The organism is Ruegeria sp. (assembly GCF_965221235.1).
Taxonomy (GTDB): domain Bacteria; phylum Pseudomonadota; class Alphaproteobacteria; order Rhodobacterales; family Rhodobacteraceae; genus Ruegeria.
The window spans coordinates 1,100,001-1,323,397 of record NZ_CBDCRS010000004.1; the positions used below are offsets into that span (position 1 = coordinate 1,100,001).

At 59.3% G+C, this 223,397-nt stretch carries 238 protein-coding genes and 2 tRNA genes (2 of these 240 cut by a window edge); 106 read left to right on the forward strand and 134 right to left on the reverse strand.

What is annotated here, in order from left to right:
- The 3 genes in view from ACOQOY_RS08530 to ACOQOY_RS08540 are tightly spaced (at most 12 nt apart) and all read left to right on the forward strand, a layout consistent with a single transcriptional unit that may run on beyond the window.
- Positions 1-161, forward strand: partial view of a 5-oxoprolinase subunit B family protein gene (locus ACOQOY_RS08530; protein ID WP_420585019.1) — the 3' end only. 589 nt of this gene lie to the left of the window's left edge; only the last 161 of its 750 coding nucleotides appear in the window; its start codon lies beyond the left edge, outside the window; the stop codon is at positions 159-161.
- Positions 158-1,156, forward strand: a complete 999-nt coding sequence (locus ACOQOY_RS08535) for a biotin-dependent carboxyltransferase family protein (protein WP_420585020.1) — start codon at positions 158-160, stop codon at positions 1,154-1,156. The genes ACOQOY_RS08530 and ACOQOY_RS08535 overlap by 4 nt, the downstream gene beginning before the upstream one ends.
- A gap of 12 nt (positions 1,157-1,168) precedes the next feature.
- Positions 1,169-1,930 (forward strand): LamB/YcsF family protein, encoded by a 762-nt coding sequence (locus ACOQOY_RS08540; protein WP_420585021.1) that lies wholly within the window; start codon positions 1,169-1,171, stop codon positions 1,928-1,930.
- Positions 1,931-2,190: 260 nt separating this feature from the next.
- On the opposite strand, the gene ACOQOY_RS08545 is transcribed toward ACOQOY_RS08540, so the two are convergent.
- Positions 2,191-3,378: an IS701 family transposase gene (locus ACOQOY_RS08545; protein ID WP_420583698.1), complete on the reverse strand. Its 1,188-nt coding sequence runs from the start codon at positions 3,376-3,378 to the stop codon at positions 2,191-2,193.
- Positions 3,379-3,532: 154 nt separating this feature from the next.
- Between ACOQOY_RS08545 and ACOQOY_RS08550 the strand changes: the two genes are divergently transcribed.
- Together ACOQOY_RS08550 and ACOQOY_RS08555 are read left to right on the forward strand one after the other, a co-directional pair.
- Positions 3,533-4,491 (forward strand): IS630 family transposase gene (locus ACOQOY_RS08550; protein WP_420583699.1). Its coding sequence is split into 2 segments (ribosomal slippage): positions 3,533-3,874 and positions 3,877-4,491, totalling 957 coding nucleotides; the frame shifts between segments, so codons are not numbered across the junction.
- Positions 4,492-4,583: 92 nt separating this feature from the next.
- On the forward strand, positions 4,584-5,831 hold the full coding sequence (locus tag ACOQOY_RS08555) for a hypothetical protein (protein ID WP_420585022.1): 1,248 nt from the start codon (positions 4,584-4,586) through the stop codon (positions 5,829-5,831).
- A gap of 102 nt (positions 5,832-5,933) precedes the next feature.
- Here ACOQOY_RS08555 and ACOQOY_RS08560 read toward each other — a convergent pair whose 3' ends face one another.
- Together ACOQOY_RS08560 and ACOQOY_RS08565 are read right to left on the reverse strand one after the other, a co-directional pair.
- On the reverse strand, positions 5,934-7,316 hold the full coding sequence (locus ACOQOY_RS08560; protein ID WP_420585023.1) for a D-alanyl-D-alanine carboxypeptidase family protein: 1,383 nt from the start codon (positions 7,314-7,316) through the stop codon (positions 5,934-5,936).
- Positions 7,317-7,597: 281 nt separating this feature from the next.
- Positions 7,598-8,299 carry an HAD family hydrolase gene (locus ACOQOY_RS08565; RefSeq protein ID WP_420585024.1) on the reverse strand — a complete coding sequence of 234 codons (702 nt, stop codon included), beginning with the start codon at positions 8,297-8,299 and terminating at the stop codon, positions 7,598-7,600.
- A 93-nt stretch (positions 8,300-8,392) separates the two neighbouring features.
- On the opposite strand from ACOQOY_RS08565, the gene clpS reads away from it, so the two are divergent.
- The 4 genes from clpS to hemF are packed head-to-tail and all read left to right on the forward strand — an operon-like array spanning position 8,393 to position 11,455.
- Complete coding sequence (gene clpS, locus ACOQOY_RS08570) at positions 8,393-8,734, forward strand: ATP-dependent Clp protease adapter ClpS (RefSeq protein ID WP_420585025.1); 342 nt, start codon at positions 8,393-8,395, stop codon at positions 8,732-8,734.
- A 27-nt stretch (positions 8,735-8,761) separates the two neighbouring features.
- Positions 8,762-9,727, forward strand: coding sequence for a class I SAM-dependent methyltransferase (locus ACOQOY_RS08575; RefSeq protein ID WP_420585026.1), 966 nt, complete (start codon positions 8,762-8,764; stop codon positions 9,725-9,727).
- Between the two features lie 37 nt (positions 9,728-9,764).
- Complete coding sequence (locus tag ACOQOY_RS08580; protein ID WP_420585027.1) at positions 9,765-10,565, forward strand: SDR family NAD(P)-dependent oxidoreductase; 801 nt, start codon at positions 9,765-9,767, stop codon at positions 10,563-10,565.
- A 5-nt stretch (positions 10,566-10,570) separates the two neighbouring features.
- Positions 10,571-11,455, forward strand: coding sequence for an oxygen-dependent coproporphyrinogen oxidase (hemF, locus tag ACOQOY_RS08585; RefSeq protein WP_420585028.1), 885 nt, complete (start codon positions 10,571-10,573; stop codon positions 11,453-11,455).
- A gap of 3 nt (positions 11,456-11,458) precedes the next feature.
- Here hemF and ACOQOY_RS08590 read toward each other — a convergent pair whose 3' ends face one another.
- The 5 genes from ACOQOY_RS08590 to modA all read right to left on the reverse strand — a co-directional run bounded on the left by ACOQOY_RS08590 (position 11,459) and on the right by modA (position 15,557).
- Entirely contained in the window at positions 11,459-11,809 is a 351-nt protein-coding gene (locus ACOQOY_RS08590) for a hypothetical protein (RefSeq protein ID WP_420585029.1), read from the reverse strand.
- 54 nt (positions 11,810-11,863) lie between these two features.
- Entirely contained in the window at positions 11,864-12,820 is a 957-nt protein-coding gene (locus ACOQOY_RS08595) for an IS1595 family transposase (protein ID WP_420584042.1), read from the reverse strand.
- A 170-nt stretch (positions 12,821-12,990) separates the two neighbouring features.
- The gene (gene modC, locus ACOQOY_RS08600; protein ID WP_420585030.1) at positions 12,991-14,085 is read right to left on the reverse strand and encodes a molybdenum ABC transporter ATP-binding protein; all 1,095 of its coding nucleotides are present in this window, start codon (positions 14,083-14,085) and stop codon (positions 12,991-12,993) included.
- Entirely contained in the window at positions 14,082-14,774 is a 693-nt protein-coding gene (modB, locus tag ACOQOY_RS08605; RefSeq protein ID WP_420585031.1) for a molybdate ABC transporter permease subunit, read from the reverse strand. Before modB ends, modC begins: the two co-directional genes overlap by 4 nt.
- A 3-nt stretch (positions 14,775-14,777) precedes the next feature.
- Complete coding sequence (gene modA, locus ACOQOY_RS08610) at positions 14,778-15,557, reverse strand: molybdate ABC transporter substrate-binding protein (RefSeq protein ID WP_420585032.1); 780 nt, start codon at positions 15,555-15,557, stop codon at positions 14,778-14,780.
- Between the two features lie 219 nt (positions 15,558-15,776).
- Here modA and ACOQOY_RS08615 point away from each other — a divergent pair.
- Positions 15,777-15,852, forward strand: a tRNA-Val gene (locus tag ACOQOY_RS08615).
- Between the two features lie 166 nt (positions 15,853-16,018).
- On the opposite strand, the gene ACOQOY_RS08620 is transcribed toward ACOQOY_RS08615, so the two are convergent.
- From ACOQOY_RS08620 to ACOQOY_RS08645, 6 genes are all read right to left on the reverse strand, one after another.
- A complete protein-coding gene (locus tag ACOQOY_RS08620; RefSeq protein ID WP_420585033.1) occupies positions 16,019-16,588 on the reverse strand; it encodes a membrane dipeptidase in 570 nt (189 codons plus the stop codon).
- The gene (locus ACOQOY_RS08625; protein WP_420583494.1) at positions 16,578-17,408 is read right to left on the reverse strand and encodes an IS5 family transposase; all 831 of its coding nucleotides are present in this window, start codon (positions 17,406-17,408) and stop codon (positions 16,578-16,580) included. Before ACOQOY_RS08625 ends, ACOQOY_RS08620 begins: the two co-directional genes overlap by 11 nt.
- Before the next feature lie 75 nt (positions 17,409-17,483).
- Positions 17,484-18,188, reverse strand: coding sequence for a membrane dipeptidase (locus ACOQOY_RS08630; RefSeq protein WP_420585034.1), 705 nt, complete (start codon positions 18,186-18,188; stop codon positions 17,484-17,486).
- 50 nt (positions 18,189-18,238) lie between these two features.
- Positions 18,239-19,417: a carbohydrate porin gene (locus tag ACOQOY_RS08635; protein ID WP_420585035.1), complete on the reverse strand. Its 1,179-nt coding sequence runs from the start codon at positions 19,415-19,417 to the stop codon at positions 18,239-18,241.
- Positions 19,414-20,178, reverse strand: a complete 765-nt coding sequence (locus ACOQOY_RS08640) for a DUF3299 domain-containing protein (RefSeq protein ID WP_420585036.1) — start codon at positions 20,176-20,178, stop codon at positions 19,414-19,416. Before ACOQOY_RS08640 ends, ACOQOY_RS08635 begins: the two co-directional genes overlap by 4 nt.
- 27 nt (positions 20,179-20,205) lie before the next feature.
- Complete coding sequence (locus tag ACOQOY_RS08645; protein WP_420585037.1) at positions 20,206-21,612, reverse strand: amidohydrolase family protein; 1,407 nt, start codon at positions 21,610-21,612, stop codon at positions 20,206-20,208.
- A gap of 142 nt (positions 21,613-21,754) precedes the next feature.
- Here ACOQOY_RS08645 and ACOQOY_RS08650 point away from each other — a divergent pair, with 142 nt between their 5' ends.
- Together ACOQOY_RS08650 and ACOQOY_RS08655 are read left to right on the forward strand one after the other, a co-directional pair.
- Positions 21,755-22,759 carry a helix-turn-helix domain-containing protein gene (locus tag ACOQOY_RS08650; protein ID WP_420585038.1) on the forward strand — a complete coding sequence of 335 codons (1,005 nt, stop codon included), beginning with the start codon at positions 21,755-21,757 and terminating at the stop codon, positions 22,757-22,759.
- A gap of 363 nt (positions 22,760-23,122) precedes the next feature.
- Positions 23,123-24,121: a LacI family DNA-binding transcriptional regulator gene (locus ACOQOY_RS08655; RefSeq protein ID WP_420585039.1), complete on the forward strand. Its 999-nt coding sequence runs from the start codon at positions 23,123-23,125 to the stop codon at positions 24,119-24,121.
- On the opposite strand, the gene ACOQOY_RS08660 is transcribed toward ACOQOY_RS08655, so the two are convergent.
- Positions 24,122-25,255: a Gfo/Idh/MocA family protein gene (locus tag ACOQOY_RS08660; protein ID WP_420585040.1), complete on the reverse strand. Its 1,134-nt coding sequence runs from the start codon at positions 25,253-25,255 to the stop codon at positions 24,122-24,124.
- A gap of 36 nt (positions 25,256-25,291) precedes the next feature.
- Positions 25,292-26,395, reverse strand: a complete 1,104-nt coding sequence (locus ACOQOY_RS08665) for a Gfo/Idh/MocA family protein (protein ID WP_420585041.1) — start codon at positions 26,393-26,395, stop codon at positions 25,292-25,294.
- A 124-nt stretch (positions 26,396-26,519) separates the two neighbouring features.
- On the opposite strand from ACOQOY_RS08665, the gene ACOQOY_RS08670 reads away from it, so the two are divergent.
- From ACOQOY_RS08670 to ACOQOY_RS08680, 3 genes are read left to right on the forward strand one after another with little or no spacing between them, the layout of a single operon-like run.
- Positions 26,520-27,488 (forward strand): PfkB family carbohydrate kinase, encoded by a 969-nt coding sequence (locus tag ACOQOY_RS08670; protein ID WP_420587226.1) that lies wholly within the window; start codon positions 26,520-26,522, stop codon positions 27,486-27,488.
- Between the two features lie 9 nt (positions 27,489-27,497).
- Positions 27,498-28,334, forward strand: a complete 837-nt coding sequence (locus ACOQOY_RS08675) for a 5-deoxy-glucuronate isomerase (protein WP_420585042.1) — start codon at positions 27,498-27,500, stop codon at positions 28,332-28,334.
- Positions 28,331-29,170: a class II fructose-bisphosphate aldolase gene (locus tag ACOQOY_RS08680; RefSeq protein WP_420585043.1), complete on the forward strand. Its 840-nt coding sequence runs from the start codon at positions 28,331-28,333 to the stop codon at positions 29,168-29,170. The genes ACOQOY_RS08675 and ACOQOY_RS08680 overlap by 4 nt, the downstream gene beginning before the upstream one ends.
- 120 nt (positions 29,171-29,290) lie before the next feature.
- Here the strand turns inward: ACOQOY_RS08680 and iolB are convergent, their stop codons facing one another.
- The 23 genes from iolB to ACOQOY_RS08795 form a co-directional block, all read right to left on the reverse strand.
- The gene (iolB, locus tag ACOQOY_RS08685) at positions 29,291-30,097 is read right to left on the reverse strand and encodes a 5-deoxy-glucuronate isomerase (RefSeq protein ID WP_420585044.1); all 807 of its coding nucleotides are present in this window, start codon (positions 30,095-30,097) and stop codon (positions 29,291-29,293) included.
- 47 nt (positions 30,098-30,144) lie between these two features.
- Positions 30,145-31,326: a phytanoyl-CoA dioxygenase family protein gene (locus tag ACOQOY_RS08690; RefSeq protein ID WP_420585045.1), complete on the reverse strand. Its 1,182-nt coding sequence runs from the start codon at positions 31,324-31,326 to the stop codon at positions 30,145-30,147.
- Between the two features lie 26 nt (positions 31,327-31,352).
- On the reverse strand, positions 31,353-32,249 hold the full coding sequence (iolE, locus tag ACOQOY_RS08695; protein ID WP_420585046.1) for a myo-inosose-2 dehydratase: 897 nt from the start codon (positions 32,247-32,249) through the stop codon (positions 31,353-31,355).
- Entirely contained in the window at positions 32,246-34,078 is a 1,833-nt protein-coding gene (gene iolD / locus ACOQOY_RS08700) for a 3D-(3,5/4)-trihydroxycyclohexane-1,2-dione acylhydrolase (decyclizing) (RefSeq protein ID WP_420585047.1), read from the reverse strand. Before iolD ends, iolE begins: the two co-directional genes overlap by 4 nt.
- An 89-nt stretch (positions 34,079-34,167) precedes the next feature.
- Positions 34,168-34,986, reverse strand: coding sequence for an ATP-binding cassette domain-containing protein (locus ACOQOY_RS08705; RefSeq protein ID WP_420585048.1), 819 nt, complete (start codon positions 34,984-34,986; stop codon positions 34,168-34,170).
- Position 34,987: 1 nt separating this feature from the next.
- Positions 34,988-36,112, reverse strand: coding sequence for an ABC transporter permease (locus ACOQOY_RS08710; RefSeq protein ID WP_420585049.1), 1,125 nt, complete (start codon positions 36,110-36,112; stop codon positions 34,988-34,990).
- An 81-nt stretch (positions 36,113-36,193) separates the two neighbouring features.
- Positions 36,194-37,096, reverse strand: coding sequence for a sugar ABC transporter substrate-binding protein (locus tag ACOQOY_RS08715; RefSeq protein WP_234899385.1), 903 nt, complete (start codon positions 37,094-37,096; stop codon positions 36,194-36,196).
- Between the two features lie 163 nt (positions 37,097-37,259).
- On the reverse strand, positions 37,260-38,273 hold the full coding sequence (iolG, locus tag ACOQOY_RS08720) for an inositol 2-dehydrogenase (RefSeq protein ID WP_420585050.1): 1,014 nt from the start codon (positions 38,271-38,273) through the stop codon (positions 37,260-37,262).
- Positions 38,274-38,402: 129 nt separating this feature from the next.
- Positions 38,403-39,098: an RraA family protein gene (locus tag ACOQOY_RS08725; RefSeq protein ID WP_420585051.1), complete on the reverse strand. Its 696-nt coding sequence runs from the start codon at positions 39,096-39,098 to the stop codon at positions 38,403-38,405.
- Positions 39,095-39,790, reverse strand: a complete 696-nt coding sequence (locus ACOQOY_RS08730; RefSeq protein WP_420585052.1) for an alpha/beta fold hydrolase — start codon at positions 39,788-39,790, stop codon at positions 39,095-39,097. Before ACOQOY_RS08730 ends, ACOQOY_RS08725 begins: the two co-directional genes overlap by 4 nt.
- A complete protein-coding gene (locus ACOQOY_RS08735; RefSeq protein ID WP_420585053.1) occupies positions 39,787-40,911 on the reverse strand; it encodes a cobalamin-independent methionine synthase II family protein in 1,125 nt (374 codons plus the stop codon). Before ACOQOY_RS08735 ends, ACOQOY_RS08730 begins: the two co-directional genes overlap by 4 nt.
- 10 nt (positions 40,912-40,921) lie before the next feature.
- On the reverse strand, positions 40,922-41,524 hold the full coding sequence (locus ACOQOY_RS08740) for a class I SAM-dependent methyltransferase (protein ID WP_420585054.1): 603 nt from the start codon (positions 41,522-41,524) through the stop codon (positions 40,922-40,924).
- Positions 41,521-42,480, reverse strand: a complete 960-nt coding sequence (locus ACOQOY_RS08745) for a cupin (RefSeq protein ID WP_420585055.1) — start codon at positions 42,478-42,480, stop codon at positions 41,521-41,523. The genes ACOQOY_RS08740 and ACOQOY_RS08745 overlap by 4 nt, the downstream gene beginning before the upstream one ends.
- 151 nt (positions 42,481-42,631) lie before the next feature.
- Positions 42,632-43,621, reverse strand: coding sequence for a nuclear transport factor 2 family protein (locus ACOQOY_RS08750; RefSeq protein WP_420585056.1), 990 nt, complete (start codon positions 43,619-43,621; stop codon positions 42,632-42,634).
- A complete protein-coding gene (locus ACOQOY_RS08755; protein WP_420585057.1) occupies positions 43,618-44,661 on the reverse strand; it encodes a LacI family DNA-binding transcriptional regulator in 1,044 nt (347 codons plus the stop codon). Before ACOQOY_RS08755 ends, ACOQOY_RS08750 begins: the two co-directional genes overlap by 4 nt.
- On the reverse strand, positions 44,661-45,425 hold the full coding sequence (locus ACOQOY_RS08760) for an SDR family NAD(P)-dependent oxidoreductase (protein ID WP_420585058.1): 765 nt from the start codon (positions 45,423-45,425) through the stop codon (positions 44,661-44,663). Before ACOQOY_RS08760 ends, ACOQOY_RS08755 begins: the two co-directional genes overlap by 1 nt.
- Complete coding sequence (locus ACOQOY_RS08765; protein ID WP_420585059.1) at positions 45,425-46,477, reverse strand: ester cyclase; 1,053 nt, start codon at positions 46,475-46,477, stop codon at positions 45,425-45,427. Before ACOQOY_RS08765 ends, ACOQOY_RS08760 begins: the two co-directional genes overlap by 1 nt.
- Positions 46,474-47,805: a histidinol dehydrogenase gene (hisD, locus tag ACOQOY_RS08770; RefSeq protein WP_420585060.1), complete on the reverse strand. Its 1,332-nt coding sequence runs from the start codon at positions 47,803-47,805 to the stop codon at positions 46,474-46,476. The genes ACOQOY_RS08765 and hisD overlap by 4 nt, the downstream gene beginning before the upstream one ends.
- Positions 47,806-47,815: 10 nt before the next feature.
- Complete coding sequence (locus ACOQOY_RS08775) at positions 47,816-48,346, reverse strand: ester cyclase (protein WP_420585061.1); 531 nt, start codon at positions 48,344-48,346, stop codon at positions 47,816-47,818.
- A 127-nt stretch (positions 48,347-48,473) separates the two neighbouring features.
- A complete protein-coding gene (locus ACOQOY_RS08780) occupies positions 48,474-49,628 on the reverse strand; it encodes a carbohydrate ABC transporter permease (RefSeq protein ID WP_420585062.1) in 1,155 nt (384 codons plus the stop codon).
- Position 49,629: 1 nt separating this feature from the next.
- Complete coding sequence (locus ACOQOY_RS08785; RefSeq protein WP_420585063.1) at positions 49,630-50,652, reverse strand: carbohydrate ABC transporter permease; 1,023 nt, start codon at positions 50,650-50,652, stop codon at positions 49,630-49,632.
- Positions 50,653-50,716: 64 nt separating this feature from the next.
- On the reverse strand, positions 50,717-51,928 hold the full coding sequence (locus ACOQOY_RS08790) for an ABC transporter substrate-binding protein (protein ID WP_420585064.1): 1,212 nt from the start codon (positions 51,926-51,928) through the stop codon (positions 50,717-50,719).
- Positions 51,929-52,003: 75 nt separating this feature from the next.
- Positions 52,004-53,050 carry an ABC transporter ATP-binding protein gene (locus ACOQOY_RS08795; protein ID WP_420585065.1) on the reverse strand — a complete coding sequence of 349 codons (1,047 nt, stop codon included), beginning with the start codon at positions 53,048-53,050 and terminating at the stop codon, positions 52,004-52,006.
- Between the two features lie 164 nt (positions 53,051-53,214).
- On the opposite strand from ACOQOY_RS08795, the gene ACOQOY_RS08800 reads away from it, so the two are divergent.
- Entirely contained in the window at positions 53,215-54,216 is a 1,002-nt protein-coding gene (locus ACOQOY_RS08800) for an ester cyclase (RefSeq protein WP_420585066.1), read from the forward strand.
- The gene (locus ACOQOY_RS08805; RefSeq protein WP_420585067.1) at positions 54,213-55,085 is read left to right on the forward strand and encodes an amidohydrolase family protein; all 873 of its coding nucleotides are present in this window, start codon (positions 54,213-54,215) and stop codon (positions 55,083-55,085) included. Before ACOQOY_RS08800 ends, ACOQOY_RS08805 begins: the two co-directional genes overlap by 4 nt.
- Positions 55,086-55,147: 62 nt before the next feature.
- Here the strand turns inward: ACOQOY_RS08805 and ACOQOY_RS08810 are convergent.
- From ACOQOY_RS08810 to ACOQOY_RS08820, 3 genes are all read right to left on the reverse strand, one after another.
- Positions 55,148-55,225 (reverse strand) — tRNA-Arg (locus tag ACOQOY_RS08810).
- A gap of 179 nt (positions 55,226-55,404) precedes the next feature.
- Complete coding sequence (locus ACOQOY_RS08815) at positions 55,405-55,881, reverse strand: GNAT family N-acetyltransferase (protein WP_420585068.1); 477 nt, start codon at positions 55,879-55,881, stop codon at positions 55,405-55,407.
- Between the two features lies 1 nt (position 55,882).
- On the reverse strand, positions 55,883-56,194 hold the full coding sequence (locus tag ACOQOY_RS08820; RefSeq protein ID WP_420585069.1) for an ETC complex I subunit: 312 nt from the start codon (positions 56,192-56,194) through the stop codon (positions 55,883-55,885).
- Positions 56,195-56,346: 152 nt separating this feature from the next.
- Between ACOQOY_RS08820 and uvrB the strand changes: the two genes are divergently transcribed.
- Positions 56,347-58,533 carry an excinuclease ABC subunit UvrB gene (gene uvrB, locus ACOQOY_RS08825; RefSeq protein ID WP_420585070.1) on the forward strand — a complete coding sequence of 729 codons (2,187 nt, stop codon included), beginning with the start codon at positions 56,347-56,349 and terminating at the stop codon, positions 58,531-58,533.
- A gap of 80 nt (positions 58,534-58,613) precedes the next feature.
- Positions 58,614-59,132, forward strand: coding sequence for a hypothetical protein (locus tag ACOQOY_RS08830; RefSeq protein WP_420585071.1), 519 nt, complete (start codon positions 58,614-58,616; stop codon positions 59,130-59,132).
- Positions 59,133-59,202: 70 nt separating this feature from the next.
- Here ACOQOY_RS08830 and ACOQOY_RS08835 read toward each other — a convergent pair whose 3' ends face one another.
- The gene (locus ACOQOY_RS08835; RefSeq protein WP_420585072.1) at positions 59,203-59,751 is read right to left on the reverse strand and encodes an NYN domain-containing protein; all 549 of its coding nucleotides are present in this window, start codon (positions 59,749-59,751) and stop codon (positions 59,203-59,205) included.
- Between the two features lie 139 nt (positions 59,752-59,890).
- On the opposite strand from ACOQOY_RS08835, the gene ACOQOY_RS08840 reads away from it, so the two are divergent.
- A complete protein-coding gene (locus ACOQOY_RS08840) occupies positions 59,891-60,598 on the forward strand; it encodes an ORF6N domain-containing protein (RefSeq protein ID WP_420585073.1) in 708 nt (235 codons plus the stop codon).
- Here ACOQOY_RS08840 and ACOQOY_RS08845 read toward each other — a convergent pair.
- From ACOQOY_RS08845 to ACOQOY_RS08855, 3 genes are all read right to left on the reverse strand, one after another.
- Complete coding sequence (locus ACOQOY_RS08845) at positions 60,595-60,948, reverse strand: MmcQ/YjbR family DNA-binding protein (RefSeq protein WP_420585074.1); 354 nt, start codon at positions 60,946-60,948, stop codon at positions 60,595-60,597. The two genes, ACOQOY_RS08840 and ACOQOY_RS08845, sit on opposite strands and share 4 nt — an antisense overlap.
- A gap of 48 nt (positions 60,949-60,996) precedes the next feature.
- Positions 60,997-61,287: a hypothetical protein gene (locus ACOQOY_RS08850; RefSeq protein ID WP_420585075.1), complete on the reverse strand. Its 291-nt coding sequence runs from the start codon at positions 61,285-61,287 to the stop codon at positions 60,997-60,999.
- A gap of 98 nt (positions 61,288-61,385) precedes the next feature.
- Positions 61,386-61,673 (reverse strand): excalibur calcium-binding domain-containing protein, encoded by a 288-nt coding sequence (locus ACOQOY_RS08855; protein ID WP_420585076.1) that lies wholly within the window; start codon positions 61,671-61,673, stop codon positions 61,386-61,388.
- On the opposite strand from ACOQOY_RS08855, the gene ACOQOY_RS08860 reads away from it, so the two are divergent.
- Both ACOQOY_RS08860 and ACOQOY_RS08865 read left to right on the forward strand, forming a co-directional pair.
- Positions 61,672-61,812 (forward strand): hypothetical protein, encoded by a 141-nt coding sequence (locus ACOQOY_RS08860; RefSeq protein WP_420585077.1) that lies wholly within the window; start codon positions 61,672-61,674, stop codon positions 61,810-61,812. The two genes, ACOQOY_RS08855 and ACOQOY_RS08860, sit on opposite strands and share 2 nt — an antisense overlap.
- A 107-nt stretch (positions 61,813-61,919) precedes the next feature.
- On the forward strand, positions 61,920-62,408 hold the full coding sequence (locus ACOQOY_RS08865; protein WP_420585078.1) for a HugZ family protein: 489 nt from the start codon (positions 61,920-61,922) through the stop codon (positions 62,406-62,408).
- Here ACOQOY_RS08865 and ACOQOY_RS08870 read toward each other — a convergent pair whose 3' ends face one another.
- Together ACOQOY_RS08870 and ACOQOY_RS08875 are read right to left on the reverse strand one after the other, a co-directional pair.
- The gene (locus ACOQOY_RS08870) at positions 62,409-62,816 is read right to left on the reverse strand and encodes a universal stress protein (protein WP_420585079.1); all 408 of its coding nucleotides are present in this window, start codon (positions 62,814-62,816) and stop codon (positions 62,409-62,411) included.
- Positions 62,817-62,879: 63 nt separating this feature from the next.
- Positions 62,880-63,206 carry an antibiotic biosynthesis monooxygenase family protein gene (locus ACOQOY_RS08875; RefSeq protein ID WP_420585080.1) on the reverse strand — a complete coding sequence of 109 codons (327 nt, stop codon included), beginning with the start codon at positions 63,204-63,206 and terminating at the stop codon, positions 62,880-62,882.
- A 146-nt stretch (positions 63,207-63,352) separates the two neighbouring features.
- On the opposite strand from ACOQOY_RS08875, the gene ACOQOY_RS08880 reads away from it, so the two are divergent.
- Positions 63,353-64,015: a hypothetical protein gene (locus ACOQOY_RS08880; RefSeq protein WP_420585081.1), complete on the forward strand. Its 663-nt coding sequence runs from the start codon at positions 63,353-63,355 to the stop codon at positions 64,013-64,015.
- 26 nt (positions 64,016-64,041) lie between these two features.
- On the opposite strand, the gene ACOQOY_RS08885 is transcribed toward ACOQOY_RS08880, so the two are convergent.
- From ACOQOY_RS08885 to phhA, 5 genes are all read right to left on the reverse strand, one after another.
- Positions 64,042-66,330, reverse strand: coding sequence for a glycosyl hydrolase family 28-related protein (locus tag ACOQOY_RS08885; protein WP_420585082.1), 2,289 nt, complete (start codon positions 66,328-66,330; stop codon positions 64,042-64,044).
- Positions 66,331-66,463: 133 nt separating this feature from the next.
- Positions 66,464-66,865 (reverse strand): DUF4864 domain-containing protein, encoded by a 402-nt coding sequence (locus ACOQOY_RS08890; RefSeq protein ID WP_420585083.1) that lies wholly within the window; start codon positions 66,863-66,865, stop codon positions 66,464-66,466.
- Positions 66,866-66,913: 48 nt separating this feature from the next.
- Positions 66,914-68,488: a lysine--tRNA ligase gene (locus ACOQOY_RS08895; RefSeq protein WP_420585084.1), complete on the reverse strand. Its 1,575-nt coding sequence runs from the start codon at positions 68,486-68,488 to the stop codon at positions 66,914-66,916.
- Between the two features lie 121 nt (positions 68,489-68,609).
- Positions 68,610-68,963 (reverse strand): 4a-hydroxytetrahydrobiopterin dehydratase, encoded by a 354-nt coding sequence (locus tag ACOQOY_RS08900; protein ID WP_420585085.1) that lies wholly within the window; start codon positions 68,961-68,963, stop codon positions 68,610-68,612.
- Between the two features lie 7 nt (positions 68,964-68,970).
- Positions 68,971-69,771, reverse strand: a complete 801-nt coding sequence (gene phhA, locus ACOQOY_RS08905; protein WP_420585086.1) for a phenylalanine 4-monooxygenase — start codon at positions 69,769-69,771, stop codon at positions 68,971-68,973.
- A 108-nt stretch (positions 69,772-69,879) separates the two neighbouring features.
- On the opposite strand from phhA, the gene ACOQOY_RS08910 reads away from it, so the two are divergent.
- Together ACOQOY_RS08910 and ACOQOY_RS08915 are read left to right on the forward strand one after the other, a co-directional pair.
- A complete protein-coding gene (locus ACOQOY_RS08910; protein WP_420585087.1) occupies positions 69,880-70,347 on the forward strand; it encodes an Lrp/AsnC family transcriptional regulator in 468 nt (155 codons plus the stop codon).
- Positions 70,348-70,430: 83 nt separating this feature from the next.
- On the forward strand, positions 70,431-70,853 hold the full coding sequence (locus ACOQOY_RS08915) for a tellurite resistance TerB family protein (RefSeq protein WP_420585088.1): 423 nt from the start codon (positions 70,431-70,433) through the stop codon (positions 70,851-70,853).
- A gap of 2 nt (positions 70,854-70,855) precedes the next feature.
- On the opposite strand, the gene dacB is transcribed toward ACOQOY_RS08915, so the two are convergent.
- From dacB to ACOQOY_RS08930, 3 genes are all read right to left on the reverse strand, one after another.
- Positions 70,856-72,334, reverse strand: a complete 1,479-nt coding sequence (dacB, locus tag ACOQOY_RS08920; protein ID WP_420585089.1) for a D-alanyl-D-alanine carboxypeptidase/D-alanyl-D-alanine endopeptidase — start codon at positions 72,332-72,334, stop codon at positions 70,856-70,858.
- Between the two features lie 66 nt (positions 72,335-72,400).
- Positions 72,401-73,021, reverse strand: a complete 621-nt coding sequence (locus tag ACOQOY_RS08925; protein ID WP_420585090.1) for a nicotinate-nucleotide adenylyltransferase — start codon at positions 73,019-73,021, stop codon at positions 72,401-72,403.
- Between the two features lie 32 nt (positions 73,022-73,053).
- Positions 73,054-73,524: an MOSC domain-containing protein gene (locus ACOQOY_RS08930; protein ID WP_420585091.1), complete on the reverse strand. Its 471-nt coding sequence runs from the start codon at positions 73,522-73,524 to the stop codon at positions 73,054-73,056.
- A gap of 138 nt (positions 73,525-73,662) precedes the next feature.
- Between ACOQOY_RS08930 and ettA the strand changes: the two genes are divergently transcribed.
- The 5 genes from ettA to ACOQOY_RS08955 all read left to right on the forward strand — a co-directional run bounded on the left by ettA (position 73,663) and on the right by ACOQOY_RS08955 (position 77,448).
- Positions 73,663-75,330: an energy-dependent translational throttle protein EttA gene (gene ettA / locus ACOQOY_RS08935; RefSeq protein ID WP_010442471.1), complete on the forward strand. Its 1,668-nt coding sequence runs from the start codon at positions 73,663-73,665 to the stop codon at positions 75,328-75,330.
- A 94-nt stretch (positions 75,331-75,424) separates the two neighbouring features.
- On the forward strand, positions 75,425-75,907 hold the full coding sequence (locus tag ACOQOY_RS08940) for a hypothetical protein (RefSeq protein WP_420585092.1): 483 nt from the start codon (positions 75,425-75,427) through the stop codon (positions 75,905-75,907).
- Positions 75,904-76,296: a hypothetical protein gene (locus ACOQOY_RS08945; RefSeq protein WP_420585093.1), complete on the forward strand. Its 393-nt coding sequence runs from the start codon at positions 75,904-75,906 to the stop codon at positions 76,294-76,296. The genes ACOQOY_RS08940 and ACOQOY_RS08945 overlap by 4 nt, the downstream gene beginning before the upstream one ends.
- A gap of 193 nt (positions 76,297-76,489) precedes the next feature.
- A complete protein-coding gene (locus ACOQOY_RS08950; protein WP_170350547.1) occupies positions 76,490-76,696 on the forward strand; it encodes a cold-shock protein in 207 nt (68 codons plus the stop codon).
- 191 nt (positions 76,697-76,887) lie between these two features.
- Complete coding sequence (locus ACOQOY_RS08955; protein ID WP_420585094.1) at positions 76,888-77,448, forward strand: L,D-transpeptidase; 561 nt, start codon at positions 76,888-76,890, stop codon at positions 77,446-77,448.
- Between the two features lie 8 nt (positions 77,449-77,456).
- Here the strand turns inward: ACOQOY_RS08955 and ACOQOY_RS08960 are convergent, their stop codons facing one another.
- Positions 77,457-78,071 (reverse strand): SOS response-associated peptidase, encoded by a 615-nt coding sequence (locus ACOQOY_RS08960; protein WP_420585095.1) that lies wholly within the window; start codon positions 78,069-78,071, stop codon positions 77,457-77,459.
- Positions 78,072-78,074: 3 nt separating this feature from the next.
- Positions 78,075-78,719 (reverse strand): arylesterase, encoded by a 645-nt coding sequence (locus ACOQOY_RS08965; protein WP_420585096.1) that lies wholly within the window; start codon positions 78,717-78,719, stop codon positions 78,075-78,077.
- A 47-nt stretch (positions 78,720-78,766) separates the two neighbouring features.
- On the opposite strand from ACOQOY_RS08965, the gene ACOQOY_RS08970 reads away from it, so the two are divergent.
- The gene (locus tag ACOQOY_RS08970) at positions 78,767-79,462 is read left to right on the forward strand and encodes an ABC transporter ATP-binding protein (RefSeq protein WP_420585097.1); all 696 of its coding nucleotides are present in this window, start codon (positions 78,767-78,769) and stop codon (positions 79,460-79,462) included.
- Complete coding sequence (locus ACOQOY_RS08975) at positions 79,459-81,987, forward strand: ABC transporter permease (protein WP_420585098.1); 2,529 nt, start codon at positions 79,459-79,461, stop codon at positions 81,985-81,987. Before ACOQOY_RS08970 ends, ACOQOY_RS08975 begins: the two co-directional genes overlap by 4 nt.
- On the opposite strand, the gene ACOQOY_RS08980 is transcribed toward ACOQOY_RS08975, so the two are convergent.
- The gene (locus tag ACOQOY_RS08980) at positions 81,984-82,430 is read right to left on the reverse strand and encodes an RrF2 family transcriptional regulator (protein ID WP_420585099.1); all 447 of its coding nucleotides are present in this window, start codon (positions 82,428-82,430) and stop codon (positions 81,984-81,986) included. The two genes, ACOQOY_RS08975 and ACOQOY_RS08980, sit on opposite strands and share 4 nt — an antisense overlap.
- 94 nt (positions 82,431-82,524) lie before the next feature.
- Here ACOQOY_RS08980 and ACOQOY_RS08985 point away from each other — a divergent pair, with 94 nt between their 5' ends.
- Positions 82,525-83,094 (forward strand): gamma-glutamylcyclotransferase family protein, encoded by a 570-nt coding sequence (locus ACOQOY_RS08985; RefSeq protein ID WP_420585100.1) that lies wholly within the window; start codon positions 82,525-82,527, stop codon positions 83,092-83,094.
- Positions 83,095-83,164: 70 nt separating this feature from the next.
- On the opposite strand, the gene gltX is transcribed toward ACOQOY_RS08985, so the two are convergent.
- Both gltX and ACOQOY_RS08995 read right to left on the reverse strand, forming a co-directional pair.
- Positions 83,165-84,490, reverse strand: coding sequence for a glutamate--tRNA ligase (gene gltX, locus ACOQOY_RS08990; RefSeq protein ID WP_420585101.1), 1,326 nt, complete (start codon positions 84,488-84,490; stop codon positions 83,165-83,167).
- 117 nt (positions 84,491-84,607) lie between these two features.
- A complete protein-coding gene (locus ACOQOY_RS08995; RefSeq protein ID WP_420585102.1) occupies positions 84,608-85,042 on the reverse strand; it encodes a DUF1801 domain-containing protein in 435 nt (144 codons plus the stop codon).
- Positions 85,043-85,159: 117 nt separating this feature from the next.
- On the opposite strand from ACOQOY_RS08995, the gene ACOQOY_RS09000 reads away from it, so the two are divergent.
- Entirely contained in the window at positions 85,160-86,092 is a 933-nt protein-coding gene (locus ACOQOY_RS09000) for an MBL fold metallo-hydrolase (protein ID WP_420585103.1), read from the forward strand.
- Positions 86,093-86,095: 3 nt separating this feature from the next.
- Here ACOQOY_RS09000 and ACOQOY_RS09005 read toward each other — a convergent pair whose 3' ends face one another.
- The 3 genes from ACOQOY_RS09005 to ACOQOY_RS09015 form a co-directional block, all read right to left on the reverse strand.
- Positions 86,096-87,424 carry an NAD(P)/FAD-dependent oxidoreductase gene (locus tag ACOQOY_RS09005; protein ID WP_420585104.1) on the reverse strand — a complete coding sequence of 443 codons (1,329 nt, stop codon included), beginning with the start codon at positions 87,422-87,424 and terminating at the stop codon, positions 86,096-86,098.
- Positions 87,425-87,584: 160 nt separating this feature from the next.
- Positions 87,585-87,818 (reverse strand): hypothetical protein, encoded by a 234-nt coding sequence (locus tag ACOQOY_RS09010; RefSeq protein ID WP_420585105.1) that lies wholly within the window; start codon positions 87,816-87,818, stop codon positions 87,585-87,587.
- A 341-nt stretch (positions 87,819-88,159) separates the two neighbouring features.
- On the reverse strand, positions 88,160-89,818 hold the full coding sequence (locus ACOQOY_RS09015; protein WP_420585106.1) for an NAD+ synthase: 1,659 nt from the start codon (positions 89,816-89,818) through the stop codon (positions 88,160-88,162).
- Between the two features lie 146 nt (positions 89,819-89,964).
- Here ACOQOY_RS09015 and ACOQOY_RS09020 point away from each other — a divergent pair, with 146 nt between their 5' ends.
- The gene (locus ACOQOY_RS09020; protein WP_420585107.1) at positions 89,965-91,428 is read left to right on the forward strand and encodes a 2-isopropylmalate synthase; all 1,464 of its coding nucleotides are present in this window, start codon (positions 89,965-89,967) and stop codon (positions 91,426-91,428) included.
- 4 nt (positions 91,429-91,432) lie between these two features.
- On the opposite strand, the gene ACOQOY_RS09025 is transcribed toward ACOQOY_RS09020, so the two are convergent.
- On the reverse strand, positions 91,433-92,098 hold the full coding sequence (locus ACOQOY_RS09025) for an SDR family NAD(P)-dependent oxidoreductase (RefSeq protein ID WP_420585108.1): 666 nt from the start codon (positions 92,096-92,098) through the stop codon (positions 91,433-91,435).
- A 278-nt stretch (positions 92,099-92,376) separates the two neighbouring features.
- Between ACOQOY_RS09025 and ACOQOY_RS09030 the strand changes: the two genes are divergently transcribed.
- Positions 92,377-93,951: a 2-isopropylmalate synthase gene (locus ACOQOY_RS09030; RefSeq protein WP_420585109.1), complete on the forward strand. Its 1,575-nt coding sequence runs from the start codon at positions 92,377-92,379 to the stop codon at positions 93,949-93,951.
- 44 nt (positions 93,952-93,995) lie between these two features.
- Here ACOQOY_RS09030 and ACOQOY_RS09035 read toward each other — a convergent pair whose 3' ends face one another.
- Together ACOQOY_RS09035 and ACOQOY_RS09040 are read right to left on the reverse strand one after the other, a co-directional pair.
- On the reverse strand, positions 93,996-95,729 hold the full coding sequence (locus ACOQOY_RS09035) for an adenylate/guanylate cyclase domain-containing protein (protein WP_420585110.1): 1,734 nt from the start codon (positions 95,727-95,729) through the stop codon (positions 93,996-93,998).
- Between the two features lie 122 nt (positions 95,730-95,851).
- The gene (locus ACOQOY_RS09040) at positions 95,852-96,637 is read right to left on the reverse strand and encodes a 23S rRNA (adenine(2030)-N(6))-methyltransferase RlmJ (protein ID WP_420585111.1); all 786 of its coding nucleotides are present in this window, start codon (positions 96,635-96,637) and stop codon (positions 95,852-95,854) included.
- A 155-nt stretch (positions 96,638-96,792) separates the two neighbouring features.
- Between ACOQOY_RS09040 and ACOQOY_RS09045 the strand changes: the two genes are divergently transcribed.
- From ACOQOY_RS09045 to ACOQOY_RS09070, 6 genes are read left to right on the forward strand one after another with little or no spacing between them, the layout of a single operon-like run.
- Positions 96,793-97,839, forward strand: a complete 1,047-nt coding sequence (locus ACOQOY_RS09045; RefSeq protein ID WP_008756832.1) for a rod shape-determining protein — start codon at positions 96,793-96,795, stop codon at positions 97,837-97,839.
- A gap of 57 nt (positions 97,840-97,896) precedes the next feature.
- Positions 97,897-98,799 carry a rod shape-determining protein MreC gene (gene mreC / locus ACOQOY_RS09050; protein WP_420585112.1) on the forward strand — a complete coding sequence of 301 codons (903 nt, stop codon included), beginning with the start codon at positions 97,897-97,899 and terminating at the stop codon, positions 98,797-98,799.
- Positions 98,792-99,328 (forward strand): rod shape-determining protein MreD, encoded by a 537-nt coding sequence (locus tag ACOQOY_RS09055; RefSeq protein WP_420585113.1) that lies wholly within the window; start codon positions 98,792-98,794, stop codon positions 99,326-99,328. The genes mreC and ACOQOY_RS09055 overlap by 8 nt, the downstream gene beginning before the upstream one ends.
- Entirely contained in the window at positions 99,325-101,274 is a 1,950-nt protein-coding gene (mrdA, locus tag ACOQOY_RS09060) for a penicillin-binding protein 2 (protein WP_420585114.1), read from the forward strand. Before ACOQOY_RS09055 ends, mrdA begins: the two co-directional genes overlap by 4 nt.
- The gene (gene rodA / locus ACOQOY_RS09065; protein ID WP_420585115.1) at positions 101,271-102,410 is read left to right on the forward strand and encodes a rod shape-determining protein RodA; all 1,140 of its coding nucleotides are present in this window, start codon (positions 101,271-101,273) and stop codon (positions 102,408-102,410) included. The genes mrdA and rodA overlap by 4 nt, the downstream gene beginning before the upstream one ends.
- A 15-nt stretch (positions 102,411-102,425) precedes the next feature.
- On the forward strand, positions 102,426-103,358 hold the full coding sequence (locus tag ACOQOY_RS09070; RefSeq protein ID WP_420585116.1) for a 2-hydroxyacid dehydrogenase: 933 nt from the start codon (positions 102,426-102,428) through the stop codon (positions 103,356-103,358).
- On the opposite strand, the gene ACOQOY_RS09075 is transcribed toward ACOQOY_RS09070, so the two are convergent.
- The 6 genes from ACOQOY_RS09075 to ACOQOY_RS09100 all read right to left on the reverse strand — a co-directional run bounded on the left by ACOQOY_RS09075 (position 103,355) and on the right by ACOQOY_RS09100 (position 109,889).
- Positions 103,355-105,370, reverse strand: coding sequence for a M3 family metallopeptidase (locus ACOQOY_RS09075; RefSeq protein WP_420585117.1), 2,016 nt, complete (start codon positions 105,368-105,370; stop codon positions 103,355-103,357). The two genes, ACOQOY_RS09070 and ACOQOY_RS09075, sit on opposite strands and share 4 nt — an antisense overlap.
- A 57-nt stretch (positions 105,371-105,427) precedes the next feature.
- A complete protein-coding gene (locus ACOQOY_RS09080) occupies positions 105,428-106,468 on the reverse strand; it encodes a HesA/MoeB/ThiF family protein (protein WP_420585118.1) in 1,041 nt (346 codons plus the stop codon).
- Complete coding sequence (gene dut, locus ACOQOY_RS09085) at positions 106,468-106,923, reverse strand: dUTP diphosphatase (RefSeq protein ID WP_420585119.1); 456 nt, start codon at positions 106,921-106,923, stop codon at positions 106,468-106,470. The genes ACOQOY_RS09080 and dut overlap by 1 nt, the downstream gene beginning before the upstream one ends.
- Positions 106,924-106,938: 15 nt before the next feature.
- Complete coding sequence (gene coaBC / locus ACOQOY_RS09090; RefSeq protein ID WP_420585120.1) at positions 106,939-108,135, reverse strand: bifunctional phosphopantothenoylcysteine decarboxylase/phosphopantothenate--cysteine ligase CoaBC; 1,197 nt, start codon at positions 108,133-108,135, stop codon at positions 106,939-106,941.
- Positions 108,136-108,198: 63 nt separating this feature from the next.
- The gene (locus tag ACOQOY_RS09095; protein ID WP_420585121.1) at positions 108,199-109,014 is read right to left on the reverse strand and encodes a ChaN family lipoprotein; all 816 of its coding nucleotides are present in this window, start codon (positions 109,012-109,014) and stop codon (positions 108,199-108,201) included.
- Positions 109,011-109,889: an RNA polymerase factor sigma-32 gene (locus tag ACOQOY_RS09100; RefSeq protein ID WP_420585122.1), complete on the reverse strand. Its 879-nt coding sequence runs from the start codon at positions 109,887-109,889 to the stop codon at positions 109,011-109,013. Before ACOQOY_RS09100 ends, ACOQOY_RS09095 begins: the two co-directional genes overlap by 4 nt.
- 100 nt (positions 109,890-109,989) lie before the next feature.
- Here ACOQOY_RS09100 and cobU point away from each other — a divergent pair, with 100 nt between their 5' ends.
- Genes cobU through ACOQOY_RS09120 form a run of 4 tightly spaced genes read left to right on the forward strand, consistent with a single transcriptional unit; the run spans position 109,990 to position 113,589 of the window.
- Entirely contained in the window at positions 109,990-110,511 is a 522-nt protein-coding gene (cobU, locus tag ACOQOY_RS09105) for a bifunctional adenosylcobinamide kinase/adenosylcobinamide-phosphate guanylyltransferase (protein WP_420585123.1), read from the forward strand.
- Positions 110,508-111,086, forward strand: a complete 579-nt coding sequence (locus tag ACOQOY_RS09110; protein ID WP_420585124.1) for a histidine phosphatase family protein — start codon at positions 110,508-110,510, stop codon at positions 111,084-111,086. The genes cobU and ACOQOY_RS09110 overlap by 4 nt, the downstream gene beginning before the upstream one ends.
- 58 nt (positions 111,087-111,144) lie before the next feature.
- Positions 111,145-112,029 (forward strand): glutathione S-transferase N-terminal domain-containing protein, encoded by an 885-nt coding sequence (locus ACOQOY_RS09115; protein ID WP_420585125.1) that lies wholly within the window; start codon positions 111,145-111,147, stop codon positions 112,027-112,029.
- A 45-nt stretch (positions 112,030-112,074) separates the two neighbouring features.
- A complete protein-coding gene (locus ACOQOY_RS09120) occupies positions 112,075-113,589 on the forward strand; it encodes a YifB family Mg chelatase-like AAA ATPase (RefSeq protein ID WP_420585126.1) in 1,515 nt (504 codons plus the stop codon).
- Here ACOQOY_RS09120 and gshB read toward each other — a convergent pair.
- From gshB to rsmI, 3 genes are all read right to left on the reverse strand, one after another.
- A complete protein-coding gene (gene gshB / locus ACOQOY_RS09125; protein WP_420585127.1) occupies positions 113,586-114,518 on the reverse strand; it encodes a glutathione synthase in 933 nt (310 codons plus the stop codon). The genes ACOQOY_RS09120 and gshB overlap by 4 nt on opposite strands.
- 61 nt (positions 114,519-114,579) lie before the next feature.
- Entirely contained in the window at positions 114,580-114,951 is a 372-nt protein-coding gene (locus tag ACOQOY_RS09130; RefSeq protein WP_420585128.1) for a YraN family protein, read from the reverse strand.
- A gap of 1 nt (position 114,952) precedes the next feature.
- Positions 114,953-115,810 carry a 16S rRNA (cytidine(1402)-2'-O)-methyltransferase gene (gene rsmI, locus ACOQOY_RS09135; protein WP_420585129.1) on the reverse strand — a complete coding sequence of 286 codons (858 nt, stop codon included), beginning with the start codon at positions 115,808-115,810 and terminating at the stop codon, positions 114,953-114,955.
- An 88-nt stretch (positions 115,811-115,898) separates the two neighbouring features.
- Here rsmI and ACOQOY_RS09140 point away from each other — a divergent pair, with 88 nt between their 5' ends.
- From ACOQOY_RS09140 to murJ, 3 genes are read left to right on the forward strand one after another with little or no spacing between them, the layout of a single operon-like run.
- Positions 115,899-117,071, forward strand: a complete 1,173-nt coding sequence (locus ACOQOY_RS09140; protein ID WP_420585130.1) for a penicillin-binding protein activator — start codon at positions 115,899-115,901, stop codon at positions 117,069-117,071.
- A complete protein-coding gene (locus tag ACOQOY_RS09145; protein ID WP_420585131.1) occupies positions 117,031-119,850 on the forward strand; it encodes a [protein-PII] uridylyltransferase in 2,820 nt (939 codons plus the stop codon). The genes ACOQOY_RS09140 and ACOQOY_RS09145 overlap by 41 nt, the downstream gene beginning before the upstream one ends.
- The gene (gene murJ / locus ACOQOY_RS09150; protein WP_420585132.1) at positions 119,847-121,388 is read left to right on the forward strand and encodes a murein biosynthesis integral membrane protein MurJ; all 1,542 of its coding nucleotides are present in this window, start codon (positions 119,847-119,849) and stop codon (positions 121,386-121,388) included. The genes ACOQOY_RS09145 and murJ overlap by 4 nt, the downstream gene beginning before the upstream one ends.
- On the opposite strand, the gene ACOQOY_RS09155 is transcribed toward murJ, so the two are convergent.
- Positions 121,389-122,075 carry a rhomboid family intramembrane serine protease gene (locus tag ACOQOY_RS09155; protein WP_420585133.1) on the reverse strand — a complete coding sequence of 229 codons (687 nt, stop codon included), beginning with the start codon at positions 122,073-122,075 and terminating at the stop codon, positions 121,389-121,391.
- An 86-nt stretch (positions 122,076-122,161) separates the two neighbouring features.
- Here ACOQOY_RS09155 and trpS point away from each other — a divergent pair, with 86 nt between their 5' ends.
- From trpS to ACOQOY_RS09220, 13 genes are all read left to right on the forward strand, one after another.
- Entirely contained in the window at positions 122,162-123,190 is a 1,029-nt protein-coding gene (gene trpS, locus ACOQOY_RS09160) for a tryptophan--tRNA ligase (protein ID WP_420585134.1), read from the forward strand.
- Between the two features lie 59 nt (positions 123,191-123,249).
- A complete protein-coding gene (locus tag ACOQOY_RS09165) occupies positions 123,250-124,113 on the forward strand; it encodes a branched-chain amino acid aminotransferase (protein ID WP_420585135.1) in 864 nt (287 codons plus the stop codon).
- Positions 124,114-124,174: 61 nt separating this feature from the next.
- On the forward strand, positions 124,175-124,630 hold the full coding sequence (locus ACOQOY_RS09170) for a universal stress protein (protein WP_420585136.1): 456 nt from the start codon (positions 124,175-124,177) through the stop codon (positions 124,628-124,630).
- A 9-nt stretch (positions 124,631-124,639) separates the two neighbouring features.
- Positions 124,640-125,233 (forward strand): 2-hydroxychromene-2-carboxylate isomerase, encoded by a 594-nt coding sequence (locus ACOQOY_RS09175; protein WP_420585137.1) that lies wholly within the window; start codon positions 124,640-124,642, stop codon positions 125,231-125,233.
- Between the two features lie 69 nt (positions 125,234-125,302).
- Positions 125,303-125,866 carry a NifU family protein gene (locus tag ACOQOY_RS09180; protein WP_420585138.1) on the forward strand — a complete coding sequence of 188 codons (564 nt, stop codon included), beginning with the start codon at positions 125,303-125,305 and terminating at the stop codon, positions 125,864-125,866.
- Positions 125,856-126,440, forward strand: a complete 585-nt coding sequence (gene tsaB, locus ACOQOY_RS09185) for a tRNA (adenosine(37)-N6)-threonylcarbamoyltransferase complex dimerization subunit type 1 TsaB (RefSeq protein ID WP_420585139.1) — start codon at positions 125,856-125,858, stop codon at positions 126,438-126,440. Before ACOQOY_RS09180 ends, tsaB begins: the two co-directional genes overlap by 11 nt.
- On the forward strand, positions 126,437-126,850 hold the full coding sequence (locus ACOQOY_RS09190) for a GNAT family N-acetyltransferase (protein ID WP_420585140.1): 414 nt from the start codon (positions 126,437-126,439) through the stop codon (positions 126,848-126,850). Before tsaB ends, ACOQOY_RS09190 begins: the two co-directional genes overlap by 4 nt.
- 160 nt (positions 126,851-127,010) lie before the next feature.
- A complete protein-coding gene (locus ACOQOY_RS09195) occupies positions 127,011-128,009 on the forward strand; it encodes a BMP family lipoprotein (RefSeq protein ID WP_420585141.1) in 999 nt (332 codons plus the stop codon).
- 87 nt (positions 128,010-128,096) lie between these two features.
- Positions 128,097-129,626, forward strand: coding sequence for an ABC transporter ATP-binding protein (locus tag ACOQOY_RS09200; RefSeq protein WP_420585142.1), 1,530 nt, complete (start codon positions 128,097-128,099; stop codon positions 129,624-129,626).
- Position 129,627: 1 nt separating this feature from the next.
- Positions 129,628-130,725, forward strand: a complete 1,098-nt coding sequence (locus ACOQOY_RS09205; protein WP_420585143.1) for an ABC transporter permease — start codon at positions 129,628-129,630, stop codon at positions 130,723-130,725.
- Entirely contained in the window at positions 130,725-131,693 is a 969-nt protein-coding gene (locus ACOQOY_RS09210) for an ABC transporter permease (RefSeq protein WP_420585144.1), read from the forward strand. The genes ACOQOY_RS09205 and ACOQOY_RS09210 overlap by 1 nt, the downstream gene beginning before the upstream one ends.
- 239 nt (positions 131,694-131,932) lie before the next feature.
- Positions 131,933-132,853 (forward strand): sulfite exporter TauE/SafE family protein, encoded by a 921-nt coding sequence (locus ACOQOY_RS09215; RefSeq protein ID WP_420585145.1) that lies wholly within the window; start codon positions 131,933-131,935, stop codon positions 132,851-132,853.
- A gap of 2 nt (positions 132,854-132,855) precedes the next feature.
- Positions 132,856-133,623 carry a TIGR02186 family protein gene (locus ACOQOY_RS09220; RefSeq protein ID WP_420585146.1) on the forward strand — a complete coding sequence of 256 codons (768 nt, stop codon included), beginning with the start codon at positions 132,856-132,858 and terminating at the stop codon, positions 133,621-133,623.
- Between the two features lie 3 nt (positions 133,624-133,626).
- On the opposite strand, the gene ACOQOY_RS09225 is transcribed toward ACOQOY_RS09220, so the two are convergent.
- The 7 genes from ACOQOY_RS09225 to ACOQOY_RS09255 form a co-directional block, all read right to left on the reverse strand.
- A complete protein-coding gene (locus tag ACOQOY_RS09225) occupies positions 133,627-134,355 on the reverse strand; it encodes an SDR family oxidoreductase (RefSeq protein ID WP_420585147.1) in 729 nt (242 codons plus the stop codon).
- The gene (locus ACOQOY_RS09230) at positions 134,352-135,884 is read right to left on the reverse strand and encodes an ATP-dependent DNA helicase (protein ID WP_420585148.1); all 1,533 of its coding nucleotides are present in this window, start codon (positions 135,882-135,884) and stop codon (positions 134,352-134,354) included. The genes ACOQOY_RS09225 and ACOQOY_RS09230 overlap by 4 nt, the downstream gene beginning before the upstream one ends.
- A gap of 60 nt (positions 135,885-135,944) precedes the next feature.
- Complete coding sequence (locus ACOQOY_RS09235) at positions 135,945-136,583, reverse strand: acyl-homoserine-lactone synthase (protein WP_420585149.1); 639 nt, start codon at positions 136,581-136,583, stop codon at positions 135,945-135,947.
- A gap of 84 nt (positions 136,584-136,667) precedes the next feature.
- Entirely contained in the window at positions 136,668-137,387 is a 720-nt protein-coding gene (locus tag ACOQOY_RS09240) for a helix-turn-helix transcriptional regulator (RefSeq protein WP_420585150.1), read from the reverse strand.
- Positions 137,326-137,544 carry a hypothetical protein gene (locus ACOQOY_RS09245; RefSeq protein ID WP_420585151.1) on the reverse strand — a complete coding sequence of 73 codons (219 nt, stop codon included), beginning with the start codon at positions 137,542-137,544 and terminating at the stop codon, positions 137,326-137,328. The genes ACOQOY_RS09240 and ACOQOY_RS09245 overlap by 62 nt, the downstream gene beginning before the upstream one ends.
- Before the next feature lie 206 nt (positions 137,545-137,750).
- Positions 137,751-139,037, reverse strand: a complete 1,287-nt coding sequence (gene ccrA, locus ACOQOY_RS09250) for a crotonyl-CoA carboxylase/reductase (protein WP_420585152.1) — start codon at positions 139,035-139,037, stop codon at positions 137,751-137,753.
- 112 nt (positions 139,038-139,149) lie between these two features.
- Positions 139,150-140,538, reverse strand: a complete 1,389-nt coding sequence (locus ACOQOY_RS09255; protein ID WP_420585153.1) for a 1-acyl-sn-glycerol-3-phosphate acyltransferase — start codon at positions 140,536-140,538, stop codon at positions 139,150-139,152.
- 143 nt (positions 140,539-140,681) lie between these two features.
- Between ACOQOY_RS09255 and ACOQOY_RS09260 the strand changes: the two genes are divergently transcribed.
- From ACOQOY_RS09260 to deoD, 3 genes are all read left to right on the forward strand, one after another.
- Positions 140,682-142,649, forward strand: coding sequence for a methylmalonyl-CoA mutase family protein (locus tag ACOQOY_RS09260; RefSeq protein ID WP_420585154.1), 1,968 nt, complete (start codon positions 140,682-140,684; stop codon positions 142,647-142,649).
- A gap of 123 nt (positions 142,650-142,772) precedes the next feature.
- The gene (locus tag ACOQOY_RS09265) at positions 142,773-143,090 is read left to right on the forward strand and encodes an H-NS family nucleoid-associated regulatory protein (protein WP_420585155.1); all 318 of its coding nucleotides are present in this window, start codon (positions 142,773-142,775) and stop codon (positions 143,088-143,090) included.
- Between the two features lie 16 nt (positions 143,091-143,106).
- Positions 143,107-143,820, forward strand: coding sequence for a purine-nucleoside phosphorylase (gene deoD / locus ACOQOY_RS09270; protein WP_420585156.1), 714 nt, complete (start codon positions 143,107-143,109; stop codon positions 143,818-143,820).
- Positions 143,821-144,080: 260 nt separating this feature from the next.
- Here deoD and ACOQOY_RS09275 read toward each other — a convergent pair whose 3' ends face one another.
- The 11 genes from ACOQOY_RS09275 to ACOQOY_RS09325 all read right to left on the reverse strand — a co-directional run bounded on the left by ACOQOY_RS09275 (position 144,081) and on the right by ACOQOY_RS09325 (position 151,696).
- Entirely contained in the window at positions 144,081-144,221 is a 141-nt protein-coding gene (locus ACOQOY_RS09275) for a hypothetical protein (protein ID WP_420585157.1), read from the reverse strand.
- 151 nt (positions 144,222-144,372) lie between these two features.
- Positions 144,373-144,621, reverse strand: coding sequence for a hypothetical protein (locus tag ACOQOY_RS09280; protein ID WP_420585158.1), 249 nt, complete (start codon positions 144,619-144,621; stop codon positions 144,373-144,375).
- 88 nt (positions 144,622-144,709) lie between these two features.
- Complete coding sequence (locus ACOQOY_RS09285; protein ID WP_420585159.1) at positions 144,710-145,489, reverse strand: succinate dehydrogenase iron-sulfur subunit; 780 nt, start codon at positions 145,487-145,489, stop codon at positions 144,710-144,712.
- Positions 145,490-145,501: 12 nt separating this feature from the next.
- Positions 145,502-147,310 carry a succinate dehydrogenase flavoprotein subunit gene (gene sdhA, locus ACOQOY_RS09290; RefSeq protein WP_420585160.1) on the reverse strand — a complete coding sequence of 603 codons (1,809 nt, stop codon included), beginning with the start codon at positions 147,308-147,310 and terminating at the stop codon, positions 145,502-145,504.
- Positions 147,311-147,335: 25 nt separating this feature from the next.
- Positions 147,336-147,707 (reverse strand): succinate dehydrogenase, hydrophobic membrane anchor protein, encoded by a 372-nt coding sequence (locus ACOQOY_RS09295; protein WP_420585161.1) that lies wholly within the window; start codon positions 147,705-147,707, stop codon positions 147,336-147,338.
- 11 nt (positions 147,708-147,718) lie between these two features.
- Positions 147,719-148,102, reverse strand: coding sequence for a succinate dehydrogenase, cytochrome b556 subunit (gene sdhC, locus ACOQOY_RS09300; protein ID WP_420585162.1), 384 nt, complete (start codon positions 148,100-148,102; stop codon positions 147,719-147,721).
- A gap of 210 nt (positions 148,103-148,312) precedes the next feature.
- Positions 148,313-148,978, reverse strand: coding sequence for a DUF1194 domain-containing protein (locus ACOQOY_RS09305; RefSeq protein WP_420585163.1), 666 nt, complete (start codon positions 148,976-148,978; stop codon positions 148,313-148,315).
- Positions 148,979-149,030: 52 nt separating this feature from the next.
- Entirely contained in the window at positions 149,031-150,059 is a 1,029-nt protein-coding gene (locus ACOQOY_RS09310; RefSeq protein WP_420585164.1) for a MaoC family dehydratase, read from the reverse strand.
- Positions 150,059-150,265, reverse strand: a complete 207-nt coding sequence (locus tag ACOQOY_RS09315) for a DUF1737 domain-containing protein (RefSeq protein ID WP_420585165.1) — start codon at positions 150,263-150,265, stop codon at positions 150,059-150,061. The genes ACOQOY_RS09310 and ACOQOY_RS09315 overlap by 1 nt, the downstream gene beginning before the upstream one ends.
- Before the next feature lie 12 nt (positions 150,266-150,277).
- Complete coding sequence (locus tag ACOQOY_RS09320; RefSeq protein ID WP_420585166.1) at positions 150,278-150,832, reverse strand: NnrU family protein; 555 nt, start codon at positions 150,830-150,832, stop codon at positions 150,278-150,280.
- Between the two features lie 6 nt (positions 150,833-150,838).
- The gene (locus ACOQOY_RS09325) at positions 150,839-151,696 is read right to left on the reverse strand and encodes an HpcH/HpaI aldolase/citrate lyase family protein (RefSeq protein ID WP_420585167.1); all 858 of its coding nucleotides are present in this window, start codon (positions 151,694-151,696) and stop codon (positions 150,839-150,841) included.
- Between the two features lie 169 nt (positions 151,697-151,865).
- On the opposite strand from ACOQOY_RS09325, the gene ACOQOY_RS09330 reads away from it, so the two are divergent.
- Positions 151,866-152,165 (forward strand): hypothetical protein, encoded by a 300-nt coding sequence (locus tag ACOQOY_RS09330; RefSeq protein ID WP_420585168.1) that lies wholly within the window; start codon positions 151,866-151,868, stop codon positions 152,163-152,165.
- On the opposite strand, the gene ACOQOY_RS09335 is transcribed toward ACOQOY_RS09330, so the two are convergent.
- Positions 152,162-152,917: a sulfite exporter TauE/SafE family protein gene (locus tag ACOQOY_RS09335; RefSeq protein WP_420585169.1), complete on the reverse strand. Its 756-nt coding sequence runs from the start codon at positions 152,915-152,917 to the stop codon at positions 152,162-152,164. The two genes, ACOQOY_RS09330 and ACOQOY_RS09335, sit on opposite strands and share 4 nt — an antisense overlap.
- A 160-nt stretch (positions 152,918-153,077) precedes the next feature.
- Between ACOQOY_RS09335 and mdh the strand changes: the two genes are divergently transcribed.
- Positions 153,078-154,040 carry a malate dehydrogenase gene (gene mdh / locus ACOQOY_RS09340; protein WP_170414978.1) on the forward strand — a complete coding sequence of 321 codons (963 nt, stop codon included), beginning with the start codon at positions 153,078-153,080 and terminating at the stop codon, positions 154,038-154,040.
- A 71-nt stretch (positions 154,041-154,111) separates the two neighbouring features.
- Entirely contained in the window at positions 154,112-154,858 is a 747-nt protein-coding gene (locus ACOQOY_RS09345; protein ID WP_420585170.1) for a hypothetical protein, read from the forward strand.
- A 1-nt stretch (position 154,859) separates the two neighbouring features.
- On the opposite strand, the gene ACOQOY_RS09350 is transcribed toward ACOQOY_RS09345, so the two are convergent.
- Positions 154,860-155,957 carry a glycosyltransferase 61 family protein gene (locus tag ACOQOY_RS09350; protein WP_420585171.1) on the reverse strand — a complete coding sequence of 366 codons (1,098 nt, stop codon included), beginning with the start codon at positions 155,955-155,957 and terminating at the stop codon, positions 154,860-154,862.
- A 252-nt stretch (positions 155,958-156,209) separates the two neighbouring features.
- On the opposite strand from ACOQOY_RS09350, the gene sucC reads away from it, so the two are divergent.
- The 9 genes from sucC to lpdA all read left to right on the forward strand — a co-directional run bounded on the left by sucC (position 156,210) and on the right by lpdA (position 167,134).
- Positions 156,210-157,403: an ADP-forming succinate--CoA ligase subunit beta gene (gene sucC / locus ACOQOY_RS09355; protein WP_420585172.1), complete on the forward strand. Its 1,194-nt coding sequence runs from the start codon at positions 156,210-156,212 to the stop codon at positions 157,401-157,403.
- Between the two features lie 301 nt (positions 157,404-157,704).
- Positions 157,705-158,586, forward strand: a complete 882-nt coding sequence (gene sucD, locus ACOQOY_RS09360; RefSeq protein WP_420585173.1) for a succinate--CoA ligase subunit alpha — start codon at positions 157,705-157,707, stop codon at positions 158,584-158,586.
- Between the two features lie 238 nt (positions 158,587-158,824).
- Positions 158,825-159,397, forward strand: a complete 573-nt coding sequence (locus ACOQOY_RS09365; protein ID WP_420585174.1) for a hypothetical protein — start codon at positions 158,825-158,827, stop codon at positions 159,395-159,397.
- Between the two features lie 9 nt (positions 159,398-159,406).
- Positions 159,407-159,949: a DUF805 domain-containing protein gene (locus ACOQOY_RS09370; RefSeq protein ID WP_420585175.1), complete on the forward strand. Its 543-nt coding sequence runs from the start codon at positions 159,407-159,409 to the stop codon at positions 159,947-159,949.
- On the forward strand, positions 159,946-162,903 hold the full coding sequence (locus tag ACOQOY_RS09375; protein ID WP_420585176.1) for a 2-oxoglutarate dehydrogenase E1 component: 2,958 nt from the start codon (positions 159,946-159,948) through the stop codon (positions 162,901-162,903). The genes ACOQOY_RS09370 and ACOQOY_RS09375 overlap by 4 nt, the downstream gene beginning before the upstream one ends.
- 3 nt (positions 162,904-162,906) lie before the next feature.
- The gene (odhB, locus tag ACOQOY_RS09380) at positions 162,907-164,427 is read left to right on the forward strand and encodes a 2-oxoglutarate dehydrogenase complex dihydrolipoyllysine-residue succinyltransferase (RefSeq protein WP_420585177.1); all 1,521 of its coding nucleotides are present in this window, start codon (positions 162,907-162,909) and stop codon (positions 164,425-164,427) included.
- A gap of 2 nt (positions 164,428-164,429) precedes the next feature.
- Entirely contained in the window at positions 164,430-164,699 is a 270-nt protein-coding gene (locus ACOQOY_RS09385) for a hypothetical protein (RefSeq protein WP_420585178.1), read from the forward strand.
- Positions 164,700-165,265: 566 nt separating this feature from the next.
- Positions 165,266-165,676 carry an MAPEG family protein gene (locus ACOQOY_RS09390; protein WP_420585179.1) on the forward strand — a complete coding sequence of 137 codons (411 nt, stop codon included), beginning with the start codon at positions 165,266-165,268 and terminating at the stop codon, positions 165,674-165,676.
- A 69-nt stretch (positions 165,677-165,745) separates the two neighbouring features.
- Positions 165,746-167,134 (forward strand): dihydrolipoyl dehydrogenase, encoded by a 1,389-nt coding sequence (gene lpdA / locus ACOQOY_RS09395; protein ID WP_420585180.1) that lies wholly within the window; start codon positions 165,746-165,748, stop codon positions 167,132-167,134.
- Positions 167,135-167,181: 47 nt separating this feature from the next.
- On the opposite strand, the gene ACOQOY_RS09400 is transcribed toward lpdA, so the two are convergent.
- The 5 genes from ACOQOY_RS09400 to ACOQOY_RS09420 all read right to left on the reverse strand — a co-directional run bounded on the left by ACOQOY_RS09400 (position 167,182) and on the right by ACOQOY_RS09420 (position 171,222).
- Positions 167,182-168,231: a sterol desaturase family protein gene (locus ACOQOY_RS09400; protein WP_420585181.1), complete on the reverse strand. Its 1,050-nt coding sequence runs from the start codon at positions 168,229-168,231 to the stop codon at positions 167,182-167,184.
- Between the two features lie 85 nt (positions 168,232-168,316).
- Positions 168,317-168,922: a pyridoxamine 5'-phosphate oxidase family protein gene (locus ACOQOY_RS09405; RefSeq protein ID WP_420585182.1), complete on the reverse strand. Its 606-nt coding sequence runs from the start codon at positions 168,920-168,922 to the stop codon at positions 168,317-168,319.
- Entirely contained in the window at positions 168,909-169,649 is a 741-nt protein-coding gene (locus tag ACOQOY_RS09410; RefSeq protein WP_420585183.1) for a lysophospholipid acyltransferase family protein, read from the reverse strand. Before ACOQOY_RS09410 ends, ACOQOY_RS09405 begins: the two co-directional genes overlap by 14 nt.
- Positions 169,649-170,548 (reverse strand): cell division protein FtsX, encoded by a 900-nt coding sequence (locus tag ACOQOY_RS09415; protein ID WP_420585184.1) that lies wholly within the window; start codon positions 170,546-170,548, stop codon positions 169,649-169,651. The genes ACOQOY_RS09410 and ACOQOY_RS09415 overlap by 1 nt, the downstream gene beginning before the upstream one ends.
- The gene (locus ACOQOY_RS09420; RefSeq protein WP_420585185.1) at positions 170,545-171,222 is read right to left on the reverse strand and encodes a cell division ATP-binding protein FtsE; all 678 of its coding nucleotides are present in this window, start codon (positions 171,220-171,222) and stop codon (positions 170,545-170,547) included. The genes ACOQOY_RS09415 and ACOQOY_RS09420 overlap by 4 nt, the downstream gene beginning before the upstream one ends.
- 182 nt (positions 171,223-171,404) lie before the next feature.
- Here ACOQOY_RS09420 and ACOQOY_RS09425 point away from each other — a divergent pair, with 182 nt between their 5' ends.
- Positions 171,405-172,181, forward strand: a complete 777-nt coding sequence (locus tag ACOQOY_RS09425; protein WP_420585186.1) for a zinc-ribbon domain-containing protein — start codon at positions 171,405-171,407, stop codon at positions 172,179-172,181.
- A gap of 17 nt (positions 172,182-172,198) precedes the next feature.
- Here the strand turns inward: ACOQOY_RS09425 and ACOQOY_RS09430 are convergent, their stop codons facing one another.
- The 5 genes from ACOQOY_RS09430 to argH all read right to left on the reverse strand — a co-directional run bounded on the left by ACOQOY_RS09430 (position 172,199) and on the right by argH (position 177,916).
- Positions 172,199-174,742, reverse strand: a complete 2,544-nt coding sequence (locus ACOQOY_RS09430; protein ID WP_420585187.1) for a TIGR02302 family protein — start codon at positions 174,740-174,742, stop codon at positions 172,199-172,201.
- A 36-nt stretch (positions 174,743-174,778) separates the two neighbouring features.
- Positions 174,779-176,044 carry a diaminopimelate decarboxylase gene (lysA, locus tag ACOQOY_RS09435; RefSeq protein ID WP_420585188.1) on the reverse strand — a complete coding sequence of 422 codons (1,266 nt, stop codon included), beginning with the start codon at positions 176,042-176,044 and terminating at the stop codon, positions 174,779-174,781.
- A 65-nt stretch (positions 176,045-176,109) separates the two neighbouring features.
- Positions 176,110-176,259, reverse strand: coding sequence for a hypothetical protein (locus ACOQOY_RS09440; protein ID WP_420585189.1), 150 nt, complete (start codon positions 176,257-176,259; stop codon positions 176,110-176,112).
- 86 nt (positions 176,260-176,345) lie between these two features.
- The gene (locus ACOQOY_RS09445) at positions 176,346-176,528 is read right to left on the reverse strand and encodes an argininosuccinate lyase (RefSeq protein WP_420585190.1); all 183 of its coding nucleotides are present in this window, start codon (positions 176,526-176,528) and stop codon (positions 176,346-176,348) included.
- The gene (gene argH, locus ACOQOY_RS09450; RefSeq protein WP_420585191.1) at positions 176,528-177,916 is read right to left on the reverse strand and encodes an argininosuccinate lyase; all 1,389 of its coding nucleotides are present in this window, start codon (positions 177,914-177,916) and stop codon (positions 176,528-176,530) included. The genes ACOQOY_RS09445 and argH overlap by 1 nt, the downstream gene beginning before the upstream one ends.
- Before the next feature lie 21 nt (positions 177,917-177,937).
- Between argH and ACOQOY_RS09455 the strand changes: the two genes are divergently transcribed.
- Positions 177,938-178,504 carry a TlpA disulfide reductase family protein gene (locus tag ACOQOY_RS09455; protein ID WP_420585192.1) on the forward strand — a complete coding sequence of 189 codons (567 nt, stop codon included), beginning with the start codon at positions 177,938-177,940 and terminating at the stop codon, positions 178,502-178,504.
- On the opposite strand, the gene ACOQOY_RS09460 is transcribed toward ACOQOY_RS09455, so the two are convergent.
- Entirely contained in the window at positions 178,501-178,833 is a 333-nt protein-coding gene (locus tag ACOQOY_RS09460; protein WP_420585193.1) for a phosphotyrosine protein phosphatase, read from the reverse strand. The genes ACOQOY_RS09455 and ACOQOY_RS09460 overlap by 4 nt on opposite strands.
- Positions 178,834-178,950: 117 nt before the next feature.
- Here ACOQOY_RS09460 and ACOQOY_RS09465 point away from each other — a divergent pair, with 117 nt between their 5' ends.
- From ACOQOY_RS09465 to ACOQOY_RS09505, 9 genes are all read left to right on the forward strand, one after another.
- Positions 178,951-179,280: a hypothetical protein gene (locus tag ACOQOY_RS09465; RefSeq protein WP_420585194.1), complete on the forward strand. Its 330-nt coding sequence runs from the start codon at positions 178,951-178,953 to the stop codon at positions 179,278-179,280.
- 60 nt (positions 179,281-179,340) lie between these two features.
- Positions 179,341-179,727, forward strand: coding sequence for a hypothetical protein (locus ACOQOY_RS09470; RefSeq protein WP_420585195.1), 387 nt, complete (start codon positions 179,341-179,343; stop codon positions 179,725-179,727).
- Positions 179,724-180,695, forward strand: a complete 972-nt coding sequence (locus ACOQOY_RS09475; protein WP_420585196.1) for a sterol desaturase family protein — start codon at positions 179,724-179,726, stop codon at positions 180,693-180,695. The genes ACOQOY_RS09470 and ACOQOY_RS09475 overlap by 4 nt, the downstream gene beginning before the upstream one ends.
- 93 nt (positions 180,696-180,788) lie before the next feature.
- Entirely contained in the window at positions 180,789-180,977 is a 189-nt protein-coding gene (locus ACOQOY_RS09480; RefSeq protein ID WP_420585197.1) for a hypothetical protein, read from the forward strand.
- 90 nt (positions 180,978-181,067) lie between these two features.
- Positions 181,068-181,901, forward strand: a complete 834-nt coding sequence (locus ACOQOY_RS09485; protein WP_420585198.1) for an EAL domain-containing protein — start codon at positions 181,068-181,070, stop codon at positions 181,899-181,901.
- A 183-nt stretch (positions 181,902-182,084) separates the two neighbouring features.
- On the forward strand, positions 182,085-183,260 hold the full coding sequence (locus ACOQOY_RS09490) for an acetyl-CoA C-acetyltransferase (RefSeq protein WP_420585199.1): 1,176 nt from the start codon (positions 182,085-182,087) through the stop codon (positions 183,258-183,260).
- Between the two features lie 187 nt (positions 183,261-183,447).
- Positions 183,448-184,170 carry an acetoacetyl-CoA reductase gene (gene phbB, locus ACOQOY_RS09495; RefSeq protein WP_420585200.1) on the forward strand — a complete coding sequence of 241 codons (723 nt, stop codon included), beginning with the start codon at positions 183,448-183,450 and terminating at the stop codon, positions 184,168-184,170.
- 298 nt (positions 184,171-184,468) lie between these two features.
- The gene (locus tag ACOQOY_RS09500) at positions 184,469-185,416 is read left to right on the forward strand and encodes a transcriptional regulator GcvA (protein ID WP_420585201.1); all 948 of its coding nucleotides are present in this window, start codon (positions 184,469-184,471) and stop codon (positions 185,414-185,416) included.
- Positions 185,413-186,279, forward strand: a complete 867-nt coding sequence (locus ACOQOY_RS09505) for a DMT family transporter (RefSeq protein WP_420585202.1) — start codon at positions 185,413-185,415, stop codon at positions 186,277-186,279. The genes ACOQOY_RS09500 and ACOQOY_RS09505 overlap by 4 nt, the downstream gene beginning before the upstream one ends.
- Here ACOQOY_RS09505 and ACOQOY_RS09510 read toward each other — a convergent pair.
- The 3 genes from ACOQOY_RS09510 to ACOQOY_RS09520 all read right to left on the reverse strand — a co-directional run bounded on the left by ACOQOY_RS09510 (position 186,276) and on the right by ACOQOY_RS09520 (position 187,547).
- Positions 186,276-186,440: a YdcH family protein gene (locus ACOQOY_RS09510; protein WP_420585203.1), complete on the reverse strand. Its 165-nt coding sequence runs from the start codon at positions 186,438-186,440 to the stop codon at positions 186,276-186,278. The two genes, ACOQOY_RS09505 and ACOQOY_RS09510, sit on opposite strands and share 4 nt — an antisense overlap.
- Positions 186,441-186,561: 121 nt before the next feature.
- Positions 186,562-187,335, reverse strand: a complete 774-nt coding sequence (locus tag ACOQOY_RS09515) for a tRNA1(Val) (adenine(37)-N6)-methyltransferase (RefSeq protein WP_420585204.1) — start codon at positions 187,333-187,335, stop codon at positions 186,562-186,564.
- A complete protein-coding gene (locus ACOQOY_RS09520; protein ID WP_058273563.1) occupies positions 187,332-187,547 on the reverse strand; it encodes a DUF2007 domain-containing protein in 216 nt (71 codons plus the stop codon). The genes ACOQOY_RS09515 and ACOQOY_RS09520 overlap by 4 nt, the downstream gene beginning before the upstream one ends.
- A 56-nt stretch (positions 187,548-187,603) precedes the next feature.
- Here ACOQOY_RS09520 and ACOQOY_RS09525 point away from each other — a divergent pair, with 56 nt between their 5' ends.
- Positions 187,604-188,602: a polyprenyl synthetase family protein gene (locus ACOQOY_RS09525; protein ID WP_420585205.1), complete on the forward strand. Its 999-nt coding sequence runs from the start codon at positions 187,604-187,606 to the stop codon at positions 188,600-188,602.
- On the opposite strand, the gene ACOQOY_RS09530 is transcribed toward ACOQOY_RS09525, so the two are convergent.
- The 4 genes from ACOQOY_RS09530 to soxR all read right to left on the reverse strand — a co-directional run bounded on the left by ACOQOY_RS09530 (position 188,595) and on the right by soxR (position 193,461).
- Positions 188,595-189,416: a 4-(cytidine 5'-diphospho)-2-C-methyl-D-erythritol kinase gene (locus tag ACOQOY_RS09530; protein WP_420585206.1), complete on the reverse strand. Its 822-nt coding sequence runs from the start codon at positions 189,414-189,416 to the stop codon at positions 188,595-188,597. The genes ACOQOY_RS09525 and ACOQOY_RS09530 overlap by 8 nt on opposite strands.
- Complete coding sequence (locus ACOQOY_RS09535; protein WP_420585207.1) at positions 189,406-191,121, reverse strand: tetratricopeptide repeat protein; 1,716 nt, start codon at positions 191,119-191,121, stop codon at positions 189,406-189,408. Before ACOQOY_RS09535 ends, ACOQOY_RS09530 begins: the two co-directional genes overlap by 11 nt.
- A 101-nt stretch (positions 191,122-191,222) precedes the next feature.
- On the reverse strand, positions 191,223-192,869 hold the full coding sequence (locus ACOQOY_RS09540) for an electron transfer flavoprotein-ubiquinone oxidoreductase (protein WP_420585208.1): 1,647 nt from the start codon (positions 192,867-192,869) through the stop codon (positions 191,223-191,225).
- 136 nt (positions 192,870-193,005) lie between these two features.
- Positions 193,006-193,461, reverse strand: a complete 456-nt coding sequence (gene soxR / locus ACOQOY_RS09545) for a redox-sensitive transcriptional activator SoxR (protein ID WP_420585209.1) — start codon at positions 193,459-193,461, stop codon at positions 193,006-193,008.
- A gap of 88 nt (positions 193,462-193,549) precedes the next feature.
- On the opposite strand from soxR, the gene ACOQOY_RS09550 reads away from it, so the two are divergent.
- The 3 genes from ACOQOY_RS09550 to ACOQOY_RS09560 all read left to right on the forward strand — a co-directional run bounded on the left by ACOQOY_RS09550 (position 193,550) and on the right by ACOQOY_RS09560 (position 195,549).
- Positions 193,550-193,930: a VOC family protein gene (locus ACOQOY_RS09550; RefSeq protein WP_420585210.1), complete on the forward strand. Its 381-nt coding sequence runs from the start codon at positions 193,550-193,552 to the stop codon at positions 193,928-193,930.
- 140 nt (positions 193,931-194,070) lie between these two features.
- Positions 194,071-194,541, forward strand: a complete 471-nt coding sequence (gene greA / locus ACOQOY_RS09555) for a transcription elongation factor GreA (RefSeq protein ID WP_420585211.1) — start codon at positions 194,071-194,073, stop codon at positions 194,539-194,541.
- Between the two features lie 15 nt (positions 194,542-194,556).
- Complete coding sequence (locus ACOQOY_RS09560) at positions 194,557-195,549, forward strand: hypothetical protein (protein WP_420585212.1); 993 nt, start codon at positions 194,557-194,559, stop codon at positions 195,547-195,549.
- On the opposite strand, the gene glp is transcribed toward ACOQOY_RS09560, so the two are convergent.
- From glp to ACOQOY_RS09585, 5 genes are read right to left on the reverse strand one after another with little or no spacing between them, the layout of a single operon-like run.
- Entirely contained in the window at positions 195,546-196,811 is a 1,266-nt protein-coding gene (gene glp / locus ACOQOY_RS09565; protein WP_420585213.1) for a gephyrin-like molybdotransferase Glp, read from the reverse strand. The two genes, ACOQOY_RS09560 and glp, sit on opposite strands and share 4 nt — an antisense overlap.
- Positions 196,808-197,299, reverse strand: coding sequence for a molybdopterin-guanine dinucleotide biosynthesis protein B (gene mobB, locus ACOQOY_RS09570; RefSeq protein WP_420585214.1), 492 nt, complete (start codon positions 197,297-197,299; stop codon positions 196,808-196,810). Before mobB ends, glp begins: the two co-directional genes overlap by 4 nt.
- Positions 197,296-197,940 (reverse strand): molybdenum cofactor guanylyltransferase MobA, encoded by a 645-nt coding sequence (gene mobA, locus ACOQOY_RS09575; protein WP_420585215.1) that lies wholly within the window; start codon positions 197,938-197,940, stop codon positions 197,296-197,298. Before mobA ends, mobB begins: the two co-directional genes overlap by 4 nt.
- Positions 197,937-198,467 (reverse strand): hypothetical protein, encoded by a 531-nt coding sequence (locus ACOQOY_RS09580; RefSeq protein WP_420585216.1) that lies wholly within the window; start codon positions 198,465-198,467, stop codon positions 197,937-197,939. The genes mobA and ACOQOY_RS09580 overlap by 4 nt, the downstream gene beginning before the upstream one ends.
- Entirely contained in the window at positions 198,464-199,402 is a 939-nt protein-coding gene (locus tag ACOQOY_RS09585; protein ID WP_420585217.1) for a formate dehydrogenase accessory sulfurtransferase FdhD, read from the reverse strand. The genes ACOQOY_RS09580 and ACOQOY_RS09585 overlap by 4 nt, the downstream gene beginning before the upstream one ends.
- Here ACOQOY_RS09585 and ACOQOY_RS09590 point away from each other — a divergent pair.
- A complete protein-coding gene (locus ACOQOY_RS09590) occupies positions 199,401-200,123 on the forward strand; it encodes an AzlC family ABC transporter permease (RefSeq protein WP_420585218.1) in 723 nt (240 codons plus the stop codon). The two genes, ACOQOY_RS09585 and ACOQOY_RS09590, sit on opposite strands and share 2 nt — an antisense overlap.
- Complete coding sequence (locus ACOQOY_RS09595) at positions 200,120-200,452, forward strand: AzlD domain-containing protein (protein WP_420585219.1); 333 nt, start codon at positions 200,120-200,122, stop codon at positions 200,450-200,452. The genes ACOQOY_RS09590 and ACOQOY_RS09595 overlap by 4 nt, the downstream gene beginning before the upstream one ends.
- On the opposite strand, the gene ACOQOY_RS09600 is transcribed toward ACOQOY_RS09595, so the two are convergent.
- From ACOQOY_RS09600 to ACOQOY_RS09630, 7 genes are all read right to left on the reverse strand, one after another.
- On the reverse strand, positions 200,441-201,073 hold the full coding sequence (locus ACOQOY_RS09600) for a hypothetical protein (protein ID WP_420585220.1): 633 nt from the start codon (positions 201,071-201,073) through the stop codon (positions 200,441-200,443). The two genes, ACOQOY_RS09595 and ACOQOY_RS09600, sit on opposite strands and share 12 nt — an antisense overlap.
- A 19-nt stretch (positions 201,074-201,092) precedes the next feature.
- On the reverse strand, positions 201,093-201,227 hold the full coding sequence (locus ACOQOY_RS09605) for an aa3-type cytochrome c oxidase subunit IV (RefSeq protein ID WP_420585221.1): 135 nt from the start codon (positions 201,225-201,227) through the stop codon (positions 201,093-201,095).
- Between the two features lie 68 nt (positions 201,228-201,295).
- Positions 201,296-201,856, reverse strand: a complete 561-nt coding sequence (locus tag ACOQOY_RS09610; RefSeq protein WP_420585222.1) for a hypothetical protein — start codon at positions 201,854-201,856, stop codon at positions 201,296-201,298.
- Positions 201,843-203,681 carry a glycerophosphodiester phosphodiesterase family protein gene (locus ACOQOY_RS09615; protein ID WP_420585223.1) on the reverse strand — a complete coding sequence of 613 codons (1,839 nt, stop codon included), beginning with the start codon at positions 203,679-203,681 and terminating at the stop codon, positions 201,843-201,845. Before ACOQOY_RS09615 ends, ACOQOY_RS09610 begins: the two co-directional genes overlap by 14 nt.
- A gap of 64 nt (positions 203,682-203,745) precedes the next feature.
- Positions 203,746-204,198, reverse strand: coding sequence for a DUF6173 family protein (locus ACOQOY_RS09620; RefSeq protein ID WP_420585224.1), 453 nt, complete (start codon positions 204,196-204,198; stop codon positions 203,746-203,748).
- A 4-nt stretch (positions 204,199-204,202) separates the two neighbouring features.
- Positions 204,203-205,249, reverse strand: a complete 1,047-nt coding sequence (locus tag ACOQOY_RS09625) for an MBL fold metallo-hydrolase (RefSeq protein ID WP_420585225.1) — start codon at positions 205,247-205,249, stop codon at positions 204,203-204,205.
- Positions 205,249-206,952 (reverse strand): acyl-CoA dehydrogenase, encoded by a 1,704-nt coding sequence (locus ACOQOY_RS09630; RefSeq protein WP_420585226.1) that lies wholly within the window; start codon positions 206,950-206,952, stop codon positions 205,249-205,251. The genes ACOQOY_RS09625 and ACOQOY_RS09630 overlap by 1 nt, the downstream gene beginning before the upstream one ends.
- Before the next feature lie 136 nt (positions 206,953-207,088).
- Here ACOQOY_RS09630 and ACOQOY_RS09635 point away from each other — a divergent pair, with 136 nt between their 5' ends.
- On the forward strand, positions 207,089-208,039 hold the full coding sequence (locus tag ACOQOY_RS09635; protein ID WP_420585227.1) for an L-threonylcarbamoyladenylate synthase: 951 nt from the start codon (positions 207,089-207,091) through the stop codon (positions 208,037-208,039).
- Here ACOQOY_RS09635 and ACOQOY_RS09640 read toward each other — a convergent pair whose 3' ends face one another.
- The gene (locus tag ACOQOY_RS09640; RefSeq protein ID WP_420585228.1) at positions 208,040-208,594 is read right to left on the reverse strand and encodes a YqgE/AlgH family protein; all 555 of its coding nucleotides are present in this window, start codon (positions 208,592-208,594) and stop codon (positions 208,040-208,042) included.
- A gap of 145 nt (positions 208,595-208,739) precedes the next feature.
- On the opposite strand from ACOQOY_RS09640, the gene ACOQOY_RS09645 reads away from it, so the two are divergent.
- Together ACOQOY_RS09645 and ACOQOY_RS09650 are read left to right on the forward strand one after the other, a co-directional pair.
- Positions 208,740-209,552, forward strand: coding sequence for a protein-disulfide reductase DsbD domain-containing protein (locus ACOQOY_RS09645; protein WP_420585229.1), 813 nt, complete (start codon positions 208,740-208,742; stop codon positions 209,550-209,552).
- Between the two features lie 4 nt (positions 209,553-209,556).
- On the forward strand, positions 209,557-209,976 hold the full coding sequence (locus tag ACOQOY_RS09650; RefSeq protein WP_420585230.1) for an NUDIX hydrolase: 420 nt from the start codon (positions 209,557-209,559) through the stop codon (positions 209,974-209,976).
- On the opposite strand, the gene ACOQOY_RS09655 is transcribed toward ACOQOY_RS09650, so the two are convergent.
- From ACOQOY_RS09655 to ACOQOY_RS09680, 6 genes are all read right to left on the reverse strand, one after another.
- Entirely contained in the window at positions 209,973-213,371 is a 3,399-nt protein-coding gene (locus ACOQOY_RS09655; RefSeq protein ID WP_420585231.1) for an efflux RND transporter permease subunit, read from the reverse strand. The genes ACOQOY_RS09650 and ACOQOY_RS09655 overlap by 4 nt on opposite strands.
- A 5-nt stretch (positions 213,372-213,376) precedes the next feature.
- Positions 213,377-214,831: an efflux RND transporter periplasmic adaptor subunit gene (locus ACOQOY_RS09660; protein ID WP_420585232.1), complete on the reverse strand. Its 1,455-nt coding sequence runs from the start codon at positions 214,829-214,831 to the stop codon at positions 213,377-213,379.
- A gap of 106 nt (positions 214,832-214,937) precedes the next feature.
- On the reverse strand, positions 214,938-215,480 hold the full coding sequence (moaB, locus tag ACOQOY_RS09665) for a molybdenum cofactor biosynthesis protein B (RefSeq protein WP_420585233.1): 543 nt from the start codon (positions 215,478-215,480) through the stop codon (positions 214,938-214,940).
- 6 nt (positions 215,481-215,486) lie between these two features.
- Complete coding sequence (locus ACOQOY_RS09670) at positions 215,487-216,107, reverse strand: LysE family translocator (protein WP_420585234.1); 621 nt, start codon at positions 216,105-216,107, stop codon at positions 215,487-215,489.
- Positions 216,107-216,703, reverse strand: a complete 597-nt coding sequence (locus tag ACOQOY_RS09675; protein WP_420587227.1) for a metallophosphoesterase family protein — start codon at positions 216,701-216,703, stop codon at positions 216,107-216,109. The genes ACOQOY_RS09670 and ACOQOY_RS09675 overlap by 1 nt, the downstream gene beginning before the upstream one ends.
- Positions 216,703-217,467: a uracil-DNA glycosylase gene (locus tag ACOQOY_RS09680; RefSeq protein WP_420587228.1), complete on the reverse strand. Its 765-nt coding sequence runs from the start codon at positions 217,465-217,467 to the stop codon at positions 216,703-216,705. Before ACOQOY_RS09680 ends, ACOQOY_RS09675 begins: the two co-directional genes overlap by 1 nt.
- A gap of 85 nt (positions 217,468-217,552) precedes the next feature.
- On the opposite strand from ACOQOY_RS09680, the gene ACOQOY_RS09685 reads away from it, so the two are divergent.
- The 9 genes from ACOQOY_RS09685 to ACOQOY_RS09725 form a co-directional block, all read left to right on the forward strand.
- The gene (locus ACOQOY_RS09685) at positions 217,553-218,182 is read left to right on the forward strand and encodes a scavenger receptor class F, member 2 (RefSeq protein ID WP_420585235.1); all 630 of its coding nucleotides are present in this window, start codon (positions 217,553-217,555) and stop codon (positions 218,180-218,182) included.
- A gap of 59 nt (positions 218,183-218,241) precedes the next feature.
- Entirely contained in the window at positions 218,242-219,177 is a 936-nt protein-coding gene (locus tag ACOQOY_RS09690; RefSeq protein WP_420585236.1) for an aspartate carbamoyltransferase catalytic subunit, read from the forward strand.
- Positions 219,174-219,692 carry a hypothetical protein gene (locus tag ACOQOY_RS09695; protein WP_420585237.1) on the forward strand — a complete coding sequence of 173 codons (519 nt, stop codon included), beginning with the start codon at positions 219,174-219,176 and terminating at the stop codon, positions 219,690-219,692. Before ACOQOY_RS09690 ends, ACOQOY_RS09695 begins: the two co-directional genes overlap by 4 nt.
- Positions 219,677-220,063, forward strand: coding sequence for a hypothetical protein (locus ACOQOY_RS09700; RefSeq protein ID WP_420585238.1), 387 nt, complete (start codon positions 219,677-219,679; stop codon positions 220,061-220,063). The genes ACOQOY_RS09695 and ACOQOY_RS09700 overlap by 16 nt, the downstream gene beginning before the upstream one ends.
- The gene (pyrC, locus tag ACOQOY_RS09705; protein WP_420585239.1) at positions 220,060-221,340 is read left to right on the forward strand and encodes a dihydroorotase; all 1,281 of its coding nucleotides are present in this window, start codon (positions 220,060-220,062) and stop codon (positions 221,338-221,340) included. Before ACOQOY_RS09700 ends, pyrC begins: the two co-directional genes overlap by 4 nt.
- Entirely contained in the window at positions 221,340-221,945 is a 606-nt protein-coding gene (gene plsY, locus ACOQOY_RS09710) for a glycerol-3-phosphate 1-O-acyltransferase PlsY (RefSeq protein WP_420585240.1), read from the forward strand. The genes pyrC and plsY overlap by 1 nt, the downstream gene beginning before the upstream one ends.
- Complete coding sequence (locus ACOQOY_RS09715; RefSeq protein ID WP_420585241.1) at positions 221,942-222,232, forward strand: hypothetical protein; 291 nt, start codon at positions 221,942-221,944, stop codon at positions 222,230-222,232. Before plsY ends, ACOQOY_RS09715 begins: the two co-directional genes overlap by 4 nt.
- A gap of 174 nt (positions 222,233-222,406) precedes the next feature.
- A complete protein-coding gene (locus ACOQOY_RS09720) occupies positions 222,407-222,880 on the forward strand; it encodes a YHS domain-containing (seleno)protein (RefSeq protein WP_239339124.1) in 474 nt (157 codons plus the stop codon).
- A gap of 266 nt (positions 222,881-223,146) precedes the next feature.
- Positions 223,147-223,397, forward strand: the beginning of a protein-coding gene (locus tag ACOQOY_RS09725; RefSeq protein ID WP_420585242.1) for an outer membrane protein. The gene runs 283 nt beyond the window's last position; 251 of the gene's 534 nt are visible here — the first part of the coding sequence; the start codon lies at positions 223,147-223,149; its stop codon lies off the right edge, out of view.

A 223,397-nucleotide genomic window follows, 5' to 3' on the forward strand; every position in this document is an offset into this window, starting at 1 on the left:
CTGCCTTTAAGTGCTTCCGTCCGCATATGACAGAGACGTTTCCGCTGAAGCCCGGAGACGAGGTGATGTTCGAGTCTGTATCCCGCGAGCGACTGGAGCGCATTCAGGCAGACAACAGGGACGGCACGGGCGGGGCGACCTGCGAGGAGATCATCCAATGACTCTGATCGTTCGCAGCATCGGCCCGGCGTGCAGTATTCAGGATCAGGGGCGCACGGGGTATTTGGATCAGGGCCTGTCCCGATCCGGCGCGGCCGATATTCTGGCCCTTTACGAAGGGGCCGCTTTACTGGGGCAGAGCCCGGACCTTGCCGCGCTTGAGATGGCCGGGATGGGAGGTGAGTTCGAGGCCAGGCAGAATATGCGGATCGCTTTGACCGGGGCGCGAATGCAGGTCAGCATTGACGGCAGCTCTGTGGCCTGGAACGCCTCACACATATTGGAAGCCGGGCAGAGGCTGACCATCGGAGCGGCATTGCAAGGCAACTATGGCTATCTCCATTTGGGCGGCGGAATTGCGTCCGAAGTCCTGTTGGGATCTCGCTCAGCCCATCTGACGGCTCGGATCGGTCGGGCGGTACAGCAGGGCGACAGGTTGACTTGCGGTCCCGACAAAGGTGACGCCGGATTGAAGCTGAGCCCAGCCGAACGCTTTTCGGGCGGAGTGCTGCGTATTGTGGCCAGTTTTCAGACCCAATTGTTCGATGACGCAACACTGGAGCGGTTTGCCGCGACCAAGTTCCGGCGCGGCGCACGCGCCAACCGGATGGGCATGCAGGTGGACAGCGAAGGCGACGGGTTTGCAGCCTCTGGCCAGTTGAACATTTTGTCCGAGGTCATCACCCCCGGCGACATTCAGATGACCGGAACCGGGAACCCTTATATTCTGCTGCCGGAATGCCAGACCACGGGCGGATATCCCCGAATCGCGACCGTTATCCCATGCGATATGCCCCGCGCCGCGCAGACCCCTGCTGGCGGGCAGATCCGATTTGAATTTGTCAGCATGGATCATGCCACAGAATTACACGGAGCATTCCTGTCCGATCTCGCGCGCCTGCCATCGAAAGTCGAGGCTCTGGTCCGTGATCCGCATGACATCTCAGATTTGTTGTCCTACCAATTGATCAGCGGAATGATCTCAGCCACCGAGTAAGGAGTTTTGCCGATGCCCAGCGTCGATCTGAATGCCGATATGGGAGAAAGCTTTGGCCCCTGGAAGATGGGTGACGATGAAAGCCTGCTGAAGATCATCACGTCGGCCAATATTGCCTGCGGTTTCCACGCGGGCGACCCGGATGTGATGGCAAAGACGATGACCCTGGCCGCCGAGAACGGCGTGGGCATCGGCGCGCATCCGGGTTTTCCAGACCTTCAGGGCTTTGGCCGCCGCAATATGAAGGTGCCGCATGACAGCCTGCGCAATCTGGTGCGGTATCAGTTGGGTGCGGCAATGGGCATGGCGGCAGCCGTTGGCACTAAGGTGCGGCACCTAAAACTGCATGGGGCGCTGGCCAATATGTGCTCGGTCGATATCGACATGGCACGGGCCTGCTATCGGGGTGCGCTTGACGTAGACCCCGACATTATCATCATGGTGCTGGCCGTCACAAAACAAGAAGAGGCCGTGCGCGAGCTGGGATGTAAGTGGGTCGGCGAGATTTTTGCAGACCGCGCCTACAACGACGACGGCACACTGGTCGACCGCAGCCGGCCCGGAGCTGTGATTCACGACCCCGATCTAGCTGGTCCGCGCATCCTGAACATGGTCCGCGAGGGCGCAATCATTACCGAGTCCGGCAAACGACTGGAGACCTCTATCGACACGATCTGCTTGCATGGCGATGGCCCAACCGCCGTACAGATTGCCCGATCCGTGCGCGAGAGCCTGATCGCGGGCGGCGTCGACGTGACCAAATTCATCCGATAGACATGTGGGCGTAAGATCAGCGCCCCACCTTCTAATTGTTGCCCGACACGATTTCAGGCCCTAATACTACAGTTGCGCATTGAGGCGGGACTTTCGATGGGCTCTGGCAGCAGCGGCCTGATGTGTTCTTCGCCAGAGGGACCATCCGAGAATGAAGGCGTCAGAAGGGGGCGTTGGGAGAATGAGGCGCGCGATCAATCTGAGGATTTCAACGGTCGAAAGAAAGCTTGGCGTAGTATATATCTCGGTTCGCAGAAAGCCTATGCGCTGCGGCCCGTTGCCGGACTCGTTTTGTTCACTTTCCCGAATGCATTGCGGCGCTGGTCCGCGCTGAGCTTTGCCAGAAATGCGGCGGTGGCCATCACAAGGCTCATATGCCGGTGCCAGCCATGCCAGGACCGGGCCTCGCAATGGTCCAGGCCCAGATCATCCTTTGCCCTGAGAAAACACTCTTCAATAGTCCAGCGCAGCCCGGCCGCAGCGGCCAGTTCCGCCAAGGTGGTATTGGCGGGCGCATAAGCGAAGTAATAGGCTATGGAAGCGCGATCATGACGGCTCCTGCGCGCCAGAACCCATTTGATAAACCCGTCTTTGGTCTGTTTACCGATGGGCAGACGCGCCCACTCGTAAAGGCGCGGTCCTTTCGCGCCCTCTCCGGCGGCAAGAGGTCGCCAGGCTTCGGGGCCCAGTTCTCCGGTCAGGGTGGCGGGATCGGTCTGGATGAGGTGATCGTCTTCGACAAGACGCAGTGTATGCGTGGACTTCACCGCCAATACATAGGACTGCCCGCGCTGCTCCAGCATGCGCCGGAACCCGCTGTCGGACCCGTAAACAGCATCGGCCAGCACAAAGGCGCAGGGGACACCTTCATCAAGGAGACGGGAAACCATCGCGCGAGCCATCTGCGGCTTGGTGGCAAATCCCACCTCCTGCGGGACATGAGCTTTGGCACGGCGATCCGGATCCTCCGCCCACGCCTTCGGCAGATAGAGTTGCCGATCGATCAGCGCATGACCCCAGCGGCTCGCATAAGCGGCAAATACCCCGATCTGACAGTTCTCTACCCGCCCCGCTGTACCCGAATACTGTCGGGCAACCCCAACCGAATGCTCGCCCTTCTTCAAAAAACCGGTCTCGTCCACAACAAGAACACCTTCAGGATCGCCAAGAATGTCAACGGCATATTTGCGAACAAGGTCACACAGCGCATCGGCGGACCAGGAAGAGCGCCCCAGCAGCGACTGTATCCGATACGGCTTGTCAAAACCGGCTTCTTCCGAAAGCATCCAGCCCGTCTTGCGTTCAGCCCCCGACAGCAAGCCGTCTATGAAGGCACCCGCTGTCCGGCGCTGTTCAATACGCCGGAAGGCCGGGGCAACAAAAGACTTCAATTCTTCCAGAGACTTGCGCCAGTCAACAAGCGTTTCCCTCCAGACCGAAACCGCCATCTCCAAAACCTCCCAATTACCAGATCACCAGTAATGAATCAGAGATCAAGTCAATGCGCAACTGTAGTACTAAAGCTTTTCGAGCAAAGTTTGAATCGGCAGGGTTCCCCTGAGGTTTGATTTGTGATTCACCCTTTTTGGGAGGATCAGGAATATGCCAGCACCGTTGCCAAAGGAACTACGAGATCGTTTTGCGCGCTTGATCGAAGAAGGGCTGTCAGGGAGGGAGGCGTCGCGCCGTCTTCAGGTGTCCGCCGCGACCGGTGCGCGTTGGAGACGCCAGATACACGCGTCTGGCGCGGCCCAAATTGCCCCGATGGGGCGTCCACCGGGCAGCGGAAAGTTGGCACCCCATGTCGGGTTCTTCCGCGAGTTGTTAGCTCAAGACCCCGACATTACCCTTTTCGAGTTGCGCGATGCGCTTGCCGATGCTGTGGGGATCACTGTTCATCATTCGGCCATTGCCGGATTGTTGAAGCGCCTTGGCTTCACTCACAAAAAAAGTCGCTGGTGGCCACCGAACGCCGTCGCGCCAAGGTAAGACGACAGCGCGACGATTGGTCTGCTTATCGTTCGCCAGCCATCGCCCGAATGCCGGACCGCGTGGTGTTCATCGACGAAACGGCGGTAAAGACGAACCTCACCCGGCTCCGTGGCTGGGCACCTCAAGGAGAACGGCTGACCATGGACGCGCCGTTTGGCAGTTGGGGTACACAGACGCTGATCGCGGGGCTGACTCAGGACGCGTTGATCGCGCCGTGGGTCATCAAGGGCGCAATGGATGGCCCGGCATTCGCCGCCTACATCCGAGAAGTCCTCGTCAAGGAAATAGCGCCCGGCACTGTCGTCATCCTCGACAACCTAGCCACGCACCGGAACAAAGAGGCAGCACAGGCCCTGCGTGACCATGGATGTTGGTTTCTCTACCTGCCACCATACTCGCCCGACCTGAACCCCATCGAACTAGCTTTCTCAAAACTGAAAGCCCATTTGAGACGGATCGGGGCGAGAACCTTCACCGAAGTCTTCGAGGCTATCGGATCAATCTGCGATCTCTACGATCCAACAGAGTGCTGGAACTACTTCAAGGCCGCAGGATATGTTGCAAACTAATCTCGAAAGGCTTTAGCATGCCTGCAAGTGTATGTTCTGATTATTGGAAATCCAGGCACGGCAACCACCCGCGTTGCGCAAGGAGGAAATTTATGTCTTTCGATTTGATGTCTTACGAACCCCGGGGCGACAAAAAGAACTCGGAGTTTTTTCACGAGTATCTGCCTAAGATCTACGAGCGCCGCAACAGTTCAGGCATTGCCGATCAGGTTGGCGCAATGCGGGCGATTGTGCTGCAAGTCGAAACCGCCGCGCTGTTCGACACATTGATCGAGCTTTACGTGATGACCCCATATCGCCACACGGCGACCTATCTGGGGCAGACGCATAAGTTCTCGATCCTGCATTCGCATCCCGATTATCCCGCGCTGATCGTGATGGCCCCTCTCAGCCCCGGTTTCGAAGACTTCATCCCCCGCATCAACCGCATGTACCCGCTGGCGCGCAGCACCCCGCAGACCCGCTATGTTGGTGAGATTTACGGCGCAACCGATCTGAACACGCTCAGCAAGACGCTGGAGGATCAGAACATCCGGTTTGAATACAAAGGCGACACCGAGAACCCGTTCTACACGCTGGACGGCTTTCGCTTTACCACACCGTCCGATTTCACCTGTAATCGGGTCGGCTATTCCACGCTGGATTTCAACGAACCCGACAGTCTGGGTCTCGGCGATCGGGTGCTGCTGAGCGATATCGAAAAGACGCAACTGGATCAGGCTGCAGCGTTTGGGGCCGACAGCAAAATCTCACCCCTGATGCTGGGCATCGACCATCTGGCAACGCGCATTCTGGCTGGTGAGCGAGAGGATGCGATCCTCGAGTTCCTGACCATGGTGCCCTATTACTTCTGGGGCGCGTACAACATCTTTGACATGAACTCGTCGACCAATGTGAACCGGAACGCGAATGTGGATGATGACAAGAAATCCCCCGCCAAGGTTTTCACCGCGAACAACACGCCATCCTTCGTGAACTCTTTCGCGCAATTGCCGATGCCAACCGAGGATTTCGTCCGCAATTTCGGTCGCCGCCTGCATCATATGGCGGTCGAGGTTCAGGATGGCGATCATGGCGCAGGCGAAAAGAACGTGGACTTTGTGGTGAACACGCTCAAAGACAAAGGTGTTCCTTTCCTCGCTCATGTGGTGGGTGAGTGCAAAGACGATCCAAACCTCAAGCAGATCTTCTCAAAACACTCGAAGAACACGCTGTTGATCACCGAGTATATCGAGCGCTGCCACCACTATGACGGGTTCTTCACCAAGGACAACGTCGCCGCCCTGACCGCGGCGGCTGGGCAGGATGAGCAGTATCACCACGGCGCTGTGTTCGACTGAAGCGTGTTGTACATCTATTGGCTCGCCCCACTACACTAGGGTAAAAAAATGGCTGCAAGTTTCCTTGCAGCCCATGTCCAACAGGAGAGTATTTGTCGGGCCTTATGATGGCCCGATCATGAAACACGTGACATTGCGGGCCTGAAGCCTGCGGCAGGCCAGATCGGCCTGTTCGCGGGTCATGCCCTGAAACGTCGCGTCGAAACCGCGCGAGCTTTGGTTCACCTTGCGCAGCGTGCCTTCCAGAGTGGTCATTTCCGACAGGGCGGTTTTCAACAGGACCTTCTCCGCCTCATATCGGGTGGTATAGCGGCCTACGTTCACGCCCCACAGGTGTCCGCCGGACGTAGACAGGCGGGTTACGATTTCCTGTTCGGGCTCGGGCTCTGCAGCGGGATCGGTCGAGGCCAGGACCAGATCATCCGGACGCGCAGCGGGGCGCGTCGTCCCGTCGGTTGGTGTTTGAACATCCGCTGCCGCAATAGCCGCGGCGATGCCATTCTGAATGCGCGAACGGTTTTTGGCGGCGGTTGCGGCAACCGTTCCGGCCACCTGAACCGCTGCGCCCGGTCCTGGCCGCAGCACGGGCCGCAGACTGGTTTTCGGCGCGCCGGTCACTGCCGCGATGGTCACACCCAAACCAGTATTGCCGGCATAGGCCGGGCGGGCCGGTTTGCGGATCGGCGCACGCGACGGAGCGCGGCGGAAACCCATATCCAGCAGTTCGGCGACTTTGGCATTACGAGAGGCGCCGGATTTCCCACCAAACACAGTGGCAATGATCCGTTCGTCCTTACGCTTGGCCGAAGCCACAAGGTTAAAGCCCGCCGCGCGGGTGTACCCGGTCTTGATCCCGTCTGCCCCTTTGTAAGCGGCCAGCAAACGACGGTTGGTGTTCGGAACCGTCTTGATCCCGGCATGAGTCGATTGGCGTGAGAACAGGTTGTAATATTGCGGGTAATCATACAGCAGATGACGGCCCAGCGTGGTCATGTCCCGTGCGGTCGACAAGTGGCCCGACTCGGTCAGGCCATGCGCGTTCTTGAAGGTCGTCCGGTTCATGCCCATGGCTTTGGCGGTCCGCGTCATACGGCGGGCAAAAGCAGCCTCGGACCCGCTGATCGCGATGCCAATGGCGGTGGCCGCATCGTTTGCGGACTTCACCGCAGCTGCGCGGATCAGGTAGCGGAACGCAATCGTCTGGCCCGTACGAAGGCCCAGCTTCGACGGCGGCTCAGCTGCTGCTGCGCGTGTGATGCGAACCGGCGTATCCAGCTCGATCTCACCGTTCCGCACTGCCTCAAACGCGATGTAGAGGGTCATCATCTTGGTCAGTGACGCCGGGTGCAACCGCGTATCCGCATTGCGCGAATGCAGCACCTCACCGGTGCGTGCGTCGATCACCATCGCCGCATAGGGCGCGGCCATCCCTTGCAAAGGCGCAAAAGAGAGCAGCCACAACAATACTATAAGAAATAAGCCCATTCGGGCCGGAACTGTCCGCCGAACCTGCACGATCTTTGCCTCTGTCTACCTCACGCCGCCGGGTTTTCCCGGTCAGCAAACCAATTATTTTATTGTTAATAAGGCTAGCACAGGGGTCCGGCGAAATAAACCGAAAGCTCATAAATTCGCTGTTTCGTTATCCTTGACGAACGCCACTATATCTTGCTGAATTTGCGCTCGCCCCCACCAAATCGGCGAAAATGTCCAGAATGCGCCGGTGCCTCAGGCGGAAAATCCCAAACTGAGACCATTCGGCAACATCAGCTGAGTGCCCGAACAAGCCCGGTCAGCTGGCTTAAATCCTGCAATTCGCGGAATCGCGGATGATCTGCCGGAGTGTCGGCTTTCTCCACTTCCCAAACCAGGCCATGCGGTACGTACACACCCCAACACCCGGCCTCAATCGGGGCCACCACGTCGGACCGCATCGAATTGCCTACCATCATGGCCGCAGCCGGGCCATTGTCATATTGGCCAAAAATATCCCGGTACGTCTGCGGCGTTTTCTCAGACACGATCTCGACCGCGTCGAACAGCTCACCCAGCCCGGATTGGGCCAGCTTCCGTTCCTGATCAATCAGATCGCCCTTGGTGATCAGAACAACCTGATGCGTCTCAGTGACGCTCTCAATCGCCTCGCGCGCATGGGGCAGCAGCTCGATCGGATGGGCCAGCATCTCTTGCCCTGCCTCAATCAATTGCCGGATCACCGAGGCCGGAACCCGGTCATCCGTAACCTCAATCGCGGTCTCGATCATCGACAGGACAAAGCCTTTGATTCCATACCCATAGTGCCGGATATTGCGTTTTTCAGCCTCAAGCAGACGGTCCAGCAGGTGGTCCCGCTCGGCGTGATCCGCCAGTAGATCGGTGAAATATGCCTGAGTCAGCTGAAAAAACCGCTCATTATGCCACAAAGTATCATCCGCATCGAAACCGATTGTGGTAAGGTTTTGACCCATATTGAATACGTCCTGCTGGCTCTTTTCTCTGGCCCGTTCGACGTTATATAAGCGCAAAGATAAACCGAAGCCTGAATCGGACAGTAGAACTCGATGCTTGAACACCAATGGATGATGTCTGACAAATCGGACGACGATGCGGATTCGTCCGTCCTGGTGCAGACCCGCCCCAAGACCAAGCGCCCGCCGCTGTATAAGGTTCTGCTGCTCAATGACGACTATACCCCGATGGAGTTCGTCGTGCATGTACTGGAGCGCTTTTTCGGCATGACCCACGCGCAAGCGTTCGAGATCATGTTGACCGTCCACAAAAAGGGCGTGGCCGTTGTCGGTGTATTCAGCCACGAGATTGCCGAGACCAAAGTAGGTCAGGTCATGGATTTCGCCCGCAGGCACCAGCATCCGCTGCAATGCACCATGGAACGGGAAGAGTAAGACCAGACAGGTCTTACGGAATCGCTTATGTCCCCTCGCCTTGACCTTGCCCTGCAAAGCGGTCTGACGCTGACGCAACCGCTTACGGTGCTTGGTCCGACGACGGCCAGCGATCTGTCGGCCCTGCCCCGCGAAACGCAAGTGGTGCAGCCTTTCAAACCGTTTCACGATCATTTCGCCACTCAGGGCTTCGATGTCACACCCGAGGCACAAGACGCCCGCCAAGATGCCATCGTGATCCTGCCGCGCGCCAAAGCGCTGGCCCGGTCCATGGTCCATCAGGCCTGTACCCGCGCCAGTGGAGTGATCGTCGTGGACGGAGCCAAGACCGATGGCGTCGACAGCCTGTTAAAGGACATTCGTAAACGCGTCGCGATTGAGGGACCGATCTCAAAGGCGCACGGCAAGATTTTCTGGTTCCAGTCAGATGCGCAGGCGTTTGAAGACTGGGCCGCCCCGGCGCATCAGACCGCAGACGGATATCAGACTGCCCCCGGCGTGTTTTCGGCGGACGGCGTTGATCCGGCGTCGGCCCTGCTGCTGACAGCGTTGCCCGATAAGCTGGGCGCACGCGTGGCCGATCTGGGGGCTGGATGGGGATATCTGTCTGCCGGGCTGCTAAAGGCCCCTGGCCTGAAAGCCCTGCATCTGGTTGAGGCTGACCACACAGCCCTGACTTGCGCCCGCGCTAATATAGACGACCCCCGTGCGCAGTTTCATTGGGCGGACGCCGTGACGTGGCGCGCGCCCGAACCCATTGACACTGTGGTGATGAACCCGCCCTTCCATACCGGGCGCAGTGCGGAACCCGCGCTGGGACAAGGCTTTATTTCGTCGGCCGCAAAGAACCTGTCCCGCAATGGGAACCTTTGGATGGTTGCCAACCGTCACCTACCCTATGAAACAACGCTGACCGACACCTTCGCACATGTCGAAGAAGTGACCGGCGACAATCGGTTCAAGGTGTTCCACGCCTCTCGCCCCCGGCGATGATCCCGGTTAACCTGCCCCGCAATTCAGGAGGAAACGCATGTCCTTTTCCATAGCTGGCAAAACAGCAATCGTGACCGGTGGGGCCAATGGCGTCGGACTGGCGATCGGTCGCCACTTTGCCGATGCAGGCGCAAATGTGATGTTTGCCGATATGGACGAAAAGCGGCTGGCCGACGAATTGGGCGAACAGGCCGATGACAGCAACATCCGCTTCTTCGCGGGCGACCTGCGGGAAAAGCTGACCATCGCCAACCTTCTTTCGGCCACTATCGACGCCTTTGACCAAGTGGACATCCTGATCAACGGCGCGCGGCAGGTGATCCCGTCCGATCCGCTGGATGCCGAGGATGACTCGGTTCGCACCCTGCTGAACCAGAACCTGATGCCCGCTTTGCGTCTCAGCCAGATTGTGGCCAAGCGCATGATCAAGCAGGCCGGAGATGACGAAGACGGCCCCGCCGGGTCGATCATCAACCTGTCGTCTATTGCCGCGCGGCGCACCCACCCTGACCTGATGGCTTATTCCGTATCGACCGCCGCACTGGATCAGATGACCCGGTCGCTGGCGGTGGCATTTGCACCGAACCGCATCCGGGTGAACTCGATTGCGCTGGGGTCTGTCATGAGTGCCTCGCTGCAATCGACCCTCAAAGAGAACCGCGAATTCCGGAACGATATCGAGAAACATACCCCGCTGGCCCGCATCGCCGCCCCGACCGAACTGACCGAGACGGCGCAGTTTCTGGCCTCGGACGCGGCCGGGTTCATCACCGGGCAAATCCTGACCATTGACGGCGGCCGCACACTGCTGGACCCCGTCGCAGCACCGGCGCACTGACATTCATGTTCGACACTGAAAAATCCACCGCCTCCGCCTGGTTCCGCGAGCTGCGCGACGACATCGTCGCGGCCTTTGAAGCGTTGGAGGATAGCCACGACACTGGCCCATTGTCAGACGCCAAGGCCGGACGGTTCGAGGTCAAGGAGACCACCCGCCAGTCCGAGGATGGCTCGGACGCAGGCGGCGGGTTGATGTCCGTGATGCGCGGCGGTCGGGTGTTCGAAAAGGTCGGCGTCAATATCTCGACTGTCTATGGCACTTTGGGCGCGCGCGCGCAGCAGGCGATGGCCGCCCGCAAGGGCATTCCGGGCATGACCGAGGACCCGCGGTTCTGGGCATCGGGTATCTCGCTGGTCGCGCATATGCAAAACCCGCATGTTCCGGCGGTCCATATGAACACCCGCATGTTCTGGACCCCGCACGCGTGGTGGTTCGGGGGTGGATCAGACCTCAACCCCTGTATCGAATATGACGAGGACACCACCCATTTTCACGCCACGCAAAAGGCGCATCTGGATCCGCATGGTCCGGGGCATTACCCGCGCCTGAAAGACTGGGCTGACGAGTATTTCTACATCCCCCACCGCAAACGCGCGCGCGGCGTCGGCGGTATTTTCATGGATGACTATTGCACCGGCGACTGGGCAGCGGATTTTGCCCTGACGCAGGATATCGGCCGCGCCTTCCTGCCCGCCTTTTTGCCGTTGGTGGAAAATCGCCGCGTGCAGGGTTTCAACGACGACGATAAGAACACGCAACTGGTGCATCGGGGGCTCTATGCCGAATACAACCTTGTCTATGACCGGGGCACCAAGTTCGGGCTGGAAACCGGCCATGACCCGGATGCCGTGCTGATGAGCCTGCCGCCCATGGCAAAATGGGTGTGACGCTCAGAAACTGAAATCCATGAAGGTGTCGTAGCAATAGCCCTGCGCCTTGCCTGCCGTCATATTCGCACCAACCCGCTTGACCGTGACGGAATACCCCGGTGAAGTATCCGCGCCCTCAGGTGGCGTTAGCGAAAAGTCGACCGTGCGCACCCCCTTTTGGTACGGGCTGGCAATATAGATGCGCTGGGTAGCCGAAGTTCTGAGCGTCCGAATGGCAAAGTCCCCTATCCCGCACCAATAGGCCACGGGCGCGGATGAGCCGCTGGTCGCAACCCGGTAGGTGCCGTTTTCCAACGGCGTGACCTTGGTGCGAAAGGCCGGGTTAATCGCGACCCCAAATCCAACCGCCAATGCAAGGCCCGGTAAAACACACAAGGCAACTGCGCCTGATAATTTCCAAATGGCTCAGTTCGCAAATTGTGTGCATGAGGTCCCAATCGCGGTCGCGAGACAGGATCTGGCCGATGATTTCAGCAGGTCACACCGTTCGAACCATCGCAGGTAGTTTTCGAGGTATTTGCTCGAAACGCCGCGATAGCGGCGCAGGAAGTCCTTCAACCCACTGTGCCGATTGTTGGCTGTTTGTATGTGAGCCACCCCACGCACCCGTTCACCGGCGGACTGGTTCAATGCTTCGTGTCTGACCCCAAGTGACTTGGCGCAGGGCGGGTAAACGTTGTTTCCATCAGTGACCAGAAGGATGTCATCATCAATCCGGGGTTCCAGAACGCTGTGTATGCTGTCAGCTGTGACAGATGGAAGGACGGAACACGCCGTTGTGCCGCCTCGGTCCACGGCAACCAATATCGGAACCTGTTCGTCTGACAGACCGCGCTTGCTGGCCTTGCCGCCCCTGCGGCGCGCCTTGCGATCAAGTTTGCGATCGCCCTTGCGGCTCTTGAGAACATAGGTCTCGTCGGCTTCGACAATGCCCTTGAGTTTTGGAGGGTCCTGGTCCTTCGTGCCTAAAAATCGGTGCCGCCAACGAAACGCCGTAGAGACGGCAAAATTACAGCGCTTTGCAGACGCGCGAACGGTCAGCCCATCCGCAAGGCAGCCCCCAAAGGCGAGCCATCTGTCCTTCTTGTGCAGGCCCTGTAAAGCCGTGCCCGTTGCCGCGTTGAAAGTCTTGTTGCAGGCCTTGCATTGATACCGCTGTAGCCCTCGGGCTTTGCCCCGCGAAACCGCGCCAGGCGTGCCACAATGCGGGCACTCACGGTCCTCGGCGACGCGCGCTTCGATCGCTGCCAGCGAAGCGGATGGCTCAGTTTCCCCCAGCAACACAGCCTGTGCTTGCTGCCTCTGCGCCAGACTGAGACCGTCTATGCGGGATAACCACTCCTGAAACTGCTTGTGATCCACTGTCAATACCTCCTCGATTTTCCCAAGATCATATCAGAAACGTGAAGCTTGCATACGATTTACGAACTGAGCCTTCCAAATTCTCATAGCAAATCACCCTGAAACACATTCGAACATTATCATAGATCATAGGCGGCACAGGTGATGAGTAAAGATCGAAGCGCCAGCCTTTATGCGCCCAGCCGCCCGCCAACATCCTGCGGAGCAAGGGCCACCGTCTTAATCACTGCGTAGCATGGCTTGCCCGGCCGCAACCCCAGCGCCTCGACCGAACGGCGGGTGACGCGGGCCAGAATAGACCCGGCTGGGGTTCTGACCGAAACGATAGCTCCGGGCCCCTCGCCCGCGCGGATCGTATCGACCACGCCTTTCAGCATGTTCAGGGCCGACAGCCCTTGGGGCCGCCCGGTGGACAGGATGACCTCTTGCGCGGGGATGCGGATGCGCAGTTCCTCGCCCGCCTTGTGCGGGATGCGCGGCAGGAACAGGGGGACGCCGCCCGCCTCAAGCTCGGTCAGGCCGTCGGCATGGTGCGTGTGGACCCGGACATTCAAAACCGCGCCCACTGCCCGTACCCCTGCCGGGGCCACAGATGGGTCGGCCATGACCTCAGAGGCCGGGCCATGCCGGACCACCTTACCGTCCTGTAGCGCAACGACCGAGGTTGCCAGCCGCGCGACCTCAGCCGCTGAATGGGTGACATAGAGAATCGGTACCGAAACCTCATCCCGCAGACGCTCAAAATAGGGCAGGATCTCAGCCTTTCGTGCGTCATCCAAAGCAGCCAGAGGCTCATCTGCCAAGATTAGGCGTGGGCTGGCCAACAGCGCGCGACCAATGGCGACGCGCTGCTTCTCGCCCCCGGACAGACCCGCAGGGCGGCGATCCAGCAGGTGGCCGATGCCCAGCATCTCGATCACCTTGTCCGGGTTTTCCCTTCGTACACCTTTGGGTGCGAACCAGCGGCCATAAGACAGGTTTTGCCGAACGGTCAGATGCGGGAACAACCGGCCTTCCTGAAAGATATAGCCCAGCCGACGGCGATGCGGCGGTAGCCAGAGGTTCTGATCGGTGTCGAACAACTCCCAACCGTTCACGGCGACACGCCCGCCTTTGGGGCGCAGCAACCCGGCCACCGCATTGACCACGGTGGTTTTCCCGGATCCTGACCGCCCAAACAGAACCGTCACGCCGGGCGGCGCGTCAAAGCTGAGGTCCAGCTTGATGTTGGGCAAATCGTGTTGCAGGCGAACAGACAGGCTCATGACCCGGACACCCTGGCTGCGGCACGACGACCAACGTATTCCGACAATAGCAACGCCCCCATGGCGATAATGATCGAGATCACCACCAGCCGCGTCGCCGCGCCCTCACCCCCCGGCACTTGCAGGAAGGCATAGACCGCGGAAGGCAGAGTCTGGGTTTGGCCGGGAATGTTCGAGACAAAGGTGATCGTGGCCCCGAACTCTCCCATCGCTTTGGCAAAGGCAAGGATGGACCCGGCGATCACGCCCGGCAGGATCATTGGCAGGGTGACGGTGGCAAACACAAACGGACGAGACGCGCCCAGCGTTGCACCAGCCTGTTCCAGTTTCGGGTCAACCGCCTCGATCGACAGACGGATGGCGCGGACCATCAGGGGAAAGGCCATAATCCCAGCCGCCAGCGCAGCACCAGTCCAGCGAAAGGCAACGACGATGCCGAACTCGGCCAGCACCTTTCCCAGCGGGCCCTGTATGCCGAAGGTCAGAAGCAAAAGATACCCGGTCACGACCGGTGGCAAGATCAACGGCAGATGCACCAGCCCGTTCAACAGCTGACGCCCGGGAAACCGCCAGCGGGCCAGCGCGTAGGCCACGAATATCCCGAACGGCAACGTCACCAGCGTTGCCCAGAAAGACACGCGCAGAGACAGCTTCAGTGCCTCAAGCTCAGCTGGTCCCAACCACCCCATGCGTCAGCGCCCGGGCAGGGTAAAACCCTGCTTTTCAAAGATGTTTTGCGCATTGTCCGATTGCAGATAATTCAGGAACTCCTTCGCCTCGGGCGCGGCCGACGGGCGAACAGCCGCCGGATAGATGATGGGCGGATGCAGATCAGATGCAAATGTGGCCACGACACGCACGCGGTCTTCAACGCCGGCATCCGACTGGTAAACGATCCCCAAAGGCGCGGCCCCGGTCGCCACCAGTGCAAGCGCTGCGCGCACGTTGTCGGTTTGCGCAACCCGGTCCTGAAGCTGGTCCCACAAACCAAGGCTCTGCAAAGCAGCCTTGCCGTAGATACCGGCCGGAACCGCATCTACGAGCGCCATCGCCAGATAGCCATTTCCCAACGCCTCGGACAGGTCGGTCTCTGGCCCCATCTGGCCAATTCTCGGATGATCCGGCGCGCCGATCAGAACCAGCCCGTTGCCCAGCAAGTCCACCCGTGACGCCGGATCGACCCGGTCCAGATCCTGCAAATAGTCCATCCAATCTGCATTGGCCGAAATGAACACATCTGCGGGCGCGCCCAGCTGTATCTGTCGCGCCAACACTGATGACGCGGCATAAGACAGTGTGACCTCATGCCCGGTCTGGTGTTCAAATGCAGGTGCAATCTGATCCATTGCTGTCTTCAGACTGGCGGCAGCAAAAACCAAAACTTCTGCCGCGCTGACCCGCACCGGAGCCAGAGTCATTGAGCCAAACACCAAGGCCGCGACCAGTATCCGGCGGGCAAGGGACAGGATCATATACTCTCCCGTCTGGAAAGTTGCAGTCCCTTCGGGAATATCTGACGCAACAGGGGACGCGCAAGCGCCTTTCCCATTCCCCAAGTCCGCAGTTCGCGGAAATTGAACGATTTTACCGATGGCGGCTATCAGGCCAGCTGCCTGTTCCGACATTAACACAAAGAAATTGTGCCAGACCCTCTTGCACCCGCGCGCAGGCTTGGCTACATGCAGCGTCACGGGTGATTAGCTCAGTTGGTAGAGCGCTTCGTTTACACCGAAGATGTCGGGAGTTCGAGTCTCTCATCACCCACCATCCCTCCACTGCGATGTCTCAAGGTCTTACGCGAATAGCACCTTTTGTCGTGCAGTGCGCGAAGCTGCGCCCACCGCGGTTAAACGGAAAAGATGCCGCGAACACTCGAGATAAGCCCAGATCTTGCGACGTGGCATCTGTCGTCTTTGGGCAAGTTCCGGAAAACTTAACGCGAATAGAAACCTTCACGAAGTTCTTGCCGTAGGCGCAGACGCTCGGGGTATTCTTTCAGGAATTGTTCGGGCGGCTTGCCTTCCCAAACCTGCGCATAAACCCGCATCTTGTTACCGCCGTAAATCTTTGCAAGATCCTCGTTTGAATAGCCCCGCGCCCAAAGGTCGTCGGTAATTGCCGCGAGGATTTTGGCAAGTTCGCCGTTTCCGGTTGCCCCTTTGTTGAATGCATCGATCATGTACCCACCGTCATCGTACATGCTGGCGTTTGCAGTTGCGAACTGCACGACAAGTTCGAGTGAGAACATATCATCTGTCGCGATCCCGACATGATCAACGCCCACAAGCTGGACGTAATAGTCGATCATATCAGCAGCCTGCTTGGGCGAGATATCCTCGGGCCAAACGCCGTCCATCATCCATTCGGTGAATGTAGGAGAGATATAGCCCCCTGACTTGGCTGCGCGCAGAGCCTCATCGTCGGGAATCGCTCGATAGCATCCGCGTGGCGTGGCATTCGGCTCGTTCGCATAAGAGCCTGAATCTAAAGTTTTACGTTGCATAGCAGTGCCTTGCCAGTCTGCGTGTCAGGAGGCGGATATTGGCAACGAGCGCCCAGGCTGTTGAGCTTTCGATTGTGCGTTCCCAGTCTTTGGCCAACCGTCGACACCTTCCCAGCCATGCAAAAGTGCGCTCAACGACCCATCGCTTGGGCAGAAGAACGAAGCCTTTTGCCTTGTTAGGTCGCTTGACTATTTCCAGTGTCCACTCATCACCCATGGCTTGTCGGAGCTTATCCCCCGCATACCCACCATCGGCGAAAATATGGCGCAAACAAGGGAATTTTTTGCCGACCGCTTTGAGCAGATCGGGAGCGCCGTCACGGTCCTGGATGTTGGCGGCATGAACGATGATAATCAGCAGAAGCCCAAGGACGTCCGTCACAATATGACGCTTGCGCCCCTTGGTCTTTTTGCCGGCGTCATATCCGCAAATGCCTCCACTTTCTGTAGTTTTCACACTTTGGCTATCAATCACACCCGCCGTAGGCTCGGCAGCGCGGCCCTCCAATTCACGAGCGGCAGCAACCAGCAAATCACTCATTGCCGCCAGCAAGCCCGCGTTCCGCCAATTATAGAAATATCCCTGTACAGTCGTCATGGGAGGAAAGTCTGTCGGCAAAGCGCGCCACTGGCAGCCTGTCGATCCGATGTAGAAAATCGCATTCATCACTTCCCGCATATCCGTCGTTCGAGGACGACCGCCAGACCGTGCCGGTGGAATCATTGGCTCGACCAGCGACCATTCATCGTCTGACATGTCACTTGGATAGCGGTCCGTTTTGCGTGTATGTTGAGCGCGAGCGATATCATTCCAGGGCATCTGATCCTCCGTTTGCCAGCAAAATTCAGAGAATCATAACCCGATGATATCCTTCAACTACTTTTCGGTCAGGCTCTAAAGCCCAGCTGGGACAGAGTGCGTATAAACATAGGGCACACCGGGATAGTTCTCGTCCATGTAGTCCATGGCATCGTTCGCCGTTTTGGAACCGGTATGGCTCAGGTCCAGCAGGATGCCGAACCGCACCATTTCATCAATGACAGACTTCCCCCAAGGCGTAAGGCCGATATCGCGCCCGTTATAGGCCGCCAACTGCCCCGAACCGGTTCGGAAAATGTCGTTGTAGGCCAGGATCATACTCTTGATCCCCATATCCTTGAGCAATGCCATCTTCTTAAGATCGCCGTCCAATACGGTGGCCGTTTGACTGTTCCAGATGACCGCTGTCTTGCCTTGGATATGGGCGGCCTCAATATCGCGGGTTTCATTCACGATCAGGTAGTTTTCCGGTTGCTCCGCCATCGCCGCGCGGAAGTGGTAGTGCTGTTCAAGCAGGGTCTCGAAAGACATGTCTGCAGCGGCCAAGGTCATCTCATGCCCTGTAATGCCGTTGTCCCGCGCGCGTTCAAAGTAAGTGTGGAGCTGCTCGTACTCGGTCCAGCCGGTGCCGTAGGGACTGGCCAACATGCCAATGACAATTGTGTCCTGCACAAATTGCTGAGCCCCGTCTGACGCATCCCAAGTCTTGCTTTCTTCACTGGCGTGCAGTGCGCCACCAAAGGCGATCAATACGGCGCTGGCGGTCAACAGGGTCTTCATGGCGGATCCTCCCTAATCACTTTGTTTTTGGCTACCGCGTGAGAGCCACTTCAGAAAACGATCCGGGTTCTTAGGCCGAACAGAGTGATGCTATCCTGAGAGGGGTTCAGCAGCGGGTTTGAAATGAACTGCACCGACGGTGTGATTTGCAGTCCAGGTGAGATTGAAAAGCGGTAGAAGGCTTCCAGAGTGAATTGATCACCGTCTATGCCCCTTGCTTCGGCCCAGTTCAGGCCAAGCCCTGCCAGATCGGTATTGCGACCGTAGTAGCCGAGACCGGCAGAAACAGACCGATCATAGAGTGCCGCTGTCCCCTTTGAAGCCCCTGCCCGAAAGAACGGCATCCACTTGTTGTCGACAAACCAAGCGGCGGAAAACGCAGCGCCATAGTCTTCTGCGCGACTACCATCGTCTGCCGCGTCCGCATGCCAGAGGGTCAGGTGGATATTGTCAAAATAGATGCGATCAAAGCCGGAGGTGTAGCCAAGCTCGAGCGATTTAAAGAGATTGCCATCGCTGAACACATCAAAATCAGGCTCAGACGAGTCCGCGTTTGCGTCCGAAATGCTCGCAACCGCGTAGAAGTTTTCGCTGAGCTTTACTCCTCCTGCAATGCCAAGGCCCGGATTGGGTGCGTTAAGTGTCGGGTTGGTATTGAAAGACAGATTTTGGAAGCCATTGTAGGGGCTGACCAACCCGTAAATATCCACAAAGTCCGTTACATCAATCTGCCCGACTTGCAGCGTCCACGAACCATTCTCAGCCCTTTGGGTCCAGAACAGGTTGGTCAGCAACAGGCCATTGTCGTTGAAGGCAGTCCCTGTGATCGACAACGCTCCACCATCCAGCCCAAGAAACTGCGGGGCGACATCGGTGTAACTGTGCCGGTCTTCGATCTTGAATGTCAGCGAACCCCGTTCAGTTGCCTGCCAACTGCCGTAGAAGCGCGCAATTCCGCTGGCCGCTTCGCCGGTTCTCAGATCAGCATTCGTCGTTTGGCCCAATGCCAGGTAATCAATGTTGAAACGAAATCCGCCATCGGCCAGCTGATCTTTCCACTCAAACCAAACCGGTGCGATGTTGCGCGGAAAGTCCGAGCGGTATTGCGGGTCGGTCAAACCATCTCCGGGTTCAAGATCAGCTTCAACTGAAGAGGGTCCCGACAGCCCCTGCGCTGAAGCCGCACCAGCAAATGCAATACTCAATGCGACAACCAGAAGTCGTATCATTCAGACGCCTTTGCCCCGCCTGTCTTGCGATTGCCTGCCGCTCGGATGCGATCAGCAGCACGCTGTTTCCATTCCAGCCCATCTGCCTCGGTTTCCAGCGTTTCGACGCTGTCCGTGTCCAACTGGAAGGTCGCACTCATAGGCATAACGCCATCCACGACCACCATGTCCTGAACCGATGGGGCAATCGTCAGAGTACCCGTAAGTCTTACAGGTTCATGAAAATAGCTGGGTGCCCAATCGCCATTTAACCGCACGCGGATCATCTGGTTTGGCGGCGGCGGGGGCATATGACTGCACATCCCTCTTTCTGGTACCAAATACGCCACAGGCCGACCGTCCGGATCGCTCGGGGCTGGAATGGCAAAACCCGCGAGTGTGATTGTTTGGCCGTCGAATTGCGGATTTCCGTTCGTTCCAGCCTTTCTTCGGCGTTCAATCACGACCTCTCGCTGATCGAGCAGCCAGTCGATATCTACCCCACCTGACGCCAAGGCATCCTCGGTCTCAGTCAAAAGCTCTCGCCATCTCTGCCTTTCTTCCTCGCTGCCAATGTCCTGTTGAAGCCGACCCCGCAAGCGCACGACGAACAGAACATCATCGAACTGTTCAGGGCTCAGGTCGCGGTAAGGGTCCTCAAAGACCTGTACAGCCGGATCGGGAAGGTCGGCCCAGTCCAACGCTGTTCCAGATGTCGCGATCGCGGGTTGGGCGCAGTAAACCAACCCAGCAAGTAAGACGAAGCGAAACCAATGACGCATGAAAGCTCTCCGGCCCTTCTGTGCGGATCAATCCAGTGTGTCTTTGTAGATGATACCGTCTTTCATAATAACATCGATCGTGTCGATTGGCGTCCACTCAGGGTCGGCATCAAACCAAGCCGTGTTGCCACCGATCACAGTGATATCTTCCAGTGGGTTGCCATCCACGAGGATGATATCCGCGTAAGCGCCTTCCTCGATTACGCCCAGTTTACCTTCTTTATAGGGGTTTCTGGGACCAGACAACGCAAGCATTTCACCTGCTATAGATGTCATCTGCTTCAGCACTTCGAAGTTGCTGTCAAACGTTTGAGTACGCCACCAAATTTCGTAACGGCGGGCACGTTCGGCATCCTCAAATTTACCTACATAGTCAGATGCAAAGACGACTTTCACACCGTTTTTGAGGAGATTTCTGCCAAAGTCTGCATACTCTTTACCCAGCGCACTCACTTCGGGAATCTTGTCTGGCGGCATCAACGGATTTTTGGCTAGGTCAGGAGAAATGCCCCACATCTGCGGAACGACAAAAGCGCCAGCTTCTGCGATCCGTTTCATTGTGGCTTCTGAAATAAAGAACCCGTGCTCAAACGTTTTGACACCGCAATCAAGAAGCCTGTTTACCGAGCGGTCATTGAACGTGTGTGCAGCAATATAAGTACCCCAGTCAGCGGTGGCCTCGACTGCTGCACAAATTTCATCTTCTGAGTATTGCGTCGTGTCGATCGGATCGAAACGCGACGACCCCCCGCCGCCACCCATGATCTTAATCTGGCTGGCGCCATTTCGAAGATTGAGGCGTACTGCCTTCAATACCTCAGGTATACCATCGGCGACAGTGCCAATACCCATGCGTTCAAAGTTGGATAAATCACCCGCGTCATTGGGACTGTACCCCGGGTCTGCGCGATCGCGAAAATCACCATGGCCGGAGGTTTGCGAGATGAATGCACCTGACGGATAAAGTCTTGGTCCAATAACTGTGCCGTTGTCGATAGCCCTAGCCAGACCGAAGGCCGGGCCTCCCATATCTCTTACTGACGTGAACCCGTCTTGTAAGAACCGATCCATAACGATTACCGAGTTATAAGCGATGTCGTAAGGCGTCATGTTGTGTTCAACGGGGCCAAAGTCGTTATTGATCATCACATGCGCGTGCCCATCAATGAGACCCGGCATTAGCGTGCGGCCGCCACCGTCAATGACCGTGGCATTCGGGGCATCGATCGCATCGGTTGATACGGCCTTAATCAAGTTGCCCTCAACCAGAACACTGGCATTCTCGATCCGCTGTTCATTCACACCGTCGAAGACATGCACGTTGGTAAAAAGCGTTTGCGGCTGTTCTTGATCCTGAGCCTGCGCGGACGTCGAAAAAGTAAAAAGTGCAGCGGCAATTACTTTCGAGAAAAGGGGCATTCGTAGACCGGACATAAGTACTCCCTTCATATTCATGTTTTGCCAACTGTAGTTCGGAAAACCTTGGATCGGTTGCCACTTTTAAATTAGGATGTTCGAATGTGATTGCAAAAGTGGCCACTGGGCAAATCTCCCAGTCTTACAACGGGTGACGTGCTTGCCTTTCAACTCCACCTCTCAAGAGCATAGCGAAGGCTTTATTCGCCTCGCATTAGCAGCTCCGTTTCTGCAATATCTCATCGACCGTGGGATTGATCCGCAACCAGCCTTGGATCAGGTCGGCCTGAAAGCGGAGCTTCTGTCCGACCCCTCGGTGTTTGTTCACTCAGAGCTGGTCTACGGTTTGGTGAACGCCTTCTCGGACCTGTCAGGGGATCGGTATCTTGGCCTGAATGTGGGAGAAACATTTGACCTGCAAGAATGGCCTCCGTTCGCTCAAGCCCTGCAATCTACTAAAACGCTGTTCGAGTTTTTTACCCGTTTCGTTGGGCTTGTACCGCAAGAGTCCAATTCCGTGCGGCATAGCCTTGTGATTTCAGCAGACAAAGCGACGTACAGCATCGAACGGCAACAGGAACCAACTGTCCCACCGATTCAGGTTACCGGATTTGGAGCCGCAATCTACGTACGACTTTTACAGACCGTAGTTGGAGAGTCGTGGGACTCTTCCCGTGTGCGATGGGCAAGCAGATACATCAATGGTCTGCCAATTGGCTACAAAGGGATCGAGGTTGGCCTTGGGACTGATCCCGGAATGCAAATCAGTTTTCCTGTGGAATGGTTGTTTTTGCACCATGACACACAGGGCTCTGCCACGCCCGTTGCCCCGACCCGGCAAGATGAAGAAGTGACCGTGGTGGCCGCTTTGCGATCTGTTTTACGCGAAAAACTGGATGAAGCAGAATTGGGGCCTGAGGTGGTGTCTGGCCTGCTGGGAATACAGCAGGAAAGGTTTCTGAAGGCGCTTCAGCGGCAAGGCACAACGCTGCCCCGCGAGATCAAACGACTGCGTGTCGATGTCGCCAAAGAGCACCTCAGAGAAGACAAGATGACAATTGCAGAGATTGGTCTGATGCTCGGCTACTCCGACAAGTCCCATTTCACTCGCTTTTTTCGCGGCCAGACTGGAATGACACCGACCAAGTTCCGTGTTGGTTCGTAAATTCGGTGACAATACTCGGATTGGACGTCCACTGCTGCCCCGGAATCGGTCGCAAATCAGACCGCGCGACCTTCAAGCCGCTGACAACACTTGGCATCTCTATGGGAGGTGCTGGTTGACGCAATTGCAAAGAACACATTTCTGCTCGCGCGGAGTGAGATAGTGAGCTCGGCTCACACCAAAGATATTGGGAGCCCGTGACTTCAATAACCACCATTCGTTCAGTCTTTAACATCTACCTCGCGACCGCCGCTTAACTCGAAAGTGACATTTTGCAACCGATTGCAAGTTTCATGCAATGATGCGTAATATTGCCCGCATGACTCTGCCCGAATGCTTTTCGCCAATCCGTTGGACCCTGCCATGAGTGTTACCCTGAAAGACGTTGCTGCGCTGGCCGGGGTTTCCCGTTCGGCGGTGTCCCGCACCTTTACCGAGGGCGCGTCGGTTTCGGCCAAAACCCGCAGCAAGGTTGAGAAGGCCGCGAAAGAACTGGGGTACAGCCCGAACGCTCTGGCCTCATCACTGACCACCGGGCGGACCAAACTGATCGGGCTGATCTCGAACAACTTCCACAACCCGATTTTCCTTGAGGTTTTTGACCAATTCACCCGCGCCTTGCAGGAACGCGGGCTACGTCCGCTCATCGTGAACCTGACCGATGAGACCGAGCCCGCCAATTCGGTAAGGATGCTGCGGCAGTATTCCGTGGACGCCGCGATTGTGGCATCGTCGACCCTGCCGCCCAGTTTTGCAAAGGCGTTCCATGATGCGGGCGTGCCGGTGGTGCATACGTTTGGCCGCTCGGCCACCTCGCCCGAGGTTCACGTCGTCGGAATCGACAACGTTGAATGCGGGCGCATGGCCGCCCGAGAGCTACTGGCACGCGGATACAGCCACGTTGGGTATATGGGCGGGCCGCAGAATGCGACCTCGGCCATGGACCGGTATAGGGGATTCATGGAAGAGGTCGAAAAGCAACCGGATGTGGTGACGTCGCATTCCTTTGCCAGCAACTATTCCTTTGAGGCCGGGCGCGCCGAGATGCTGCGCCTGCTGGCCGACAACCCAGCCGACGGGTATTTTTGTGGCGATGACATCCTGTCGATCGGTGCGCTGTCGGCCCTGCGCGACCACGGGCTGAAGCCCGGTGCGGATATCGGTATCATCGGCCTGAACGATATGGAGATGGCACGGTGGGAGAGCATTGATCTGACTACCATTCATCAGCCCATCAAGCAGATCATAACCTCATCCGTCGATCTGGTCGAAGAGATGCTGAAAGACCCCAAACGCTATCCTGAGGCGCGGATTTTCCCCTGCCGGGTGATTGAGCGGGGCACATTACGGCCCCGCCCCTGACTACCGGAACATCGGCGGGCGGGCGTCTTTCCAGGCACCGTCCTCTTTGCCGGACGCGACTGCTGCATGAACGGCGGCAATCGACCGGACACCATCCGCAGCACCGGGCAGGCCATCACGGGTTTTCCCCCTGATTGCATCCGCCAAATCGCAATAGATATTGGCTACGGCCAACGGGAAGCCTTCGGGATGCGCAATCGCCACACGAGACAGCCGCTGCACCTCATCGTGCAGACCGCCCTCGCCTTTCTCGATGATCTGAGTGCGCCCGCCGACGGGTGTATAGATCAACTGGTTCGGCTGTTCCGAGGCCCAGCGCAGACCACCGGTTTCCCCGAACACCTGAATGTCGAACCCATGCTGTCGCCCAATAGCCACGGATGAGGTCCACAGACGGCCCACTGTGCCGCGCTCCATTCGGAAATTCACCATCGCGTCGTCTTCCAACTCGCGGCTGGAGATGGTCGAGGCCATGTCGGCGGACAGGGACTTCACCTCATCATCGCAAATGAAACTGGCCATGTGCAGCGCGTGGATGCCGCAATCGGCGAACTGGCCCGAGACACCGGCCATCGCCGGATCATAGCGCCAGCGCACGCGCGGGTTGTCGGCATCGGTGGCGTCTCCGTGGTGTCCGTGGCTGAAATTGGTGACCACCAGACGGACCTTGCCGATATCGCCAGCACGCACCATCGCGCGCGCTTGGCGCACCATCGGATAGGCCGAATAGCAGTAGTTCACCGCGCAAATCTTGCCGGAGGCTTCGGCGACACGGACGATCTCTTCGCCCTCTTCTACCGTCATGGTCATGGGCTTTTCACACAGCACATTGAACCCGTCTTCCAGAAACGCCTTGGCAATCTCAAAATGAGTAGAATTCGGCGTGGCGATCGTCACCAGATCAATCCGGTCGGCACGGTCCTTTTCACCGGCCAGCATTTCCTGCCAGTCTCCATAGGCGCGATCAGCCGCCACGCCGAGCCGCTGCGCATATTCGCGACCTACATCCGGGCGATGATCCAGCGCGCCTGCGGCGAATTCAAACATCCCGTCTGCCAACGCCCCCAATCGGTGGGCGGGTCCGATCTGGCTGCCTTCGCCACCGCCGATCATGCCCCATTTCAGCTTTGCCATGGTCTTGGTCTCTCTTCAAAATGTGTCGTTGAGCGATCAGAAATCGCGCGTGTTTTGCCATGTCTGGCGCTCGGATGAGGCCAATGCCGCGGCCAGCACCCGGTTGACCTCATGCCCGTCGCGAAAGGTTGGCCAGATCGGTTGACCGGTATGGATGGATTCAAGGAAATCCTTGGCCTCAATGATGATCTGGTCCTGATACCCGGTGCCGTGGCCCGGACCCTGACAAAAGGGTTCGTAGTCCGGATGCGCCGGGCCAGTGAGGATTTTGGTAAACCCACGCTGCGCCTCTGGGCCTTCGCGGCGATAGAACCACAGGGCGTTCTGATCCTCCTGATCGAACCGCAACGCGCCTTTAGTGCCCGAAATCTCATAGGCGTAGCCCATTTTTCGCCCTGTCGAGATGCGGCTGACATAGATATTGCCCATCGCACCGCTTTCGAACCGGCACATGATCTGGGCATGGTCATCGTTGGTAACCTTGCCGCCGGGGCGGGTTTCGTGAACGGTTTCAACTTCGGCCATGACGGCCTTGATCGGGCCAATCAAGGCCAAAGCTCCGTTAACCATATGTGGGGCCAAATCGCCGATGGTGCCGTTTGCCATACCCGTGGTGCGCCATGTGGCCGGGGCGTCGGGGTCGGCATAAAAGTCCTCGGTATGCTCACCCCGGAACCAGGTGATCTCACCTAACTCACCATCCGCGATCAGCTTGCGCGCAAATTGTGTGGCGGGCGTGCGGACATAGTTGAACCCGACCATATTGGTGACACCTGCCGCCTCGGCTGCGGCGACCATGGCCGCGCCATCCTCCATCGACGCACCCAGAGGTTTTTCGCACAGCACTGGCTTGCCCAAAGCAAAGGCAGCCTCGGCAATTTGACGGTGGGTTTCCTGCGGCGACGCGATGACCACAGCTTCGACCGCCGGGTCATTGACCAGCGCCAGCCAATCCTCGGTCGCGCGCTTGAAGCCATACGCCTCCCGATAGCGCTCGGCGCTTTCAAGGGTCGAAGCGCAGATCACCTCAAGCCGTGGTCTTAGCGCCGTATTGAACACAGCCCCTACAGCGGACATGGCAACAGAATGTGCCTTGCCCATATAGCCGCCACCGACGATTCCAATTCCGATTTCAGGCATCTGTCACGGCTCCGAACATACTATTTGCAACCGGTTGCAAAATCAGTATCGTGTGAATCGATTCAAGGCAAGGTCCAAACTTTGCCCACCCAACTTTGCCGGAGGACATGACGTGAGCGCTTTGATGGACGGTATCAAAGGGAACCGCTTTGCCGTGCTGGGCCGCGCGGGTATGGACATGTACGCCGACCCTATCGGCGTCAAAAGCGAGGATGCCGACACGTTTCGCGCCGATCTGGGCGGTTCATCTGCGAATACCTGCGCAGGTCTGGTCAAGCTGGGCTCTCAGGCGTCGCTGATCACCTCGGTTTCGGACGACGCGGTAGGCCGGTTTTGCCTAAACCGGCTGCGCGACTACGGCGTGGATACGTCCTATATCCGCGTTCTGGGTGGCGAATACCGCATGTCTCTGGCGGTTTACGAAAGCTGTATCGAGAATTTTCAGAACGTCATCTATCGCAACGGCGCTGTCGATTTTCAGGTTACCGAAGAGGATATGGACAGGGTCGATTTCACAGGGTTTTCGGCGGTGATCTCAGCCGGTACTGTGTTCGCCGCCGAACCCTCGCGCAGCGCCACGTTCCGCGCTTTTGACAATGCCCGAGCCGCTGGTCTGCCAATTATCTTTGACATCGACTACCGCCCGTATAGCTGGCCTTCGCCAGACGTGGCCGCCGAGGTGCTGTCTCGCGCCGGGGAAGCCAGTGACCTGATCGTCGGCAACGATGAGGAGTTTGGGTTCATGGCCGGTGGTATCGACAAAGGCTTCGCCAAAGCCAAGGAGCTGGCTGAAAAACCGGGCCGGATCGTCATCTACAAGATGGGTGAGAAAGGTGCGGTCACTCTGGCGGATGGTGATGAAATCCACACCGGGATTTACCCTGTGACTGCCGTCAAACCAAACGGTGCGGGCGACAGTTTCATGGCGGGTCTGCTGGCCTCAGTCGCGGCGGGGCATTCGCTGCGCGATGCGGTCATGCGTGGCTCGGCCTGCGCTTCGATCGTGGTGTCCCAACCCGGATGCGCGGGTGCAATGCCGACCACCCCGGAACTGGACGCGTTTCTTGCCAATCACCCCGGCCCGACCACATAGGAGTTTCCCATGCACATCGCGCCCTTTGACAATCAGAACAAACCCATCGTCGATGCCGATGACCCGACCGTGCCGTTGAACTATTTCAACATCGTCAAACTGAAAAAGGGTGAGGCGTTTGAATACCAGGTACCGGGGTACGAAACCTGCATCGTCCCTGCCACCGGCAGCGTTGATGTGGACGTGGAAGGGGCCGCGTTCCCCAATTTGGGCAATCGGGGCGAAGATGTCTGGGATGGCGAGCCCGAAGGCGTCTACGTGCCGGTCGGCGCCAAGGCGCAACTGGTCTGCGTCTCGGATGAAACCGAGGTGTTCATCGCCGGGGCCAAATATGACAAGGTGCTGGACCCGTTCGATGTACGTGAACATGACCTTGTGCAATATGGCAGCGACGACACCAAAACCCATCGCAAGATCAAGCATATCCTCGGCCAGAAACAGCATGACAAAGTGGGCCGCCTGCTGGTCAGCGAGCTGTTCACCGTTGGACAAGGTGGCTGGTCGGGATTCCCCAGCCACAAGCACGATACCACCCGTCTGCCGGATGAATCGCGCCACGACGAGACCTATAACTTCCGTTTCAAACCCAATTGGGGCTCGGGCCTGCAAATGTTACAGCGAGAGGATAACGAACCGGGGGATGCCTATCACATCGTTAATGGCTCAACGATCTGCATCGACAAGGGCTATCATCCTTGCTGCGTGTTGCCGGGGTACGAGATGTACTATTTCACCATCCTCGGCGGTCTCAGCCAGCGGTCGCTGGTGCAGTATTTTCAGCCTACTCACGCCTACCAGATCGAGACGATCCCGGGCATCAAAGACATGATCGCGAAGTTCAAATGACTCTCGTCACACTGAAAGATGTCCTGCAACCGGCGTATGAGCAAGGCTATGCCGTGGGCGGGCTGGTGACCCTCGGTTGGGAAGACATGCGCGCCTACGTTGCCGCCGCCGAGGCGGAAAACGCACCTCTGATCCTGCAAGCCGGACCGAGCTGTCGCGAGCACACTCCCCTGCCCGTTCTGGGCAAAATGTTTCGCCATCTGGCCGAGAATGCCTCGGTCCCTGTGGTCGCCCATCTGGACCATGGCTATACGTTTGAAGACTGCAAGATCGCGTTGGACAGCGGCTTTACCTCGCTCATGTTCGACGGGTCGCGCAAGCCCTTGCAACAGAACATAGACGAGACCGCCGCAATCGCCGAGATGGCCCACGCGGCCGGTATCTCCTGCGAGGGAGAGATCGGGTTTGTCGGCTATTCAGGCGGAGAAGGCTCGAACGGAACCGACCCGGACGAGGCAGCGCAATTTGCCCGAGAAAGCGGCGTGGATGCGATGGCAATCTCGGTCGGTAATGTTCACTTGCAACAGAACAAAGAGGGTGGTCTGGACGAAGAGCGCATCGCCCTGATCGACGCCGAGACAGACGTGCCTCTGGTCATCCACGGCGGCTCAGGCGTGCCGGTCGAGCAGCGCGCGCGCCTCGCCCGCGAGACTTCCATCTGCAAGTTCAACATCGGAACCGAACTGCGCATGGCGTTCGGCGCTGCGCTGCGCGAGGCGGTGAACAGCGACCCTGACAGGTTTGATCGCGTTACGATCCTGAAAGAGACACACGACCCTGTCGAAGCCGCCGCGCGCATCGTCCTGCGGGCCTTTGGCGCGCCGCCGCAACGATAGCTGACGCGCCTGAATCGAGCCCCCTTCGACCATGAAGTTTCTGGTGCTGCACGTTGCGGCGTTGCCATCCAAAAGGCCTGCCTTGGCCCCTTGGGCCGCAAAAGCGTGCGCAGGCTCGGGTCATCCGTCCCGCTCCATGATCCATTCGACCTCGGGGGCCGGGACAAAGCGCCATTTCCGCAAAGGACCGGCCATGACGTTCAGGTAGTACATTTCAAACCCATAAGGCGCGCCGCAGGGGTGGTGGCCACGTGGGACGGTCACGACATCGCCATCGGACACAGCCATCGTCTCGTCCAACTGACCGTCATCGGTATAGACCCGTTGGATTCCAAAGCCGTTGGCAGGATTCAGACGGTGGTAATAGGTCTCTTCCAAATAGGTGATACGGGGGTAGTCATCCTCGTCATGTCGGTGGCTGGGGTAAGAGGACCAGTGACCGTTTGGCGTGAACACCTCGGTCACCAGCAGGCTGTCGGCATAGTCCTCGTTTTCCATCGCGATATTGTTGATATAGCGCGTGTTCACGCCCTTGCCACGCTCGGTCAGGGTGATGCCATCCGGGCCGATACGCCGGGCCTGATGCCCGCCTTTACCCGGTGCCGAGCAGACCGCGACAACGCAATCGGTTTCGGCCACCGCTTCCCAATCAGTACCATTGGGCAGGTAAAGGCAATGCGGCGGAGTTTTCTCAAACACATTCATCCGATCGCCAAGAACGCCCCAATCCTGCCCGGCACCGGTGATCTGCGCCTTGCCTTCGACCATGACCAGAATGACCTCACGGTCCCCTGTGGCCTCAGCCGCCATGTCACCGGCCCTCAGGTGATAGAGGCCAAACCCGACATATCGCCACCCGGCGCTTGCCGGCGTGATGTCGTGAACCTTGCCGCGCGTGCCGAAGGGTTTCTTGAGCAAGTCTGCCATTCTGGTCTCCTTTTTTGGGCGGCTGCATCAACCGTCCGGGTCTTGTTTCAGGCCTCTTGCCTGTGACGCAGGGCCGAGAGTTCCCCGGCCAGTTGCGCTTTGGTCCAGCCTGCACCGACCGCCCGGCGCAGGATATCCGCCTGACTTTCCGGCGCGTTCCCCCCAACTGGAGGGTCCGTGTCCAGATTGGTTGGGAAGGGATAGCCTTCGGCCGTGGCTGCAATGGCCGCGTCCAGCTCTGCTGCTGTCAGGTTGTCGCTGTTTTTTAGGGCAATGAGGGATGGGAAGACGGCCACAGACATTGCGTGCCGGTCGACCGTCTCCATCGCGCGCCCAAATGCCGAGGAGATCTGCAACAGGTTCGCCATGCGGTCGATATCAGCACTGCTGTTCTCACCCGCTGCATGGAATAGGGCCGGGTTAAAAAACAGCGCGTCGCCTTTGTTCAGCGGCAGCTGGATACAGGCTTCTTCAAAAAAGTCCCGGTGATCCACATCGTGAAACGCGAGATATCCCGGATCGTAAAGCTGCGAATAGGGCAACAGTTTCGTAGGCCCGCTTTCCACCGGCATATCGCAATGTGCCACGGCCCCTTGCAGGGTCAGCGCCGCTGTCAGGTGGTGCGCATGGGCGGGGTAGCGGGCGGCGCTTTCGGCGCTTTGAAATCCCAGATGATAATCCCGATGCGCCTGCTGTGCTTTGCCGCCGGGCCGCACCTGATTGACCTGCGCAGTCATCTGATAATTCGGGCCAAGCCATGCTTCGCAGACTGCTGCAACCGCGATATTACTGAAATACAGCGCAAACCCCTCGGGGTCGCGCAGGCACTGTTTTTGCAGCGCGTTCCAAATCCGGTCATTGGCACCCGAGGCGGCAAAATGGTCGCCCTCACCCGCGCTGCTTTGGCGTTCCTCGGTGATTATCTGCCGGAAGACCTCGGTCGCCCGATCAATCACGGTTGTGTCCGCATACGCCCCTTTCAGGACGATCACGCCGGCCAACCGCCCCAGCACCAGTGCCCACTCGGACAAAAGGTCCGGGCGCTTCTCCGGATCGGAAAGAACCGAAGTCAGCGCTGCAACGTCGTAGATTGGTACGTGTTTTTCCACGCGGGCGGCAAACGGCATTTGCCCGGTCGGAACCGAGGACGCCGTCAAGCTTTTCAGAGCCTCGAGGTCGATGGAGTTCGTGCTATGAAACCCAAAAGACTTTTGGCCTCTGCCGCTCATCTTCCTACCTTTCCCCGGCTTCTGCGTCAGTTGATGTCCAACCCAGCAACCTCACAGACATCGACAATGTGGTCATAGCCCATCTTGGAATACTCATAAGGCGGTGCCTTGACCGGGTCCTGTTCGGCCTCGACCACGATCCAACCGCTGTAGTCCATGGCTTTAAGCGCATTCGCAACAGCCTGAAAATCAATGCAGCCGTCTCCCGGAACCGTGAAGGCACCGGCAATCACTGCATCCAGAAAGCTGCGGTTGTTTTCCCGCACGTCCTGCACCACTGCCGGGCGGATATCCTTGAAATGCACATGATGCACACGGTCGCCCCAACGGTTCAAGGTTGCCATCACGTCGCCGCCGCCGAACAGCAGATGGCCTGTGTCGAAACACAGGCCGACCTCAGGGCCCGAACCCTCCATCAGCCAATTCACGTCATCTTCGCTTTCGATGATCGTGCCCATGTGGTGGTGATAGGCCATCGGCATGCCCTGATCGGCCATCCATTTTGCAAGTTCGGTGATCTTGGCCGCGTAGGCCAGCACCTCATCCCTGGACAGTTTCGGTCGGTGATTAACCGGCGTTCCGATCTGCCCCTGAACGGTGTTTGAGCATTCGGCGTAGACAATGCACGGGCTGTTCAGCGCCACGAATTGCTCAACCTGTTCACGCACCGCCTCACGTTCCGTCGCGAAGTCGTTGACCAGTGACGCGCCGGAACACCATCCACCACAGAGCGAGATGTCATTCCCGTCCAGATAGGCGCGCAAACCTTCGGTGTCGCCAGGCATCCGCTGGCCGCGTTCGACACCGGTGTAACCAATCTCGCGCGCCTCTTTCAGCGCTTGCTCCATGGTATAGGCCGCCGTCAGGTCGGGCAGATCGTCATTCTGCCAGGCAATCGGAGAGATGCCGATCTTCAAGCTCATTTCGTATTTCTTTCTTTGATCGCAACTTCATAGGCCGCGCGTTTTTCGGTAACTTCTGGGCGGATTGAGACCTCGGGCACCGCGACCTCCCACCATGTGCCGCCATATTCGGTGGACGGGTACGGATCGGTGTCGATGACCACCACGTAAGGCCCTTTAATGTCGGCACGTTTGGCCAAGGCATCTTCCAATTCCGCAATCGAACTGACCTTAACCGAGGTCGCCCCCATCGCCGCCGCGTGGGCGGCAAAATCAATGGCCGAGGGCGTTTCATGCACCGCGTGATCCAGCAGGTTGTTAAACTCGGCCCCGCCGGTGCCCATCTGCAAACGGTTGATACAGCCAAAACCGCGGTTATCGGTGATCACGACGGTGAAGGATACACCCATCATCGCAGCGGTCGCCATTTCCGAGTTCGCCATCATATAGGTGCCGTCGCCGGTAAAGCAGATCACGTCCCGCTCGGGCTGGGCCATCTTGATGCCCATGGCTCCGGCGATCTCATATCCCATGCAGCTAAAGCCGTACTCCATGTGATAGGCGCCCGGTCGGGGCGCTTTCCACAGCTTGTGCAGCTCACCCGGCATGGTGCCCGCCGCGCACATCACCACCGTATCGTCATGCGAGGCGCGCTGGACTGCGCCCACGACCTGCATGTCGGTTGGCAGCGCGTTACCGTCACCCGGCGCGTCGGTCAGCTTGTCGACCTTGCCAAACCATTCAGCCTTGAGCGTGTCGGCAACAGAATCCGCGCGGTGGCCTTGCAAGGCAACGCCCAGTTCCTCTAACCCGACGCGCGCATCGGATTGCAGGGGCATCGCGCCATGTTTCTCGGCGTCATAGGCAGCGGTGTTCAGGCACACCGTCTCGCGTTCGGGGTTCGAGAACAGACCCCACGAGCCGGTAGTGAAATCCTGCAACCGTGTGCCGACCGCCAAGACCAGATCAGCCTCGGCGCAGATGTCATTGGCGGGCTCACCGCCGGTCACCCCAATAGGGCCGAGGTTCAGCGGATGATCCCACGCCAGAGATGACTTGCCTGCCTGTGTCTCGGTGATTGGAATGTTGTGCGTTTCCACAAAGCTCTGCAACGCGTCGGTCGCGCCCGAGTAATGCACACCGCCCCCGGCGACGATCACCGGACGTTTGGCCGATTTGATCGCGGCAACCGCGCGGGCCAGTTCGCCCTCATCCGGGCGAATGCGGCGTTGATACCAGACGCGCGGCTCAAAGAAGCTTTCGGGATAGTCATAAGCCTCGGCCTGCACGTCCTGACAGAAGGCCAGCGTCACCGGCCCACAATCAGCAGGGTCCGTCATGGTGCGGAAGGCGCGCGGTAGTGCCGTCAATAGGTGCTCGGGGCGCGAGATACGGTCATAGTAGCGGCTGACCGGGCGGAAACAGTCATTGGCGCTGACAGTGCCGTCGCCAAAATCCTCAATCTGCTGCAACACCGGGTCCGGGCCGCGCGTTGCAAACACATCGCCGGGCAGCAGCAGAACCGGCAAACGGTTCACATGCGCCAGAGCCGCCGCCGTAACCATGTTGGTCGCGCCCGGCCCGATGGACGACGTCACCGCCATCGCCCGCGTCCGCCGCATCTGTTTGGCATAGGCAATCGCACAATGGGCCATGGTCTGCTCGTTATGACCGCGATAAGTGGGCAGGCTGTCCTTGACGGCATGCAACGCCTCACCCAACCCGGCCACGTTGCCATGGCCGAAAATGGCCCAGACACCGGCGATAAAAGGCTCTCCGGCCTCGTTCATCTGCGCGCCCACATAGCGCACCAAAGCTTGCGCTGCGGTCAGTCGGACTGTTTTGCCCATTGTGATCCCTTTCAACACAAGGCCAATTTGGCCATTCCAGAATTTTCGTTAAATGTTGGGTGCTTGAGCCCAGGATTGGGGGAACGGCGTTAAACCGTTCCGCCCAGTGAGCCTTCCAGCTGAGCCAGTTCCTGCCCACCTGCCATCAGGTCCTGCAACTCTTCCGGCGTGATCTCACCCCGTCTGGCAGTACCCAGAGTCTGACCCCGGTTAAGAACGGTAAAGCGGTCCCCCACGGCCAGCGCATGACGCACGTTGTGGCTGATGAACACAACGCCCACGCCCTGACTGCGCACCTTGTCGATGGTCGCCAGAACATTCGAGGTCTGACGCACACCAAGGGCCGAGGTCGGCTCGTCCAGGATCAGGATCTTTGCTCCGAAATGCACAGCCCGCGCAATGGCCACCGTCTGACGCTCACCCCCAGACAATGTGCCAACGGCCTGATCCGGACCACGCAGGTTGATGCCCATCTTGCGCATCTCTTCCATGGTGATCTCATCGGCCAGCTTTTTGTCGAAGAAGTTGATACCGGCCACTTTGCGGGTCGGTTCATTGCCCATGAAGAAATTGCGGCTGACGCTCATCAGCGGGATCATGGCCAGATGCTGGTGGACCGTTGCGATCCCGGCGGAAATTGCATCGCGCGGGTCTTCGAAATGCATCGGCTTTTCTTCGAAGAATATCTCGCCTGCGGTTGGCTTATGCACACCGGACATGGTCTTGATGAAGGTCGACTTGCCAGCACCATTGTCGCCCAGAAGGCAGTGACATTCGCCCGGTTTCAGATCAAAGCTGACCCCCGCAAGCGCAATCACCGAGCCAAAGTGTTTCTGGATGTCGACCATCCGAATGATCGGCTTTTGATCCTGCGCGTCGCCATGATGGAACTTGGTATCTTCGGTCATCTCAGCGTTCTCCTGTGATGATGCGACGGATATAGGTGTTCAGGATCACCGCACCCAGCAGGATCACGCCCAGGAACACCCGGAACAGAGAGCTTTCCACGCCGGCAAAGAACAGTCCCTGTTGAACCACACCAAAGATCAGCGCGCCAAGCGCCGCGCCAAGGACCGAGCCATAGCCGCCGGTCAGCAATGCGCCACCGATAACCACGGCAATGATCGCTTCGAACTCCTTCAGCAGACCACGATCCGCACCGGCTGATCCGAACTCCATCACCTGACAGGTGGCGAAAACCGTGGCGCAGAAGGCGGTGAACATGAACATCAGGATTTTGACTTTGTTGACCGGAACACCCGAGTTCCGGGCTGCCTCGGCATCGCCACCAGCGGCGAAAATCCAGTTGCCGAATTTGGTCTTGGTCAAAAGCACATGGCCAAAGATGATGATTACGATGGCCCAGATGATCAGCATTGGAATGCCGTCCACCACCGGCTGACCCTGACGCGATCCCCGCTCGAAAACCTCGATTATGCCGTTATCGCCCAGCCAAACGAACAGGCCCTGCCCGACCTTGCCGCCAAAGATAGATGCCAGCCAATCGCCTTCGGCTGCGTCCTTGATCCCGCCGATGATGGTTTTACGTTCGATCGTCTGCGGCAGGTAAATCGTGAATCCGCGCAGAATGAACAGAAACGCCAGCGTAACAATGAAACTGGGCAGGCCTGTGCGGACAACGATGTAGCCGTTTAGCGCTCCGATGGCGACGCATAGGACAAACGTGATTATGATCGCCATCCAGACCGGCCAGCTCATCGTGACCGAGAAAATAGCAATCATCATGCCCGCAAACCCGATCATCGACCCGACTGACAGGTCAAATTCACCGGCGATCATCAGCAGGCAGGCCCCAACAGCGATGATCATGAACTGAGCCGAAACGACCGACCAGTTCATGACCCCCTGAGCGGTGAACATGCCGCTGTCAAAGGCAAATAGCAGGAAAAAGGTGAATACGGCGACAGTGCCGACCATCCCACCCAATTCGGGGCGGATCAGAGCGCGGCGCAGTGGTGAGATCTCTTTGATCCGTTCGTCGCCGCCTGCCGTGGATTGAACTGACTCAGACATCGTGGTCCTCCCTCGCGCGGGGTTCTGAGTTTTAGGGGTACAGCGGGCACGCCGAATTGGTGCCCGCTGTGATTGAGAAGATCAGCGGTATTCGCCCGCGAACTCTTCGATCTTGGTCAGACCGTCTGCGGTTACGAAACCGGGGCCCGAGTTGATGTTGTTGCCCGGCAGAACGCCATAACGGTGGTAGTTGGTCATAACTACAACCGGCAGATAGGCTTGCAGGAAGGGCTGTTGGTCGATGCCCCACTGGATGGTGCCGTCCTTGATGCCTTTGACGATTTCACCGCCCAGATCGAATGTGCCGAAATAGATGTCACCGGCCATGCCGTTTTCCTGTAGCGCCAGAATGGTCGGATCAGCCGAGGTCGGGCCAAGTGTCAGAACAGCGTCGGTGTCCGGGTTAGCCGACAGATAGGCCAGAACCCGGTTCTTGATTTCGGCAGGGTCCTGCCCCGCGTCGATCATCTGCTCGCCCAGTTCGACGCCCAGACCATCGGCGAAGCCCTGACAACGCTCTTGGCTGGATGGCTGTACGATGTAGTGGTTCACGCAGAGGAACGACCCGATGCCGTCAGCCTTGGCGCGCTGACCGGCAGCGAGGCCCGCGTCATATTCAGGCTGGCCCACATACATCAAGGCGCCTACTTCGCGCGCTTTCTCAGGCGTGCCGGTGTTCATGATGATAACGTCGATACCGGAATCCACCGCGGCCCGGATTGGACCTTCCAGAATGTCTGGATCGGCCAGCGTGGTGATGATCCCATTCGGGCCGGAGGCGGCCGCCTGATCAATGATCCGCGCCATATCCGCAAGGTCACCGGTCGGAGGGTTACGGTATTCCACCTCGACCCCCATCTGCTCGCCCGCCAGAGCGATGCCGTTTTTGATCGTATTCCACCAGCTGTCGCTGTCAGGGGCGTGGCTGACCAGAATGTACTTCTCGCCCTCCGCAGCCGCGCCGGTCACGGTCGCCAGCGCCATCGCACTGGCCGCCAGAGCGCTTTTTACGAACTTATTCATTTGGTTTCCTCCCATAAGAACAGTTTGTCTTTTTTGCCGGGGTCTCAGCCCCAATCATTCGGACGGACCGAATCTCCTCCACTCCGGAAGCTGACGGAGCTGTTCCCAGTTTCCGTATATCGACTCATTTTGCAACCGGTTTCAAAACATCTGCCATGGCTACAGGCTGACCGGACTGCGCCGAACGGGTCGCGGCCTCGGCCATGGCGAGGGCGGCAACACCGTCTCCAAGCGTCACTGGCATCGCGGTTTCCCCCTGGACGGCTTTCACAAACGCGTCCCATTCCGCGCGATATGCAGGCATATAGCGTTCCAGGAAAAAATATGTGGGCTTTGCACCGGTGACACCATTGGCCGTCGACTTCACTACCGCGTTTTCCAGAATGTTGTGGGCCTGTAGCAACCCGTCCGATCCCAGCATCTCAATCCGCTGATCATAGCCGTAGACAGCCCGCCGTGAGTTCTTGATCACAGCGATCATACCATCTGCATAAGTCATTGTAACAACAGCTGTATCCACGTCACCCGCGCGCCCGATCTCAGGGTCGACGATTGCGGTGCCGACAGCGGAAATCTGCACCGGCAACTGCCCCATGAGATAGTTCGCCATGTCGAAATCGTGGATCATCATATCCCGGAACAACCCGCCCGAGACTTTAATGTAATTGACAGGCGGTGGGGCTGGGTCGAAAGAAGTGATCGACAGCAGCTCTGGCTTGCCAATCTCTCCCCCCTCAGCTGCGGATTTCAGAGCGGTAAAGCTGGGGTCAAATCGCCGGTTGAACCCAACCATCACTGGTTGGCCGGTTTCCGCTGCCGCCGCCTGACATGCCATCGCCCGTTCAAGGCTAAGATCAACCGGTTTTTCGCAAAGAACGGCCTTACCAGCTGCCGTCGCAGCCTCAATCAGGTCAGAATGGGTGTCCGTTGGCGTTGCGATCAGCACTGCATCAATAGATGGATCAGCGATGATCTCCATGGAATCGCGGGCCGTTGCCCCATGTTCAGCGGCAAGGCCTTCCGCCGCATCGGCAATTGCGTCAGAAACGGCACAGAGCTGGCTGTGAGGATGCGCGGCAATGGCCTGAGCATGCACCCGCCCGATACGCCCGGCCCCAAGCAATCCGATTCTGAGCATGCGGTTCTCCCGATTCTAAAATTGAGGATACCATGAGTCTCTTTGCAACCGGTTGCAAGAATTTTTTCAATAAGGGTTCCCAGCGCGGCAAACTCAATGCGCCGTTATTGTGATCAACTCGACCCGCAATCAGGTTCTGGCTTTTTCAAAGGCAGTCCAAGCGGTTTCGAACATTTCGAAATCAAAGCCCGGCTTACGGGCGGCGTCCAAGACAATGCGTTCTGTCGTCAGGAGCTTTTGTATCGCAGCCTCCAAATGATCAACGACATCCTCTGGCACAACCAACGCGCCATGACGGTCGGCGTGAATCAATTCGCCGGGGCTGACTGTCAGGCCAAAAACGGAAACCTGAGTATCAATCTCGCGTATGTGGACGAAGCCGTGGCTCGGCCCGATGGACCCGGCGACAACCGGGAAACCTTCGGGCAAGTCCCCGAGATCGCGCATGACCCCATTGGTAACGACACCGGACACACCGAACCCCTTATGGACCGTCGTGTTGATCTCACCCCAATAAGCGCCAATGCAATCTGGATAATCCAGATCTTCGATCACTGCGACTGACGGGCCCGACGCTTCGGCCATGTATTTGTAATAGGCCATACGCCGCGTTTTGATGACGTCAGGCGGCTCGGTCGGTGGATTGACGGCTGCAATCTTGGCCGTGCGGGCATAGCCGACGATTGCGGGTTCATCAGGGGCAGAACACAGCATGGTGCCGCGCGTAAACCTGTCGAACCCCCGTTTGCCTTGCGCCACTTCGATGGCATTGCACACCGTTGGCGTGTCGACCTTGCGGAGCAAAGATAAAAGGGACGGTGTCATGTGTCCTCCAGCCAGCGGGCCAAAGCCGCTGTTGTTTCCTTTGGTTGTTCCAATGTGGGCAAGTGACCTGCCCCTTCGATAATTTGCAGAGTGCTGTCGGGTAGCAGATCATGCATCAGTTGATGCCGTTCCACCGGGCAAAGCCCGTCTTCTCGTCCGCACAGAACCAGCGCCTTGCCTGAATAGGCGGCAAGGGTGGCGCGTTGGTCAGGGCGATCCATGAGCGCCCGGGACTGACGCAGAAAAACGTCCGGGCCCAAATCAACAGCCATCGCCATGCACAGATCTAGAATAGCCCCCTGCTGAGGGCCCTCGGCCAGATAATTGGGCTTCATCTCTTCCCGCATCACTTGCCACAGGCGACCGTCTTGAACGGCAGCCATCTGAGGCGCACGGCGGGCCTTTACTTCGGGCATCTCAGCCAGCGGGTTTGTATCAAGCAGCGCCAGACGCGACACACGCTCGGGGGCCTGACGCAGCACCTCCATGGCGACAATCCCGCCCATCGACAAGCCCGCCAGGGCAAAGACCGGTGGCGCGTTTTGCAGGATGTCAGCGGCCAAGGCCTCGACGGTTTCGTGTCGGCCCAGTGGAAAGCTCATGATGGGCATCAAGCTCGACAACGCCTCTATCTGAGGGCCAAACAGACGCGCATCGCACATCATGCCAGGTAATAGGATCAAAGGGATCATGGCGTAGCCAGCTTTGCCCCTTCGGACAGGGTTGCCAGCTTGGCGTAAGCAATCTGCGGATCGACCGCGCCAAAGCCTGCAAAGGTTCCAAAGCCGCAATCGCTGCCTGCGATCACCCGGTCCGCTCCAACGATCCCAGTAAAACGCTCAATCCGCTGGGCCACGAGTTCAGGGTGTTCGACGAAATTGGTGGTGGTGTCGACCACGCCGGGCACCAAAACCTTGTCATCAGGAATCTCAGACTTGCGGTCGCGGAACACCGTCCATTCATGGGCATGCCGCGGGTTCGACGTCTCAAACAGGACATAACGCGATTTGGTCGCCATTAGGGTGGTGAAAACCTTGTCCATCGCGATGTCACAGCAATGCGGACCCTCGTAGTTGCCCCAGCAGATATGCACACGCACGCGATCCTGTGGAACGTCTTGGAGTGCGTGGTTCAGCGCCTCGACATGTAAGTTGGCGATCTTGATGAATTCGTCGTCCGTGAGGTCGGTGAACAGCATATGGCGCGACAAGGCCAAGTCGGGGCAATCCAGTTGCAGATCCAAACCCGAGGCTACGATGGTTTCGTATTCCTCTTTCATTGCGTCCGCCAGAGCCGCCAAATAGGCTTCGCGCGTGGGATAGAAATCGTTTTGCAAAAACAGCGAGATCACGCCGGGAGACGCGGCGTTCATAAAACCCCGCTCGGCCCCGTGCTGCGCCATGGCGGCTTTGAGGTTGGCAATGTCCTTCTTCAGCTCGTCTTGCCCCTTTGATCGCACATCGCCTGTACACATCGGACGTGCGTATTGCGGCGTGCCGCCGTCATCGGCCAGCCGTTGCAGAAAGCTGGGAAACATCTTCAAGTCCGCCGGCGCATTTCGGGGACTGTCACCCGAAAACCCGGTGTAGCGATCCTTGACATAGGTTGCGTAAGAGATCTTCGACGTTTCGCCGTCGCTGACTATGTCGACACCGGCTTGAACCTGTTTGCGCACTGTTTCAGAGACCGCATCGCTCATGCAGGTGTCAAACGCAGGCACTTCATATGGTTCATCGTTTTCGCGCGCAAATATGAAATCCACGACATCCTGCGCTCGGGGCAGAGACCCAACATGTGTGGTTTTGACGGTCATAGGGGCCTCCTTAGAGTTTTCGTGCCATCAGGACTGTATGGCTCTGGGTTTCGGGGTCTTCGGCCAGAAACCCGGTCATCAACAGTCCGTTTTCCTCAAGACACCCAGCATATCCAGCCGGGGATAGCGAAGCATGAAAGACACGTTCCGCTCCGACCGAACCGCTTTCCTCGCCGGCACGCGGTCCCACGGTCAGCATCAGCATTCCCCCGGGCCGCAGATGTCGCGACATACGGGCGATACAAGCCTTTTGCTCATCGGCTGTCAGATGGTAAAAGCTGTTCCACGCGATGATACCATCGAACTGTTGATCCAGTTCAAAGTCCCGCATATCGGCGCACCGCCAATCCCCGTCTGGCCAACGGTCGCGGGCAATGGCCAGCATCGCCTCGGCAAAGTCGACACCCGTTACTGCAAACCCCTCGGCCATGAACCAGCGTGCAATCGGATCGCCTGTGCCGCAGCCCAGGTCCAGCACATGCTCACCCGGCTTTAGGCTGGCAGTGAAGCGCGCCAGCCAGCGCGCCTCGAACAAGGCCTTGGAGCGACGTTTGTCGTATTCCGTCGCCTGCCGTTCATAAACGGCATGGGTGTCCTTTGGGTCCGCGCTCATCCTGTCCAGGTGGCTCCTGCCGGGTCATCGGTTGCGGTGATCCGGTACAGGCCCGCCTGCCCGGTCATCGAGGGTTTTACACTATATGCTTCATTGGGCAGAACCAAAGCCGTGTCACCGGTGGACAATGTGGTTTCATGACCGTCAATCGAAACAAGCCAATGGCCACTTGCGGGCATCAGGACCACAGGTTTCTTTGCGACAATCGCTTCGGTCACACAGGACCCGCGCCCGAGGAAATCGACCTCGAACCCGGGTTTGTCCTTGATCATCCCATTCTCGCCGATCACTTGCGCGGGCTTGTTGGCCGACAACGCCATCAAATCCCAATACCTTGCGACGTATTTTCCGATAACGTCCTCAATCGGCACTTCAGGGTAATCCTTTAGCTGCTCGTCGGTGAGCAGAGGCATCGGGCGCACATTATGCGGCAGCTCCTGTCCCTTTTTCGAGTCGTATAAAACACCGTTGTCGCCCAGCATCAGCCCATGCGCCTGCGCATCCTCGATGACCTGCGGCGCCCATGTGACACCACCACCTGCATCGTCACCGCCGAGGATCGACATGATCATGCCGTAGTCCTGACCAACGTTCTCAAAGCCGCGGAATATGCCAGTGGGAATGTTGAAGATATCGCCCTCTTCGGCAATGAACTCTCCGGCGGTGCCATAGCGACCCCAGAAGAACCGCCAGCGACCTTTGGCGACAAAGAACACCTCGGCCGTCGTGTGGCTGTGCAATGAGTTGCGGCATTTCGGAGGCTGCCCCGCCGCGCCGATGTTAAAGCCGACTTTATCGGTGATGTGGACGTGTTGATCAGGCGACTCCGAAACGCCGCCGCCGATGATGGTGAAGTTCTCTTTCTGGTCGCTGCCGGGCGTATGCGCGTCGATAAAGGCGGTTTTGCAGGGTTGCAGCTCGCCATAGCGGACGATGCGTTGTTGGATGGTGCTCATGAACGTGTCTCCTTGAAAATGCGGGTTATGGGATCAATCCCGTCCCCCCGGGAGGTCGGTTGTTCAGACGCCGCGCGCGCAACGAGGCACGATGCGTGTGATAGCGCCGCGCCGTCTGACTGGCGTTCAGGGATGAGACCATCGCGGTCACTCAGCCCTCTCCACTCTGCAAAAGGATCTGTTTCCAGACCGAGGTTTCATCGAACAGTGTGTATTCCCGGCGCAATTGCGGCTGGCCACTGATCAACTCACCAAACTCGCCGTGGCTGATGCCCAGAACATAGACCTGCGCGCCAGTCGGCGCGCCAAAGGCGCCCCAACCGTCATGTTTGCCCCAAAGGCTCCAGCGGATCGCGGCACGGGGCGGCATGTTCGGGTCATCGCGGCCAATCTGGTGTTCGATCTTGAACTCGGCATTCGGGAAGCTGGCGCGCAAGCCCATCCAGAACCGATCCACCGCGTCCCAGCCATGGCCGGTCACGCCGCCTACATATTCTGACTGCACTGCGCGGTCATACTCACCCTCAATCACGCCCATATCGGCATTCATGATCCGGGTCAGGATATCCGCGTAACGCTGACCCCATTCATTGTCGTTACCGGTGCCCTTGTAGGGGCCTGGTTGATCGATCTCAGGCGTCAGCGGTTTGACACAGTTCGCGGGGCCGCCTTCCCGCGCGATCAGATCGGCGGCGTATTCTTTAGGGTCCCAGCCCATCTGGCGCACGATGGCACCCTGATCGCGGATCAGCCATTCATCATTGATCTGGTTGTCGATCGCATGGCAGTCGGCCAGAATCCGATAACGCAGCTTGGTACCGGTGGGTTTACCGTAAACGCCCTCGGCCAGATGCGTCGCGGTCGAAATGATGCGGTGAGAGCTCAGCATCCCGTCTTCCGGCGAGCCGGACCAGATCACATCCTCTCCCAGCAGTTGACGGTCAGGAAACTCGGCCAGCGTTGCCATAGTCGCGCCGATGACGTTCTGGTTGCCCAGCACCACTGAACCGGGCGAGCGCACGACGATATCCTTGCTGTAATAGTCATGCAGCGTGGCGATACCCCGGTCTTCCCAGATCTCTTTGGTGATACCGATGATATAATCCGGAAAATCCCGGAACTTCGGATCGAAGCCTTTCATGTCTCAGTCCTTTGTGGGGTCCACCCTTTGGGCAACCGGGCCGAGGTGCGCACGACCAGCGGCCCGTCAATGGCCACTTTACGCGGCTCGGCTGCGTCGGGGGTGTCGATATGTTCAAAAAGGGCGGCAACAGTTTCGGCCACCATCATGTTGGCCCGTTGCCGGATCGTTGTCAGATTATAGGCAGGCCACCCGGCAGGCGGCACGTCGTCATAGCCCACGACCGAGACATCCTCGGGCACAAGCAGGCCAAGTTCGAAACGGATCACATCCATCACTGCCAACGCCATATGGTCGTTGGCGACAAACACCGCGTCGGGGCGTTGAACCGGTGCAACGTCAAACATCCGGCGCGCAGCTGCACGGGCATTCTCGGTATGGAAATCGCCCACATCATGGGCATAGACCTCTTGACCGGCCTCTGCCAACGCGGCGCGAAACCCGGCCTCGCGATCCCGCTGGGTCGAAGCACCCTGCCAACCCGCGATATAGGCAATTCGTTTATGGCCACCGGCCACCAGAAACTCGGCCACTTTGCGGCCGCCAGCATAGTTGTCGGAAGTGACCGTGGTGATGCCTTCGATATCCTGGCTCCGGTTAAACAGCACCACCGGCACCCCAGCCTGCTGACACCGCATAGCGATATCCGACGACATCGGGACCGAGGCCAGAATGACCCCATCCACTTGGTAGTCGAGGATTTCATCCATTACGTCGTCGATATTCCCGGCCGAGCGTGAGGCCATGAAGATCAGTACATGATAGCCCTGCTCCTGCAACGCGTTCGAGAGTTTCTCAAGCGCCTCGGGATAGAAGTAGTTGTCCAGATACCCGACCACCAAGCCAATAATGCGGCTTTTGCCCGACACCATCGCGCGGGCCAGAACATTGGGGCGATAGCCCAGCTCGGCAGCAGCTTTGCGCACTTTCTCTTCGGTTTTTTTGCTCACCGATGCGCCGGGGGTGAACACGCGGCTGACCGCCGATTGGCTGACTCCGGCGAGTTGGGCGACCTGCAGGGAAGTGACTTTCTCAGCCATCAGTCTGCCGTCCATCCGCCGTCGATCAGCATCGACGTGCCAGTGACGAGCGCAGAAGCATCCGAGGCCAGATAGGTAACAGCGCCCATGATGTCCTCAACCTCACCCACGCGATCCAGCTTGATCTTCTCCATGATCCACGCGGCGCGTTCTGGGTTATCGAAGGTCGATTGCGTCAGGGGTGTACGGATGAAGGTCGGGCAGACCGTGTTGATGCGAATGCGCCGCTTGCCCCATTCGATCGCCATGGCTTTGACCATACCCTCAAGCCCATGTTTAGTCGCACAGTACAGCGCCCGGTCGACACCGCCGACATGGCCCATCTGGCTGGAGATGTGGATGATCGAGCCCGGCTTGCCCGCCGCCATCAACGCCTTGGCTGCATAGGCCGACAGGAAATAGGCCGAGCGCAAGTTCACATCCGTGACCGCATCAAAATCCTCGGGCGTGGTTTCAATCGCTGCACTGTGGCGCGCGGTTCCGGCCGAGTTCACCACGACGTCAAAAGCCCGCCCTTTAAAAAGCTGCTGCAAGGCGTCCAGATCGCCCTGATCCACAACCGCTGCCTCAGCCGACCAGCCCTGCCCCTGCAACGCCGCGACGGTCTCGGCCAAACGATCTGCCCCGCGCGCCGAGCAAACCACATGCGCCCCGGCCTCGGCCAGAGCGACAGCGCAGCCCTGCCCGATGCCCGAGGACGCTCCGGTCACAAGGGCAGTTTTGCCGTTCAGCGAAAACGAAGGGGTGCGGGGCAGGTCTGTCATCAGCTCATTCCATCAGGCGTTTCAATGCGGCCCAGATTGCGGGCCTTATTGAATTCCCGCAGACGGGCGAAGACGTCAACGCCAAGCTGCCGATACGCATCCAGAAGATCAACCAGAACCCAGTTTTCCCGAATGCGCCCGTTTTCGAGTCGCCAGAAATCGAGGCTTCGCATGGTGATCTTCTTGCCAGAAGGCGCGATCCCAAGCCAACCATCATGGGTCACGGTCTGGATCATGTTGGGCCAGCCGGTCACCGCAGCGTACTCGCCGTCTCCAAAGAAGTGATAGGTAATGTCATCCACATATTGCCCGCGATCCGGCATACCGTTCAGGAACGGAATTTGGTGCCAGTTGCGGAACCCTGCATAACCGCGCCCGGTGCCGATACCCGAAGGCCCGTACCAGTTCATGCGTGGATGCCAGAAGCGTTCCATCTCCATCACCTCGGGGCCGCCTTGCGAAGGGTGCTTCTTGAGGTGTTCCAACATGTCGATGATGTGCTGGCAGGTCGCCTTTCCCTTGGCCGCGTCATAGGGGCCAGGCACGAACCCGTCCTGCGTGGCTGGCCCAGGCACATGCCATTCGTGGCCAAGGCTGGGCGCCATCGGCCAGGCGTTCGCCTGCATCATCACCTCGGGGATATCCCAGAGCGCCTGAACCTCAACGACCTTGCCGTCCACAAAGCGGAAAAACTCGTGGAACCGCATGGTGGCCTGATGACCGGTCGGCGGGATGTCCAGCCAAGGACCAGTGAAGGTTCCGGTATAGTACCCCCCACAACCGACCCAATCGGCCCCATCCTCATCCGGTCCGGCCATGACGATATAGTCGCGTCGCTCCAGATCGGGCCATGCGGTCAGCAGGTCCTTATAGGCGCAGTCGTAGAAAGCATCGCTGCCGGTGCTGTCGCCAAACGGGTGGCACAGGTGGAATATCGCTTCCGGAGTCGTAACCTCGGCCAGCGCCTTACGGACACCGGCCTCGGAAAAGTCGTACATCGCGGCCCTGAGCGGAGCAATCAGGGCCTTGTGCTGCGTATGCCTGTCACTCATTCAGCAGCGTCCCGGTAAGGGGCAGGCTCGCCATATGGCACATTGATCCCGCCGTAGCGGCGCACGCGGATATTGCACTGTTCGGCGTGGCCAACAAAACCTTCCAACATGCACAGACGCGAGCCATATTCGCCGACCAGCGTCGCCGCCTCATCGGTCAGAACCTTCTGATAGCTGTGTGTTTTCAGATATTTACCCACCCAAAGACCACCGGTATAGCGCCCGGCCTTTTTCGTCGGCAGCGTGTGATTGGTACCGATCACCTTGTCGCCGTTCGAGACATTGGTCCGCGGCCCTAGAAACAGCGCGCCATAGCAGGTCATTTTCTCAAGGAACCAGTCATCGCGATCTGTCATCACCTGAACATGCTCGGACGCGATGTCATCGGCGACCTTCAGCATCTCATCATAGGTATCGCAGACGATCACTTCGCCATACTCGTCCCACGACACTTTTGCCGTACCCGCAGTCGGCAAAATGCCCAACAGGCGGTCTACCTCAGACAGAGTTTCCTCGGCCAGTTTGCGTGAGTTGGTCAGCAGGACGCAGGGGCTGTTATAGCCATGCTCGGCCTGACCCAGCAGATCGGTCGCGCAAAGTTCTGCGTCGGCTGCGGTCTCATCCGCGATGACCATCGTCTCGGTCGGACCAGCGAACAGGTCGATGCCAACGCGGCCAAAGAGTTGGCGCTTGGCCTCAGCCACAAAGGCGTTGCCGGGGCCGACCAGCATATGCACCGGGTCAATGGTCTCCGTCCCCAGCGCCATCGCGCCGATGGCCTGAATACCGCCCATAACATAAATCTCATGCGCGCCACCCAAATGCATCGCCGCAATCACCGCCGGGTTGGGCTTGCCATTGAACGGAGGCGTACAAGCGATGATGCGCGGCACGCCCGCGACCGAGGCCGTCGCAACCGACATATGCGCCGAGGCCACCATCGGGAACTTCCCGCCGGGGACATAGCACCCCACCGACTGCACGGGGATGTTTTTGTGGCCCAGAATGACGCCCGGCAGCGTTTCGACCTCGATATCCAGCATGGAGTCGCGCTGTGCCTGTGCGAAGTTGCGCACTTGCTCTTGCGCGAACTTGATATCCGCCAGTTCACGATCGGTCAGCTGACCTATCAGATCGTCAATCTGCTCCTGCGACAGCCGGAAGGACTCGGGCGAGTAGTTGTCGAACTTCTCGCTCAGCTCGCGCACGGCGGTGTCGCCGCGGGTTTCGATGTCTTTCAGTGTCGCTTCGACCACAGCGCGGGTTTTGGCGTCGTCTTCAGCCCGGTCAGCGTCAGACTTACCGCGTTTGAGATACTCGATTGCCATTTTTCAATCCTCAGTTTTCGGGCCGGGGCGGAGCCTTTTCCCCCCGGTCAAATGCTTCCCAGCCTTGGCCATTGAACAGGTCCACGCCCAGCTGAGCGGCAACATGGGCAAAATCGACATTCACCCAGTTGTCGACGATCTTGCCGTCGACAACTTTCCAGAAGTCCATGTAGCGGATCTCGACGCGCTTGCCGGTCGGGGCGATGCCCAGAAACTCACCCGAATGGGTGGCTTCCTGACGGCCAAAGGCAGCCGCCCATTCGCCCATATACAGACGCGCCTCGTCGATGCAGATCTTGTCCGAAAACGCGGCCTGAAACGGGCGCTGCCAGTTGTCCTGGAACTCTTTCAGGCCGGTCTTGGTGCCGCAGCCCTGATTGCCCATCCAGCGAAAGCCACTGGCGAAAAACTCGCCAATATCGTCGATGCGATGGTCATTCAGACCGTCGACCATGGTTTCAATCACACGGCGAGTGTCTTCGGTTTTATTAAGGTCCGTGTCGCGGGTCAGAACCGCCTGTTCGGGGCGAGAGCCTTTCATGTCTTTGTCCTTTCAGAGTGCCGGAGGGTGAGATCAGAGTTCAGCCCCCCAATGCTCAGAAAATCCCTCGGCATCCTGTTCAGCGCCGGGTGGCGCGACATGGCGTTATGTCGGGCATGATTGCTCATCAGCCTTTGACCGCCCCGGCTGTCAGACCACTGACGATCTGGCGCTGGAAGATCAGCACAAGAAAGATCAACGGAGCGGTAATGGACACAGCGGCGGCCACGGCGACGACCTGATCGGTCGTAGTGGTTTCGCGGTTGAACATACCGACAATGGCGGGAACCATGGTCTGGTTCTGCGCGTCCAGCAGCAATGCGGTGACAAGAAAATCGTTATAGGCCAGCAAAAAGCTGAACAGGCCCGTCGTGATAACCCCCGGCCACATCACCGGCATGATGACACGGCGGAACGCCTGGAAATGGCTGCATCCGTCAACGCGGGCGGCCTCGTCCAGCTCTGCCGGGATGTTCTGAAAGAAGGACCGCAGCATCCAGATGGTGAAGGGTTGGTTGATGGCCACCAGAACCGCAATCACCGCAAAGGGTTTGCCATAGAGCGTCGGCGCATTTTCCCCAAGGATCGGCGCAAGCCATTCGGCCGAGTTGATAAAGACCGGCAGATAGCCCGCGACAAGCACCGAGTGCGGCAATGCACGGAAGACCAGCGCGACAATCAGGATCCAGAACGCAAAGGTCGAACCCGAACGCGCAAGACCATAGCCCGCCAGTGTGCCAACAGTCAGCGACACAGTCACCACGCCCGTTGTCACGATCAGCGAGTTCTTGAAGTTGTTGGAAAACCCACGATCAATCCAGACGGTCTTGTAGTGTTCCGTCGTCAGGCCCAACACATCCCGCCCCAAGGGTCCGAACCATGGCTTCAGAACGCCCAGAACGGCTGGCAGGATGACAAAGAAGACCACAAGAAAGCCTATCAGGACGGCCAGAACACCGACGACCCATCCGAACCACTCCTGCCCAGGCTTCGAATATGATTTTACCATCGAAGGCAGAGTTTTGGTCGAGATCACAATCGTCGCCCAGATTACCCCGATACCCAGAATGATATCCAGCAGCGAAAGGCCTTTGCCGCCCCCCAGCGTTGCGGGGCCAAAGATCACGTTCAACGCATTGCTGTCGAAGGCATCGACCGGTGACTTGAAGCTCATCACCACGATCCAGAAGATCGGGAAGGCTGCGATCAGGCACCAGATTGCCAGAAAGACGTTCGAGGTCAGCCGCAGGCTGAAGGGCTGGCGAAGCGCGCGCGAGGACAAATCAGTGACCTCCTTTGTGATCGCGCCACGTGCGGCGCAGAGGCAGGATAAGAAGGATGACAACGCCGATCATGGTCAGCATCGAGTTGGCCGAGGCCCGGCTGATCGACCGGTTGCCGGCCTGATCCGGGGTCAGATAGTCGAATGTCAGCCATTGCAGCGAGATGACATAGCCCTGGCTTGAGAAACCAACGATCTCTTCGAAGACGCGGTAGCTGTCCATAAGGTGGATCATCGCCACAAAGATGATCAATGGCATCAGATGCGGGATCACAATGTACTTCAGTCGCTGCCAGCGGGTCGCGCCGTCAATCACCGCACTTTCCAAACTGTCCTGATTGACCGTTTGCAGACCGGCATAGAAGATGATCGCTGCAAACGGGGCCACGTGCCAGACTCGGTACAGCATCATAAGAACCTCGATGGTCCACGCCTGCGCGAACAGGGCGATATCGCGGTTCAGCCACCATTCCATCATCGCGGTCAGGATGCCGTCGCCGCGGAACAGCCAATTGATCGACAGCACACCAATCACCGGTGTGATAATGAACGGCAGCAACGAGATAAAGATCACAGGCCCCCGGATGGATCGCGCCGCGTTGTTGATCAGAATAGCAATTCCTAGACCACACCCAACGACCAGCGGCAGAGTAATCAACGTGAACGTTAGCGTGAACCGCAGGGCCTTCCAGAAGTTGATCGTCGAAAGCACCTGCCAGCTGCCGTCGCTTATGGCCCGCCATGCCCGTTCCGGTTCCAGAACATTGCGGTAGCTTTGCAGCCCGACATATTCGGTTTGCGTGATGATCTCGCCATGCTCATCCAGCTTTGGCTGCGAAACCTGCTCGGTTACACAGGTCTGTGTCAGGAAGCCGGGTGTGCAGGTCTCTTTTTCAACCGTCTCATAGATCGGCTGGGTGACGTAGAAGCTTTGTTTGAACACGCTGACCAGTGGGAAAGCGATAAAGAGAAGCATCATAAAGACAGACGGGCCGACAAAAGCGGCAAATGTCCGGAAATTCATGGCTCTGCCTTTCTCATGGTTCTCAGAGAGGGTGCAGGAGGGGCCGCCCCCTCCTGCAATTGGATCAGTTGCTGATCAGACCGGCTTCTTTCGCGGCCGTGATATAATCGGCTTCGATGTCCGCCAGAGTTGTCTGCGCGTCTTTGGCACCAGTCAGATAATCTGCCAGCCCATTCCCCAACGCGGTGTGCATGATGCCCATCGGTCCGGATGCCGGGTACGCCTTGGCTCCCGCTTGCGCAGATGCAGCCGCGCCTGCCGCCAGATCACCGGCGGAATAGGACGGGCTGAGCCAGACAGCGACGTCATTGTTGGCACTGACCATGTCACCGTCCATGCCCTCAAGCGCGACGCGGAAGGCGGCATCGGCCTCTTCATCCGACATGTTCGTCGCCAGCACGATGCCATCCCACCAGATGGTCGTCGCCGGTACTGCTGAACCCATCGGGGCAGCGGCCATTGTAACCTTGCCGACAACCTGGCTTTCGGCCTCGTCGTTCATCGCCGCCGCGCGGCTGGCCCAGAGGTTTGCCATCGCGATTTTGCCCTGCTGGAACTGCTGCTGAACATAGGTCGAGTCGGAAACCAGATATTCCGGATCCATGTACTCGGTCATGGCCTTCATGGTCTCAAGCGCGGCCACACCCTGATCATTGTTGATCGCAGGCATGTTGCCATCGCCAAAGAACGAACCGCCTTCGCCGAGGTACATGTTCACGAATTCCTGGCCCAGGTTCCAACCGGTCTTGAACGTGCCACCGATCGGATAGTCCATAAGGCCCGCGTCTTTGATCTTTGCCGCGGCAGCCAGAACGTCGTCGTATGATTTGGGCTCATCAATACCCAGCTCGGCCAGAACATCATCGCGATACATCAGGTGCTGGGCGTTCACCATCATTGCGATCGCCATGGTCTTGCCATCCACCTTGATCAGCTGGTTGGGCAGCAGGTCCTGGCCGTACTTCTCGACCAGATCGTCCAGCGGGCGAATGGTACCCGCGTTCAACAACGGCACCAGCGTGGCGTTGGACACACCGCCGATCTGATACAGCGCCGGATCAGCGGCAAAAGCCTCGGGCTGTTTCTCGCGGAATTCCTGATCCAGCGACGCGCTGAAATTGCCACATTCCGCCATTGCGTCAGTAACCGCCTTCCAGGCTTCAAAGCCCGCAGACAGCGATTTCAATGGAACATCATTTTCAAAGGCACAGTCTGCCCACGCGCCAGTGGCGCCGATGGACATGGCACCAGCCATAAGGAGTGTCTTGAGTTTCATGCGTTTCTCCCTGTCAGGATCGGTCCGTCGTCGACGTCCGGACCGCTGTTAAGCCCGTTTGGGCTGTTTGTGGGGTTATTCCCCGATCCGCGCACCGCTTTCAGCTTCAAAGAGGTGACAGATTTCTGTTGGCACCGAGAATGAGACGGACTCGCCGATCTCGGCACGGAAGGCTTTGTCGGCTTTGACCGAAACCAGCGCGCCGCCGACCCGGACCGAGATCATGGTCGCATCGCCAAGCAGTTCCAGCGTGTAGATCGGCGCGGTGATTTGGCCCTGTCCTTCGGCGAGGCTGGCATCCTCGGCCCGGAATCCCAGCGTCATCGGCCCGTCCGGCGCATCCACCGGGATAGCCACATGTTCAGCGCGGAACACTCCGCCCGAAACTTCGCCATCCATCAGGTTCATCGCAGGCGAGCCGATAAAGCTGGCCACGAAAGTATTCGCTGGCCGGTCATAGATTTCGGTCGGGCTGCCCACTTGTTGCACCACGCCCTGTTTCATCACCACAACACGGTCAGCCAGCGTCATCGCCTCGATCTGGTCGTGGGTCACATAGATCGTCGTCACTGCCAGTTCATGGCTGAGGTTCTTGATCTGCGCCCGAGTAGACACCCGCAGTTTGGCATCCAGGTTCGACAGCGGTTCATCCATCAGGAACACGTTGGGTTCGCGCACGATGGCGCGGGCCAGCGCCACACGCTGTCGCTGACCGCCGGACAGTTCGGCGGGCTTGCGGTGCAGGAAATCGTCCAGTTCCACCATAGCGCTGGCGCGCCGCACTTTCTCGTCATGGGTCGACGGGTCGATACCACGGACCTTCAGAGGGAAGCGGATGTTCTCGTAAACGTTCATATTGGGATAGAGCGCATAGCTCTGGAACACCATCGCAACGTCGCGGTCTTTGGGTTCGAGGTCATTGACCACGTTGCCGTCGACCAGGATTTCTCCCTCGGTCACATCCTCAAGTCCAGCGATCATCCGCATCGTGGTGGTCTTGCCGCAGCCCGATGGGCCAAGCAGGACCAGAAACTCGCGATCCGCGATTGTCAGGTCGAAGTTGTGAACCCCAACGAATGAGCCCCAGCGCTTGCCGACGTTCCGCAATTGAATTTCCGCCATGGTGCCCCCTGCAAGGAATCGTTTTGCATACGTTTGCAAAACTGTAATTCGCATATATCAAATCAGGCAAGACTTTTTTGCATACGTATGCAAAACTAAGGCGAACACCCGACTCACGCCGTCCGGAAATCGGGCGCACAACACTGATAAAAATGGCAAATTCCGTGAACTTCCAAACCGAGAAAAAACTCGTCTCCGGGTTCCACACCGCTCTGGATGCCGCGTCCGAGCAGGAAACCCCAAAGATCATGACCCAATTCTGCGACGCTGATTTGGTCTGGCGTGGCTTTCACCCCTTTAATCAAATCTGCGGTGCGGAACAGGTTGCCCAACAGTTCTGGCAGCCCCTGAAAAGCAGTCTAACCAGTCTGCAGAACCGCGTGGACATCCTGTTTGCGGGGCAGAATTCTCTGGATGCAGAAGGGGATGTCTGGGTCGCGGCCATGGGGCATTTGATGGGGCTGTTTGACCGACCCTGGCTGGGCATTCGCCCGACCGGCAAGCTGGCGTTTCTGCGCTATTGCGCCTTCTACAAGGTTGCGGGCGGCAAGATTGTGGATACAGCGATGTATTTCGACATTCCCCACCTGATGGTGCAGGCCGGACAGAACCCGTTCCCCCCTCAGACAGCGGCGCATGTGGTGCAGCCTGGACCAAGGCCCCATGATGGACTGCTGTTGAGCGAACAGCCCGCTGAAGAGGGTGCGAAGACACTGGCCCTCATCAATGCGATGATCGCCGATCTGGGCCAGTGGGATAGCGGATTGTCGCTTGAGGATGAGCTGGCCCGGACGTGGCATCAGGACATGCTGTGGTGGGGACCCGAGGGGATCGGCGCGACCTACACGATTGCACGTTATGCCAAGCAGCACTCTGGCCCCTTCCGTGCCGCATTCAAAGACCGATCAAAGACCAAGCATATCTGCCGCATGGCCGAGGGGCATTATGGCGGCTTCTTCGGCTGGCCCAACTTCACGGCGACGCCATCAGGCGGGTTCATGGGAATGCCCGCGACGGACAAATCCGGCGAATTCAGGGTTATCGACATCTATCGCCGCGCAGGTGACAAACTGGCCGAAAACTGGATTTTCATCGACCTGCTTCATTTCTGGAAAGGGCAAGGCGTTGATATTCTGGGGCGGGCCACAGGGATCGAAACCCCATGAAAATTGATGCTCACCACCACCTGTGGGACCTATCCGCCGTGAACTATCCCTGGCTGATGGAGAAAGGCGCCGTCCGGTTCTTCGGCGATCCCTCTTCGATCCAGCGGAACTATCTGCTGCCCGAGTTTCGTGCTGATGCCGAAGCACTGGGTTTTGGCGCTTCGGTGCACATTCAGGTCGGTGCCGCTGACCCCTGGGCCGAGGCGCAATGGGTGCAGTCTGTTGCCGCTCAGTTCCCTGACTGGCCGTTGGTACAGGTGGCTTTCTGTGATCTGACCGCTACCGACTTGGGTTCCCAGCTCGACCGCCTCCAAACCCTGCCATCGGTGCGCGGCGTTCGCCAGATTATTGGCCGTGCGCCGGGCGAGGACGCCTCAACTGGCACAAACTCACTGCTGAAGTCCCCGGAGTTTTTGGCTGGCCTGAAGCAACTTGGAACCCGCGGCCTTTCTTTTGACCTGCAACTTCTGCCCGAACTCATAAGCGATGCCGCTGATGTATTTGCGCAGGCTCCGGAAACCCAAATCGCGCTGTGCCATGCAGGCTCGCCATACGACCGGACGCCGCAAGGTTTGCAAAGGTGGGCAGATGAATTGACCGCTTTATCAAGCCTGCCGCATGTCTGTTGCAAACTCTCCGGCCTTGGAATGTTCGATCACAACTGGAGCGCAGAGAGCGTCGCGCCGATCGTTTCAACCTGCCTGTCACAGTTTGGCGCTGAACGATGTATGTTCGGATCAAACTTCCCGGTCGACAGTCTGACATCCACTTACGCGGATCTTGTTTCCCGGCATCAGGAACTCGCGCCGAACTCAGATCAAGAAGATGTATTCAGGAACACGGCAAAACGCTTCTATCGCATTGGCTAGTGAAAACTCTTACAAGCACGGGATATTGATCCCAGCTCTGGCGTCAAAAGCGTTTGGAGAATTGGCGAGCCGTGGAGGACTCGAACCCCCGACCTGAGAATTAGAAGTTCCCTGCTCTAATCCAGCTGAGCTAACGGCCCACTCAAGTCTAGGCTGTATCAGTGAAATCGTTTGGATTGTCAACTTGGCTTGGGGGCGGAAATCACACCCGCAACATCTTCAATTATTACAATGCTTTGCCCCAAACCGGCAGCACACAAGCATCTGGGCCTGTTCTATCCGATTGAGTTGAAAAACAACCCTTCTTTTCTTGCGGTTCTTAGGGGTGGGGTTCGAGGTTCAAGCGCATGAAGGCGCTGTTTGGGTCAGGCTCATATCCGAAGATCGGGCCGCAATAGGAATATCCCAACCTTTCGTACAATTTGCGCGCCGCGTCATATTCAGGCAGATGCGCGGCTCCGGTTTCCAGAACCAGCGCCAAGATGCCCTCGGACCGGGCCAATTGTGCCAGATGCTCCATCATCCTGCGCGCCAAACCACGCCCCCGAACCTGTTCCAGAATATGTACGGATTTCACCTCGGCCGTGCCATCCGGCAGCGCTTTTAGCGCGCCACACCCAATCGGCTGCCCCCCTTCGCACATGGCCCAGAACCGGATACCCGGCCCGGCCAATGCCTCGGCATCCATGGTGTGGTTGCTTTCCGCAGGCCCGGCGGTTTCGCTATGGGCAAAATGCGCCTCGACCACCGGACGCAACGCGTCCGAGGTTGGGTCGGCCTCGCGAATGTCGATCAATTTAGTGGGTCCAGGGGCTGCGCCGATCAGTGGCGAAGTTTTCGCCATAGCCGCGGGCGCGCAGGTTGGGTTTGCGCTTGTGCGGCTCGCTGACCTGTGCGTCGATGCCGTTGTCCTTGGCGTAGTCCAGCGCCTCTTCCTTGGTGTCGAACTTCAGGCGCACCTGAGTCTGCGTATCGTTGGACGAGGTCCAGCCCATCAGCGGATCCACCTCACGCGCCGACGCGGGGGCGAATTCCAGAACCCACTTGCGGGTCTTGGCCATCCCCGAGGTCATCGCGTTTCGCGAAGGCTGGTAAATCCGTGCGCGCATGTCGCCTCTCCGTACTCACTTGGCTGTGCTTGTTTATGCGTCAGGCGGGCGGCGTGGACAAGTCCGCATTTGTCGCAATTCAAGGGTTTGGAAATGCCCCCTTGAACAAGAACAAAAACAGATCAAAATCAGGCCCGAAAGGAATCCCCCTGATGCCATACGCTCATTCCGACAAGACCCAGCTGACTGCCGAGGACGTGCGCGCCCGCCTGAAACTGGAGGGTGGCAAGCAGTTCGTGATGCACACCGAGTTTTCGCCCGCAGGCGATCAGCCAACCGCGATCACGGAACTGGCCGGCGGCGTGCGGGACGGTGAGCGTGATCAGGTCCTGCTGGGCGCGACCGGGACGGGTAAGACCTTCACCATGGCCAAGGTGATTGAGGAAACTCAGCGCCCCGCCATCATCCTTGCGCCGAATAAGACGCTGGCCGCGCAATTGTACGGAGAGTTCAAAGGCTTCTTCCCCGATAACTCAGTCGAGTACTTCGTGTCCTACTATGACTACTACCAGCCCGAGGCCTATGTGCCGCGCTCGGACACCTACATTGAGAAGGAATCGCAGATCAACGAACAGATCGACCGGATGCGCCACTCGGCCACGCGGGCGCTGCTGGAACGGGACGATGTGATCATCGTGGCCTCGGTGTCCTGCATCTACGGCATCGGCTCGGTCGAGACCTACGGGGCGATGACGCAGGACCTGAAGGTCGGCAACGAATACGACCAGCGGCAGGTGATGGCCGATCTTGTGGCGCAGCAATACCGGCGCAATGATCAGGCATTTCAGCGTGGTTCGTTTCGTGTACGCGGGGATTCCTTGGAAATCTGGCCGGCTCACCTTGAAGACCGCGCCTGGAAGCTGTCCTTCTTCGGCGAAGAACTGGAACAGATCACCGAATTCGACCCGCTGACGGGCGAACGCGCCGCGACGATGGAACAGGTCCGGGTCTATGCGAACTCGCACTACGTGACGCCCAAGCCGACCATGCAACAGGCGATCATCGGCATTAAAAAGGAACTGCGCATCCGGCTGGACCAATTGGTCGGCGAGGGCAAATTGCTGGAAGCGCAACGGCTGGAACAACGCACCAACTTCGACCTTGAGATGCTCGAGGCCACCGGCGTCTGCAACGGGATCGAGAACTACTCGCGCTATCTGACCGGTCGCGCACCGGGTGAACCGCCCCCGACCCTGTTCGAATTCATCCCTGACAATGCCATCGTCTTCGCGGATGAATCCCACGTCTCAGTCCCGCAGATCGGCGGCATGTACCGGGGCGACTACCGTCGCAAATTCACGCTGGCCGAGCACGGGTTCCGCCTGCCGTCCTGCATGGACAACCGCCCCCTCAAATTCGAGGAATGGGACGCCATGCGCCCACAATCCGTCTTCGTCTCGGCCACCCCGGCCAAGTGGGAGATCGAACAGACCGGCGGCGTTTTCACCGAACAGGTCATCCGCCCCACCGGCCTTCTGGACCCCGAGGTCGAAATCCGCCCCGTCTCCATGCAGGTGGACGACTTGCTGGACGAGGTGCGCAAAGTCGCCGCCAACGGCTTCCGCACGCTGGTCACAACGCTGACCAAACGCATGGCCGAGGACCTGACCGAATACCTGCACGAACAGGGCATAAAAGTCCGCTACATGCACTCGGACATCGACACGCTGGAACGCATCGAAATCCTGCGCGACTTGCGGCTGGGGGCCTTTGACGTACTGGTCGGCATCAACCTGCTGCGCGAGGGGCTCGACATCCCCGAATGCGGGTTGGTCGCCATTCTGGACGCGGACAAAGAAGGCTTCCTGCGCTCGGAAACCTCACTGATCCAGACCATCGGCCGCGCCGCGCGAAACGCTGATGGCCGGGTGATCATGTATGCCGACAAGATCACCGGCTCGATGGAACGCGCCCTGAACGAGACCAACCGCCGCCGCGCCAAACAGCTCGCCTATAATCAGGAACACGGCATCACCCCCGAGACCGTGAAAAAGAATGTCGAGGACGTTCTGGCCGGTCTCTACGAAGGCGACGTCGACATGAACCGCGTCACCGCAACCATCGACAAACCGATGCACGGCGCAAACCTTGAGGCCCATCTGGACGGGTTGCGCGACCAAATGCGCAAAGCCGCCGAGAACCTGGAATTCGAAGAGGCCGCCAACATCCGCGATGAGATCAAACGTCTGGAAGCGGTCGATCTGGCCGTCGCCGACGACCCCATGGCGCGGCAATGGGCGGTCGAGAAAGCCTCGGAAGACGCAGTGAAATCGCGCGGACGGTCAACGGCAGGCAGGCCGGGGCAGAGAGGTGGGAATGTGAAGCGGCGGAAGCGATGACCAGCCGCGCAACTGATAGTTGCAATCTGGGACAAAGCGTTGAATGATCCTTTCAGGAAATACTGCCGGAGATCATTGATTTGCCAATTGTTATTCTCATCCTGTCCGCTGTTGGTGGTGCCATTTGGTGGTGGATCCGCAACAACCCCAGAGAAGCGCTCGACACCGCCCAAGACGTTGCGACGACCATTAAGAATGCCCCCAGAAAACTCGCCTTTCGCCGGGTGGCCAACGCACACCCCGTCGAAGGGATTGACGATGAGCGCATAGCGCTCTGTGCGATCGCTCAGGCCTTTATTGAACTGGATGACCTGCCAACCGCAGAACTACGCCAGCGATTGCATGTCCTCCTGCGTTCAAAGCTGCGATGTTCCGAGGAAGAGGCGCAAGAAATGGAGGTCCTTGGCCGCTGGCTGATGACCCAGTGCAATGGGCCCGCAAATGCGGTTATGCGCCTGGGGAGGCGGTTGAAAAAGATTGATACAGGGCAATCGTGGGATCGTTTGCAAGAGATGTTGATGCCCTTGGCTGGAGAACAATTGTCGCAGTCACAGATTACAGCAATCGAAGACCTCAAATCCGCCCTGCGCGTGAAATAGTTCAGGTGATTTACGGCTGGCATACTGTTGCAGCGGGCTGGGAATGCGAGCCCAGAAGTGCATCAGCAATCTACCTCAAGATCACCTGTTTGCCCTTGATGCGCCCCCGCACGAACACGTCTTGCTGATCCACTTGAGGAAAATGCTCTTGCCAGTCTCTGAATCTGTCGTTGGTGACTATTCGAGCCCTCAACTTTGTCGCGTCTTTGATGACCAACGGGTCAGCAGGGATACCTTTCGGTGCAATTGAAATGCGCCGCGCCGGATATCGAAGCGCTTTCGACAATTGGGTGGGGTTCATGTATTTACCCGTGACCAAGTAGCCGACATTCGCATCGAACCACAGTATGGGCTCGAATCCATCCGAACACAGCTTTTCAATCACCAGCCGAACAGAATGCAAAGCTGGCTTATTGTCCGACCAATAAAGCACGTTGGAACCGTCAACCACGACCCATTTAACCCGCCTCCGAAGCTTGAGGCGAAGCAGCAGTATAGTAGCCAATACAATTCCTGCTGCCCCGCAGAGCAACGGAAGCGTCAAGACCGGGCCGAATGTGGCGACCGACCAAAACGTGATACCAATAGAGAAAAGAAGAAAAAGAGACAGTCCAATCATCCTTGGATTGATAGCAAACTCACAGGGCGCTGCAATACAAAGGATTTTCCCTTGGTTGCTTCATTCTTGATTCAAGCTTGCAGCCCAGTGCCCTCTCCGCCACGTTTGAAATCACAAATTGTGATTCCAAACGGTTGCCATGACGAAACCCAATAACCTGCCCAGTACGCATGAAATCCATAGCGCCATTCACCGGGTGCGTGGCACCCGCGTGGTGATGGCTGAGGATTTGGCGCAGTTCTATGGAAAATCCGTCAGCGCCTTCAATCAGGCTGTCTCGCGCAACAAGGACCTGTTCGAGGGTTATCGCTTTCAACTCACCGATGCCGAGGTCGCCGATTTGCAATCACAGAATGTGATCTCAAAACCCAAGGGTCGCGGCGGGCGGCGGGTCAATCCGTGGGTCTATACCGATTACGGCGTGGCCATCGCCTCGGCCCTGTTCAAGGACCCGCGCGCGATCAAGATCACCCGGATGATCACCGAAGCCTTTGTCGACGGTGCGAATGCGCTGGCCGAGACCCCGCGCAGCGTGCCGGAAATCCTGCCGCCCGAGGATGCCCCTGCCCCGTTGCTGCCCAATGGCGCGCAGTTGCGTGATCTGGCCGAGAACATCCTCGATTCCGGACAGCAGAGCCTTGTCGATTACATCGCCAACCCCACAACCAAGCGTCAACAGGCCGTGGCCGCGATCATGAAGACCCTCGCCGAGACCGCCGGGGAAGAGGTCCGCACCCAGCATGAACGTCTGCGCCTGAGCATCGCGCAACGTCTGGCCACCGGCGATTATGCCGACGACGATGATCGCAAACGGCTGCTGGAACTACTGGCCGCGATGAAGGGCTAAACGCCTAACTCCGCCCGCAGCTTTTTGGTCAGCTTACACACGACCAGATCATAAGACGTCACGATATGGTCGCGCAGAGATGCATCGCTCATCCCGCGTTCCTCATAGACCTCCAACCATTTCATACCGCGCGAGGCCAGATAGGGCGCTGGGCGGATGCCGGGCTCATCACCCAGCACCTCAAACGCCAGATCGGTGGCCTTGAAGGTAAAGGCGTCACTGCCGTCGTTCCAGCCACAGATCGCAAAGACCTTGCCGCCGACCTTCCACACATCCGCATTACCCCATTGCACCACATGAGATGTGGCTTTGAGGCTGGCACAGAAAGTGTTGAATTCATCACGCGTCATCGCCCAAACATTGGCGATTGATCGAAATAAAGCAAGCAGCGCCGGGGCTTACCCCTTGTCCCAATGGACAACCACGTCGAACCCGGCGGGCGATGGCGGGCCTTCGAGGAACTCGGCGAAATGCCCCCAAAGCTCGGCCACTTTGGGCGCGTTGGCATTTGAGGTCTCTTCGTTCTGGACAACCGCAACGACAAAACCCGTGCCGTCTTCGTTCATGACGTTGGTAAAGCTGTGCATGCCATCCATGCCCATGATCTGGTCTTTGAGTTCGTTCATCTTTGCCTCGGCCGCATCCCGCATGCCGGGCTTCATTTTGAACTGAGTAATACGTGCAAACATGTCTTTTCTCCCTCTTTCCGGGTGAAATCCCCCAATGACGGCCTGAACGGCCTGCCGCGGAGTATAACATAGGACCGCAGATTCTCTGCCCCGGGCGATCAGGGTCGCAGAAACTTGGCGTTTCCGACCGCGCGTGGTGCTGATGTCTGTGGCTGTGCGGACTGCGGTTCGGACGGGGCTGGTGTGCCACAGGCCACCCCGTCTCGGTCAGGGTCATTGCGCGGGTGATAGCCCGGGCCTCCGGCGTAAAACGGCCCCGGCACAAGAGTTTCAATGGTCTGGCACCCGGCCAGAGCGATCAGGTGGACAAGCGCGGCTTCACGCTCAAACTCGGATACCCGGATATAGATACCCGCGGCGATAGCAGCAATCGTTATGGGTAGCATGAGAACCATCATCAGTATCCGTACCGGTGACAGCGCCCGTTTGCGCGTGGCTTCGGCGCGTTTCCTGCGCCGTTCGGTGCTCGGCCTGATCGGGCGGGTGCTGGTTGCTTGCTTTTGGGGCGGCATGCTTTGCGCTTAAACCGGATTTGTGGCGAAACCGAGACCGCCCTTCGACAATCACTCGCACCAGACATATCGTATCGCTATCGTTACATAGGCTTGAATACATCCGTTCCGGGAATGCAGATGGCAGATACCGACCCACACCGCACCGCCGACAAGACCGCCCGCACTCTGGCACATGATTTGATAGGGCAGGCAACCTATGGCGCGCTGGCAACCTTGCGTCCCGGTAGCGCGATGCCCTCAGTTTCCCGTATCGCGCTGGCCACGGATGGGGTCGGCAGGCTTATGTCCTTGATCTCAACCCTGTCGGATCACACACAGGCCCTGACCACCATTCCGACTTGCGCGCTACTGATCGGTGAGCCGCAGAAAACTGGCGATCCACTGACCCATCCACGACTGACCCTGCATGCCACAGCCGTTTTTGTTCAGCGCACAAGCACCGAGCATGAAGAGCTGCGCACGCGGTATCTGGCGGCGCGTCCCAAGGCCAAGCTATATGCGGATTTCGCCGATTTCCGCTTTGTCCGCTTTGAGCCGACAGACGCGTTGCTGAACGGTGGCTTCGGCAAAGCATGGCGCCTGAACCCGACTGACCTGAGTGTTTGATCAGCGCACGACGTGAACGGCGCAGGCGGCGTGGCGCACGACATGATTGGCTGTAGAACCCAGCAAGAGATCCTGCATACCGGGACGGTGTGATGCCAGAATAATCAGGTCCGGGCTATGGGCTTCCGCCCAGTCCAGAATAGTGCGCCCGGAATGGCCTTCGACGACCACGCCGACTGCGTTGGGTAGCTTTTCGGCCAGATCGTCCAGCTCGCGCTGAATGGCCTTGCGGGCTTCGGTCAGGTATTCGGGTGGCATGTAGGAAATCGCATAGTTCGGGATATGTTCGACCACATGCAGCAATGTCACCTTGGCGTCTGGTGTCGCCAATATTCCGGCCAGTTTCAGCGGGCCAGAAATATCCCTTTCAGCGTCGAATGAAATAGGAACAAGAATGTTGTGATACATGGCGCACCTCCTCTTTCCTGAGGTCATCCTGCGCCATGATTCAGCGTAAGGCTTTGATCCAGATCACGAACTGCCAAAGGTTTCGGCGACGTCGTACATAACCGGCTCAAAGCTTTTGCACAGTTCATTGATCTTGCGGTTCCGGTCGCGCATTTCCGGGGTGCGCAGCATGGCCAGAAAATCCTCGCGGCGCTGCCATTGAGAATAGTTGGCGATCCGCGTCTGTGCGTCGTTCACATGCAGCCCGGCGGACACAAAGCCCGGTTGTTTCGAAATAAATTCGGCATAAGCATCGGTCAGCGCCTCCAACAGGTCGTGGCAGGTGCCCGGCGTCATTTCAAACGTTGTAATGACGGTCTGGACGCTTGCGTTCTTGGATATCTTCGGCATCTGTATTCTCCCTTAACTTCTGCAAGCCTACCACAGGAACAGAAAAGGTCTTGTGTTTCCTTTGCGGATACAGCCACTTTCAATGGTTTCCCAAAAATGAAGATATCACTAACCAACCGTTAACCATGCTGGCAGATGCTGCGCGCATGTACCGGGCTGTTTTTCTGTTCTTGGCTTTGCTTGCCGCCTCCCCGGCTTGGTCCGGTGCTTGGCTGCGGGAAAAGGGATCTTCGTTTACGGCAGCGTCGGTGACGGCATTCCGGGATCAGTATGGTGGTTATGATTATAAATCATCGCTCTACGCGGAAGTCGGGTTCCGCCAAAACCTGACCATCGGGCTGGATTTCGAGTCCAACAGGGACCTTTACGGTCATGCCCTTGTGTTTGGTCGGATTCAGGTGGCTGATCTTGGTAAGTGGGGGCGATTTGCAGCCGAATTCGGGGCCGGAGTGCATCACAGGCAGCGCAGCGCCTGGGCCGTGTACAAAACTGGCCTGTCTTATGGCAAAGGGTTTCAGACGGGGTGGGGCAACGGCTGGCTGGCGGTCGACGCCGCGTTGGAATTCCGCACACATGAGGCAGTTTATCGGAAACTGGATTTCACGACCGGCCTGTCTGCGGATCGGTTGCTGAACCCATTGTTGCAAATCGAAACCAGCTACACCCCAGACACGTCATTTTACTGGAGGGTACGGCCCTCGGTCATGATCCGCACAAATAAAGGCAAAACCAAGTGGGTTCTTGGTCCCGAACGCACCAATGCCCGCAGTAAAACGGGCATCAGAATCGCAATCTGGAATGAGTTCTGAAATCGGCGCGTCAGGCGCCTGCGTGATCAGTATTCCATTCGAATGGTTGCCGACACCTCTCCCCTCACAGCTTCGGGCCAGCGCAGATTGATGTTGTCACCGTTGAACCCTTGGTTCAGCTGCACATAAGGCGCGGCATAAATGATGCTGCCAAAAACCGTCCGTATCGGCGCCTGCGCGGTTACGGCATCGCAACTTCGCGCCCGACCGCCAAAGGGCAAGCGCCCAGACGACGCGATGGACCAGGCCTGAGCGTTGGACTGCTGCACATGCCGCAGCCGCAACGGGTTGGCGACAGGCGTGGTGATCCCGTGAAACGTGTTATTCTCGAACATCACGTTGCGATGCGCAGTGTTGTTGAGGTTGGCAAAAGAAGTATCCACCCGTTCCGCCCGGTTGATATTGCCGTTGATCGACCGGAACTTGTTGCCAGTTATCGTCACGCCATTCAGGAAATGCCCACCCCCGTGCGGACGGATAACGATACAGCTGAACCATGAGGGGACTTCGCTGGAATAGAAAATATTGTCTGAAATCGTCATCGAACTGAACGAGAACCCGGCGGTATAAACAGGATTCGCATCCCGCTCGTTGGTCCATTGAACAAAGCAATTGTCGATGTAGTTCTCTGAAACGGTAGAGCTGTTATAGGTCCCGATCATGACCAGCCCTGCGGTACGCGGGCCTTGGGGGACGCTGTCGCCCTGAAAGAAGTGGTTGCCGAGGATCAGGTTATTGGTCCCACCCAGAACCGCGAAATGCAGGAACCGTACTGCCCGGTTATGGCGCAATTTGACGTCATTCGCCGTGGCGTTCACCCCCACGGATTTGCGATCCGAAACGTTGAAGGACTCCTCGCTCGACAGGAACTGACAATTGTCGATCAGCATGCCCTGGCACCCGGTTCCGATCGAGGTGATACCACGGTCTTTCGGGCGGCTGATAAAGCAGTTCGTGATGGCGAAAGTGCTGCCCGCCGGCGCCAGTCGAACCGCACTGCTGCGCCCGTTGCACTGGAATTCGATCTCTTCCATCCCGAATTTCCGAAGCGTGCTGAAGCCGCTGAAATCCAGAAGGTATTTGAACGAACTGAACGTGAAGTTTTGCGTCCCTGCGGCGTCAAAGATCGGTGCATTCAGGGTGATCTCGCCTGCGCCGACATTTTTGGAACGCACATAGATCTCGCGTCCGACGCCAGCGCCCTGCACGAAGGAACCAACGGGAATATTGGCCACATTGGCCACATTGCTCAGACGCGTCGGGTTAGAAGGATTGTAGGTCGCAACCGAAGTGAAAACCTCGGTATCCCAGTCCGGGCTGCTCTGAACGTCGAATTGACCATTGCGGATCACCCGGCGGGTCGAAAACCCGCTTTGCCGATTGGGAACGGCGGCGGCCATGTCGATGGGTGCGCTGACCGAAATCTTGCGTCCGCCCATATCCAGAGATTCATGGTCCGCGTTGTTCAACAGTGCCTGAAACGCCTTTTTGAACGCCAGCGTCTCATCGCCAAAAGCGTCGATGTAAGTCGGCAGGTCAAAGCTCTTGGTCAGCAACAGCATCTTGTCGTCGGGCATCGTGACAGTGCCCTCAAAATCCATTTCGGACGCCATCGAGGTGTTTTCGGCCAGAAGATAAGTCCCTTCAGGCACAAAAACCCGGCGTCCGTTTGCGGCCTGATCCGCCGCCTCAAACGCGGCCGAGTCGTCAGCCACACCATCCCCGACAGCTCCGAAATCGCGCACGTCGACAAGGCTGATCAAATCACGCAGGAACACCCCGGTGACATCGGTGATCTCGATATCGTCAACCCGGATCACGGCCCCGTTTGCGCCGTCGATATCCAGACCGAAATGCCCGTACAGCGCCTGTACACCCCAGGGCATATCCACACCGGGGCGCTGGCCGGTACCGACAATGGCCGAAATCTCATGCACACGGCCATAGCCCGACAGCTGTGTTGCCGGGCCTTGGTCGATCACGCCAGTGACCTGCACGTCTCCGGCACCGCCTGCCCAACCGGCGATGCGCACCTCGGGCAGCGGGCCGCTGATGGCTTTGACACGCGCCTTGATTTGCAGGTAGCAGCCCGGCAACAGAGGCGTCTGCCCCATGTGGCGCAACCGCTGGGTCGCGCTGACTTTCAGTATCTCAAGACAGCCGCCGAAATCCGCGTCCGCCGGAACAAATGCGCCCGTTCCGGACCCCGCATAGGTTGGCGAGCCCGGTGTCCCGTCGCCGCTGGACCACACATTCAGACCATTTGCGAAAGCAGGCGGCATGAACACGATGCCGTCGGTGATTGCCTTGTTCATAGAAATCCCTTTCCCAGTCGCGCGGCACAGGCGCGCGTAAAGCCAATGCTCAGGGCCACCGCCCCAAACGCAAAAGCCTAAGTATCGAAGAGGGATTAACCGCCGCTCATGTCACCGTGACGGTGGTGTTGCGTCAGGCCGCCGGGTCTGCGTCGCCCAGCAGCTGTACTCCGTTGATCTTCCAGTCATTCTCTTGCCGGATCATTTGGTAATCCAGAATGTGAACCCGACCCTCGCCATCCGTGATCATGACCTTCTGCCAGAGCGCTCCGGCCACTTCGCGCAGTTCCAGAAACCGAACCTCGGCCGGCCGCCAGACCATTGGATAGCCGCGTTTCACCATGACCCCAAAGTTGTCGGGCGTCTGGAACAAGCGTTGGATATTTGGACTGGCGAAGGTGAAGGCCGTGTCAAAGTCATCAGACTTGAACGCTTGTATCTGCGCCGCGATGTTCGCCTCGATCTCATCACTCTGGGCAAACGCGCCCGAGGCCAGACAGGCGCTCAGGGATACAGCGAGCAATATTCGACGCATGGGGCCACCTCCTGGTGAAAGGGTAGCCCCATGCAGTATCAGGTCAAATCAGGCCAGCTCTCCGGCCAGCGCCTTGTCGATCAAAGCAATCGTTTCCGGCACGCCATAGAGCGCGATGAAACCGCCAAAGCGTGGTCCTTGGGATGCACCCAACAGCACCTCATATAGTGCTGTGAACCAGCCGCGCATCGGGTCGAACCGCTCGCGCCCGATGGAATAGACCACCGATTGCAGCGCCTCGTCTTCGATGGGGCCGTCATAAGCCTCCAAGGCGGATTTCAGGGCCTCCAACGCTTCGCGCTCCTGATCGGTCGGGGCACGGTGCTGGCGGGTCGGTTTGACGAAATCGTTGAAGTAACGCACGGCAAACCCGGCGGCCTGATCCAAATCGGGATGCGTGTCCGCCGTCGCCTCGGGCGCATAGCGACGAATGAAGCCCCACAGCGCCTCTTTGTCCTCGGCACCGGAAACCGATGCGAGGTTCAACAACATCGCAAAGGGTACCATCAGCGTTGATTCCGGAACCTCTCCGCCGTGGATATGCCAGACGGGGTTGTTCAGCTGGGCTTTCAGTTCCTGCCCCGGATAAGCGCGCAATTGCTGGTGATACTCATCCACCGCTTTCGGGATCACGTCGAAATACAGGCGCTTGGCTGTCTTGGGCTTCTGGTACATGAAGTACGACAGGCTTTCCGGCGCGGCGTAGGTCAGCCATTCTTCCATCGACAGGCCATTGCCTTTCGATTTGGAAATCTTCTGCCCCTGCTCATCATTGAACAGTTCATAGCTCAGCGCTTCGGGCGGCTGTTTGCCCAGCGCCCGGCAGATTTTCGACGACTGCGTGACCGAGTCGATCAGGTCTTTGCCCGACATCTCGTAATCCACGCCCAGCGCTGCCCAGCGCATGGCCCAATCCGGCTTCCACTGCATCTTGACGTTTCCGCCAGTGACCGGGATTTCGACCTTCTCGCCATCCGGTTCCTGATAAACGATGGTGCCTTTGGCCACGTTGCGTTCCAGCGTCGGAACTTGCAGCACGTGGCCGGTTTTCGGACTGATCGGCAGGAAACACGAATAAGTCTCACGCCGTTCCGGCCCAAGCGTCGGCAGCATGATCTCCTGAATCTTGTCGAACCGTTCCAACGCGGTCAGCAGCGCCTCATCAAACTTGCCGCTGGTGTAATAGTCGGTGGCCGAAGCGAATTCGTACTCGAAACCGAAACTGTCCAGAAAATCACACAGCATCGCATTGTTGTGCTGTGCAAATCCCTCATGCGTGCCAAATGGATCGCGCACTTTGGTCAGTGGCAGATGCAGGTCTTTTTTCAACTCTTCCTGCATCGGCACATTGGTCGGCACCTTGCGGAACCCGTCCATATCGTCTGAGAAACAGATCAGCTTGGTCGGAATGTCGCTGATCTGCTCGAACGCATGGCGTACCATCGACGTCCGCGCGACCTCACCAAACGTGCCGATATGCGGCAGACCCGAGGGTCCATAGCCCGTCTGAAACAGCACGTATCCCTTTGCCGGAGCTGCTTTCTGATAGCGTTTGAGTACCCGGCGCGCCTCTTCGAAAGGCCAGGCCTTGGACGACATCGCGGTTTCACGCAGTTCAGACATCAGATTTGCTCCATCGGGAAAAACAGCGCCGGTCGCCCTATGCAACCGACCGGCCTCTCCTATTGTGCCGGTGCAGCATGAGTCAATAAACTGCGAGGTTTTTCCTGATTGGAAGGCCGATTTACGCGGTCAACTGGTCAAGTTTCGCGGCCCAAATGAAATCATTCTCACTAAGGCCACCGATTTCATGGGTGGTCAGTTTGACGTCAACATAGCCCCAGCCAAAGGAGACATCGGGGTGATGCCCCTGCTGATCCGCCAACCACGCGCACAGGTTGGCCAGATAAGTCGCCTTGGCGAAGCCTTTGAACTTGTAGTGCCGGCTTAGAACCTTCGCATCCGCATCCAGTTTCCAGTCAGCCGCAAGCTCGGCCATATGGGTATTGGCCTCATCGCGGGTCAAAGCAGGCACACCGCCAGAGCATGGCACGCAGGTTCGATCCGAAAGGCTGCACGTTTCTCCTGTAAGGGTCATGGTCTGGTCACTCCGCTGCGGTTGCTTTTTCCGGGAACTTGTTTGGCAGCAATCCAAGGGACTGCGCCTGACGCACATCGGCCAGCAAGTCGCGGTCGGCCGCTGCAAACAGCTCCTCTGGCGAGTTTAGCACGAAATACCCCATCTGGTGCATGTCGATCCGATAGGGCGTGCGCAGGATCGTCATGATATCAAACGGGTCGCGGTCAGGAACGTCGCTTTCAACCGCGTAAACCAATTCAGTCGGCGAGGACGCAAGCCCCGACCCCAGCGCTTTGATTTCACCGTTCTGACGGCGCAGGCCGAACTCAATCGAGAACCAGTATAGCCGGATCAGCCAGGAATAATCCTTGTCGCCAGCCTTGACCCCCGCCTTACCAATGGCATGGCTGAAAGCGGCAAAGCGCGGGTCGCTCAGCAGAGGCGTATGGCCAAAGATTTCATGAAAGATGTCCGGTTCTTCGATATAGTCGAAATCCTCGCGCGACCGAATGAAAGATGCAGCTGGGAACACCCGGTCAGCCAGCATTCCAAAGAAGGTCTTGAACCCGATCAGTGCCGGAACCGGTTGAACGCGCCAGCCGGTCATGTCCAACAGGCGTTCAGAAATGTCCGCGCAAGAGGGAACGCGCGTCTTCGGCAAGTCCAAACGTTCCAGGCCCGCCAGATAGTCGCGTGCCATATAGCGCTGCACGTTGCCTTGCTGCGCGGCATAGAGATCGGCCCAGACAGCGTCTTCTTCTGCCGTATAGACAATATGGCCGCGTTCATCGGCGATCTTGGCAACGTATTTGGTCGACTTTGGCATCACGTTTCCTCCTAAAGGCAAATATAACCAAGCAATCCGGTGAATTTGGTTTGATTTTGCAGAAAGTTCCGGTAATTTTGGATCAAACATGCCGCGAAAAGCAATCTGATGAAGCAAACACTTCAACCAGCCGACATCGCCATCTTACAAGAACTCCAGACCGAGGGCCGATTGTCGATGCAGGATCTGGCCGACCGCACCGGCCTGTCGGCCTCGCAATGCTGGCGTCGGGTCCGCGATCTTGAGGCCTCCGGCGTTATCTCCGGTTATATCGCGCAAGTAAGGGCCAAATCTGTCGGGCTTGATGCCATCGCCTATGTTCATGTCGCCTTAAGGGACCATCAGGAAGAGAGCATCACGTCCTTTCTCCGCCTTATTGAGACCGAGCCGCAAATCGTCGAATGCGCCTCGATCACCGGGGATCACGACTTCATCTTAAAGGTCTATGCCAAAACGCCCGAGGACCTTGAGCATTTCATTATGCAACGGTTGCTGAAATCTGGCCTGGTCCGCGATACGCGCAGCAATTTCGTGCTGCGTCAGACGAAAACGCGCGGGCCACTGCCCATTCTGTGACCAAACGCGCGGCAAAATCCGTTGAACCTGCCCGCCGCCACCCCTATCGTGCCAGCGCAGAAAAGCCCAATCAGGACGACACCATGACCGAACAAGTACCCCACCCAATGTCCCCACAGGATTGCCTTGTTGCGATCATGGTTGCGATCTCTGCCTCGGATGAAACCATCCGCACGGCTGAACTGGTCAAGATCGAAGGCGCGGTCAACATGCTGCCGGTCTTTGCCGAATACGATGCGGACCGCACCCGTCGCGTGTCGCAAATCGTATTTGACCTGTTCGAGCAAGAAGACGGTCTGGACGCCCTGTTCGGCCTGATCCGGGACAACCTGCCCGAACGTCTGAACGAGACCGCCTATGCTTTGGCCTGTGATGTGGCCGCAGCGGACGGGTCGCTTGCAGAAACCGAGCTACGCCTGCTGGAAGAAATCCGCTATGAGCTGAATATCGACCGCCTGCACGCAGCGGCCATCGAACGCGGCGCACGGGCACGCCACACAACCTGAGTCTAACTGCCTTGCAGTGTGCCCCAGCGCTCGATTAGGGCGCGTTGCAGCTTTCGGGACCGGCGGTTCCAACTGCGCGCGCCGTCCGGACGTTCGCGCAGCGCCCGTGGAATGGTGGCCCGGTGATCGACATCAGCTGTAAAGATGGCGAAGGCCAGTTCTGATCCGTCTGGCGCGGTGATGAACCCGCCCAGACCCGATACGAAATTCAGAGTTCCGGTCTTGGCATCCACTCTGATCGGATGGTCCTTGACCGGTCGACCCTGACTGTCCACCAGCGTAAATTTCTTAAGCAATGGCCGCAGTGCCCCATCCTTCCGCGCCGCCACCAACGCGGTCACAAGGTCTTCTGGTGCCACCCGCGACGCGTCCCCAAGCCCCGAGTGGTCCACCATCGCGATCCCGGTCACGCCATAGGTCTCGCTCGCCCAACGGTTCATCTCTGCAGCGGACTCAGCAAGGCTCTGAATATCGGCCCTGCGCGCCTTAGACGCCGCCATGCCGACCATCTCTGCCGTCACATTGGTCGAATACTTCAGCATACCGCGCAGAATGCTTTCCAACGGGTCGCTCTGATGCACCACCAAAACGGTACCTTGCGGCACTTCCCGCGTAATTTGTACACGGCCCAGCACGATACCGTTGGACCGGGCCAAAGTCCGAAACACATCGCCCGCGTAAAGCGCAGGCTTGCGCACCGGCAGCCACCTTGCGCCACCATCGCCCAGAGCGCCACGGGCCACCGTCCAGCGATCCTGTCGTGCGCTCGGCTGATAGGTGTAGATCGGTAAGTTGCGCTTTTCGACCCGCATGGATGCCATGTCGACCGACGGCCGATACTTGGCGGTACGCGCATCCATGGTCACATTGTAGCTGGACCCGGCGCGCTTCCACTCGAAATGCACACGGTTGAAATTGAGCGAAATACCACTGACAGCCGGGCTGTAGCCCAGGTGATCCGGCTGTCCGGGGTCGATGCTGAATACATAGGGCAACGCCCCGTCATAAACCTTAAAGGCTCCGCGCACTTCGGTGATCCCGGCCTCACGCAGGTTGGCCGCCATCGAAGCCAGATCATCGGTATCCAGCAGTGGGTCGCCGCCGCCGACAAGGATCAAATCGCCCTTCAGCACACCGTTTTCAATCGGGCCATCCGCGATCAAAGCGGTCTCGAACCGGTAGTCGGCTCCCAGAACATCCAAGGCATAAAGCGCTGTCAGAGCTTTGGCGACGCTTGCGGGGGGCAAACCCTGATCGCCGCCAAATTCCTCAAGCTGCGCGCCGGTTTCCACGTCAGCTACGGCAAAGACGACATCGCCCTGCAAACGAGCTGCCTGAATAAGGCGCTCGGCCCCGCTGGGCTGTGCGCCTCGAAGCTGCGGCCGCAGCGATTGCACAGGAGCACCTGCCCAGGCCGAGCCCGACGCAATTGAGGCCCCCAGACCTGCAAGAAACAAACGACGCGAAATACGATCAACCATGGGTCAATTAAAATCCCAGAGATCACAAGCAAACAACCACTGGCGGGGATTATGCGCGCAGGGGGGCTATTCCGGCAACACCCCATTCGACCAGATGCCGCGATTGCGAAGTTCAGTTGAACTGACATCGACCATCGGCACATTGACAAAACACCACGCCGGAGCCTGCGCCCGCCCAAGTAAATGCCGTGCCTGCCCGTCGATACGGTACCTGGCATAGAGCCGCGCGGCAGGCGACATCCGGGCCGAGATCCGATCCCCAGGTCGCGCCACCACGCCCACCGGCACACTGTCCATGATCAACCGCCAGTCCGTCCAGCGATGAAACTGCGCCAGATTGTCGGCCCCCATCAGCCAGACGAACCGAACCTGCGGGTACAATCGCCGCAACGCCGCCAGAGTATCCGCCGTCGCCCGTGTTCCGGTCAGTGCCTCTATGTCGGTGACCTCAACGCGTGGGTGCTGCATAACATCCTGCGCCGCCTCGAGCCGCCGCTGCAATGGCGCAGGGCCGCGCTCTTTCAACGGGTTGCCCGGAGAGACCAGCCACCACACCCGGTCCAGCCCAAACGCCTTCATCGCCTCAAGCGTGACATGCACATGTCCTTGGTGCGGCGGATCAAAAGACCCGCCGAACAGCCCGATGACCTGTCCGGGGCACGCGTATGGAATGTCGTATCGCTCCATTCCCCGCTGATGTTCAGAACTGGGGGGCGTTGTCAATCAACAGGTTGCACTAGATCGCCCAGCCTTACGCGCCCCGGCTTGATGACTTCGGCACACCAGCCCCCATGCCCGCGCACGGCAGAATAGCCACCTTTGCCCAGCGCCTCCTCCATCCGGCTGCATGGCGCGCAGATCACGGTAAAGCGCAGAATGGCTTCGCCCACCTGCACCTCACGCCCCTTGAGCGCCGCCAGGTTGATCCCCGAAACCACCAGATTGCGCCGCAGGATATCCGGCGCGATCGGCCCCTGTCCGAGATAGGAACCAATCGCCGCCAGATGCTCCTGCTGGATCAGAGTCACCGCCCGCTTACCAGCACGGCTGCGATCACCTTCGAGTCCGTCAAGCGTTACTTCGGCCGCTTCCGAAATGAGCATCTGCGCCCGCCGCTCTGGCCGAAGCCCAATCCATTCCACCCGACCGGGGCGCGCCCAGCCCGCTATCAACTCTGCCAGTTCTGCCAATCTGCCCCCCGCATTCAATTGCGCCAATCTTACCAAAAACGAACCCGCGTTAAATTCACAAAACCACCAGCTTGCCCCGCCCGCCCGGCTCGGATATCCAGCGTTTCAACCCAATTTCCCCGACCCAGAGGACGCGACATGGCCGCCTATCAATATGTCTACCACATGCAGGGTGTCTCCAAGACCTATCCCGGTGGCAAGAAATGCTTTGAAAACATTCACCTGAGCTTTCTGCCCGGTGTTAAAATCGGTGTTGTCGGCGTCAACGGCGCGGGTAAATCGACGCTGATGAAAATCATGGCCGGCCTCGATACCGACTTCACTGGTGAGGCATGGGCAGCTGAGGGCGCCAAGGTCGGCTATCTGCCTCAGGAGCCGCAGTTGGATGAATCGCTGACCGTCCGCGAAAACGTGATGCTGGGCGTGGCCGCGAAAAAGGCCAAGGTCGACCGCTTCAACGAAATCGCCATGGAGATCGCCGAGAATTATTCGGACGAGCTGATGGAGGAGATGACCACCCTGCAGGACGCGATCGACGCGGAAAACCTCTGGGATCTCGACAGCCAGATCGACGTCTCGATGGAGGCGCTGCGCTGCCCGCCGGATGATGCCAACATCGCCAACCTTTCGGGCGGTGAGAAACGCCGCGTGGCGCTCTGTAAGCTGCTGCTCGAAGCGCCCGACATGCTGCTGCTCGACGAACCGACCAACCACCTGGACGCCGAGACCATCGCCTGGCTGCAACAGCACCTGATCGACTACAAGGGCACCATCCTGATCGTCACCCACGACCGTTACTTTCTGGATGACATCACTGGCTGGATTCTGGAACTCGACCGTGGCCGCGGCATTCCGTACGAGGGCAACTATTCCGCATGGCTGGAACAAAAGGCCAAACGGCTGGAGCAGGAAGCCCGCGAGGACAAGTCCAAGCAGAAGACCCTGCAACGCGAACTGGAATGGATGCGTCAGGGTCAGAAGGCCCGTCAGGCCAAATCCAAGGCCCGGATCAACGCCTATAACGAACTGGCCGAACAGTCCGAACGCGAAAAACTGACCCGCGCGCAGATCGTCATCCCCAACGGCCAGCGCCTTGGTGGCAAAGTGATCGAGGTCGAGGGCCTGTCGAAACACATGGGCGATAAGCAACTGATCGAAGGGCTGGACTTTGCGCTGCCCCCCGGCGGCATCGTCGGCGTTATCGGCCCCAACGGTGCGGGTAAATCGACGCTGTTCAAAATGCTCACCGGTCAGGAACAGCCCGATAGCGGCACCATCACGCTGGGCGACACGGTCGAGCTGTCCTATGTCGACCAGTCCCGCGACGACCTGAAAGACAACGACACCGTGTGGGAGGCGATCACCGGGGGCGCCGAGATCATTCAGCTGGGCGATGCGCAGGTCAATTCCCGCGCCTATTGCTCGTCCTTCAACTTCAAGGGCGGCGACCAGCAGAAAAAGGTCTCGCTGCTATCCGGCGGTGAACGCAACCGCGTCCACATGGCCCGCCTGTTGAAAGAGGGCGGCAACGTGTTGCTGCTCGACGAACCGACCAACGATCTCGACGTCGAAACCCTGCGCGCGCTGGAAGACGCCCTGGTCGATTTTGCCGGCTGCGCCGTGGTCATCTCACACGACCGCTTCTTCCTTGACCGGATTTGCACGCATATTCTGGCGTTCGAGGGGGATGCTCATGTGGAGTGGTTCGAGGGCAACTTCGAGGATTACGAAGAGGACAAAAAGCGCCGCTTGGGTCCAGATGCACTGGAGCCAAAGCGGTTAAAGCATAAGAAGTTTGCGCGTTAAAAAAAGCTCTTGAGCTTTATGCTTACGATTGTACTCTCGGGGAAAGAGCATCGCGCTACTGGCGCGATGCGTTAATTTGTATTGTAGACATACCGTGTCGGAAATTTTCAAAAAAGACTTTCTGAGTTACACAAAAGCTATAGGCAGTATAGGCGGATTTCTTGCTGTCGTTTTTGTGGTTGTGCAAATCAGCAAAGGTCAAACATGGGTAGATAGCAACAGCAAGCTGTTGCTGACCCATGGTGCGTATTGGTTCTTACTACTTTTAGTTGGATGGCTCATAGTTAGCTGGCAACCTGAGGACTACCTCGCTTCGCCTAAAGTCCGTGTTGTAAGAGACGACGGAATACTTATCGTTGAGAAAAGTCCGTGGCTTGGTATTGGCGTCGGAACCGCGATCTATTTGATAGAAGATGACTTCGAAAAGCTAATATGCGGAGCCGAGGTCATAAACATACAATCTAATGAACTCGTTCAATTGAAAACAGCTGCGATTGACAGTGATCATCCTGATTATCTTGCAGCTCTAAAGGCTTCAAAGGACGATATCCTAGTAAAACCAGGGCTATACCGATGAACGACAACAAATACGAAGGTTTACCAAGAGTCGTGCAAGTCATAGATGAGTACACACTTGTGATTAACTCTGGCGAAGCCGCTGGAGTTTCCAGCGGTGATCGCTTCCTCGTTTTTCGCGTTGGAGAAAATGTTATCGACCCCAAAACAGGCGAAGACCTTGGAGTTCTGGAAACCGTAGTGGGGAAAGCTCGTGTTACGCATTTACAGGAGCGGATATCCACAATCTCAAGCGATCAACGTGAAAACTCGCCTGGGCGCAAAGTGATAACACGGAGAACTGGGGGCATCGCAGTACTCGGTGCCAGCGTGGAGGAGGTTGAAGAAAACCCAAGAGAGGACTGGATGCCTTTGAAAGCCGAGGTTGGTGATCTAGCTAAGCCAATATAGCAAAAACCGACTTGTTCGGGCATTTTAGGCGTTAGGTGCTTGCCACAACCCCACCCCAATGCCATATCCAAAGGGCTAACGTTTTTCTATTTCGACCTACTGTCTCCTTCTACGGCGCTCAGTCACTCGATCCAGACCGACGACGCCAGGCTGCCGCATCTACGTGGGCAGCACCAATTAGGAGACAACGGATATGCCCGCAGGCACCGTAAAATGGTTCAACACCACCAAAGGCTACGGCTTTATTGCACCCGAAGATGGCGGCAAAGACATCTTCGTTCACATCTCGGCTGTCGAGCGCTCGGGCCTGACCGGTCTGGCCGACAACCAGAAAGTCACATACGAGCTGCGCTCGGGTCGTGACGGCCGCGAAAGCGCGGACGACATTCAACTGGCATAAGCCGTTGAAAGGGCCGGGCATTCCCCGGCCCTTATCTTTCCCGGCACCACCACTGCGCGCATTTTGCCGACACGCAGGTGTGGCCGGACGATTACATCACAGTTGCGTTACTCTTCCCCAGTGATTGACCGTATCGGCTATCATTCCGACATTAGGGTCAAGATTATTCTGTTGTTTTGAAGAGAGCTGCCATGTTCACGCGCCGTACTTTCCTGACAGCGACCGCCGCCGCCAGCCTTGTGCCGGGTGTTGCGATCGCCAAGAAGAAAGCTGTCGAATACGATCCCACACCGCAATTCGTGCGAATCAAGAAAGAGTTCCAGCCGGGTCAGTTGCTGGTCGTCCCCCGGTCCTTTTACCTCTACTACGTGACCGAGCCGCGCAAGGCGATCCGCTATGGTTGCGGGGTCGGCAAGGCCGGGCTTGAGTTCACCGGCACCGCTACGATCGACGTCAAGAAAGAGTGGCCCACCTGGCGACCGACTGATGAGATGATCGAACGCGAACCCGTCACCTATGCCCGGTTCAAGGACAACGACTATGTCCAGCCCGGTGGAGGTGACAACCCGCTGGGCGCACGGGCGCTGTATCTGTTCCAGAACGGCGTCGATACCTATTTTCGCATCCACGGCACCACCCAGCCGCAAACCATCGGGCGGGCGGCGTCAAACGGCTGTATCCGGATGCTGAATGAGCATGTGATCGACCTGTACCAACGGGTGCCAATCGGAACGGTTGTGACAGTGGTTTGATCGGCGGATCAAGGCGCCGACCAATCCACGTCTTTCGCCTCTTGGATATGCAGCAATCCGTCGGGCCATGGCCGCGTTAGTTCTTGCGCTTGTTTCTCCGATCCGGTCAGCCAGGTGACTATGTCTGACGCTTTCAACAGAACGCCCATCCTGTGATGGATGGGTTTCACATCGCCATTTGGCTCGCATGTCACGGCGGCAAACTGATCCACCTGCAATCCGCCGGGTGCCTGCCATATGTCCGTGATCGCAGCAAAGTAGAGCGGCGCGCCGTCAGCAGATGAGATACGCCACGCGGTCTTGCGGCGCTTTTCTCCGGTCCATTCGTACCATCCATCCACTGGAACAACCGCGCGGCCGACGCCCTCAAACGCGGTTTTGTCAAAGACAGTCTCGGAGCGGGCGTTAAAGATGGTCTCCATCACCGGACGACCACGCGCGTTGACCCGACCGACCGGGATCATTCCCCAGCGCATTGGCACCAGCCTTGTCTGGTTCAGCACCAGCATCTCTTGCCCCGGCTGTATATTCCGACGGGCCGGTTGATCGGGTACGTCCCCTGAAACACCCAGCAACGCAGCGATTTCAGAGATTGGTCGCGTCAGAAAGAACCGCCCCGGCATGTGTTACTCCTGTTTTGTAACCTCATTGACCAGTTCCAACACCTTTGGCCCCAAAGCCTCGACAATCAAGGCGACGCCTTTGGCGTTGGGGTGAATTCCATCCGGTTGCATGAACGCCCCGACCGCATTCGGATCGCCATTTGCCGACAGGCCCTCAAAAAAGCTGGGCGCATACAGAGTCTCATACTGCCGCGCTAATTCAGGATAGATGGCATCGAAGGCCACTTTGTAATCGGCCCCATAGTTTCCCGGAGCCTGCATTCCGACCAGCAGGACATCGACCCCCGCGGTATCCGCCGCCCGGACAATCGTCTCAAGGTTGGTACGCGACACGGCCGGGTCGATGCCGCGTAGCAGGTCGTTGCCTCCAAGGGCCACAATCATTCCGTCCACATCCGGCGTCAGCGTCCAATCCACCCGCGCGGCACCGCCAGCTGTCGTGTCCCCCGACACACCGGCATTGATAAGGCGTACATCCGCGCCCTGTGCCTGCAACCACCGATCCAGCTGAGGGACAAACCCGTCCTGCTCCGGCAGCCCGTAGCCTTGCGTCAAAGAATCCCCGAGCGCTGCGATCACCACCTGTTCGGCTGTGGCGGTAAAGCCGCAGCAGACAAACAGCGCCGACATCAAAGCCTTGCGTAACATCAGATCCGCTCCATATCCCAAATGATCGCCCTCGCCTGGACAGACTTATGACGACACCCGTACTTTCGCTCCAAAATGCCGCTTTGTCGCTGGATGGCAATGCCGGGCGGGTCAATATCCTGCATGACATCTCTCTAACTGTGACCCAAGGCGAAACGCTGGGGCTGGTCGGGCCGTCCGGGTCCGGCAAGTCCTCGCTGCTGATGCTGATGGGCGGGTTAGAGCAGGCAACGGCAGGTCAGATCACCGCTTTGGGTCAGAATCTGACGGATATGGACGAGGACGCGCTGGCCCGGTTCCGGCGCGATGCGATGGGAGTGGTGTTCCAGAACTTTCACCTGATCCCAACCATGACCGCGTTGGAGAACGTCGCTACGCCGCTGGAATTGGCCGGGCACCGAGATGCGTTTGACAGGGCCGAGGCGGAACTGGATGCAGTGGGTCTGTCGCATCGCCGCGATCATTATCCAGCACAGTTGTCTGGCGGTGAACAGCAACGGGTGGCGCTGGCCCGCGCTTCTGCCCCGCGACCTCAAATCCTGTTGGCTGATGAGCCCACTGGCAATCTGGATGAGGCAAATGGCGCGGCCATCGTAGATCTGCTGTTCGGTCTGCGCGACCGCCACGGCGCGACGCTGGTACTGGTCACGCACAGCCACAGCCTTGCCCGAAAATGCGACCGGGTTGTGCGGCTGCGCGACGGCACAATCGCTGAAGACGCACAGCAAGAGGCGGCGGAATGAGTCTGCGACTGGCCGCTCGACTGGCGCGACGTGAACTACGCGGCGGCGTGCACGGCTTTCGTGTGTTTATAGCCTGCCTGGCTTTGGGCGTTGCCGCCATTGCCGCTGTCGGATCGGTAAGGTCGGCCATTCAGACTGGTTTGACAAATGAAGGTGCCGCGCTGCTGGGCGGTGATGCGCAGTTGGAGTTCACCTATCGCTTCGCAACCGAAGACGAGCGTGTCTGGATGCAGCAAACCGCCACGGATGTCTCTGAGGTGGTCGATTTCCGTTCGATGGCAGTGGTTCGGCAAGGCGAGGGAACCGAACGCGCGCTGACGCAGGTGAAATCGGTGGACGCGGCCTATCCGTTGCTGGGTACACCAGTGCTGGAGCCAGACCAACCTCTCGCCACTGCCCTGAACGGGGCGGATGGCCTGCCCGGGGCGGTCATGGACCCCGTTCTGATAGATCGGCTGGGCCTGTCTATCGGGGACCGCTTCGCCCTCGGCACGCAGGACTTTACACTGACTGCCGCCTTGATTGTCGAACCGGATGGGGCGGCTGATGGATTCGGGTTGGGGCCGCGTACACTGGTTCGTACGGAGGATTTACAGGCCTCGGGTCTATTGGCGCCAGGGACGTTGTTTTCCACAAAATACCGGCTGGACCTGCCGCCGGACACCGACATTGTGTCCGTGTCCGCAACTGCTCGGCAAAACTTTGACGGCACTGGAATGCGCTGGACCGATGCCCGCAATGGCGCGCCGGGGATCGCCGAATTCGTCGCCCGTCTCAGCGCCTTTCTGGTTCTGGTCGGGCTGTCCGGTCTTGCAGTTGGCGGCATTGGCGTGTCCGCTGCGGTGCGCGCTTACCTGGCGCAAAAAACGGAAACCATCGCCACCCTGCGCACGTTAGGCGCAGATCGGGCAACCGTCTTCCAAACCTATATGATCCAGATCGGAGTGCTATCTGGCATTGGGATCGTTCTAGGCATCATTCTGGGTGGCGTACTCCCGTTACTGCTGGCCCCGCTGATCGAAGCACGCCTGCCCGTCCCGACAGAATTCGCCCTATATCCCCGCCCCTTGGCCGAAGCAGCGCTGTACGGAGTTCTGACCGCGTTCCTCTTCACGCTCTGGCCCCTTGCCCGAACCGAGGAAGTCAGGGCTGCAACACTGTTTCGCGATGCGTTGTCTTCGGCAAAGGCCATTCCACGCCCAGTGTTTGTGGCGGCTACGGCCATCGGTCTGGCGTTGCTGATCGCGTCGGCCGCATGGTTCAGTGGCTCAACCCGCCTGACACTATGGACAAGTGGCGGGCTGGTTGGCGCGTTGTTTCTCCTGTCTCTCTCCGCCTTTGGAATCCGGAAACTGGCCCGTGTCAGCGCGAAGTCAGCGCGTGGTCGCCCGGCGCTGCGTTGGGCTTTGTCGGCCATCTCGGACCCGCGCGAAGGGGCGGCTTCGGTGGTGCTGTCTCTGGGATTGGGCCTGTCCGTTCTGGCCGCTGTCGGGCAAATCGACGGCACCCTGCGCAACGCGATCTCAGGCAATCTGCCGGACGTGGCCCCGTCGTATTTCTTCGTCGACATCCAAAAGGACCAAATGCCCGGCTTTACAGACCGGCTCGAAACCGACCCCGCCGTCAGCCGCATCGAAAGCGCCCCAATGCTGCGCGGGATCATAACGCAGATCAACGGCCAGCCTGCGCGCGATGTTGCGGGGGATCATTGGGTTCTGGAAGGCGACCGGGGCGTAACCTATTCCGTCAACCCGCCGGAAAACGCCCGTGTCACCGCAGGCGAATGGTGGGACGAGGATTATTCTGGCACCCCACAAGTCAGCTTCGCCGCAGAAGAGGCCGAGGAAATGGGTCTGTCCCTTGGCGATGAGCTGACAGTGAACATTTTGGGCCGCGATATCACGGCTCAGATCACATCCCTGCGCGAGGTCGATTTCTCAACCGCTGGCATGGGCTTCATTATGTCAATGAACCCGTCCGCCCTGGCCGGAGCGCCGCACAGTTTCATCGCCACCGTCTATGCCGAAGAACAAGCCGAAGCCGCCATCCTGCGCGATCTGGCCGGGCAATTCCCGAACATCACCGCGATCCGTGTGCGCGATGCGATCGACCGCGTGTCGGGCCTGCTGGCTGGCCTAGCGGCGGCCACCTCATATGGCGCGGGTATCTCACTGCTCACCGGTTTTCTGGTTCTGATCGGAGCGGCGGCAGCAGGCGAATCCGCACGGCGTTACGAGTCTGCCATCCTGAAGACGCTGGGCGCAGACCGGCGCCGTATCCTGATCAGCTTTGCTCTGCGCTCAGTCTTGCTGGGCGCGGCGGCAGGCTGCGTGGCCTTACTGGTTGGAATTCTGGGCGGCTGGGCCGTGGCCACCTATATCTTCGACACCGGATTCTCGGTCATTTGGGGCTCGGCCCTGGGCATCGTATTGGCAGGAATCCTTGTGACCCTGGGCGCGGGCCTCATCTTTGCCTTGCGCCCACTGGCCGTCCGCCCGGCCCGCATCCTGCGCGCCGCTGACTAGCGGACGCAAGCCACCGGTTGCAGGATTTGAAGCAAATGATCGTTGTCACAGACAAGCGCATCCAGCGTGATCTCGTCCAGCGAGGCATAAAACACCTCGGCCGCGTCTTGCAGCGCTACACGCAAGCGGCAAGCGTCGGTCAGCGGGCAGGTGTTGTCAGCATCAGCAAAACACTCGGCGATCGGCAAGTTGCCCTCGACATGGCGAAAAACCGACCCAATACGGATTTGATCGGCGGGATGCGCCAGCGACATGCCGCCGTTGCGGCCACGCTGAGTGCTCAGGTAATTCAGCTGACTTAGCTGATTGATCACCTGCGCCAGATGGTTCTCAGAGATGTTGCAGACCTCGGCGATCTCGGCCTTTGTCACAAGCCGATCCTGATGCGCGGCACAATACATCAACAGGCGTACGGCAATATTTGTCCGTTTGGTAATCCGCATGGTGGCCTCCCAGAAATCAAGATGCGACCTTATTGCATGTCCGGCAAAAAAGCGGTTTGACATACATCAATCGCTTAAAAAGGACATGCACCCCATGGCTGACCCCTATTTCTTTGGCTACGGCAGCCTTGTGAACCTTTCGACGCATGATTTCCCCGATCCACATCCTGCGAAACTGAAAGGGTGGCGGCGCGCATGGCGGCATACAGACCTGCGCCCCGTGGCCTTCCTGACCGCCGTGCCGGACCCGGATTGCGAGATCGAAGGAATGATTGCCCATGTCCCTAAAAATGACTGGGCAGCACTGGATGAACGGGAATGGGCTTATGACCGGGTTCCCGCGACCGATGCAATCACGCACCCTCTGACCCACGACGTTGAAATCGCAGTTTACTCGGTGCCACCCGGCCGACACGCCGAACCCAGTAATCGCCACCCGCTGCTGCTCAGCTATATCGACGTGGTTGTGCAGGGGTATCTGCGCGCATTCGGAGAAGACGGGGCGGACCGATTCTTTGCCACGACCGAAGGGTGGGACAGCCCGATCCTGAACGACCGCGCTGAACCCCGCTACCCGCGCCATCAACAGCTAAATCCGTCCGAAACTGCCTTCGTCGACGACCGCCTAGCCAGACTTAAAGCCCGCTTGGTCCAGCCAGCGTAACGAAAAGGGGCAGGCGCACAGGCCCACCCCTTCTTCTCGTCCCAAATACGGTCGCCGAAGGCGCGGTCCCTTACCCCCGCGCGCGGATCACCTGAAGCAGAGGCAAGAGCGCCGCCATCTCTGGCCCCCGCTCCATGCCGGTCAGTGCCTTTCGTAGCGGCATGAACAGGCCCTTACCTTTACGGCCCGTAGCCTCTTTTACTGCCTTGGTCCAAGTACCCCAGGTCTCGCCATCAAACGAACCTTCCGGCAGCAACGCAATGGCCTCGGCGATGAACTCACGATCTTCATCGGCGATCAGAGGTTCAGCGCCATCGCGGCACAGCTCCCACCAGCCTTTGAGGTCGGCCAGCGTGGTGATGTTCTCACGCGCCATCGCCCAGAACGGCTCAGCCAGTTCTGCCGGTACGCCAGCATCCGCGACTGCATCAGCCACATCGGTCAGAGGCAGCGATTGCAGGTGCTTTGCTGTTAGTGGGAACAGGTCCTGAACATCGAATTTGGTCGGCGCTGCACCAAAGCGGTTTACGTCGAAACCCTCAATCAGCTCGGCCATGTCCGAACGCAACTCGACCGGATCAGACGAGCCCAGACGCGCCATCAGGCTCAACAAGGCCATCGGCTGCACGCCCTGTTCGCGCAAATCGCGCAGGGCCAGTGTGCCCAGACGCTTTGACAGCGCCTCACCCTGTGGGCCGGTCAGCAGGGAATGGTGCGCAAAACGGGGGCAAGTGCCGCCCAGCGCCTCGATGATCTGAATCTGGGTTGCGGTGTTGGTCACATGATCCGAGCCACGCACCACGTCGGTCACGCCCATCTCGGTATCGTCGACCACCGACGCAATCGTATACAGCACCTGACCATCGCCGCGGATCAGCACCGGGTCAGAAACCGAGGCTGCATCAATCGAGATGTCACCGAGAATGCCATCAGTCCACTCGATCCGCTCATGATCCAGTTTAAAACGCCAGACGCCATTGCCACGTTCCGCGCGCAGAGCCTCTTTCTCGGCGTCCGACAGGTTCAACGCAGCGCGGTCATAGACCGGCGGCTTGCCCATGTTCAGTTGCTTCTTGCGCTTGAGGTCCAGCTCAGTCGGTGTCTCGAATGCCTCGTAAAACCGACCCATCTCACGCAGCTTGTCGGCAGCCTCGGCATAGCGATCCAGCCGCTCTGACTGACGTTCAACCCGATCCCAATGCAGGCCCAGCCAGTCCAGATCCTGCTTGATGGCGTCGACATATTCCTCTTTCGACCGCTCCGGGTCGGTGTCGTCGATGCGCAGGATAAACGTACCGCCAGCCTTGCGGGCGATCAGATAGTTCATCAAGGCGGTGCGTAGGTTGCCCACATGGATGTAACCGGTGGGCGACGGGGCAAAACGGGTGGTGGTCATGGAGTTCTCCTGTTGGCGCGGCTCATGTCACAGGAAGGACGTTTTGTCCAGCAGATGAAGGGAACGCGCCGGGCGACGTGTGCTGTCAGCGAGAGTATTTCTGCAAAACTGAAGGGGTCATCCAGGATGGACCGGCCAGTGCGTTTCCAGATCAGCCAGCCCCGCACGGATCAATTCAGACAGGACCTCGGGGTCAATATCGGCCAGCTTGTTCACGTAAAGGCAGGACTTGCCCGTTTTATGCTTACCAAGCCGGGACAGGATATCGCCAAAATCCGCATATCCCGGCATGATGTAGATCGACAACGCCGTTTTGCGCGGAGAAAACCCTGTAGCCAGAAAATCCCCCTCGCGCCCGGATTTATAGCGATAGTGATAGCGGCCATAGCCCACGATCGACGGCCCCCACATGGCCGGTTCAAACCCTGTGACTGTGCGGAAAAGAGCATCCAGCGCCCGCGCATCCGCAGCCTTCGCGGATGGTTGTACCGAAGACAGAAACGCCTCGACGCTTTCGCCTGTGGGGACGGTCTTGTTTCCTGATCGCGCCATGAACAAAAATTAACACGTAATGTTCATCCACGCAGCCCATATCAACAGGGTATAAACTGGCAAGAGACACACGCCGAGCTAACTGCACCCCATGGTGTTTTGACAGGGAGAACCAAAATGACCATCAAATTAACACGCCGCGCCGCACTGGGTTCCGCGGCTGCCTTGCCATTTGCAGCAGCCGCAACCCCACTTTTGGCCGCCGGAGCGGAGGCCAAGGCAAACTCGACCATCGCCAAATCTTTCACGCTGGGCGACTTCACCGTTACAACACTGCTGGATGGCAGTTTGCCCCGTGACGGCGCGCAGGAAATTTTCGGCGGCGGAGCCTCGGACGAAGAATTCGCCAAGGTATCAGCCGACAATTTCATCTCGCCCGACATCGCGCAGTTCTTCTTCACGCCAACGCTGGTCAATACCGGGGCCGAGCTGGTTCTGTTTGACACGGGCCTCGGCCAAGGCGGCATTCAGGCCGCGCTGGCGGATGCAGGTGTCACACCGGACCAGATTGACGTCGTTGTCATTACCCATATGCACCCCGACCATATCGGCGGCATGACCACGGGCGATGCGCCGACCTTTCCGAACGCACGCTATGTGACCGCGTCGCCCGAATATGATTTCTGGGCCGCTCAGGACGCAGGCAATCGAGTGGGCGATCTGGTTGCAGCGAAAGTCACTCCGTTGGCCGAGAAGATGTCTTTCCTCGGCGATGGCGGCGAAGTCACTTCAGGCATTACCGCAGTGGCGGCATATGGCCATACGCCCGGCCACACAGTTTATCATCTGGAAAGCAACGGCCAGCGGCTGGTGCTGACAGCTGACCTGGCCAACCACTATGTCTGGTCCTTTGCGCACCCGGAATGGGAAGTGCGGTTTGACATGGACAAGGCCGCCGCCACCGCTTCGCGGCGCAATGTGCTGGGCATGCTGGCGGCCGACAAGATCCCGATGATCGGGTATCACATGCCGTTCCCGGCGGCGGGCTTTGTGGAAACCCGAGGTGACGGGTTCCGCTTTGTCCCGGTCAGCTATCAGATGATGGGTTAAGCCCTAATACCCAGGGTCCGGCCGCACCTTTGAGCCATCCGTAAAGCGGGACAGGCGAAAGGCGGCCGGATCGACGCAGGGCGTGGTCTCTGCGACCAGATCAGCCATCAGACGGCCCGCGGCTGGCCCAATGCCGAAGCCATGGCCTGAAAACCCGGTCGCGATATACATGCCCGGCATATGATCGACACCCGAGATCACCGGCACCGCGTCCGGGGTCACATCAATCATCCCAGCCCAGCTTTGCACGATTTCGGCCTGTTCCAGCGCTGGAAACCCTTTGCGAGCAGCCGCCCAGGCTTGCCGCAGTGCTTTGGACGAGGGTTCGGGGTCCAGCACGCGACACTTTTCAAACGGCGTCACGTCGGTGGGCAGCCAGTTTCGCGCCTCTTGCGCCTCGACGCGCCACCGTTTGGAGACCCGAAAACGCAATGATCGCCATTCCTGAGCGAAAGCGGGCAGGAATTGACGCGCCAGCCGAAAACTGTCGGGCACGATATCAACCGTGTTTTCATGCCCCGAGGCGATTGTATAGCCGCCATCGGCCCGTTTCCGGATGGCAAAGGGATCTGCCCAAAGCGCCGTGTTTGGACCTTCGATCGGAGAGGTCCGCAATACCGTGTTCAGAACCTTGAGCTGCGGCAGATCAATCCCCGCATTTCCAGCAAACAGACGTGACCATGCACCTCCGGCCAGAACCACATAGCGGCAGGCGACCCGACCACGCTCGGTAAATACGCCAGTAATACCCTGATCGTCCGTCTCGACGCTGCGCACCGCACATTGAGTCATCAGAACAGCGCCCTTGTCGCGCGCTGCTTCGGCGATGGCGGGGGCGGCCCATTGCGGCTCGGCCCGGCCATCCTGCGGCATGTACAGGGCACAATCGTAAGTGGCCTGATTGCCCGGCAGCAGGGCGTCCATCTCGGCCCCTGCCACCAGTTTTGCACCAGTCTCTAACCCCTCCACATGGCGCAGCCACCGTTCCAACTGGCCGCTGCCCCGTTTGCCGGACGCGCCAAACACAATGCCGGAACGGGTGTAGCCAGTCTTGCGCCCGACGCGCTGATCCAAACCCTGCCAGATGCGGTGCGCCTCAGCCATCAGCGGGATTTCCCGAGGGTCGCGCATTCCCAGCCGCACCCATCCCCAATTGCGAGAGCTTTGCTCGCCCGCAATATGCCCCTTTTCGCACAGCAGAACCGACGCGCCGCGTTCAGACAGTTCCAGCGCAGTTGACGCGCCAATAATCCCGCCCCCAATCACGACGACATCCACGGATTTGGGCAAGTGCAAGTCAGGTTCAACGGGGGTTGGCTTTGGGCCGGGCATCAACCGCTCTTACTTCGTGGCTTGAACTGCCATGAAGGCGCGGAGCGAGCGCAGAGGCAACACGCCATGTGACCCACCAATTGCAATTTTAAGAAGCTGTGGCAAACGCGCCAACAGGCGCGGAAACATCGCGCCATCCCACTCATAATTCTCACGAAATTCAGGCCGCGCCGCGCAGTTCGGCCCATTTCTGACGCAGCGTAGCCGACAGCCCCGTGTCTTGTGCCGCGGTTTCTTCATCCATCTCGGCCTGATCGGGCAGGTCGGGAAAAGCATCGTGCGTTTTTACCGGTTCCGCCGCAGGCTCGGGTTCTTCAGGCTCATCATCGCGAAGGAGATCGGCAATCGCCGAATCCACCTTTGCTTCGTCCAGGACATGCCCCTCAGATTCCATTGACTTGTATCTCAGGGGCGGATGAAGAGGTTTATCGTATCCCTCATGCATAATAATCACACCAAATCGTTAACTCAGACATTCAAAACTAAATGCGCCACAGTGGCCGCCGGTGCCTGTCCGTCGAAAACGAACCGAATGAAATGTGTCGCACCGCCTTATGTGAGGCATCAATTAAGCTAAAATGTGGCAAGAAAATGTCACGATATCAAGGTGTAGTTCGCCCCGAGCGGCCGAATATTAACCTATCATTCACTTTGTCGAAACAATCCAATGATCAGGTAGTTCACCGGCCCGAAGTTGGAAACAAGAGGATCAAACACCCAGTCCGCGCGCGCGGGTCAACTGCGGTCACGCCAGCGATTCACAATCGGATACCGGCGGTCCAGCCAGAAGGCTCGGCTGGTCAGGCGCGTGCCGGGGGCGGACTGAAAGCGTTTATACTCGCTGATATAGATCAGGTGCTCGACCCGTCTCGCGACGGCTTCATCGAACCCGGCGGCTACGCAATCGGCGATTGATCCGTCCTGATCGACCAGAATATCCAGTATCGCGTCCAGAATCGGATAATCCGGCAAGCTGTCGCTGTCCTTCTGATCTTCACGCAACTCAGCACTCGGCGGTTTGTCGATGACAGAGGGGCGGATCACTTCACCCTCAGGCCCCATCATCCAGTCGCGGTGATTGACGTTGCGCCAGCGGCAGGTCTCAAACACGCGCGTTTTATACAGGTCTTTGATCGGGTTATAACCGCCGTTCATGTCGCCATAGATGGTGGCGTACCCCACCGCGACCTCGGACTTGTTGCCTGTGGTCAGCAACATCTCGCCAAATTTGTTTGAGATCGCCATCAACAGCAGGCCACGCAGACGGGACTGGATATTCTCTTCGGTCAGATCGGCCTCGCGCTCGGCGAACAGAGGGGCCAGAGTCTTTGTCACTGCTGCCCGGCTGTCCGAAATCGGAACGTAGTCATAGTGAACGCCCAGTGCCTTGGCGACTGCCTCGGCATCATCCAGCGAGGCCTGACTGGTGTATTCCGACGGCAGCATCACACAGCGGACATTCTCGGCCCCGATGGCATCCACGGCAATTGCCGCGACCAAGGCGGAGTCGACCCCGCCTGACAGGCCCAGCAGAGCCTTTTTGAACCCGGTCTTACCCATGTAATCACGCAGGGATTGCACCATCGCGCGATAGTCCTGTTCCCATTCATCCGGTTGCGGCACGATTTCGTCCGGCACGATGCGCCAGCCCTGGTCGCCGCGCTCCAGATCGACATGGGTCACAGCCTCGTCGAAAACGGGCATCCGAAAGGCCAGCTCCCCGCCCGGGTTCAGGCCGAATGTGGCGCCGTCGAACACCTGATCGTCCTGACCGCCCACCATGTTCAGGTAGATCAGCGGCAGGCCGGTCTCGACCACGCGGGCTACCATGTGATTCAGGCGAATGTCGTATTTGTTGCGGAAATAAGGGGACCCGTTGGGGATCAGCAGGAACTCTGCACCGGTTTCTTCAAGGGTTTCGGCCACGTCCGGGTGCCAACTGTCTTCGCAAATCGGGCTGCCAATGCGCGTGTTGCCGACCGCGTAAGGCCCACCCAGAGGCCCGGCGTCGTAAAGGCGCACTTCGTCGAACACTGTCTCATTGGGCAGGTGATGCTTCAGCGCTTTGCTGCCGATCCGCCCGCCCTTAAGGATCAGATAGGCGTTGAACAGATTGCCGTCCTCGGTCCACGGCCCCCCAATTGCCACCGCCGGACCGTCAGCGCATTGAATGGCCAGCTCTTCAACCGCATCCATCGCCGCGCGGTGAAACGCGGGTTTCATCACCAGATCCTGCGTATTGTAGCCGGTGATGAACATCTCGGGGAATGCCACCAGATCGGCCCCAGCCTCGCGCGCCTGCTGCCAGACGGCCAGCGCCTTGGCGGCATTGCCCCCGATATCCCCTACCGTAGGGTTGAGTTGCGCCAGAGTGATGCGGAAACGGTCGGCCATTGTGCCCTCTTGCCCTCGTCAGTCTTACTGCCATTTAGCAGATCATTGCGCGAGTGAAAGGCAAATGCGGCAAAACCCGTTGCTCTGCCCCCGGCAGTACCTTAGTTTTACGCGAAATGACGAAAACCGGGCAGGCAGGACCGATCATGAACGCTTTACGCACAACAATTGCCGCATCAGCCATGGCCCTGATCGCTGCGGGTGCCATGGCACAAAGCGGTGAAGTTATCCAAAAGGATGACGAGGTCGGAGGGGTCTACGAGGGCACCTTTGAAAACGGCCTGCGGCACGGAACCGGCACCTACCGCCTACCCAACGGCTTTGTCTACGAAGGCGAATGGTTCGAGGGTGAGATTCAGGGCAAAGGCATTGCCCGCTACGTCAACGGCTCGATCTATGAAGGGATGTTCCAGAAAGGCCAGCCCGAAGGGCGCGGCAAGATCGTCTTTGCCGATGGCGGCAGCTATGAAGGTGAGTGGTCCGATGGCACGATCACCGGGCAAGGCGTCGCGGTCTACGCCAATGGCGTGCGGTATGAGGGCGGCTTTCAGAACGCACAGCATCACGGCAAAGGTGTGATGACTGTCCCCGGTGGCTACAGCTATGACGGCGATTGGCTGGACGGCGCGAAACAGGGCAAGGGCAAGATCACCTATTCCAACGGCGACGTCTACGAGGGCGACGTTAAGGATGGGCAGCGCCACGGTCAGGGCAGCCTGACCCTGCCGGATGGCATGACCTATGTCGGCGACTGGGCCGAGGACAGCATCACCGGACAAGGCCGCATGTCCTATGTGAACGGCGATGTTTACGAAGGCGATCTGGACAAGGGCCGCCGTCATGGCAAAGGCAAAGTGGTCTATTCCAATGGCGACGTCTACGAAGGGGACTATGTCGATGGCTTCCGCCACGGGCAGGGCACCTTCACTGGTACCGATGGCTTTGTCTATACCGGCGAATGGACCAATGGCCTGATCGAAGGGCTGGGCGAAGTCACCTATCCCGACGGGTCCATCTATGTCGGCGACTTCAAGGCTGATCTGGCAGAAGGCAAAGGTCGCATCACCTATCCGAACGGCTCGACCTATGACGGCGACTGGATCGCCGGAGTGATCGAAGGTCAGGGCGTTTCGACTTACACCAATGGCACGGTTTACAAAGGCCAGTTCAAGAACGCACGCAATCACGGCAACGGCATCCTGACTTCGGCCGACGGGGCCAGCTATGACGGCGAATGGGTTGACGGGCTGCGGCAAGGCAAGGGCATTTCCACCTATCCTGACGGGACGGTTTATTCTGGCGAGTTTGTCGCCGGCAAGCGCCAGGGGCAGGGCGAAATCGTCATGGCAAACGGGTTCAGCTATTCCGGTCAATGGTCCGACGGCAAAATTACCGGCGATGGAGTCGCGACCTATCCTAGCGGAGATGTCTATGAAGGCAGTTTTGTAAACGCCAAGCGTCAGGGCAACGGTACGATGCGCTATGCCAATGGTCAGGAAGAAACCGGCGTCTGGGACAACGACAAAATCACGGACGCGGATGCACCTCAGACCGAGCCCGAACCTGATTCTGAGGCGACCTCATCCGAAACCACCAGTTCGGACGGCTGAGCCTTTACCATTGCACGGTCTTTCCGGCCCAGTCGAAAAACCCTCCGGTATCGGCAGGGGTGAGGGCCTGCATGACGTTCAGCAAGTTTGCGGCGGCGTCATCGGGGGCAACGGCCGGGTGTCGACCGAGGTATTTTCGCGTGAACTCTGTTTTTACGGTGCCCGGATGCAGCGCGACACAAATCGTTTGCGCGTGAGTTCGGGCCAGTTCGATTGCAGTTGTATGAACGATCTGGTTCACCGCAGCTTTCGCCGCGCGATAGCTGACCCAGCCGCCCAGCCGGTTATCTCCAATCGACCCGACCCGCGCGGACAAAACTGCACAGATCGCCCGCCGGTCTCGCGGCAACAGCCTTGCCGCGTGGCTTAGAATTAGCGCTGGCCCGACCGCATTCAGCGCAAACTGATCCATCATTGCCTGCGCCGAGACCGATCGGATTGTTTTTTCCGGCGCGGCCCCGTTGATCTCAAGCGCGCCCGAGGCCACGAGGATCAGATCGTAAGGTCCCGGCAATTCGCTCAACGCACGCTGCACGCCGTCCGGGTCGGCCAGGTCGAATCCGTTGACAGAGCGTGACTGGGATGTCACCGACACCCCCTGCCCGGTCAGATGTTGGCAGATCGCCCGCCCGATGCCGCCTGAAGCGCCGATGATCAATGCCGTTTCCATAAGCTACAGCTAGACGGCTTCTTTGACGGTTCAACTGCCGAAAAAAGTATCCGGGTCAGCGCCCTGCAAATGGGGCTTTTCATTCCCGGCAGGCACTGTATAAATTCCGCCCATGATCAACCGCGCAGATATCCTTGTTGCCGACACCGCCTTTTGCGGTGCCTCGCTGCGTGGCCTACTGATCCTAATCCGCCTCTGAGCGTGCCATCCGGCGCGCCCGCTCAGAGGAGGACGCCCGCGCGCCATAGGCTTTAGGACAGAAGAAGAAAGAGAACCCCATGACCAACGTGACCGACCAAGACCGCGTCTTGATCTTCGATACCACTTTGCGCGACGGCGAACAAAGCCCCGGCGCAACCATGACCCATGCCGAAAAGCTCGAGATAGCCGAGCTGCTGGATGACATGGGCGTCGACATCATCGAAGCAGGCTTCCCCATCGCCTCTGAGGGCGATTTCAAAGCGGTCTCCGAGATTGCCGAGCGGTCTAAGAACAGCCGCATCTGCGGCCTGGCGCGCGCCAATTTTGCGGATATCGACCGCTGCTGGGAGGCGATCAAACACGCCGGGCAAAACCGCATCCACACCTTCATCGGCACCTCGCCGCTGCACCGCGCCATTCCGAACCTCACGCAGGACGAGATGGCCGAGAAGATCCACGAAACCGTCAGCCACGCGCGCAACCTGTGTGAAAACGTGCAGTGGTCGCCGATGGACGCAACCCGGACCGAGTGGGATTATTTGTGCCGCGTAATCGAAATTGCGATCAAGGCCGGAGCGACAACGATCAACATCCCAGATACAGTTGGCTACACCGCTCCTGTAGAAAGCGCCGATCTGATCAAGCGCCTGATCGAAACCGTACCTGGCGCAGACGAAGTGGTGTTTGCCACCCACTGCCACAACGACCTTGGCATGGCGACGGCAAACTCTTTGGCTGCGGTGATCGGCGGTGCCCGACAGATCGAATGCACAATCAACGGTCTTGGCGAACGTGCTGGTAATACGGCGCTGGAAGAGGTTGTGATGGCCATGCGCACGCGCAATGACATCATGCCGTACCACACCGGGATCGACACCACCAAAATCATGCATATCTCGCGACGCGTCGCGACGGTGTCGGGCTTTAACGTGCAGTTCAACAAAGCCATCGTCGGCAAGAACGCTTTTGCCCATGAAAGCGGAATCCATCAGGACGGGATGCTGAAAAACCGAGACAATTTCGAGATCATGCGCCCCGAGGATGTGGGATTGTCCGGCACTTCGCTGCCCTTGGGCAAACACTCGGGCCGCGCGGCGCTGCGCGACAAGCTGAACACGCTGGGCTATGAGGTTGGAGACAACCAGCTCAAGGATATCTTCGTTCGGTTCAAGGATCTGGCCGACCGAAAGAAAGAGGTGTTCGACGACGACATCATCGCCCTGATGACGCTGGATGATGATGAAGCGAACGATCACCTCCAGCTGGTCTCGATGAAAGTTACCTGCGGCACTGGCGGTCAGGCGGAATCGACGGTCGAACTGGAAGTGGACGGCAAGGACATCATTGCCACCGAACACGGCGACGGTCCGGTCGACGCAACCTTCAAGGCAATCCGAGCGATCTTCCCGAACAAGGCGCATTTGCAGCTGTATCAGGTGCATGCCGTCACAGAAGGTACCGATGCGCAGGCCACGGTATCAGTACGCTTGGAAGAGGACGGCATGATCGCCACCGGTCAATCGGCCAACACGGATACTGTGGTAGCCTCGGCAAAGGCATATATTCATGCTCTGAATCGCCTGATCGTGCGTCGCGAAAAGACCGGTCCCGGCGCTGACGCACGCGAGATCAGTTACAAAGACCTGACCTGATCCAACAGCGGCTCGTCTCGGCGGGCCGCTTTTCGTAGCGTTGGTCAGGACAATCCGGCCTTTTGCATCCCGTCGACGAAATGCTGATAATCTTCGTCGTTAGCGTAGTGCAGCATGCCTTCAAGATCGGTGATCTTGAACTCTGGCTGAGCCTCATAGATTGCATCTACATAAGTGCGGGCCTCGGCCTCGTTTCCCAGCCACGCATGGCAGGCCGCAACATAGGCGTTCTGGACCGTGTCAAATGTGGGCAAGCGCGCGAAATCTTCCAACGCCTGTTCGTAATTTTTGGCCCCGAACCGCGCCTTTCCAAGATGGCTCCAGAACCGTGCCGGATGGTGAGGGTTCAGGCGCATCGCCTTTTGTATCCACTCGGCGCCTTCCTCGGCACGGCCCGACCAAGTCAGCAACTCGCCCATCTGAACCACGACCAGATCATAATTCGGGTTCAGCGACAGCGCGCGTTCCTGATGATACCGTGCCCGGCCAAGGTTGTTTCGCAAGATCTCAACCGCAGCCATCAGGCGATGAACATCCGCATCGTTGTCATCCAACGAAGCGGCCTTGAGGATCGCTTTTTCACACTCGCCCAACATGGCCTCACGGTCGTCGCACCATCCATACCCCCAGGCCTGACCGCGGATACACCCGCTCCAGGCATGAGCATGGGCGTAGTCCGGGTCCAGTTCGATCGCCCGGTCAATCAGCTTGGTCGCTTCGACATTGGCTTCGCGCGTGCTCCGATGGTGCAGCACCTTGGCGGCCAAAACGCACTCATAGGCCGCAAAGTTAGAGGGTTTCTTGCGCGTCAGACCTTCTTGCTGCGAGGCTTCGATGCGACCGGGCAGTGTCGCGACCACGGCCGAGATAACCTCGTCCTGAATGGTGAAAATGTCATCCAGATCGCGATCATATTTCTCGGCCCAGACATGGCCATCGTTGTGACTGTCGATCAGCTGTACGGTGACGCGTACCCTGTTGCCGGCCTTCCGAACACTCCCTTCGACAATATATTGCGCGCCCAGCTTTTCACCCACCTCACGCACATTAACAGCCTGTCCCTTGTAGACAAAACTGGAATTGCGCGAGATCACGAACAGCTCATGCCGGCGGCTCAACTCGGTCAGAAGGTCTTCAGTCAGACCGTCGGCAAAAAACTCTTGCTCGGTATCTCCGCTCATGTTGGCGAACGGCAATACCGCGATGGAGGGTTTGACCACCTTGGTATCGCCTTCATCCAACGGCCCGCCATCCTCAGCGGTTGCGTCCAACGCGACCCGATAAGCGTGAACAGGTTGCGACAGGTTCTTCAGCGACAAATCCCCAAGGTCGTGATATTGCAATTCCAATCGGCCCGAGACCTGCTCATGAACGGCACCCGAAATCAAAACGTCACCGGGATTTGCGGATTGTTCTAGCCGCGCGGCGATATTGACGCCGCTGCCAAAGATATCGCCATCCTCAAAAATGATCTCATCCAGATTTATCCCGATGCGGAAATGAATGCGCTGGTCCTTCGGAACATCTGCATTGCGACGCAACATCCGGTTCTGCACCTCGACCGCGCAGGTCACTGCTTCGCTGGCGCTGGGGAATTCAACCAGCATCCCGTCGCCCGTTGTTTTGATGATTTTTCCGCGGTTCTTGTCGATTGCCGGGTCGATCAGCTCGATACGGTGCGTACGCAGACGGGCAAGCGTGCCTTGCTCATCCGCTTCCATCAGCCGACTATAGCCCACCATGTCAGCGGCCAGAACCGTAGCTAGTCGGCGATCCATCGCGCACCTCCTCGACCAAAGTCTAGGACCGAACGCCCCTTTTCCACAACGAATTTTGCAAAAACATCCGAGGCGTGTATCGCGCTGATGCGATTGCCCTGATCGAGTGTATTCAGGTGGTCTTAGAGCTTGGCAAACAAGGCATCCAACCGGCGCTTCTCATCCATAAGCCCGAATGGTGCATTCACCACAAACATCCCCGACCCAATCATGCGGTGCCCTTCACGAGCGGCTGGAAAATGCACCTCGTGACAAAGTGTTTTCGGCAGGTCCTGAGATTTTAACGCAGATATCATCGCATCGTGACGTTTGTCCGTCAGGATCGGATACCATAGAGCGATCACCCCCACATTCCACTTGCGATGCAGTTTGGCGATGATACCGGGCAAGCGGTCGTATTCCGCCTTAACCTCATAGCTCGGGTCGATCAAAAGCATCCCGCGCCGAGGTGTCGGCGGTAACAGGGACTGCGCCAGCTCATACCCGTCCTGCTGATACACCTTTGCGCCATAAGGAGACATCGCCATTGCCAGTGCGGAATACTCCTGCGGATGCAGCTCAGCAAAATGCAAACTGTCCTGCTCGCGCAGCAGACTTGCCGCGATCATCGGAGAGCCTGGATAAGCCGCTGCTCCCTGCCTCTGCCGGACGACAGAAATTGCGCGCCCCAGCGGATGGTCGGCACCAAACCAGCCAACCTGCTGGACCCGCCGGATGCCTGCCTCAGCTTCACCTGTGCGCACCGCCTCATCTGCGTCTAGCTTATACAGGCCCCGGCCCGAATGGGTTTCGAGGTAAGTCAACGGCTTGTCTTTGCGGGTCAAATAGTCCAGCGCAGATGCCAATAAAGCGTGCTTTTGCACATCAGCCAGATTTCCTGCGTGGTAAATGTGTTGATAAGAGAGCATTTTGCCTTCTAAAGTCCCAATCAATAAGGCGGAAAGGTGCTGATTGTCGCGGAATCAACCCTTTTACCGGGCGTGATGGCACCCTATAAGGCATCCGTCCCGGAACCGTCGAGTCGCGGGCAGTGAAAATTCTGACAAACGGGATCAGGGGAAATATGGGCATCTTTGGCAATCTGGGCGGCCTGTTTACAGCAGACATGGCTATCGACCTTGGAACAGCAAACACGCTGGTTTATGTCAAAGGACGCGGTGTGATCCTGTCTGAACCGTCCGTGGTCGCTTATCACGTGAAGGACGGCGTCAAAAAGGTCCTGGCTGTTGGCGAGGACGCCAAGCTGATGCTGGGCCGGACACCGGGTTCGATCGAGGCCATCCGCCCGATGCGCGAAGGCGTGATCGCCGATTTCGACACCGCCGAAGAGATGATCAAGCATTTCATTCGCAAGGTTCACAAACGCTCAACCTTCTCGAAGCCCAAGATCATTGTCTGCGTCCCACATGGCGCAACCCCTGTTGAAAAACGCGCGATCCGCCAGTCTGTTCTTTCCGCAGGCGCGCGCCGCGCGGGCCTGATTGCCGAGCCGATCGCTGCGGCGATTGGTGCAGGCATGCCCATTACCGACCCGACCGGCAACATGGTCGTCGATATCGGCGGCGGCACCACCGAGGTTGCGGTTCTGTCGCTGGGCGACATCGTTTACGCACGTTCGGTCCGCGTCGGTGGTGACCGGATGGATGAGGCCATCATCTCATACCTGCGTCGCCAGCAGAACCTGCTAGTCGGTGAATCCACAGCCGAGCGGATCAAGACCACCATCGGCACTGCCCGTATGCCTGACGATGGGCGCGGACAGTCCATGCACATCCGCGGTCGCGACTTGCTGAACGGCGTACCGAAGGAAATTGAGATCAGTCAGGCTCAGGTGGCCGAAGCACTCTCGGAACCCGTTCAGGCGATCTGCGAGGCCGTCATGACCGCATTGGAGACCACCCCGCCCGATCTGGCTGCGGACATTGTTGACCGGGGTGTGATGCTGACCGGCGGCGGCGCGCTGCTGGGCGATCTGGACCTTGCACTGCGCGAACAGACCGGCTTGGCCGTGTCGATTGCCGATGAAAGCCTCAACTGTGTGGCTTTGGGTACCGGCAAAGCGCTGGAATATGAAAAACAACTGCGCCACGCGATTGACTACGAAAGCTAAGGCGCGCACCCTCTAAAGGGTGAAAACTCGGGCACGAGCAGCACGGGAAGGTAACCTGTGGCAAAGGACCGATCACAGCGCGACGAATACACAACCCCCTTGCGCCGCCTGCTTTTGGGGATAGTGGTGCTGTGCCTGATTGGCATCTTTCTGGTCTGGCGCATAGACAGCCCGCGCGTGGAACGGTTCCGCGCGCAGGTGGTGGACAGCGTCGTACCCTCGATGGAATGGGCCATGGTACCTGTCACCGCCGTGGTCAATCTGGCCCGTGATTTCCAAAGCTATCAGCGTCTGAGCGAGCAGAACCGTGAATTGCGCAGCGAGCTGCGCCTGATGCGCGCCTGGAAAGAGGCCGCGCTTCAGCTAGAACAGGAAAATGCCCGGCTGCTGGATCTGAACAATGTACGGCTTGATCCACGCCTGACCTATGTGACCGGCGTTGTTATGGCGGACAGCGGCTCTCCGTTCCGCCAGTCGGTTCTGCTGAACGTGGGTGAACGGGACGGCATCACCGACGGTTGGGCGACAATGGACGGGATTGGCGTGGTCGGGCGCATCTCGGGCGTAGGGCCGGACACGGCGCGGGTGATCCTGCTGACCGATGCGTCGAGCGCGATTCCGGCGACCATCCAACCCTCGGGCCAGACGGCACTGATCACCGGCGACAACACTTCGGCCCCTGTGGTCGAGTTTCTGGAGAACCGCGAACTGGTGCGCCCGGGCGACCGGGTCGTGACCTCGGGTGATGGCGGCGTGTTCCCCGGCGGGTTGCTGATCGGGCAGATCACCGCCGATCCCGGTGGCCGCCTGAGGGTGCGCCTTTCGGCAGATTTTGAGCGGTTGGAGTTCCTGCGGGTACTGCGATACCAGTCGGCCCCGCGTATCGAAGACCCGGGCGACATTGTCGGCCCCAGACAACCCGCAGCTGCGCTGACCCCTGCGGAGGTTGGTGATGGATAACCAACCCTCACAGCTGTGGTCCAAGCGGGGGCTGTATCTGTTTCTGGCCGCCCTGATCCTGTTCCTGCACCTGTTACCGCTGGATACAAAACCTGATCGCTGGCCGTTTCCGGACCTGCTGATCGCCCTGACCTTTGCTTGGGTGCTGCGGCGGCCCGAGTTTGTGCCGACGCTACTGGTTGCCGTTGTGATGTTGATGGCTGACCTGTTGCTGCAACGCCCCCCTGGCCTGCTGGCCGCGTTGGTGGTTATGGGCGCGGCATATCTGCGCTCGGCCGCGCCGGGCATGCGGGATATGGGCTTTGCCGGAGAATGGTCGACTGTTGCCGTCGTGATCACGGCAGTTTTCATGCTCGACCGCGTAATTCTTGCTATTCTGTCCGTGCAACAAGCGGCATTGGGGCCGGTGGTGGTACAAGTGGTTCTGACAATTGCGGTTTATCCGGTGATCGTTCTTCTCAGCCAGAACGCCTTCGGTGTGCGCCGAGTGTCCGCCGCAAATAGCGGCATTTTGGGAGCGCGTGGATGAAACAACGCAAACCCAAATCTCAAGGTCTGGCGTATAAACGCCTGCCCCGCAGGGCGCTGATACTTGGCGGGCTGCAAGCTGCCTTTATCGGCGGACTGGCCGCGCGAATGCGGTTTATGCAGGTGGATCAAGCCGATGAATACCGCCTTCTGGCCGAGGAGAACCGGATCAACATCCGCCTGATTCCGCCAACCCGGGGCCGGATTTATGACCGAAACGGTGAGATCATCGGCCAGAATTCGCCATCGTACCGCATCGTGATGGTGCGCGAGGATGCAGGTGACGTGGACGAGGTCATCGCCAAGCTGTCAGATCTGATCCCCCTGACCCAGGATGAGATTGACCGCGCCAAGACGGAAATGCGCCGCTCGGCCCCGTTCCTGCCTGTCACGCTCGCCGATCAGGTCACGTGGGAGGATATCTCGAAAGTCGCCGTCAACGCCCCTGCTCTGCCCGGTGTGATCCCCGAAGTTGGCCAAACCCGGCAATATCCACGATACGAAGATTTCGCCCATGTGGTGGGCTATGTCGGCCCTGTCAGCGACTATGACCTCAGTCAGATCGAAGACCCAGAGCCAGTTCTACGTATTCCCCGCTTCCAGATCGGAAAGGTCGGGCTTGAGGCGAAACAGGAAATCAGCCTGCGCGGCAAGGCAGGCGCGAAACGGGTCGAGGTCAACGCCACCGGTCGCGTCATGCGCGAGTTGGACCGGCAGGAAGGCGAGGCCGGAGCCGATTTGCAGCTGTCGGTCGATGCCGATCTACAACAATACGCGCAGGCCCGGCTGGCCGGTGAAAGCGCCGCTGCCGTGGTGATCGACTGCGAGACCGGTGATATCCGGGCGATCAGCTCAGCCCCTAGTTTTGACCCCAACCTTTTCGTGCGTGGCATCTCAGTCGCCGATTACCGGACCCTGACGCAGGACAATTACCGCCCGCTGGCCAACAAGACGGTGCAGGGCACCTATCCACCGGGTTCGACTTTCAAGATGATCACCGCCATGGCCGCGCTTGAGGCCGGAGTGATCGGACCGTCCAACACTGTCTATTGCCCGGGCCACCTGAAGGTCGGCAGCCGCCGGTTCCACTGCTGGAAACGCGGCGGGCATGGCACAGTTGATCTGGAGACCTCGCTGAAACGCAGCTGCGACGTGTATTATTACGACGTGGCCCTGCGGGTCGGGATCGACAGGATTTCCGAGATGGCCCGCATCTTCGGGTTGGGCGTTAAGCATGACATCCCGATGTCCGCTGTGGCTGCCGGGCTGGCCCCCAATCAAGAGTGGAAGCAACGTGTCCATGGCGAAGACTGGCTGGTAGGCGATACGGCCAATGCCTCGATCGGTCAGGGCTTCATGCTGGCGTCGCCGCTGCAACTGGCGGTCATGACCGCACGGATCGCCACGGGACGCGCGGTGTCGCCACGGCTGGTGCGGTCGATCAACGGGGTCGAACAGCCCTCGGGCGCGGGCGAGCCGCTGGCGGTGAACCGCAACAATCTTGAACAGGTGCGTCAGGCGATGTGGTCGGTATCGAACGACCGGCGCGGGACGGCCTATCGCAGCCGTATCATCGCCGATGACTTCCGCATGGCGGGCAAAACCGGCACCAGTCAGGTGCGAAACATCACCAAGGCCGAGCGTGCCGCCGGTGTGATCCGTAACGAGGACCTGCCCTGGGAACGCCGCGACCACGCGCTGTTCGTAAGTTTCGCGCCCTATGACAAACCGAAATACGCCATCGCGGTGGTGGTGGAACATGGCGGTGGCGGTTCGAAAGCGGCTGCACCGGTGGCCCGCGATATCATGCTGCAAGCGCTATATAACGGCACGCCTCCGCTTGAGGCCTATCCCACGGCAGATCGCGACCGCATCAAAGAACAGCAAAAACAGCTTGAGGGCGATCGTCGTCCCAAAGCGCGTCCGTCTGAGAAGGATCGCGCATGAGCTATCTTGAATACGCCGTCAAATCCACGCCGTCGGGGTTCCGCAAGTTCCTGTATATGAACTGGCCACTGACCCTGCTGCTGATCAGCGTGGCCAGCGCCGGTTTCCTGATGCTGTATTCCGTAGCAGGCGGATCGTGGAGCCCATGGGCTGAACCACAAATGGAGCGGTTCGGGCTGGGATTAACCGTGATGTTCATCATCGCGCTGGTGCCGATCTGGTTCTGGCGGAACATGTCGGTTCTGGCCTATCTCGGCTCGATTGTCCTTTTGATCTTTGTAGAACTGTTCGGAACCATTGGCATGGGCGCTCAGCGCTGGATTGACCTTGGGTTCATGCGCCTTCAACCGTCCGAAGTCATGAAGGTTGCGCTGGTTATGGTTCTGGCCGCCTACTACGACTGGTTGCCATCGCACAAAACCTCGCGTCCGCTTTGGGTGGTGATCCCGGTCATCCTGATCCTGATCCCTACATTCTTTGTTCTGAAGCAACCGGACCTTGGCACGTCGATCCTGCTGCTGGCGGCAGGTGGGGGCCTGATGTTTCTGGCCGGTGTCCACTGGGCCTATTTCGCCGCTGTCATCGCCGCGGTAGTTGGCCTGATTGCCACTGTGTTCAACAGTCGCGGGACCGAATGGCAGTTGCTCAAAGATTACCAGTTCCGGCGGATCGACACCTTTCTTGATCCCTCAACCGACCCGTTGGGCGCCGGATACCACATCACCCAATCCAAAATCGCGCTGGGGTCAGGCGGCTGGAATGGGCGTGGGTTTATGCAAGGCACACAGTCACGCCTGAACTTTCTGCCCGAGAAACATACCGACTTCATCTTCACCACGCTGGCCGAAGAGTTCGGCTTTGTCGGCGGCATAACCTTGCTGGTCCTCTACGGTCTGATCCTCGTCTTCTGTCTGGTCACGGCGCTGTCGACCAAAGACCGGTTCTCGTCACTGGTGACACTGGGCATCGCGCTGAACTTCTTCCTGTTCTTCGCCGTCAACATGTCGATGGTGATGGGGCTGGCCCCGGTCGTGGGTGTACCCCTGCCCATGGTCAGCTATGGCGGTTCCGCCATGCTGGTTCTGATGGCCGCCTTTGGTATCGTCCAAAGCGCCCATATCCACCGCCCCCGTTGATCTGAAAGGCCCTCCATGTCCGTGAACATCCTGTTCTCAGCGCGCCCTGCCCTGTGGCCGATATATGAGCCGCTTCTGACCAGTTACCTGTCCGAGGCAGGGTTGGACTTTCGTCTTGGTACTGAGTTCGCACCGGATCAGGTCGACTACATCGTTTATGCCCCAAACGGAGGGCTGCTGGATTTCACCCCCTTCACGCGGCTGAAAGCGGTGCTCAGCCTCTGGGCCGGGGTCGAGAAGATTGCGGGGAACGAGACATTGACCGTCCCACTGGCACGCATGGTGGATCACGGCCTCACGCAGGGCATGACGGAATGGGTGGTCGGCCATGTGCTGCGCTATCACCTTGGGATGGATCGGCACATCACCGTTCAGGATGGCATCTGGGCGCCCGACCCACCGCCCTTGGCCGCTGATCGTCATGTCTGTGTTCTGGGTCTCGGCGCGTTGGGCGAAGCTGCGGCACGCGCCCTGTCCGCGCTGAACTTTGACGTAACGGGCTGGAGCCGTTCACCCAAGGATATTCCCGGCGTTACTTGCCTGCACGGAGAGGACGGGCTGCGCGCCGCCCTGTCACAAGCCGAGATCGTGGTTCTGTTGCTGCCCGATACACCCGCCACGACAAACATGTTGAATGCCGAGACGTTGGCCATGCTTCCTCAGGGGGCGTGCATCCTTAATCCGGGTCGGGGACCTCTGATTGACGACGACGCCCTGTTGGCCGCGCTAAACTCCGGTCAGATCGGCCATGCCACACTGGATGTGTTCCGGGTCGAACCGCTGCCTGCGGACCACCCCTATTGGGCGTATCCGAATGTAACAGTGACGCCGCATATCGCTTCGGAAACCCGGCCGGTGACAGCGGCGCAGGTGGTCTGCGAAAACATCAGACGAGGTGAAGCGGGCGAGCCCTACCTGCACCTCGTCAATCGCGAATTGGGTTATTAAGCGGCGATCAAGCCGCGTCCTTTCAGCAGGGCGTCAACGCCCGGCAGACGGCCCCGGAAGGCGAGGTACAGCTCTTCGGCCTCTCGTGAGCCGCCGGTGGACAGGATGTTGTCCTCCAGCGCCTTGGCTCGTTCGGGATCGAAGGCGCCGCCCGCCTCTTCAAAAGCGGCAAAGGCGTCTGCATCCATGACCTCGGACCACATATAGGAATAATAGCCCGAGCTATAGCCGTCGCCCGCAAAGACATGCGCGAAATGCGGTGTGGCGTGGCGCATCCCAATCGCCTGTGGCATGCCGAGCTCAGCCAGAACCTCGGCCTGTTTCGCCATCGGATCGGCCGGGGCCGCGCCATCGTGAAACGCCAGATCGACCAGCGCCGAGGCGACATATTCCACCGTCTGGAACCCCTGATCGAAATTGGCGGCTTTCAGCACTTTCTCCAGCATCTCTTGCGGCATCGGCTCGCCGGTTTCCGCGTGGGTGGCGAATTCGGCCAGAACCTCGGGGACCTCCAGCCAGTGTTCGTAAAGCTGACTGGGCAGTTCCACGAAATCGCGCGCGACGCTGGTGCCTGAGATGCTTTCATAGGTCACATTGGACAGCATCTGGTGCAAAGCGTGGCCGAACTCGTGGAACAGGGTACGCGCGTCATCATAGGACAGCAGCGCCGGATCGCCCTTGGCAAAGTTGCAGACATTGATCACGACCGGGGCTTGCACCTTTGGGAATTTCGCCTGCGACCGCATCGCGCTGCACCATGCGCCGGATCGTTTCGAGCCACGGGCGAAGTAATCCCCGATGAACACCGCAATATGCTGCCCGTTGCGCGTAACCTCCCACGCCCGACAATCGGGGTGATAGAGCGGCACGTCCAGCGGTGCGAACTCCAGCCCGAACAGACGGTTTGCACAGGCAAACGACGCCTCGATCATACGGTCCAGTTGCAGGTACGGCTTGAGCGCGGCCTCATCCAGATCATGCTCAGCCTTGCGGCGTTTCTCGGCATAGTAGCGCCAGTCCCACGCGGCCAGAGGACCGTTGACGCCGTCCGCCTGCATCATCTGCGTCAAGACTTCTGCGTCTTCATCGGCGCGGGACTTGGCAGGCTCCCACACCTGCATCAGTAGGTCGCGCACCTTATCCGGCGTGCGCGCCATTTCGGTTTCCAGTTTGTAATCGGCAAAGCTGTCGTATCCCAGCAGCTTGGCCCGCTCTTCCCGCAGCGTCAGGATCTCGGACGCAATCTCGCGGTTGTCGGTGTCGCCGCCATTGGCCCCGCGCGCAGTCCACGCGCGATAGGCCTTTTCCCGCAGATCGCGGCGAGGCGAGAATTGCAGGAAGGGTACGATGAGTGACCGGGACAGAGTCACAACCGGCCCGTCTGCGCCCTTGTCCTGACCAGCAGCGCGTGCGGTATCCACGACGAAATCCGGCAGACCTTCCAGATCATCTTCAGACAGCTCCATGAACCAATCCCGCTCATCGGCCAGAAGGTTCTGAGTGAACGAGGTTCCCAGAGAGGCCAGCCGCGCCTTGATCTCTTGCATCCGTTCGTCATCAGCTCCCTGCAACGCAGCACCTGCGCGCACGAAGCCACGATGGGTCAGCATCAGCACGCGGGCCTGTTCGTCGGTCAGATCAAGGTCATCTTTGCGCGCCCACAGATCGGCGATCCTCTGAAACAAAACCTTGTTCGATGAAATCCCCGAGAAATGCGCCGACAGTTTGGGCGAAAAGTCCCGCTGCAATGCCTCACGCGCCGGGTTGCTGTCCGCGCCCGCCACGGTGAAGAACACGGACAAGACCTTGTCCATCTGTTCGCCAGCGGCCTCAAGCGCCTCGACCGTGTTGGCGAATGTCGGCGCGTCTGTGTTGGTTGCGATTGCTTCGATCTGGGCGTTGTGGGCCTGCATGGCCTGTTCCAGCGCAGGTGCGAAATCACCGTCGGAGATTGCGTTGAACGGGGCTATTTCAAACGGCGTGGTCCAATCGGACAGGATGGGATTGGTCATACGTATCTCCTTTGACCACACAGGTAGGAACGACGGGCCAGATGATCCAGAGCGGGCTTACGCCCCGGCCCCACAAATCGGGCAATCGGCGCGACGGGACAGGGTGATCTTGCGGCTTTCGCCATACAGCGCGTCATAGATCAGCATTTCCCCGCGCAGGGCCTGACCCGCGCCGGTGATGACCTTGATCGCCTCAACCGCCATCATCGACCCCACCACACCGGGCAAAGGGCCGATCACGCCAGCCTCGGCGCAGGACGGAGCCAGACCGGGGGCCGGAGCTTCGGGGAAGATGCATTGATAGCAGGGGGCGTCATTAGCCGGGTCAAAGACACTCAACTGGCCTTCCCACTGCGACAGCGCGCCAGAGATCAGCGGTTTGCCCAGCGCAACAGCCGTGCGGTTGGCCAGATAGCGGGTGTCAAAATTATCGGTGCCGTCGAGGATCAGGTGAAAGTCGGAAAACAGATCCGAGGCGATCTCTTCGGTCAGACGACGGTGATAGGGCAGAACCCTGACATTGGGGTTCTGCGCTTCCATCGCTTGTTGTGCCGAGAACACTTTGGGCATGCCGATATCCGCGTCGCGGTGGATCACCTGACGTTGCAGGTTGGCGTTTTCAACCTCATCATCGTCGATCACGCCGATGGTGCCGACGCCTGCGGCGGCCAGATATTGCAGGGCGGGCGCGCCCAGCCCTCCGGCGCCGATCACAAGCACCCGCGCCTGTTTCATCTTTTTCTGGCCCGGCCCGCCAAGCTCACGCAGCACGATGTGGCGGGCATAGCGTTCAAGCTCGGTCTCAGTGAACTGATCAGATGGCATCGCGGGCTCCTCGGTCGGCGCGGCGCGGTTGCGCAGCGCTTTCAGCATTTGCCCATAGAACAGAACCAGCAGCGTGGTGCCAGTCAGTATCAACCACACGGCGGCTGACCCGCCGGTTGCCTGTCGCAGCGGATGACCATCGGGCAGGACCAACTGCGCAGTAATTACCCCCAGCAGCAACACTCCTACCGAGGTTATGCGGGCAGTCCTAGATACCCCGGCCAAATAGCCGATACCCCACAGACCCGCAGCGAGGATCAGAACCAGCAGCATCAGCCGCGTCCGGTTGAGCCAAAGCCACCAGCGCCGCGCACCGTGTCGCTGAGGGTTTCAACCGCATCGAACGAAGCCTGCACAACCGGGGCCACGACCAGTTGCGCGATGCGTTCGCCATGGGTGATCTCGAACACCTCCTGCCCCGCGTTCAGGACGATCACACCCAAAGGACCGCGATAATCACTGTCGATCGTCCCCGGCGTGTTGGGCAAGGTGATGCCGTGTTTCAGCGCAAGCCCCGAGCGCGGCCGCACCTGAACTTCAAACCCCTGTGGAATTTCGATCCGCAAGCCTGTCGGCACCAGCGCCCGCTGACCCGGTTCCAGCGTGATCGAGGCCCCATCCGGCAAGTTCGCCCGCACATCCGCCCCGGCAGCCCCGGCAGTTTCATACGAGGGCAGAGGCACCGACGGATCAGCGCCCTCCTCCCGGATCACACGAATTGCAACCATAACTGTCTCTCTTCTCTAGCTGGTCAACACGTCGGCGATCTTGCGCGCCAGTCGCTCGGCGACCTGATCTTTGCCCATGCGCGGCCATTCCTCGGCCCCCGCGTCCGAGATCAGGATCACCGCATTCTCGGACCCGCCCATAATCCCCGTGGCCGGGCTGACATCGTTGGCAACGATCCAATCGCAGCCCTTGCGTCCGCGTTTGGCGGTGGCGTGGTCGATCACGTTATCCGTCTCGGCGGCAAATCCAACCACAAGCGCGGGCCTGCCGGAGTCCAGATGGGAAACACGTTTGAGGATGTCCGGATTCTCGGCAAATTCCAGCGTCGGCAGGCCGTCGCGGCTTTTCTTCAACTTTTTTTCCGAGGCACTGGCCACACGCCAATCCGCCACCGCCGCCGCAAATACGCCCGCATCGACCGGCAGCGCGGCATCCACCGCATCGGACATCTGTTGTGCGGTCTCAACCGGCACAACCTTAACACCTTCGGGCGGCGAAACATCTGCCGGACCGGTCACAAAGATCACCTCGGCCCCCAATGCTGCGAGCGCCCGGGCGACTGCCGTCCCTTGCGCCCCGGATGAGCGATTGGCGATATAACGCACCGGGTCAATCGGCTCATGTGTCGGGCCGGACGTCACCAGAACACGTTTTCCGCTGAGAGGGCCTTCCCCAAACTGGGCCTCAATCGCTGCAACGATCTCCAGCGGTTCGGACATCCGACCGGGGCCGTATTCACCGCACGCCATGTCGCCCTCGTTCGGGCCGACAAAACGGACGCCATCTGCCTGCAACTGCTTCAGGTTGCGCTGCGTCGCAGGGTGGTCCCACATCCGTACATTCATCGCAGGCGCACACAGTACAGGCGTGTCCGTCGCCATCAACAGGGTCGAAGCCAGATCATTGGCCAAGCCGGACGTCATCTTGCCCATCAGATCCGCTGTCGCCGGAGCGACCACGATCAGATCGGCAGAACGCGACAACTGGATATGCCCCATCTCGGCCTCATCTGTCAGATCAAACAGGTCGCGGTAAACCTTTTCTCCGGCCAAGGCTGACACCGACAAAGGCGTCACAAATTCCTCGGCCGCGCGGGTCAGAACAGGGGTCACAGACGCGCCACGCTCCCGCAATCGCCGGATCAGGTCCAGCGACTTGTAGGCCGCGATGCCGCCGCCGATGATCAGCAGAATGCGTTTCGATGCCAGCATGTTGAACCCTTCCCGTCTCGGTCGGCCCTGACATTAGGCAAGGGGGCCGGACAGTTCCAGCGGTTAATTCTGAGTCTCAAATGCCAGACACGGGTCTTCACGTTCGATCCCCGGACTGTCGATCACCATGTCGAATTCTCCGTCCACAACGCCGTCCTCGGACTGACCCAGCACAAACACCTTCAACCCCGGACGCAACCGGGACAGAAAGGTTGGAATGCCCCGGTCCTTGCGGGCATGCCCGTTGCCCGTGATGACTGCAACCGGCCCTCCGGTCTCATCATTGGCCCGCAGAATAGCGCGGGTTAAAACCGCGTCGCGTAAACGTTGAATGGCCACCATTTGGGGCAAAGCACTGTCGGGCAGTGCATCACAATGGGCAGCCAGCTGATCCGCCTCACGTGCAGCCTGTTCTGCGGCGGGCAGTGGAACCGTCAAACCATAGCGCGCCGCATCTGCGCCCAACGCGGTTGCTGCCCCGCGCTCCATCGCGGCACGGGCAGCGGCACGTGGCACCATGGCCCCGTAGACCGGAGCTTCGGTCGCCTGAAAAACCGGGTAATACATGCTGAGAGGCGGCCAGCCAGACTCCAACCACTCCAAAATCCGCGCAAGTTCTTCAGGGTCGGAAACAGCCTTATCCGCAAGCCGTTTTGCGCCCTCTTCTGTCACCATCTCCCATACGACGGCTGAAGGCGCGATGTTCTTTATTGCTTCGGCCTGAAGGACGTGGTGCCGAGGATTGTCGTGAATTTCACCCAAAATGACCACGTCCGCCGAGGTCATCGCGGTCATGACATCATCGGGGATCAAATCATCGGCACGGGCCGGTGCGGCCGTAACCGCAAGTGCACAAAGCAGAATCGCAAACTGTCTCATGCAATGAAGTGTTGCACCTCGCGCGATTGGGCTTCAAGGTTCTTGCGCATTTTCACGAAAGCCGCGGCCTCAAGCTGGCGCACACGCTCCTTTGACAGGCCAAGTTCCTGCCCCAGACTTTCCAGTGTCCGGGACGGCTCGCGCAGTTTACGTTCGCGCACGATGAACCTTTCGCGATCATTCAGGGCTTGCATCGCCGTCAAAAGCCATTCGCGCAACTGTTGCGTATCGTGACTGTTCTCGACCGTTTCGGCAGCCTGCTCGCTTTCATCCTCAAGCGCGTCGATCCATTCACGCCCGTCTTCATCCACCGATTGCACCGCGTTGAGAGAAAAATCAGAGCCGGACAACCGCCCCTCCATCATCTCAACATCGCGCAGGGGTACACCAATCTCGGCCGCGATCATCTGATGCAGCTGATGGCGATCCAAATTCATCCCTTCGGTCGCAGCTTCGCGTTCCAGGCGTGCCTGAACACGGCGCATGTTGAAAAACAGGGATTTCTGGGATGAGGTCGATCCGGTGCGCACCATCGACCAGTTGCGCATCACATAGTCCTGAATGCTCGCCTTGATCCACCAAACGGCATAGGTCGAAAAGCGCACGCCCCGGTCCGGGTCGAACTTGTCGGCTGCTTTCATAAGGCCCAGCCCGGCTTCTTGGATCAGGTCGTTCATCGGCGCGCCATAACGCTTGAACTTGGCGGCCATCGAAATAGCTAGCCGCATGTAGGCCGTGATCAGCCGGTGCAGCGCCTGTTCATCACGCTCATCGCGCCAGGCATAAGCCAGTTTTAATTCGGTCTCTGCGTCCAGCAGTTCAGCCTTCATCGCTTGCCGGGACATCGAGAAATCGTTCGCATTATCCAGTGCCATTGAAATCTCCCCTTTTCACAGGCGCGGGCCGGGCTTGCCTTGCCGACCTAGGGTCGATACGCAGAACAAAACCGGGTGGATCACCTGAAAGGTAAGAATAGTGTATCCGGATTTAACCTTTGTGCTGGGCGGGGCGGCCTCGGGGAAGTCGGCATTTGCCGAGCAACTTGTTGTTTCAACGGACAAAAAAAGGACTTATCTTGCCACTTCACAAGTGTTTGATGACGAGATGCAAGATAAAGTTCAGCGGCACATCGCCCAGCGCGGCGCAGGCTGGGCAACTGTAGAGGCACCGTTCGACCTTGGCCCTGCTCTGACGAACCTGACACAAGACGATATCTGCCTGATAGATTGCGCCACCATGTGGCTGACCAATCATATGCTGGCTGAACACGATCTTGAGCAAGCGCAGCCGGCGCTGTTGCACGCGGTGAAATCCTGCCGGGCACCGATTGTCATCGTTTCGAACGAGGTTGGTCACGGGATCGTCCCCGAAAACGCTCTGTCCCGACGGTTCCGCGAGGCGCAGGGGCGGCTGAACATCGCCTTGGCGGCGCAAGCTGATTTGGTAGTGCAGGTGACGGCCGGGCTGCCTCTGGTGCTGAAAGGGCAATTGCCGTGACCCGGCTGCACTTGGTTCGCCACGGGCCGACCCATGCAAAAACCATGGTTGGCTGGTCCGACATTCCCGCCGACCTCAGCGACCATGCCGCCATTGCGCGCCTGCACGACCACCTGCCACCTGAGGCGCTGGTGATTTCGTCAGACCTGACGCGCGCTGTCGACACTGCCTCGGCCATTCAAGGTGCGCGTCAGCGCCTGCCACACCATCCCGACCTGCGCGAGATTCATTTCGGCACATGGGAGTTGCGCGGTTTCAAAGAGATCGAGGCTGAAGACCCCGAACTTTCCTTTGCCTATTGGGACAACCCCGGCGACGTCCGCCCGCCAGAAGGCGAAAGCTGGAATGAAGTGCGCGCGCGTGTCGATGCGGTGATTGACCGCCTGATTGCAGATCATACGGGCCACGATCTGGTCATCGTCGCCCATTTCGGCGTGATCCTGACACAAGTCCAACGCGCGCTTAACGTTTCGGCCTATGAGGCGTTCAGCCACCGGATCGACAATCTGTCGGTCACCGATATCACACTTCACCGAGATCGTTGGTCGGTGGGGCGGATCAATCACCTCCCGTGATCACACGCCGCACAAATCACTGATTTACGGGATCGTCCCGCCGCGCCATCCTTGCGACATGACCTATGATTTGTTTATCGGAGACCGCCTGTTTTCCAGCTGGTCAATGCGCGGCTGGCTGATGCTGGAAAAGTTTGGCCTGCCCTATCGAAGCCACATGATCGGCCTCTATTCCGGCACCATGGCCGAGGATATGACACCGCTCGCCCCCGCCCGCCTTGTTCCTGCCCTGCGCCTGCCCGATGGCACCGTTGTTGGCGAAAGCCTCGCCATGGCCGAGACTTTGGCCGAACGCCACCCTGACGCCGAGCTGTGGCCCGCAGACCCTGCCGCACGCGCAACCGCGAGGTGGCTCTGCGCCGAAATGGTCGCTGGATTCGCCGCCTTGCGCGGGGAATGCCCGATGCAGTTGAAACATTGCTGGCAAGGGTTCGAACCATCACCCGAAACGCTGTCCGATCTGAACCGGATCGAAACGCTGTGGGCGCACGCGCGCGCCGTTTCCGGTGCCGTGTCCGGGCCATTGTTCGGCCGCTATTCTCTGGCGGACGTCTTCTACACGCCGGTCGCAGCCCGGATCATAGGGTATGGCCTGCCTGTCTCGGAGGACAACAAGGATTACTGCATGGAATTGCTGTCTGACCCGTCGGCCCGGCAATGGCGTGCCATGGGAATGACCGTGGCCTACGACCCATTTCCATACACCTTGGACCTGTCCGCAACGGATTGGCCAGTCGGCGGGCAGGCCGACGCGCACGCTGTACCGAGCGGCCCCTCGGTTAACGACGCCTGCCCCTATTCTGGCAAGCCTGTCACTGATTTTTTGGAATTGAACGGACAGCGATGGGGTTTTTGTAACCCATTCTGCCGCGACAAAACCGTCGCTGATCCGGACGCATGGCCAAAATTCTCTGTCATGGTAGCCGCTGTTAACGATTCTTAAACCGCAGCCATGGCAGCAACGACCTGTTAACCAAAAAGGTCGTTCATGGTCGCCCGTTCCCACACCGTTGCTTTCCAAGGGGTCGATGCCCGCCCGGTCGAGGTGCAATGCGCCGTCTCGCCGGGCCTACCGGCCTTTTCCATCGTCGGCTTGCCCGACAAAGCCGTGTCCGAGGCCCGCGACCGCGTCCGCAGCGCGCTGAGTTCTATGGCAATTGCGCTGCCGTCCAAGCGCATCACCATCAACCTTTCGCCCGCCGATCTGCCAAAAGAAGGCAGCCATTTCGACCTGCCTATTGCCGTTGCGCTGCTGTCCGCTTTGGAAATCATCCCCCCGGATGCCGCCGAGGGCTCTGTCTCACTGGGCGAGCTATCTCTTGACGGCTCGCTGGTTCCGGTCGTTGGCGCTCTGCCCGCTGCTATGACCGCCGCAGCCGAGGATCGCACCCTGCTCTGCCCCCGCGCCTCCAGCGCCGAGGCGGCTTGGGTTGACGCCACGCAGGTAATCGGGGCTGGGTCCCTGGGCGATGTGGTGCGACATTTTTCGGGCCAAGCGCCCTTGCCCGCAGCCCAGCCTGGTGAAGTGCAGCTTGCCCCCAGTACCCGCGATCTGCGCGACGTCAAAGGGCAGGAACGGGCCAAACGCGCGTTGGAGATTGCCGCAGCAGGGCGTCACCACCTGATCATGATCGGCACGCCGGGGTCGGGCAAGTCAATGCTCGCCGCGCGTCTGCCGGGCATCCTGCCGCCGCTGACCCCAACCGAAGCGCTGGAAACCTCGATGATCCAATCGCTGTGCGGATTGCTGGACGAAGGCGGGATCAGCCGTACCCGTCCTTTCCGCGAACCGCACCACACAGCCTCTATGGCCGCCATCGTAGGCGGCGGCAAGGGTGCAAAACCGGGCGAAATTTCGCTGGCCCATAATGGCGTCCTGTTCATGGATGAGTTCCCGGAATTCCCGAGAACCGTTCTGGAAACCCTGCGCCAGCCGATTGAGACCGGAGAGGTCATGGTCGCCCGTGCCAACGCCCATGTTAAGTACCCCTGCCGGTTCATGCTGGCCGCAGCTGCCAACCCCTGCAAATGCGGGTATCTGACAGATCCTGCCCGTGCCTGCTCGCGCGCGCCGGTTTGTGGTGAAGATTACTTGGGGCGCATATCCGGCCCGCTTATGGATCGGTTCGATCTGCGCATCGAGGTGCCGCCTGTGGGATTCACCGATCTCGATCTGCCCCCTTCGGGCGACAGCTCTGCCACCGTTGCCGCACGGGTCGAGGCGGCGCGCGCCATTCAGGCGGAACGTTTCGTCGACACGCCCGGAACGCGGCAGAACGCGGATGTCGAAGGCAAAATACTGGAAGAAATCGCAGCGCCGGACGCCGAGGGCAAAGAGTTGCTGCTTAAAGCCGCTGAGCGGTTCGGCCTCTCCGCCCGCGCCTTTCACCGCATCCTACGGGTGGCGCGCACGATTGCCGATTTGGACGGTGCGCCGGATGTCCGGCGCCCGCATGTGGCCGAGGCGCTGAGCTTTCGCATCAGCGCCAAGGTGGCGTCTTAAAGCTTGGCCTCAATCGCTTGCCAGATTTTCTCGGCGATGTTGACGCCATCAAACCGCTCCAACTCTTGAATGCCGGTGGGTGAGGTCACGTTGATCTCGGTCAGATAGTCGCCAATCACGTCGATCCCGACGAAGATCTGGCCCTTCTCCTTCAGCAGAGGCCCAATCGCCGCGCAAATCTCAAGATCGCGCTCGGTCAGGCCGATCTTTTCAGGACGGCCACCCACGTGCATGTTCGAGCGCGTTTCACCCTTGGCAGGAACACGGTTGATCGCGCCAACAGGTTCGCCATCCACAAGGATAACGCGTTTGTCGCCGTTGCTGACATCGGGCAGGAACTTCTGCACAATCAGCGGTTCGCGTGAGAACCCGGTGAACAGTTCATGTAATGAGGTCAGGTTGCGGTCGTTCGCGTCCAGCCTGAACACGCCTGCACCGCCATTGCCATAGAGCGGCTTCAGGATGACATCTTCATGCTTTTCCTTAAACGCCTTGATGGTTTGCAGGTCGCGCGCAATCGTCGTTGGCGGAGTCAACTCGGGGAAATCCAGAACCAGCAGTTTTTCGGGATAGTTGCGCACCCAGAACGGATCATTGACCACCAGCGCCTGCCCTTTCAGACGGTCCAGCAAGTGCGTCGAAGTGATGTAATGCATATCGAACGGAGGATCCTGACGCAGCCAGATCACATCGAAATCCGCCAGATCCACTTCACGCTCCGGTCCCAGCTCGGCGGGGTTTGCGGCCACGCGTTGCACTTTCATGTCCTGCCCGCGCGCGGTGATCCGACCCTCCTGATAGGCCAGTTGGTCGGGGCTGTAGAAAAACAGCGAATGCCCGCGCGCCTGCGCCTCTTCGGCCAGACGGAATGAGCTGTCTGCGTTGATATCCACGGCCCCGATCGGGTCCATCTGAAAGGCGATTTTCATGGCGTGTCCCTCAGTTTCACGCCAGATACATGGCCCAGCGGGCCGAAGGGTTCAATGGGGGTCAGACCTGCCCAAAGGCGTTTTCGATGATTTGAACCGCCCCCGAGGCGTCCACCAATGCGGCGTCAAACCGGGTGTTTGTCAGCTGCCCTGCCGGTTCGTGCTCCAGAAACTGAGCGGCAGAGGCGCAAATCCGGTCCATCTGGCGGCGATTGATCCGAGCGGCGGCCAAATCAAAACTGCTGCTTTTCTTGACCTCAATGAAAACAACGCCGTCCGCGTTACGGGCGATCAAGTCTATTTCACCACCCGCCCCGCGCCAGCGACGATGTTCGATTAAGAAGCCAAGCCGCTCATATTCCGACGCAACCTGCTGCTCTGCCGCCTGTCCGGCGTGATAGGAAACCGAACTTCGGACAGATCGCGCGGTCATGTCATCCCTTTCCCAGCTTCAAAGCCATCTGGTAAATCGGACGGCGCGGCAGCTTGTACATTTCCGACACCAAATCTGCCGCGTCTCGAACCGAATGCGTTTCCAAGGCCCGTTTCAAAGCTTCTTCTATGTCAGAATCGTTAACAGTTTCCGAATGCCCGCGATCCACCAGCAGGACAATCTCACCCTTGACGGTCTGAACCTGAATATCCGCGGCTAGCTCGGCCAATGTCCCGCGCCGGACCTCTTCGAATTTCTTGGTCAGCTCGCGGCACAGCGCGGCCGAGCGGTCGCCACCCAGCACCTCGGCCAAATCCGAAAGGCACGCCGCCACCCGTTTGGGCGATTCGTAGAATACCAACGTGCCGGGGATGTCGCGAAGCGCTTCGATCCGGGTTCGGCGCGCGCCGGATGCATTGGGCAGAAACCCGGCAAAAAAGAACGCATCCGTTGGCAACCCGGCCAGCGTCAATGCCATCAACGCTGCTGACGGGCCGGGGGCGCAGGTCACGATATGCCCCGCCTCGGCCGCCTGCCGCCCCAGATCATAGCCCGGATCGGCGATCAGGGGCATTCCGGCCTCGGACGCATAGGCGACCGACTTCCCTTCGGCCAGCGCGTCCAGAATTTTCCCGCGTGCTCCCGCGCCGCTGTGGTCGTGATAGGCCAGAATGCGGCGCCCTTCGAGCGGCACGCCGTGAATCTCCATCAACCTACGCAGGCTGCGCGTATCCTCGGCGGCGATCATGTCCGCTGATGCCAAAACATCCAGCGCCCTGAGCGTAATATCGCGCGCAGTACCGATCGGAGTGGCAACAAAATACAGGCCTGCGCCCAATCTGACCTTTTGGAAATTCAAAGCTGGACCCTCACAGCGTGACGTTTATTATTGCGGCCTAACAGATAGGCGGTGCCCCAAGCCGCCGGGACAGGGAGTTTTCTTTTAGATGTTTACCGTTTGCAAGCCCGTTCGCAAACTGGCGCGCACCGCCGCCGTTCTGGCCACCGCTGCATTTCTGGCCGCCTGTGATGTCACCTCGATCGGCGGAGGGCCCTCGATCGACGCGTCCAAACCCGTTCCCGTTGCCCTTCTGGTTCCAGCCGGATCAGCCAATTCCGGCGATGCGGCTCTGGCGCGCAGTCTCGAAAATGCGGCCCGGCTCGCGATGTCTGACCTGCAAAATGTGCAGATTGATCTGCGCGTTTATGACACCCAAGGCAATTCAAACACTGCCGCAGCCGTAGCGCAGCAGGCCGTTGCAGATGGGGCCAAAATCATTCTTGGCCCGGTCTATGCACAGGCCGCAAACTCGGCCGGGCTGGCTGTGCTGAGCAACAATGTCAACGTTCTGTCCTTTTCCAACAACACCAATATTGCGGGCGGGAACGTGTTCGTGCTTGGCCCGACTTTCGACAACACGGCCAACCGTCTGGTCAGCTACGCAGGATCACGTGGCAAAAACGGCATGGTTATCGTTCACAGCAACGACGCCGCCGGGCAACTGGGCCAATCCGCCATTGCAACCGCGCTGAGCAGCAGCCGGGTAAACAATGCCGGAACGATCGGCTATGACCGGTCGCAGCAGGGCGTGATCAATTCGGTTCCGACGATCAAGGCGACCGTTGATTCTTCGGGGGCCGATTCTATTTTCCTGACATCGACGACTGCAGGTGCGCTGCCGCTTTACTCGCAGCTTCTGCCCGAAGCAGGGCTATCCCCGGCAACCACGCAATATATCGGCCTGACGCGCTGGGATATTCCGGCGCAGACGCTGGAATTGCCGGGTGTGCAGGGGGGGTGGTTTGCCCTGCCCGACCCGTCCAAAGCGCAGGCGTACCGTCAGCGATACAACAACACCTACGGCGAGGCCCCGCACCCGATCAGCGGGCTGGCCTATGATGGCATCGCAGCCATCGCCGCGCTGGCCAGCCAAGGCAAATCCGACGCTCTGACCGCCTCGGCACTGACCCAAAACGCCGGTTTCCAAGGCGTCGGCGGTATCTTCCGCCTGCGCCCGAACGGCACAAATGAACGCGGTCTGGCTGTCGCCACGATCCAGAATAAACAGGTAGTAGTGATTGACCCCGCCCCACAAAGCTTCTCAGGCGCTGGTTTCTGAGCAACCGGAATTGACGCTCATCCCCAAGGGTGAGCTGATCTGCCCGGCCAATGATATCTTCGACAGCACCGCCATTCTGGCGCAGCTGTCGGAGGCTTTCGATACCATATCCGACAATGCAGCACGGCGGAATGAAACCGTGCGCATTCTGCGTGACGCCCAGAAAGCCGGACGTCAGGCCATTGCTGATGCGTTCGCCAAGCGCCCCTTTGATGCGAGGCCCCTGACGCGTTCGTACACCTACCTGACCGACGGGCTGGTCTGCACTGCCATGAAGGTAGCCAGCGAAGACCTGCATCCGCTGGCCACACCGACACAGGGCGAGAAAATCGCGGTGATGGCCGTGGGCGGTTACGGGCGCGGAGAGATGGCGCCCGCCTCCGACGTCGATCTGCTGTTCCTGACCCCTTATAAGATCACCGCCTGGGCCGAGAGTGTCATCGAGTCGATGCTCTACATCCTGTGGGATCTGCGCCTGAAGGTCGGCCATTCCTCGCGCACCATCAAGGATTGCCTGCGGCTGGGGGCTGAGGATTTCACCATCCGCACCGCCATGCTGGAACAGCGATGGCTGGCCGGAGATATCGCGCTGGCACAAGAGCTGGACGGCCGCCTGAAATCCGACCTGTTCAAAGGCTCGGAACGTCAGTTCATCGAGGCCAAACTGCACGAGCGCGACGAACGGCACAAAAAGCAGGGCCAGCGTTACATGGTCGAGCCCAATGTCAAAGAGGGCAAAGGCGGGTTGCGCGACCTGCAATCTCTGTACTGGATCGCCAAGTATATCTACGGGGTTCAGGATGTCGCCGAGCTGGTACCGCTGGGCCTGTTCACCGCTGAAGAATTCAAGACCTTTGTCGAAGCCGAAGATTTCCTGTGGGCCGTGCGGTCGCATCTGCATCTGGTCACCGGACGCGCGACCGAACAGCTGACCTTTGACCTGCAGGTCGAAGTGGCCGAGCGGATGGGCTATGAGGATCGCGCCGGACGTCGGGCGGTCGAATTCTTCATGCAGCGCTATTTCCGCGAGGCGACCTATGTGGGCGAGCTGACCCGCATCTTCCTGACCAAGCTGGAAGCCTCGCATATGAAGGGCGAAGCCATACTCGAACGCATCTTCCGCCGCCGCCCTCGGGTCAAGGCTGGCTATAAGGTGGTGCATGGCAGGTTGGACGTAGCCGACCCCGAGACCTTTCTGACCGACAAGCTGAACCTGCTGCGCCTTTTTGAAGAAGGGCTGCGGACCGGCATGCTGATCCACCCGGATGCTATGCGACTGGTGACGGCCAATCTGCACCTGATCGACGATGATATGCGCGAAAACCGCGAGGCACAGCGCATCTTTCTTGATCTGATGCTGAAACACGGCAACCCCGAGCGCGCCCTACGCCGGATGAACGAACTGGGCGTGCTGTCTGCCTTCCTGCCCGAGTTCGAGCACATCGTCGCGATGATGCAGTTCAATATGTACCACAGCTATACGGTGGACGAGCACACGATCCAGTGCATCGTGAACCTCGCCCAAATTGAACGGGGCGAGCTGATCGAATCTCTGCCGCTTGCGTCTTCGATCCTGAAGGGCGGCGTGAACCGCAAGGTTCTGTATGTGGCGCTGTTGCTGCATGACATCGCCAAGGGGCGGCCCGAGGATCACTCGATCCTGGGCGCTCAGATTGCTCGCAAGGTTGCGCCACGACTGGGGCTGAACAAGGCCGATTCAGAAACTGTGGAATGGCTCGTGCGCTATCACCTGCTGATGTCTGACATGGCGCAGAAACGCGATATTTCCGACCCGCGCACCGTGCGCGATTTCGCCAAAGCCGTGAAGACGGTCAAACGGTTGGATCTGCTGACGGTGCTGACGGTCTGCGACATTCGCGGCGTGGGGCCGAACACGTGGAACAACTGGAAAGCCACCCTGCTGCGCGCCCTGCATGCCGAAACCAAGCGTGCGCTTGAGACCGGGATGGAGGACCTCAATCGCGTCAACCGCGGTGCCGAGGCCAAAAAAGCGCTGCGAACGGCGTTGGCAGGTTGGTCCAAACCCGATCTCAAGACCGAAACCGGGCGGCATTATCCGCCGTATTGGCAAGGTCTGAACCTCTCGACCCATGTGGAATTCGCCGAGATGCTGCGGGCGCTGGAACACAGCGGCGACCCAGGCGAGATGGAAATCCGCCTACACCCGGACGAAGACCGCGACGCCACCCGCGCCTGTTTCGCGATGGGCGACCATCCCGGCATCTTTGCGCGGATCGCCGGTGCCTTGGCTCTGGTCGGGGCGAATGTGGTCGACGCGCGCAGCTATACGACCAAGGATGGCTATGTGACCGACGCGTTTTGGATTCAGGATGCTGAAGGTCATCCGTTCGAAGCCAGCCGCCTGCCCCGCCTGACCCAGATGATCCACAAGACGTTAAAGGGCGAAGTGGTAGCTCGCGATGCGCTGAAATCACGCGACAAGATCAAAAAACGCGAGCGCGCGTTCAACGTTCCGACGCATATCACTTTCGACAATGAAGGTTCTGAAATTTACACGATCATCGAGGTTGATACCCGTGATCGCCCGGGCCTGCTCTATGACCTGACGCGGACGCTGGCTGCGGCAAATGTCTATATCGCAAACGCGGTGATTGCGACCTATGGCGAGCAGGTCGTCGATACCTTTTATGTCAAGGACATGTTCGGGCTGAAGTACCACTCGGAAAGCAAGCAGCGCACGCTTGAGGGCAAACTGCGCAAAGCCATCACCGAAGGCGCCGAGCGCGCGGCCTCATGAAGCAGATCCGTCTGTTCTCTGGCCTGTTCACGGTCAGCTTCTGGACCCTGACCAGCCGGATACTGGGTTTTTTGCGGGAAATCCTGCTGACTGCCTATATCGGCCCGGGGCCGGTGATGGACGCCTTTGTCGCCGCCTTCCGCCTGCCCAACATGTTCCGCCGTTTCTTTGCCGAGGGCGCGTTCAACGCCGCCTTTGTGCCGATGTTTTCCAAGCGTTTGGAGGGTGAAGAAGACGCCGCAGGCTTTGCGCAGGATGCGTTCAATTTACTGGCCGTGGCGGTGCTGGCTTTGGTCGGGCTGGCGATGGTTTTCATGCCCGGTCTGGTGTGGCTGACTGCCGAGGGATTCTATGGCGACGAGCGTTTCGATCTGGCGGTGGACTATGGCTATGTCGTCTTTCCCTATATCCTGTTCATGTCACTGGCGGCTCTGTTTTCCGGTGTCCTGAACGCCACGGGCCGTTTTGCTGCTGCTGCCGCTGCGCCGGTATTGCTGAACATTTTCGCCTGCACCGCCCTGATCGCCGGGGCTACCATGGGCGGAGAGGTCATCCGCTGGCTTATCGCCGTGATCCCGCTGGCCGGTATCGCGCAACTGGCGCTGGTTTGGGTTGCGACCGAACGCGCTGGCATTCGTATTCGCCCCGGACTGCCGAAACTCAGCCCTGAAATGCGCCATATGGTACGCATCGCTGTACCCGCCGCTCTGGCCATGGGCGTCACGCAGGTCAATCTGGTGGTGGGGCAGCTGGTGGCCTCAAAAACCGAAAAGGCGGTCAGCTGGTTGTTCGCGGCGGACCGATTGTACCAGCTTCCTCTGGGCGTGGTGGGCATTGCCGTGGGTATCGTCCTTTTGCCCGATCTGTCGCGCCGCCTGCGTGCCGGAGATAAAGACGGTGCCCGCAACGCCTTTTCCCGCGCCGGAGAGTTCACGCTGTTGCTGACCATCCCCTCGACCGTAGCGTTTGTGATCCTGCCGAACCCGCTGGTTTCTGTCCTGTTCGAACGCGGCCAGTTCAGTGCAGAAGACACTGCAGCCACGGCACTGGCAGTGGCGATTTACGGCATCGGGCTGCCCGCTTTCATGCTGCAAAAACTGCTGCAACCGCTCTATTTCGCGCGCGAAGATACGCGCCGCCCGTTTCACTATGCCGTGGTGGCGATGGTTGTGAATGCCGGGCTGGCCTTTGGGCTTTTCCCAGTGGTCGGTTGGATCGCGCCTGCCATTGCAGCCTCGGCCGCCGGTTGGGCCATGGTCGGGCTGCTGATCCTCGGAGCACGCGGCATGGGAGACGAAGCCCGGTTTGACGACCGCTTCAAACGCCGCGCATGGCGCATCATCGCGGCCTCGCTTGGCATGGGCGTCGTGCTTTATGCCGCCATTCACCTGTTTGGCTGGACGTTCGAGTTGGCCGGATGGCGCTATCTGGCGCTGCTCATCCTGATCAAGGTTGCAGCAGCCACTTATTTCTTCCTCGGCCACTTGTTGGGTGCCTTCGAAGTATCTGAGTTCAAAAAGGCCCTGCGGCGCTCGTGATCAATCGCGGCGGATGTGGCGCACGATCCGCGCCCAGCCGCCCGGCGCCAGAAAGAAGGAAAGGCCGAACCCGGTGGCAAACCCGCCCAGATCAGCCACCCAGTCCGAGGTGCCACCAAACAGCAAGCCAAACACCAGTTGGATGCCCATCAGCGCTGCGATCAACCCAAAGGCGCGATGCTGGTTTTCCCCAACCAGGGAAAGCTTACGCCACAGCAGCCACGTGAACGCACCAATCAGGCCGTAGACCGGAGGGAACCCTCCGACCAGCGGATAGTTCGGGTTCAACAGCAGCGCATAAGCCAAAGCACCGCCCACACCGGACAGCACAAAAATCACCAACATCTGCAACCCGCCGAAGACCTCGGCCACCATCTTGCCCATTGCCAATACAAAGACACAAACGAATACCGCTTGCGTGAATGTGCCCGACACAAACGGATAGGTTACGAACCGGATCACGTGCTCGAACGGCCAGCGCCCGTTCTCGACCATCCAGTAGAAGATATCGGGCGAGAAGGAATAACTCTGCAACGCATCCAGGCGCCAGCCCACAGCAGACGGGCCTCCGATCAATCCGCGCGCGCCAAGCGTAAAGGCCAGTTCCACCCCCATGATGAACAGCACCAAAGCCACCACCACCGGCGGCAGAGGGTTCACGGCGGGTGTATAATGTTCACTGCTCATTGGGCTGGCCTTTCGCGGCTGTTGACGTCCCTTGGCCTCATGGGTAAGCGACGGGGGCTGATTTTTCCAGACGGGAGTTCCCTTCGATGACCGAGACCCAGTTCACACCGCGCGTGTTTTCCGGCATCCAGCCGTCCGGCGGGCTGACCCTGGGCAATTATCTGGGGGCGATGAAACGCTTTGTGGATATGCAGAGCGCAGAATTCGAGACCATCTATTGCATGGTCGACCTACATGCGATCACCGTCTGGCAGGACCCGGCTGCGCTGGCCCACAACACACGCGAACTGTGCGCCGGATATATCGCGGCTGGCATCGACCCGGAAAAGTCTATCCTGTTCAACCAAAGCCAGGTGCCCGAGCACGCTCAGTTGGCGTGGATATTCAACTGTGTCGCCCGCATGGGCTGGATGCAGCGGATGACCCAGTGGAAGGACAAGGCGGGCAAGAACCAGCAGAATGCTTCGCTGGGCCTGTTTGCCTATCCCTCTCTGATGGCCGCCGACATCCTGATCTATCACGCGACCCATGTGCCGGTTGGCGACGACCAAAAGCAGCATCTGGAACTGACCCGCGACATCGCGATCAAGTTCAACCATGACTATGGCGTCGACTTCTTCCCGATCACCGAACCTGTGATCGAAGGGGCCGCGACCCGCGTCATGAGCTTGCGCGACGGGTCCAAGAAGATGTCCAAGTCCGATCCTTCGGACATGAGCCGCATCAACATGACCGATGACGCCGACACGATTGCCAAGAAGATTCGCAAGGCCAAGACAGACCCCGAGGCGCTGCCCTCGGAACTCGACGGTTTGGATAACCGCCCCGAAGCGAGAAACCTCGTGAATATCTACGCCGCCCTCAGTGACCAGAGCGCCGAGCAGGTTCTGGCCGAAGTTGGTGGCAAGCAATTTGGTGAGTTCAAGCCGATGCTGGCCGAATTGGCGGTCGAGAAACTGTCGCCGATCTCGTCCGAGATGGCCCGCCTGATGGGTGAAGAGGCCGAGATTGACCGGATTCTGGCCAAAGGTGCGGAAAAGGCGCGCGCCATTGCAGCCCCGATCCTGCAACAGACCTACGAAATCGTGGGCATGGTTGGCGCAAAACAGGGCTGATTGCTCTGGACGTTGCCCTGCCGCCTTCCTAGGTTTGCCGCAAAGCTTGGGAGGGCATCATGGCAGTCGGCAAGAATATCCGGACATATTTCGAAGGGCAGTGGCACGACGGGGATGCGCCGATCATGCGCGCCGCCGACCACGGATCATGGTTGGGATCGTCGGTCTTTGACGGCGCGCGGTATTTCGATGGCCTGGCCCCCGACCTTGCAGCCCATTGCGCCCGCGTGAACCGATCCGCCGAAGCGCTGATGCTGACGCCCTTCGTGACCACCGAGCAGATGGTCGAGATCATCCACGAGGGGCTGGCTGCCTACGGCCCGGACTCAGCCGTTTATATCCGCCCGATGTATTGGGGCATCGACGGCGATACGACTGCCATCATCCCGCAGGAAAACAGCACTGGCTTTGCGATTTGTCTGGAGGAAATTCCGATGGCGCCCGAGACCGCCTCGGCCACCTTGGGATATACGCGCTTCCGCCGTCCGGTTCTGGAATCATCGGTGGTGAATGCCAAGGCCGGATGCCTCTATCCGAACAACGCGCGAATGCTGCATGAGGTGCGCTCCAAGGGCTTCACAAACGCGCTGGTTGCCGACGCCCTTGGTCATGTGGCCGAGACGGCGACTGCCAATATCTTCATGGTGCGCGATGGCGAGGTTTTTACACCTACCCCCAACGGCACGTTCCTCGCCGGGATCACCCGCGCGCGCCACATCGAAAACCTGCGCGCCGACGGTGTGACGGTGCACGAAGCCATTCTCAGCTTTGAAGATTTTCACAAAGCCGACGAGGTCTTCATGACCGGCAACATGAGCAAGATCACTCCGATCACTGCGTTGGAAGATACGCAATATCAGGTCGGACCCATCGCCCGCCGCGCCCGTGAACTGTATTGGGATTGGGCGGCCAGCACCCGTTAAGCTCTGGTTGCCAGCGCGCATTTGGTCGGGCATGATCGCCTGAAATAACTGAGGACACTTCATGCGCAAATTCCTGGTCGTTCTGGATGACAGTCGCGAATGCCTGAACGCAATGCGCTTTGCCGCCATGCGTGCTGCACACACAGGAGGCGGCGTAACGATCCTGTCGGTGATTCCACCGGATGAGTTCAACCACTGGATCGGCGTCGCCGAAGTGATGCGCGAGGAAACGCGCGAACGGATTCACGCGCATTACGAAGTTTTCGCCAAATGGATGCGCGACAAACAGGGTGTGGACCCGGAACTGGCGATCCGCGAAGGGGATCCGGTTCCACAGATCATCGAACACGTCCAGTCCGACCCCGAAATCGGGGTGCTTGTTCTGGGTGCAGGTGTCGAAAAGAAAGGCCCCGGGCCACTGGTGACGCAACTGACCAAGAACTCGGGCAGCCTGCCGATTCCGATCACCATCGTTCCCGGCGACCTGAGCAAAGAAAAGCTGGAAGCGATCACCTGAGGTCTGGCCATGACGCGCAGCATCCAGTTCTGGTTCGAGTTCGCGTCGACCTATTCCTATCTCAGCGCCATGCGGATCGAGGATTTGGCGGCCCGGCACGGAGTTGCTGTTGAATGGCACCCTTTCCTGCTGGGGCCGATCTTTGCCGCTCAGGGCTGGGACAACTCGCCGTTTAACATCTACCCCGCCAAAGGGCGCTATATGTGGCGCGACATGGAGAGGTTGTCCACCCGGCGCGGTCTGCCGTTTGCACGGCCTGATCCATTTCCGCAAAACGGCCTGAAGGCCGCGCGGCTTGTGCTGACAATCGACTCACATCCCCAACGGGCCGCCTTTGTCCGGGCTGTCTATGCCGCCGAGTTTGCCGATGGCCGAAACATCTCGGACGATGCAGTTCTTGTCGATTGCCTGTCGCAGGCCAGCCTGCCCGCTGAAACCTTGGCCCGCACGCGGGAACCTGAGATCAAAGCGGCATTGATCGAGCAGACCAAAACCGCCCTGGCCAAGGGCATTTTCGGCGCGCCTAGTTTTCTGGTCGGGGATGAGCTTTTTTGGGGCGATGATCGCCTGGATGAAGCGATGCAACTGGCGGCTGAAATTTAGAACGGTTCCAAATCTTGACTTCCCCGGCCTGGACCCGCATATCAGGAACAACTGATACGGAGCCGTGCCATGTTCATCCAAACCGAATCCACGCCGAACCCTGCAACGCTGAAATTCCTGCCCGGTCAAACCGTGCTGGAGGCCGGCACTGCAGACTTCCCAACGGCGGAAGCAGGTGAGAAATCGCCTCTGGCCAAGCGGATTTTCGCGGTGTGCGGGGTCACGGGCGTGTTCTTCGGCAATGACTTTGTGACCGTGACCAAAGCGGATGACGTCCAATGGGATCACATCAAACCCGCCATTCTGGGCGCTGTGATGGAGCATTACCAATCTGGGCAACCGGTGATGGGTGCAGATGCCACCACCGCGTCGGGCCATGCCGAGCATACCGGTGAAGACGCGGAAATCGTCAACCAGATCAAAGACCTGCTGGACAGTCGCGTGCGTCCTGCGGTGGCGCAAGATGGCGGCGATATCACCTTCCACGGCTTTGACCGCGGCGTTGTCTACCTGCATATGCAGGGGGCTTGCGCGGGCTGCCCGTCCTCGACCCTGACGCTGAAAATGGGCATCGAGAACCTGCTGCGCCATTACATCCCCGAAGTAACCGAGGTTCGCCCCGTTGCCGTCTGACCCGATCATTCTGGCTTTTGACACGTCGGCCGCGCATTGCGCGGCCGCTTTGTTGCGGGGTGACTCTATCATCGTATCGCGCGTCGAACCGATGTCGCGCGGTCAGGCCGAGCGACTGATGCCGTTACTGGAAGAGGTCTTGACCGAAGCCGACTGCACCTGGCGCGACCTCACCGCCATTGGTGTCGGCAGTGGGCCGGGAAACTTTACCGGCATTCGCATTTCCGTGTCTGCCGCACGCGGGTTGGCTCTGGGACTTGGGATACCGGCTGTGGGCGTCTCGGGATTCGACGCTGTGGCCGAGATCGGAGAAGGGTTGCCCGCCATCCGCGCACCGCGCGAGCAGGTCTATGTTGCCCTGCCAGATCAGGACCCTGCTCTGATGGCGATTGAGCAAGCAGAATCACTCGGGCCTTTGATCCTGAACGATGACCCGGATTTGCAGGTCCGGGCCATTGCCCGTCTTGCCGCTCAACGATGGTCCAGCGGGACCGAGGCACCGGCCCCGCTATACGTGCGACCAGCCGATGCGGCCCCGTCCAAGGACACTCCGCCCGTTTTGTTGGACGGATGACCCCGCAGGATCTGGCCAATACCCACGCGGCGGCTTTCACCCAATCGCGCCCCTGGACGGCAACCGAGTTTGCCGATCTTCTGGCCAATCGGTTCACACATGTCATTGGCAACGCTAAATCTTTTGCCCTGTTTCAGGTCATAGCGGATGAGGCGGAATTGCTGACAATCGCGACCCATCCCAGCCATCAACGCCAGGGTCTGGCCCTGCAATCCATGCAGGACTGGCAGGCAATGGCCAAAAAATTAGGCGCAACCCGCGCCCTACTGGACGTTGCGGCAGACAATCATCCCGCCATTGCTCTGTATAAGCGCTGCGGCTATGCCACCTGCGGTCGGCGCAAAGGCTACTATCTGCGCGAAAACGCTGAGAAAATTGACGCCATCGTCATGGCACACGATCTGTTCTGACAGATCAGCCTGATTTTTTTCTACCATCCGGTCAAAAATCAGTTGACCGGACCGGTTGCAAACGCCCTTAATTCCCGCCATCACAACAGTTATGCTCGCTCACAGTGGGTAAACGGGGCTATCTTGGCCCCGACCGACAATAACAAAACGGGAGTATGAAATGACCCTGATGAAATCCTTGATGGGCGCTGCCGCCGCCGTCGCGCTGACTGCGGGTGCGGCTTTGGCCGAGCCGGCCCTGATCTTTGACCTGGGTGGTAAGTTCGACAAATCGTTCAACGAAGCGGCCCATAACGGCGCGGCCCGTTGGGCGGATGAGACCGGCGGCTCGTATCGTGAGATCGAACTGCAATCCGAGGCCCAGCGCGAGCAGGCCCTGCGCCGTTTCGCCGAGGCCGGTGCCAACCCGATCATCACCGTGGGTTTCGCAATGGCCGATCCGCTGTCGGCGGTAGCAGGGGACTACCCCGACACAAAATTCGTCGCAATCGACGTGAACTGGCTGGACGCACCAAATATCCGTCAGGTCAGCTTTGCCGAGCATGAAGGCTCGTATCTGGTCGGCATGATGGCCGCTATGGCATCCGAGTCCGGCACCGTTGGCTTCATTGGCGGCATGGATATCCCGCTGATCCGCCACTTTGGCTGCGGCTATGCGCAAGGTGCAAAGGCTGTGAATCCGGACATCCAGATTGTCGCCAACATGACTGGCACCACCCCGGCAGCCTGGAACGACCCGGTGAAGGGCTCGGAGCTGACCAAGGCGCAGATCAGTCAGGGCGCTGACGTGATCTATGCGGCCGCAGGCGGCACCGGTGTTGGTGTTCTGCAAACCGCAGCCGACGAAGACATCCTGTCAATCGGCGTGGACAGCAACCAGAACCACCTGCATCCGGGCAAGGTTCTGACCTCGATGCTGAAACGCGTGGACGTCGCCGTTTATGAGGCGATGAGCGCAGGTGAAAACCTTGAAACCGGCGTCTTTGCCATGGGTCTGGCCGAAGAAGGCGTGGGCTATGCGCTGGATGAAAACAACGCGCCGCTGGTGTCGGATGAGATGAAAGGCGCGGTCGACAAGGCGCGTCAGGACATCATCGACGGCAACGTGACCGTGACCAGCTATTACGAGAACGACAGCTGCCCGGCACTGCAGTTCTGATATCACGCGGGGCGGGGGTTTGACCTCCGCCCTGCCTCCATTTCGCTGCGCTGTCCGCGCGGCCCTTTCGGCAATTGAGGACAAGACATGACAGTCCCCGCCATTGAGCTCAAAGGGATTTCCAAAGCCTTTGGGCCGGTTCAGGCCAACAAAGACATCTCAATCAGCGTCGCCCCCGGCACGATCCACGGGATCATCGGTGAAAACGGTGCGGGCAAATCCACGCTGATGAGCATTCTCTACGGGTTTTACAAAGCCGACAAAGGCGAGATCTGGATCAACGGCACCAAGACAGACATCCCCGACAGTCAGGCCGCGATTGCCGCCGGTATCGGGATGGTGTTCCAGCATTTCAAACTGGTCGAGAATTTCACCGTTCTGGAAAACATCGTCTTGGGCGCCGAGGATGGTGGGATGCTGGCCCCTTCGCTTGCCAAGGCGCGCAAGGAACTGAAAGCGCTGGAAGAAGAATATGAGCTGTTCGTGGACCCTGACAAACGCATCGACGAGATTGGCGTGGGGATGCAGCAACGGGTCGAAATTTTGAAAGCTTTGTACCGCAAGGCCGAAATCCTGATCCTGGACGAACCCACCGGGGTTCTGACTCCGTCTGAGGCTGATCAGCTGTTCCGCATCCTCGACCGGCTGCGGGCCGAGGGGAAGACGATCATCGTGATCACGCACAAGCTACGCGAGATCATGGAGAACACCGACACGGTCTCGGTCATGCGGCGCGGGCAGATGACCGCGACGGTGAAGACGTCCGAAACCAGCCCCGAAGAACTGGCTGAGCTGATGGTGGGCCGCAAGGTTCTGTTGCAGGTCGACAAAGTGCCCGCAAAACCCGGCAAACCCATTCTTGAGGTCGAAAACCTTCAGGTGTTTGACAGCGCGGGTGTCGAGCGGGTCAAAGGCATCGACCTGACCGTCCGCGCTGGTGAGATCGTCGGAATCGCGGGTGTTGCAGGGAACGGCCAATCGGAGCTGCTTGAGGTTCTGGGCGGGATGCGCCCCGGTCAGGGTTCGATCAAACTGAACGGCCAAGCCTTGCCCCTGAGCGGCCATGGATCAGACGGTCAGGCCCGGCGCGCGCAGCACATAGCCCACGTGCCCGAGGACCGTCAGCGCGAAGGTCTGATCATGGACTTCCACGCGTGGGAGAACGTGGCCTTCGGTTATCACCGCGACCCGGCCTACAAGCGCGGCATCTTCATGGACAACGCCGCCCTGCGCGCCGATACCGAGGCCAAGATCGAGAAGTTCGATGTGCGCCCCCCCAATGGCTGGCTGACGGCGAAAAGCTTCTCGGGCGGGAACCAGCAGAAAATCGTCGTTGCGCGCGAGATTGAGCGCAATCCCGATCTGCTGCTGGTCGGTCAGCCGACTCGCGGCGTTGATATCGGCGCGATCGAATTCATTCACAAACAGATCGTCGCCCTGCGCGATCAAGGCAAGGCAATCCTTTTGGTTTCGGTCGAGCTGGAAGAGATCTTCTCACTCTCCGACCGGATTGCGGTGATGTTTGACGGACATATCATGGGCGAGCGCCTGCCGCATGAGACAGATGAAAAAGAACTAGGCCTACTGATGGCCGGTGTTGCGGGAGAGGCCGCGTAAGATGGATAAAATGCCCAAATGGGCCGATGTGGTGCTGATCCCGGTGATCAGCCTTCTGCTGGCCGCAATCCTTTCAGCACTGGTCATTCTGGCCATTGGTGAGAACCCGGTTGAGGCGGTGAACCTGATGGTCACCGGCGCGCTGGGGTCGACCTATGGCTGGGGCTACACGCTATACTACGCGACCAACTTCATGTTCACCGGGCTGGCCGTGGCCGTGGCGTTCCACGCGCGGCTGTTCAATATCGGCGGTGAGGGTCAGGCGATGCTGGGCGGGCTTGGCGTTGCCATGGTCTGCCTCTACATCCCTTGGCCGCATTGGAGCATTGCCCTGCTGGCCGCCGCCATCGCAGCCGCCTTGTTCGGCGCGGCATGGGCGGCTGTCCCGGCTTATCTGCAAGCCAAACGCGGCAGCCACATCGTGATCACCACGATCATGTTCAACTTTATCGCCGCGGCCTTCCTGAACTACATGTTGGTCAACGTGATGCGACCACAAGGCTCACAAGACCCGGCCACCGCGCGGTTCCCCGAAGCAGTGCATCTGCCGACCTTCCAGTCGATGTTCTCGACCGCCGAAAACGTGGTGTTCCGAGGCGCTCCTGCGAATATCTCGTTCTTCGTGGCCCTTCTGGCTTGCGTCGTGGTCTGGGCGCTGATCTGGCGCACGCGGCTCGGATACGAAATCCGCGCTTATGGCCATTCGGAAACCGGCGCCGTCTATGCCGGGATTTCTCCCGTGCGGATCACCATCGTCGCGATGCTGATCTCGGGCGCGCTGGCGGGAATGATGGCGATCAATAACGTGATGGGTGAGGCGGAACGGCTGGTTCTGAACTCGACCGAAGGCGCGGGCTTTATCGGTATCGCTGTTGCGCTGATGGGGCGGTCGCACCCGTTCGGCGTATTCCTCGCGGCGCTTCTGTTCGGGTTCCTCTATCAAGGCGGCGCGGAACTGGCGCTTTGGACGTCGATCCCACGCGAATTGATCGTAGTCATCCAGGCGCTGGTGATCCTGTTCACCGGAGCACTGGACAACATGGTTCGCATGCCGCTTGAGAAGTTGTTCCTGAGTCTGCGGAAGAAGGGGGCCGAGTGATGGAGTTTTTCGTTACCCTTATTCAGGTCCTCGATTCGACCATCCGTCTGGCAACGCCGCTGCTGCTGGCGTGTCTGGCCGGGCTTTATTCCGAGCGTGCGGGCATTTTTGACATTGGTCTGGAAGGCAAGATGCTGATCGCAGCCTTCTTCTCGGCTGCTATTGCGGCGGTGACAGGTTCCGTCTGGCTGGGCCTGCTGGCAGGGATCGGAGCGTCACTGGTCTTGTCCGCACTGCACGGCGTGGCCTCGATCACCTTCCGCGGCAATCAGCTGATCTCGGGTGTTGCAATCAACTTTCTGGCCTCGGGCCTGACTGTGCTGATCGCCCAAAGCTGGTTCCAACAAGGCGGGCGCACCCCGTCGCTGTTCGGCGGCGGACGGTTCGAACCGATCAACTTCCCCTTTGCCGAAGCGCTGAGCGGTGTTCCATTCATTGGACCGATCTACTCCGAATTGCTGTCAGGGCACTCGATCCTCGTCTACGTCGCCTTTCTGATGGTGCCGCTGACATGGTGGGTCCTATACCGCACCCGGTTCGGCCTGCGCCTGCGCGCGGTCGGCGAAAACCCGGCAGCGGTGGACACTGCCGGTGTATCAGTTGTCGGCCTGCGTTTCGCCGCTGTCGCCATCTGCGGCGTACTCTGCGGTATCGCGGGGGCCTATCTGGCCACCGCGCTGCAAGCCGGGTTCGTCAAGGAAATGACCGCGGGGCGCGGCTTTATCGCACTGGCCGCGCTGATCTTTGCGAAATGGCGGCCATGGCACGCGATGTGGGCCTGTCTGTTGTTCGGTCTGCTGCAGGCGATTGCGTTGCGGTTCCAGAACATTGATCTGGGCGGCGTGGTTATCCCGGTGCAGGTGATGGACGCCCTGCCTTATATCCTGACCGTCGTCATTCTGGCCGGTTTCGTGGGCAAAGCCATCCCGCCACGCGCAGGCGGCGAACCCTATGTGAAAGAACGCTGATAAGTCCAGTTTCGAACACAGATCAGTCCTGATCGCTGCAGAGCGGCATGCAGAGTTGATTTTGCATGCCGCAACCGTTCTAAAGGGGTATGCGAGTGTTCCCGATGATAAAACAGATCGAACTTTGCCCTGTGCGGGTGCCGGTCTTAGAGGAACACACCGCCTTCAATGTCTTTTTCTCTGTTCAGCCCGGTCGGATAACCCCGTGCGGGTCGTCTGACTACAATTGGTAATCCACTATGCAGATTTACCTTCCTATTGCCGAAGTCTCTGTCAATGCCTTCCTGTTGCTGGGGCTGGGCGGAATGGTCGGCGTCCTGTCAGGTATGTTCGGCGTGGGTGGCGGTTTTCTGATGACGCCGCTGCTGTTCTTCATTGGCATCCCGCCCGCCGTCGCCGTCGCCACCGAGGCCAATCAGATCGTCGCCTCGTCATTCTCGGGCGTGCTGGCGCATTTCCGACGAAAGACCGTCGATTTCAGGATGGGAACCGTGCTTTTGGTCGGGGGGCTGACGGGGGCCGCGCTTGGGGTCGTAGTCTTCAACTACCTCAAAAGTCTCGGTCAGGTCGATCTGCTGGTGACGCTGTGCTACGTTGTGTTCCTTGGCGTCGTCGGCAGCCTCATGTTCATCGAGAGCCTGCGGGCGTTGCGCAAGTCCAAGAAAGGCACGGCAGCCCCGCCGAAACGGCGGCAGCGCGGTTGGGTGCATTCCCTGCCGTTCAAGATGCGCTTTCGCACTTCGGGCCTTTATATCTCGGTCATCCCGCCGATTATGGTGGGGCTGTGTGTCGGCGTTCTGTCTGCGATCATGGGTGTCGGCGGCGGCTTTATCATGGTGCCGGCGATGATCTACCTGCTGGGGATGCCAACAAAGGTCGTGGTTGGCACCTCGTTGTTTCAGATCATTTTCGTGACTGGATTCACCACGATGCTGCATGCGACCACCAACTATACGGTCGACATCGTTCTGGCGGTCCTGTTGCTGATCGGCGGCGTCGTGGGTGCGCAGATCGGAACCGTTATCGGAGCGCGGATGCCCGCCGAACAGTTGCGGGTGCTGCTGGCCGCGCTGGTTCTGGTGGTTTGCGGCAAACTGGCGCTGGATCTGCTTATTGAGCCGTCCGAGCTGTTCTCTCTCGGCAGCGACGGAGGGCACTGATCATGCTGAAACGCCTGATTGCCCTGTTGATTTTGTGCTGCACGCCTGCCCTCGCCACAGAAGAGCAGGTGGTACTGGGGCTCAGCCAGGACCGCGTTGCGATTACCGCAACGTTCGATGGCTCGGAAATACTGATCTTTGGTGCGGTGAAACGGGAAACTCCGATCCCGCCCGGCCCTCCGCTTGAGGTGATTGTGGCCGTGGCCGGCCCCTCCAGCCCGGTAACGGTTCGGCGCAAAGAGCGTAAGCTGGGCATTTGGGTCAACACCGACAGTGTGCTGGTCGATCTTGCGCCCAGCTTTTATGCCGTTGCCACCAGCGGTCCGCTGGACGACATTCTGACCGACACCGAAGACCTGCGTTACCGTATCTCCATCGAACGGGCCATCCGCTCGGTCGGGGCTGCTATGCACATCCGCGGCGCTCAGGAATTTGCCGACGCGGTGGTCCGCATTCGCGAAAGCGAAGATCTCTATTCCATCCGCGAAAACACCGTTGCGGTAGATGAGCAGACGTTGTTCCGCACTCAGATCGCGATGCCCGCCGACCTGACCGAGGGCAACTATGCCGCCCGTATCTTCCTGACGCGCGGGGGGGAGGTCATTTCACAATACGAAACCGTCATCGACGTGCGCAAAGTCGGGCTGGAGAGGTTCCTCTACAACATGTCCCGCGAACAGCCGGTTTGGTACGGGCTGATGTCCCTGGTCATCGCTATTGCCGCTGGGTGGGGCGCGTCGACTGCATTCCGGCTGTTGCGCGAGAACTGACGCTTATCCGCGTCCGATATAGGGCATTGTCGTGGCCATCACGGTCATGAACTGGACATTCGCCTCGGGCGGCAACGTGGCCATATGCAAGACCGAACGCGCAGCGTCTTCGACGGCCATGGTCGGGTCAGGTTGCTGACCTGCTTCGACCGCGGCGTCGACCAAACCCTGCACCATCTGCGTGCGTGCGTTTCCGATGTCGATCTGACCACAGGCAATCCCAAAGCCACGGCCATCCAATGACAGACTGCGGGTCAGTCCTGTGATGGCGTGTTTCGTTGCCGAATAATGCACCGAGTTCGAACGCGGCACATGCGCCGCGATCGAGCCGTTGTTGATGATACGCCCACCCTGCGGCGACTGATAACGCATGATGCGAAACGCCTCACGCGCGCACAGGAACATGCCGTTCAGGTTCACATTGACGCTCTGGTACCAGTCTTCCAACTCAATCTCGTCAATCGTGCCACCGGGCGCGAAGATCCCGGCATTGTTGAACAGCACATCCAGACGCCCGGCTGTGTTCTGAAAGCTTTCAAAAGCAGCCTGGACTGCTTTGGCATCCGTCACATCCGCAATCAGCGGGATAGCATTCGCGTGGTCTGATGCCATCTGCTGCAACACGTCTCCGCGGCGAGCCAACAGGCCGACCGTCCAGCCCTCGGCCAGAAACAGTTCGGCGGTGGCACGCCCGATGCCCGAGCTTGCACCGGTTACAATAATGGATGTCATGTCTCTTCGGCCTCCAATGTCAGCGACGCGGCCGGGACAGCGCGCAGATCATCCACGCGTAGCGGATGGGTTGGCTTGGCCAGACGGTTGCGAACCACCCAGATCAACCGCTCCTGCGCGCGGGTAATGGCCACATAGGCCAGCCGTTTCCACAAGGGTTGCCCCGCCTCGGTCCGGCCCATACGGGCAGCGGCATAGATGTCGGGCGCAAAGACCTGCACTGTGTCCCATTGCGACCCCTGCGCCTTATGGATTGTCACAGCCGCACCGTGCAGAAAGGTCGCCCCCATGCGCGCGGCATAGGGGATGAAGGGTTCTTCCTCGTCCGGCATCTCGATCTTGACGATGGATGCAGCGCTGACCTGCGGGTCCTCGGCCCCCATAACATGCAGGCGCGAAAACCCCGGTTTGCGCCCCGGCCCCAGATAGATGACCTGCGCACCCTTGATCAGCCCGCGCGCCTCAAGATCCAGTCGTTTCTTCCGGTGTTTCAGCGGCAGTTCGATGCCGTCACAGATCAGCGGCTCGCCTTCCAGCAATTCGGTGTCCGGTGCGCCGTGAACATGCCGGAACGCCTGGATCAGACGAATGCGCGTCGCATTGCGCCAGACCAGAACCGGGCTGCGCGCCATCAGGTCGACCTCGACCCGCTGCCCCCAGACCACACGGTCGTCCCGGCGGGCGGTCTGTTCGACCAGACGTTCGAAATCCTCAAACCCCATCTGAGGGTCCGCCAGAGCATGCGCGAGGTCCAGAATTGGGTTATCCGCATCCTGCCGGTGGACGCGGTGCAGAATCTGCTTGCGCGGTTCCGGCAGAGCCTCAAACACCATGCTGCCCGACTGGTTCACCGGGGCCAGCTGGGCCGGGTCGCCGAACAGCAACAAGGTTGGGAAAATCTCTTGCAGGTCCTCGAACTGCCGGTCGTCTAGCATCGAAGCTTCGTCCACAAACCCGATATCCAAAGGCTCATCCCGGCGTTTCCAGCCGGTGATGAAGTCGGATCCGCGCAATCCGGCAGCAGCCAGAGCACCCGGTATGGATTTATTGTTCTCATAAAACGCTGCCGCGCGGTCCAGCGCCTCATCGGTCAAGCCTTCGATCTCGGGCCGTTCGTCATTGCCCGCCAGCCATTCCGCGATGCGTTCATATTCCGGGTCATAGACCGGAGTGTACAGGATACGGTGAATGGTCGTCGCAGGTACGCCGCGAAGGCGCAGCACGCTGGCGGCCTTGTTGGTGGGGGCAAGAATCGCCAGACTGCGCTTGTCGCGCGCCTTGCGGCTTTCAAAATCACCCGAGACGATCTGAACACCGGTCTCGGCCAGTGCCTTGTAAAGCTCGGCCAGCAAAAGGGTTTTTCCCGATCCCGCCTTGCCGATCACCGCCATCACTCCGGACTTCCCAGTCCCCGGCAGCTTGAGCAAGGCGTCGTCATCCAGATCCACTCCGGCCGATTTCAACATCTCAGAAATGTTGTCAAAGGCGGCGGCCTGATCGTCAGAGAAGGTCACGGGGGGCATAGACATGGCGCGACCCTACAGGGCCGCGCCGGCTATCACCAGAGAGGGATTTGCCTTTTCGCCCCATCAGGCCGACAGGGCAAATCGGTGCTGTCGCCCGGTGCCGAATGCGGTCTTGAACCACAGTCGCGAAAGCTCGCGCGGGATGCCCGCACGCTCGGCCACGCGGTTGCAGTCATCCGCAGAATAAGGCCACAGCCCAACCGAAATCTGATCGCGCCCTTTCCCTTCGGACCCCAGCACAGTCGGCGACGACCCGATCAACCGGTAGATCCGAATCATCCGCGCATCAAACACACCCGCGATATGGGTCAGACCAAAGCCCTCCATCATCTCGCCCCCGCTGAGCATGATCGCCCCGGCCGTGTGCGGGCTGGCGGTGCGGGACAGGCAGAACCGTGTGACCTCCCAAATCAGAGGGCTGCAGATCGGTTCACCCGGGTTCAGGTGGCCGAACACTTCGTTCACCATCACCGGCCCCGTGGTCGGCAGCACGCGCATCGAGCCGCCGTGGCTGCCGTCCTCCTCCTCCCAAATTACATAGAGAGGGTTTAGATCGTCATATTGATCCCGCTCTTCCCCTTTTTCGTTGACATGGACATCCCAACCCAGCCGGGTTTTGAACTGGTCTGCGCGGTCCCGAAACATGCCATCGGCGAGGTCTGGAAACTTGTGCAGCTCGTCCGCATACAAATAACGCAACATGACTTTTTTCCCCTTGTCGTCCTGTGCAGGAACGAAGGGGGTACAAAGTCATGGTTAATTTCTCGTTTGAGCTGCGCGCGCCTCTTAAACCACTATTAATCCTCGGCTGAGTGCCGTGGCGATGGCATGGGTGGTATTCTGCGCCCCAAGCTTGGCGCGGGCGCTTTCGATATAGACGCGCAACGTATGCTCGGAAATCGAAAGTGAATGCGCCACCTGCGCCCGGCTTTGGCCCAGCGCCAGCAAGGTCATCGCATCGACTTCGCGCGGCGACAGGCTGCGCGGCGAGTCAGGCTGACGATCACGCTCAAACTCCAGCGCTTTACGGTTGAAGTAATGCGCAATCAGGATCAACTCCCGGCCATGCGTTTCGATGAACTGTTCCCAGGTTTTGTCGTCGCAGGAATGATTGACCGTAAACAGCGCGAACTGTCCGGCTGGGCCACGGATCGGAATAGAATATCCCTGATTACCGACACCATGGGTTTTGGCATCCTTGTGGAAGGCCTTGGCCGCTTTGCCCGACCAGTCCAGTGTCTTCCAGTTGACCGGATGGAACCGTTGAAAACAGCCCAGGATAACCGGGTCGATACGGTGGTAGTTTTTTTCCTGATATCGCTCGGCCCAGGCATCGGGATAGGTCGTATAGCCGTATTGATCCCCGGCCCCGTCAACCCAATGGTATATCAGATGTTCGACTTGCAGCCTGTCTCGCAACCGGACGGCAACGCCGCCCAGTTCATCAAGCGTGTTGGTGTTTTCCAAGTCCTCCAGGACCTGGCTCATATCGAGTTTTGTTCCCATCCGCAGGCGTCCGTACCCCAGCCTTCATGGACGCGATCTCGGCGGCGGCGATCAGCTTGGTGTCATCCAACTGCTCGGCCAGCGCGATCAAACCGTTCTCAACAGCGAAGGCGTTGAGGTCCGACAATACGTCCAGTATCCACTCATTTTGCGCCATCAGGGTCTCTCCGAAACGGTTAACGAAGGGTTAACACAACCATAACATGCATAGTATTTTTCAGACTATTCGCTGGTTTCTACTCCCCAAAAATAGCGGGTCCTGGGAGCTTAAATGGCTGAAAAGATTAGACCTATGACCCAAAAAAGTGACACCCGCGCGCCGTTGGAACGACTCGCGGGTGCCAATAATTTTTTTTGTGCTGCTCAACTACGAGCGTCTAAAACCTCTTCCAGGGTCCGCATTCCCGTGCGCGGGGCCTGAACCAGAACCGACATGTTGCCCGGCTTATGTTCGTTGCGCATCATCTTCATATGCGCCTCGGGCAGGTCGCTCCACGAGAACACCTCGGACATGCAGGGGTCCAGACGGCGTTCGACCATCAACTGGTTTGCGGCGGCGGCCTGTTTCAGATGCGCAAAGTGCGAGCCTTGCAGGCGTTTCTGGTGCATCCACATATAACGGACGTCGAAGGTCAGGTTATAGCCGGTGGTACCGGCGCAGATCACGACCATACCACCCTTTTTCACAACGAAGGTCGAAACCGGGAAGGTGCTTTCGCCCGGGTGTTCGAACACCATGTCGACATTCACACCTTTACCGGTGATGTCCCAAATGGCTTTTCCGAACTTGCGGGCCTCTTTGAACCACTCGGCATATTCCGGCGTGTTCACAGTGGGCAACTGACCCCAGCAGTTAAAGTCCTTGCGGTTGATCACGCCCTTGGCGCCCAGCCCCATGACGAAATCGCGCTTGCTTTCGTCCGAGATCACACCGATCGCGTTTGCGCCTGCGGTGTTGATCAGCTGGATCGCGTAAGAGCCCAAACCGCCCGAGGCACCCCAGACCAGAACGTTCTGGCCCGGCTTCAGGTCATGCGGCTCGTGGCCGAACAACATCCGGTAGGCGGTGGCCAGCGTCAGCGTGTAGCACGCGCTTTCTTCCCAGGTCAGGTGCTTGGGACGCGGCATGAGCTGCTGAGCCTGAACATTGGTGAACTGCGCAAACGAGCCGTCCGGCGTCTCATAGCCCCAGATCCGCTGGCTGGGCGAATACATCGGGTCGCCGCCATTGCAGAATTCGTCGTCGCCATCATCCTGGTTGCAATGGATTACAACCTCGTCGCCTACTTTCCAGCGTTTGACCTTGTCGCCCACGGCCCAAACGATGCCCGACGCATCAGACCCGGCGATGTGGAACGGCTGTCCGTGGCCATCGAACGGGCTGATCGGCTTGCCCAGAGACGCCCAAACGCCGTTGTAGTTCACACCCGCTGCCATCACCAGAACCAGCACTTCGTTGCTGTCCAGCTTAGGCACGTCGACCACTTCCAACTGCATGGCGGTGTCCGGCTCTCCGTGACGTTCTTTCCGGATTGCCCACGCATACATCTGCTTGGGTACATACCCCATCGGCGGGATTTCACCCATCTCATACAGATCTTTTTCCGGTGCTTCGTAGGACGCAATGCCGCTGTCGGTATCCAGAGCCATGTTGGCCTCCCTTGTTCATAACTGATTGCCGCGATGCAGAATCGTCGGCTTTACCCGATGAGTATTGCCCATCTGGTAACATTGCAACCCATTTCGGGCCTATTTTGTAATTTTATGACCCAGCGGACGCAGAAATTTCTTTCGCAGTCGCAGAAATCGCTTTATTTTCACCTAGCGGAGCCGAAGCTGCGTAGTAGTTGAACAGATCCGTTCGCTGACCGGACGGGGATAATACGCCCCCGTCCCGCTTTAAAATGCGCCGATCAATCAATTGCTGGATCGCATCCTGAATATCTGAGTCGGCCAGCGCATCGGACACTCCACCATCGCTCAGCATCTGCCTGATCTGATTGATCGCGTCTGTTTCCAGCATTTGCCCTTTTTCACGAACGAGCCAACACGCAGCAGGACCCGGCACCAGCGGAATTGCGTCCCCAATGCCCTTCATCAAATCACGAGCTAGGTCTGTCATGAGATTATCCGGATGATCGGCGCTGAACGCCTGCAACGATATCGGCAACCCGTATCGCACCGAAGCGACACCAAAGCGCTGATACCGTCCAACCAAGCGTCGTCCGATCTGTTTCAGAATCCACCAGGTGATCACGCCGATTCTGGCGCGAAACCGTCGCTGGTTGCCCAGTGCGGCGCGGGTCAGAATCGTGTCCTCTAGCACGCGGTCATAATTCAGTGCGACCGGAACGAAGACCACATCGCGCCCCTCAGGCCCGGTGGCGTCAATGATATACTTAATCAGACCCAGCTTTGGTCGCCCCAAGGCCCCAGTCAGGCTCAGACCGCCTTCGGGAAACATGGCCTGCGTCACTCCGGCTTCGGTCGCGTGGCGCACGTAGCAGGCCAGCACCTGCCGATAGAGCTCACTGCCCGATTTGCGGCGGATAAAATACGCGCCCATTGCCCGGATCAGACGGCTGAGCGGCCAAACCCGCGCCCATTCCCCCACCGCGTAAGACAGGGCTGATTGTTGGGCCGCAAGATAAGTGACCAGAACATAGTCCATATTGCTGCGGTGATTCATGACGAAAACAACCGTGGCCTCGGGGTCAATGTCCTTGATCGCGTCCTCGTCTCTGTAACTGAGCCTTACATTGTAAAACGCATTGCTCAGCATTCGGGTCAGGCGAATGGCGATGCTGAAATAGGCCACAGCCGAAAACGACGGCACAATCTCGCGCGCATAGCGTTGGGCCTGCTCGAACGCCACGGCCTCAGGCACGCCGGTTTCCTGTGCGTGGGCCTGCACAGCTTGACCAACCTGCGGGTCGTAGATCAGCCGTTGAATCATGTCGTGACGCCGCGCCAGCTTGAATGGCTGGATCGGCCGTTGCAGCCGGGTGTTCAGCCGTTTGACCGCGCGTTCCAGACGACGACGGAAGAACCAACGCACCGAAGGAAACAGAAAATGCGAGGCCAACGTGACCACGGCAAACACCAGGATCAGCAAAAACAGCCAAAGCGGAAGTTCCACGGTCTGAGTCATGCGCGCACCCTGCCATCAAACGTAACGTCCTACAATCTGAAGACCTCATATGCCGCGACGCAGCGAATTGACATATCCCGAAAATTGCGCTTTGTAGCCATTGAGTGTAATTTTCTTACCCACCCGACGCACGAGGCCCAGAAATGTCGCAGACGCAGAAAGATCGCCCCTGGCTCATCCGAACCTATGCCGGTCACTCCACCGCCAAGGCATCAAACGCGCTGTATCGCGGCAATCTGGCCAAGGGGCAGACGGGGTTGTCGGTGGCTTTCGACCTGCCGACTCAGACCGGATATGACAGCGACCACACGCTTGCGCGTGGCGAGGTTGGCAAAGTCGGCGTGCCGATCAGCCATCTGGGCGACATGCGGGTTCTGTTCGACCAGATCCCGCTGGAACAGATGAACACCTCAATGACGATCAACGCCACAGCCCCATGGTTGCTGGCGCTGTATATTGCGGTGGCCGAAGAACAGGGTGCGGATGTCTCGAAATTGCAAGGCACGGTTCAGAACGACCTGATCAAGGAATATCTGAGCCGTGGCACCTATGTCTGCCCGCCGAAACCGTCGCTCAAGATGATCGCAGATGTGGCCGAGTATTGTTATACCAACGTGCCGAAATGGAACCCGATGAACGTGTGTTCCTATCACCTGCAGGAGGCCGGAGCGACTCCGGAGCAGGAGCTGGCCTATGCGCTGGCGACCGCCATCGCCGTGCTGGATGAGCTGCGCCCGCGTGTTCCCGCCGAAGACTTCCCAGCGCTTTGCGGTCGGATTTCATTCTTTGTGAATGCCGGCATCCGCTTTGTCACCGAGATGTGCAAGATGCGCGCCTTCGTCGACCTTTGGGATGAAATCCTGCAACAACGCTATGGGGTCGAGAACCCGAAGTTCCGTCGATTCCGCTATGGCGTTCAGGTGAACTCATTGGGATTGACCGAGCAGCAGCCTGAAAACAACGTCTATCGCATTCTGATTGAGATGCTGGCTGTGACCCTTTCGAAAAAGGCGCGCGCCCGTGCGGTGCAATTGCCTGCGTGGAACGAAGCGCTTGGGCTGCCGCGCCCGTGGGATCAGCAATGGTCAATGCGGATGCAGCAGATTCTGGCCTATGAGACCGACCTGCTGGAATATGGCGATCTGTTTGACGGCAACCCGGCAGTGGACGCCAAGGTCGAAGAATTGAAAGAAGGCGCGCGCGCCGAGTTGGCCAATCTCGAGTCGATGGGCGGCGCGGTTGCCTCGATCGAATACATGAAGTCCCGGCTTGTGGATTCTAATGCCGAGCGTCTGAACCGGATCGAACGGAACGAAACCGTTGTGGTCGGCGTGAACAAATGGACCGAAGGTGAGCCCTCGCCCCTGCAAACCGAAGATGGCGGCATCATGGTTGTCGACCCGGCGGTTGAGCAAGAGCAGATCAACCGGCTGAACGACTGGCGGTCCGAGCGGGATGATGCCGCCGTGACAGCGGCCCTGAACGCATTGCGCGATGCGGCAAAATCAGGTGCCAATGTGATGGAACCGTCCATTGCCGCCGCCAAGGCTGGCGTCACCACTGGCGAATGGGCCGAAGAAATGCGCAAAGCTTTCGGCACGTATCGCGGCCCGACCGGCGTGTCCGGTTCAGTGTCAAACAAGACCGAAGGGCTGGACGACCTGCGCGCCGCCGTCGACGCGGTCAGCGACAAGCTGGGCCGCCGCCTGAAATTCCTTGTCGGCAAGCCGGGCCTGGACGGACATTCCAACGGAGCCGAGCAGATCGCCTTCCGCGCCCGGGATTGCGGTATGGATATCAGTTATGAGGGTATCCGCCTGACCCCCGAGGAAATCGTCGCCGCCGCGATTGAGGACAAGGCCCATGTGATCGGACTGTCGATTCTGTCCGGTAGCCACATACCGTTGGTCGAGGACGTCATGGCCCGCCTGCGCAAGGCCGGTCTGGACAACGTTCCCGTGGTGGTTGGCGGCATCATTCCCGATGACGATGCCGCAAAACTCAAAGCTATGGGTGTTGCCAAAATCTATACGCCCAAGAATTTTGAGCTGAACGCGATCATGGGCGATATCGTGACATTGGTTGATCCGAAAAACCTCGCCGCTGAATAAAAATCTCATTTAAATCTACGCGTGCTATCTATCCCTTTACCGAAAGGGATAGATATTCATTTGCTTTGGAATTACGGTTGCCCTCGCGCCCATAAGGGGCGGTTTTGGGATTGGAGAATACAGATGGCGGTAAGCCTCGAAAAAATGTCGCGCAAGGAATTGCTGGAATTACGCGACCAGGTGGAAAAAGCTCTGAAATCGGCGGAAAAACGCGAACGGAAAGAAGCGTTGAAAGCGGCAGAAAAGGCAGCAGCAGAGTTCGGGTTTTCCTTGTCGGAGTTGTCGGCTGACGGGCCCGCATCGGCTAAGCCAGCAAAATCTAAAGCGAAATATCGGAACCCTGCTGTTCCCGAGCAGACATGGTCCGGACGTGGGCGCAAGCCACAATGGGTTCATGATGCTCTGAAATCCGGAGCAGATATTTCGGAATTGGAAATCTGACAGGATTGGTATTGAAATGACAATTCATATCGGTGCTGAAAAAGGCGATATTGCGGAAACGGTATTATTGCCGGGTGATCCTTATCGCGCGAAATGGGCAGCGGAAACGTTTCTGCAAGATGCCAGATTGGTTAATAACGTGCGGGGAATGTTGGGATTCACTGGCACCTGGAAAGGAAATCCCGTCACAATTCAGGGCAGCGGAATGGGGATGCCCTCGCTGTCAATCTACGCAAATGAGCTGATCCGGGATTTCGGAGCCAAAACCCTGATCCGCATCGGATCATGCGGCGGCATGCAGGACAGCGTCAAAATTCGCGATGTGATTCTGGCGATGACGTCGACCACGCTCAGCACGCCGTCGCGCGGCATCCTGAAGGAACTGAACTTTGCCCCTTGCGCCGATTGGGGCCTTTTGCAGGCTGCGGCACAGGCGGCAGCCTCGAAGGGTACCCCGACCCATGTCGGCGGGATTTATTCGTCGGATGTTTTCTATGACGAACGCCCCGATCTGAACGAACAGATGGTGCGGCACGGCATTCTGGGGGTCGAGATGGAAGCGGCCGAGCTATACATACTCGCCGCGCGCCACAACTGTCGCGCTCTGGCGGTTCTAACCGTATCCGATCACCTGCTGACCGGTGAGGCCCTGCCCTCGTCCGAACGTGAAAGCAGCTTTGGCGACATGGTCGAGATTGCCCTTCAAGCCGCCTTTCCAGACGCTGCGTAAATTGGAGGCAGGGCGCGACCAGCGCCCTGACCGCCTATTTGTCCTTCATACACGTGGTCGGTTCCTCGGCTCCTTGGTGTTGCGCACCGCAATAGGCACAAGTCCAATAGCCTTCCTTGCGGTGCTGCCGCCAGCGGCAATCCCGCGTCAGGGATGAGGTCCGTGACCGCCAGAAGAAATAGGCAAATACTCCTGCGGCCAGCAAAAGAAGAAGAACAGGCATGCCAAGGCATCGCCCAATCTGACGGCAAATTCAAGCGTCAGGCGGCGTTGGCGTATTCAAACAGATCAGGCTCTCGGGTTTCGGCGACGGGCGCAGGTTCCGGTGTGTAATAGGCCCAAGCCTGTTCAAGCGCTTCGAGTGCCTCGGCGGCTTTTGTTTTGTTGTTTTGTGTGCTCATCGGAGTGATCCTCGGTCAAGTTATTCACTCCTCCCTGACCGGCAAACTAGTCAGACGGCCCGGGGGTTTCATCACATCTTTTCGCAAGCTGGATATGCTAAAGATGCATAAAGGCTGGCACTGGTGTCTGCCAGCCTTGAGCTTTTGTAGGTTACGCTGCCATACAGGCGTTTGCTTTGGCGGCCTGCGCTTCACTGACACCATTACCGGGAACAAAAACCTCGGACTGCTTACCATCTTGGAGAACGTATTCAGTGGTAAATGAGCCACTAATCCCCGCCTGATTGGCGCATTCCGCCTGTTTGAAAACGAGATCTGCCCGATCGCCACCCGATCCGCCGCACGCTGAAAGAAGGATAACCGCAACGAAGGGCAAAGCCTTTACCAGTATTTGGATCATTGATGTACTCCGATATCTCAATGCCCGCATAACACGAAAAAACCCGGGATGTTTCCATCCCGGGTTTTGTCTTTTCTGGTGACTGTGATCAAACGGCCCGATCGACCATCATCTTTTTGATTTCGGCAATCGCCTTGGCCGGATTCAGACCTTTCGGACAGGTCTTGGCGCAGTTCATGATCGTGTGGCAACGATACAGTTTGAATGGGTCTTCCAGATCGTCCAGACGCTCACCCGTCGCCTCATCCCGGCTGTCGATGATCCAGCGGTATGCGTGCAGCAGCGCGGCGGGGCCGAGGTAGCGGTCGCCGTTCCACCAGTAGCTCGGGCACGAGGTCGAGCAGCTGGCGCACATCACGCATTCATACAGGCCATCCAGTTTCTTGCGGTCTTCGATGGACTGCTTCCACTCTTTTGCGGGGCGGTTAGTCTTGGTTTCCAGCCACGGCATGATCGAGGCATGCTGAGCGTAGAAATGCGTCAGATCAGGGATCAGGTCCTTGACCACCGGCATATGCGGCAGCGGATAGATTTTCACATCGCCCTTGATCTCATCCATGCCATAGATACAGGCCAGCGTGTTGATCCCGTCGATATTCATCGCGCAGGAGCCGCAGATGCCTTCCCGGCACGAACGGCGGAAAGTCAGGGTCGGGTCGATCTCGTTCTTGATCTTGATCAGCGCGTCCAGAACCATCGGGCCGCAGGTATCCATATCGACGAAATAGGTGTCGACACGCGGGTTTTGGCCGTCATCGGGATTCCAGCGGTAAATCTGGAACTTGCGCACATTGGTCGCGCCTTCCGGCTTGGGCCAGGTCTTGCCCGTCGTGATGCGCGAATTCTTGGGGAGGGTCAGTTGTACCATAAGTTCCTCTCCTTAGAACGTCCGCGCCTTGGGCGCGATTTTCTTGAGGCTGATGCCGCCTTCGTCTTCGGTGGTCAGCGGGTCAACAATGACCGGGCGATAGCTGAGTTCAACATTGTTGCCCTCAACCCGACTGACGGTGTGGACCCGCCAGTTTTCATCGTCACGCTCGGTGAAATCCTCATGCGCGTGGGCGCCGCGGGATTCCTTGCGCGCCTCGGCACCGACGATGGTGGCCAGAGCGCTTGGCATCAGGTTGGTCAGTTCCAGCGACTCCATCAGGTCGCTGTTCCAGACCAGCGAACGGTCGCTGACTTTAAGGTCGTCCATCTTGGCGGCGATTGCCGTCATCTTCTCAACACCTTCCGCCATCGTTTTCGAGGTCCGGAACACGGCGGCGTCTTCCTGCATGGTCCGTTGCATCTCAAGCCGCAGATCGGCGGTCGGGACGGCGCCGCTGGCGTTGCGCACCGCGTCGAAGCGATCGAACGCCTTATCGACCGACGCCTGATTCAGAATCGGGTTCGGCGCTTTTGCGTCTACAACCTCACCGGCGCGGATCGCAGCCGCGCGGCCAAACACCACAAGGTCGATCAGCGAGTTCGAACCCAGACGGTTCGCGCCGTGGACCGAGGCACAGCCGGCCTCACCCACAGCCATCAGGCCGGGGACAACAGCGGTTGGGTTGTCGGTAGTGGGGTTCAGAACCTCACCCCAATAGTTGGTCGGGATACCGCCCATGTTATAGTGCACGGTCGGCAGAACCGGGATCGGTTCCTTGGTGACATCGACACCGGCAAACACGCGTGCCGACTCCGAGATACCCGGCAGACGTTCGGCCAGTGCTTCGGCAGGCAGGTGGCTGAGGTTCAGGTGAATGTGGTCGCCATTCTCGCCGTGACCACGACCTTCGCGGATTTCCATGGTCATCGAGCGCGAAACATAGTCACGCGGCGCGAGGTCCTTGTACTGGGGCGCATAACGCTCCATGAACCGCTCGCCTTCCGAGTTGGTGAGGTAACCTCCTTCACCACGTGCGCCTTCGGTGATCAAGCAGCCCGAACCGTAGATGCCGGTCGGGTGGAACTGAACGAATTCCATATCCTGCAAAGCCAATCCCGCGCGGGCCACCATACCGCCGCCGTCGCCGGTGCAGGTATGGGCCGAAGTTGCGCTGAAATAGGCCCGGCCGTAACCACCGGTCGCCAGCACAACCATCTTGGCATTGAAGACGTGCATCGTGCCGTCGTCCAGCTTCCAGCAGACAACCCCTTGACACTGCCCGTCGTCGGACATGATCAGGTCGATGGCGAAGTATTCGATGTAGAACTCGGCGTTGTTCTTCAGCGACTGACCATAGAGCGTGTGCAGGATCGCGTGGCCGGTCCGGTCGGCTGCGGCGCAGGTCCGCTGCACGGCGGGGCCTTCACCGAATTCGGTCGTATGGCCACCAAAAGGACGCTGATAAATCTTGCCTTCCTCGGTCCGGCTGAACGGCACACCATAGTGCTCAAGCTCATAGACGGCCTTGGGAGCTTCACGCGCGAGGTATTCCATCGCGTCGGTGTCGCCCAGCCAGTCCGAGCCCTTGACGGTGTCATACATATGCCACTGCCAGTGGTCTGGGCCCATGTTGGACAGCGAGGCGGCGATACCACCCTGCGCGGCTACAGTATGCGAACGGGTCGGGAAAACCTTTGTAACACAAGCTGTGCGCAAGCCCTGTTCGGCCATGCCCAAAGTTGCCCGCAGACCTGCACCACCTGCGCCTACGACAACGACGTCGTATTCGTGGGTTTCATATTCATATGCTGCTGTCATTGTTCTTATTCCTTACCGCGCATCATCACAGGGAGAGTTTGACCAAGGCAAACAGCCCGGCACCCATCAGCGTGTAACCCAAGGCATACACGGCCGCGATCGAGACTTTCTCCATCACCCCATGCACGTAATCCTCAATCGCTTCCTGCACTTCGTACATAAGTTGCAGCAGCCCCACGACCAGCATCAGGCCCGTGACAATCGCCGGGAAGGGACGGCTGAAATAGGCCAGAACCTCCTCGTAGGTTCCGCCGATGCCTGCGCCGAAGGTAAAGATGAACACCGGAACCAGAACGGTCAGGATCATCGCACGCACCATTGTGTGCCAATGCGTTTGCGTTCCGGATTTACCTGCGCCCAGACCCTGCGCGCGTTTGCGGTCAGTCAGATATCGCATGTGCCGTCCCCTTAAACCGCAATCACAGTGATGATGGTCAGGATGGTCGCGCCAACGAACATGCCCAGCCCCAGTTTCTCGGCGACCTCGACATCGAGGCAATAGCCGAAATCCCACAGGACGTGACGCAGACGGCCCAGCGTGTGATACCACAGCCCCCATACCGCAGCGGTCAGAACGATGTCACCGAACCAGCTGCGCAGAAACCCGTCGATCCCGGCAAACACAATGTCCGAGGTCGAAGCGGCCAGCAGCCACCAGACAACCAGAATAGAAACGGCGAATACGCCAATCCCCGAGAGACGCACCATGATCGAAGACATGGATGTCATCTGCGGGCGATAGATCATAATATGTGGCGAGAGCGGGCGGTTGCCCCGATTGACATCGGCCATGTCGGCTCCTCTTACGTTGGCTACCCGTCGTTTTACCGTTTTTTGCCGTTCTGTCACGTGCTGCGGGTGCAAAATTAGGTAAAAACAGCGCAATCTCACAGATTTTTGGACTATGTGATCACACAAAATAGGGCTGTGATCACAAAAACGCCTTCAATGCTTGAATGTTAGCGTTTTCAACGCAAAAGCGTTGTGATCACGAATCTGCGCTTAGCGTTCCAATGCAGCGGATTGCTGGGTAACTTCGCGCAGCAGTTTTTTGCGTATCCGTTCCGGATAATCGGCAAATCCCGCTGCCGAGACCACAAAAGCCCCCTCGCCGACGATGACATTTTCAAAGAAATAGGCCGTTAGATCGGGTTCGCTTTCCTCAATCGCAATGGCATTGACCGTCACGCCGCGCGTGCGCAGCGTCTTGTGCAGCTCGGCAGGCTCGACCCCTTCGTTCGAGACCCCATCACCGGAAATATCAATGAGATGACGCTTGCAATCCGACACAACGTCAAAGCTGTCCATTGTCATCTCAAGCGCCTCTCCGATCGCGGTCGAAAAATTGCGCCAGACTCTGGGGTCATTGGCAACCTGATCGGCAAACTGATCCAGCGTGTCGAAACTGTCGATCCGGGTCCAGGGGATTGTGACCTTTTGGCGCGAGGACCCGGTCCATTGCACCAGCATCAGCTGCGCCTGCCCGCGCACCAGCGCCTCGGACACCAGCGGGTCGCGCAGACCTGCGGCAAGGCCGTCCATCTGTATCCGGTATTCCGTTGTATCGACCGAACCAGACACATCCACAGCCAAGGCCAACGCCAGATCGCATGCCATTGCGGGCGGGGTCAGCAATACACAGGCTGCGAGTGAACGAAGCAGGGCCATGACCGTAACCTAGCATGAATGATGCCGGCGGCGATCAAATGAATGTGCGTCCTCAGATCGGCATCAGCGCCCAGTAGTCGAGGTCCAGCAGTACATCCGGTTTATAGCGGCCATCCTCACCCTTCAGTTCAAATGGCGCGCCTCCTTTGGTGGCGACCAGACGCAGACGGATGGCACCAACGCCCGGCACATCGGTTTCGGCCTTGTCCAAAACTTCGGACCACGCCTTGATCGTCAACCCTGCAAAGCAAGGATTGGCATGGGCGCCACCGTTGAGGCCAACGATCATTTGCGCATTGGCCAGCCCGTTGAACGACAAGGCCCGCGCCATCGAGATCACGTGGCCGCCGTAGATAAGCCGCCCTTCTGGCCGGAAAGTCAGGTCGAAATGCACCTTGGCGGTGTTCTGCCAAAGGCGGGTGGCCAGCATATGCTCGGCCTCTTCCACGGTCACACCATCCACGTGGTCGATGGTCTCACCGATTTCGTAATCACCCCAGCGATGCGCCTCACCCGCAAGCGCAAAATCGTAGTTCGAGAAATTCAGACCGCGCGGCACCACCAGATCACCCGGCGCCAGAGCCTTTTTAAGATCAGGCACCACCGCCTCAGGTGCAGGGGCGTCGAGGTTGGATTTGCGCACCATCACCCAGCGGACATATTCCAGCACAACCTCATCGCGCTGGTTCAGCCCTCGGGTTCGGACATAGACCACACCGGTCTTACCGTTCGAGTTCTGCTTCAGCCCGATCACCTCGGACTCTGAGCGCAGCGTGTCACCAGAATAGACCGGCTTGAGCCAGCGTCCCTCGGCATAACCCAGATTGGCCACCGCGTTCAGAGAGATATCCGGGACAGTCTTGCCGAACACCACGTGAAATGCGGCCAGATCGTCAATCGGGCTTTGCGGCAGGCCACAATTCCGGGCGAACTCATCCGAAGAATAAAGCGCATGACGCGCGGGATAGAGCGCGTGGTATAGCGCGCGCTCTCCATCCGTTACGGTGCGGGGCACTGCGTGGTGCAGCACCTGCCCGATGGAATAATCCTCGAAAAAGCGACCCGGATTGGTTTTTGCCATTACTGCTGTCCCAGTTTCATGTCGGGGGAATAATCGACCTCGACCTCTTTGGTTACGGCCTGTGCGCAGCGCATCATGCGGCTGTTCTCGTCATAAGCGTATGAGGGGGAGCCATAAAGCTCCCACCCTTTGGCCAGCGCGTCCGAGACTTTGTGGCAGAAGGCAGCTGTGTCTTCCTCGGTCAGGATACGGTAGAGTTTTGCCATAAATTCAGCTCCTTATCCGCCGAACGGGGACGGGCCGACCAGCCCGTGAATATATCCGATCACGCCCAGCAGCACGATCGAAGCGACAAAGAACATTGCATCCTTGCCATAGGTTCCGGGCTGTCCGGGGGTCCATTCGGGCTCGGATTTGTTGATCACGATGACTTCGACAACCGCCCAGGCCAGCAAGCCGCCGAACAGGATGATCGACGCCAGATCGCCATTTACAAGCAAATGCGCGAACGCCCACAGTTTGAACCCGCCCAGCATCGGGTGGCGCAGCTTGTTCAGCAGACGGCCTTTGGTGCCTGCGGGGCTCATCAGGTAGATCGCGATCAGCACCAGCAGGTTGTTCACGTGGATCAAGAAGGTCGGCGGGCCCCAGACATAGATGAAGTCGGTCATGCGATAACCGAAGAACATCAACAGGATCGCCGCGACCAACGCAAGTGCCACCGCACCCTTGCCACCATTGCCCATGGCAGCGCGTTGCGCAGGCATTACACGTTTGAACAGATGGGCGGCCCACCACAGCGCCACCCCAAGGATCAGAAGAACAAAGCCCATGCTGGCTTACCCCGCTTGCAAAGCTGAAATCGCCTCTGCTTTTGCCAGAATTTCGCGGGCTGTTACAACATGCAGGTTTTCAACAATCTTGCCATCCACGACAGCAACGCCCTGCCCCTGCGCCTCGGTCTCTTCAAAGGCGGCGATTTGACGGCGAGCCAGGTCGATCTCAGCATCAGATGGCGCAAAGGCCGCGTTGGTGATTTCCACCTGAGCCGGATGGATCAGCGTTTTGCCGTCAAAACCCATATCGCGGCCTTGTTCGCATTCAGCAGCAAGACCATCCGCGTCTTTGAAGGCGTTATAGACGCCATCCACGATGATCAGTCCTTCGGCCTTGGCGGCCAGCAGACATAGGCCCAGCGAAGTCATCAGCGGCAGGCGGTCCGGGCGGAACCGGGTTTGCAGATCCTTGGCCAGATCGTTGGTTCCCATAACAAAGCCCGTCATCAGCGGATGGGCTGCAATTTCGGCAGCATTCAGCATCCCGCGTGGCGTTTCCATCATCGCCCAGATCGGCATGTCGCCGGTGAGAACGGCCAGCGCATCCACGTCGGCGGCCGAGTTCACCTTGGGCAACAGAACCACGTCGGCGTCCATCTCGCGCACAGCTTCGGCATCGGCGCGGCCCCATTCGGTATCCAGCCCGTTGATGCGCGCGATTTTCACCCGGTCGCCATAGCCTCCGGCGGCAAGGGCTGCCTTCAATGTCTCGCGCGCGTTGGCCTTTTCATCGGCAGCAACCGCGTCTTCGAGATCAAAGATGATAGCATCGACCGGCAGGGTCCGCGCTTTGTCCAGTGCCCGATCGCGAGAACCGGGAATGTAAAGAACAGAACGATAGGGGCGCTGACGAGGGTCCATTGACATCTCTCTTTGTAATAAAGTTGCGTGGAATGGGGCATTTTTTGCCGGAATGTTCAAGGAAAAAATCGCCGCAACGCAGCATTGCCGACGCAACGTTCGATGACTTAACCGGATTTCGGTTAACGCAACCCACTCTGAACCCAGAAGGAATCGAGAGGGTTCACATATGAAAAACACGTTGTTCAAGATGACGATGGGGCTTGGGATTATGGTTCTGGCCGCGCAGCAGGTGCAGGCCCGCACCTGCGCCCCACGTGAGGATGTGGTGAAACGGCTGGCTGAAACCTATGGCGAAACGCGTCGCGGCCTCGGTATCGCGCGGCAAGGCGCGGTGATGGAAGTCTATGCATCAGACCAAACCGGCAGCTGGACGATCACGGTAACGCTGCCGGACGGCATGACCTGCCTGATCGCCTCAGGTCAGGCGTATGAGCAGATGGCCGATGCGCTGCCTCCCAACGTCTAGGTCAGCGCATCCCAGATCAGTTTGCCGCCTGTCAGGGTCAGCAAAACATAGGCGATGCCGAAAAATACGCGTTCGGACAGCATGAAATGCGCCCGGACGCCCAGCCACGCCCCCAAAATTGCAAACGGCGTCAGCAACAGATCGGCCAGCGCCGTATGCCATGTGAACAGGCCAAGATAGGCATATGGGATGAACTTCGCGACATTGATCACCCAAAAGACCAGCACGGTTGAGGCCTGGAACTCGGTCTTCGAAAGGCGCTGAGACAGCAGATAGACGGCGGCGGGCGGGCCGCCTGCGTGGCTGACAAAGCTGGTGAACCCGGCGACCAGCCCCGCAAACAGTCCTGCGGGTGGCGGCAGGCGATTGGCGAAGCCGCGGATCCAGCCTTTGGATTGCGCCACATGCCAGATCACGAAGCCGACTGAGATGCCGCCGATCAGCAGCCGCAACAGATCATCGTCCGTCACACGATACAGCCAAGCGCCCAACGCCACCCCGGGCAGCGCCCCAAAGATCAGCAGGCAGGAATCCGACCAGCTCCAGCGTTTCCAATAGGGGCCAAGCGTGGCCACGTCGATAACCATCAGGATCGGCAGCATCAGCGCCAGCGCCTGTCCCGGCGTCAGGATCAGCGCCAGAATCGAGGACGACGCGAAGGCCACTCCGGACCCGAACCCGCCTTTGGAAATACCTGCAAAAATCACCGCCGGGATCGCCACAGCAAAAAACATCAGGTTCAGTTCGAACATGCAGCGTTCCGGTTTCGGCCAGTCTCACAAGCCGTTTAGCGCAATCACTTGGGGCAGTGCAATCGGTATGCGGTTGCATGCCGCGCCGTAGAAGGCTTGCGCGAAAGCCATTTAGGGACTAGCACAACCGCGATTTCAAAACCGACCGGAGAGATTCCAAATGGCCAGACCCAAGATCGCGCTGATCGGCGCAGGTCAGATCGGCGGCACGCTCGCCCACCTCGCAGCAATGAAAGAACTGGGTGACGTCGTCCTGTTCGACATCGCCGAAGGCACCCCCGAAGGCAAGGCGCTGGACATCGCTGAATCCGGCCCGTCCGAAGGCTTTGACGCCAAAATGAAAGGCACCCAGTCCTATGAGGACATCGCGGGCGCAGACGTCTGCATCGTCACCGCCGGTGTCCCGCGCAAGCCGGGCATGAGCCGCGACGACCTGCTGGGCATCAACCTGAAGGTCATGAAATCGGTCGGCGAGGGTATCGCCGCCCATGCCCCGAACGCGTTCGTGATCTGCATCACGAACCCGCTGGACGCGATGGTCTGGGCTCTGCGTGAGTTCTCGGGCCTGCCGCACAACAAGGTTTGCGGCATGGCTGGCGTTCTGGACTCGGGCCGTTTCGCGCATTTCCTGTCGGAAGAGTTCAACGTTTCGATGCGTGACGTCACCGCCTTCGTTCTGGGTGGCCACGGCGACACCATGGTGCCGTCGGTGCGGTATTCAACCGTTGCCGGTATTCCGCTGCCCGATCTGGTTGAGATGGGCTGGACCACGCAGGAAAAGCTGGACGCCATCGTTCAGCGCACGCGTGACGGTGGTGCCGAAATCGTTGGCCTGCTGAAAACCGGTTCGGCCTTCTACGCACCGGCCACATCGGCCATCGAAATGGCAGAAGCCTACCTGAAAGATCAAAAACGCGTTCTGCCCTGCGCCGCCTATTGCAACGGCGAGCTGGGTGTTGAAGGCATGTATGTCGGCGTCCCAACCGTCATCGGTGCCGGTGGTATCGAGCGCGTCGTCGACATCAAGCTGAACGAAGAAGAGCAGGCCGGTTTCGACAACTCGGTCAACGCCGTGAAGGGCCTGATCGAAGCCTGTAAGGGCATCGACAGCTCGTTGGCCTGATCTGAATTCGGGACGGCCTCTCCTGACGGGGCCGTCCTGCTTATTGAACCGCATCGCCCAAGGAAGACAGTATGTTTCAACCCTGCAACGGCATGCGGTACGTTCCCTTCCTCAAGGCCCTGCACCGGGCGCATGTCTTTGACTGGTACATGGAGGTCGGGTGCCGCACCGGCAGGACACTTGCAGATGTTCGCGGAAAAACCATCGCGGTTGACCCTTTTTTCAAAGTGACCGCGGATATCATTCAAGACAAACCGGCCCTTCATATTTTCCAGCAGAAAAGCGACGCGTTCTTCAAAACCGCGTTTCTTGAAAAAATGACGACCGGGATAAGTTTTTCCTTTCTGGACGGCATGCACCTGTTCGAATTCCTGCTGCGCGACATCATCAACACCGAAAGAAACTCAAAGCCTGACGGTGTGATCGCCCTGCATGACTGCATCCCATATGATCACGAGATGACCTCGCGCATCGTCGGGCCAGAGGACACCGGGGCGTGGACTGGCGATGTCTGGAAACTGATCCCAATTCTTCAGCGATACAGGCCCGACCTGAATATCGACGTTCTGGATTGCCGCCCAACCGGGCTGGTCCTGCTGTCGGGGCTGTCCCCCGGGGATGCGACCCTGAGCGAATATTACGACCAAATCCTTGCCGAATGGACGAATGTGACACTGGAAGAGTTCGGAACTGAGCGGTTCTTCGGTCTGTTCGAGTACAAATCAGGCAAAGCCGAAGCCAAAGCCGGGTTCCCTGCGTTTGCCCATCTGTCGCTCGAGGCAGAGGCGCAACAAAAGCCTGAATTCGTCTCGCCGTAAGTTACGCCGATCTTCTGGCCCTGATCTCTCTCAGGAAATCCCTGCGTTGATCGGCGTTCAACATTGTTTGCCCATCCGCCAGACCAGCACATATCGACGCTTGTTGGACGGATGGGTCGGGCCTGTCCCACCCCAGCGACCGGTCGATCAGCCCGACATTTTCGAGGTCGGCGCCCAGTTTGTCGAAATCCAGCACCGAGACCGAAAGGTGATCACTGCGGACAGGCGGCCAGAAAACATCACGGATCGCATCGACAATATGCGGCCCCCGCCCTGTCCGGTCGATCAGTTGGCTGGAGATTAACGGCGGCAGGCTTTCGCGCCGTTTGATGACTGCACAGTTTTGTTCCGGGCGATTCATCAGCGCATACAGGTGCAGCGCCGAACCTTCGGCGAATATCAATTTTCCCGCCGAGCGGAACAGATGTGTTTGCTCGGCAAGGCCAAGCGTTTCCGGTGCAACAATGCGGTACCCTTGCCGCCGCAACTGATGCTCAAGGTGATCTTCGCAGGCATAGCGCCCGACATTGTGGCCCAGCCCGCTGCGGGTCACGTATAGCTTCAAGTCCGAGTCAATGTCCTGGGCAACCGGCAGCCGGCCATCCAGCCATGTATAAAACCCCGGCAGGCCCTGCCCGCCATATCGTTCTCCGAAAATGTCAGGGCAGGTGTAGAGTTCTTCAAAAGTCGTGTCCGTTCGCGCAAGCAGGAACTCACCGGAAAACCCAAGCCATCTGAGAACCGACGCGGTGTGGCGGTACTTTTCCGGCTCTTCCGATCTTTTGGGGATGAACAGCAATCGGGTCTCAGGGGGCAGATGTTGCAACGCCCACAACCGACCCAACGAGTTTATCAGGACATGGCCAAATTGCTCCAACGCCAGTCCCGCGAACAGAACTGGCCCCTGCACCCTCTTTGCGCCGGGTTGCGCTGGCGGGGTTTGGCAGGGGGGCGTGCTCAACTGCCCCGATACGATGTCGCCATTGGGCATCACCCTTCCGTCCGGACGGTAAAAAGCCTGCGGGCGCTCGGTTCTTGAAGACCGCTCTTCTTCTTTCAGAGTAACCGTTGCAGGACCACTGATGACTGGATTTGTCATTCGGTTTTCTCGATCCTTCATCTGGGTTAGCGTGAAAAATAGAAGCCGTCATTTACTGCTGTCAATTGATCGGACGGGATTTAAAACGCAATTGATTCGTTGCGCTTATACTTTGTGATCACACCCCAAAAACCTGTGATCACAAATAGTGAAAATCTTCAACAAAAAGCCGTGACACGTCAAAAAAGCCTTTAAACTTGCCCCCTAGACACCCCTATAAATGCTTAATCGCAGTCAGACGGGACAATTTCGATGAATATTCACGAATATCAGGCCAAAGCGCTTCTTCGCAGCTATGGCGCTCCGGTCTCCGACGGTCGCGCCGTATTGCGCGCCGAGGAAGCCAAAACCGCAGCTGGTGAACTGGATGGCCCGCTTTGGGTTGTCAAAGCACAGATCCACGCAGGGGGCCGCGGTAAGGGTTCCTTCAAAGAAGCCGACGCCGGTGAAAAAGGCGGTGTCCGTCTGACCAAGTCGGTCGAAGAAGCCGCGGAAGAAGCCAGAAAGATGCTGGGCCGCACGCTGGTCACGCATCAGACCGGCCCCGCAGGCAAACAGGTCAACCGCATCTATATCGAGGCCGGGTCCGGCATCGAGCGCGAACTGTATCTGGCCCTGCTGGTGGACCGCCAAACCAGCCGTATCTCTTTTGTCTGCTCGACCGAAGGCGGCATGGATATCGAAGAAGTGGCTGCTGCTACTCCTGAGAAAATCCTGTCCTTCTCGGTCGACCCCGCAACCGGCTATCAGGCGTATCACGGCCGCCGCATCGCCTTCTCGCTGGGTCTGCAAGGCGCGCAGGTCAAGCAATGCGTCAAGCTGATGAACCAGCTCTACAACGCCTTCGTAGAGAAGGACATGGAGATGCTGGAGATCAACCCGCTGATCGTCTCGGACAGCGGCGATCTGAAAGTGCTGGACGCCAAGGTCGGTTTCGACGGCAACGCGGTCTACCGCCACCCCGACATCGCCGAGCTGCGCGACACGACCGAGGAAGATCCCAAGGAACTGGAAGCCAGCAAATACGACCTGAACTACATCGCGCTGGATGGTGAGATCGGGTGCATGGTCAACGGCGCCGGTCTGGCAATGGCGACCATGGACATCATCAAGCTGTACGGTGCCGAGCCTGCCAACTTCCTGGACGTGGGCGGCGGTGCGACCAAAGAGAAAGTGACCGAAGCGTTCAAGATCATCACCTCGGACGAAAACGTTAAAGGCATTCTGGTCAACATCTTCGGCGGCATCATGCGCTGTGATGTGATCGCCGAGGGCGTTGTCGCAGCGGTAAAAGAGGTCGGCCTGCAGGTTCCGCTGGTCGTCCGTCTGGAAGGCACGAATGTCGAGAAAGGCAAAGAGATCATCAACACCTCGGGTCTTGACGTGATCGCGGCGGACAACCTGAAAGACGGTGCCGAGAAGATCGTGAAGGCGGTTAAGGGCTGATGTTGAGATTTGCCTTGGCTCTAGGCATTGCGGCGCTGGCTGGTTGCGCTGAGGAAGCTGCCTTGGACCAAGGCGGTGTCTCACAAAACCCGGTTTCGCGCCAACCAATTCTGTTTGATTGTCCCGAAGGCCCAGATGCTGACGCAATGCGAGAACAGTCACTCGCGACTGGTCGCTCAGTTTCCTGCAACGATGGAGAGAACACTTGGACAATCGGTGCGCAACAAGAAGCCGCCTAACCTAATGCACTGAACTCGCCAAATGGCGAGTGAAACGATAATTTTCTAAGGAGACTCCTAAAATGGCAGTCCTCATCGACGAAAACACCAAAGTGATCTGTCAGGGCTTTACCGGCTCGCAGGGCACATTCCACTCCGAACAAGCCATCGCCTATGGCACCAAGATGGTCGGCGGCGTGACCCCCGGCAAAGGCGGGATGGAGCATCTGGGCCTGCCCGTGTTCAACTCGGTTCACGAAGCCAAGCATGTGACCGAAGCCAACGCCAGCGTGATCTATGTGCCGCCGCCCTTCGCGGCTGACTCGATCCTCGAAGCGATTGATGCCGAGATGGAAGTGATCGTCTGCATCACCGAAGGCATCCCGGTTCTGGACATGATGAAGGTGAAGCGCGCGCTGGAAGGCAGCACATCGCGCCTGATCGGGCCGAACTGCCCCGGTGTCATCACGCCCGACGCCTGCAAGATCGGCATCATGCCCGGCCACATCCACAAGCGCGGCTCGGTCGGCGTTGTGTCGCGTTCGGGTACGCTCACCTATGAGGCCGTCAAGCAGACCACCGATGTGGGTCTGGGCCAGTCCACCTGTGTGGGCATCGGCGGCGACCCGATCAAGGGTACCGAGCATATTGACGTGCTTGAATGGTTCCTGGCCGATGACGAGACCGAGTCGATCATCATGATCGGTGAGATCGGTGGCTCGGCCGAGGAAGAAGCCGCGCAATTCCTGGCGGATGAGGCCAAGAAAGGCCGCAAGAAGCCGACCGCCGGTTTCATCGCAGGCCGCACAGCCCCTCCGGGCCGCCGCATGGGCCACGCGGGCGCCATCGTCGCCGGTGGCAAAGGCGGTGCCGAGGACAAGATCGAAGCCATGCGCTCGGCCGGTATCGTTGTGGCCGAAAGCCCAGCGCAGCTGGGTGAGGCTGTGTTGGAAGCGATTGGGTAAGATGCTCAAGGACCGGGACATAGCTCTGAGGGCAGCGCCCGGCCGCGGGTGGGCGCAAAGCGCCCGCCCATGGGGGCGGTCGGGCGCTGCCCGGCGGTGCCGCCGGGCGGGTGCAGTATTCGTCGCGCTAAGCACTCTGTGCAGCCCCGTATATGCATCCGGTGAACCGGAAACCGTCCGCGATGTACTGAGCCTGTGTTCTGACCTCGGAAACAACGTTGCGGCGGTTGATGACGAGTTGAAAAATCTTGGCTGGCAGGCTGCTGATACACCGCAAACGAGTTTGAACGTGCTGTTCTGGTCGTTGTTTGCGCGGGACTTCGCAGTCTTTGGCGATGAAGCCCTCGAGCTAATGGCGCTTAGCGACGACCCTGGCACGCAGCTTGGTTATTTGATTGTAAATGCTGACTTCATGGCCGCCTCAATTCTGGGCAACTCTGCGCTGCCTCCGAACCAGCCCGCATATAGCAAAAGCGAGTACCAACTGGCCGTTCTCGGCGTAAGCCTCGGTAAGGGTTATTGCATCATGGCGGGACCCAGCACCATCCTTGACGCCGTAACACAGTTCGACGGTTTTGCAGAAAAATGGCCCGAGGACATGCCAAAGAGCAACCGGGACGGCGTGACAGCCTTGTTTGGAACGTCGGGCAACGCAAAGATCTTTGCCGCCAATCTGGACGAACCGAAACTCAGAACGCTCTATTCGTCGACGACAATCGAGCTCCCCGAATCCAGAAGAACATTCGATCCGCAAATCTTCGATGCTCTGCCACCGGCAGTCATCAGTATCTCTCCCACTAAGCCTCAGTGAGGTAACCCCATGACCTTCTCTGACGCCATCCGCACCTGTTTCTCGAAATTCTTCACCTTCTCGGGTCGCGCATCACGCCCCGAATATTGGTTCTTTTTCCTGTTCATCGTGATCTGGAGCGTCATCGCCGGGATCATCGACTGGCAGTTCTTCACGCAGGTCGCCACGACGCAAACCGATGAGGTGAAACAAGTCACCGCGACGTCCAACCAGCCAGTGCAGCGCATTGTGACCCTGATCGTGTTCATCCCGCATCTGGCCGTCGCGTGGCGGCGGATGCACGATACCGGACGCAGCGGGCTGTTCGCTCTGTTGCCGATCCTGCTGATCCTCGGGGCCTTTGCGACCCTGTTCTTTGGCATCGGCATCGCCTCAAGTTTCCAGCACGGCGGCAATCTGGACATTCTGTTCACCCGTGCCACTTTACTCATCGTCATTCCGACACTCCTGATCCTGTTTGTGTCGCCCCTCCTGGTCCTGTGGTGGCTGACCCGCCCCAGCCAACCAGGCACCAATCAATACGGTCCCAACCCACATGAGGTAGCCCAATGACCGAACATTCGCCCAATTCTGCCTTTCACGCCTCAAGCTTTATGCAGGGGCACAATGCCGAGTATTTGGAGCAGCTTTATGCCCAGTACACCAAAAACCCCGGCGCGGTGGATGCCGCCTGGGCCGAGTTCTTCAAGGCCATGGGGGACGCCTCACCTGATGTTCAGCGCGAGGCTGAGGGCCCGTCCTGGGCGCGCACCGACTGGCCTCCGATGCCAGCGGACGACCTGACCGGCGCATTGACCGGGGAATGGGCAGAGATTGACGCCAAGGCGGCGGGCCAGAAGATCAAGGACAAAGCGGCGAACAAAGGTGTAGAGGTCAGCGATGACCAGATCAAACGCGCTGTTCTTGACAGTCTGCGGGCGCTGATGCTGATCCGGGCTTATCGCATCCGGGGCCATCTGGCCGCCAATCTGGACCCGCTGGGCATGCGCGCCGCCAGCACGCATCCCGAGCTGGACCCCAAAACCTACGGCTTCACCGAGGCCGACATGGACCGGCCAATCTTTATCGACAACGTGCTGGGCCTGCAGATGGCCAGCATGCGCCAGATCGTCGAGATCGTGAAACGGACCTATTGCGGCACTTTCGCGCTGCAATACATGCATATCTCGGACCCGGAACAGGCCGCGTGGCTGAAGGAACGGATCGAGGGGTATGGCAAGGAAATCGCCTTCACCAAGGAGGGCCGCAAGGCGATCCTGAACAAGATGGTCGAGGCCGAGGGCTTTGAGAAATTCCTGCACGTCAAATACATGGGCACCAAGCGGTTCGGTCTGGACGGTGGCGAAAGCCTGATCCCCGCGATGGAGCAGATCATCAAACGCGGTGGCGCGCTGGGTGTGCGGGATATCGTTATCGGCATGCCGCACCGGGGCCGTCTGAACATTCTGGCGAACGTGATGCGCAAACCCTATCGCGCGATCTTCAACGAGTTTCAGGGCGGCAGCTTCAAGCCCGAGGATGTGGATGGCTCGGGCGACGTGAAATATCACCTCGGCGCCTCCAGCGACCGCGAGTTTGACGGCAATAGCGTCCACCTGTCACTGACCGCTAACCCTTCGCATCTTGAGGCGGTGAACCCGGTGGTGCTGGGCAAGGTTCGTGCCAAGCAGGACCAGTTGAAGGACGAGGACCGCACTGCCGTGATGGGCATCCTGCTCCATGGTGACGCGGCTTTTGCGGGTCAGGGCGTCGTGGCCGAGGGCTTTGGCCTGTCGGGCCTGCGCGGCCACAAAACCGGCGGCACGATGCATATCGTGGTGAACAACCAGATCGGCTTTACCACCGCGCCGCATTTCTCACGCTCCAGCCCCTATCCGACGGATATCGCGTTGATGGTTGAAGCGCCGATCTTCCACGTGAACGGCGACGACCCCGAGGCGGTGGTTCATGCCGCCAAGGTGGCGACCGAGTTCCGTCAGAAGTTTCACAAGGACGTGGTCATCGACATCTTCTGCTACCGCCGGTTTGGTCACAACGAGGGCGATGAGCCCATGTTCACCAACCCGATCATGTACAAGAAGATCAAGACGCATAAGACCACGTTGTCGCTGTATACCGAACGGTTGGTCAAAGACGGTCTGATCCCCGAAGGCGAGATCGAGGATATGAAAGCCGCCTTCCAGGCCCACCTGAACGATGAGTTCGAGGCCGGCAAAGATTATAAGCCCAACAAGGCAGACTGGCTGGACGGGCGCTGGTCACATCTGGACAAGAACAAAGAGGAATATGTCCGCGGCGAAACCGCAATTTCACCGGATACGCTGGCAGAGGTCGGCCAGGCGCTGACCCATGCGCCCGACGATATCGCGGTTCACAAGACCGTTGCACGTCTGCTGGATCACAAGAAAAAGATGTTCGACAGCGGCAAGGGCTTTGACTGGGCAACCGGTGAAGCTCTGGCCTTTGGGTCCCTTTTGACCGAAGGTTATCCGGTGCGCCTGTCCGGTCAGGACGCAACCCGCGGCACCTTTAGCCAGCGCCACTCGGGCTTTGTGCATCAAGAGACCGAAGAGCGCTTTTACCCGCTGAACAACATTCGCGAAGGTCAGTCGAAATACGAAGTAATCGACTCGATGCTGTCCGAATATGCGGTGCTGGGTTTTGAATATGGCTACTCGCTGGCCGAACCCAACGCGCTGACCCTGTGGGAAGCGCAGTTCGGTGACTTTGCCAACGGTGCGCAGATCATGTTCGATCAGTTCATCAGCTCGGGCGAGAGCAAATGGCTGCGCATGTCCGGTCTGGTGACGCTGCTGCCGCACGGGTTCGAAGGGCAAGGTCCCGAACACTCGTCAGCGCGTCTGGAACGGTTCCTACAAATGTGCGGTCAGGACAACTGGATCGTGGCGAACTGTACGACGCCCGCGAACTATTTCCACATTCTGCGCCGTCAGCTGCACCGGACCTTCCGCAAACCGCTGATCCTGGTGACGCCGAAATCGCTGCTGCGCCACAAGCTGGCGGTCAGTACGGCCGAGGATTTCACCACCGGGTCCAGCTTCCACCGGGTACTGTGGGATGACGCTCAGAAAGGCAATTCGGACACCAAGCTGGTGGCGGATGACAAGATCAAGCGGGTCGTCATGTGCTCGGGCAAGGTCTATTTCGACCTGCTGGAGGAACGAGATGCGCGCGGTATCGATGACATCTACCTGATGCGGATCGAACAATATTATCCGTTCCCTGCGCATTCGCTGATCAACGAGCTTGAACGGTTTAAACAGGCCGAAATGGTCTGGTGCCAGGAAGAGCCCAAGAACCAGGGTGCCTGGAGCTTTATCGAGCCCAATATTGAGTGGGTCCTCACCCGCATCAAAGCCAAACACACACGCCCGGTCTATGCCGGTCGCGCCACATCGGCCTCGCCCGCGACGGGTCTGGCCAGCCAACACAAAGCCCAACAAGAAGCGCTGGTTAACGAAGCGCTGAGCATCAAAGGAAAGTAAGCGATGACGATTGAAGTTCGTGTTCCCACGCTTGGCGAGTCCGTCACCGAAGCCACGGTTGCAACTTGGTTCAAGAAACCCGGCGACGCCGTGGCAGTGGATGAAATGCTGTGTGAGCTTGAAACCGACAAGGTCACGGTCGAAGTCCCCGCGCCCGCAGCCGGTGTGATGGGTGAAATCGTCGCCGCCGAAGGTGAAACTGTGGGTGTCAACGCACTGCTGGCCACCATTGTAGCCGGAGAAGGGGCCGCGCCTGCCCCGGCGGCAGCTGCACCTGCCCCGGCAGCGGCCCCGGCTGCATCCGGCGGCAGCGTCGATGTGATGGTGCCGACCTTGGGTGAATCTGTGACGGAGGCGACCGTCTCGACATGGTTCAAAAAGGTCGGCGACAGCGTCGCGCAGGATGAAATGCTGTGCGAGCTGGAAACCGACAAGGTCTCGGTCGAGGTTCCGGCCCCGGCAGCGGGCGTTCTGGCCGAAATCGTGGCCCCGGAAGGCAGCACCGTAGATGCCAGCGCCAAACTTGCGGTGATCTCGGGCGCGGCGGCAGGGACCGCTCCGGCGCCCGCAGCAGCGGCTGCTGCCACAGGCGGCAGTGACGTCGGTGGCAAAGACATCGCCAATGCCCCTTCGGCTGAGAAAGCGATGGCCGAGGCCGGGTTGTCCGCTGGTCAGGTCACTGGCACAGGTCGCGATGGTCGGATCATGAAAGAAGACGTGGTCAGCGCCGTTGCGGCGGCCTCTTCCGCTCCGGTCTCTCCGGCACCCGTGGCCCCGGCGGCGGCGGCCCCGGCTCCGCGCGCGCCTGTCGCCGCCGAAGATGCAAGCCGCGAAGAACGCGTGCGCATGACCCGTCTGCGTCAGACCATCGCCAAACGCCTGAAGGATGCCCAGAACACCGCTGCGATCCTGACCACCTTTAACGAGGTGGACATGACCGAGGTGATGGCCCTGCGCAACGAATACAAAGAGCTGTTTCAGAAGAAACACGGCGTAAAGCTCGGCTTCATGTCCTTCTTCACCAAGGCCTGCTGTCACGCGCTGAAAGAAGTGCCTGAGGTGAATGCCGAGATCGACGGCACTGACATCGTCTATAAGAACTTCGTCCATATGGGTGTGGCCGCAGGGACGCCTCAGGGCCTTGTGGTGCCGGTCATCCGTGACGCGGATTCGATGTCTTTCGCAGAGATCGAGAAAGCCATCGCCGAAAAGGGCAAGCGCGCCCGCGACGGCAAGCTGAGCATGGCCGAAATGCAGGGCGGTACGTTCACCATCTCGAACGGCGGCGTCTATGGCTCGCTGATGTCCTCGCCGATCCTGAACCCCCCGCAATCGGGTATTCTGGGGATGCACAAGATCCAGGATCGCCCGATGGCCATCAATGGTGAGGTCAAGATCCGCCCGATGATGTATCTGGCCCTGTCCTATGACCACCGGATCGTGGACGGCAAAGGCGCGGTGACGTTCCTTGTTCGTGTGAAAGAGGCGCTGGAAGATCCGCGTCGCCTGCTGATGGATCTGTGATCATGGCAACGCATGTACTCTGGCAGGCCGACGTGGCCGATTTCGATGTCTGGCTGAAAGTGTTCCGCGAAGACAAACCGATGCGCGAGGCCGCGGGAATCCGCGACCTCCACATCTGGAAAGACCCCGATCAGCGCGACCACGCCGTTGCGATGTTCGAGGTTGCCGATCTTGCAAAGGCGCGCAGCTTTTTCGACTCGGAAGAGCTGGCCATGCATCATGAACGCGGTGGCGTGGCGCATATTCAGGTAAAAGTGTTAGAGCCAGTTTAGCCACTGCTGAAGTAGTGCAGTTGAGGACATCTAAATGGACCGAGTGAGTTAGACATATTTCAAAGTGGGTATGTTCCATCACAACTCGGTACCATTTGGACGAACGGAAGCACAGTTTAGATGCGGGACAGCAAAGTAAACGCAATCAGCCGTTTAAGGCCTGGAGCACGTCCTGGCTTTTTATCACAAATTGCAGGCATTCGGTGTCCTGAATGTGCAACTATCCAACCCTTTTTTCGCATGGAGCAAACGAATCCGGGGAAAGGGCGGAACAAGTTCACTGCGCATGAATGCCATGTGTGTAAACGGCTTCTATTTCTGACGGGAAAAGCTCGGTACAAGCGCTTCTTTCTCATCGGAGCCCCTGTGTTTTTTCTTACCGCATTCTTTGGTAGCTATTGGATAACTCGTGTAGACGGACTCTCCTACTACAATGAGGCACGTCGCGGTTTAGAACCGAATTTTCTGGGTTTTCTTATGCTGATTGCTTTCTTCGTTTTTCCGGGCCAATTGTTCTTGCAAAGGTGGGAAGATGTTGCGGTACTTGTTAGCGAGGATGCGTCCGTATGACCCCGGTACTCACGGCCCTGACCCTTGCAGCGCTGCTACAGGTCATACAGTTCGCTTTGATGGCCATCCCGGCCAATCTGGAACTGGGGCCGGGGAAAACCATGTCCGCCCGCGACCGGGCGCGGCTGGGCGGATCGCTTGAGGATCAGCTGTCGGATGGGACGGCGCGGTTGTACCGTGCCATGAACAACCATTTCGAAGGGCTGATCCTGTTCGCGATTGCCTGCACGGTCGTAACGCTTTCGGGTCAGGCAACGGGTTTCACCGCCGCGTGTGCCTGGGTCTATCTTCTGGCGCGGGTGCTTTATATCCCCGCATATTTCTATGGCTGGAAACCGTGGCGCAGTGTCATCTGGTTCACAGGTTTTTTAGCCACCACCTTCATGCTTTTGGCGGTGCTATTGTGACTCCGCTGATATACAACCGCAGCAGTGGTTCCACCCCTGCGACTGCCCGAATTCTCAAGGAGACCCTCCATGGCAAGTTATGACGTCATCGTAATCGGCGCTGGCCCCGGCGGCTATGTCTGCGCCATCCGTTGCGCCCAGCTGGGCCTGAAAACCGCCGTTGTCGAAGGACGCGAGGCGCTGGGCGGCACCTGCCTGAACGTGGGGTGTATCCCGTCAAAGGCGCTGCTGCACGCCTCGCATCAGCTGCATGAGGCCGAGCATAACTTTGCCAAGATGGGCCTGAAGGGTAAAAGCCCCTCGGTCGACTGGAAACAGATGCAGGCCTACAAGGACGAGGTCATCGAGGGCAACACCAAAGGTATCGAGTTCCTGTTCAAGAAGAACAAGATCGACTGGCTGAAAGGCTGGGGTTCGATCCCCGCTGCCGGTCAGGTCAAAGTGGGCGATGAGGTGCATGAGACCAAGAACATCATCATCGCATCGGGGTCCGAACCATCCGCGCTTCCGGGTGTCGAGGTGGATGAAAAGGTCGTCGTGACCTCGACCGGAGCGCTGTCACTGGGCAAGATCCCGAAAAAGATGGTTGTGATTGGCGCCGGTGTCATCGGGCTGGAGCTGGGCTCGGTCTACAGCCGTCTGGGCGCGGAGGTTACAGTGATCGAATTCCTCAAGGAAATCACGCCGGGTATGGACCCCGAAGTGCAGAAAACCTTCCAGCGTATCCTCAAGAAACAGGGCTTGAAGTTTGTGATGGGCGCCGCGGTACAAAAGACCGAAGCCACCAAAACCAAGGCCAAAGTCACGTACAAACTGCTCAAGGATGACAGTGAACACGTGATCGACGCCGATACCGTACTGGTTGCCACCGGACGCAAACCGTTCTCGGATGGGCTAGGGCTGGACGTTCTGGGTGTTGAGATGACGCCGCGTGGTCAGATCAAGGTCGGCAGCGACTGGCAGACCAATGTGCCCGGCATCTATGCGATCGGGGATGTCACCGAAGGTCCGATGCTGGCGCACAAGGCCGAGGACGAAGGCATGGCCGCCGCCGAACAGGTCGCCGGCAAGCATGGCCATGTGAACTATGGCGTCATTCCGGGCGTAATCTACACTTGGCCCGAAGTGGCCAATGTCGGCGAGACCGAGGCGACGCTGAAAGAACAGGGCCGCGCCTATAAGGTCGGCAAGTTTATGTTCATGGGCAACGGACGCGCAAAGGCAAACTTTGCTGCGGACGGGTTCGTTAAGATTCTGGCGGACAAGGAAACCGACCGCATTCTGGGCGCGCATATCATCGGCCCTGCTGCGGGCGATCTGATCCACGAGGTCTGTGTGGCCATGGAATTCGGCGCGTCAGCCCAAGATCTGGCCCTGACGTGTCATGCCCATCCCACCTATTCCGAAGCCGTGCGCGAAGCTGCTCTGGCTTGTGGTGACGGGCCTATTCACAGCTGATTTACGGAAGGGGCAACCGCGAACCGACCGGGTTGCCCCAATAGTATCTATTCCGCAGGCTCATTGCTCATGGTTTGCGGCTGGTTTGGCTGTCCGGCGGGGCGACGTGCAGGCCGGAACAGACGCCATGCGTCTCGGAACGGCACAAAGTAAAGCTTCATGCAGCTGTCCAGTTCATGACCCTTATCCTTGTCCGTCACACCAAATTTCACATCTCTGTCGTCTTCCGGCATCACGTATGTGCCGAACAACACATCCCAACCCGGGAACATGAACGCAAAGTTCTTGTCCAAATGGTCCGGGTGGCAGCTGTGATGAACGTGATGATGCGCTGGTGAAGGAAAAACCTTTGACCAGATGCCGGGCCACCGCAACCAGATGTGCGAATGGCGAAGGTTGTAGCCAAAGAAATTGAACATGAACATCAGCACCGGCACGCCGAGCAATACTGGCATGCTTGGGTGATAACCCAGAATCCGAAACGCGAGCCCGGTAACGGCCCCAGTGCCAAACCCGATCAATGCCTTGTAGACCAGATTATCAACAGGGTGTTCCCGAAAGTTGGAAATCGGATGCATGACTTCGGCGCTGTGATGCACTTTGTGAAACTGCCACAGCAGAGGGACCTTGTGCTGCAAGTAGTGGATGTAGAATGCGATAAAGTCCAAAATCAAGAACAACACGAACATGAAGGCAACGGTCACGGCAACGCCCTGCCAGCCTTCCAACGGCTGTGCATTCGTGACCTCATGCCCGGTCAGGGCTCCGCTGGCCAGCTTATACCCAAGGGCCGCAGCACCCGCCCACAGGGTAAGCATCAGGAAATGACCGATGAACATGTGGAAAAAGAAATATCTGACATCCAGCCAGGCCGAGGGGTGCTTCCAGACCTTCCTCGGAAACAAAAAACCCAGGAAGCTTTTTGCACCAAACACGTCCAGCGCTTTCTTTCGTCTTACGACATAAATGCCAAACGCGATCAGAACCGAACTTGCCAGATAAAGGACATAGATGCGATTTCCGGGATCAAGCGGAGACATAAGCACGCCGCGGACATGCTCAAAGAACGAACCCAGAAAGGTTTGTAACTGCTGCATCGAGGCCTCCGATTTTTTCGGTATCCTATTGTTGGCCCTTCAATTGTCTACACTCATGTCGATTTCATGGCGAAATGTGGACTGATCACCACATCGTCTTTTCGGCTCGTGCGCCCCAGTCCGCGTCGTATTGCGCGCCGCCCTCTTCACCCTTGCTCGTTTCGGCCAAAATCTCGCCGATCGTTGGCAGGGCAGCGCTGTCATCGCCACAGGTCCAGGTCCGGGCGCGCATCATCGCGCGGGCGCATTGCGTGTAGATTTCGGCAATTTCAATCACAGCAACGGTGGCGGGCTGTTTGCCGTTTTTGTCGAACCGGGTGCGCAGACCTGCGTCGGCGGTTAATCGGGCGGTTCCGTTCACCCGCACTACATTGTTGGAACCCGGCACGATGAACATCAACGACACCCGCGGATCACGCACGATATTGCGCAAGGAATCCAGACGGTTGTTGCCGCGCCAATCCGCCATCGCCAGTGTCTTGGGGTCAAGTTCCAGCACCACCGGGCCGTCATCCCCGCGCGGGCTGCCATCCACACCTTCGGGGCCAACGGTGCTGAGGATGCACAGGCGCGAAGCCATGATCCATTTGCGATAGAGCGGCGTCAGACTATGCGCCACTTTTCGCAACGCGGGTGCGCCCGGAGTGCCATAAAACCCTTCGAGCGTTTCGATATCTTCAATGAACTCCATTCGGGTCAAACCCCACTTCTGTCATCAATGCGTTTGAGCGGGTCTCGATCTCGTTTTCCAGCCGCCCAAGGAAGGCGTCACGTGTGACTCCGGGTTCGATCGGCTCAAGGAAATCAACAATCGCCAGACCGGGCTTGCGCAGGATACCGGTGCGTGGCCAAAAGACACCGGCGTTTGTCGCCACCGGTACGCAAGGAAAGCCCAGCCCCTCATACAGGACGGCAGTACCAACTTTGTAGGGTTTTTGAACGCCCGGCGCGACGCGCGTGCCTTGCGGATAAATCACCAGCTGACCGGGTTCGGTAAACTCCTTGGCGACGTCCTTGACCATCTTGGCCACCGCAGCACCCTTTTTGCCGCGATCGACCGGAATACAGCCAAGGCGACGGGCGTACATGCCGATGACAGGTGTCCACAGAAGCTCTTTCTTCATGATGAACTTGCCATGGGGTATCGCGTCGAAAATCATGATGATGTCGAGGAAGGACTGGTGCTTGGCCCCGATCACCACTTCGTCCACCGGCACCGCGCCACGCACTTCCGAGCGGATGCCGACCATCCAGCGGGCCAGCCAAAGGGTAGTTCGCGCATAGGTTTTGCAGGCCCGCAGTGCACCGCGTTTGGTGAACAGGGCATATGGCGCAAAAACGATGCCCAGTATCAGCATCCACGCATAGATCACGACCATGAAGATCAGCGACCGGACCCATTGAAACGCCATGACCATCACGACAGCTCCTTCAATTTGCGGCTGGCGGCCGTCCAGGTGGCCAGAAAAGCCACCGCCGCGCCCAGCACCGGGATCAACGCTGGCAACAGCCAGCTAAACCCCCGAAATCCCAGTCCCGTCAGAAACCCGCCTGCGTCCGAGGCTTCGGGCAGCAACAGAACGCCGGTCATACCCAGCAGGACGCCAACCACTGCACCAAAAAACGCCCGGTAGGTAAAGCGCCGGACAAAGGCGCGGGCGATGAACCCATCACGGGCACCCACCAGACGCAGCACTTCGATGATCTGAGCGTTTGCGGCCAGTGAGGCGTTGGCCGCCAGCGTAATCATGGCCGCCGTCGCGCCGCCGATCAGCAGGATCGAAACCCATCCCAGCCGCCGCAGCGAGGTCGCTGCTTCTACCAATGGCTCACGCCAACGGGTGTGATCGTCCAAAACCGCTCCGGGAACCTCGGCCCCCAGCCGCAGGCGCAGGCCAGTGGCGTCCATACCGGGTTCGCCTTCGATGATCTCGATCAGTTGTGGCACTGGCAAAGCTTCAATCGGCAGGTCGGGCCCGAACCAGGGCGACAGCAAGGCCGCCTGTTCCTCGGCCGTCAGCGCGCGAGCCGTGGCCACGCCGGGGGTCTGGCTCAGCACGGTCAGCGCAGCTTGGGTCTGGGCCGCAAGCTGGTCGGCAGGAGCATTGATCCGCAAGGTGGCGGCCCCGGCCAGTTCGGTCCCCCAACGCTCGGCCAGCCGACCCGAAGCCAGAGACAGCGCCAGCGCAAACACCGCCAGAAACGCCATAGCGCCTGACACGAACAGGGTCAGTTGCGCCGTATAGCCCGTGGGTGGCACAACCCGGTCGGCCCGGGCGTCGCGCTGCAACAGCTGACGAATGGTGCCCTTGCTCATAAATCTGCCCCCGCCAGTTGCAACCGGCGCTGCGAGATGCGCAGTACACGCGCCTGGACCTGACTTTTAGCGGCGCGGATGAGGCTCAGGTCATGGGTGGCGATCAGCACGGTTTTACCCATCTTGTTCAGCTCGACCAGCAGGCGCAGCAGGCGCTGAGACATCTCCCAGTCGACATTGCCCGTGGGTTCGTCCGCCAGCACCACGTCCGGCGACAGGATCACCGCGCGGGCCAAGGCGGCGCGTTGACGTTCGCCCCCGGACAGTTCGGGCGGCAGCGCATCCAGCCGCGCCCCAAGCCCGACCCAGTTCAGCAGGTCGGACAGATCGCCATGCTGTGCCGCCTCGCCGCGACCCGAGACCATCAGCGGCAGCGCTACGTTTTCGGACAAGGTCATATGATCCAGAAACCGGCAATCCTGATGCACCACACCGATCCGGCGGCGCAGCAGGGCCATCTGATCGCGGTCAAGCCGTGCAATGTCCTGCTCGAACGCGCTTAGCCGTCCGGATGTCGGCAACAGCGCGCCATAACATAGCTTGAGCAGCGTGGTTTTGCCCGAACCGGACGGACCGGTGAGAAAGTGAAACGACCCTGGCTGCAATTGCAGTGAGACGTCGCTCAGCAACTCTCCACCGCCATAGGTGTAGCTGACGTTTTCCAGCTCGATCACAGGGGCCCCCGTTCTTGTTGCAGTCTTCTTGCCCGAGCCCGTTGGCGGATTCAATGCCTGTAGCGGGTCGAATGGGTGACAGTTAAGCGATCAGGCCGAAAACACCCTTTGCTGCGGGGTCTTAACCGAATATCATTCCCGAAAAAACTATTATCGGGTCGATGGATCGACCAGGAGGCAGCATGCGTCTTACGTGTCCGAATTGCAGTGCCCAGTACGAGGTTCCAGACGAGGTCATCCCAGAGGAAGGCCGCGACGTTCAGTGTTCCAATTGTGAGAAGACCTGGTTTCAACCCAAACACCCGGAACAGGAAGCAGCCGAGCCAGCGCAACCTGCGGCACCGGAACCTCAGGTTGAAGAGCCAAAGCCAGAGCCTGCCCCGGCCCCCAAGGCCGCGGAAGAACCGACCCCAGAGGCGAAGGCCCCTCCCGCGCAGCAACCTGAGCCTGAACCAGAACCCGCCCCTGAGGCACCTGCCACCGGGAACATAGACCCCGCCGTTGCCAGCATCCTCAAGGAAGAGGCTGATCGCGAGGCAGAGTTGCGCAAGCAGGAAGGCGGCGGGCTTGAGACCCAGCCCGATCTGGCGCTGGACGCCCCTGCGGAACCCGACACTGACCGTGCCATCAAGGAACTGACAGCCAGCGAGACCGCCGCTGATGCAGGCCTTAAGGATGCCTTGCCAGATGTCGAGGCGATCAACTCAAGCCTGCGCAGTGATGATGCGGCCACAAGCGCAGAAACCGTTGAGCCCCTGCCCCGGAAATCGCGTGGCGGCTTCATGCGCGGCTTCGCGCTGATGCTGATTGTCGGCGTTATCCTGATGATGGTTTACGGCAATGCCCGGCAGATCGGCGAAGCCGTGCCGGCAGCCGAACCGATCCTGAAGCCTTACGTGTCTCTGGTTGATCAGGCACGGCTGTGGCTTGAGGCGCAGGCAGGTGCCGGGCAGAACTGATTCAGAGAAGACTGCGATTAGAACCGCTCAAGCAGACGCTTGAGGTATTCCAGTTCGATCTCGGGCCGATCCGTTTCGCCGGTGCGGCGGCGGATTTCGTCCAGCAATTCCCGCGCGCGGCGATAGACATCTTCGCCCTGCAACAGGTTGTCATCGGTCGAGATTGACCCGTTCGCGCCGGGGCTACGGCCCAACGGATCGCGGTTGTTGGCCTGCATGTCGCCTTCCTGTGAGCCCTGCCCCGGTTGGTTCTGCTGGTTCTGGGCCAACGCCTCACCCAATGAACGCATGCCTTCACGCAGGGCTTCCATTGCCTCGGACTGGCGGTCAATGGCTTCGGCCAGATCGTCGCCGCGCAGCGCCTGTTCAGCTTCGTCCATCGCCCGACCCGCGCGGCCCAAGGCGTCACGTGCAGCCTCGCCTTCAGGCGTTCCGGAACCGGGCAGGTTCTGTTGCTGTCGGCCAAGCTCATCCCGCAAGGCCCGCTGACGATCCGCTAGCGATCCCTCACCCTGCTGACCTTCACCCGCCTGATCCGAGCCCTGACCCTGACCGCCTTGTCCCTCATGGCTCTGTCCACGGCCCTGACCGCCATTGCGACCTTCATTGCCCTGACTTTCGCCGGACTGCGCACCGGGGTTGAACTGTTCCTGTAAATCGCGGAATGCCTGATCGCTGAGGCCCTGTTGTTCGCGCAGAGTCTCGGCCAGCCCCTCCATCGCCTGTTGGCCCTCGGACTGCTGGCCCTGACCCTGACCTTGGGTGACGCGCATGTTCTCCATCATCTGCTGGAACTCTTCCAACGCCTGCTGCGCTTCGGCCATGCGGCCCTGTTCCATCAGTTCCTGAATGCGGTCCATCATGCGTTGCAGATCGTCCTGCGTCATCTGCATGGACTCGCCGTTCTGGCCCGGCTGGTTCTCGTCGAACTCGCCATTTTCCTGGGCCAGCCGCTGCAACTGTCGCATGTAGTCCTGCGTCGCCTCGCGCAGCTCCTGCATCAGTTCGGCGATTTCCTCATCCGTGGCACCATTCTTCATCGCCTCGGACAGACGTTCCTGCGCCCGGCGCATACGCTCTAACGCGTCGGCCAGCGTCCCCTCTTCGATCAGGATTGCCAAATCCCAAAGGGCCTGCGCAATCTCGGCCTGCTGTTCCGGTTTCAGACCGTATTCGTTAAACATTTCCAACCGACGCAGGGTCACACGCAAGCGCAGATAAGCAGTGTCCGAACGGAAGAACCCTTCGGGCAGATGCGAGACCGCCCGCAACAGCTGCGCCACGCGCGGGCCGTTTTCCCGCGTCCAGAGCAGGTCGCGCCGTTGTTCGATAACAGCAGCTGCCAGCGGATCAAAAAACCGCCGGGCCGGAAGTGACGTCATGAAAGGTTCGGACTGGCTTTGCTGATCTGCCGCATCCCGCGCCATCAGTGTGATTTCAACCGGCAGATGCGCCCACGGATGCTCAGAGAAATCCTCGATCAGGTCCTCGGTGAAATCCGCCCGATCCCCGGTGATCGGCATCGGCAGTTCAACCTCAATCACCTCGCGCGGTTCGGGTTGGGCGGTCAGGCCATAGCGGCGGTCGACCGAGAGCAGATCCAGCGCGATCACTGCTGTGCCGGAAACAATGCCATAGTCATCCTGTGCCGCAAAAGGCAGCTTCATCTGACCACCCGCCTCAGCCTCTGCGCGGCCGGTCACGGCGATCTGAGGGGACATGTCCGGCAGCACATTCAGCGCCCACTCGCGCCCCAACGGCCCGCCAATCACGATCTGCCCCGAACGGTCCGCTACGAAATCCTGTTCCGGGTCTGTCGCACCTTCGGCCCCTAATGGCGATGTGGTCTCGGTCAGATTGTGGGCGCCAACCTCGCCGTAGAAACGCAGGGTAATGCGGCTGCCTTGCGGAACCGACAGGATCGGGCCGGACTGATCCGCCAGATACAGCGTCGGCAGGCCGGTATAACGCGGCGGTTCTACCCAGCCCTCCCAGCTGGGCCCCTGTCCGGCCACAGCCGCGCCGGGTGCCATCTCGGCCACAGAGCCAATGCGCCAGAATGAGCCGAACAGACCCGCGATCACCAATGCCAGCAAAGCAGAATACCGCAGCGCATAGGGATCACGATCGGCCAACCGCAAATCGGGTTTGACCGGCTCTGCCTGCGCGGCCCTTTTTGCCATACGAGTCTGGTGCGCACGCCACAATGCCACCGAGTCCGCATCCATCGCGCCGATGGCCTGATCGTCCATCAACGCCTGAATCGGACGCCCCGGCAGGGATTCGTCCAGCCGCATCAGCGCCTCAGCCCGTTTGGGTAAATGGAATCGCCGAATGCCCCAGATCAGTGCAACCAACAGTGCAATCAGCGCCGCAACGCCGACGCCCCAGACCATTTCGACCCGGACGTGATCCTGCAATCCCAGCATCAAAGCAGCCAGAATCACCATGAAAATCGAGAAAAACGGCCAGAAAGCGCGCAAAACCTGCTCGGCCAGCATCCCTGCATGCGTCAGCCACAGGGACAGTCTCGGGATTGGCAGGGTCTGTCTTGCGGTCAAGGCGGGCCTCCTGAACAGGCCCGCACGGTCATCGCGTCAGAGCCACTCAGGTATGGTATCGCGGTTTATGATTTCGTCAAAGCTTGGGCGTTCACGAATAACTGCAAATTGATCCCCATGCACCAGAACCTCTGGGATCAGAGGGCGGGTATTGTACTCGCTGGCCATCACGGCACCATATGCCCCGGCACTGCGGAAGGCGACCAGATCACCCGGTGCCAGCGGCGGCATGTTGCGCTGCTTGGCAAAGGTATCCCCGGATTCGCACACGGGACCAACGATGTCATAAGTTTGCTGTTCAGCACCCGGCTCAGGCTCTTTTACGGCGACGATATCGTGATACGCCTCGTACATCGCAGGGCGGATCAGGTCGTTCATGGCCCCGTCGAGGATCAGAAAATCGCGGCCCTCGCCGGACTTCACATAGATCACCTTGCTGACCATCAAACCCGCGTTGCCCGCAATCAGGCGGCCTGGTTCGATCTCGATCTCACAACCAAGATGGCCCAGCGTCTTCTTGATCAGCGCACCGTATTCCACCGGCAGCGGCGGAGCATCGTTGGCGCGGGTATAGGGAATGCCCAAGCCGCCGCCCAGATCGAGGCGGCGAATGTTATGCCCCTCGGCGCGCAACTGTTCGGTGAGTTCGGCGACCTTGGTATAGGCCAGCTCGAACGGTTCCAGCTCGGTCAATTGCGAGCCGATATGGACGTCGATCCCGATCACTTCCAGACCCGGCAGGGTGGCGGCATGGGCGTAGACCTCAGAGGCACGGGCAATTGGGATGCCGAACTTGTTTTCGGACTTGCCGGTGGCGATCTTGGCGTGGGTCTTCGCGTCCACATCCGGGTTCACCCGAACGGTGATCGGTGCGACGACACCCAATTCCAGCGCGACCGCGTTGATCACCTCCATCTCAGGCTCGGATTCCACGTTGAACTGGCGGACACCGCCGGTCAGCGCAGTTCGGATTTCGTCGGCGGTTTTACCAACGCCTGAGAATACGATCTTGTCGCCCGGAACGCCTGCCGCCTTGGCGCGCAGATATTCTCCGCCCGAAACCACATCCATCCCAGCGCTCGCCTGCGCCAGCGTCTTCAGGATCGCCTGATTGCTGGCCGCCTTCATCGCGTAACACACCAGATGGTCGGTGCCCTCAAGCGCGTCGTCGAACAGCTGGAAGTGCCGCAGCAGAGTCGCGGTCGAATAGACATAGAACGGGGTTCCGACCGCAGAAGCGATCTCGGAGATGGGAACATCCTCGGCGAAAAGCGCGCCGTCGCGGTAGATAAAGTGATCCATGACTGCGCGCTTAGACCAAAACCGCAGGGCGGATCAATGGATTCCGCGCATGCTGCGGCGTTCGATCAGTTTGTGACCGAAACGCCAACCCGACCATAGCCCGAGATCGAAATGCCCGACCCGCTGGGTTCAGGCGCAGGTTCCGGGCGTGGAGAGGACGAAGGTTCGCAGGCCGCCAGCACGGCGAGGGACAGGATCAGGCCGAAAATTCTCATTGTATCGTCAATCTTTAGGGTATCGGCGCAAGGCCGGTTCACCCATGCACATGGGCATGTTTTGCACGAATTGCAATCCGTTTGATTCAGCGCCCGAAATAGATGCCCAACCCACCCGTTCGCAGGCCAATGCCGCCTCCGACATAGGTGCCACTGCTGCCAACACCGATATTGGCGTTCATGGTCGGTTGAATCGGTTCGCCATCGGCTCCGCAAGCCGCCAGAGAGAACCCTGCGACGACCAACAGCCCCACACGAAGGATTTTCATCACACCAGTGCCTTCCACCGCTTGATCTGGGCACGCACCTGATCCGGCGCCGTGCCGCCATAGGACTGGCGCGAGTTTACCGAATTTTCGACCGTAAGGACAGAATAGACATCGTCGGTGATATCTGCGTGGACCGATTGCATGTTCTCAAGCGTCAGGTCCGGCAGGTCACAGCCTTTGTTTTCGGCCATAGCCACCAACGATCCGGTGACGTGGTGCGCATCGCGGAACGGCAGGCCCAAAACGCGGACCAGCCAGTCGGCGAGGTCTGTCGCAGTCGAAAATCCTGACCCCGCCGCCGCTGCAAGGCTGTCGCGGTTGGCGGTCATGTCCTTGACCATGCCTTCCATCGCCGCCAGCGCCAGCATCCAGTTATCGGCAGCGTCGAAGACCTGCTCTTTGTCTTCCTGCATGTCCTTGGAATAGGCCAGCGGCAAACCCTTCATGACCATCATCAGCGCTGTGTTGGCCCCAAAGATGCGCCCCACCTTGGCGCGGATCAGCTCTGCCGCGTCGGGGTTTTTCTTCTGAGGCATGATCGAGGACCCGGTCGAGAAGCGATCCGAGAGCGTCACAAACCGGAACTGGGCCGAAGACCAGATCACCAGTTCCTCAGCAAAGCGCGACAGATGGACGGCGCAGATCGAGGCGGTCGACAGGAACTCCAGCGCGAAATCGCGGTCGCTGACCGCATCCAGCGAATTGGCGGCAGGGCGGTCAAAGCCCAGCGCTTCGGCCGTCATTTCGCGGTCGATAGGGAAGGACGTGCCAGCCAGAGCGGCGGCCCCCAGCGGGGATTCGTTCATCCGGGCACGCGCATCCCGGACGCGGCTAAGGTCGCGGCCAAACATCTCGACATAGGCCATCATGTGATGCCCCCATGTCACCGGCTGCGCCGTTTGTAGGTGGGTGAAACCGGGCATGACCCAATCCGCCCCGGCCTCAGCCTGTGCTAGAAGCGCGCGGATCAGGGCCAACAACCCGGATTCCGCCGCATCCAATTGATCACGGACCCAGAGTTTGAAATCGGTCGCCACCTGGTCATTGCGCGAACGCCCAGTATGCAGGCGGCCTGCGGGCTCACCAATCACCTCTTTCAGCCGCGCCTCGACATTCATGTGAATGTCTTCCAGAGCGGTCGAAAACTGGAATTCTCCGTTCTGGATTTCTGACAAAACGGTGAGCAGCCCTTCCCGAATGGCCTGCGCATCACTATCACTTATGACGCCTGTGGCGGCCAACATGGCGGCATGGGCGCGCGAGCCTGCAATGTCCTGGGCTGCCATCCGCTGATCGAACCCGATCGAGGCATTGATCGCCTCCATGATCGCGTCTGGACCGGCGGCAAAGCGGCCGCCCCACATCTGGTTCGAAGATTGATCGGTCATGTAAGAAAACCCGGAGTTGATATGCGCCTATTTCGTCTGATCCCCCTTTATATGGCCCTTGCGCTGGGTGCAAATGCGGCTTTGGCCACGGATGCGGAAACTCTGGGCCCGCTGCGCGACGGCACGTTGAAACGGCTCATTCTGCACAAAGAGCCCAAGCCCGTCGAAGCGGTCGAATTCCAGCTTGAGGATGATGGCGGCACTGCGACGCTGGCAGATTACAAGGGCAAATATGTCCTGCTGAACTTCTGGGCCACCTGGTGCGCCCCCTGCCGCAAGGAAATGCCTCAGATCGCCGAGTTGCAGGAAGAGTTCGGCGGCGACAAGTTCGAGGTTCTGACACTGGCCACCGGCCGCAACTCACCTGCCGGCATCAAGAAGTTCTTCGAAGAAAACGGCATCAACAACCTGCCTCGCCATCAGGACCCCGGTTCCGCCGTTGCGCGTGAAATGGGAGTAATCGCCCTGCCGATCACCGTAATTCTGGACCCCAATGGCAACGAAATCGCCCGCCTGATCGGCGATGCCGAGTGGAACTCGGACAGTGCCAAAGCGATTGTCGCGACATTGGTGGGTAGTTCCAGCTAATTCGGGGCAACCAAAACTCGCCGCAGCTTCGGCGTCATAACATCGACTAGCTCGGGCGACATGTATTCAAATTTGTCAGGGATACCCAGAACGATAATCTTGGTATCCCTGATACAGCCCCCAAATTGGTCGGACAAACGTTTCTTTTGACGGCCGTCCATTACAATGATCACATCGGCCCAATCGATGTGTTCGGTTGAGACTTTTTCGTCAGCATCTTGGCTGAGACCTGCAAAATCAGTTCGGTAACTAGGCCATTTCGCCACAATATCGGCGGCAGTGGGGCTGCGCATCCGTGCCTTGCCACAAATAAATAGAACATTCTTCACGAACGCATTCCTGTTCATTGGTTTTGCCACTTCAAAACCATATTCGTCAATCTCGTGCTATACTTGTCTCACCATTAGTAAAAACCCTCAATCGGGTTCAATTGAGAGGAGAAGGCAATGAAGCCGGTAGTTCTGTTGATAGGAAAACTACCAAATGTGATCGGCGACGTAGCGCGACAGCTGGATCACCTGCCGATCCAGTGGTTGGGCGCGCATGATCAGGAGGAGGTCCGGCGGCAACTGGATGCCGAACCACGCATCGTCTGCGCCATCATGGGCGCAGGTCTGGATGATAAGGTGCGTGGTGAAATGGTGGGCATCATTGCGTCACGCAGGCCGGATATCTGCATTCACCTGAAAGACAGAGCCTCCGGCCCCGACGGGCTGGTGCCCTTTGTCCAGCGCGTGGTGCAGCATGAAATCCTGGACGCGCTGGAAACAGGCTGACGCGACGCAACCTTTGACAGCTCTTTGGCCGCTCTGCACTCTGCCGGGCGGGAGGAAAGAATGCCGCTTGAAATTCTGCTGGTTCTGGTGGTCGGAGGGATCGTCGGGATCACTGTTTTGTTGCACCTTACGGGACGGTCGCGCGTGCGCGAACTGTCGCCTGAAACGGCGCGGTCGGAATGGCTGCGCCATGCGCCGGACGATGTGATTATCGACGTGACGATTGCACATGACAAACGCTCGGCCCTGATCCGGACCGAGACCGGCAACGGGTTGCTGTGGTCTTTCGGAGCCGACACTGTGGCGCGGCATTTGCTGGATTTCGACTGGATCGACCATCCCGAGGGGTTCGAGGTTCAGTTCCACGATTTCGGCACACCCAAAGCGCTCATCCGCCTTGACGACTTCGAACGCCCTCACTGGCAAAACCTGATGGATCCCACATGACCGATCACATTAGCTTTCCCGACGCCGTGCAATGGGCCGTCCCCTTCTTCATTGCCGCCATACTGGCCGAGTTTCTGTGGATCGCCTTCAAAGGCCGGGGTGGGCGGTATGAGACAAGGGACGCTGTGACCTCTCTGATCATGGGGGCCGGCAACATCGCCTCGGGCTTTCTGCTGGGCTTCATCGCCTATGGGTTCTTCATGTGGCTGTGGCAGATCACGCCGCTGAACCTTGGCACGTCGATCCCGGTGATCATCCTGTGCTTTGTGCTGGACGATCTGCGGTATTATTGGGTGCATCGGTTTGGCCACCGCATCCGTTGGGTCTGGGCCAGCCATGTGAACCACCATAGCTCGCAGCATTACAACCTGACCACGGCGCTGCGGCAGACCTGGACCTATACGTTCACCTTCATGATGGTTGTACGCGCGCCGCTGATCCTGCTGGGTTTCCATCCGGCTATGGTGCTGTTTGTCGGCGGTCTGAACCTGATCTACCAGTTCTGGATTCACACCGAAGCCATTGGCAAAATGCCTCGCTGGTTCGAGGCGATGATGAACACGCCCAGCCACCACCGCGCCCATCACGGCCGCAACGCCCGCTATCTGGATTGCAACTATGCGGGCGTTTTCATCATCTGGGACAAGATGTTCGGCACTTTCGTACCCGAGCAAGAGGATGACCGCGTTGATTACGGGCTGGTCCATAACATCGGCACGTTCAACCCGCTGCGCGTGGCGTTTCACGAATGGGTCGGTATCTGGCGCGACGCGACCCAACCGGGGCTGAATTGGCGCGAGCGGCTGGCCTATTGCTTTGCCCCACCGGGTTACAGTCATGACGGCAGCCGCGAGAACTCAGAACAGATCAAAGCGCGACACCTCGCCCGCCATCCCGAGGATCGTGGAACGCCCGGATTCGAGCAGATCAAAGCCAATATGCCCAAAACACAGGCAAAAAAGGCTTAGTCTCGCCACTCTCACGCCCCGTCTTCCTTGAAACTGCGGCTTCGCGTCTCATATTGAGCGGAAGTGAAGCGTGACGAGGAACCGGAGGCAGACATGACCCGATTGACAACAGTATCGACCGTTCTCGGGCTGGTGGGGCTGGTTCTTGCGATGATGGCTGCTCTGACCGGTGGTATGTCAGGGGTTGTGGGTTTTGGCTTTGCGATGATGGCGCTGGGTTTTGCCGGTGCTGTGGTCGGTGCAGCGGCAGCTCTTGGCCGCGCGTGGGAATCGGCACGCTGAAACCAGTCTAATTCACTCTTCTTAACCGCAGATTCATATCTTTGCCCTGAAATCAGGCCTTGATCGGAGACGAACGGGATTGGCAAAGACATGCGGGACAGGAAACTGGCAGATATGCCTGAGGGGTCGGACAGCCCGCTGAACGCAGCTGTCACCTCACGCGATATGACCACCGTCTACATGGCGACCGAGGCCGTGAAGCACAAGCAATGCAAACTGGCCTTTCAGCCGGTGATGCAGGCCCACCCCCCGCATGGAGTTGCCTTTTACGAAGGGTTCATTCGGGTGTTGGACGAAACCGGGCGGGTTATTCCGGCACGGGATTTTATACCTCAGTTGGAAAACACTCCTATCGGGCGCGATCTGGACTGCGTTGCCCTTGAAATGGGGCTGCGGACGCTGGTCAGAAACCCTGAGGTTCGATTATCGATCAATATGTCTGCGCGCTCGATTGGGTATGCCCGTTATGCGCGGGTGCTGGATCGGTTTCTCAAGAAAGACGTCAGCGTTGGCGAACGGCTGATTCTGGAAATCTCGGAAAGCTCGGCGATGACGGTGCCGGAACTGGTGATCGACTTCATGGACCGGCTGCAACCGCAGGGTGTCGCATTTGCATTGGATGATTTCGGGGCCAGCAATTTCAGTTTCCGCCATTTCCGCGAGTTCCTGTTCGACGCCGCCAAGATAGACGGGCAGTTTGTGCGCGGTATCAGCAACAACCCCGACAATCAGGCGCTGGTCCGTGCGCTGGTCGCGGTTGCCCGGGAATTTGAGATCCTAGTCACCGCCGAATCAGTCGAGACCAAGGAAGACGCCGAATTTCTGGTCGCCAGTGGCGTGGATTGCTTACAGGGCTTTCTGTTCGGCGCACCCAGTGTTTCGCCACCATGGAAGGGCGAAAAAGCCAAACAAACCGGTAGCTAAGCGCGGGTTCGCCGCCCGCGACACCCCTGAGACAAGCTGCCAGTTGCTGCACATGCAGCATTGCGCTATGCCATAGGCAGTTGGAGCGGGGGATCACGAGGCGCTCTTGTTCAAGGGGGCTGGGCCTCTGCGATCTGCGCCATTACGGTTCCCACAGGACCTTGATGGTAAAGGATTGTCTAAATGACCAACGTAGTAATCGCATCCGCAGCACGCACCGGTGTCGGCAGTTTTGGCGGCTCGTTCGCAAACACCCCGGCCCATGATCTGGGCGCAGCCGTTCTTGAGGCCGTTGTTGAACGCGCCGGTGTCGACAAGGGCGAGGTCAGCGAAACCATCATGGGTCAGGTTCTGACAGCCGCTCAGGGTCAGAACCCGGCGCGTCAGGCGCATATCAACGCCGGTCTTCCACAGGAAAGCGCCGCTTGGGGCATCAACCAGGTGTGCGGCTCGGGCCTTCGCGCTGTTGCACTGGGTGCTCAGCACATCCAGCTGGGCGATGCCGAGATCGTTGCCGCCGGCGGTCAAGAGAACATGACCCTTTCGCCCCACGCCGCCGCTCTGCGCGCCGGTCACAAGATGGGCGACATGAAGTACATCGACACCATGATCCGCGACGGTCTGTGGGATGCGTTCAACGGCTATCACATGGGTCAGACCGCTGAGAATGTCGCAGAGAAGTGGCAGATCAGCCGCGACATGCAGGACGAATTTGCCGTTGCCTCGCAAAACAAGGCTGAAGCGGCACAGAACGCGGGCAAATTCGCGGACGAGATCGTGCCGTTCACCATCAAAACCCGCAAGGGCGACATCGTGATGGACAAGGACGAATACATCCGCCACGGCGCGACTATCGAAGCCATGGGAAAACTACGCCCCGCCTTCACCAAGGATGGCTCGGTCACAGCGGCAAACGCCTCGGGCCTGAATGACGGTGCCGCTGCGACCCTGCTGATGTCGGCTGAAAACGCCGAAAAGCGCGGGATCGAGCCTCTGGCCCGTATCGCATCTTACGCGACCGCTGGTCTGGACCCGTCGATCATGGGCGTTGGCCCGATCTACGCCTCGCGCAAGGCGCTGGAAAAAGCAGGTTGGTCCGTTGACGACCTGGATCTGGTCGAAGCCAACGAAGCCTTTGCCGCGCAGGCCTGCGCCGTGAACAAGGATATGGGCTGGGACCCGTCGATCGTGAACGTCAACGGCGGTGCGATTGCCATTGGTCACCCGATCGGAGCCTCGGGCTGCCGTGTTCTGAACACGCTACTGTTTGAAATGAAACGCCGCGACGCGAAAAAGGGTCTGGCGACCTTGTGCATCGGCGGCGGCATGGGTGTCGCTCTGTGTGTGGAGCGCGACTAAGTGCTTTGACTTCCCAATAGAAAAGGGCGCCCGACCGGCGCCCTTTTTTGTTACAATTGACCCTTATCTCTTGGATGCGACAATATTGAAGATCAGAAAGACCAGAATACTGACGAAACGATATTGCGCATCCATATCCCTCAGAGTAACAGAATTACCAAGCCGACTAAATTTGGAGGATTCCTAAATGGCACGTACAGCACTCGTTACCGGCGGTTCCCGCGGCATCGGCGCAGCAATTTCCAAGGCGCTTAAGGCCGAAGGGTACAATGTTGCGGCCACTTACGCAGGAAACGATGAAGCCGCCGCAAAATTCACCGAGGAAACCGGCATCAAGACCTATAAGTGGAACGTGGCCGATTACGACGAATCCAAAGCCGGCATCGAAAAAGTCGAAGCCGAGGTTGGCCCCATCGACATCGTGGTCGCCAACGCAGGTATCACCCGCGATGCGCCATTCCACAAGATGACCCCCGATCAGTGGAAAGACGTGATCGACACCAACCTGACTGGCGTGTTCAACACAGTTCACCCGATCTGGCCCGGCATGCGTGAACGGAAGTTCGGCCGTGTCATCGTCATCAGCTCGATCAACGGTCAAAAGGGTCAGTTCGCGCAGGTGAACTATGCTGCGACCAAGGCGGGCGATCTGGGCATCGTGAAATCGCTGGCGCAGGAAGGCGCGCGGGCCGGGATCACTGCAAACGCAATCTGCCCCGGCTATATCGCGACCGAGATGGTGATGGCGGTACCCGAGAAGGTGCGCGAATCCATCATCGGTCAGATTCCTGCCGGTCGTTTGGGTGAGCCCGAGGAAATCGCACGCTGCGTGGCGTTCCTGGCCTCGGACGACTCGCAATTCATCAATGGCTCGACCATTTCGGCCAACGGTGCGCAGTTCTTCGTCTGATCATTAGATCCAAAAGCAAGCGGGCCGGTCCATTCGAACCGGCCCTTTTTTATCCCGTAAGAACACGCGCGCTGCGTTCAGCGGGAACCGAACAGCCAATTCAGGATTTTGTTGACCGCAACTGAGCGTTCGAAATGAGCCCGCCGAAAGGCGCGGGCGGTGTCCGGGTTGGCAGTGACCTCGATCATGACAGTCATCCTTTCAGTTCAGCTCTGTTTGACTTGATCTGAATATGAGACATACATTCAAAGCTGACAAACGAGCTTTCTATGGGTTTCAGTTAAGATATTCTTGAGTCATGAGCACATCTCTTCCCCCGTTGACCGCCTTACGCGCCTTTGATGCCGCCGCCCGGCATATGTCCTTTGCCAAAGCGGCAGATGAGCTACACGTCACCCCCGCGGCGCTGTCTTTTCAGATCAAATCGCTTGAGGAACATTTGGGCCGCCCCCTGTTTCATCGCCTGAACCGTGCGGTGGAACTGACCGACGCCGGGCGCGCTCTTGCCCCTGGTGCCGCCGAAGGGTTTGCTGCCTTGCAAGCCGCGTGGCAGGCCGCACGCAGGCAGGGAGATGACACCAGCCTGACGGTCACGGCCGGGCCTGCCTTAACCGCCAAATGGCTGGCCCCGCGCCTCTATGAATTCGCGCGGGCGCATCCGGAGATCGACCTCAAGTTTTCGGCCACCCTGCGCAACATGGATCTGGAGCGGGACGACGTGGATGTCGCCATCCGCTTTGGCTATGGCCCAGATGAAGGCCTGTATTCCGTACCCGTGCGCAAGGAATGGCTGACCCCGGTGATGACCCCGGAACTGGCCGAGCAGTTCCCCACCCCTGAAAGCCTGCGCGATGCGCCCCTGATCCATGACGATTCGATTGCCTTCCTTCGGCCACGCTGCGACTGGCCCACCTGGTTCCGGGCGGTCGGTGTGGACTTTGTACCAGAGCATGGTGCGCGGTTCTCAAACGCCGATCACGCGATTGACGCCGCCGCCGCGGGCGTCGGCGTCGTACTGGGCCGCCGCGCGATGATCCTTAAGGACATGACCGAAGGCCGATTGGTCGCGCCGTTCAAAACGGCCCTAGAAACAAAGGGGCGATTTCGGTTCCTATGCCTGCCCGGCGCAGAAAAGCGCCCCCAAATTGCAGCGTTCCGGGATTGGTTCGTTGCCGAGATCGAAAAAACCGCGCATATCTCGGACCAATTCGAAATCATCCCGGTGGAAGAGGTGCCCGCCCCATGACCAGAACGCGCGCGACGGCAGTTGGCTTTGTGGCCGTTCTGCTGTGGTCTTTGCTGGCCTTGTTCACTGTTGGGTCGTCTCCGACCCCGCCGTTGCTGCTGAATGCTGTCTGCTTTTCGATCGGAGGCACGCTGGGTCTGGTCTGGACATGGGCAAATGGCGGACTGGGCCAGCTGCGCGAGGTGCGTTGGACCACCTATCTGTTCGGAACCTTCGGCCTGTTTGGCTATCACGCGCTGTATTTCTCGGCCCTGCGCATGGCGCCTGCGGCTGAGGCCGGGTTGATCGCTTATCTCTGGCCCTTGCTGATTGTGCTGTTGTCCGGGCTGCTGCCCGGTGAGCATCTGAAGATAGGCCATCTGTTCGGTGCCTGTCTGGGTTTTGCCGGGGCCGCCGTGATCATTGCCGGGGGTGGCAGCACCGGATTCCAAGCTGCCCACCTGCCGGGTTACGGGCTGGCGCTGCTGTGCGCCCTGACATGGTCGGGGTATTCGGTGCTGTCCCGCCGGTTGGGCGATACGCCGACCAGTTCAGTTGCCGTGTTCTGTGTTGCCACTGCCATCGCCTCGGGCGGGCTGCATCTGATGGTGGAAGACACAGTTTGGCCGGACAGCGCCTTTGGCTGGGCCTCAGTCGTTGCACTGGGGCTGGGGCCGGTCGGACTGGCGTTTTACGTCTGGGATATCGGGGTAAAACAAGGCGACATCCAGATACTTGGCACCGCATCCTACGCGGCCCCGCTGTTGTCTACGCTGGTTCTGGTTGTGGCCGGGATCGCCGCCCCGTCTTGGGGGTTGGCGATCGCGGCTGTGTTAATCACCGGTGGCGCGACCATTGCCGCCCGCGCCAGTATGCGACGCTAGTTTGACAGTCGCTCGATCTCTTCCTTAAGCCTTAGCTTCTGTTTCTTGAGTTGCGCAATATGGAGATCGTCGATGCCAGGCGAGCGTTGGGCTTGTTCAACTTCGTGACCGAGTGTTTCGTGCTTTTTCTTCAGTTCGGTCAGGTGTGCGCTCACGCTCATGGCGGTACTCCTCTGTTGGTGTCTGAGTTTCACGTAAGAAGTTGACCACATCGTTTCCACCCTGTCACGCCGCAGACGCACAGAATCTGTCACAAATCCGACAATTTCGGCTGGTTAATGCCTATTGACCGGTAAATCCGGGCAGTGCGGCCCCCTCGCGCAATACGGCAGAGACCTGAGTCGTATAGCTTTCACCGTCTTTTTCGTGACGATCCCCGGCATGCAAGATCAGCGGCGCATGCAGCTGAAACGCCGCTTTTCCGCCCTTTCTGGCCCGCAAAATCACCAATTCGGCGGCTCGCCCGGCCCGCGCGGCCAAAGGCAACACTTCGACCGACCCCAAACGCCCGGCGCAGCCCGCCAACATATCGGGTAAACGGTCGGCTTTTTGAATCATGTGCAGATACCCTTTGGGGGCAAGACGTCTGGCGGCGACATCAAACCAGACATCCAGCGGAGTCCCCTCGCCCAAGGCCACGCTGCGCCCTTGATCAGCGGCAGGGCTATGCGCTCCGGCGCGATAATACGGGGGGTTTGCGATGACATGATCGAACCGGCGCTGCTTTAACTCCGCAGGCAGGGTGCTCAGATCGGCCTCATGAAACTCCATTGCGGCACCGTTTTCATCTGCGTTGCGTCGTGCCAGATCGGCATATGCAGGCTGCAATTCCACCCCGATACCCGACACACCAGGCACACGCGCCAATAGACACAGGATCGCGGCACCGGCCCCACACCCCAACTCCAGCACGGTGTGACCACGTGTCGCCGGGACTGCGGCTGCCAGCAATACCGGATCCACCCCGGCGCGGTATCCCGCGCGCGGCTGCCACAATCGCACCCGCCCGCCCAGAAAATCGTTTCGGGTCAGTTCATTGTCGGAAAACCGGTTCATCGACCCAGCGGGATTTCATTATCGCGCATCACCCGCTCGGCGCGGATCAGGTCATCGGCCCGCACCATCAGGCGGCGGGGAAAGATTCCGATGCCACCTTCGAGGATGCTCATATTTACGTCCATCTGAAAGCAGTCTATATCCTCACCCTCAAGGAGAGCCGAAGCAAAGGCCAAGATCGTCGGATCGGTGCTGCGCAAAAGTTCTTTCATGGGGATGGATGTAAGGGCAAGGACCGTCGGAAGTCGAGCCTTGTATCAGGAGTGTGATGGAAATCGACACGATCGCTAAACCGCATGAACGGCTGGCTGACATTCTGGCCGGCGAAATGGACGCGGTGAATGAGCTGATCCGAACGCGCATGGCCTCGGACCACGCGCCGCGCATTCCCGAAGTGACCGCACATCTGGTCGAGGCAGGCGGCAAACGCTTGCGCCCGATGCTGACGTTGGCGGCAGCGCGGCTGTTCGGGTATACGGGCGACCATCACGTGCGTCTTGCCGCGACGGTTGAATTCATTCACACAGCGACGCTTCTGCATGACGACGTGGTGGACGAAAGCGCCCAGCGACGCGGGCGACCTACCGCGAATCTTTTATGGGACAACAAGTCCAGCGTTCTTGTCGGCGATTATCTGTTTTCCCGCAGCTTCCAGCTAATGGTCGAAACCGGCTCGCTGCGCGTTCTGGACATCCTCGCCAATGCCTCGGCGACCATTGCCGAGGGCGAAGTGCTGCAAATGACCGCCGCCACTGATCTGGGTACGGATGAGGCGATCTACCTGCAAGTCGTGCGGGGCAAAACCGCTGCCCTGTTCTCGGCCGCGACCGAGGTGGGCGGTGTAATCGCCGGTGCATCTGAGGCGCAGGTTAAGGCGTTGTTCGATTATGGCGACGCCCTGGGCATCGCGTTCCAGATTGCAGATGATCTGCTGGATTATCAGGGCGACAGCAAGGCCACCGGTAAGAATGTCGGTGATGATTTCCGCGAGCGTAAGCTGACCCTGCCGGTGATCAAGGCTGTGGCGCAATCCACTGCCGAGGAACATGCCTTCTGGGAGCGCACAATTGGCCGGGGCCGTCAGGAAGAGGGCGATCTGGACCACGCGCTGAGCCTGATGAACAAATACGGCACGCTGGACGCCACCCGAGCGGACGCCTTCGGCTGGGCCAATAAAGCCAAGGCATCTTTGGACGCCCTGCCGGATCACGAAATCCGCACATTGCTGCGCGATCTGGCCGATTACGTGGTCTCGCGCCTCAATTAAGCAGGGCCGCGCGGCACCACCAATCCGGATGGGCCGCGCCGATCTCATAAGCTGCGAAATGCGCGTCTTTCATCGAAGGATACAGTGCAAAACAGGTCGAACCTGACCCCGACATGCGGGCCAAAAGCGCATTTCTGCTACCTGCCAGTTCATCCAGAACCCGAGCGACCTCTGGAGCCAGCCCCATTGTAGGTGGCTCCAGATCATTGCGTTGACCCTGCAACCAGTCGGCACAATCGCTTGGTTCTTTGAATGTGGGGATATCTTCAGGCATCGGAGGGTTCTCACGGCTGGTCAACGCCGAAAACACCGCGCCTGTTGGGACCTCCACCCCCGGATTGACCAGCAAAGCCGGCAGTTGCGGCAATGTAACGGGGGTCAGAAGCCCTCCGATCTCACGCATGCGCGAAGCCTGCGCCCTTATGCACACCGGAACATCCGCGCCCAGGGACAGCGCCAGTTCTGGCGAGATGTGACAACCCTGATCCGCAGCGACACGCAAGGTCGCGGCAGCGTCGGATGACCCACCGCCTATCCCGCCACCATGCGGAAGCGCTTTGTTCAGGTCGATATGTCCGGTCCAGCCAGCCGCCTCTGCTGCTTTCCAGACGAGATTGCGGTTGTCCGTCGGCACACCCGCTGCGTGTTCTCCGGTGACCGAGATCGAAAGATCATCGCCATTGGTAAAGGTCAGGGTGTCACCCACATCCGCAAAGACCACCAGCGAATCCAGCAGGTGATAGCCATCCGTCCGGTGGCCGGTCACATGCAGGGTCAGGTTGATCTTGGCGGGCGCGAAGGCCTCAGTTGCCATTGGCAACTTTCAGAGGCTCGGCCCCTTCTTCGGCCAATACAGCATCCAGTCCGATTTCGAGCTTCCTGCGGATACGCTCGGGGTCGGCCTCACCATCATCATCCTCGGAGTCAACGAAAGACAGCGCGCGTTTCCACTGAAATTCCGCCTCGCGTCCCCGGCCCACGGCCCAATAGACGTCGCCCAGATGGTCGTTCACCACCGGATCGACCGGCATCAGCTCTACCGCGCGTTCCATATGCTCAACGGCCTCGTGGTAACGGCCTAGACGGAACAGAACCCATCCCAGACTGTCGACGATATAGCCACTATCCGGCCGCGCAGCGACAGCGCGTTCGATCATCTCAAGCGCCTCGTCCAGCTTTTCGCGCCGTTCGACAAGTGAATAGCCCAGATAGTTCAGCACCTGCGGTTGATCGGGGTTCAACTCCAGCGCGCGGCGGAAATCGGCCTCGGCCTGATCCCATTGCTTGAGACGTTCGTGCGAGATGCCACGGGCATAATGCAGGAACCAGTTCCCGCCCGAGGTTTGCTCGGTCAGCGCGATAGCTTTGTCATAAGACGTGACCGCGTTGGTGTAATCTTCCTGCTGCCGTTGCAAATCGGCCAGCGCCACGTGCACGCCGGGCAAGTCAGGGTTCTGGCTGGCCAGCGTTTGCAACACCTCAGCGGCCGCATCCCGTTTGCCGGACCGGCTGAGCACCTCGGCCCGGCCCAGTTCGGCGGCGTGATAGTCGCTGCTGGTCGTCGGGACCTGGCGATAGGCTTCGACGGCAAGATCATATTGCTCTAACGCATCCAGCAACTCGGCGCTCAGCAGGATTGCGTCCACGTGGTTCGGGCGCAAAAACGCAGCCGTGCGCGCGTAAAGCAGGACATAGTTCTGCGCCGCTTCACTGCTGAGCGCGGCACCGACCGAGAAAAACACTTCGGCCTGACCATCCTGAGCCGATTGTACATGCGTAAACGGAAGTGTCTCACCCGCGGTCAGACGGGCCACGTAACCTTCGATCGACGGGTCGCTGCCAGCGGCGAAAACCGACTCCAGAAACGCAAGCGCCTCTTCATTTCGATCCAGTTGGGACAATACTTCGGTCCGGGCCAGCGCGGCGCGGCGCGACAATCGCGCAACAGCACCATTATGGGCGGTAAAAACTTCCTCTGCCCCTTCGAAATCGCCAACAGAGGCCAGCGCCAGAGCCTTGTGGAACAACGCGAAATCACGCAGTCCATCCTGCTCAGCCACCTTGTCGAATTGCTCAAGCGCGCTGGTCATCGCGCCCTTGCCCATATGCGCCCAGCCCAGCACCAAACCATCCACCAGCGGCCCAATGCCCTGCGTTTCGGGGTCGCGGGCCAGAAGCTCGTCCAGCTTACCGTCAGCCACCAGATTGGCAACGATCACCATCCGCGCTGCCTGACTGTTCAGGCCAAGATCGTCGATTACCTGTGCAACCGGCAAAGCCGACTGAAGCTCACCCAATGACAGGCGCGAAACAACGACGCTTTCCAGAAGTGTTGCGTTTTCGGGATCAGCGCGCAGAGCCTGCGCATAGTATCTTTCGGCGGCTGTGTAATCGTTCTGGAAAATCGCCTGACGCCCGGCCAGATATGCGCCAGACCCTGTATCCGCATGAACCGGAAGAACAAAAGACGAGGTGAAGAGCGCAGCGAGAACTGCACGACGAACCAGAGAAGCCACCAAAATCCTGCCTTGCTATTGTTGACTGCGCATCAAGCTAGGGCTTTGACCGGAAAGAGGCAATGGCAGAGCCTTCACGACCCTGCCAGTGCCCATATTTTTGCTTACATGTTGGGATAGTTCGGACCGTCCCCACCCTGCGGCGTGGTCCAGGTGATGTTCTGGCTGGGATCCTTGATGTCACATGTCTTGCAGTGCACGCAGTTCTGAAAGTTGATGACGAATCGCGGCCCATTCTCATCCTCGACCATCTCGTACACGCCCGCCGGGCAATAGCGCTGCGCCGGTTCGTCGAACTTGGGCAGGTTGACCTTGACCGGGATGTCCGGGTCGGCCAGTCGCAGGTGGCAGGGCTGGCTTTCTTCGTGATTGGTTGCCGCAAAGGACACGTTGGTCAGGCGGTCGAAGGACAGCACGCCATCGGGTTTGGGATAGTCGATCGGCTGATGCTTGCTGGCATCCTCGGTCGACTCGGCGTCGTTCTTGCCGTGGCCCAGAGTACCCAACAGCGAGAAGCCCAGCGTGTTGGTCCACATGTCCATGCCGCCCAACACCAGCGAGGCGGTCAGGCCATATTTCGACCACAGCGGCTTGACGTTGCGCACCTTCTTCAGGTCCGCGCCGATGGCGCCGTCGCGCACGTCGGTTTCATAAGCGGTCAGCTCATCGCCCGAGCGGTCGGCTTTGATCGCGTCAAAGGCGGCTTCGGCGGCGGCTTTGCCCGACAGCATCGCGTTGTGGTTGCCCTTGATGCGCGGCACGTTGACCATGCCTGCGGAACAGCCCAGCAGCGCCACGCCGGGTGCCACCAGTTTCGGCATCGACTGATAGCCGCCTTCGGTGATCGCGCGGGCACCGTAAGCGACGCGCTTGCCGCCTTTCAGCAGCTCGGCCACCATTGGGTGATGCTTGAAGCGCTGGAATTCCATGTAGGGATACAGGTGCGGGTTTTTGTAGTTCAGGTGAACGACAAATCCGACATAGACCTGATTGTTTTCAAGGTGATAGATGAACGACCCACCGCCCGCGTTGCTGCCCAGCGGCCAGCCCATGGTGTGCGTGACGCTGCCTTCCTTGTGCTTTGCCGGGTCGATCTCCCAGATCTCTTTCATGCCGACGCCGTATTTCTGCGGCTCTTTGCCCGCAGACAGGTCGTATTTGGCGATCACTTCCTTGGACAGCGAGCCGCGGACGCCTTCCGACAGGAAGACATATTTGCCCAGCAGTTCCATCCCCGGTTCAGTGTTCGGACCGTAGGTGCCGTCTGCTTCCAGACCGAAGACGCCCGCGACGACGCCTTTGACCTCGCCATTGTCGCCGTAAACCATTTCCGAACACGCCATGCCCGGGAAGATTTCCACGCCCAATTCTTCAGCCTGTTCCGCCATCCAGCGGCAGACATTGCCCATCGAGACGATGTAGTTGCCGTGGTTGTTCATCAGTGGCGGCATCGGCGCATTGGGGATGCGCAGCTTACCGGCCTCACCCAGCATGTAGAAATTGTCTTCATGCACCGGCACGTTCAACGGCGCGCCCTTTTCTTTCCAGTCCGGGATCAGCGCGTCCAGACCGCAGGGATCAAGAACCGCACCCGACAGGATATGCGCGCCCACTTCCGAGCCCTTTTCCAGAACAACGACGTTCAGGTCGGCATCCAGCTGTTTCAGACGGATGGCCGCCGACAGGCCCGCGGGGCCTGCACCCACGATCACCACATCGTATTCCATCGACTCGCGTTCAATCTCGGCCATCGCGGGCTCCTTAGCTAACTTTCCGAATTGGCGCTCTCACTGCATGGTCTGCGCAATTTTGTTTCACGGCTGATTACCCGGTCTGAAAGACCTTGGTCAATCGGAACACGGCGTAAAATCGCAGTAAATCGGCAGTTCAGCCCTCTGGTGCATCACCCATGAGATATCTGGGACCGCTACCATAGGATTTGGCCCTGTCATCGGGGTTATACAGCGCGCATTTCGGCAGGCTCAGGCAGCCGCACCCGATGCAGCCGTCCAAGTTGTCGCGCAATCGTGTCAGCGTATTGATTCGCTGATCCAGGCGGGCGCGCAATCCGACGCTGATGGCCTGCCAGTCCTTGGGCGTGGGCGTGCGGTTTCCGGGCAGGCCGGACAGAACGTCCCGAATCTCGGGCAGGGTCAGGCCGAATTGCTGGGCAATCATGACAAAGCTCAGCCGTCTTATGTCGGCGCGCTGGTATCGTCGCTGCCCACCCGCGTTGCGCCACGGTGAAATCAGGCCCTGCGCTTCATAGTACCGTATGGCGGAAACGGCCAAGCCGGTGCGTTCCGCCAACGCTCCAATTGCCAGCCCTTCGGAAACTGCCATGACAACTCCAATTTATACCTTGACCTAAAGTTAGGTTTAGAAATTACGGTGAGTCGGGACAAGCCTCAAGATACGAAAAGGAGATCCCATGATGGCGACACTTGAACACACCAATTTCACCGTGCGCGACCCGCAGGCCTCGGCCGCGTGGATGCAAAAGGTGTTTGGCTGGAAAACCCGCTGGGAGGGCCCCGCCATTGCGGGCGGGTACACGGTGCATGTGGGCAGCGCCCATACCTATCTGGCGCTTTACGCCCCCAGTAATCCGAAACCATCCGGCGAAAGCAGCTATGACATCGTCGGTGGGCTGAACCACGTTGGCGTTCTGGTCGAGAACATTGACACCACCGAGCAGAAGGTGATCGACGCCGGTTTTACCCCCAAATCGCACGCGGATTACGAGCCCGGCAAGCGGTTCTATTTCGATGATGACAATGGCATCGAATTCGAAGTGATCAGCTACAACTAGGCCGTAATCCGCGTGTTGCGCGGTCAACACCTCTTGCAATTCACGCCGCATTTGGGTCAGGTATTTGACGACCCATCAAATCGCCCCGACGCTATTCTTCTGCGGCGGGGCGCATCACTTTATGCGTGGACGACAAGAATATGGAAAAAATTCCAATGACGCCTTCGGGCAACGCTGCGCTCGAAGCGGAACTGAAGAACCTGAAATCCGTCGAGCGCCCCGCGATTATCGAGGCCATCGCCTCGGCGCGCGAGCTGGGCGACCTGAAGGAAAACGCCGAATATCACTCGGCGCGTGAAAAGCAGGGCTTTATCGAAGGCCGCATCAAGGAACTGGAAGGCATCCTGTCGCTGGCCGACGTGATCGACCCGGCCAAGCTGTCCGGTGCGATCAAGTTCGGCGCCAAGGTCACTCTGGTCGACGAAGATACCGACGAGGAAAAGACCTGGCAGATCGTGGGTGAGTATGAGGCCAATATCGAAAACGGCTTGCTCAACGTCAAATCGCCCATGGCCCGCGCTCTGATCGGCAAGGATGAGGGCGACAGTGTCGAGGTGCGCACCCCCGGCGGCGTGCGGTCCTATGAAGTTCTGAGCATCGAGTACGCCTGACCCGGAGCGCGCCTCATGTCCGAACCCACGCCAGAGCAAGAGACCGAGCGGACAACCTCGCTGGGTATCTATGACAAACCGTCCCGGCCATCGCTGACCGAGATCGAGATCGCGGCCATCGCGCTCAGCCTGATCTGGTTGGTGGTATCGGTTGTGTTTCTGGTCCTGCCCGACGATGTCGAGGGCGGCGGGTTCGTCGTGACCCTGCTGGCGGTGTTCATGCCGGTGGCGATGATCTGGGTTGCCGCCACGGCGATGCGCGCCAGCCGCGTCATGCGAGAGGAAAGCGAACGCCTGCAAACCGCCATCGACGCGATCCGGCAGACCTATGTCTTGCAACAGCAGCGCGCCGCCAGCGCTTATGAGCCGGCGGTCAGTAAAAAGCTGGACGAGATTGCCCAGACCGCGAAAAAGACCGAAAGCGCACTGGCAACGTTCTCGACCAAACGCACGGAACCTGCGCGCGCGCAGTCGAAGAATGGCACCGGCGATCAGACCTCGCTGGAACTGGGGACGCAGGCGGCGGATATCGCACCGCCGCTCAGCAACGACATCTTCATCCGCGCGCTGAACTTCCCGGAAACGCAGGATGACGCCGCGGGATTCGATGCGCTGCGTCTGGCACTGAAGGACCGTAAGGCGGCACAATTGGTTCAGGCGTCGCAGGATGTTCTGACCCTGCTCAGTCAGGAAGGCATCTATATGGATGACCTGCGCCCGGACATGGCCCGGCCCGAGATCTGGCGGCAATTTGCGCAAGGCGCGCGGGGTCGTTCTGTGGCCGCTTTGGGCGGCATTCGCGACCGGTCCTCACTGGCGCTGACCGCCGCGCGGATGAAGCAGGATCCGATCTTTCGCGACGCCGCGCACCATTTCCTGCGCCGTTTCGATCACATGATCGTCGCGTTCGAGCCCGAGGCCAGTGACGCCGACCTGACCGCCCTCGGAGAGACCCGCACTGCGCGGGCCTTTATGCTGCTGGGACGTGTGGCGGGAACTTTCGACTAAAGCCCGAAACTGCCATAGGGGATGAACCGGACCATATCGCCCGGTCTGATATGGCGCGCGCCGTCTTCGATCTCGACCAGTCCCTCGGCCCAGCTGAGCCCGCTGATCCGGCCTGATCCTTCCGAGGCAAACACCTCGGCCCTGCCATCGCGGACACGGGCGCGAAGATACTCGCGCCGGCCTGGCTTTTTGCGCTTTTCAAACGCCGCGGGCAAGTCAAAGCCCTGAGGGTCCTGCCAGCCCTCGCCCGCCATCAGCCCCAGAGCAGGGCGGGCAAAGATCAGGGTACAGACCATCGCCGCAACCGGGTTTCCCGGCAGGCCAAAAACCGGCGCACCATTCCACATTCCCAATGCAAGAGGCCGCCCCGGTTTCAACGCAATCCGCCATTCCTGCATCGCGCCCGCTTCGCGCAGCAGGGCCGAGACATGATCCTCATCCCCAGCCGAAGCTCCGCCGCTTGTCAGGATCACATCCGCCCGTTCCGCCGCGCGGTTCAGCCGGTCACGCAGGGCCTCGCGGTCGTCCGGGACTCCGCCCATATCAACCGGCCGAAATCCCATCCGATCGAGCAGCGACAGCAGCATCGGCCGGTTGGCATCGAATATCTGGCCCGGTCCCGCCTCGTCTCCGGGCTCAACCAACTCATCGCCGGTCGACAGAACCGCCACGCGCAACGGTTTGCGCACCGAAACCTCGGCGATCCCCGTCGCTGACAACAGCGCCAGGTCGGCAGGGGTCAGCCTGCGCCTGGCGGGCAGAACTCGGTCGCCTTCGGCCACGTCTTCTCCGGCGCGGCGGGTGTTGGCGCCTTGTTTCAATGGCCCGCGAAAGGCGATGTGGTTGTCCTGTACGGTGACGTCTTCTTCCAGAATGACCGTATCGACCCCGGCGGGTAAGGCCGCACCCGTCAGCACGCGCAGGGCATGGCCCTCTGGCACCAGCCCATCAAAGGGAATACCCGCTGCCGCGCGCCCCGGATGCAATGGCATAACCTGCGCACCCTCAGGCGCAGCGCCGGAAAATCCATATCCATCCACAGCCGTGTTGGGCTGTGGCGGGTTCGAGCGTTTCGCGGCAATTTCAACAGCAAGAATGCGACCAGCAGCTTGCGCCAGAGGAACCGTTTCAATCGGGGCAACCACAGTCAACCGATCTCGCAGCAGCGCCAGCGCGTCATCAACCGGTGTCCAGTTCACCCCAGCGGGTAAGGCGAAGCAATCGTTGCGCAGCGGGGGCGGAGCGATGTCCGGTTTGCTCATAGTCCGACCTCGTTCAGGATGAAATCCGCGATGGCTGCGGCGTTGTTCAGATCAAAAACCGGAACCGACACATCCAGCGGCGTGTCGCTGGCCACGGCTCGGATGGTGTCGTTCCCGGGGGCCATCAGCGGATTCTTTGCCTCGGCACGATATGCTTCAACCTTGGGATGGGCTTCGCGTTTGAACCCCTCGATCAACACCAGATCGACCGGCGACAAACGTGCCAGCAACGCGTCCAGCTCTGGTTCTGGCGCGCCGCGCAGCTCTTGCATAATCGCGACCCGCTGGCCGGATGCCAACAGAACCTCGGACGCGCCCGCCGCCCGATGACGATAGCTGTCGGTGCCTTTCTGGTCGACATCAACGGCGTGATGGGCGTGTTTCAGGGTCGAAACGGTAAAGCCACGCCCGGTGATCTCGGCCACCAGCCGCTCCATCAACCCGGTCTTGCCCGCGTTTTTCCAACCGGTGACGCCGTAGACCCTCATGCCTGCTCCAGCAGTTTTTCCGCCCGCACCAAATCGTCGGGCGTGTTGACGTTGAAGAACGGGTCGAACGGGTCGGCCGGAAACAGAGCCTCGCGCCCATCATTTTTGTCGGTCCACAGAACCACCTTGCGCAATCCATCCTGCAACGCCGCCCTCAGATCATCGCGCAACGCCACGGGCCAGAGGCCAAAGGTCGGGTGGCGGTTGATCCGCCTGCCCCCACCGGATTTCAGCGCCTCATCCCCGGTGCGCGGCGTGGTTGCCAACACCAGCGGATGCGCCTGCCCCTCAGCAGCGGCGATCAACCGTGCCACCAGATCGCGTGGAAAGAACGGAGTGTCGGCGGCCGCTGTGACAATGCTGTCCGCGCCTTGTTCCGCTGCCCAGTCCAGCCCGGCCAGAACACCGGCCAGAGGGCCTGCGAAGCCTTCGATCGTATCAGGCAGGATCGGCAGGTTCAGATCCGAAAACCGCTGAGGGTCGCCGTTGGCATTCAGAGCGAGACCATCCACCTGTGGGGTCAAGCGTTCGATGACATGGGTCAGCAGGCTCTGCCCGCCGATCTGCAACAGGCCCTTGTCACCACCGCCCATTCGCGTGGCCAAACCGCCCGCGAGGATAACGCCGAGAGGTTTGCTCATGGAGTGTCCTCAAGTTTGGGCCATTTTTTGTACTTGTCGAATGGGAGGATGAAACCGACGCAAACAATCACCACCATCGCGGCAAACCAAATAACCGGTGGAGAAGACGTGGCCGAGCCCAGCCAAGCACCAATCTTTGCTGAGCCAACAAGATAGACTACAGACAAACCGGGCATTCCAATTATCCAGAAAAAGAGGCGAAAGATCCGTGCAGATTTCCGAACGGATGCGTCTATCTCTTCGCATATGGGCAAGCCGTGGACTGCAACTCTTTGAAGAGTTTGCATCTGATCTCGCAAGCGCAGATTAGCGGCCTGCCAGTCCGATCCTAAAAACGGCAAAGCTTCCCAAATGTTCACGTATTGACCTGCTTTCCATCCGAGCAGATCGAGCTTGTCCGCACCAAGCGATGCAACGCCTTCAATAATGGCTTTTTTGCTGCGCTCAAAACGCATAAATGCTTTCACCATTATCCAAATGATCGGGATCACAAAAAGAAACGGAAGGATGTAAAACACTAACATCATCCCGCGCTCTTCCGTCGATGTTTTTTGTCTTCTACCGCCACGCTGGACGGATCCACGTCGCGCAGCAGGCGGTCCTCGCCGGACAGGCAGACGAACCGCTGCCCACGCATTCGGCCGATCAGGGTCAGGCCGACCTCGCGCGCGATTTCGACGCCCCAGGCGGTGAAACCTGACCGCGAGGCCAGCACCGGGATACCCATCATCGCCGTCTTGATCACCATCTCCGAGGTCAGACGCCCCGTGGTGTAGAGGATTTTATCCTCTGCCGCCTCGCCCTCGGACAGCATCCAGCCCGCGATCTTGTCGACGGCGTTGTGGCGGCCCACGTCCTCCATGTAGACCAGTGGGCGGTTCTCGCGGCACAGCACCGTGCCGTGGATCGCACCGGCCTCAAGGTACAGAGACGGGGTGCGGTTGATCTTGGCGGCCAGATCATAAAGCCAAGAGGTGCGGACCTGAACCTGCGGCAGGCGGACGTCCTCCAACCCCTCCATCATGTCGCCGAACACGGTGCCGACGGCGCAACCGCTGGTGCGGGTCTTTTTCTTTAGCTTGTCCTCATAGGACGTCTCGCGCGCGGTGCGCACCACAACGGTTTCCAGATCGTCGTCGTAATCGACCCGCGTGATCTCATCATCCGGCAGCAGCATCCCCTGATTGCGCAGAAACCCCAGCGCCAGATATTCCGGGTAATCGCCAATGGTCATCGCAGTCACGATTTCCTGTGAATTGAGGAAAATCGTCAGCGGGCGCTCCTCGACCACCGAGATCTGGCTGACCTCACCATTCTGATCCACGCCCTCCACCGCGCGGGTCAGGCGGACCGCGCCGGGGTCGGGCGCAATGATGTAGTCTGTGACATCCAATTCCGTAGCCAATTGCAACCCTTTCCCAAGACCGCTACTGCAGCGGCTGACACCATAGGATTTAGCCATGGCAGACACCACATCCAAGTCATACTTCTTTAAGGGCGTACGCGACGGGTCTCCGTTCATTTTCGTAGCGATCCCGTTTGGCACCTTGTTTGGCGTTTTCGCGACCGAGGCGGGGTTGGACATCGTCCAGACCATCGCCTTTTCGGCAACCGTCTTTGCGGGGGCTGCGCAGTTTACCGCGCTGCAATTGCTACAGGACAATACGCCGACGGCCATTGTGTTGGCATCCGCTTTGGCCGTGAATTTGCGCGTCGCGATGTATTCCGCCTCGCTAACCCCGTTTCTGGGGGCCGCGCCGCTGTGGCAACGGGCCTTTGCGGCCTATCTGACCGTCGATCAATCTTATGCCTGCTCGATCGTGCGGTTTGAGAAAGAGCCGAAAATGACCGTGCAGCAACGTATGGCCTATTTCTTTGGCACGGTTACGCTGATTACGCCGCTGTGGATACTGGCCACCTATCTCGGTGCGGTGCTGGGTTCGCAAATCCCCGAAAGCTGGGCGCTGGATTTTGCGCTGCCGATCACGTTTCTGGCCATGATTGGCCCCATGATGCGCACGCTGGCGCATGTTGTGGCCGCGCTTGTCGCCATCATTGTCGCCCTGCTGGCCGTTGCAATCCCCTTTAATCTGGGCCTGCTGATCGCTGGTGCAGCAGGCATGATCGCCGGGGCGCAAGCCGAAGTGATGCTGGAACGCCGGTTGGAGCGGAAAAGGACATGACCCAAGTCGACCCAACAACGATGTGGATCGTGATCATCGGTCTTGCTGTGGGCAGCTTTGCCCTGCGATTCACCTTCATCGGTCTGGTGGGGGATCGCCCGATGCCGCCCTGGCTGCTGCGTCATCTGCGCTATACCGCCGTTGCGATCATCCCGGCGCTGATTGCACCGCTGGTGGTCTGGCCCACGGCGACCGAAGGTCAGCCGGACGTGCCACGCATGGCCGCCGCGGCTGTTGCGCTGTCGGTTGGGGTGATCACGAAAAACGTGCTTGCGGCCATCTTTACCGGCGCAGCCACGCTCTATGGGTTGCTGTACCTATTGGGCTAGCGCACCGGCCTGCTGATTGAGAATGGCGTTGTTCACCGCCAGACCCTTTTGCAGATCGGCATCGTCATTTTCGCGGTACTCGGTCGTAGTCACGCCCGGCAGTTGACCAAACTGATCCGACAACTTGACCGGATAGAACGTGGTGTCGATCTGCTCAAACCCTGGCACCTGCTGCAACAGGCGCGCTGTGGCATTGGCGCAGAATGCACCGGCGACCGGCCCTGACTGCTTGGCCAATTGCAGGGCAATCTCGGCCTGTTGCGGGGTCACTTCGATCGTCTGGATTCGGGCATAATGCGTCTCACGCGCGTGGCTGCTGCGATAGGCGCGCTCGGCACTCGGGGTGATCCCGTACAGCACGTCATCCTTAATCGGCACAACATCGGCCAGGAATGAGCCTGCGGGGTCAAAGATGACCCGCTCGCTGCCGTTGATCATCAACGAGGTATGCGCACCCGAACCCGTCCGGGTGCTGATCATCGTATAGAGCGTCAGGGTCGAAGGCCCCGGATCGCGGTAGGATCGGGCCACGATCTCGGACTGCTGCGCCTGAGGTCTTTGCGAACCGGTGCAGCCCGCCACGGTCACTGCCAAAAGGCAGGCAAGCAAAATCCTGATCACGGTTGACCCCGTTTATGGATTACGACGCGAAGACAGCCAGGAACAGGCAGAGGAACGCAATCGCGACCACGCACCATGTGGTGGCTTTGATGAAGCCGTTGAAGGTTTTTTCCTGGACGGTGATGTCCATTTCGCCGTGCTTGTGTTCAGCCATGACTCAGAGATTCCTAATTCGCGTGTTTGAGATGTTGGATAAATGAAAATCCGGGGCCTGTCACCACGTCATTCGCGCGCAGGGGTCACAGTTTGGAAAACTGAACAGCCCGGATACCCAAACCCCCACCGCCACGGCAGGCCCGAACACGGGCCTCCACCCAGACGCACGGCGGCATGCATCGCCTCGGCAGTAACCGAATGGGCCGTACGAATCTGGTTCGGCGTCATGTCATATCGGATGGCGTAATCCTCGGCGTTGTCCTCTCCGTGCTGTTTGACACAGGTGCGCAGGGCATCGTCTGCCGACAAGCGCGCCTCAAAGCTTTCCTCGGCATGCGATGCGCCGCCTGCGTTGTGATAGGCGCGATCATGGGTGACGCAGCAATATTCCCAAGGGGGATGCGCCTCGTAAAGCGCGCTGAATTTGGGAAAGGTTTCTGCCACAAAGCGCCAGCTTGCAGACAGTCCCCCGGAACAACCGTCGGTTTCAAACGGGATGGGTTCGGCATCGCCCCGCTGTGCAAACAGCGCGCGATGCGAGGGCATTTCGAGGGTCCGCATAAAGTCCTGCGCTGCCGACGGGCCGGCCATAAGCGCAAGCAGCACCGCCAGTTTACGGACTGTCATCACGCGCCGCCGGAGTATCCATTGTCATGCCAAAGGTCGTCGCCAGCCACAAAAGCAGCCGTTCTGCCGGGCCCATTTCGGCCCGCACGCGCAGAACCTCGTTGGCCATCGCAGGCCGGTCGGTGATCAACCCGTCCACCCCCATCGAGGCCATCGCGGACATCTGCAACGGGTCGTTCACTGTCCAGACATAGATATCCTTGCCCGCCGCGTGGACCGAGCGCACCAGACCGGGCGAGCCCATCCCGGCATTAACGGCGATGAAATCACCCTCCAGCCCGGTCAGATCGCCCACAGCAGTGGCGGCCAGAACACCCGCGCGCCAATCGGGGCGGATGGACTTCATCTTTTGTACGGCCGGGTATTTCAACGACATGGTGGCGATGTCGTCCTGCATCTCCATCTCTTCGACGATGGCAGCGACGCGGTTTTCCAGATCGACGTCATGGCCGTAATATTTCAGTTCGATGATGACCTTGGATTTGCCTTTCGCGGCCTCAAGCACCTCTCGCAGCGTTGGCGTCCGCTCATCGGCGTATTCCGGCCCGAACCAGCTGCCGATGTCGATCTCGGCTATGTCGTCCATCGTCGCGTCCCAAACCTTAAGAGGCACGCCTGCCAGCTTCATGAAATCGCTGTCATGGGCGACGATAACCACGTCATCGGCACTTTCCTGAACGTCGATTTCAACCCAGTCCGCGCCATCCTCGATGGCTTTCACAACCGCAGCCATGGTGTTTTCCGGGCGTACAGCAGCTGCCCCTCGGTGGCCTATCACCTCGGCCCTGTCGGGGGCCTGAATCCGTTCAAGCAGATGCTGGCCAAACCACAGTCCGGCCACCACGGCCACCGCCGCCGCGCCGAGAATTGCAAACAGGGGCGTGCGCAGCTGAGCGGGTTCGGGATGGGGCGGTTCCTCGGTCCTGATCTCAAAGAACCCGTCCAGCAAAACGGCCAACGCGCCCAGGGCCGTCGCAGCCAGCACCAGCCCGGCCAGAGACCACACCCCCGCAACCAAAAGGCTGTACACCAATGCCAATCGCAGATTGCTTGCGCCTTGCAAGGGGACAATCGCAAACAGCAGACCCGCAACCCAGGCAATCACGCCCGCAATAATCACTCGCATGATGAGCCAAAGTGCCAATTCGATCTTCAGACGCCCGCGCCGACCCTCCATCCGGTTGGCGCTGATGTTGAAAGCGTGCGCCGGGTGGATGCCCTCGAACAGGACCAGATGCAGCGATTGCGCCCAGGCCGACAGACGCCGGATCAGTATCCACGCCATGATCAGAACCACCGCTCCGATCAGCACCACCGCCACCCAGAACGAGGGCGGGTGAAAGGTCAGGTAGTAGTTGATGTCGTATTCCGTCAACGTCCACCACGCGATCACGGCCGAGACCACGGCAAAGGGCAGCACCAGCAGCAGAACCCGTAGGACAAACCGCACCGCAAAACCAAACAGCGACGGCAGCCGCGACAGGATCAACCCAATGGCCGAGCTACCCGCGCGCCATGGATCGGTTTCGCCCATCCGAAGCGATCCCGCCATGACCGAGAACACAAACACCTCAGCCAGCAGAAAGAGGCTGAGCACGACAACGGCTGCGACGAACCCCGCAGGCGACAGGACAAAAGCGGCGATGGCCTGATCAGTCAGCGCGGTCTGGTTCGATAGCGAGACGGCCAGATTCACGGTGATCGCCACGCCGGGCGCAATCAGCGCCACCAGCAGCAAGCGCACAGCGATGTAGATGGGAACGAAGACACGACGACGCGCCCAGGCGCCCTTATAGGCCCTTGTTACGGCTGAGAAACTGGACACACTGGGCCTCCTTGAACGGTTAACTCATTCAAGGCTGCGCAGACGTGAATTGCAAGTCAGGCGGTCAGCTTTCTTCCAGATCCTTGGCCAGACGGAACCCGATACGGTTGGCGGGCTTGTCCTGCACCGTTTTGGGCAAGGCCCGCAGCATCACGTTCAGCTGGCTGACATGCTGAACCAGTTGAGTCCGCGCCCCGGTCCCGTCCGAGCCATAAAATGTGATGATATCGGGATCGAAATAGCCCATGCCTTCGATCCGCATCACACCGGCATCACCGCCGGTAAAGCCCATTGCAACTTCTTGATCGCCGGTCAGAGTTTGCTCGAAATTCTGGATATACAGGATCAACCGTTCATAGGCCCATTGCGCCGGGCTTTTGGTCTCGACCGGTTTTTGCAATGGGCCAGGCAGGTCTTTTGCACCAGATTTGGCCTCGGGGTTGGCGTGTACTTCGTAGCATCTAGGCAAAGCTGCTGCTTCTGCCGCCTCGGCCGATGTTTCGATCTGGTCCTGCATCGCTCTACCCTTTGCGCTGAAACTCCCACGCCCCGTCCGCGCGCCGCGTCCGGGTGACGGAACCAATGTGGTAGAGATGATTCAGATGTGCAACCGCCTCGACCAGAGCCAGACCATACTCGCCGCCACCGATCTGGCGCTTGAACAGCGGCACGAAGCACTCGGCTGCGGTTTTCGGCGTATCGAGATATTGCTGCAACCGTTCCAGCGCACCGTGGTGATTGTCGATCAGCTGCTGCATCCGCAGCGGCAGACCGGTGAAGGGCAATTTGTGCCCGCCCAAGGCCAGATGGTCGGGCCGTGCCAGCCCTTGCAGCCGCTCACACGCCTCCAGCCATTCGGCAACCGGATCGGCCAGAGGTTCAGTTACATAGACACCCAGATTGGGGCTGATCGAGCTGAGGATCTGATCGCCGGTGATGACCAGATTGTCATCGCAGCTCCAGAAGGTCGCGTGTTCAGGGGCGTGGCCGTTGCCCATGTGCACATCCCAGTCACGCCCGCCCATACGGATCACACTGCCCTGCTTGATCCGGGTAAAGCCCAGCGGCATAGGATAAACTGTGTCACAATAGTTGAACGGGCGCTCGGTCATCCGTTTGGCTAAAATGTCGGGGGCCATGCCCGCGCTGCGGTAATAGTCCAGCGTTTCCTGCGGCCAGCTTTCCTGCACATCCAACTGCAACATGCGCGAAAACAGCCACGCGGTGCGGGTCGTGACCAACTCCACATCATGTTCCGACTGAAACCAGCCCGCATTGCCCACATGATCGGGATGGTGATGCGTGACCACCACACGTCTGATCGGCTTGCCGCCCAGCGGACCGGCCATCAATGTCTCCCAGATGCGGCGGGTCTTTTTCGAGGACATGCCGGTGTCAATCACCGTCCAGCCATCGCCATCATCCAGCGCATAGATATTGACGTGATCCAGCGCCATGGGCAGCGGCAGCCGCATCCACAACACCCCCTCTGCAACTTCGATCGCCTCGCCTGGTGCCGGAGGTTCGGGCCACGGGTATCTCATCGTCAGGGGGGTATCGCCGTCCATTATGCCATCAGTTCTTCGGGGCTGAGAGCGTAGACATCCTCGGCTCCGTTTTGTGCTTGCGCCAGTAGACCGGTGTATTCCGGCAACCGCGTGTTAATATAGAAACGCGCCAGTTTGTAGCGCGAACCATCCGGTTCGGCCAGAGCGGCCTTGAGGTGGTAATGCGCGCCCAAAACGCGGGCAAATGCGTGCAGATATGGCACGGCACCGGCGAAACGCGCGTTCATGTCCGACTGCGCCACAATCCATTCTGTCGTTTCGCGCAGGCTCTCGGTCGACTCCCAGACAGGTCCGGCCAAATCCGGCAGAGTGGCGCGCGCCTGTTCGGCATGATCTTCGATCTCGTCCAGCAGGCGCGAGGCCGCCTCGCCCCCATCCATCATCTTACGGGCCACAAGGTCCATAGCCTGAATGCCATTTGTGCCTTCGTAAATCGCCGTCACACGGGCGTCGCGGTAATACTGGGCCGCGCCGGTTTCTTCGATAAAGCCCATCCCGCCATGCACCTGAACCCCGATCTCGGACACGCGCATCCCGGTTTCCGTACCAAACGCCTTGCAGATCGGAGTCAGCAACGCCGCACGCGCGACCCAATCGGCGTCGCCAGTTGCGGTGCCCATGTCGATCGCCGCGGCGTTGGCCAGCATGATGGCGCGGGCGGCGAACGTATCGGCGCGCATGCTCATCAGCATCCGGCGCACATCGGCGTGGTCAATGATCGTGCCGGACGGTGTCTTGCCCTGCTTGCGCTCCATCGCATAGGCCAGCGCGTGTTGATACGCGCCCTCGGCGGCACCAACACCCTGCCCACCAACACCCAGCCGGGCGTTGTTCATCATGGTGAACATCGCGGCCATGCCACCATGCTCTTTCCCGACAAGCCAGCCCTTTGCCCCGTCATATTGCATCACGCAGGTCGGTGAACCGTGCAGGCCCATCTTATGTTCCAGTGACACCACTTTCAGATCGTTTGCCACGCCGGGATTGCCGTTTTCATCCGGCAGGTATTTCGGCACCAGAAACAGCGAGATTCCTTTGGTTCCCGGCACCCCGTCCGGCAGGCGCGCCAAAACCAGATGGCAGACATTCTCGGTGAAATCATTATCGCCCCACGAGATGAAGATTTTCTGGCCCGTCACAGCGTAAGTGCCATCGCCATTCGCCTCAGCCTTCGAGGTCAGCGCACCGACATCCGACCCTGCCTGCGGCTCGGTCAGGTTCATTGTTCCGGCCCAGTCACCGGCCATCATCTTAGGCAGGTAGAGCGCCTTCAACTCATCGCCGGCGTGATGCTCCAACGCCTCAATCTGGCCCTGCGTCATCAACGGTGCCAGTTGCAGCGACAGGCAAGCGGCTGACATCATCTCGTTCACCGCAGTGGTGACAGCCATCGGCAGGCCCATACCGCCATAGTCAGGATCACCGCTCATCCCGATCCAGCCGCCTTCGGCAATCGCTTTCCAGCCATCGGCATAGCCCGGAGAGGTCCGCAGCACACCGTTTTCCAATCGCGCCGGTTCCAGATCGCCTGGGCGTTGCAGCGGGGCCATCACCTCTTCGCACATCTTGCCTGCCTCGGTCAGGATCGCGCTGACCACGTCCTCGCTGGCTTCTGCAAATTTCTCGGTCGCCGCAATCTGGTCGAATCCGACCACGTGGCGGAACAACAATTCATAATCGGAGATGGGCGCGCGGTATGGCATGGCTTCCCTCGGGGTTGTCTGACTGGTTTTCGCGGCTGGGGTTGGAAATTTCAACACCCGCCTTTATGCATCCTTGATTAATCGAATACGTAACCGGCCCTAGGCTACAAGCAATCAAAACGCGGCGTCACCAGATATGATCCCCAACGGCACTTTGGATTTGGCCGCCGATCCGGGCGGAATCGCACAAGCAGCGGATCTGCTGCGGCAGGGGCTGCTGGTCGCCTTTGCGACCGAGACGGTCTATGGGCTGGGCGGCGATGCCCGCAATGACGAGGCCGTGGCCAGCATCTATGCGGCCAAGGGACGACCCAGCTTTAACCCGCTGATCGCGCATGTGGCTTCGGTCGAGGCGGCGCAACGCTTTGTGGAATGGTCCGACCGGGCCGAGGCTCTGGCCGCCGCGTTCTGGCCCGGCCCGTTGACCATGGTTCTGCCGCTGCGTGCGGGACATGGCATTTCGCAACTGGTGACGGCAGGGCTGGACACATTGGCGGTGCGGGTGCCTGCGCATGGCACAGCTCGGGCGCTTCTGTCCGAGTTTGACGGGGCGGTGGCAGCCCCTTCGGCGAACCCCTCGGGCCAGATCAGCCCGACAACGGCCCAGCATGTGCGCAATGGGCTGAACGGGCGCATCGCCGCGATTCTGGATGACGGACCCTGCGGCGTTGGCCTTGAATCCACCATTGTCGGATTGGCCGGAGAGCCCGCTTTGCTGCGCCCCGGCGGTGTCGCACTGGAACAGATCGAGGCCACCCTGAACACACAACTGCACCTGCATCAGGCCGGAGACCTTCTGACCGCGCCAGGCCAGTTGCAATCGCATTACGCGCCGGACGCGCCGGTGCGGCTGAACGCCCAAACGGCGCAGGGCGACGAGGTTTTGCTGGGCTTCGGCCCGGTCAGCTGCGATCTGAACCTGTCCGAGGATGCCAACCTGACCGAAGCCGCCGCCAATCTGTTCTCGGCCCTGCACAGGCTCAACACTACGGGCCGCCCGATTGCCGTCACACCGATCCCGGATCATGGTTTAGGTGCAGCCATCAATGACCGCCTGCGCCGCGCAGCCGCGCCGCGAGACAGCTGATCAGGCGCGCCCAGCGCTGGCCGACAAGGTCAACGGGTCAACGCCCAGAGTGGCCAGGGCGGCCTCCCATTTCTCATCATCCGGCACGTCGAAAACCAGTTTCTGGCTTGCATCGGTGGTCAGCCAGCCATTCATGGCAATCTCATCCTCCAGCTGGCCGGGACCCCAGCCCGAATACCCCAAGGCCAGAGTGGAATTCAGCGGGCCACACCCCGAAGCCAGATCTTCCAGCACATCCAGCGTCGCGGTCATGCTGAAATCTTCGGAGATTTGCATCGAATGCAGGTTGGCTTCGTAATCCGCGCTGTGCAGGACAAAGCCGCGCGACATCTCGACCGGACCACCGAAATGCACTAGCCGCTCGCCCACAACCGGGACGCGGCAGGCGATGTTGAGTTGCTCAAGCAAGGTTTTGATTCGCAGATCCGACGGTTTGTTGACGATCAGCCCCATCGCGCCGTCATCGCCGTGACTGCACATGTAAACCACCGAATGATCGAACCGCGGATCACCCATGCCCGGCATCGCAATCAACAATTTCCCGGTCAGGTCCATAAGCTATCATCTCTTGCAAATCTCCCCTAAACAATGGCCTTGGCAGACAGGGATTGGCAAGGGATCAGCGCAAAATTCCGAAGATTTCATCCCAGTGACCTGAACGTGACTTGGAATCGCCGGCCGGACCGCGCATTTATTGGGTATGACGCGTTATCTTGCATCCACCGCTGCCGCCCTGTCCGCCTGTTTTTGCCTGACTGCACCTGTGCAGGCACAGGTGGGGGATGGCGTTGTGCATCTGGACGTTCTCGATGGCGGGCGCACCGCCAAAGGCACCTACCTGGGGGCCATGCGGCTGACTCTGAAAGACGGGTGGAAGACTTATTGGCGCGCGCCCGGCGATGCCGGTATCCCGCCGCAGTTTGACTGGAACGGCTCGCAAAACGTGGGGGACGTGTCGATCACATGGCCCGCGCCTGACGTGTTTGTGCAGAATGGCCTGCAATCCATCGGGTACGAGGATCAGCTGGTGCTGCCGGTTGAAATTACTCCGCGGAACCCCGCCAAGCCGGTGCGACTGCGCGGCGAAATGGATCTGGGCGTCTGCAAGGACGTCTGCATTCCCGAGCAGCTGAATTTCGACCACACGCTAAATGCCGACGCGGCGCGCAACCCGGCCATCGCCGCCGCGCTGGCTCAACGCCCCTACTCCGCGAAAGAAGCCCGTGTAAGCGCCGCAAGCTGCCGCCTGAGCCCTTCGTCGGACGGGATGAAGATCGAAGCGCGCGTGACCATGCCCTCGGCTGGTGGGCAAGAGATCACCGTGATCGAACCGGGCAACCCGACGCTTTGGGCCTCACAACCCGAAACCACCCGTCAGGGCGATACGCTGGTGGCGACGGCCGAGGTGGTCAGCGCCTCGGGTGATCCGTTTGCGCTGGACCGCTCGGAAATCCGTATCACGGTGCTGGGCGCAAACCACGCGGTAGATATTCAGGGATGCGACGCGGGTTGACCTGATGAGCCAGACCCCCAAGATCGGTGCGCTGGCCGTCGTCATTCATGACGCGCATGTCCTACTGGTGCAGCGCAGCAAGCAACCTGATGCAGGGCTCTGGGGGTTTCCCGGCGGGCATGTGGAATGGGGCGAAACTGTCATGCAGGCCGCCCAACGAGAACTGCACGAGGAAACCTCGGTCCTTGCGGAGCCATTGCATTATCTCGACAATCTGGACCTGTTGCGTCACGACGATCAGGGGAAGGTGCAAACGCATTACCTGCTGGTGGGTGTCGCCTGCCAATATACCTCTGGTTCGCCGATCGCCGGAGATGATGCGCTGGATGCGCGCTGGTACCCGGTTGAGCAAATCCGGCAAGGCGATCTGGAGATGAGCGCACGGGTCGTCGATCTGCTGGAAACTGCTTTGCGCCCGCGTTAAACCGCCCGTCCCCGCAGGCGCACGTAAAGCAGGCTTGAGACTACAACGCTCAGCAACAGGATCACCAGCGCTCCGGCAAAAAACGCACCTAATCCCATTTGCAGGGCGGCAAGACCATCCTCATCCCCATAAAGAGCCGCCAGCAAACCAGGCGGTCCGCCGCTTATCGCAGGCCACACCATCGTGACTCCGAACCATGACAACAGGACCAGCCCGGTCGTGGTGATCGCCCCCTGCACAAACCGCTCGGGCGCGCGCAGGGCGCGACGCATGGCAGTCATCGGGCGCGACAGGTCGTTCAGAATGGCCAGCAGAGCAGGCACCAGCAACAGCACCAGCAGCATTCCGAAGCCCAACCCATAGACCAACGTGATCACCGTCGGCTTCAGAAACTGCGCCTGTTGCGAACCCTCGTACAGCAGCGGTGTCAGGCCCAGAACCGTTGTCAGCGTCGTCAGCATCACCGGCCGCAACCTGTCGGCCGTGCCTTCGACAATCGAGGGTAACAGCCCACGCTCTTGCTGGTAGCCGTCAATCGTCGTCACCAGCACAATTGAATCGTTGATGATAATCCCCGTCATCCCCAACAGCCCAACGACAGTAAACATGCTGAGCGGCACGTCCCAGATGTAATGACCCCAGATCGTGCCGACCAGGCCGAAGGGGATGATCGCCATCACCACCAAAGGCCGCGACCAGCTGGCAAAAACCCAGGCCAGCACCAAATAGATGCCCGTCAGGCACAAGATTAGGCCAGTGCGTGCTTCGGCTAGGAACTCGTTCTCTTGCTCGCTCAGGCCGGACATCTGCCATTCGATTTGCCGTTGCGCCGCAATTTCGGGCAGAATCTCTTCGCTCATTGCGCGCGTGATCTCGGTCGCGCGGGCCGGATCATCCTCTGAGATATCTCCGTTCACCGTGACCACTCGCAGGCCATTTTCGCGACGGATGGTGGCAAAGCCCGACTTGCGCTGGACCGAGACAATATCAGCCAGAGGCACATAGACCCCGTCCGGCGTCCGCATCAGGGTGCGCTCGAGGAAATCGGCAGTCAGTTCGTTTTCGGGCAGTTCTACCCGAATTTCGGCACTGCGGGGGCCGTCGGGGAAGGTCGCGGCCTCTATCCCGTTCAACCGATTGCGCAGCACGCGGCCCAGCGTATCAATCGTAAAGCCCAATGCCTGACCCTGCGCGGTCAGGTCCAGAATGAACTCTTCCTTGTCATAGGCCAGAGTGTCCTCCAGCGCCGAAACCTCAGGGTATTTGGACAGCTCGGCCTGCAAGTCTTCGGACGCGGCTTTGAGCGTGTCTACATCAGCGCCATAGAAATTGACCTCAATCGCGTCGCCGCCGGGACCGGATCGCCAGCCACGGAAGCTGAGCAGCTCGACCTTTGGATGGCGCGGAACGAATTCCTGCAACTCGCCGACGAATTCAAAGCTGGAATAGGGGCGCAGATCGGCGTCAATCAGTTCTATCGAGATACCACCGAGCAGATCAGCATCCTTGCCCTCAGCCGCAGACAGGCCAAATCCGGCCGTACCGCCAACTTCGGCAAGCACATAGTCGATGGGGTTTCGCCCGTGACGTTCTTCGTAGATCTGGCCCAATTCCTCGGTCGCGCGCTGCAACTCGCGCATCATGGCAAGCGTGTCGTCGCGGGTTGCGCCCTCGACCATGATAAAGTTGCCCGTGACCGATCCGCGCTCGGGCGCGTTGAAAAAGCGCCAGTTCACGTCGCCGCGAATAAACAACGCAATCTGACTGGCCAGAAACACGACCATCACGGCCACAACCACATAGCGCGCCCAGACCACCCAGCCTATCAGCGGTCGGAACAGATGATCGCGAACCCAGCGAAATCCCCTGTTCACCACTCTGTTGGGCAGGTCATACCAATGTTCCTTGGCCGAATGCGCTATGGCATGGGCCATGTGGTTGGGCAGGATCAGAAAACACTCGATCAATGAAGCGATCAGAACGGCGATCACGGTGAAGGGAATGTCGCGGATCAACTCTCCGAACCGGCCACCAATCGCGGTCAGGCCAAAAAAGGCGATCACGGTGGTCAGGGTCGCGGCAAAGACCGGCATTGCCATGCGCCGCGCCGCGCGTTCTGCGGCCACAACGGGTGGTTCACCCAGACGCCGCGCCCGGAAATCTGCATGTTCACCCACCACGATGGCGTCATCCACGACAATGCCCAGCGTAATGATCAGCCCGAACAGCGAAACCATGTTGATCGACAACCCGCCAAGATACATCAGCGCAATGGCGGCGGACATCGCCACCGGGATACCGGCAGCAACCCAAAAGGCGATACGGGCATTCAGGAACAAAAACAGCAGACAGACCACTAGCCCCAGACCGACAAGGCCGTTGTCGATCAGGATGTCCAGACGATCAGTGATCGCCTGCGCCCGGGTTCGGATCAGTTCGACCGTGACACCGGCAGGCAGGCTGGCCTGCATTTCCGCAACCACATCCTGAACCGTCACCTGAATTTCGATGGCATCCCCTAGGTTGGACCGGTCGACGCGGATAGACATGGCCGGACTGTCACCGACAAAATAGCTCCGGTTGCGGTTCACGCCTTCGACATAGATCTGTGCGACGTCCCCGATATAGAGCTTTGAGCCGTCCTCGAAATTGCGCAGGGCGATGCCCTCGATTTCTTCGGGTGTGCGCTTTTCCGTGCCGGTGCGGATGCGGGCATTGGCGCCGGTTACGTCGCCTGCCGGGTTGGCCGTGACCTCACCCGCGATGGCTGCGGCGATGTCAGACAGGGTGATATCATTAGCGATCAGCTGCGCAGTAGGAACCTCGACCACCACGCGGGGCGCGGCCAGACCTCGGATCGTCGTGCGGGTCACACCCACTGCGAACAGGCGGTTGATCAACTCGTCGGTGAACATGGCCAGCTGGTCCGGGGCGACCGGGCCAGTGACGACCACATCTGTCACCCGATCCCGCCAGGCCCCACGCCGGATCGTCGGCTCTTCGGAATCTTCTGGCAGGCTTGTAACCCCGTCGACAGCGGTTCTGACCTCTTCGACGGCGCGCGACATGTCCCAGTTGGGCTCGAACTCCATGCGGATACGCGCCGACCCCTCGCGCGAGGTCGAGGTTGTGCTTGCTACGCCTTCAACCGCAAGCAGCGCGGGTTCCAGCACCTGAACGATGCCGTTATCGACGTCCTCAGGCCCCGCGCCGTCCCATTCTACGTTGACGTCCACCCGCTCGAGAATGACATCGGGAAAAAACTGCGCCCGCATATTTGGGATCGCCGCCGCACCCAGGACCAGCATGACCAGCAACAGCAGATTGGCCACCGTCCGGTGCCGTGTGAAATAGCTGAGGATACCACCTGCCGCGCCGGGGATCTCGCGCATCATGGCGCTTAGCCCCCTGCCCGGTTTTCAATCCGGCGAACCAGAGATGCCGGGACTCTGGCTTCTTCCAGCTGGCCCAGCATCCGGGCCTTTTCGTCCTGCGGAACCCCGTCGCTGGCCTTGACCCGCGCCATCAGATCGGCGCGTTGCTCATCCGACAGTTCCACCATGCCAGCCTCGGCCCCGGCATTCGCCTCAACCCGCAGCGGTCGGACACGGACCCCCGCGCCCAGTAGCGGCGTGCGGCCAATGACCACTTCGCGCCCGGCCAGCCCCTGCCCGCGCAACAGAACTTCGTCGCCCTGACGGCGGATCAGCTGCACCGGCAGCGCCTCAAGCCGGTCATCCGCACCCAGCACCAGCACAGTGCCGACCGCGTCCAGAACTGACGAAGGCAGGCGCACCACATTGTCCAAAGGTTGTTCTTGCACCGATACGGTGACGAAATCGCCCGGTTTGAACCCCGGCGCATCGTCCAGCCGTGCGTAGATCAGCCGCCCCGTCTGCCCCTCACCCGCCGAGCCACTGTCGCGGCTGATACGCCCCGTGGCCGTCAGATCGGTGCCCGTGACCTCAAGCGACACAGTCACCGGCGCGTTGATCAGGTCGCCCTGACCGTCCAGCAGCCGTACGAACTGCGCGGTTGAGACACGGAAGGCCACTTCAAGCGCATGTGGGTCTACCAGTTCGGCCAGCTTTTCATTGGCAGCAACCAACCGCCCTTCGACCAACGTCACATCCGTCAGTGTTCCGGCAAAGCGGGCGCGGATGGTCATGTCGTTCAAATCACGTTCGGCGGCCTCCAACGCGATACGGGCGCGGGCCAGCAGCGTGGTCGCCTGATCCACCCGCGATTCTGCCTGCGCCAGTGCAATCCGCCGCGCCAGAACGGCTTGTTCGGCCACGGCTTTGGCCAGCTCGGCCTCTTCCACCGCAGCAGGTGTTCCGACGCCGCGGCTTTGCAAATCCTGCTGCCGTTGCAGCGCCCGGCCCCGCAAATCGGCCTGCGCTTCAGCCGAGTTCAATTCGTCCTGCGCCAGCAGAAGGGACCGTTCAGCGTCACGTTCTTCAAACTGCGCATCCAACAGGTCAGATTTGGCACGGTCCAGCGCCGATTGCGCGTCTGCCGGGTCCAGTTCCACAAGCACTTCGTCCGCCGAGACAAAGCCGCCATCCTCAAAATCGTCGGCCAGCGCAACCACACGGCCGCCCAGCGCCGCGCGCAGTTCCAAACGTCGGCGGCTTTGAACCTCGCCAAACGCGTCAAGATACGGGGTAACGGTTTCCGGTTCAGCGGGGCGTACACTGACGGCAAACACGCGCTCTCGTGCTTCGGGCGGGTCCTCGTCGCGGTTCAGCACCTCTTGCACGGCGCCAACAATCATCTGAACGGCAACAAACAGCAGCGCCAGCGTCAAAGACGCCAGAAACACACCTACAAGGCTTTGCCTCAGAAATCGCATTAATTACTCACCCCGGTCGCGTCAGGCTGCCACCCGCAAAAGGTAGCTGGACAGAAAAAAATGCCAAGCCACAAAGCGGTTATGAAGTGTTGAACGTAAGACCAGTCTACTTCCGTCGCAGATGTTCGTCCAATCGGGGCATTATTTCCACGAAATTGCAGGGACGATGGCGATAATCGAGCTGTTTTTCCAGAATCCCATCCCACGCGTCCTTGCACGCACCGGGGCTGCCGGGCAGCGCAAACAGATAGGTGCCTCCTGCCACACCACCTGTGGCGCGGGACTGCACGGCGGATGTGCCGATTTTCTCCATGGAAATCAGGGTGAAAACGGTTCCGAATGCCTCAATCTCTTTCTCATAGACATCCCGATGCGCTTCGACCGTCACGTCGCGCCCCGTCAGGCCGGTGCCGCCGGTCGAGATCACAACGTCAATTCCCGGATCACCCGCCCAAAGTCGCAGCTGGGCTGCGATTTCATTACGCTCATCGCGGATGATCTTGCGGTCGACCAGCTCATGGCCCGCGCGTTCGATCCGATCGACCAGTGTCTGACCCGAGCGATCCTCGTCCAGCGTCCGAGTATCCGAGACGGTCAGAACCGCGATCCGAACCGGGATGAATTCCATAGTTTCGTCAATACGCGACATGCGGCGTCAGGCCCTTTCCATGATGGCAAGCCGGACGGCGAGGGCGGTGAAAATCCCACCCGTTACCCAGCCCATGATCCGAGAGGCGCGCGGGTTCGAAATCAGCACCTTTCCTGCGCCTCCGGCAAACACTCCGACCAGCCCGTTTACGATAAAGCCGCCCAGCGCAATGATGATGCCAAAGATCAGAAACTGCGGCAGGATCGGGCCGGAGGCCGGGTTCACGAATTGCGGGATGAACGCCAGCACGAACAGGATGACCTTGGGGTTGGTCAGGTTCACCACCATTCCATCCCGAAACGCGTGACTTGCGGGTTTTGTTGGCGCATCTGCGGATACCGCTCCGTTGCGGATCGCGCCCCACGCGAGATAGAGCAGATAAGCCACCCCCATCCAGCGGATCACATCGAACAGCCAAGGCAGGCTGTTCACTGCCGCGCCCAGACCCAGTCCGGCGAGCAGCACATGGACCATCAGCCCCAAAGAAATCCCCGCACTGGCCACCAGAGCCGGTCGCGATCCTGACCGCAGCCCCTGACCAAAGCAGAACATCATATCCGCGCCGGGGGTAAAATTCAGCGCCAGAGCTGCCGGGATGAACGCCAGAAGCGTTACCGTTTCTATCATCAGGAAACCTCAAACCAGTTTACGCGGGGGCCAAGATTGGCGATCTGTGTGCGGCCAATTGTGCCGCGATAACCCCAGCTGTCATGGATATGGCCGCAAAACGCGAAGTGCGGCTGAACCCGTTCGATTGCGTCACGCACGGCCACCGACCCCACCGCATCGCCCATCGAGGTGACATCGCCATGCCCTTTGGGCGGCGAATGCGCAATCAGGACATCCGCGCCATCACAACGATCCAGTAATTCGGTGGCCTCGGCCTCGGTCATGTCACAGGACCAGTCGCCAAAGGGCGTGGGGGGCACACCATAGCCCAGCCCAAACAGGCGCAAACCATCAAGCGTCATCCCGGTCCCGTGCAGCACATGCACGCCCTCAGGTGCCGCGTCGATCAACTCGCCTGCGCTTTCGGCATTGCCCGGGATCAGCACCAAGGGCGCGTTGATACCCGTTAGCATCTCCATCGCCTCGTCCAGACCCTGACGCATGTTGCAATAGTCTCCGGCGCCGATCACCAGATCAGCCTCGGTGCTGGCGGCCACGACCTCCGCCGCGCGGTTGCGCGCCATATGCAGGTCGGAAAACGCCAAAATGCGCATCATTTGCCCTCCAACCGGGCGTTCAGTTCCAGCAAATCCGCCCAGGCCTGCCGTTTCATCTGCGGCTGGCGCAGCAGGTAGGCCGGGTGGAACATCGGGATAACCGGCAGGTCCAACGCCTGCTCCCATTTCCCGCGCAGCCGGGTGATGCCGCGTTTGCCTAGCACAGCCTGACAGCTGACATTACCCATGATTACCAGAACCTCGGGCTTGGCCAGCGCCACGTGCCGTTCCAGGAACGGTTTCATCATCCCGATCTCTTCGGGTTTGGGATCACGGTTCTGCGGAGGCCGCCATGGCAGCACGTTGGTAATATAGACGTTTTTCGTGCGATCCAGATCAATCGCCGCCAACATTCGGTCCAGCAACTGCCCGGCACGGCCGACAAAGGGCTTGCCTTCCCGGTCTTCCTCACGGCCCGGAGCCTCACCAACGATCATCACCCGCGCGCCCTGCGTGCCGTCGGCAAACACCAACTGCCGCGCACCGCGTTTCAACTCGCAAAGTTCAAACGCATCCATGGCCGCGCGCAGCTGATCTAGTGACGCGGCCCCTTGCGCGGCGGCTTTCGCCACCTGAACCGGATCGACCTTCTGCGGTTTCTCCGGCGCGGCCTGCACGGCAGCAGGCTTCTTGGCTTTGGGCGTGGTATCGGGCAACGCATACCGGTCAACCGGCGCATCGCCGATTGCATCCGTTGCGCCCAGCTCGATCTGCCATTCCAGCAGAGCCCGCGCGGAGTGATAGTCCAGACCCGATTCCATACCCCTCAATCTAACCAGCTTTTGACCGAGGGAAAGCGAATAGACCTTGATCGGGCGACCCGTCGCACCGACCATTGACGTGTTCATGACTGTTCTATTGCGATTCCTTTTGATTTCCCTGCTGCTGATCCCGCTCAGCGGTCCATCTTTTGCGCAACTCTTCGACCGCAACAGCCAGTGTCGCGCCGGTCAGTTCCAATGCGGCAGCCGCTGCTGTTCAGCCGGGCAAAGGTGCAGCTTTGATGGCCACTGCATTCCGCTGGGCGGCACCTATTGCGGCGGTGGACGCACCTGCGGCCCGTTCGAGCGTTGTGTGGCCGGTGGAACCCGCTGCGCCCCGGCCGGGGCCAACAGATGCACCTCACGCGCCGATTGTCCGGGCGGAACCACCTGCAGTGCGCGGGGCGAATGCGAGCGGATCAGACCCGGATTTGAGGCGGATTCAGACACGAGGGGTCTGCAGACCGTTTGCGATGACGGCCTGACCTGCACCGGGGGTACTTCGTGCCTGCCGGGCGGAGGATGCTCGCGCCCCGGCTGGTTCGTCTGCGAGGAAACCGGCTCGCAATGCCGTCCCGGCTTCAAATGTTCCGAACATCAGGGTTGCGTCCCGATCAAGGCGATCGACTGCGGCTATGGCAAGTGGTGCAAACCCGGCGAGCAATGCCTGCCCGAGGGCGGATGCGAGAAACTGCCCGAAGGGTCCGATCCTTAGGTTGCCAGCGGCGGCGCGGCTTCCTATAAGCGGCCCGATTGTCAGACAGGAGCCCGCCCATGCGTTTCGCCCATCGTCACCTTCTTGGCATCGAGCATCTGTCGCAATCCGATATCACTGCCATCCTCGATCTGGCCGAGAAATATGTCGACATGAACCGGCAGTCGACCAAGCATTCTGATGTGCTGTCGGGGCTGACGCAGATCAATATGTTCTTCGAAAATTCCACCCGCACGCAGGCCAGTTTTGAGATCGCAGGCAAGCGTCTGGGCGCGGATGTGATGAACATGGCGATGCAGGCCAGTTCCATCAAAAAGGGTGAAACGCTGATTGATACGGCAATGACCCTGAACGCGATGCATCCTGACCTGCTGGTGGTGCGGCACCCGCATTCCGGTGCAGTCGATCTGCTGGCTCAGAAGGTGAACTGCGCTGTGCTGAACGCGGGTGACGGTAAGCATGAGCACCCGACGCAGGCCCTGCTGGACGCTCTGACCATACGCCGCGCTAAGGGTCGGCTGCACCGTTTGAACATCGCAATTTGTGGGGATGTAGCCCATTCCCGCGTGGCGCGCTCGAATCTGATCCTGTTGGGCAAGATGGAAAACCGCATCCGCCTGATTGGCCCGCCAACGCTGGTTCCCGGTCATTTCGCCGAGTTCGGGGCCGAGATCTACGACGACATGAACGAGGGCCTTCGGGACGTCGACGTTGTCATGATGCTGCGCCTTCAGAAAGAGCGGATGGATGGCGGCTTTATCCCCTCGGAACGCGAATATTACCACCGCTACGGGCTGGACGCGGCCAAGCTGGCGCTGGCCAAGCCCGACGCCATCGTCATGCATCCCGGCCCGATGAACCGCGGGGTCGAGATTGACGGCACGCTGGCCGATGACATTAACCGATCCGTCATTCAGGAGCAGGTCGAGATGGGCGTCGCCGTACGCATGGCCGCAATGGATCTGCTGGCCCGCAACCTGCGTGAGGCCGCATGAGCGATCTGACCGTCGCCCCCCACGAACGCGGTGTAATTCGCCTGTTCGCGCTGAACATGCGCCCGGAAGAGGCCAAGTTCCTGCGCGAACCCGGTGCTGCCGATCAGGTTCTGGGCGTTTCCGGGTTGGACGCGGATCAGATCGACGTCTTCCCGGTCTCGGACCTCGAAGACCTTGGGCTTTATGGCTACCTGAACGAAGGCTGCGGCGTGTCCGCAGATCAACTGGACCGCAGGGCGCTTGAAGCTATTTCCGGCTGGGTGATGGTGGTCCGCAGCGCCGCGTTTGGCGGTCGCGCGGCCACTATCGTCCCCGACCGGCGTTTGCACCTGTTCGGCCCTTTCACCGAAGAAGCCACCAATTGGACCGGTGGGCCGATCAAAACCGAAAGCGCCAAGCCCTATTCCGCCGCACAACCCGCACCGAACAGTGACAAACCCCGCCGCATCGGTTCGGCCGTTCTGGCGCTGGTTATCTTGCTGGCCATCGGAGGCATCCTATGGCTGGTCCTGTGATCTTCTCCCCTGACAAGGCGACCTACATTCGCACCAACGCATGGCTGGCCGCATTTGCGATGGCAGGTGCGATGGTCGTTCTGTGGTTGGTCGGCAATCCTTACCCTTGGACCGGCGCACCCGCGGGCCTTGCCGCTGTTGGCTTGCGCGCGTGGTATCTGGCGTCCGAAGAACTGGTCGCGACGTGGGAGATGACCGAAACCACTCTCTCTGGCCCCGGCCCGCGCAAAGTGGCGCTGAACCAGATCGAAACCGTCAACACCATGGGCAGTTTCATCCAGATCGTCACCAAGGGTGGCGACAAGCACCTGATAAAATACCAGGCGAACCCGGCCGCCACCAAAGCCGCTATCGAAAGGGCCATGGCATGACCAACCTGATCTTCACCAACGCCCGCCTGATCGACCCTGAAACCGGCACTGACGCCCTGGGCTGGCTACAGGTGGCTGACGGTCGGATCACGGCGCGCGGAGAAGGCGATGCGCCCGCCTCGGACGCACAAGTCGTCGATTGCAAAGGCCAGTGTCTGGCCCCCGGCATCGTCGATATTGGCGTCAAGGTGTGCGAACCCGGTGAGCGGCACAAGGAAAGCTACAAATCCGCCGGTCTGGCCGCTGCCGCCGGCGGCGTGACCACCATCGTTACCCGCCCCGACACCAGCCCGGCCATCGACACGCCGGAAACGCTGGAATTTGTGACCCGTCGTGCGCAGGCGGACGCTCCGGTGAACGTGCTGCCCATGGCCGCCTTGACCAAAGGCCGTGAAGGCCGTGAGATGACAGAGATCGGCTTTCTGCAAGATGCCGGTGCGGTGGCCTTTACCGACTGCGACCATGTCATCGCCAATACCAAAGTGTTTTCGCGCGCGCTGACTTACGCGCGTTCTTGCGGAGCCTTAGTCATCGCTCATCCGCAGGAACCCGGCCTCAGCTCTGGCGCGGCCGCCACCAGTGGCAAGTTCGCCACCCTGCGCGGGTTGCCCGCCGTCTCGCCTATGGCCGAGCGGATGGGGCTGGACCGCGACATCGCTTTGCTTGAGATGACCAGAGCCAAGTACCACGCCGACCAGATCACCACCACGCGCGCCCTGCCAGCGCTGGAACGTGCTAAACGCAATGGGCTGGATATCACTGCGGGCACTTCGATCCATCACTTGACGCTGAACGAGTTGGACGTCGCTGACTATCGCACCTTCTTCAAGGTCAAGCCGCCGCTGCGGTCGGAAGGTGACCGGCAAGCGGTGATCGAAGCCGTGCGGAGCGGGCTGATCGACATCATCAGCTCGATGCACACACCGCAGGACGAGGAAAGCAAGCGCCTGCCGTTTGAAGAGGCGGCCTCGGGCGCGGTGGCGCTGGAAACGCTGCTGCCTGCCGCACTGCGCCTGTATCACGCGGATCAGTTGGACCTGCCAACCCTGTTCCGGGCGATGTCGCTGAACCCGGCGAAACGGCTGGGGCTGGAACAGGGCCGTCTGACCGAGGGCGCACCCGCCGATCTGGTGCTGTTCGACCCGGATGTGCCCTTTGTGCTGGACCGGTTCTCGTTAAAGTCGAAATCCCAGAACACACCGTTTGACGGCCAGCGGATGCAGGGTAAGGTCACGGCAACCTACGTGGCAGGAACAGAAGTATACCGGAGATCCTGATGCCCGCATTTGACGCGACGACGACCCAACTGATCCTCTGGGCGGTGCTGGGCTATCTGATGGGGTCGGTCCCTTTTGGCATGGTCTTTGCCAAGCTGATGGGGCTGGGCAATCTGCGCGATATTGGCTCGGGCAATATCGGGGCCACCAATGTACTGCGCACCGGCAACAAGACCGCAGCCGCGCTGACCGTGATCTTTGACGGTGGAAAAGGGTTGGTTGCCGTGTTGCTGGCACGGGCGCTGGCCGGAGAGGACGCAGCCCAGATCGCCGCCCTAATGGCCTTTCTGGGCCACTGTTTTCCCGTCTGGCTTGGGTTCAAGGGCGGCAAGGGTGTGGCCACATTTCTGGGCCTGTGGCTGGCGCTGGACTGGCGGGTGGGCGTGGCCTGCTGCCTGACCTGGCTTGTGGCTGCCGCGATCTGGCGGATGTCGTCGCTGGCGGCATTGGCAGCTGCGGCGCTGTCGACCATCTGGGTGATGGTGCTGACGGATGGCACACCATTCCTGCTGGGCGCGGTCCTGACCTTGTTGGTCTACTGGCGGCACAGCGCAAACGTGGCGCGGATCAGGGCCGGGACCGAGCCCAAAATAGGTCAGTCTTGAGCGCCTCTGACACCTTTCTAACCGCCTTTTTTGCTATCCCGACGGGGACTTGTACAGGTCAGAGCAATGGGCGGAAGTACGTTGTCAGCCGCACAAACTTGGCAGGGGGCAAGTCCCACAAGCTGGTGGCGCATGAACTCGGCGGCGGCGACTATATCAGCCTGAATCTCTATCTAACCCGCGACAGCGGCGCTTTGTTGCGCCCTTGTGAGATGGCGGAGAAAAAGGTGGTGGAGTTCGTGACCGCATTCAAACCCGATCCGCGAGCTGCTTCTGCGCATATCTGAACAGAACCTATTCGCCTTTGCACAATCACAATTGATTGCTTTGAACGTGATGAACCGGCTGCCCACTTCGGTTTCGTTACAGCCAATTTCAGGTTGTACGGATCAAAATCAAACGGGTTGGCCAGGTGCAATTTCAGCACCATAGGACAGTCTCTTTCACGAAAGGTGAAAACCATGAACAAGTTCAAATCCATCATCGGCGGCGTCGCGCTGTCTGTTGCTATCGCAAGCTCGGCTCTGGCCGCTGGCGTTGAGCTGAACGCAAGCTCGACCGGTCTGGCGATGCAGGGTTACGACCCGGTAGCCTATTTCACCGCCGGCGAGCCGACCAAAGGCGATTACCGCATCACCACACTGCACAACGACGCGCTGTATCGCTTTGCCAACGAAGAAAACAAAGCCGCGTTTGAAGAGAACCCCGAAGCCTACCTGCCCGCATATGGCGGCTACTGCGCATTCGGCGCGGCGATGGGCTTCAAGTTTGACGGCGACCCGACCTACTGGAAAATCGTCGACAACAAGCTGTACCTGAACCTGTCGCAGGACATTCAGGAACGCTGGGAAGGCGACATCCCCGGCTTTATCGAGCAGGCCAGCACCAACTGGGAAACCATTGCCGACAAAACTCCGGCAGAGCTGCAGCAATAATTCGCTGACAAAAGCTTGAAGATCGGCGGCAGAGTGATCTGCCGCCGATTGTCGTTTGAAACAACCTTTTCGCGAACTTACCTCTTCAGGAAACAACACGCCCGTTGTCACGGGCTGGTGGCCGGGATTGAACCCACGGCACCTCTTTTCGGGTCGGAATGTATGAACAAACTGTGATCCGGTCGTCAGGCCGGGCCGTAGTGAACAATACAATCAAACGGGCAGCACGGGTCTGCCAAAGACCATTTCCGACGAAAGGAATGACTATGACAGGTAAAGTTCTTCTCGCCTCTGTGATCGCAACTTTTACGGCTGGGGCTGCCATGGCGCAGTCTTCGGGCAACTGGACCGGCTTCTACGGCGGTTTGCAACTGGGGTATGCCGATATCGACACCAATGTGTCCGGCGTGGATGGCAGCGGCACGATCGGCGGTATCGTTCTGGGCTATGACTACGATCTGGGCGACTGGGTTGTTGGCGGCGGTTTCGACTATGACTGGAGCGACATCGAACTGAC

Coding starts and splice junctions, on each gene's coding strand:
- ACOQOY_RS08535 (WP_420585020.1), top strand. CDS start 158: ATGACTCTGATCGTTCGCAGCATCGGCCCGGCGTGCAGTATTCAGGAT.
- ACOQOY_RS08540 (WP_420585021.1), top strand. CDS start 1,169: ATGCCCAGCGTCGATCTGAATGCCGATATGGGAGAAAGCTTTGGCCCC.
- ACOQOY_RS08545 (WP_420583698.1), bottom strand. CDS start 3,378: ATGGCGGTTTCGGTCTGGAGGGAAACGCTTGTTGACTGGCGCAAGTCT.
- ACOQOY_RS08555 (WP_420585022.1), top strand. CDS start 4,584: ATGTCTTTCGATTTGATGTCTTACGAACCCCGGGGCGACAAAAAGAAC.
- ACOQOY_RS08560 (WP_420585023.1), bottom strand. CDS start 7,316: ATGGGCTTATTTCTTATAGTATTGTTGTGGCTGCTCTCTTTTGCGCCT.
- ACOQOY_RS08565 (WP_420585024.1), bottom strand. CDS start 8,299: ATGGGTCAAAACCTTACCACAATCGGTTTCGATGCGGATGATACTTTG.
- clpS (WP_420585025.1), top strand. CDS start 8,393: ATGCTTGAACACCAATGGATGATGTCTGACAAATCGGACGACGATGCG.
- ACOQOY_RS08575 (WP_420585026.1), top strand. CDS start 8,762: ATGTCCCCTCGCCTTGACCTTGCCCTGCAAAGCGGTCTGACGCTGACG.
- ACOQOY_RS08580 (WP_420585027.1), top strand. CDS start 9,765: ATGTCCTTTTCCATAGCTGGCAAAACAGCAATCGTGACCGGTGGGGCC.
- hemF (WP_420585028.1), top strand. CDS start 10,571: ATGTTCGACACTGAAAAATCCACCGCCTCCGCCTGGTTCCGCGAGCTG.
- modC (WP_420585030.1), bottom strand. CDS start 14,085: ATGAGCCTGTCTGTTCGCCTGCAACACGATTTGCCCAACATCAAGCTG.
- modB (WP_420585031.1), bottom strand. CDS start 14,774: ATGGGGTGGTTGGGACCAGCTGAGCTTGAGGCACTGAAGCTGTCTCTG.
- modA (WP_420585032.1), bottom strand. CDS start 15,557: ATGATCCTGTCCCTTGCCCGCCGGATACTGGTCGCGGCCTTGGTGTTT.
- ACOQOY_RS08620 (WP_420585033.1), bottom strand. CDS start 16,588: ATGCAACGTAAAACTTTAGATTCAGGCTCTTATGCGAACGAGCCGAAT.
- ACOQOY_RS08625 (WP_420583494.1), bottom strand. CDS start 17,408: ATGCCCTGGAATGATATCGCTCGCGCTCAACATACACGCAAAACGGAC.
- ACOQOY_RS08630 (WP_420585034.1), bottom strand. CDS start 18,188: ATGAAGACCCTGTTGACCGCCAGCGCCGTATTGATCGCCTTTGGTGGC.
- ACOQOY_RS08635 (WP_420585035.1), bottom strand. CDS start 19,417: ATGATACGACTTCTGGTTGTCGCATTGAGTATTGCATTTGCTGGTGCG.
- ACOQOY_RS08640 (WP_420585036.1), bottom strand. CDS start 20,178: ATGCGTCATTGGTTTCGCTTCGTCTTACTTGCTGGGTTGGTTTACTGC.
- ACOQOY_RS08645 (WP_420585037.1), bottom strand. CDS start 21,612: ATGTCCGGTCTACGAATGCCCCTTTTCTCGAAAGTAATTGCCGCTGCA.
- ACOQOY_RS08655 (WP_420585039.1), top strand. CDS start 23,123: ATGAGTGTTACCCTGAAAGACGTTGCTGCGCTGGCCGGGGTTTCCCGT.
- ACOQOY_RS08660 (WP_420585040.1), bottom strand. CDS start 25,255: ATGGCAAAGCTGAAATGGGGCATGATCGGCGGTGGCGAAGGCAGCCAG.
- ACOQOY_RS08665 (WP_420585041.1), bottom strand. CDS start 26,395: ATGCCTGAAATCGGAATTGGAATCGTCGGTGGCGGCTATATGGGCAAG.
- ACOQOY_RS08670 (WP_420587226.1), top strand. CDS start 26,520: ATGGACGGTATCAAAGGGAACCGCTTTGCCGTGCTGGGCCGCGCGGGT.
- ACOQOY_RS08675 (WP_420585042.1), top strand. CDS start 27,498: ATGCACATCGCGCCCTTTGACAATCAGAACAAACCCATCGTCGATGCC.
- ACOQOY_RS08680 (WP_420585043.1), top strand. CDS start 28,331: ATGACTCTCGTCACACTGAAAGATGTCCTGCAACCGGCGTATGAGCAA.
- iolB (WP_420585044.1), bottom strand. CDS start 30,097: ATGGCAGACTTGCTCAAGAAACCCTTCGGCACGCGCGGCAAGGTTCAC.
- ACOQOY_RS08690 (WP_420585045.1), bottom strand. CDS start 31,326: ATGAGCGGCAGAGGCCAAAAGTCTTTTGGGTTTCATAGCACGAACTCC.
- iolE (WP_420585046.1), bottom strand. CDS start 32,249: ATGAGCTTGAAGATCGGCATCTCTCCGATTGCCTGGCAGAATGACGAT.
- iolD (WP_420585047.1), bottom strand. CDS start 34,078: ATGGGCAAAACAGTCCGACTGACCGCAGCGCAAGCTTTGGTGCGCTAT.
- ACOQOY_RS08705 (WP_420585048.1), bottom strand. CDS start 34,986: ATGACCGAAGATACCAAGTTCCATCATGGCGACGCGCAGGATCAAAAG.
- ACOQOY_RS08710 (WP_420585049.1), bottom strand. CDS start 36,112: ATGTCTGAGTCAGTTCAATCCACGGCAGGCGGCGACGAACGGATCAAA.
- ACOQOY_RS08715 (WP_234899385.1), bottom strand. CDS start 37,096: ATGGCGCTGGCGACCGTGACCGGCGCGGCTGCGGAGGGCGAGAAGTAC.
- iolG (WP_420585050.1), bottom strand. CDS start 38,273: ATGCTCAGAATCGGATTGCTTGGGGCCGGGCGTATCGGGCGGGTGCAT.
- ACOQOY_RS08725 (WP_420585051.1), bottom strand. CDS start 39,098: ATGACACCGTCCCTTTTATCTTTGCTCCGCAAGGTCGACACGCCAACG.
- ACOQOY_RS08730 (WP_420585052.1), bottom strand. CDS start 39,790: ATGATCCCTTTGATCCTATTACCTGGCATGATGTGCGATGCGCGTCTG.
- ACOQOY_RS08735 (WP_420585053.1), bottom strand. CDS start 40,911: ATGACCGTCAAAACCACACATGTTGGGTCTCTGCCCCGAGCGCAGGAT.
- ACOQOY_RS08740 (WP_420585054.1), bottom strand. CDS start 41,524: ATGAGCGCGGACCCAAAGGACACCCATGCCGTTTATGAACGGCAGGCG.
- ACOQOY_RS08745 (WP_420585055.1), bottom strand. CDS start 42,480: ATGAGCACCATCCAACAACGCATCGTCCGCTATGGCGAGCTGCAACCC.
- ACOQOY_RS08750 (WP_420585056.1), bottom strand. CDS start 43,621: ATGAAAGGCTTCGATCCGAAGTTCCGGGATTTTCCGGATTATATCATC.
- ACOQOY_RS08755 (WP_420585057.1), bottom strand. CDS start 44,661: ATGGCTGAGAAAGTCACTTCCCTGCAGGTCGCCCAACTCGCCGGAGTC.
- ACOQOY_RS08760 (WP_420585058.1), bottom strand. CDS start 45,425: ATGACAGACCTGCCCCGCACCCCTTCGTTTTCGCTGAACGGCAAAACT.
- ACOQOY_RS08765 (WP_420585059.1), bottom strand. CDS start 46,477: ATGAGTGACAGGCATACGCAGCACAAGGCCCTGATTGCTCCGCTCAGG.
- hisD (WP_420585060.1), bottom strand. CDS start 47,805: ATGGCAATCGAGTATCTCAAACGCGGTAAGTCTGACGCTGACCGGGCT.
- ACOQOY_RS08775 (WP_420585061.1), bottom strand. CDS start 48,346: ATGAAAGGCTCTCGCCCCGAACAGGCGGTTCTGACCCGCGACACGGAC.
- ACOQOY_RS08785 (WP_420585063.1), bottom strand. CDS start 50,652: ATGAATTTCCGGACATTTGCCGCTTTTGTCGGCCCGTCTGTCTTTATG.
- ACOQOY_RS08790 (WP_420585064.1), bottom strand. CDS start 51,928: ATGAAACTCAAGACACTCCTTATGGCTGGTGCCATGTCCATCGGCGCC.
- ACOQOY_RS08795 (WP_420585065.1), bottom strand. CDS start 53,050: ATGGCGGAAATTCAATTGCGGAACGTCGGCAAGCGCTGGGGCTCATTC.
- ACOQOY_RS08805 (WP_420585067.1), top strand. CDS start 54,213: ATGAAAATTGATGCTCACCACCACCTGTGGGACCTATCCGCCGTGAAC.
- ACOQOY_RS08820 (WP_420585069.1), bottom strand. CDS start 56,194: ATGCGCGCACGGATTTACCAGCCTTCGCGAAACGCGATGACCTCGGGG.
- uvrB (WP_420585070.1), top strand. CDS start 56,347: ATGCCATACGCTCATTCCGACAAGACCCAGCTGACTGCCGAGGACGTG.
- ACOQOY_RS08835 (WP_420585072.1), bottom strand. CDS start 59,751: ATGATTGGACTGTCTCTTTTTCTTCTTTTCTCTATTGGTATCACGTTT.
- ACOQOY_RS08840 (WP_420585073.1), top strand. CDS start 59,891: ATGACGAAACCCAATAACCTGCCCAGTACGCATGAAATCCATAGCGCC.
- ACOQOY_RS08845 (WP_420585074.1), bottom strand. CDS start 60,948: ATGACGCGTGATGAATTCAACACTTTCTGTGCCAGCCTCAAAGCCACA.
- ACOQOY_RS08850 (WP_420585075.1), bottom strand. CDS start 61,287: ATGTTTGCACGTATTACTCAGTTCAAAATGAAGCCCGGCATGCGGGAT.
- ACOQOY_RS08860 (WP_420585077.1), top strand. CDS start 61,672: ATGAGAACCATCATCAGTATCCGTACCGGTGACAGCGCCCGTTTGCGC.
- ACOQOY_RS08855 (WP_420585076.1), bottom strand. CDS start 61,673: ATGCTACCCATAACGATTGCTGCTATCGCCGCGGGTATCTATATCCGG.
- ACOQOY_RS08865 (WP_420585078.1), top strand. CDS start 61,920: ATGGCAGATACCGACCCACACCGCACCGCCGACAAGACCGCCCGCACT.
- ACOQOY_RS08870 (WP_420585079.1), bottom strand. CDS start 62,816: ATGTATCACAACATTCTTGTTCCTATTTCATTCGACGCTGAAAGGGAT.
- ACOQOY_RS08875 (WP_420585080.1), bottom strand. CDS start 63,206: ATGCCGAAGATATCCAAGAACGCAAGCGTCCAGACCGTCATTACAACG.
- ACOQOY_RS08880 (WP_420585081.1), top strand. CDS start 63,353: ATGTACCGGGCTGTTTTTCTGTTCTTGGCTTTGCTTGCCGCCTCCCCG.
- ACOQOY_RS08885 (WP_420585082.1), bottom strand. CDS start 66,330: ATGAACAAGGCAATCACCGACGGCATCGTGTTCATGCCGCCTGCTTTC.
- ACOQOY_RS08890 (WP_420585083.1), bottom strand. CDS start 66,865: ATGCGTCGAATATTGCTCGCTGTATCCCTGAGCGCCTGTCTGGCCTCG.
- ACOQOY_RS08895 (WP_420585084.1), bottom strand. CDS start 68,488: ATGTCTGAACTGCGTGAAACCGCGATGTCGTCCAAGGCCTGGCCTTTC.
- ACOQOY_RS08900 (WP_420585085.1), bottom strand. CDS start 68,963: ATGACCCTTACAGGAGAAACGTGCAGCCTTTCGGATCGAACCTGCGTG.
- phhA (WP_420585086.1), bottom strand. CDS start 69,771: ATGCCAAAGTCGACCAAATACGTTGCCAAGATCGCCGATGAACGCGGC.
- ACOQOY_RS08910 (WP_420585087.1), top strand. CDS start 69,880: ATGAAGCAAACACTTCAACCAGCCGACATCGCCATCTTACAAGAACTC.
- ACOQOY_RS08915 (WP_420585088.1), top strand. CDS start 70,431: ATGACCGAACAAGTACCCCACCCAATGTCCCCACAGGATTGCCTTGTT.
- dacB (WP_420585089.1), bottom strand. CDS start 72,334: ATGGTTGATCGTATTTCGCGTCGTTTGTTTCTTGCAGGTCTGGGGGCC.
- ACOQOY_RS08925 (WP_420585090.1), bottom strand. CDS start 73,021: ATGGAGCGATACGACATTCCATACGCGTGCCCCGGACAGGTCATCGGG.
- ettA (WP_010442471.1), top strand. CDS start 73,663: ATGGCCGCCTATCAATATGTCTACCACATGCAGGGTGTCTCCAAGACC.
- ACOQOY_RS08945 (WP_420585093.1), top strand. CDS start 75,904: ATGAACGACAACAAATACGAAGGTTTACCAAGAGTCGTGCAAGTCATA.
- ACOQOY_RS08950 (WP_170350547.1), top strand. CDS start 76,490: ATGCCCGCAGGCACCGTAAAATGGTTCAACACCACCAAAGGCTACGGC.
- ACOQOY_RS08955 (WP_420585094.1), top strand. CDS start 76,888: ATGTTCACGCGCCGTACTTTCCTGACAGCGACCGCCGCCGCCAGCCTT.
- ACOQOY_RS08960 (WP_420585095.1), bottom strand. CDS start 78,071: ATGCCGGGGCGGTTCTTTCTGACGCGACCAATCTCTGAAATCGCTGCG.
- ACOQOY_RS08965 (WP_420585096.1), bottom strand. CDS start 78,719: ATGTTACGCAAGGCTTTGATGTCGGCGCTGTTTGTCTGCTGCGGCTTT.
- ACOQOY_RS08970 (WP_420585097.1), top strand. CDS start 78,767: ATGACGACACCCGTACTTTCGCTCCAAAATGCCGCTTTGTCGCTGGAT.
- ACOQOY_RS08975 (WP_420585098.1), top strand. CDS start 79,459: ATGAGTCTGCGACTGGCCGCTCGACTGGCGCGACGTGAACTACGCGGC.
- ACOQOY_RS08980 (WP_420585099.1), bottom strand. CDS start 82,430: ATGCGGATTACCAAACGGACAAATATTGCCGTACGCCTGTTGATGTAT.
- ACOQOY_RS08985 (WP_420585100.1), top strand. CDS start 82,525: ATGGCTGACCCCTATTTCTTTGGCTACGGCAGCCTTGTGAACCTTTCG.
- gltX (WP_420585101.1), bottom strand. CDS start 84,490: ATGACCACCACCCGTTTTGCCCCGTCGCCCACCGGTTACATCCATGTG.
- ACOQOY_RS08995 (WP_420585102.1), bottom strand. CDS start 85,042: ATGGCGCGATCAGGAAACAAGACCGTCCCCACAGGCGAAAGCGTCGAG.
- ACOQOY_RS09000 (WP_420585103.1), top strand. CDS start 85,160: ATGACCATCAAATTAACACGCCGCGCCGCACTGGGTTCCGCGGCTGCC.
- ACOQOY_RS09005 (WP_420585104.1), bottom strand. CDS start 87,424: ATGCCCGGCCCAAAGCCAACCCCCGTTGAACCTGACTTGCACTTGCCC.
- ACOQOY_RS09010 (WP_420585105.1), bottom strand. CDS start 87,818: ATGGAATCTGAGGGGCATGTCCTGGACGAAGCAAAGGTGGATTCGGCG.
- ACOQOY_RS09015 (WP_420585106.1), bottom strand. CDS start 89,818: ATGGCCGACCGTTTCCGCATCACTCTGGCGCAACTCAACCCTACGGTA.
- ACOQOY_RS09020 (WP_420585107.1), top strand. CDS start 89,965: ATGAACGCTTTACGCACAACAATTGCCGCATCAGCCATGGCCCTGATC.
- ACOQOY_RS09025 (WP_420585108.1), bottom strand. CDS start 92,098: ATGGAAACGGCATTGATCATCGGCGCTTCAGGCGGCATCGGGCGGGCG.
- ACOQOY_RS09030 (WP_420585109.1), top strand. CDS start 92,377: ATGACCAACGTGACCGACCAAGACCGCGTCTTGATCTTCGATACCACT.
- ACOQOY_RS09035 (WP_420585110.1), bottom strand. CDS start 95,729: ATGGATCGCCGACTAGCTACGGTTCTGGCCGCTGACATGGTGGGCTAT.
- ACOQOY_RS09040 (WP_420585111.1), bottom strand. CDS start 96,637: ATGCTCTCTTATCAACACATTTACCACGCAGGAAATCTGGCTGATGTG.
- ACOQOY_RS09045 (WP_008756832.1), top strand. CDS start 96,793: ATGGGCATCTTTGGCAATCTGGGCGGCCTGTTTACAGCAGACATGGCT.
- ACOQOY_RS09055 (WP_420585113.1), top strand. CDS start 98,792: ATGGATAACCAACCCTCACAGCTGTGGTCCAAGCGGGGGCTGTATCTG.
- mrdA (WP_420585114.1), top strand. CDS start 99,325: ATGAAACAACGCAAACCCAAATCTCAAGGTCTGGCGTATAAACGCCTG.
- rodA (WP_420585115.1), top strand. CDS start 101,271: ATGAGCTATCTTGAATACGCCGTCAAATCCACGCCGTCGGGGTTCCGC.
- ACOQOY_RS09070 (WP_420585116.1), top strand. CDS start 102,426: ATGTCCGTGAACATCCTGTTCTCAGCGCGCCCTGCCCTGTGGCCGATA.
- ACOQOY_RS09075 (WP_420585117.1), bottom strand. CDS start 105,370: ATGACCAATCCCATCCTGTCCGATTGGACCACGCCGTTTGAAATAGCC.
- ACOQOY_RS09080 (WP_420585118.1), bottom strand. CDS start 106,468: ATGCTGCTGGTTCTGATCCTCGCTGCGGGTCTGTGGGGTATCGGCTAT.
- dut (WP_420585119.1), bottom strand. CDS start 106,923: ATGGTTGCAATTCGTGTGATCCGGGAGGAGGGCGCTGATCCGTCGGTG.
- coaBC (WP_420585120.1), bottom strand. CDS start 108,135: ATGCTGGCATCGAAACGCATTCTGCTGATCATCGGCGGCGGCATCGCG.
- ACOQOY_RS09095 (WP_420585121.1), bottom strand. CDS start 109,014: ATGAGACAGTTTGCGATTCTGCTTTGTGCACTTGCGGTTACGGCCGCA.
- ACOQOY_RS09100 (WP_420585122.1), bottom strand. CDS start 109,889: ATGGCACTGGATAATGCGAACGATTTCTCGATGTCCCGGCAAGCGATG.
- ACOQOY_RS09115 (WP_420585125.1), top strand. CDS start 111,145: ATGACCTATGATTTGTTTATCGGAGACCGCCTGTTTTCCAGCTGGTCA.
- ACOQOY_RS09120 (WP_420585126.1), top strand. CDS start 112,075: ATGGTCGCCCGTTCCCACACCGTTGCTTTCCAAGGGGTCGATGCCCGC.
- gshB (WP_420585127.1), bottom strand. CDS start 114,518: ATGAAAATCGCCTTTCAGATGGACCCGATCGGGGCCGTGGATATCAAC.
- ACOQOY_RS09130 (WP_420585128.1), bottom strand. CDS start 114,951: ATGACCGCGCGATCTGTCCGAAGTTCGGTTTCCTATCACGCCGGACAG.
- ACOQOY_RS09140 (WP_420585130.1), top strand. CDS start 115,899: ATGTTTACCGTTTGCAAGCCCGTTCGCAAACTGGCGCGCACCGCCGCC.
- murJ (WP_420585132.1), top strand. CDS start 119,847: ATGAAGCAGATCCGTCTGTTCTCTGGCCTGTTCACGGTCAGCTTCTGG.
- ACOQOY_RS09155 (WP_420585133.1), bottom strand. CDS start 122,075: ATGAGCAGTGAACATTATACACCCGCCGTGAACCCTCTGCCGCCGGTG.
- trpS (WP_420585134.1), top strand. CDS start 122,162: ATGACCGAGACCCAGTTCACACCGCGCGTGTTTTCCGGCATCCAGCCG.
- ACOQOY_RS09165 (WP_420585135.1), top strand. CDS start 123,250: ATGGCAGTCGGCAAGAATATCCGGACATATTTCGAAGGGCAGTGGCAC.
- ACOQOY_RS09170 (WP_420585136.1), top strand. CDS start 124,175: ATGCGCAAATTCCTGGTCGTTCTGGATGACAGTCGCGAATGCCTGAAC.
- ACOQOY_RS09175 (WP_420585137.1), top strand. CDS start 124,640: ATGACGCGCAGCATCCAGTTCTGGTTCGAGTTCGCGTCGACCTATTCC.
- ACOQOY_RS09180 (WP_420585138.1), top strand. CDS start 125,303: ATGTTCATCCAAACCGAATCCACGCCGAACCCTGCAACGCTGAAATTC.
- ACOQOY_RS09190 (WP_420585140.1), top strand. CDS start 126,437: ATGACCCCGCAGGATCTGGCCAATACCCACGCGGCGGCTTTCACCCAA.
- ACOQOY_RS09195 (WP_420585141.1), top strand. CDS start 127,011: ATGACCCTGATGAAATCCTTGATGGGCGCTGCCGCCGCCGTCGCGCTG.
- ACOQOY_RS09200 (WP_420585142.1), top strand. CDS start 128,097: ATGACAGTCCCCGCCATTGAGCTCAAAGGGATTTCCAAAGCCTTTGGG.
- ACOQOY_RS09205 (WP_420585143.1), top strand. CDS start 129,628: ATGGATAAAATGCCCAAATGGGCCGATGTGGTGCTGATCCCGGTGATC.
- ACOQOY_RS09210 (WP_420585144.1), top strand. CDS start 130,725: ATGGAGTTTTTCGTTACCCTTATTCAGGTCCTCGATTCGACCATCCGT.
- ACOQOY_RS09215 (WP_420585145.1), top strand. CDS start 131,933: ATGCAGATTTACCTTCCTATTGCCGAAGTCTCTGTCAATGCCTTCCTG.
- ACOQOY_RS09220 (WP_420585146.1), top strand. CDS start 132,856: ATGCTGAAACGCCTGATTGCCCTGTTGATTTTGTGCTGCACGCCTGCC.
- ACOQOY_RS09225 (WP_420585147.1), bottom strand. CDS start 134,355: ATGACATCCATTATTGTAACCGGTGCAAGCTCGGGCATCGGGCGTGCC.
- ACOQOY_RS09230 (WP_420585148.1), bottom strand. CDS start 135,884: ATGTCTATGCCCCCCGTGACCTTCTCTGACGATCAGGCCGCCGCCTTT.
- ACOQOY_RS09235 (WP_420585149.1), bottom strand. CDS start 136,583: ATGTTGCGTTATTTGTATGCGGACGAGCTGCACAAGTTTCCAGACCTC.
- ACOQOY_RS09240 (WP_420585150.1), bottom strand. CDS start 137,387: ATGGGAACAAAACTCGATATGAGCCAGGTCCTGGAGGACTTGGAAAAC.
- ACOQOY_RS09245 (WP_420585151.1), bottom strand. CDS start 137,544: ATGGCGCAAAATGAGTGGATACTGGACGTATTGTCGGACCTCAACGCC.
- ccrA (WP_420585152.1), bottom strand. CDS start 139,037: ATGGCTCTGGATACCGACAGCGGCATTGCGTCCTACGAAGCACCGGAA.
- ACOQOY_RS09255 (WP_420585153.1), bottom strand. CDS start 140,538: ATGACTCAGACCGTGGAACTTCCGCTTTGGCTGTTTTTGCTGATCCTG.
- ACOQOY_RS09260 (WP_420585154.1), top strand. CDS start 140,682: ATGTCGCAGACGCAGAAAGATCGCCCCTGGCTCATCCGAACCTATGCC.
- ACOQOY_RS09265 (WP_420585155.1), top strand. CDS start 142,773: ATGGCGGTAAGCCTCGAAAAAATGTCGCGCAAGGAATTGCTGGAATTA.
- deoD (WP_420585156.1), top strand. CDS start 143,107: ATGACAATTCATATCGGTGCTGAAAAAGGCGATATTGCGGAAACGGTA.
- ACOQOY_RS09275 (WP_420585157.1), bottom strand. CDS start 144,221: ATGAGCACACAAAACAACAAAACAAAAGCCGCCGAGGCACTCGAAGCG.
- ACOQOY_RS09280 (WP_420585158.1), bottom strand. CDS start 144,621: ATGATCCAAATACTGGTAAAGGCTTTGCCCTTCGTTGCGGTTATCCTT.
- ACOQOY_RS09285 (WP_420585159.1), bottom strand. CDS start 145,489: ATGGTACAACTGACCCTCCCCAAGAATTCGCGCATCACGACGGGCAAG.
- sdhA (WP_420585160.1), bottom strand. CDS start 147,310: ATGACAGCAGCATATGAATATGAAACCCACGAATACGACGTCGTTGTC.
- ACOQOY_RS09295 (WP_420585161.1), bottom strand. CDS start 147,707: ATGCGATATCTGACTGACCGCAAACGCGCGCAGGGTCTGGGCGCAGGT.
- sdhC (WP_420585162.1), bottom strand. CDS start 148,102: ATGGCCGATGTCAATCGGGGCAACCGCCCGCTCTCGCCACATATTATG.
- ACOQOY_RS09305 (WP_420585163.1), bottom strand. CDS start 148,978: ATGGCCCTGCTTCGTTCACTCGCAGCCTGTGTATTGCTGACCCCGCCC.
- ACOQOY_RS09310 (WP_420585164.1), bottom strand. CDS start 150,059: ATGGCAAAAACCAATCCGGGTCGCTTTTTCGAGGATTATTCCATCGGG.
- ACOQOY_RS09315 (WP_420585165.1), bottom strand. CDS start 150,265: ATGGCAAAACTCTACCGTATCCTGACCGAGGAAGACACAGCTGCCTTC.
- ACOQOY_RS09320 (WP_420585166.1), bottom strand. CDS start 150,832: ATGGGCTTTGTTCTTCTGATCCTTGGGGTGGCGCTGTGGTGGGCCGCC.
- ACOQOY_RS09325 (WP_420585167.1), bottom strand. CDS start 151,696: ATGGACCCTCGTCAGCGCCCCTATCGTTCTGTTCTTTACATTCCCGGT.
- ACOQOY_RS09330 (WP_420585168.1), top strand. CDS start 151,866: ATGAAAAACACGTTGTTCAAGATGACGATGGGGCTTGGGATTATGGTT.
- ACOQOY_RS09335 (WP_420585169.1), bottom strand. CDS start 152,917: ATGTTCGAACTGAACCTGATGTTTTTTGCTGTGGCGATCCCGGCGGTG.
- mdh (WP_170414978.1), top strand. CDS start 153,078: ATGGCCAGACCCAAGATCGCGCTGATCGGCGCAGGTCAGATCGGCGGC.
- ACOQOY_RS09345 (WP_420585170.1), top strand. CDS start 154,112: ATGTTTCAACCCTGCAACGGCATGCGGTACGTTCCCTTCCTCAAGGCC.
- ACOQOY_RS09350 (WP_420585171.1), bottom strand. CDS start 155,957: ATGACAAATCCAGTCATCAGTGGTCCTGCAACGGTTACTCTGAAAGAA.
- sucC (WP_420585172.1), top strand. CDS start 156,210: ATGAATATTCACGAATATCAGGCCAAAGCGCTTCTTCGCAGCTATGGC.
- sucD (WP_420585173.1), top strand. CDS start 157,705: ATGGCAGTCCTCATCGACGAAAACACCAAAGTGATCTGTCAGGGCTTT.
- ACOQOY_RS09370 (WP_420585175.1), top strand. CDS start 159,407: ATGACCTTCTCTGACGCCATCCGCACCTGTTTCTCGAAATTCTTCACC.
- ACOQOY_RS09375 (WP_420585176.1), top strand. CDS start 159,946: ATGACCGAACATTCGCCCAATTCTGCCTTTCACGCCTCAAGCTTTATG.
- odhB (WP_420585177.1), top strand. CDS start 162,907: ATGACGATTGAAGTTCGTGTTCCCACGCTTGGCGAGTCCGTCACCGAA.
- ACOQOY_RS09385 (WP_420585178.1), top strand. CDS start 164,430: ATGGCAACGCATGTACTCTGGCAGGCCGACGTGGCCGATTTCGATGTC.
- ACOQOY_RS09390 (WP_420585179.1), top strand. CDS start 165,266: ATGACCCCGGTACTCACGGCCCTGACCCTTGCAGCGCTGCTACAGGTC.
- lpdA (WP_420585180.1), top strand. CDS start 165,746: ATGGCAAGTTATGACGTCATCGTAATCGGCGCTGGCCCCGGCGGCTAT.
- ACOQOY_RS09400 (WP_420585181.1), bottom strand. CDS start 168,231: ATGCAGCAGTTACAAACCTTTCTGGGTTCGTTCTTTGAGCATGTCCGC.
- ACOQOY_RS09405 (WP_420585182.1), bottom strand. CDS start 168,922: ATGGAGTTCATTGAAGATATCGAAACGCTCGAAGGGTTTTATGGCACT.
- ACOQOY_RS09410 (WP_420585183.1), bottom strand. CDS start 169,649: ATGGTCATGGCGTTTCAATGGGTCCGGTCGCTGATCTTCATGGTCGTG.
- ACOQOY_RS09415 (WP_420585184.1), bottom strand. CDS start 170,548: ATGAGCAAGGGCACCATTCGTCAGCTGTTGCAGCGCGACGCCCGGGCC.
- ACOQOY_RS09425 (WP_420585186.1), top strand. CDS start 171,405: ATGCGTCTTACGTGTCCGAATTGCAGTGCCCAGTACGAGGTTCCAGAC.
- lysA (WP_420585188.1), bottom strand. CDS start 176,044: ATGGATCACTTTATCTACCGCGACGGCGCGCTTTTCGCCGAGGATGTT.
- ACOQOY_RS09440 (WP_420585189.1), bottom strand. CDS start 176,259: ATGAGAATTTTCGGCCTGATCCTGTCCCTCGCCGTGCTGGCGGCCTGC.
- ACOQOY_RS09445 (WP_420585190.1), bottom strand. CDS start 176,528: ATGAAAATCCTTCGTGTGGGGCTGTTGGTCGTCGCAGGGTTCTCTCTG.
- argH (WP_420585191.1), bottom strand. CDS start 177,916: ATGACCGATCAATCTTCGAACCAGATGTGGGGCGGCCGCTTTGCCGCC.
- ACOQOY_RS09455 (WP_420585192.1), top strand. CDS start 177,938: ATGCGCCTATTTCGTCTGATCCCCCTTTATATGGCCCTTGCGCTGGGT.
- ACOQOY_RS09465 (WP_420585194.1), top strand. CDS start 178,951: ATGAAGCCGGTAGTTCTGTTGATAGGAAAACTACCAAATGTGATCGGC.
- ACOQOY_RS09470 (WP_420585195.1), top strand. CDS start 179,341: ATGCCGCTTGAAATTCTGCTGGTTCTGGTGGTCGGAGGGATCGTCGGG.
- ACOQOY_RS09475 (WP_420585196.1), top strand. CDS start 179,724: ATGACCGATCACATTAGCTTTCCCGACGCCGTGCAATGGGCCGTCCCC.
- ACOQOY_RS09480 (WP_420585197.1), top strand. CDS start 180,789: ATGACCCGATTGACAACAGTATCGACCGTTCTCGGGCTGGTGGGGCTG.
- ACOQOY_RS09485 (WP_420585198.1), top strand. CDS start 181,068: ATGCGGGACAGGAAACTGGCAGATATGCCTGAGGGGTCGGACAGCCCG.
- ACOQOY_RS09490 (WP_420585199.1), top strand. CDS start 182,085: ATGACCAACGTAGTAATCGCATCCGCAGCACGCACCGGTGTCGGCAGT.
- phbB (WP_420585200.1), top strand. CDS start 183,448: ATGGCACGTACAGCACTCGTTACCGGCGGTTCCCGCGGCATCGGCGCA.
- ACOQOY_RS09500 (WP_420585201.1), top strand. CDS start 184,469: ATGAGCACATCTCTTCCCCCGTTGACCGCCTTACGCGCCTTTGATGCC.
- ACOQOY_RS09505 (WP_420585202.1), top strand. CDS start 185,413: ATGACCAGAACGCGCGCGACGGCAGTTGGCTTTGTGGCCGTTCTGCTG.
- ACOQOY_RS09510 (WP_420585203.1), bottom strand. CDS start 186,440: ATGAGCGTGAGCGCACACCTGACCGAACTGAAGAAAAAGCACGAAACA.
- ACOQOY_RS09515 (WP_420585204.1), bottom strand. CDS start 187,335: ATGAACCGGTTTTCCGACAATGAACTGACCCGAAACGATTTTCTGGGC.
- ACOQOY_RS09520 (WP_058273563.1), bottom strand. CDS start 187,547: ATGAAAGAACTTTTGCGCAGCACCGATCCGACGATCTTGGCCTTTGCT.
- ACOQOY_RS09525 (WP_420585205.1), top strand. CDS start 187,604: ATGGAAATCGACACGATCGCTAAACCGCATGAACGGCTGGCTGACATT.
- ACOQOY_RS09530 (WP_420585206.1), bottom strand. CDS start 189,416: ATGGCAACTGAGGCCTTCGCGCCCGCCAAGATCAACCTGACCCTGCAT.
- ACOQOY_RS09540 (WP_420585208.1), bottom strand. CDS start 192,869: ATGGCCGAGATTGAACGCGAGTCGATGGAATACGATGTGGTGATCGTG.
- soxR (WP_420585209.1), bottom strand. CDS start 193,461: ATGGCAGTTTCCGAAGGGCTGGCAATTGGAGCGTTGGCGGAACGCACC.
- ACOQOY_RS09550 (WP_420585210.1), top strand. CDS start 193,550: ATGATGGCGACACTTGAACACACCAATTTCACCGTGCGCGACCCGCAG.
- greA (WP_420585211.1), top strand. CDS start 194,071: ATGGAAAAAATTCCAATGACGCCTTCGGGCAACGCTGCGCTCGAAGCG.
- ACOQOY_RS09560 (WP_420585212.1), top strand. CDS start 194,557: ATGTCCGAACCCACGCCAGAGCAAGAGACCGAGCGGACAACCTCGCTG.
- glp (WP_420585213.1), bottom strand. CDS start 196,811: ATGAGCAAACCGGACATCGCTCCGCCCCCGCTGCGCAACGATTGCTTC.
- mobB (WP_420585214.1), bottom strand. CDS start 197,299: ATGAGGGTCTACGGCGTCACCGGTTGGAAAAACGCGGGCAAGACCGGG.
- mobA (WP_420585215.1), bottom strand. CDS start 197,940: ATGAGCAAACCTCTCGGCGTTATCCTCGCGGGCGGTTTGGCCACGCGA.
- ACOQOY_RS09580 (WP_420585216.1), bottom strand. CDS start 198,467: ATGATGTTAGTGTTTTACATCCTTCCGTTTCTTTTTGTGATCCCGATC.
- ACOQOY_RS09590 (WP_420585218.1), top strand. CDS start 199,401: ATGGCAGACACCACATCCAAGTCATACTTCTTTAAGGGCGTACGCGAC.
- ACOQOY_RS09585 (WP_420585217.1), bottom strand. CDS start 199,402: ATGGCTAAATCCTATGGTGTCAGCCGCTGCAGTAGCGGTCTTGGGAAA.
- ACOQOY_RS09595 (WP_420585219.1), top strand. CDS start 200,120: ATGACCCAAGTCGACCCAACAACGATGTGGATCGTGATCATCGGTCTT.
- ACOQOY_RS09605 (WP_420585221.1), bottom strand. CDS start 201,227: ATGGCTGAACACAAGCACGGCGAAATGGACATCACCGTCCAGGAAAAA.
- ACOQOY_RS09610 (WP_420585222.1), bottom strand. CDS start 201,856: ATGACAGTCCGTAAACTGGCGGTGCTGCTTGCGCTTATGGCCGGCCCG.
- ACOQOY_RS09620 (WP_420585224.1), bottom strand. CDS start 204,198: ATGCAGGACCAGATCGAAACATCGGCCGAGGCGGCAGAAGCAGCAGCT.
- ACOQOY_RS09625 (WP_420585225.1), bottom strand. CDS start 205,249: ATGGACGGCGATACCCCCCTGACGATGAGATACCCGTGGCCCGAACCT.
- ACOQOY_RS09630 (WP_420585226.1), bottom strand. CDS start 206,952: ATGCCATACCGCGCGCCCATCTCCGATTATGAATTGTTGTTCCGCCAC.
- ACOQOY_RS09635 (WP_420585227.1), top strand. CDS start 207,089: ATGATCCCCAACGGCACTTTGGATTTGGCCGCCGATCCGGGCGGAATC.
- ACOQOY_RS09640 (WP_420585228.1), bottom strand. CDS start 208,594: ATGGACCTGACCGGGAAATTGTTGATTGCGATGCCGGGCATGGGTGAT.
- ACOQOY_RS09645 (WP_420585229.1), top strand. CDS start 208,740: ATGACGCGTTATCTTGCATCCACCGCTGCCGCCCTGTCCGCCTGTTTT.
- ACOQOY_RS09650 (WP_420585230.1), top strand. CDS start 209,557: ATGAGCCAGACCCCCAAGATCGGTGCGCTGGCCGTCGTCATTCATGAC.
- ACOQOY_RS09655 (WP_420585231.1), bottom strand. CDS start 213,371: ATGATGCGCGAGATCCCCGGCGCGGCAGGTGGTATCCTCAGCTATTTC.
- ACOQOY_RS09660 (WP_420585232.1), bottom strand. CDS start 214,831: ATGCGATTTCTGAGGCAAAGCCTTGTAGGTGTGTTTCTGGCGTCTTTG.
- moaB (WP_420585233.1), bottom strand. CDS start 215,480: ATGTCGCGTATTGACGAAACTATGGAATTCATCCCGGTTCGGATCGCG.
- ACOQOY_RS09670 (WP_420585234.1), bottom strand. CDS start 216,107: ATGATAGAAACGGTAACGCTTCTGGCGTTCATCCCGGCAGCTCTGGCG.
- ACOQOY_RS09675 (WP_420587227.1), bottom strand. CDS start 216,703: ATGCGCATTTTGGCGTTTTCCGACCTGCATATGGCGCGCAACCGCGCG.
- ACOQOY_RS09680 (WP_420587228.1), bottom strand. CDS start 217,467: ATGGAATCGGGTCTGGACTATCACTCCGCGCGGGCTCTGCTGGAATGG.
- ACOQOY_RS09685 (WP_420585235.1), top strand. CDS start 217,553: ATGACTGTTCTATTGCGATTCCTTTTGATTTCCCTGCTGCTGATCCCG.
- ACOQOY_RS09690 (WP_420585236.1), top strand. CDS start 218,242: ATGCGTTTCGCCCATCGTCACCTTCTTGGCATCGAGCATCTGTCGCAA.
- ACOQOY_RS09695 (WP_420585237.1), top strand. CDS start 219,174: ATGAGCGATCTGACCGTCGCCCCCCACGAACGCGGTGTAATTCGCCTG.
- ACOQOY_RS09700 (WP_420585238.1), top strand. CDS start 219,677: ATGGCTGGTCCTGTGATCTTCTCCCCTGACAAGGCGACCTACATTCGC.
- pyrC (WP_420585239.1), top strand. CDS start 220,060: ATGACCAACCTGATCTTCACCAACGCCCGCCTGATCGACCCTGAAACC.
- plsY (WP_420585240.1), top strand. CDS start 221,340: ATGCCCGCATTTGACGCGACGACGACCCAACTGATCCTCTGGGCGGTG.
- ACOQOY_RS09720 (WP_239339124.1), top strand. CDS start 222,407: ATGAACAAGTTCAAATCCATCATCGGCGGCGTCGCGCTGTCTGTTGCT.